Here is a 230,686-nt window from a genome sequence, read left to right on the forward strand (position 1 = left end):
CAACGCATTGACCCGATAGAAGATTGCGAAGTCAGAATAAGCACGTCCGCTGCCGGCGACCTGCTGAGCGATCTCTTCGGCGACAGCGTTCGCTTCCGCGTCGCCGTCGGGAAAGATTCTCAGCCGCACCGGTTCGCCGGTTTCGTTGGGGGTCGTCAGTTCCCCGCGATGCCGTCGCGGATTGTGACTGATAAGCTGATCGGCGCAGCGAACGATGGCTCCCGTGCTGCGAAAATTCTGATCCAGCGAAACGATCGTGACGTCCGGAAAGTCCCGTTCGAAGTCACCGATGTTGCCCGGATGAGCACCTCGCCAGCCGTAGATCGACTGATCCGGATCTCCCGTCGCGCACAGATTCGGAAACTGCCGCGACATCGCCGACACAATCCGATACTGCGCCCGGTTCGTGTCCTGGTATTCGTCGACCAGCACGAATCGGTACTGGCTGTCCAGAAAATCGCGAAGGCCGCCGTCGTCCTTCAGCAGTTCGACGACATGCAGCAGCAGCGAATCGAAATCAACGGCATTCTGAGCCAGAAGCCGCTGTTCGTATTCCCCGAAAACGTTGTAGATGATGGCGTCCAGAGGATCGCCGATCCGTTCTTCGTATCGCCGACGGAACGCTTCCGACGTGATCAGATCATTGCGAAACCTGCTGATGCGACTCAGCACGCGCCGCGGATCGTGAGTACCCGTGTCGTGCCCCGCGTCTTTCATGATGCGGCGGATCAGCTGAGTCTGATCGGACTGATCCAGAATCGTGAAGTTGGATTTCAGGCCGACGGTTTCCGGCCAGTTTCTCAGCAGCCGGGCACAAAACCGGTGAAAGGTGCTGACCTGAACCCGAGTTCCGCGCAGCAGCCGGTAGACGCGATCCGCCATCTCCCGAGCGGCCTTGTTGGTAAACGTCAGCGCCAGGATTTCGTCGGTGCGAACACCGCGTTCCAGCAGCCGGGCAATGCGGTGAGTAATGACTCGCGTCTTCCCCGAGCCCGGTCCGGCCATGACCAGCAGTGGACCTTCGAAGTGTTCGACCGCCTGTCGCTGCGCGCTTGTCAGTTGCTCCGCCATGCCGGCAGTTTACGCGTTTGAGTTGCCATCGGATAGTGGCAGCCCCCACATCGCGCCTGCCCGGATCGCGCCTGCCCGAATCGCTTCTGATGCCTGCGCCGGTGCCAATTCAGCGTCCTCGCACGCATGTCGTGCATTTCGTCGTCCTTCCGCCCGCGCCTCCCGGCGAGGCGGCGCGACGAAGCGGGTTTCGTTCGACGTCTTACTGAGAATTCCGCGTTACCTCAGGACAAAACGATAAACGTAATCGCATTCCTGAGTCGCCTGATCGGATTCCAGTGTCCGATAGTTGCGACGCCACAGGGGAATTGTCACCGTCACAGTCAGTGTCGTGATGGAGACAGACGGCGGGACGAAACTGAAGACCGGCACCGGGATATTGAGCGTGATGACCAGATCCTGTCCCCGCGTGCGAGCCACGACGGCTTGAGCGATCTCCGGATTGACCAGTCCCAGATCGAACACATCCGGTCTTTCAATCACAAGTGTCTCTTCGAAATTCGGATTGCCGAACGGAGTGAACTGGTACGCGCTTGTCGGTGCCTGAAACGGATGGTTGTGATCTGACGACGACTGCAGAAACGTAAAGTGATTCTGGTACCGCGGCGACGGCGACACCACCACGTCGACCGGCTGCAGCATTCCGGTTGGCGACAATTGCGGAATGCTTCCGTATGCCGCTGACAGAGGGGCGACCGCCTGTTCCGCAAAATTGACGATCGCTCGATCAAGCGGGATTCCCATGTCGAAGATGCGGCTGACCGGCGGAAAGAACAGATACTGATCCGGATGCAGCAGGCTGGGACTTCCGCTCTGGCTGTTGATGTTCACCACGCCGTCGTCCAGGCCCGCAAGGAACGGTTTCAGAAACGCAGACGACGGAGTGGGATGCCCGCCGGCAACCGTCAGCACGGGAACGGGAGTGCTGTTTGTGGACGAACCCCACAGCAGTTTGGTAATCGGCGGAGACAGATCGACCAGAACGCTTCCGTTGACAACACTCACCCCGGCTGCCGCAAACGACACCAGACTGTCCGTTGCGGAATCGAGTGCAGCCTCGATCGCCGGCACGTTCAGCCCGAATCCAGTCAGCCCGCTGCGGATCAGCGACAATGCCGGATCAACATTCGCGATGGCAATCCCCAGGTCGACGGCGATATCCGAACTGATCGCGAAGCCCGCCAGCAGATTCGCGCCGACAACCACCAGCTCGGCCGCTTCGCTGCCGGCAATCGCGCCGTGCAGGCTGATGTGAACCTTCACGCGTTCGGGACTATGGCTGACATCGCCGAACAGACTCTGCAGTTGCGGATCATTCGCCGTTCGCGCGGCCAGCGCCATGGCCGCGTTCACAACCAGAGCACCCGTCGAATGTGACACGATCACCAGATCGCGGCCGAAGCAGTCCCTGTTTGGCACTGACACAGACTCATGCACGCCTTCGCCGGAATTCATGGCCTTGCTGATCTGTCCCAGCAGCGCATGAGCACACTCAATCAGACGCTGATTCGAACTGTAGGCGGCCGCAAGGTAACGGTTCGACAGTCCTGCCGGCGTGCTGAGATAGTCGTTGACGTGAGTCCGCCAGTAGTTTTCCGCCGCGTTCCGGAAGAACCCTCCATCTTCGAACTCTGCTTCGTCGGTCGGCCAGACTTTCAGCACACTGGAATCGACACCATTCATCGTGTCGGTGACACCCTGCATCACCTGCGCGGGGCTGAAACCATGAACGTAGACGATGTCGCGACCTTCAAAGGGCAGGGCTCGGTCCAGCCTCGGCGGGGAACAGGCAACTCCATTGTCGCCTTCGATGGGTGTCAGATGGTTGAGATCCCCGTGCGGGAACTTGTCCGCCACCGCGACCAGCGCGTCCCGGATGTCCTTCGCCGAAAGCCCTGCGATTGTGGCTTCCGCGAATTCTTCCTGAAGCTCCGACGCTTCCGGCGGGATCCGGCCGCCGAGCGATGCACATTCGTCGCGACGATACCAGTTGCTGTTGCCAAGGCCGTCAAACATCGGTCCATAGAGATCCGCCATCGAGCCCGGTACGAAGTTCACATCGACGGTCTGAGGCTTCGACCGGCGATCAACGAAGTCCTTCCAATCGTCCGGAATGTCGGGCTTTCCGCCTGAGTCCAGGATAGTTGCCACAGGACCGCAGTGATCCGTGACACCAACGCAGACGTCCGCAACTTCGACTGATCCCGTCTGCCGATCGGAATCACTGAACACCGTGACCGCGATGTTTTCGTAGTCCTTCGTGGCACGCCATGACGGCAGCAGAATGCGATTCCAGGTGTCACCCGACAGTTCTCCGGTTTCCGCGATGACAGCAATGTCCGGATTGGTCTGCGGATGCCGGCCGGACGATGGCAGACTGCCGTTGAACACCATGACTCTCAGCCGCACGCCGCGAACATCCTTCAGCATTCGTGAGGACAGCCTGATGGCATACCGCTTTCCCATCCGGAAACCACCGTCGACGGTATTCCATGCCGCATCCCCGGATGATTGACTGCCGGCGAGCGTCAGGATCGTTGTCTTGTGGGGCAGCGATCCGTCTGCGTTCGGCTGAATTCCCGGCGAACCGTAGGCCTTGCGCCATTTCTGGCTCAGCAGATCGTCACAGCACAGCAGGTCGGACAGCGAAACCGGAAGGTTGTCCGGTTCCACATACAGCAGCCTCGGTTCACTGACGGCGATTTCTCTTCCGTCCGGATCAAACGCACGAACTTCCGCGGCGTAAGCTCCGTGGCGAAGGCTGGCGGCCTCGCGAGGAAACTTCAGCGACAACTGTCCGTCAACGGTTGCGCTGACACGATCGTCGCCGCGCCGTAGTGCGTCCTGAGCCTTCTGACCGTCCTTCAACGCGACAATCCGAACGGTATAGCGCAGCGATTCAGGCTTGCGATGATCGATCGTCCAGGAAATCAGCGGGCGCTTCGCGGTAACCGAACAATGCTCCGACGGGCGCGTGATGGTGAGTGCTGTGCTCATTCGGGTCACTCCTGGCGATTGGTGAAGGATCAGCGCTGCAAACACGTGCGCGCGCTGTGGGAATCGACTTCCGCACTTCTAACCGCAGACAGCGGACTCTGCGGGACAGAAGAATTGCAGTGTCCACAGCCGATAGCGCAGGTTGGATTCGCCTGCGGTCCAGGGTCAGGCCGTGCGCGTTCCGTGTGGACTGACTGTCGAACGCGGAATCATCGCGGTGCCGTTCGTTCTGTCACGACGTGCTCGACTTCAGCGCTTTCCCGCACAATGGAAGGTTCGTCGTCGAACCGGCATTCCGCAACTTTGAGGCAGCGAGTGCGTCCGGGCGACTCGGTTACGGCGCGCGGCCGGCCGGCGTCCCGATTTCTCTGCTGCGCGCAGAAAAGTCTCGCTTTCCCGCTTTGCGGGCGGAGGGACAAATCGTGACGCCCGCGAAGAAAATGAACGCCATTGAGGACGGACATATTCAATCGCGGCTGGTGTGCCTGCGATCTCGCCGCAAAGCGGGCACGCCGCTCAGCGGGCACGCCGCCTTTGTGGAAACTTCCGGCATTTTGCTGTCCCGCGTCTGACGTTTCTGCGGTGAGGAACAGGAGGTGCCGCGACGGCGTTGTTCGGCGGCCGGCAAGTTTTCTCATTCTGCAGGGGCTGACTGATGCCAACAATTCGACTTCGTCACCTGACCACCGCCGTCCGTCGCATGTTTTCGGAATGGACCGTTCGCCGGCGCGGCAGTCGCAGAATTCTGGCCGGCGTGCGAGCAACGCCCGGCGCCGCGATGCGTTCGGAGGGTCTGGAATCTCGCGTGTTGCTGGCAGGAACGCCGCTGGTCGTCGATGGCTATGCGGGGAACTCAACGGTCCAGGAATGGGGATTGACGGAATCGTTCTTGTCGACGACGCGAGACTATCTGCTGGATTCGCAGAACTTCGGCGACAGCGGAGTTGTCGACGTGGAATTCGTGATCGGAGCGGGAGTCGACACAGCCGGCTCCGCGGACCCCGGCGGCGATCTGGCGGCTGTGCTGCAAAACACAGACATCTTCTTCAGCGGGCTGGCGACGAATCTCACGCAGCCCGAACGCGACGAACTGCTGTCCTTCGTGACGAACGGAGGAGCCCTGATCGCGACGACGGACTCCCCGGCAGTGAGCATTGCGGGTCTGTTTGGAGTCTTCCACGGCAGTTCGCCTCCCGGTCCCGCGGTGACCAGTCAGATCACGAACTTTCTTCATCCGGTGTCCGCTGGTCCGTTCGGACTTGTTACGTCGTTTGAACAATTTGGTGCCGTTTCCAGCTATTCGAACCTTGGTACTCTGGCCACGGAAATCGGCGCCAACAATCGAGGCACCAGTCTGGCCGTGATTGAACCGGGAGCCGTCGCACCGGGCTCCGGCCCTGTGATTCTGGTTACGGACACGGATGTGTTTACGGATCCGGGAGTATTCGGGGCGACGAATCCGGGCGGCGGTGCGGTCGTCAATTCGACGCTGATTCGAAATGTGTTTGCTTACGCGGCCGGCGTTGCAACGGCCGGAGGACCGCAAACGGAAGTGTCGCTGGATGCTGACGGAAACCTGGTGATCACAGATACTAATGGAGGAGACTCCGATGACTCACTGATCATCCGGTCGGACGTCACGAACGGTGAGTATCTTGTCACTGACTTCAACAATCTGCTGTTTTCCGGCATCCCCGGTGCCACAGCGGGGCCGGCCACGACGATCCGGATTCCGTTTTCCGCCGTCACGGGCAGCCGGATCATTGTCAATACACTCGGTGGCGATGACTCTCTGACGGTCGACCGGTCGCTGGGCGAGTTCACAAAGACGATCATCTACAACGGCGGCGAACAGGCAACCGCTGCCGGTGATTCGCTGGTACTGACCGACGCGGGCGGTGCTGTTGCCACGACGGTGACTCACACTTTCAGCGGAGCCGACAGTGCAGGAGCGGGCACGGGATTCGACGGATCGGTGGACATCGATGGAGCCGTCATCACGTACACGGGGCTGGAACCGATCGACGATCAGGTTTCGGCTCAGCACCGAATCTTCAACTACGGTTCCACTCCGGATGACGTGACTCTGGACGACATCGGAATCGCCGATGACGGGCGAGTGCGGCTTTCCAGCGCGGGAACCAGCGAGTCCGTTGACTTTGTTGTGCCGACAATGTCGCTGACCATCAACGGCGGTGACAATGACGACGAGATTCGTGTTGTCGGGATTGACGATCAGTTTGACGGTGAACTGAACATCGACGGACAGGAAGGCTCCGACATTGTGGACGTCGACCTGTTTGAGCCTCCCGGCGGCCAGCTCATCACCGGCAGCTCACCGGCCGTCCTGTTTGTGATGGACGTGTCGGGCAGCACGACCGGCGGTTCCGGCAGCCTGTTTCAGGGCGATCCGGTGGGAGATCTGAACGGCGACGGCCAGGCGAACACGATTCTGGACGCGGAAATTGCGGCCTTCATCGCACTCAACCAGGACCTGATTGCGCGCGGCGTCGGCGACGTGGCGAACGTCGGTGTGGTGACTTACTCCGGCGGAGGAAACACGCCGACCGGCGGAACGGTGCTGAACGACATGGATCTGTCGGTGTCGGGCGTGCAGGTTGCAACTTCACCGCTGGCGAATTCCAATGGCGGCTTTCCGGATGTCGAAGAGGTGCTGCGAAGTGCTCGAGCCAACGGGCAGACGAATTATGAAGCAGCATTTCGCAAAGCCATCGAATTCTTCAATGCCCTTGGTACCGCTCCCGGCGAAGGCACGGTGGTCTTTCTGTCGGACGGTGACCCGACTCAGGCACTCAGCGGCGGCAATCCCGAAATCGCGTTTCTGGACGAAGTCGCGCAACTCCGGAACAACCTGGGCATCAATCTGCGGGCGTTCGGAGTCGGCAACGGGGCGTCGCTGGAACACCTTGTGAACATTGACCCCGGTGCCAGCATTTTCACGACGACGAATGAACTGCTGGCCGCCGTCGGCGGACTCGACCTGCGATCGATCAATGTCAGCGATTCCGGAACCGTGCCGACCGACGTCGACACCGTGTCCGTCAACGGCACCGACACGGCGGACACGCTGCGAGCAACGCCGGGGCTGATTGAAATGACGATCCCGAACCGGTGGCTGGTTCACCACGACGGATTCGAAAGCGTGCAGATCAACACCGGCGATGGCGATGACTCGCTGCTGCTTGAAACAGATGCAATTCCCGAAGACGGTCTGACGTACAACGCCGGAGGATCCGCTGACAATGACACTCTGGATGTCACCGGTGGTACGTTTCTCGCAGCCGTTCACACACTTGTCAGCGCCACTGACGGAAGCATCCGGTACAGCACGGATTCCACCACGTCCATGATTGCGTTTACCGGCCTGGAGCCCGTCGTCGACAGCACGACCGTCAACAGCCGAGTGTTTGAGTTCTCAGACGCTGACGACACGATTCTGCTGTCCGACGACGGCGTCACAAGTAACGGCTTCTCTTTCATCGATTCGGACGATTCCGATTTCGCTCAGCAGACGACGTTTCGCAATCCACTGGCGCGACTGGCGGTGAACAGCGGTGACGGCATTGATTCGATCAGCGTTCGGGGGCTCGATTCGACATTCGCCGCTGATCTGGTGATCGGTGAGGCCTCCGCCGTGGAAGACGTGCGGTTCGATGTTCTCCCGACGGAAACTCAGGGCGGCGATGTGATGGTGACGGCGGGCTCGCTTTCCGTTGCGACGGAGATCAATTCGGGCGGCGGTGACATTTCGCTGGTCGCGGATTCGGTGACGGGCAGCGGAGACCTGACGTCTGTCGGTGGCAGCGTAAGCGTTCTGGCACAATCCGGCGACGTGGAACTGAGCAGCATCGACAGCAGTGGCGCATTCACGGGCGGGGCTGTCAGCGTCACGGTCGGGGCAGCACAGCAAATGTTTCTTTCGTCAATCGACACCAACGGCATCACCGGCGGCCTGATCACACTTAACGGCGGCGGACAGGTGACATCAGCCATCGTCGGCAACGGGTCGTTGATCAAGGCCGGATTCGGCACGCTGGAACTTCGAGGCGACAACACATATTCGGGGACGACAACGATCACCGAAGGGACGCTGTCGCTGATCGATCTGAGCGGAAGCAACATCGCCCTTTCGTCAGCAATCCATGTCGCAGCGGCAGCAACTCTGGATGCCACCGGGCTTGGCGCGGAGACGCTGGTTCTGGTACCGGGGCAGGTTCTCACCGGTGACGGAACGATCGCCGGCGGGCTCCTGGCAAGAGGCGGGAGCGTCGTGTCCGCGGGCAGCAGTCCCGGAGTTCTCACGATTCTCGGCGATCTGGAATTTGCCTCGGGGTCGTTTGCAACGATCGAGATCGGCGGGCCCGTTGCCGGTACAGGAGCCGGCTTCCATGACCAGCTTAACGTGATCGGCACCGTTACGATTTCGCAGAGCGCGGTCCTGACTGTCGTGGCATTCGATGACGGCACCGGTTCCAGCTACGTACCGACCGTGGGCGCGCAGTTCCTGCTGATCGACAACGATGGATCTCTCGACGCGGTCAATCCGGGAATCGACGACGAGGGATTCAATCATCTGGCTGAAGGGGACGTGTTCAGCACGAACTTCCTGGGTTCCGGCCGGCCGGCAACCATCAGCTACCGCGGCGGCGATGGAAACGACGTGGTGCTTCTGACGAACTCTCCCCCGGTCGCCAGCGCGGGCGGACCGTATTCGGTGCCCGAAGGCGGGATGACGGTTCTTGATGCGTCCGGCAGCAGCGATCTGGAAGATTCAACGGCGTCGCTGGATTTCCTGTGGGATCTGGACGGTGACGGCATCTTCGGGGAGACAGGTGCTGATGCCGCAAACGGTGACGAAGTCGGAATGACGCCGACGTTTGACGCGGCGAACCTGGACGGCCCGGACACGGTGACCGTCACGTTGATTGTGACCGACAGTTCCGGAGAGACCGACGTGGCCTCCGCCACGGTTACTGTCGACAATGTCGCTCCGCAGAACGTCAGCGCCGGCGACGACCAGACGGTTTCCGCAGGCGACATCGTCAGCCTGTCCGGCAGTTTCAACGATCCGGGAATCGCTGATACACACGCTCAAACGTGGACCGTGGTCAGCAGCGGCGGCCAGGTCGTGGCCACCGGCGATGGCAGCACCATCAGCTTCCAGCCGACGCAGCACGGAACTTACACGGCGACGTATACGGTGGAAGACGATGACGGCGGAGTCGCATCGGACGAGGTCGTCGTCACGGTCGAAAACCAGGCACCGGTGATCGAAACGCTCGAAAGTGATGCCTCGTCGCTGCTCGAAAAATCGGATGACGGCACAGTGACCATTATCGGGTCGTATTCCGATTCCGGATTGCCGGACACTCATACGGTGCTGGTGGACTGGGGCGACGGAAGCGCCGTCGAAGAAGTGACCGTCGACCAGCAGACCCGCACGTTCGAAGGGACGCACGAATATGCGAACGGCGGCATCTATTCCGTGACCGTCACTGTCGTTGACGACGGTGACCTGTCGTCGGCTCCGGAATCCGTCAGTTCCGTTGTCACGGGTGTCGGCGTTGTCGACGGAACGCTGTACATCATCGGCACGAACGACGACGACAACGTCAAGCTTCGAGTCAACGAACGAAAAGATGAACTGAAGATCGACGCGAAGTTTGGCCGCACACGCGACCACCACGGCTGTCGCGATCGTGGTTCACACGGCCGCAGGCATGGCCGTTCGAACGACGGATCGGATCGGATTCGCATGACGCTGGTGGCTTCGGAAATTGAGCGAGTGGTCGCGTTCCTCTGCGACGGTGACGACACGTACGACGGCGGCTCGAACGATGACGGCGACCGCGGCGGGTGTGGCGGCTCGCAGCCGGTCGCCGACATCAACATTCGGCAAATCGTCTTTGGAGGCGACGGTGACGACAGGCTGAGCGGTGGCAGGTGGAATGATGCTCTGTTTGGCGGCGCCGGCGACGACGATGTGAACGGCGAAAAAGGTCACGACATCCTTGTCGGAGGCGACGGCCGTGATCGGCTGAACGGCGGCCGCGGTGATGACCTGCTGATCGGTGGTCGCGTTGACAACGACTTCCAGGACGTGTCGGTCATTGACGACATTGATGCCGCGATGACCGAATGGGCCGGCGGCAATCTCGCTGACGCGATGCAGTTTCTGGGGACCGTCGTCGATGATGACGAGCGAGACCATCTGTTCGGCGGGCACGGCGATGATTCGCTCATCGGTGGAAGCCGCGATCGACTGCGGCAATGATGGTTGTGGTGATGACGTTTAACCTTGACGATGTACCGGAATTCCGCGACGCGTCCCGTCGTTCCGCAGGACGATCGGCGGCGATGGATTTCCGGTTGTGGACGAGGCAGCGAGTTCGGTCGGTCGGTCCGGTCGCGGGACCGGCAGCGGCCGGCATGAAGTGATCCGCCGAACGCTCGATGTGAATCGTTGAAATCCATACTCCAACAGTGGTATCCGGATGTCGCACGACGAAACCGAGTTGCTGGATCGACTGCACGCCGGCGATGTCAACGTCCTGGGCGATCTGCTGACGTTGTATCGGTCTCGCCTGAAGGCCATGGTGCAACTGCGACTTGACCGCCGCGTTCAGGGCCGTGTTGACGCGTCCGACGTCATTCAGGATGCGTGCCTGGAAGCGGCCACGCGAGTTCAGGAATTCGTCGACAAGAAGCCAATGACCTTCTTTCTTTGGTTACGATATCTGGTCGGCGAACAGATGATTACGCAGCACCGCAGGCATCTGGGAGCCGCCAAGCGCGACGCGCGACGCGAGATTTCACTGTTCAACCGCCTGCCCGAAGCCAGTACGGCATTGCTGGCCGCTCGACTGATCGGTTCACTGACGGCGCCCAGCGAAGCGGCGGTCCGCGCGGAGAATCGGCTGGAAGTCGAAGAAGCACTGAATTCCATGAGCGAACTGGATCGGGAAATCATCGCCCTGCGGCACTTCGAACAGTTGTCGCGGTTTGAAACCGCGCAGGTTCTGGGGATTCAGGAATCCGCCTGCAGCAAACGTTATGTTCGTGCCATGCAGCGGCTGGGAGACGTGCTGAAGGCAGCGAACACATGACGCAACACATCACCTGCCGACCGGCTGCATTCCACGCAGAACTCATCACATTCGCCGAAAACGGAAGCCGTTGCCGCATCTGAACAGATACACGAGGAAAGCCCATGTCATCCGCCGATTCCTCCGCGCACGCTGTTCTGCTGGACAACATTGCCGACGAATTCGCAAAGCGTCAGCGAGCCGGCGAGGACCCCGACGTCGAAGAATACGTGCAGCGGCATCCGAAACTGGAAGCGGAAATCCGGCAGATCCTGGGAACGCTGTGCCGCATTGAGATCGCGCGGCCGGAAACATTCGGCGCCGGTGATTGCAAACCGCTGTCCGGCGCGGACGGAGCGGAACTCACGCAACTCGGCGACTACCGCATTCTTCGGGAGATCGGCCGCGGCGGTATGGGAGTGGTCTTCGAAGCCGAACAGGTTTCGCTTGGCCGGCGAGTCGCGCTGAAAGCTCTGCCGAATGCGTCACAGCTCGACCCGCGGCAGTTTGCCCGCTTTCAGCTTGAAGCCCGCGCGACGGCAAGGCTGGAGCATCCCAATATCGTACCGGTTCATGGTGTCGGTGAAGACAACAACCTGCACTACTTCACAATGCAGTTCATCGACGGACCGGGACTCGGGGAAGTTCTGAACGAAGTGCGTCTGCTGCGAGACCAGCATGTTCCGTCCGCCGATTCCGACATTTCGGTCGTCGCGCGAACTCTGTGCAGCGGCGAACTTTCGTCATCCGAAGCCGCGGTTCAGGACAAACCGAACGCCGCGCATGACGGTCCCGCCGGTGAAACGCGCGGCACGCGGCTGCCGGACGGCAGGCGAGCCGACTCGACGGTCAACCTGGCCGCCTCGGACACCCTGGTGAATCTTTCGGGCACGTCTGCCGGGCTGCTGGGGGCCAAATACTTTCACAACGTCGCCCGCATCGGAATTCAGATCGCGAACGCGCTGGAGTTCGCGCATGGTCACGGAATTCTTCATCGCGACGTGAAGCCGTCCAACATCCTGCTGGACCTGCGCGGCAAGGCGTGGATCACGGACTTCGGTCTGGCGAAGGCCGAAGACGCCGCCGACGTCACTCACAGCGGAGACATTGTCGGTACGCTGCGGTATATGGCTCCGGAACGTTTCGAAGGCTGGGCCGATCGTCGCAGCGATGTGTATTCGCTGGGGCTGACACTGTATGAACTGGCGACCCTGCAGCCGGCGTTCGGCACAGGCGATCGCGCTCAACTGATTCAGAACATTCGCGACGCAGCGCCGCCGATGCCTCGTACCATCGATGCTCGCATTCCGCCGGATCTGGAAACCATCATCCTGACCGCCATTCATGCGGAGCCGGCTCAGCGCTATCGCACGGCCGGGCTGCTGGCGGAAGACCTGGAACGATTTCTTGCGGGCCAGCCGATTCGAGCCCGGCGGACATCGCCGCTGGAAAAGGCCAGACTGTGGACGCGCCGAAATCCCGTCGTCGCGTCTCTGCTGGCGACACTGATTCTGGTCCTGGCGACGGGATTCGCAACGTCGACCTGGTACTGGCACCAGGCTGCCGTGCGAGCCGCCGCGCTGGAAGTTTCCGAACGCACGGCGACTCAGTATTCCAGGATCGCCACACGGAATTCGGCCGATGCCGAAGACGCCCGAACGGCCGCCGTTCAGCAGCGCGACGTCGCTCTGTCCAAGGCGCGCGACCTGCGGGCCGCCGTCGATCAACTGTTCACCGCGATCGCCGACGATCCGGCCCTGAAGACAGTGGCCCTGGAAAAATTCCGGCGTGGAATGCTGGAACGTGCGAATGACTACTACGACCAGTTTCATGCCGAAACGCCGGACGACCCCGCGCTCGGCTTCGAACACGCGCAGCTGACGTACAAGCTGGCTCAGATGAACCGCGAACTCGGCGACCTCAGAACCGCGAAGCGATTGTTCTCCGGCGTGATCGACGACGCGGACCGTTCCGGTGAAACGAACCCGGCAATGTTCGCCCTGGCCTACAAATGCCGGCTGATGGTCGCCGAATGCAGTTGGAAGCTTGGAGAACACGACGACCAGCTCAGTCGTCTGATTCAGACTTCCGACCGATTCGTCGAACGCCACTCACCGGAAACCGCAGCAAAGTTCCTGACCGAATGTGCTCACATGGCCATGAACGTCCGCCGAGTGTCCGTCGCCTGGAACCTTTCCAATCGCGCTGAGGAACTGTGGAGCACCATCGAACCGGTCCCCGCGATGCAGCGCCAGCATGACCTGCGTGTCGCGCTGCACCTGACGACTCGCAGCCGCCTGGCTCTGGAAATAGACGAATTCAACGAAGCTCGCAGCGCTGCCGGCCGCGCGGCTGACCTGCTGAAACCATACGGACCCAGCGATCTGGTCAGTGCCACGATCGCTGACATGGACTACCTGACAGCCATCGCCTGGTCGCGCGAAGGGCGCTATGTGGAATCGACGGAATACCTTCGGAAAGCGATCGGTATTGTTTCCGAGATGCAGCAGGCGCATCCGGATGTCCAGAGCCACCGCACAAAGTTGATGGACCTGAACTATCACCTGGCGCTGGATCTGCATCGCCAGTCAGCACACGATGACGCCCTGGCGCTGCTGACGATCGTGCTGCGGGATCTGGAGGAAGCCGAGGACCAGTTTGAAGACGTCCCGGTGACTCAGAAACTTCTTCGGGGCGACGTTTTGAACCTGCTGGGCGGCGTCCATTCGGCCCTGGGCCACTTTTCCGAACAGGGTCGCTTCACGCAGGCCGCCATCGAAACTCTTGAGCCGCTTCGTGGCGATGACTCCAATCTGCAGATTCTTGTTTCGCTGGGTAACGCGTGGATTCACCAGGCGGATTTCCTGGGCAACACCGATGCCGAATTTGACGATCGTCTCGCCGCTTTCGAAAACGCAACCGGAATCCTGGAAAGCGTTTTGACCGCGGAGCCTGCTGACAGCCAGGCACGGCAGCACCTGGCTCGTGCTTACATGGCACAGGGCCTGATGTTCGTGGACGCCGACCAGCGGCAGGCCGCCGCGGAGCAGTTCGACAAGGCCATCGATCTGAACGCGGGCACGGCGTCCGACCAGGCTCGCACCCACAGAGCTCAAATGCTGACCGACCGTGAATAGCCGGCAAACCACCGTCAGCCGGCAGCGGCCTCAACCAGCCTGTTCTTGGAAGATCCGGTCGACGGCAGTCAACCCGTGAACGTTTCCCCGACGTTTGTTCGCCACGGGAATGGGTTTCCGTAGCGGCGCGCTGAACAGTCGGCGCTATTCATGCCGCATGGTGGTTTCACCAACCAGCGTTTTGCCCGCCAGATAATCCGCCTGTACCAGGCTCACACGGTCGAACGGCACGGAGACACGAACTCTGATCGTGTCAGATTCCTCCGCGGTGCTGACGTCTGCTGCCGCGCCGTTGACGAAGCAGGTCACGGTGACATCCGCGGCGGTTACTCCGAGTGCGCCGGAGAGGAAGTTATCCACGTAGGCTTCGACCGCAGTTGAGGAACTGCCGTCGAGGATCGCCTGCCGGCAGCCTTCGCGGGATGCATTGGTCACCATCTGACCGACGGACATCGCCCGACCAAACTCAATGATACCCAGCACAAGAATCAGGAAGATTGGAATGATGATGGCGAACTCAACAACCGCGGCGCCGGTACGCGACGATTGGAACGCCGCTGGCCTGTGAGTGCTACTGTTCCGGCATTGGATGGCAGTTGATCTCAACATGGTTGTCCCCGCGCAAATGGATGCCCGCCCTTCCCGAGGTCGGGCTCAACTGGAAAGCTACGTCCAAACTGCGGACTGGCAAACAGGACCGCCCAATTCCGACCTTCCGCAGGCAACTTCGTCGTCATAATCGTCAAGATCTGGCCCAAGCCTGGAAGGATCTGTGGCCTGGCCGCTGTCGATTGCGACATGCACTCCGACTGCGACCCAGGATTCTGAGTCGTTCTCCCCCAGGAACGCTCCTTGTTGCGCTCTTGACCGATCCCATGTCCGGTTCTGACGCGACGCGAAGCCTTCGCTTTGCAAAACAGGCCGTTATTCGGGGCATGACCTGTGCAGACAATCTACCAATTCCTGCCGAAGCGTCGTGGTGCCGTCGCACTGCTGGCGACGTTTCTTCTTGTTGTTGTGCTGATCTTCACGGCTTTCGCTACCGACCTGGGCTTCGTTATGGTCCGAAAGACCGAACTCCAGGCCGCCGTGGACGCGGCAGCCATGGCCGGCGTCATGGACCTGAGGGGCGATCAGGCGACCGTTGAGGCGGCTGTTGACCAGTACCTGATCCACAATGAATTTGACCCGAATGAAACCGGGATTACCCGGACGATTGAATACGGAGTGTGGGACGAACAGGCGGGAACTTTCTCACCAGGCACTTTCGGTGCCGCTAATGCCATGCGGCTGCAGGTGGTCCACGCGGCTTTACCGTCGCTGTTTGGTCGAGTAATGGGCATCAGTTCCTATACGACATCGGCTGAATCCACGGTCGTCCTGGCAAATGGCCCACCCAGAGACATTGTCCTTGTCCTGGACGTCTCCGGGTCGATGAACGCCAGCATGTCGAATGGCTTCAGCCGTATCGAAAACACCATCACTGCCACGAACTCGATGGTCGCAAACCTCAGCGACGAAGACCGCCTTGGACTGGTCGTCTATTCCTGGAGCGACACACTGCGCAATGATATGCAGAAGACGGGGAAGCTGGAAACTCAGATGGATTTCGACCATACGCAGGCACTGAACGTCGTCAACACTCTGACTGCCGGCCACTATACCAGCGGAACCAATATCGGCGGCGGATATCGCGCGGCTCTGGATGTGTTCCTGAACGATCCTTCTCCCCGGGATGCCACGGAACCGGAACTGGTCAAGGTTGTCGTCATTCTGACGGACGGACAGGTCAATATGGCGGAACCCTACCCGTCTCCGGACGACGGACCCACCGGAACGCTGCCTCCGGGTCCGTACAACAAGAACGACTATGTCGACTGGATTGCCATGCAGCAGTGGGCGAACACTCTGAAGGCCCGCGGGATCAAGGTGTATGCCATCAAACTGCATGGCACCGCGGACAGTGACTTTTCGGACACGGCGTCACTTCCGGATTCCTATGACGGCACCTATTTCTTCCATATTGCTCACGGAAGCGAAGATACCTCAAACCTGCTGGACACATATCGGAAGATCGGCGTGGGCCAGAGTGGCCCGAAGATAGTCCGCTGATTGACGCCTGCTGAAATCTGCATCCCCTCGGGATTTCACATGACGACATCCACCACGACCAAGTCGAACCTCTGGTTCCTGGGACCGATCCGCGACGGCGCGCTGATTATCGGCACACCGCTGCTGATTCTTCCCCTGGCCTGGCTGCTGTGCCAAAGCAGATCCGGCACGGCCGCGGTGATCGTGATCGGAGCATTTGGACAACTTGGCCATTGCCTGCCGGGCCTGATCCGAGCCTACGGTGATCACAAGCTGTTCCGGCGCTATCGAACGCGATTTATCGCAGCGCCTCTGGCACTGGGGACGGCGTGCCTGCTGGCGGTGCGGAACAATCTGGACGTGCTGATCCTTGTCGGAGTCACCTGGGCGGTCTGGCACGCGCTGATGCAGACGTATGGGTTCCTGCGAATCTACAACGCTCGGTCCGGCCGGCTTTCGACAACTCTGCGTCGGCTTGAGTTCGGAATGTGTTTTCTGTGGTTTGGCGGAGCCATCCTGCTGAACGAGCAGCCTCTGACACTGCTGCTGCATCGCTGGTATGGAGCCGGCGGGATATTGCTGCCCGCGTCACTGGTGGCAGCCGTGCAGATGATCTGGCTGACAGCGCTGGTGGCTGTGACGCTGGCTTATGCCGGCATGGTGGTCCGGTCGCATCTGACAGGAAGTCCGATTGCATTGCCGTCGGTGCTGACGATGATCTCCGGTACCGGCTTCTATTGGTTCGCCTATGCCGGCGCCACAAACATCCTTGTTGGTGCTGCGATGTTTGAGATCTTCCACGACGTGCAGTACCTGACGATTGTGTGGCTGTTCAATCGCCGTCGCGTGGAACAGTCGGCGGGTGTCGGCGGCTTCGTGCGGTTTCTGTTTCGGCGCAGCGGAGCACTGGTTGGCGTCTATATTGGAATCGTCTGTGCATTCGGCGGTCTGCGACTGATTGAGTCTTCACTGCCGGCGGGAATCCCCGGCGAGGCACTGACCGCACTGCTCGCGCTGACAGGACTGCTGCACTACTATTACGACGGATTCATCTGGAAGGTCCGTGACGAATCAACACGGGAGTCGCTCGGCATACGAAGCGACCGCACAGACGGCCGGCGCCTGAATCTGTCCGGGTACGTTCACGCGCTGAAATGGACGGTCGCCGCGATTCCAATCCTGTGGCTGACCTGTGTCGAGTCCGTCGTTCAGCCGGACGAGACCACGTGCCGGCTGCTGGTGCAGCGAAGTCTGTCTTCCACGGGCTTCGCACATGTGTTGGTTTCCGCCAGCCCCGACTCCGAGTCTGCCATTGTCGCTCCGGAAGGGTCGATACGCTTGCGGTGAATTGCTGCATGCCGGAGGAATCCTTTGACTCTGCCGGTGCACGTCTCGGCAGATACGCATCGGCAGGTCTCCGGGGTTTCGTTACTGTGCTGCGACTTTCCGACGGACGGTGCGTTCGGTAATCTCGACGTCTTCGACACGTGCGGCTTTTTGGTTCATTCGGTTGCCGTGAGCCGGTCGTACGTGTTTCGAAGTGACCCTGATCAAAGGCCCGATATGCAAATTCGTTCGATCGATGTCTGCCCGCTGACCGGAGCCACTGTGGATGGCGGCTGGCCTCAGGGTCACGAACCGCAGGAAAATCTGCACACGCTGCTGATCGTTCGAACGGACGGCGAACCGGTCGGGTACGGAAGCTGTTTTACGTCCGGTCGACTGGTTGCCGGCGCGGTCGAATTGCTGTGGCCGCTGCTGAAGAATGAATCGGCTGTCGAGCCGGAACGCGTGTCGGAAAAGCTGCGGCAGTCGTCCTTCTGGCAGGGACGCGGCGGAGCGGTCGAACACGCGATCAGCGGGATCGACATCGCTTTGTGGGATCTGATGGGAAAAGCGTGTAGCCAGCCGGTATCGCGACTGCTGGGAGGCAACTATCGCGATACGATCAAGCCGTACGGTTCGATCCTGTTCGACGAACCGGCCGCGCTGCGGGACACGCTGCACAGTGTTGTGGCGCGAGGTTTCCGGGCGATCAAGCTCGGCTGGCGACCGTTCGGTCGCCGCAATTCGAAGTTCGACGAGTTGCTGGTCCGCACCGCTCGCGACACGGTCGGCGACGCAGTGGAATTGATGGTAGACGCCGGCGGCAGCGAACAGTTCTGGCCGCACGGAACCAACTGGGCTCGCCGAACCGCGACGATGCTCAGCGACTATGACATCACCTGGTTCGAAGAACCTCTGCCGCCCGACGATCTGGCCGGCTATGTGGAACTGACGCGCGCGTCGCCGGTACCGATCGCGACGGGTGAAGTTCTGACTCGGCGGCAGTCGTTTCAGCCGTGGATCGAACAGCGAGCCGCCGATATTCTGCAGCCGGACTGCACCAAAAACGGCGGACTGAGCGAATCACGGCGGATCGCATGGGCGGCCGCCGATCACAACATCCAGGTGGTTCCTCACGGCTGGAACACGGCCGTCGGGCTTGCGGCCGACCTGCAGTTTTCCGCAGCGATCCCGGTGGCCCGCTACGTCGAATATCTGTTCCCGTGCGCGTACATTGATGAGCTTGTGACGCAGCGGTTCGCTCTGGACGAAAACGGATTGCTGCGGATTCCGAACGGACCGGGTCTGGGAATGGAAATCGACGGAGACGCTCTGGACCGGTTCTGCCCGGAACGCGTGATCTTTCAGTAATCGATCGGCGTCTTGAAATCGGAACCTGACGACCCAGCCGCCAGCGCCGTATCCGTCGCCGCCAAACGCCAACAAGCATTTTGTCATGTCATTTGACGTTCACCGACACACAAAAACTGTCACGCAGCTCCTGTCTTCGGGCGTTCCGTTTGTCACCGTCACGATGGTCGACATGCGCGGCAGCGCTCCTCAGATTCAGGGCGCCAGGGCGGTGATCACGGCGGATGGCATCGTCGACGGCACGGTCGGCGGCGGCAAAGTGGAAGCTCGCGCGATTGCGTTTGCGAAGGACCTGCTGGCGAACAACGATGGGCGAAGCTGTCAGTTCGAAACCTGGAACCTGCAGACCGACGTTGGCATGACCTGCGGCGGCGAAGTGAAGTTCTTCTTCGAAGTGTTTCTCAGCAGCGACTGGAAGATCGCGGTATTCGGAGCCGGGCATATCGCTCAGGCCATGATTCCGATTCTGCTGAACATGAACTGCCGAGTCACCTGGCTGGATCAGCGTTCCGAGTGGCTGTCGCGCATCGGCGAACATCCGAAGCTGACCAAAGTGTGCGCGGAGGAGTTGAAAGACGAAGTGGCGAAGCTGGATCCGCGGAGTTTCTTCGTGTTGATGACTCAGGGACACGGAACCGATCTGCCCGTGCTGGCGGAAGTGCTGCGAACGATCGAACCGCCGTATCTCGGCGTGCTGGGAAGCCTGCAGAAAGCGAAAGTGCTGCGTCGGGATTTGAAGGAACTGGGTTTGTCAGACGAAAAGATCGCTTCGTATTTCTGCCCGATGGGCGTTCCCATGGGCAACAATACTCCGCCGGAAATTGCGATCAGTATCACGTCGCAGTTGATTCAGGAACGTGATCGACTGGGAATTGTGAAGCAGAAGACGAAGGTGTTCTGAGCGATGGGCGAGCGACAGGCGTTCTCGCCGGCCACAAGAATTGCGGCTGCCACTCTTCTGCAAGTGTTCGGTGAAGCATGCTGAAGATCGGTCGATTCGAATTCCGCCTGCCGGTCATCCAGGCGGCCCTTAGCGGTTACAGCGATTGGCCGATGCGCGCGATCGCCAGGCGGATGGGGGCTCCGTATACCATCTGCGAAGTCATGATCGATTCGTTCGTGAATTCACTAAAGGATCGCGAGCGCACGAAGCATTTTCTGATGCTGACCGGTGACGATCATCCGGCGGGGGCTCAATTGATGGGGGCGGATCCGTCGGAGTTTCCGGCCGCCGCGAAACGACTGATCTCAGCCGGGTTTGATGTGATCGACATTAACTTCGGCTGTCCCGTGAAGAAGGTGCTGGGGCGCTGCCGGGGTGGATTTCACCTGGGCCAGCCGGACGTTGCGATTGAAATCCTGCGTCGAGTGCGCGACGCCGTGCCCGCTGAAGTTCCGGTGACTCTGAAAATGCGTCGCGGAGTCGACGAAAGCGACGGCAGCCGAGACCGGTTCTTCACGATTCTGGACGCGGCGTTCGAAACCGGCATCGCGGCAGTCACGGTTCACGGCCGCACCGTGATGCAGCGTTACAACGGGCCGAGCGACTGGGGATTTCTCAGCGAACTTCGCCGGCAGTATCCGCATCAAACGTTGCTCGGCAGCGGAGACCTGTTTTGCGCGGAAGACTGCGTGAGAATGCTGCGGGAAACGGGCGTCGATGGAGTCACGGCGGCTCGCGGGTCGATCGGAAACCCGTGGATCTTCCGGCAAGCTGCGGAACTGCTGGCTGGCCGACCTCTGCCGGATCCGCCGTCGGTGTTTGAGCAGCGTGACGTGCTGCGGGAACATTTTCGTCTCGCTGACATTGCCTATCCCGGCGGGAAGGCATCCCGACAGATGCGGAAGTTCGGTATCCGATACGCCGACTGGCACCCCCACGGCGATCATGTTCGAGCAGACTTCATTCGCGCGCGGAACGCGTCGGAATGGCATGACGTGGTTGCTCGCTGGTATGCCGAAGACGCGCCGGGCATCTATCCGGCGAACCCCGGCATTCCGAAGCCTCCGGCGATGGCGAAATGACTCGGTGCCCCGTTGACGACGGCGGAACGAAGACCAAAGGCGACGCTGCGCGTGCGGGTCGCGGTGACCATCACGGTGACGCTCAGCAGCGCCGGTCGTGGACTCGGTCGTGGCGGCGTTCGAGTGCCTTGCGGTAAGTGTCCAGATAACGATTCGCGCTGCGGTCCCAGGACCAGTCGGCCGCCATTCCGGATTTCATGAGTTCCTTCCAGACGGCACGGTCATGGTACGTTCGCACGGCACGTTCAAACGTCGTCGCGAATGCTCCTTCGGTGTAGTCGCTGAAGGCAAACCCGGTGGCCGTGCCGGCTTCCAGAGTCTGCGGTGTCAGGTCCACGACGGAGTCCGCCAGGCCGCCAACGGCCCGAACGACGGGAACCGTTCCGTAGCGAAGGCTGTACATCTGGTTCAGGCCGCAGGGTTCGAAGCGACTGGGCATCAGAAACGCGTCGGCCCCGGCTTCTACCTGATGAGCCAGGCCTTCGTCGAAGCCCACAAATACGGCGACCTTGTCGGGATTGTGTGCTGCCAGGTACTGCAGATGTCCTTCGTAGCGCGGGTCGCCCGTGCCCAGGAAGGCGATCTGCACGTCCTGGTGAAGAATTCTGCCGGCGGCTCCGGCGATCAGGTCGAAGCCCTTCTGATCGGACATCCGCGACACCATGCCGAACAGCGGCACGTCGGATCGTGCCGGCAGCCCCATGCGTTCCTGCAGATGCCGCTTGCAGACGGATTTGCCGTCATCAGCGGAATCGAACGTGTAGGTGGCCGGCAGTTGATGATCGGTGGCGGGATTCCATTCGTCGGTATCGATGCCATTCAGAATGCCGACCAGGTCGTCGCGGCGAACTTTCAGGACGGAATCCAGGTGTTCGCCGAATTCCGGAGTGCAGATTTCTTCGGCATACGTCGGGCTGACGGTGGTGATCTGGTCGGCGAAGTTGATACCCGTCTTCAGAAGATTCAGGTCTCCCCAGAATTCCATGTGATGCATATTGAAGTACCGCCAGTCCATACCGGTCAGCGGCATATCCAGATGCCAGAATCGGCCCTGATAGGCCATGTTGTGCAGCGTCATGACGGACGCCGCGTTTTCGAAGCCGGGCAGGTGAGCGTACTGAGAATGCAGCAGAGCGGGGACCAGGCCGGTCTGCCAGTCGTTGCAGTGAACGATGTCCGGACGCAGTACCATCTGACGGCAGATTTCCATGACGGCCCGGCTGAAGAAGCAATAACGTTCACAGTTGTCGACGTAGCCTTTGCCGTGCTCCATGTACAACTGAGAACGGTCGAAATAGTGAGCCTGTCGGACCAGCAGCACGGTGACTCCGTTGCCCGGCAGCGTTGTCCAGTTGACGCCGGCGGTCATCTGCCGGCCGTTCATGGCGATCGCCAGCCGCAATCCGCTGTCGGCAATCGAAGGCAGACGATGCTGCCGGTCCTTTCGCAGCACGCGATAGTCCGGCACGATGATGGTGACGTCGTGCCCGCTGGCGTCGAGGGCCTTTGCCAGAGCAGTGGTGACGTCCGCCAGGCCGCCGGTCTTGGAAAACGGCACCGCTTCGGAAGCGGTCAGAACGATGCGCAGTCGGTCGGAGGTAATCATGTCGGTTTTCAGTGTTCAGTCGTCCGGATTCAGAAGCTGGGATTTGAACACTTTCACACTTCAAAGCTGTCGCCGAACTGAGGAATGACGGGTGGTTGATCGCAGTCGTTGGCGATCAGTTCCGCGAGAGCCTTTGCGGCATCATCTTCACCGTGAACGATAAATGCCTGCCCGACGCCTCCCTGTTTCTGAATTTCTCCGAACCACCACTTGAAGTCTTCGGCATCGGCATGGGCGGACAGGCCGTTGATCGTTTCGACTCGGCAGCGGCGGTGATATTTCCGGCCGTAGATCCGGACTTCTTCCCGCTGTTCCACCAGGCTGCGTCCCAGAGTATGGCGAGCCTGAAATCCAATGATCAGAATCGTGTTTTCCGGGTTTCCGATGGCATTTTTGATGTGATGCACGACTCGGCCGTGTTCGCACATACCGCTTGCGGAAATCACGACAAACGGCCCTTTGCGCTTGTTCAGGGCGATGCTTTCGTCCCGGGAACGAACGTAGGTCAGACCGTCGAAATCAAAAACATCGTCGTCGAACTCCAAAGTGCGGCGAACGTCTTCGTCCATGCTTTCGGGGTGATCGCGATAGATGTCCGTCAGCCGGGTCGCCAGCGGACTGTCAATGAACACCGGCACATGGCAAAGCTGGTCTTCGTTTCGAAGTTCGTTCAGCAGATACACCAGCATCTGAGTTCTGCCCAGGCTGAACGCCGGGATGATGACTCGGCCGCCGGAAGACGACGCTTCGCAGATGACTCGCTGCAGTTCTTCCTTCACGTTGTGCGATGGCGGGTGGACTCGATTTCCGTAGGTTGATTCCGTGATCACAACATCGCAGCGTCCGACGGTTTCCGGATCGTTCAGGATCGGTTTTCCTCGCCGGCCCAGGTCTCCCGTAAAAACCAGGCGTTTCCAGTCGCCGTCGTCCAGCAAATCCAGTTCGACAATGGCTGAACCCAGGATGTGTCCGGCGTGGTGAAACCTTAACCGCACGTCGTCGGACAGAGATTCCCATTCCCCGAAGCCGATGTATTCGAAGGCTTTGGCAACGCGTTTGGCATCATCTTCGGAATACAGCGGCTGAACGACGGAATCGCGATTTGCCGCTTTTTTGGCCGCGTAGCGAGCATCCTCGGCCTGGATGTGTGCACTATCGCGCAACATCAGTGAAGCGATATCGGCGGTGGCTCGCGTGCAGAAAATGGGACCTCGATACCCGGCTTTGTGCAGCCCCGGCAGATTTCCTGAATGGTCAATGTGCGCGTGCGACAGGACCACGGCATCCAGTTTTCGCGGATGGCAGTGAAACCGTTCGTTCTTCGGGCGAGTTTCCTCTTCCGGGCCCTGGAAAAGTCCGCAGTCCAGCAGAATTCTTCGTGTGGAGGTTTCGATCAAGTGCTGGCTGCCTGTGACTTCACCGGCTGCTCCGAAAAAGGTGATCCGCATGAAGAACGTGACTTTCTGGCTGAAATCCGGGTTTGGGTGCGGCAAAAGAGTGCGGCGGGTGGAACAACGTGCGTCGAACGGGATGGAGAGTTTTTTCCGGCGGTGACCGGGGACGGGGACAGGTGAGAATCGTTTGCTGCAACGGATCACGTGAGTGAACGGCACTACTACCGACCGGGTAGTGGCTTGCAATCCCCAAAGTCTGCGGCCGGATTACCTTCTTTCGGCGGACCGCTGCATCATTGATGTTCACTTTTGTGAACGGAGGTAAGCCGAAGGTTCGGCTTTTGTCAATCAGCAGGGTGGGCCTACAATGCCCAGGTGTACAGATGCCTGCGTTTCTTCCGCAGTTCTTCGAAATCCGGCGAACATGTTGCGTGGCCTGCGATGTAGATTTGCAGGGACTTGCAACACGGGGCAGTCGCCGGCTGGATTATGTCGGCGACGGGCGTTCCTGCGAAATCTTCAGGGAGCCGTCCTGTTTTCGGTGGAGTCGGTAGGCGGAACTGAACGTGAGCGTTCCTCAGCGGGTCGCGGATTTCCGGTTCTCGGGGAGTTTCCATTGATGCAGCCACGGGCACAGAGTTCATGGTTACGGCTATTCAGCTCCGGCGTCGTCTGCGGTTTGGCGCTGCTGACGATGATGCCGAACGCATGGTGCGGGGCGGAGGCCAGTTCGTCGGGACCGGCGGCGAAGTCGACGGCGGAATTCATCGACGACCAGATTGAACGAAGCTGGGCGGACAACGAAATCAAGCCGTCTCCCGAGGCTCCGGACGAAGAATGGGTGCGCCGGGTTTATCTGGACACCGTCGGACGAATTCCATCTTTGAAGGAAGTGGAAACGTATCTGGCGGACTCCAGCCCTCGCAAGCGCGCGGTGCTGGTGGATGCTTTGCTGGATCATCCGGATTATGTCCGCAACTTCACAACGATCTGGACCAACCTGTGTATGGGGCGCGCCGATGTGCGTCGAGTCAGCCGGCCCAGCCTGGAAAAGTTCTTCCGGGAAGCCTTTGCGAAGAACCGACCGTGGAACGATGTGGTCGTCGACATCGTGACGGCGGAAGGTCATTTCGAAGAAAACGGGGCCGTCAATTACATCCTCGCTCAGATGCAGCTGCCGGACGACGGAGTGCAACTGACGGCAAAGACGACCCGGCTGTTTCTCGGAATGCAGGTTCAGTGTACTCAGTGCCACAATCATCCGTTTAACGACTGGCAGCAGAGTCAGTTCTGGGAGTTCAACAGCTTCTTCCGGCAGGTCAGCAAGCGGGATTACCGTCGCACGGATCCGAACTCCGGACGGCAGGTCGACGACTATTCGGAAGTCGTGTGGCAGGACTATTCCGGTCCCGTTCACTTCGAAAAGCGCAGCGGGCTGATGGAGGCCGCCTATCCGATTTACCTCGGACGAAAAATCGATGCCGGTCCGGACACGGATCGCCGCAAGGAACTGGCTCGATTGCTGGTGGAACCGAACGAAGGCGAAACACCGCTGCTGGCGACGGCGTTCGTGAACCGGATGTGGGGTCATTTCTTCGGGTACGGGTTTACTCGCCCGGTTGATGACATCGGTCCGCACAATCCGGCGTCGCACCCGGCTCTGCTGGAACGGCTGGCCGCGGACTTCGCGAGCGGCGGCTACAACGTCAGACAACTGGTGCGATGGATTGCCAACAGTCGAGCCTACTCGCTGACCAGTCAATTAAGTTCCGACAACCGCGTCGATGACCCGGCGTCCGGTGAAATGCCGCTTTTCAGCCACATGTATATCAAGTCGATGGAAGCCGAACAGCTTTACGATTCGCTGATTACTGCGTCAAACGCCGACAAGGCGGGCAACGGCGGCTGGGATGCTCAGGAAGCTCAGCGCCGCCGCTGGATGCAGCAGTTCGTCGTGACGTTTGACAACGATGAAAATGACGAAGCCACAACATTCAACGGAACGATTCCTCAGGCGCTGATGATGATGAACAGCGATCTGATGGAACGTGCCGTCAGCGCGGATCGGGGCAGTCTGCTGTTCGAAGTGCTTAACAGTCCGGGACCGGAAACACAGAAAATTCAGAAGCTGTATCTGGCCGCGCTAAGCCGCCGGCCGGGCGGGACGGAAATGTCGACCGCCAGACAGTTTCTGAGTGCCTATCCGGCGTCATCCGGCGTGATGGCCTGGCAGGACATGTTCTGGGCGCTGCTGAATTCCAATGAGTTTATCCTGAATCACTAATCCTCCTGCGGGGCAAATGACACATGGCAATCTGGAACAACTACGGCATGAAGCGGCGTCACTTCCTGCAGCATCTGGCATCGGCTGCGGCGACCGTTCCGGCAATGAATTTTCTGTCGCACGTGCAGGCGAACGCTGCCGCTGTGAAGGCCAATCAGAAAGCCTGCATCCTGATGTGGATGGGCGGCGGTCCTCCCACGATTGACATCTGGGACCTGAAACCGGGTTCGAAGAATGGCGGCGATTTCAAACCGATTGACACAAAAGCGGCAGGTGTGCAGATCTGTGAACACATGCCGAAGACGGCTGGCATCATGGATGACCTGGCGATTGTTCGTTCGATGAGTACTCGCGAAGCCGACCACGGCCGCGGCCGGTACTACATGCATACCGCCTACGTTCCGAATCCGACCGTGACTCATCCGACATTCGGATCTGTCGTCAGCTACGAACTGGGTTCCAAGCGCACGGCGCTGGAACTTCCGTCGTTTGTGTCGATCGGTGGTGACGCCGGTCCGGCGGGATTTCTGGGGATGTCGCATGCTCCATTTGTCGTGGACAGCAGCGGCCGAATTCAGAACGCTCCCGGCGAGGAAGCTCAGCGGCGGCTTCGCGGCCGGCTGACAATGCTGGAAGCCGTGGAAACGAATTTCCTGAATTCGCGCCGGGGCGAGTTGCCCAGGGCTCACCAGGATGTCTACCAGAACGCCGTCAACCTGATGACCTCCGACCAGATGGCCGCGTTCGACGCCCGCCGCGCCGCGCCGAAGTTTGGTCTGGAAGTGGAATCTCAGGCGACGCAGGATGCCTACGGAACAAGCGCGTTCGGGCAGGGGCTGCTGATGGCCCGTCGGCTGGTGCAGGTGGGAGTCCCGTTCATCGAAGTGAACCTTGGCGGCTGGGACCTTCATCAGGGAGTGTTCCCGGCGTTGAGCCAGCAGAAGCTTCCGGAACTGGATCGGGGCATGTCCGCGCTGGTGACCGACCTGAAAAGTCGCGGCATGCTGGACGACGTCGTGCTGGTCTGGATGGGCGAATTTGGCCGCACTCCGCGTATCAATCAGGATGTCGGACGCGACCACTGGGCTCGAAGCTGGTCTGTGGTAGTCGGCGGCGGCGGCCTGAAAACCGGTCAGGCGATCGGAGCCACCGATGCCGACGGCACCAGCGTCGCGGACGGAAGCCAGGCATACCTGCCGGGAGACATCTGGGCCACCGTCGCTCAAGCACTTGGCATCCCGCTCAGCACCATTCACACATCCAAGCGAGGCCGACCGATGAAAATCGCAAACGGCGGAGTTCCGATCAGGGAACTCATCGGATAGCAAGTCGACGTCGAACCACCGTCGCAGCACGGAATCCATTGCACTTGAATCGGCAGTGCCGCACGTGCAAAACCCCGCCGACAATGGATTTCCGCCGGTTAACCTCGTAGAAAACGCCGGTCATGGTTACCAACCTTACCGAAATTGACCTCGCAGATTCGGACGCCGACAATTCGTCGACGCCCGATGAGTCGTTCATTCGCGCGTTTTCGCAGAGCCAGCGGCCATTGTATTTGTATATCCTGCCGCTCGTCGGAAATCCCGCCGATGCGGATGAAGTGCTGCAGGAAACAAATCTGGTGATCTGGAAGAAGTGGAGTCAGTTTCAGGCCGGAACCAACTTTGTCGCATGGGGACGAGCGATCGCTCGGCTGGAAGTTTTCCGCTTCCGCCGGCAGCGTCCGACGAAGATGCAGTTTCTGGATAGCCAATTGCTGGAAGTCATCGCGGAAGAAGTCGCGACCCGCAGTCCGGAACTGCAGCGCAAACATGATGCTCTTTCCGAGTGTCTGGGAAAACTTCGTCCCCAGGATCGACAACTGATCCGCATGCGGTATTCGTCCAATGTGACGGGCGACCAGGTTGCTGAAGAGCTTGGACGACCGGCTAATTCCGTGTACCAGTCGCTGGGCCGAATTCGCCGTGTCCTGATGGAATGTGTCCGCCGACAGCTCGCGGGATCCGGAGACCCCCTGTGAACAGCTCCGAACAGGAACTACTGCACCTGACAAATCTGATGCTGGAAGATCAGCTCTCCGCGGCGCAGGGACGCCGGCTTGCGGAACTGTTGAAGGCCAGCCCGGTAAACATGCGCCTCTACGTGGACCTTGTCGAACTGCATGGTCAGTTGATGTGGGATGCGGGACTGGCACCCGTGTTTGAACCGCACAGGCCGAAATCGTCCACCGGACGAAAAAAGGCACCAGCGCCGGAAGTTCAGCAGCGACGCAGGTGGTCCGGGCGAGCGATCTCCGCCAGTGCCGCCGGAGCAGTTCTGGTTCTGATCGGACTCGCTTTTGCTTTCACGCAGTTTCCCGATCAGCCTCCGCAGTTCGTTCAGCCGGAACCTGGCGGCGGCGACAATCGACCGGACGTGCCGGACCAGTCCGACGCACCACTCGTGGCGGACTCCAGGCTCGACAGCAGCGGCAGCGACAACAGCGGCGACGTGGCAGCGATCAAGCCACTGCCGCTCAACAACCTGCCGGATCGTCCAGACGGCAACGGTGACGTCAGGACCGCGGATGCATCGGCTGCGTCCACGGATCGCCCGTCGCCGTTTCAGGGTGAATTCTCGGACGAAGACGTTGTGGCATTCATTGACGCCCAGTTACAGAAAAGCTGGGACGACAACGGGCTGCAGCCTTCGCGCCGGGCCGACGACACGGAGTGGCTTCGTCGAGCCTACCTTTCTTTCGTCGGCCGCATTCCCACACTGGGCGAAACCGACAGATTCACGGCCGGTACGGGTCCCGCGGATCGAGGCCGTCTGGTCCACGACCTCGCGGAAAGCGCCGCCCGGGCGGAGAACCTGGCAGAAATCTGGGCGAACCTGCTGGTTGGCAGATCACCGCGAACGGAAGTCAATCGCGACGCGCTGCAGGATTTCCTGAAGGACGAGTTCGTCCATAACAGCCCGTGGATCGATACGGTCGGAAAGTTGATTTCTGCCGAAGGCCGCAACGACCGCAACGGCGCCACCAATTTCCTACTGGCGCATCTGAACAACGACGCGACACCCGCCACGGCGGTCACAGCCCGATTGTTTCTGGGTGAGCAACTGCAGTGCGTGCAGTGCCACGACCATCCCTTCGACAAGGGAATTTCGCAGAAGAGCTACTGGGCGCTGAATGCCTTCTTCAAGCACACTCATCGCGTCACACGAACGGAGACAGTCCCCGGCACCACAGACGGCAGCGACCCGCAGACTCGCCAGGTTGTCGAACTGCTGGACGACCGCGAAGGCGGCATGACGCACTATGAAACGCTGCGAGGCGAAGTACGGGCCGTGTTGCCGGAATTTGACAGTGTCGCGCTGACCGCCGATCAAAAGGTCAACCGTCGGCAGGAACTGGTGCGACTGCTGGCTGCCGATTCCGAAGCCCGCGTTGGTCGAGCGATGGTGAATCGCATGTGGGCTCACTTCTTCAGCTACGGATTCACTCGACCGATTGATGACATTGGTCCGCACGTGCCGGTCAGCCATCCGGAACTTCTGGACGGGCTGACGTCCGCCTTTGTGGAATCCGGCTATGACGTGCGGCGGTTGATGACCTGGATCGCCATGTGCCGCGCATGGCAGCTTTCCAGCGAAGGAATCGCCGGCAACGTGCCTGACGATCCGGATAGCGGCGAGACTCCGATGTTCAGCCGGGTTTATGTGCGGCGGATGACTCCCGAACAGGTGTACCGATCGATTCGCGTCGCGATTCGCGCGGCCGCCGACGCATCGCCGCGGTCCATCACCACGGAATCCGAAAGCGACGCGGAACATCGCCGGTATTGGGTCGCTCAATTCGTCCGTGACTACGAAACCGACGAAAACGACGAATCGGCCGAGTTCGACGGCACTGTGGCTCAGGCTCTGGTGATGATGAACGGCGAAGAGATTGAAAAGGCGATTCGGGAAGCATCTCTGCTGATCGTTTCCGGCGACAGCGGTACAAACCGCCGAACGCGCGAGGCGTCGCCGATGGAAGCACTGAATCGTGTGTCGCTGGCACTGCTGACACGACCGCCGACGAACGATGAACAGCGAGCGTTTCGAGCACACCTGCGCGACATGTCAGGTTCGGTGCCGGCCGGCGAAGCTCTGCCTCTGGCTGTCGAAGACATGCTGTGGGCGTATCTGAACAGCAGTGAGTTCATGCTGGTTCATTAGTCCGTTGACGGTCTCGCCGTGACGAGGTGGCGACGTCGACCGTCGCTTCAGCGTCACAGGAAGTCCACAACGACGCTGTCGGCCAGAAACCGTCCTTCGTCCGTCAGGTGCAGTCGGTTGTCGGTGATCGCCAGTTGTCCGGTGTCCAGATTGCGGCGAAGCGCATCTCCCGCCAGGTCTTCCACCGTGCGGCCGAAGCGTTGTTCGAAGGAATCCAGATCGAAGCCGTCGACCAGTCGAAGCCCCAGCATGATGGCTTCCCGGGCACGTTGTTCGTCGGTGAGTTCCTCGAAGTGCTGCAGACAGAGTTCGCTGCGATTCCAGCTTTCAATCCAGGCCGCGACGTTGCGGCGATTCGTGCTGCGGACGCCGTTGACATACCGAGCCGCTCCCGGACCGAACGCAAAGTACTCCCGTGCGTCCCAGTAGACCTGATTGTGACGACAGCGAAATCCCGGTGCGGCGAAATTTGAGATCTCATAGTGCTCGAACCCCGCGGCAGCCAGTTGCCGAATCCCGGCGGCGTACATTTCGCGTTCGATTTCATCGGGCAGCGCCACCAGGCGGCCCTGTCGGCGACGGCGAGTAAAATCGGTGCCCGTTTCGAATGTCAGGCCGTACGTCGAAATATGTCGCACGGGAAGCAATGTTGCCTGCCGCAGCGTTGCGGACCACGAAGAAACGGTCTGGCTGGGAACTCCGAAAATCAGATCGACCGATACGTTGTCGATGAACTCGGCACTGCGCTGAATGCACTCCACGGCTTCTTCGGCCGTGTGTCTGCGTTCCAGAATCTTCAGCACCTCATTGTCGAAACTCTGAACTCCCAGGCTCAGCCGATTGATCCCGTGACGGACCAGCACGTCCAGCCGTTCGTCGTCCAGGCCGTCCGGATTGGCCTCAATCGAAAACTCACCACCGGCGTTCAGCGGGAAGTGAGTGCGAACCTGCCCCAGCAACTGATCAAGCTGTTCCGGATTCAGGTGAGTGGGGGTCCCGCCGCCGATAAAGATTGACTCAACCGACCAGGCGCGCGTCGCGGTGGCCAATTCGTTGGCGATCGCCGTCAGGAACGCCGGAATCAGTTCATCGCGGCTGGCAACCAGTGTGAAGTCGCAGTAGCCGCATCGATGCAGGCAGAACGGCACATGCACATAAACGGCTGTCGGCGGTTGCGGAGAATCGACAGGTGCAGCGCAGGCTTTCACTGCGTCGATTCGCGGCACTTTCGGCATGACTATTCCTGCGGCAGCCGCGACAGTGACTCTTCCGAGCCAGCCAGCAGCAGCACGTCGGCGGCTTCAATTCTGTCATTGGGTCCGGGGACGCTGATCATGCGAGTGCCGCGGGAAGAATCCGCTGCGTCAGGCGACTGAGAAAGAATTTCGCGGCGGACAGCGATCAGGTTGACAGAGAACTTTGAGCGAAGATCAATTTCCCGAACGGTCCGGCCCACGAATTTCGACGGAGCCTTCAGTTCCAGAATCGTAAATCCGTCGGCAAGCTGGATGTAGTCGTCGATGCGCGGGTGAGCCAGGCGGCGTCCCAGCATGTCGCCGGCATCCTGTTCCGGCTGGACAACTTCGTCGGCACCGATCTGGCGAAAGATCTCCGCATGGAATTTTGTCTGAGCCCGGCAGATGACTCGCGGCACCTGCAGATTCTTTTTGCAGATCACAGTGGTCAGCAGCGCGGCTTCGAAGTTTTCGCCAATGGACACAACACAACAGTCGACGCGTTCGACTTCCTGGCTGCGCAGGGCCGCTTCGTCGGTGGAATCCAGCCGGACGGCGATCGCCACTTCGTCGCTGATTTCGTTGACCAGCGGCTCATCGTTGTCGATCGCAATGACCTCCGCACCGTGCATGGAAAGCCGGCGCGCGAGCGCCATGCCAAACCGGCCAAGTCCGATGACGGCGATCCGCTGAACTGTGGAAGTGATCATTTCTGTTCGTTGCCTTCGGTATTCACCGGACTACACGGCGGATGTCGTGACGGACTGCGTCCATTCCACCAGGTCGTTGAGTTTCGATTCGGCGATGCCGTCGCTGAGCACCGTTGCGGCTGCTCTGACCGCGTCCTGCAGCGTATCGGCTTTCTCCGCGGCCAGCAGCGCGGCGGCGGTGTTGGCGATCACGATGTTCGCGGCCGGTGAATCTTCACCGCGAAGAACCGATCGAATTGTCGCCGCGCTTTGCTCCACGGACTTCACTCGCAGGGACAATACGTCGCAGCTCGGCAGTCCGAAATCTTCCGGATGCCATGCAAACCGATCCACGGCACCGGAGCGCACTTCAAAGACGGTTGTCGGGCCCCACAGGCAGACTTCGTCCAGTTGATCGTTGCCGCAGACAACAAACGCCTTCCGGCAGCCAAGCACGCTGAGCGCGCCGGCCAGCAGCCGCGCGCGTTCGTTGGTGCTGGCTCCCAGCAACTGATGCTGAGCTCCCGCGGGATTGGTCAGCGGTCCCAGCAGGTTAAAGATTGTGGGAATTCCCAGAGTTCGGCGGATCGGTGCGGCGTTCTTCATGGCTCCGTGCAGCAGCGGAGCGAAGCAGAAGGCGATGCCGATCTCGTCCAGACACCGCGCCGCCTGCTCGGCGGAAAGCTGAATGTTGACTCCCAGCGCTTCCAGAACATCGGCGGAACCGCTGCTGCTGCTGACGCTTCGATTTCCGTGCTTGGCCACGTTGACACCGCACGACGCGGCGACCAGCGCCGTCGCGGTGCTGATGTTGAACGTATGCAGCCGGTCGCCGCCGGTGCCGCAGGTATCCAGCAGCGGACGTCGCCGAGTCGCGATCCGGGCGACGCGGTCGCGCATCGCCTGAGCGGCACCCACCAGTTCCACCGCCGACGGCCCCTTGCACGCCATGGCCGTCAGCCAGGCGGACACCGTGACATCGCTGCAGCCGCCGTCCATGATGGCTCCAATGCATTCGCGGACTGTCTCCGACGACAAATGCTGCTTTTGTGTCAGTTGCTCCAGTGCGGGAGTCAGAATCGGATGCATGTCAGTGACCGTGATTTCGAACAGCCTGCAGTCGTCGGGAAGCTGCGTATCGTGCTGACGCAGGTCGGAAAGAGCAACCGTGAACCATCCGCCGGCTGAAGCTGGACGGTGGCGGCGTCAAATGTGAGACAAGGTGAGATTCGGACCGCGGCGGCTGGAAAGAAGAGGCTTCGTCATTCCGAACGGACGGCCGCCAGATCAGCGATCATATCGTTAGTCGCCGCCAGAACCGCTTCACGCCATTCCGACGCCGGAAACCGATCCGAATATCGCGGACTTCGAAATGCAAAATTGATCGCTCTGGAACTGTTGATGAGTGCTCCCTGGCCATCGGCATCAAACGCAGCGGCGACATCAGACGCTGAACCGCCCTGACTTCCGTAACCGGGAACAAGCAGCAGCGTGTTCGGCATTCGAAGTCGCAGTGCTGACAATTCCTCCGGCCAGGTCGCTCCCACAACGGCTCCCACCGGACCGTAGCTGTCGTCTCCGCGGTAGGACTCGTTCAGCGCCTGGACGACGTCGGCGACAGCTTCGAAAAGCTTTTGATCCTGCGTCACACGATCCTGAAACGCGGCGGATTGCGGGTTGCTGGTGCGAACCAGCACATACAGTCCGGCGGAACGGTCGACGGCACATTCAATAAACGGCTGCAGCGTGTCCGGTCCCAGATAAGGACTGACGGTCAGCGCGTCAGCGGGAAACGCGGCGGCGCCAGCATCACTGCCGGCCAGCCAGGCGTCGGCGTAGGCGGTCGCCGTGGAACCGATGTCGCCCCGCTTGGCGTCGGCGATCACAATCAGATTCTTCGAACGAGCGTGGCTCATCACGTCATGCAATGCCGCCATCCCCGGCGGGCCGAGCTGTTCGAAGAACGCGACCTGCGGCTTCACGGCCGGCACCAGTGGAGCCACAATGTCGATGATTTCGCGGCAAAACTGACCGAACCCGTCGGCACGCTGAGCCAGCGTCGCGGTCAGCCCTCCCAGTGGCTTGGTGATTTCATCCGGCAACTGATCCCAGCGAGGATCCAGGCCCACCAGGGCGGCCGTTTTGGTTTCACGGATTCTGGCGGCCAGGCGCGATGAGTAACTTGTCATGGCTGAAGCGGCGGTTTCTGCAGTCGTCGTCAGTGTTAATTGAACGCGAACTGTAGCGGAATCCCGCCGCAGAAAAATTCACGACCACGGAACCATGCAATGCCCGGACTGTCGTTCATCAAAATGCACGGAGCCGGAAACGACTACGTGTTCATTGACGGATTCGAACAGCAACTGCCGTCCGATCCGGCTGCCCTGGCGCGTCGAGTCAGCGACCGCCATACCGGCATCGGATCTGACGGGCTGGTTTTTCTGGTGCCTCCGAACGCGGCTGGCGATGTCCCGCCGTGCGATGTCGAAATGAAGATGTGGAACTCCGACGGCAGTGCCGGTGCGATGTGCGGTAACGCCGCGCGGTGCGTGGCGATGTGGATGCAGCACCAGCGACGCTGCGGCGCTTGCTGCCGAATCCTGATGGGCGACCGTCTGCTGACCGCGACGATTCTGCAGTCGCTGTCACCCGGCCGCGCGGCTCTGGTGCGCGTGGATGTCGGTCGGCCGGAGTTCCCGGCGAGCCGTGAGGAAATCGAATTCCCGGACTTACTTTTTCCCGACGGAACTATGGTGAAGGCCACGATCGTATCGCTGGGAAATCCCCATGCGGTCGTGTTTGTCGACAGGCTGACCGATGCACTCATTTCCGGAATCGGGCCTGCCCTGGAGCAGCACTCTCGTTTTCCCGATCGCACCAACGTGGAATTCGTCCAGCGCCGCGCGGACGGTTCTCTGGCGGTGCGAGTCTGGGAGCGCGGCAGCGGGGAAACTCGAGCCTGCGGTTCCGGTGCCTGCGCGGCGGCCATTGTTCACATGCTGTCGACGGGCCAAGAAAAGTGTACACCTGTTCTGGTTCACCTTCCGGGCGGAATTCTGACGGTAGCGTGGGACGGTTCACGTGACGTGTACCTGACAGGCCCGGCTGAGCTGAGTTTTACAGGGACACTTCGCTAAACGGACCGCCGCCGTTCCGGTCTGCGCGATAGGTTATTGGCAGATCATCGTCTGAAACTTAGAACAGGCGTCCAGCGTCGTTCGAAGCGGGCACGGGCGAAATCTCCAATTCCGGCAAACGACGCTTTTCCTTCCGGTACGCAATGACGTTTGATTTCCAAAAATGCGGGGGGTTTCGTTTCGCGGCGGTGCTGCTGTTTTCCGGAATCGTTGCGTCGACGGCGGCGGCTCAGTCGGACTCCACAAATGACAACACGGTCGGCGACGAAGTCGTGCTGCGGTTGATTGCGAACCTGGACGCCGACAGCTTTCGACTCCGCCAGCAGGCAACGCGGGATCTTGTCGAGATCGGCGAACCGGCTGCGGAGCCTCTTCGGCAACTCCGGCAAACGGGTTCACCGGAACAAAGGCTGCGAGCCGAATTCGTGTTGGCTCAGATTCAGAACCATTCCTTTTCCGTCCTGCTGGCGGAACTGCAGGCGTCGCCGTCGGCTGGTCTGGCATCGCGGCTGCCGTGCTGGGACAGATTTTCGGAACTGGCCGGCAGCGATCCGCGGGCCGTTGCATTTTTCATTTCACTGTTGGCGGCGGAACCACAGTTGTTCACCGCTTGCCAGAAGAATCGCGCGTCGGTTCCGGCGCTGCTTCGCGCGCGAGTCTCCGAGCTTCAGGAATCGCTGGCTCCCGGACCACTCACCGACAGCGACGCGTCGGCGGAATCGATCGCTGCCGTGCTGCTGATTTCCGGCGACCGGACGGTACGACTTCCCGGAGCCACGTCAACCACGGTCAGCATGCTGGCGTTGTCCGATGTGCTGAAATCGAAGCTTTCGCCGGCCGACGCCGAAGCAGAGTTGTACCGCCGTCTGGCGGGAGCGTGGGTGCTGCGAGAAGGCATCGCCCCACAGCGTCCACTGCTGTTGGCTCAGACATACCGCCTGCCGGAAGGCCCGCCGCTGGCACGTCGCGTGTTGAAGACCGCATTGCGGGGAACGAACGGCTGGTACGCGATGACGCTGCTGGCTCAGCAGGGTTCGCGTGATGACCTGCCTCTGCTGGAATCGCTGTTCGACAACCACCAGATTTTGTTTGCCGCGACGCAGAATCCGGATGAAGACGCCTATCGCGTCGAAATCGGCGACGTGGCTCTGGCGACTTCGCTGGTTCTGCGGGGCGAAGATCCCCGGCGATTTGGATTCCCCGACGTGACTCCGCAGCGCCCGTATTCGATGGCATTGGATTCCACAGGCTTCGCGACAGAAGCCGCTCGATCAGCCGCCGTGGAAAAATACCGCGAACGCTTTTCTGATTCTGTCCCGCAGAAGTAGGTTCCGGCGTCCCGACGAAACCTGCGGCCGCCACGACGCCTGCTGTCGCCGTGGCCCCGTCTGCGACGCCCCCCGCTCGGTTCGAAAGTGCTTCGCACCAACCTCGGCGCGAGGTTGAGCCGGCGGCGGGTCACGGCTAATGTGCCTGTCAGGAGTCTTCGCCGAACCGTCAGACCGACAATGTGGCTCAGAGGCAACGGGCTGTTGAAAACGGAGCCAGCCAGCGTCCGGAGTCATCCGGCCTATCACTACAACGAACTCGCGCTGCAACTGGCTGCATGCGCCGCGATCGTTGCGGCGGGAGTCGTGCTGTTTTCCAACAAGGCGCCTGTGGGCCTGCAGCTTTCGGTCGGTCACATCGGTTTGGCCGCCGTGTTTGCGTTCTGCCGATTCCGCCTGCTGCCTCGCGTGCAGACTGCCGGTCAGCTTGACGCGGTTGTGACCGTCGCCGTGGTTTCGGTCTTCGCCATCCAGATCTGGTCGGTGGTTCTGCATTCGGGCGCGGAGTCACCGGCGGGAGTGGCCTGTCTGACGGTCACAATCAGCCTGTTGTATTGTTCGACGACCGCATTTCTGTGCACAGTCGCAACGGGTGCCGGGTTGTGGCTGATGAGTCGGCAGATGGCGGGCGGCAGCCGTTTCGACATTGATCTGGTTCACCTGTTTGTGACCGCCCCGGCCTGCGCGATTGTCGTTCGAATGTCCGTGCTGCAGATGTTCGGCGCGCTGAACGGGCTGCGCGAGACGGAACGGCAGACGCGGGCGGATCTTGAAGCCACCGTCGCGACTCTGACCGTCGAGAAACAGCTCCGGCAGCAGTCGGAAAATCAGTTGTTTGAGGTGCAGAAGAATGAGAGTCTCGGGCTGATGGCAGGCGGCATCGCTCATGACTTCAACAACGTGATTCAGGCCATCAGCTCGTTTGCCGAAGTGATTCAAATGACGTCCGGCGATCAGCAGGCACGTCAGACGGCCACAGAGATCGCGAAGGCCGCAGCCAACGCCGGCGACATCTGCGCACAGATGCTGGTGTTTGCCGGAAAGTCTCAGGATCGGCACGAACTGACGGATCTGGGAACACTGACGCTGGACCTGCAGGCCCTGCTGCGTGCGGCCGTGCATGACAACATCACGCTGACTGTTTCCCGTCAGCCGAACGTGTCTTTGTCAGTCCCTGCCAATCCCGGTCAGATCCGGCAGGTGCTGATCAATCTCGTGTCAAACGCCGCGGATGCCACACGGGAAAACGGGGGAAATGTCTCCGTGCATGTCCGCCGCCTGGATGTCGAAACCGATGCCGACCTTCCGTCAGGCAGAGTGACCGGGAACTTTTCCGTGCGGGGACCCTGCGTGGCCATCGAAGTCACCGACGACGGTATCGGGATTGACTCGGAAATTCTGCGGCAGATGTTCGATCCCTACTTTACCACCAAACCGACGGGGCACGGATTCGGCCTGTCGGTTGTCCTGGGAATCGTCCGCAGCCACAACGCAACAATCTTCGTGAATACCGTGCCGGGTCGCGGCAGCACCGTGACAATGCTGCTTCCGTGCCGGGATGCTGCGACTAAGCAAAACCACCGTCCTGCCGATTCCGCGACTGAGCGTCCGGTCGCCGCGACACGCCGCATTCTGATTGTTGACGACGAAGAAAGTGTCCGCCGTTCCGTGGCGCGAATGCTGACCGCGCTGAATTGGCAGACAGTCGAAGTCAGCGACGGCAGCACGGCGATCGAACTGCTGCAATCTGATCGCCGGTTTGATGTCATCCTGCTGGACTACACGATGCCCCACACCAGCGGACTGGAGGTCGCTTCGCTGTTGCGGCATTCCGGGATTTCGATCCCTCTGATTCTGTGCAGCGGTTTCGTCGATCACGCCAGCGAACCTGGCTTGCTGGAAATCGCGGACGCGTTTCTGGCGAAACCGTTCCAAAGCAGCGAACTGATCGCAGTCCTGGATCAGGTGCTGCAGGGCTCTCGATGAACCCGAATCTCGCGGTTGACCGGTACGAATTTGACAGCGACTCACCGGAATGCGTCGACGCTTCGTCCTCGCCCGGCGCAGCCTCCGGGAGACTTCGCACCCGCGAAGCGACGTGCGGGAGAGGGCACAACGGTTCAATGGACGATCGGCGTTGGCACGACAACCGGACGCCCGGGGACAATTGCACTTCGCGCGGCGTTGACCGTCAGACAGTTTGTCTGGCGGAATCCGCCGTCGGCGGATTATGCTTCGCCGACCTGCATTCGACGAAAACCGGTTTACGGAACGACAGACGGACATGGATGACCAGATCGTGAAGTTCGCACGCTTGCCGCTGACGATCGTAGTTTTGTGTGCCGCACTGATCGCCGGGGCGGCGGTCGGCGAAGATCAGACTGCTTCGGAATCCGAAAACGTCGTCGCGCCTCAGCAGCTTGTAGATATTTTCTCGCTTCGCGCAGACGTCCGAAAACTGCTGAAGGCGCAATCGTCCTTTACGGCGATTTCGGGCGACGGAGAAGTCAACGATGAATTCCTCTTCGGCATCCTCGACGTCATCGAGCGGCAAAAGCTCCTGGTCGCTGATTCGCCGGCGTTCTTCCGTTGCGACCTTTCGGCAACGTGGCCAGAAGAAGGATTGGCCGTAACTGCAGTCGCTCCGATCGGTCGCGACAGGATTCATGAATGGTTCGACGAAGATCCCGAAAAATTCGAAGAGGCGTCAGATGGCATTACCATGATAGATGGGACGCCTGTACTGATCGCCGACGACTACACGGCCCTGCTGCAGTGTGATACACCGATTGCCGAAGACCGACTCGTCCGTCTGAACCGCGTGCTGAAGGAAACGCGCGAACTGCGACATCAGAAGATGGCCTCCCTGTCGTCGCAGCCCCGGCAAATCGGTCGTTCGGCTCTGAAGCCTTTCATCGCGAGTTTCCGGGCAGGCCTGGCAGCGGATGCTCAGCGACGCGACAACGAGAGTGACTTCGACTTTTCCTGGCGTTCGCTGTATCAGCGCAGCGTCCTGGCGCTGGTGGACGTTTTTTTTAATGACATCGAACGCCTGGAGTATTCGCTGGATTGGTCCGAAGCGGATGAGTCTCTGGTATTCGAAGTGAAGATCGAAGCGGCAAAGAAGTCGTCGCTGGATCAATACGTCGACCGCGTTCGATCCGGAGACAGTCGAGCGTTGTCGTGGCTGCATCCGGATCACGAAATGTTCGCGACAGCGACCGTGCCGATTCCCGCGTTCATTCAGGAACTGCTGCCGGAAGTCGGAAAGGCGACTGCTGTGGCTGTTCAGCAGGAATGGCGGCTCAGCGACGGCACAAGAGAACAGATCGGGCGTTTTTTTTCCGACATCGGTGAACGCGGACGCCTGGATGCGCTGATTCAGACCATTCCGGTCAGCGACGGATCGCGGGCGATTGCGGGAGTCCTGCCGCTGGACGTCGGCGGTTCGCTGTCTCCGGCCGTTGTCGAACTGGTGTCCGCGACGGGCGGCTTTGATTCCAGCGTTCCGACGACGGACATTGGCGGCTGGCCGCTACATCGAATGAAGGACTTCGACGCGTTCCAGACCACGGGAGCATCCGGTGACTGTGACCTGTTTCTTGTTGTGACGGAAAATGCCATCGCCTGGATCATCGGCACTGAAAAATCGATTCCGGTGCTGGAGACAATCGTTCTTCGTGAATTTCAGGCCGACGCAGAAGGTGACCGTTTTCGACGCTGTGCGTTCGCTGCAAAGAGCAGCGCCGCGTCACTCTTGAGGTTTTCGGAATTCGCCGACAACACAAAGGAGCGGGTTCCCAAACACGTCGCCGATCAGGCTCCCCGCGACAACATCCGAATCACGCTCGACACGGAACCGCACACTCTGCTGCTGACCGCTCACTTTGAACGAGACGCCACTTTACTCGGACTTCAGGCGTTCAATTTCGTCACCCTGTCGCTGTTGGAGCTGCTGGATCTGTGACCGCCGACGCATCTCCGGCTGCGATCCGCGTGCTGCCGCCACGGTCGCTCGTCAGTCGGGCAGACTTCGTCGGCAATTGCTGCCGGTTTCCGTCGCTGAGAAGCTGGCTCGGTTAGGGTGACTTTGCGGATCGCAGCGGTTGTGCCAGCGCTCAGGCGTGCAGTTCCGGTCCGGTTGGGAGGAATAACCCGGAATGGTGATGTGTATCGGCTGGCTTGACGATTCCGGTTGTAACGCCGGTTGCCACGTGCGGCTCAACCATTCTGAAATCACGGACTCGCGGCAACCGGTTCGGCCATCGTCCCGGGAGCCAACCTGTGCCCTCCTGCCATCCCGACAATCATGTGCCGCGGATGAAACGTCTGCCGGCAGGAACCGTCGCTGCGATTTCGATTGCGGCACTGCTGGTCTGCGGCTGCACGACCGCTCGCAGCACGATGCTGTTTCGCGATCCCGGCAACACACAGTGGCAGCAGGACAAGACCACGGGCTATCCGATCACCCTGCGCGTTCCCACGCACATCAAAGTGGAGATCGTCGAGAAGCTGTACCTTGTCGACGCGGGCAGCAGGGGCGTCCGGCCGGCGGTTGACGAACAAAACAACGTGTTTCGAAGCTGGGACTTCAGGACTCAGATTCTGGAGACGGACAAGGTCTTCACCGTCGACTACAAGCGGCCCGTCGCCGGAACTCTGAACTACAACACGAACCTGAGCCCGGATCAGTCGATCGAGGTCATCCAGAACCGGCTGGCGGACGACGCGATCGCTCAGATCGGTGTTGCTGTTTCCAACACACTGCAGGCGGTGACCGTCGGCGGAACGCAGGCCGACTTTTCATTCACCAACGTCGGCTCAGGCGGCACGTTTCCGACAGCCACAGGCCAGAACGCGAAGGGCGAACGTCCGTCTGCGATCGCCAATTCCCGCGACGAACTGTCCGGGGACAACATCCTTCCCGTGACAAACGTCGTCGCCGCGAAGGTCTTTGCGATTGACGACGCGGACTTCGAACTTCAGGTTCATCAGTTTCTGGAATGCGGACTCGGCGTCGCCGGAACGTCGCTCGGATTGTAGCGCAGGTCGCCGGCGGTCTGTCCGAACAGACGACCGGCCGGCATTCTTCAGGGGCAAACAGCATCATGCGGTGGTTTCAAATATCGGCAGTCGCGACGCTGATGACGGCCTGCGGATGCGCGACCATCAGCAGCACTTTGATTGAACGCGACGTCTGCGACACGGGATACACGGACAGCACAACAAAGGGAGTGCCGATCACGGTAAAGGTTCCGACGCACCTGAAAGTCGTGGTCCGCGAAACGAGATTTCTGACACTGGACGGCGACACGCTGACTCCCGTCACGTTCGACAGAACCGTTGTCGTCAACAACAACGGTCAGTCGGTGCTGCAGACACTGTCCGAACCGGTCGTGGCCGTCGACGTGGATCACGAATACATCGAAACGGAAAAGATTTTCACGGTCGATTTCAAACGGCCGGCCGCCGGGACGCTGAATTACAAGCTGGGTTTTGAAGATCAATACATCACCAGCATTCAGAACGAACTGCAGGATCGCACGATTGCCGACGTATCCACCGCCATCAACCGGATTCTCGGCAGCGTGGCCGACCTGCGCACGGGCGGTCTGCGAGCGGGCCTGTCGGATGTCGGCGAACGTTCGAGCGGGCTGAAGTCGCTGCAAAAGGTGTCGTCCATTCGAGCGGCCGCGGTCTTCGAATTCGATGACCCGATGTTTGAAGTCCGGCTGGCCGAATTTCTCACGCAGCATCTCTGCGCGGAAACGTGTCACGACGGAGCAGCCTTCGGCGAGCCGATCGATGGCTTCACAAGCAACGTTGTCTATCCGGCATCGAACCGTGTTCCGTCGCTGGGATCCGGGCCGACAGCGTCCCGCGGTGTGTCCGCCCATCCGGCGTCAATGTCGGCTCTGCCGGCTCGCGTCACGCTGCCGGCCGGGCCTGGGCGAGCACGGTTGCCGGCCGGTTCGCAGGATGTTCGCGGCCATCATTCGTACTGACCTCATTTCGTATTGACATCGTGACCGAAAGATCGCCTTTGTTTGACACGCGGCCAACAGGGCTGAATGTTCCCGACCCGCCGGCCACGCATCAGGCGGCCTCATGCCGAGCCGGGAACACACTTCAACTTCGCTTCGGACCAGCATGACACGACACCGGGAGAACACCGTGCGAACTCGACTGCGAAGCAATCGGCAATGTTGTTTTCGACGCGGTCTGACCGCTGCGGCACCGCTGGTGTGCCTGGCGATGTGCGGATGTCACATTGTGCAGGTTGTCGACCAGGCGGCTCCACCGCAGTTGGTGGATGTCGGCGGACTTGTGGCTGCGCTGGCACGATCGCCGTTCCCGCGGAGGGACTGACGCTGCTGCAGGCGATTCTGCGGTCCGGCGGTCCCGCGGTTGATCGCACCGAACGGAATCAGCTGCTGGTTCAGCTTCGCCGCCGCGAAAACGGAGCGGCCGTGAACTACTACCTTCCGCTGACTCTGGTGGAATCGGACATGGCGGGCGAGATCCAGTTGAGTCCGGGAGACACCGTCCAGCTCGTATCGTGGCAGACGACAACGCTGCGGGATCAGCCGGGCGGCGGGCAAGAATTCAGGTCGGCGGGCTCAGCAGTGTCGAAGGAGAATGCCGCGACTGTTCGACCGTCCGCGAAGTCACCGGACAGTACGCTCTGACGACATCGCCGCTTGTCGCCGCAACGCCGACTGTCGTCGTGCTGCAGCGGAATCGCGGTGCGATCCAGGAACGTTTCGTTCTGCCGGTCAGCGCGGACACGCCCGGCGGGCTGTCGAATGTCAGTTCACGAAACGAAGCAACAAATCGCGAGGACGACGCGGCTGCCGGTGTCAGCAGTACCGGAACTGACGGGCTGGTGCTGTTGCAGCGCCTGGGATTCGAGATGGGAGAATCCAATACGATCACGGGGACTCGCCCGGGAACCGTCGCCGGTGATTCGGGCATTGCAGCGAATGACGTCGTCGCGGCCGTCAAGCGCGCGAACGACACAGACTTCCGTGAAACCGCCGACCGCGCCGCCGTCGCGGAAAGCATCGCGAGCGCCGTCGAGAACCGGGAAAAGGAAATCACCTTTCGAATCCTGATCGAAGGGAACTCCGGCGAAGCGGACGAAATCACGATTGCGCTGGATGGCGTCCGGACCGACACGTCGCCGACTGCCGGCGATCGCACCAGCGGTTCCGCTGGACTTTCCGGATTTCAGTCGCTGCCGCGGTTTGATGCCGCGATGCTGAACGCGGGAGTTCAGGACGGCGACGTCGCGGAATTCACTCGCCTGGAACAAATGCCGGTCGTGCTGGCGGGTGTGCTGGCTCCCGCGCTGCATCAGGCGATGCAACAGCAGCAGGCCGCGGCGCAGCGCCGTTCGGAAGCTGCGAACAGAAACATCTTTTCGCGGATTCGAATCCCGATCGTGTCACCGACTGTCAGTCGCGTGAAAAACCAACTGGCATCGATGCATCAGATCACGATTGAGCAGCGGCGGGGAGAGATCCCGGTTGTCGATCAGATATCGATCGGCGAACTGGCCGGACAACTGGTTCCGCCGCAGACAGACATCGGCCGAGCGGGACTTTCCGGAACCGGCGGCGACGGCGCGTGCCGTCCATAGCGGGCCGGTTCCACCGTCGCAAAGCCCGGCCGGCAAACATCGGTTGCGAATCACACCACGATGCCACTTCAGACTCGCAAAGACAGGAACACCGTCAGCTACGACGTCTGCGGCGAAACGGTCACGCTGCACCGCGACCCGGATTTTGTCGCCGTGCGTTACCGCAACCGTACGGCGCGCAGCGACCGGCACAGAGTTGTCGAGGAATGCCAAAAACTCGGAACGTTTCACGACCGCATCGAGGTGCCGAGAGAAGAGTACACTCTGGTTCCCGTGGCGGATCTGCGCCGCAAGCCGGGCTTTCGTTCGGTCAGAGACGAAGTGCAGAAGTCGAATGAAGTGATCAGCGTGACTCCCGTATACCGGCTCGGTTCGGCGCGAGTCATCGGGACTCACCGGCTGACGGTCGGGTTTCAGCCGGGCACGAAGCGCCGCCGAAGTCTTCTGAAAAAGCACGGCTGCCGTACTCCCAATCGCTTCGCCAAAGATCATTTCGAGAACGAATACCGGATCGAACTGGTCGACGAAACCGGCGACCCGTTCGATAAGGCGGCTGAACTTTCCGCGCTGGAAGAGATCATGTTCGCGATTCCGGAACTGGTGATGATCGCCGATCGTCCGGGGCTGATGGCCAACGGCGATTCGATGTCGGCCGCCCCGAATCGGTACTACCTGGAACTCACGTCGGCGCTTGATGCGTGGAAGGTTCAGAAGGGGAATCCGTCCATCAAAGTGGCTGTTCTGGACGTCGGTGTCGACGCGACTCACCCAGACCTGAAACCACAACTGGTCGCCAGTTTCGACGCTGTCAAGGACGACGATTTTCCCAGCGTCGAACCGACCGATTATCACGGCACTGCCTGCGCGGGTCTGGTCTGCGGCATCGCGGCCAGCGACGACGGAGTGACCGGAATCGGCAACGGATGCTCACTGGTTGCCATTCGTATCGCCTGCATGAAGAACAGTCAGTTCAGTATCAACATGAACGACATCGTGCAGGGAATTCGCAAAGCGTGGCAGGATCTGAAAGTCGATGTGCTGAGCAACAGCTGGTTCTTTCCTCCGAATCAGCAGATTGCGAATGAGATCGCTCGGGCAAGAACCAGCGGGCGAGTCAATTCCGACGGCAAAGCTCTGGGGTGTGTCTTTGTTGCCGCTGCGGGAAATGACAATCAGGCGGTGGACTTTCCCGCGCGGCTGGATGGCGTGCTGGCTGTTTCGGCAGTCGGACCGGACGGCAGGGTCAAGGAACCCGGTTCGCACGGACAAACCTGGGGCGCAAACTTCGGACCGGAAGTCGATATCTCCGCGCCGGGAGTCAACCTGTGGACGACCGACAACGTGGGAGCGAACGGGCATACCGACAATAACTTCAACGGGACATTCAGCGGCACGTCGGCGGCGACGCCGCTTGTGGCCGGAGCCGCGGCGCTTGTACTTTCGGCCGCTCCGCAACTGACGGAACTGGAAGTCCGCACGATCCTGCTGCACACCACCGATGTTCCCGCGGGTGTTGTCGTTCCGAATGATCGCTACGGCAGCGGAAACCTGAACGTGCTGGACGCCGTGGAAGCCGCTCGGTCGCAGTTGACGACCGTCAAGGGAGTCATTCTGCAGGCGGGCGACGCGGTCAGCACGCCCGATGCCATTCGCGCCGGCTGCTATTTCCTGAGACTGAACGACGGTTCCTCCGTGGCACTGCGGGCGTATTCGAATTCGGCCAGCGGGCCGTTCGATGCTCTGGAAAAACGAAGCATGGCCCGGCTATCGCAGTTTGTCGGCAGGACGGTGACTGTCAGCTACAGCCATCGGCTGGACCGGCCTTCGGGGTCGATCCTGTGGGGCGTGACGATTCACGACGAGTCCGCGTGACGCCGGGGGGACAGCGTTCAGGCCAGGACTTCGCGAATCACTTCGCCGAAGTCTTTGTCCAGTCGCTGCCGGCCGGGAACCACCAGTTTTCGGTGGTTCAGGCCAAGCTGGTGCAGCACGGTGGCATGGATGTCGGTGACGTAGTGTCGATCTTCGACGGCATGAAATCCGACTTCGTCCGTGGCACCGTGAGCGATGCCTCCCTTGATGCCGCCGCCGGCCATCCAGACACTGAAACCGTACGGATGGTGATCACGTCCGTCACTGTGCTGAGAACCGGGGGTCCGGCCGAATTCTGTGGCCCACACAACAAGAGTTTCGTTCAGCAGCCCGCGCTGCTTCAGATCCTTCAGCAATCCGGCCACCGGCTGGTCGATCTGCCGGCAGAGTTTGGAATGACCGGGTTTCAGTCCCGAATGAGAATCCCAGTTGCCCGCTCCGCCGTTGCTTCCGTGATACACCTGAACGAACCTGACGCCGCGTTCCACAAGACGTCGAGCCGTCAGCATCTGCTGACCGAAGGTTTTCGTTTCTTCCTGGTCGAGTCCATACAACTGCTGCGTCGCCGACGTTTCATCATCAAACTGCACAACTTCCGGAACCGCCGTCTGCATTCGGAACGCCAGTTCGTATGACTTCATCCGAGCTCGCAGCGCTTCATCGTCGGCATAATCGGCGGCCGTGATGCTGTTCAATTCCCGCAGCAGTTCGAATTCACCGGTTTGCTCTTCCCGGTAGACGCCAGCCACCGGCCGTGCATAGGGAAGCGGATTGATCGGGTCAATGTTCAGAGGAACGCCGTCGTATTGCGGGCCCAGGTAGTTGGCCCGGTGACATTCGCGACCGCCGCAGCAGTCGGCAACCGGTGTTCCCATCACAACAAACTGCGGCAGGTTCTCGTTCAGCGATCCCAGGCCATAATTCGCCCAGGCACCGATTGTCGGAAAGAATCCATCAACGCGATGCCGGCCGGTATGAAACTGAAGCTGAGCACCGTGATTGCTGTCTTCGGTCCACATGGAACGAATGACGCAAAGGTCATCGGCACAGTCGCCCAGGTGCGGGAACCAGTCGCTGACGGGCAGGCCGCAGTCGCCGCGCCGGCGGAACCCGACCTGCAGCGGGTAGCATTCCTTGCGGATGAATCCGTTATTGGGGTCGAACGCGACGACGCGTTCGTTGGCCAGATACGGCGAATCCAGCACATGCGCCAGCGGCGTTTCTTCGATGGTCATCCCCGCGTATTTGTTCAGAGCGGGTTTCGGATCGAATGTTTCCAGATGACTGGCGCCGCCAATCATAAACAGCCAGATCACGCTCCTGGCTTTTGGAGCGATGTCGGCCATGCCGCCCGGAACGCCGGCGGCTTCGCGACCAAGGACGGCGGCGGCGGCAACACTGCCGAATCCCAGGCCCAGATCGCGAAGAAACGCGCGGCGATGTTCCGGTGTGAAACTCATTTACTTCTGCAGATCGTGATATTGACGAAGCAGAGCGATCGCTCTGTCCAGGTCATTCTTGTTTGACGCCAGGAACTGCTTAGCCGCCTTCAAAGACGAAAAGGAAACCGTGTCCACCTGAGGCTTGGCAACTTTCTTCACAACTCCCGCTCCCGAGCCGACCTTTCGGCGCTTCTTTCGCTTTGAACCCATACCCAGAGCCTTGCGGGCCATCGAAAACGCATACGCCGCGCTGCTCTTGTTAATCCCCGACTGTTCCTTGCTGAGCAGTCGATAGATTTCCGGACCTGACATCTCCGGATTTGCCTTCACCGCTTCACGTACGGCCGCCGACAGATTGAAATCGCTTTTCTTAGCCAAAATGCACCACCAAATCGTTTCAAAGGTTCAGACACTCACACCCGACCGGGCGCCGACAAGGCGCTGCCCGGCACAATTGGATGAATGAAAATAGTAGGATGGTGGTTTGGAAACAACCGACGACAGCAGATTTTCCCATGCGATCGCGCCTGTAGGGTTATTCACTACGCGCCATTTTCCCATACTCAGGACCAATTGTGTGCCGCCGAACAGCCGCCTTCTTCAACAAACCGCTATCGGATGGTGACAAAATCATTGTGATTCAACAGCACGTGGATCAAATTCTCTCGTGCTCGCTGCCGCGGATCGGTCGCGGCCGACACCGTTGTTTTGGCCGTGCCCGGCAGTGGAGTCAGTTGATCGGAAGCGGACAGCCGGTCCGATTGCGTCGCCAGAAACTCCGTACAGGCCTGCAATTCGTCGTCCGTGCAGGACCGGCCCAGAACGGTCTGAAAGGCGATCCGGATATATCGTTCTCCGGTCGTATTGGCGGTTTTTTCCTGAGCATTCTGCGATCCCTGTTCGGAATCGCCGGCTTCCGCCGCAATGCGAGACGCCAGCCGGCGCGAAGCGTCGAACGTCAGCGGACTGTTGGATAGTGCCAGGGCCTGCTGCGGAATAATACTCGGCGACCGGCGGTAGCATTCGGATGGTCCGGCGGCATCGAAGATCACCAGCATGGTCATCTGTTTTTCGTAGGCGTGACGGAAATAGACACTTCTCCGCAGAATCGATTCGCCGTCCTGGAAGTCTAAATCCGGGCCGCCCCTGGTGGTGTCCAGGGCACCGGAAACATGCAGCACGCTGTCCCGGACCAGTTCCGCTTCCATCCGCCGCACATTGGACTTCCACATTATTTGATTGTCGGGATCGACGCGGTCGTTGGCCGCCATCAGCGCTGTTTCTCCTGCTGAGGCCCGGCAATACGCGCCGGATGTCAGCAGCAGCCGATGCAGATGCTTCATGCTGTAGTCGTGTTCCATAAACTCAACCGCCAGCCAGTCCAGCAGTTCGGCGTGACTTGGCCTGGGGGTCTTCAACCCGAAGTCAAAGATGTTCGCAACCAGTGGTTCACCAAAGTGCCGCATCCAAATGTGATTCACGGCCACTCGCGCCGTCAGCGGGTTGCGACGATGCGTGATCCATTTCGCAAGAGCCAGGCGTCGTCCGGTGCTCACCGCCGGATAGGTTTCTCCCACCGGCGTATATTCCGCAGGTTCCGGCAATTCCTCGGCGGACTTTCCGTAGCCGGCATCCAGGGCGGCTTTTGCGGCCTGTTGGTAGGCCTTCGCGGCTTCAGCAATGGCGGCCTGTTTTTTGCCGGCGTCTGCTTCGTGGCTTTTGTGAGCTTCGACAAGACTGTGTTTCTTCTGCAGTGCGTCGGCGCGGGCCTGCTGAATCTTGTCGGCCTGTTGAGCGACAGCCGCGTCTTTGGCCAATTGCGTTCGCTGTCCCTCATCGGCATCGGAGAACTTCGCGACGTCAGCGGCCCAGCGAGCCTTCAGGCCGGCAAGTGCCGTCTCTGCTGCCAGAACGTGTTGTTCCAGGACGTCTTCTTCCGACGGAATGCGGGGAACGATCGCATCCGCCAGCTCGGGGATTTCCGGAACCACCGCGTTTTCTGCATCAGCGATCTCGGCCGGAGATGCGGCGCGGTATTGGCTGAGCTTCTGTTGAGCGGTATTGAGCCGATTTTCAGCGGCGGCGAAATCTTCCTGCCGAATGAATTCTCGCAGCGCGGGAAACGCCGCAACGGCTGGAAGACTGACCTGCTGCGGTTCGAAGGGCAGATCCAGAATCGAAGGCAGCGCCGGCGCGACGGGGTGTTCCTTATCCGGCTGCTTTTCATTTCCGTTGATATACACCCAGGTTTCGGCATCGGGAGTCTTGTCGTAGGCTCGCACAATGCCGCTTTTCATCAGATCGGATTCGCCGGGAACGCGTTCCGTGCGAACATGATGTGGTTCGAAGATGGCTCGAAAGCCGTAGTACTCGCGCTGGACGATGGGATCGTATTTGTGATCGTGGCAGCGAGCGCAGTTGACGGTCATGGCCAGAAATGCCTTGGCCGTATGTTCCACGGCGGCGTCCAGCCAGATGTCGCGATTGCTGTTGTGGAAGCTTCGAGCCAGGAATCCCGTGGCGCGCAGCGTGTCGGGATCCTCGGGTGCCACTTCATCGCCGGCCAGCATTTCCACAATCATCCGGTCATAGCTCTTGTCCTCATTCAGTGACTCGATGATCCATTCACGCCACCGCCAAATGTGCCGCTGACTGCCTCGAACTTCATTCTGATAGCCGTCCCAGTCACTGTATCGCCAGACGTCCATCCAGTGGCGTCCCCAGCGTTCTCCATAGGCGGGATCGGCCAGCAGACGGTCAATCAGCCGTGGCCACGCGTCGCGCGAATCGTCGGCCAGAAACTCATTGCGCTGCTCGCGAGTCGGCGGCAGTCCGATCAGATCCAGATACACACGGCGCAGCAGCGTAGATTTGTCGGCGCGTGGCAGGGGAGTCAGCCCCGCGACATCCAGCCTGGCCTGAATCAAGACGTCGACGGGATTCGTTTGTTCCGCAATCACACCGGGAATCGGCACTTTCACCGGAAGCTGATACGCCCAGTGACTGTCGGGTCCTGCGGGGATATGTTCGTTGTCGGGAAAGACAGCTCCGTTGCGAAGCCATTCCGTCAGAAGTGCCACCTGAGCATCGGTCAGCGCGTCACCGGCATCTTTCGGAGGCATTCGAAGGACCGGGTCTTCTGTTGTCACGCGTTGAATCAGGAGACTTTGATCCGGCTGCGTTGTCAGAATTACCGGGCCGCTGTCGCCGCCTTTCTGGATGAGCGTTCCGGCATCGAACCGCAGCCCCGCCTCCTGCGTCACCGCTCCGTGACAGGAACCACATTTTTCGGACAGCAGCGGCTTGATGTCGCGAACGTAGTCAACGTCCGCGGCGGACACCGTTGAAGCCGCAAGGACAATCGCGGCAGGCAGCCGGAGAATTCTGATCAGCATGGCAACGACTCTTGATCAGGGGGAAAGGCGGGAGTCCAGGCGGGGCGGTCGGGCATGCCTGCCGTGAATCTCACGATGCACCGGCAGGTTTGTGGTAGGGAAGGCGTCGAATGGGTTTGGCGACTTCACCATTTGACTCGATACTGCCACAAGCCGCCCTGGAACGGCCGGCCGGAGATTCGTCGCAGGCGCGTTCAAACAGTGCTGCGTTATGGTCCACACAGTTCAAGCGCAGTCTACTCGACGCAATCGCAGCGGTCCACAATCGCTGTCTCAGTCGCGCCGCTGGTGCAGGTGGCGACACGGAGTTCGCAAGATTGGGTTCGCCGACCACCATTCAGCCGTCCGGGATCGCTGTTGTAGCCTCGGATCGGGCTGTCGCCGGACGTTAATCCGCGACGTCGATCACCGCTTTGATGACGCCGGTTTCCGGTTTCGTCAGCCGGTCGAATTCTTCGACCACATCGTTGAAACCGATTCGGTGTGTGATCCAGGGATCGGTATTGATCGTTCCGTCTTCAATCAGTCCGATGATGCGGCTGAAGTCGGCGGGCAGAGCGTTGCGTGACGCTTTCAGAGTCATTTCCGGCTTGTGCAGCACCGGGTGGACGAAACTGATTTCCTGCGTCGTTATCCCGACATAAACGAGCGATCCCGTGTGAGCGACAAATGCCAGGGCCGCAGACATCGATTTGTTGCTGCCTGTGGCGTCGGTGACGACGGAGTATTTGTTTCCGCCGGTGATATCCATCATCTGAGCCAATTCGCTGCCGTCGCCCCGGAAGGCAATTGTGTGAGCAACGCCGTAGGTTTGTCGGCAGAACTCAAGGCGATCGGCATTCATATCCATTACCGTCACGATGGCTCCTGTCAGGCGCGTGAATTCCAGCGTCGCCAGGCCAATCGGACCGGCTCCGATAATCAACACGTGATCGTCACGCATGGGCTGTCCGCGGTCCGTGGCATGGCAGCCGATCGCCAGAGTTTCAACCAGCGCGAGTTGTTCCATGGACAACTTCCGCGAAGGATGAAGTTTTTCCGCGCGGATGAGAAAGTGTTCGCAGAGTCCGCCGTCGATCATCACTCCGATGACATTCAGTTTCTCGCAGCAGTTCGAAGCTCCGCGGCGGCAGGCATAGCATTCGCCGCAGTTCATGTAGGGTTCCACGCTGCAGCGGTCGCCGGGCCGAACATTCGCGACGTCATCGCCCACCGCCAGCACTTCAACTCCCAGTTCGTGACCGGGAATTCGCGGGTAACTGAAGAACGGCATCTTGCCCAGGTAGCCGCTGACGTCAGTACCGCAGATCCCCATGCAGTGAGTCCTGACCAGCGCCTGTCCGAATCCCGGCAGCCCCGGATCGTCGATATCAATCTGTCGGAACTGTCCGGGCTGCTGTAGCTGAATGGCTTTCATGCGTCGTTCGGGTTCGTGGTGGGAATTGGAAGTTGTGGTGGTTGAGGTGATCGCCGCGAGAACTCGCAGGTGCTACCGATCGCCCGAAGGATGCGGCCTGATAATCCGTGTCTGCCGCAGCTTTCGGCCGGGCCTGGTCTTCTCGGACACAACCCGGACGCGGGTTTTAGCGGGTCACGGAATGCTTCGGCAACCGACGCCAGGAAGCGACAATCCATCACGTTCCGCGGCGAATGGACCGCACCGGTCCGTGACCACCGCAGCCGAAGCCCCCGTCCCTGCCGAAGGCCAACGCGGAGAGGTGCATGCGCGGACCTGCAACGAGCGGCGCTGGTGCAGGAACCCCTCCCGGCCGAAGGCCATCGGGGAGGGGTCGAACGAGCGAAGCGACGTTCGGGGGAGGGCACGTCCGCGCGTTCGTCGTGCTGTGTGCGAAGGACGCCGAACCCGCTCGGCCCTCGGCCCTCTCCCGGGCATCGCTCCGCTCGCCCGACCTCTCCCGGCCGGACGCTGCGAGCTGGGCGAGGTTGGTTGCGAAGGACGGACATGCAGCGCGCGGGCGCGAGGTTGGCAAGCACCCCTCCCGGCCGAAGGCCATCGGGGAGGGGTCGAACGAGCGAAGCGACGTTCGGGGAGGGCACGACCGCGCGTTCGTCGTGCTGTGTGCGAAGGACGCTGAACGCGCAGTCGGCCCTCTCCCGGGCATCGCTCCGCTCGCCCGACCTCTCCCGGACGCTGCGCTGGGAAAGGTGCATGCGCGGACATTGCTTCGCGTTCGCTGGCGAAGAACAACTCAAGACGCAGGCAGTTCATGCTGACGTTTTTTGCCTGTGCATCTCACCAGCGGTCGACGCGGTGACGGCTCGCCGGGGCTGAAAAGCATTTGGGTCAGCACTCGCATTTCCCCGGTGAGTCATTTCTTTTTTCGGTCGCAGTGCAAACCGGTTCAATTCCCGTTATCGTTTTCCCGCGATTGGCAGGAGCTGAAATGAGTGCCGGGACGCTGGAGTTGACTTCTGCATACTGACGTACGAGCGGGGAATTTTCATGGCAGACAAACCAAAACAACAAAGCAAACCACCGGGTGTTTCACCGGTCCGAAAGATCGTGTCCGGCGTCCTGCTGGTCGCGCTGGTCGCCGTTGCCGCCATTGAACTGCGAGCGAGTCTCGGTCAGCGGCAGACGGCCGAAGCTCTGGAAAAACTCAGCAACGACTCCACCGGCGAACGATTGCCGCTGGAAGAAGCCAAAAAGCTGATTTCGATGTCACCGAAGGAAGAACTCGTCAGCGAAAACGACAACTACACGGAGTACTGCTATTCGTGGTTCAGTCTGTTTCGTCCAGGAAAGCTGCAGGTCTATGTCATCGCCGACAAGACGGACCCGCCGAAATTCATTTCTTCCGCGACGGAACCGGATAAGCAAATGATGTCAGCTCCGGCCGGCGGGGCGGATTCCTCCGGTCCGCCGATGGGACCGATGGGGAAGCGGCGGACCCGGCGGCGGCATGACCGGACCGGGACCGGGTGGCTTTGGCGGTCCGGGGCGTGGCGGTGCGGGCGGGCGACCCCGGTCGACGACACTGCGACCGACGAAAACGCGACGCCTGAACCCAACGCCGATGAACCCGACGCGGCACAAGCGGACGATGCTGAATAAACCGTCGACCGACACCCTTCCAAAGATGCCGTTCGCGCAGGTATCGGCGTCGAGATTCACCACCGAAATCCTTCGCCTGCTGCGAGAACGCTGTCCGCACCATTCCGTTTTCCATTGCAGGAACACAACGATGAGACCCCGACATCTGGCCGTACTTTTCTGCATTCTTGGCGGGTCTGTCGCCGGCGCGATCGCGGACGCCGCGGACATTGTCACGTTCCACGGTTACGACAAGGCCGTCGAACTGAAAAACGATGCCGGTGTGACTGTGATTCTGTGCCCGCAGGTCGGGGGGCGAGTGCTGGAGTACTCACTGAACGGCAGGAACGTCCTGTACGTTTCGGACGACGAAAAGAACTGGAAACCCGGCAACCGGCCGCCGTCGTCCGCCGGTCGATTTGACATCGGTCCGGAACTGATCATCCCGCCGCGAGAAGTCCTGTGGAGCGGTGAATGGACCGCTGAAATCACCGGCCCGCGATCGGCTCGCATGACCAGCCAGGACGACCCCAACACGGGAGTTCGGCTGATTCGCAGCTTCACGCTGGCCGCCGATTCTTCAAAGCTGACGTGTACTCAGACGATCATGAACGTGTCGGACGAACCGAAGGAATGGTGTCACTGGAGCCGCACGTTTGCCGTCGGAAAAGGACTGTGCTTCATTCCGCTGACTGCGAACAGCCGCTTTCCCAATGGTTACGTGCTGTACGAAGAAGGCGGGCTGATCAACATGCGTCCGGAAGATCCGGCCATCGTTCGGCGGAGCGACTACCTGCAGATCGGGCCGACTCCGCGGAAACCCAAGCTGGGGTTCGACAGCTATGCCGGAACAATCGCATACGTCGCGCCGAATGATCTGCTGTTCGTCAAGCGGTTCCGCACGTTTCCCGATCGCGTCTACAACGAAGCCGCCGGTTTGACGATTTCGGTTTGGTATCCTGACAACGCGATGGTCGAACTGGAACCGATCGGTCCCGCGAACGCCTGCAGCCCGGCCAGTCGGCGGACTTCACGGAAGATTGGTATTTGTCGCCGATGAAATTCCCGACGCCGACGCCACTATCAGCGTCGAACAACTGACTGCCGCAACAAACGCAATGAACTAATGCCTGCGGCAGATGAGAAGATACCCTCCCGTTTCAACGGGAGGGTCGAAGCTTGATCGCCGTGCAGGCGATCAAACGAGGGAGGGCGTCAACTCGATTCACTATCGAGTCTCAGAAATTCGGAACTTTTCTCTCAACAAAACCTTGAACCATTTCAAGACCGTCGCTCCCGTTGAAACGGGAGGGTGAAGCTATTGTCGCTCTGCATTGGTAAATTCTCACCTGTCGATCGTCTAATGACCGAAGCAGCCGCGTCCAGCCGTTGCCCGTGACCGGTCGATCGCGCGGCCGGTCCTCACCCCGATTTTTCCGCTGGACGCAGAAAAATCTCCCTCTCCCGCTTTGCGGACGAGGGGACAAGGCACACTTCGGTCGGCGCGGATGGCTATGATCTGTCCGGTCCATACACCCGACGCGCTGCGACCTGACTGCGTCATCATCGGCCGGTGATTTTCTGATATGCGACGAACGTTTGATGCTTTGATGATCTGGTCCGCCGACCACCGGTCCGCGACTGCGGCTCTGGTTTTGGCGCTGACGGCGATTGCGATTGTGGGGTACTGGAATCCGGAACTCGTGCGGTCGTGGCTGGTGACGCCGGAATTGGAAACGACGGTGGATGACGGTTCCGGGGCCGCGAATGAAGTCTTCGAAACGCCGCCCGACGTGGATCCCGTCAGCCTGTCGAATTCCGACGCGGTGCTGGTGGTTCAAAGCGACGCCTTCTTTACTCCCGCCGGAGCGAAGGCGATGCGTCATGTTGTGGATCGACTGGAAGAACTGAACTACGTCCGGCGGATTCTGTGGATGGATCGTGTTCCGGTGCTGAACATTTTCGGCCTGCCGGAACCGCTGTTTCCGCGGTCTCAGGCATCCGAACAGCGGTTCGCCGCGGCGCAGGAAAAGGCGATGCAGCATCCTCTGGTGGGAGGCCAACTGCTGTCGGAAGACGGCCGGACAACGCTGCTGCTGATTTCGTTCGACTGGGACTTCGTGCGGACCAACGAACAGGTCACTGTCGAGCTGCGCGAAGCCGCCGAACGCGCGGCGGCCGATTTTCCCGACGTGCCGCTCAGCTTTCAGATTACCGGACACGTTCCGGCAGTCGTCACCATGCTGGAGGCTCACGAATCAAACCGCGTCAAGTATCAGGCAATCGGTTACGGCACCGTCTTACTGATGGCCATTTTCCTGTTTCGCGGTGTCAGAGCCGTGTTGATTGTCACGCTGGCGCCCGTGACGGGGCTGATCTGGACGATCGGAATTCTGCAGTACTTCGATTTAGATGAGAACCCGTTTATCGACATCATTCTGCCGGTACTGCTGGTGCTGGTCGGAATGACGGACGGCGTGCATCTGATTGTGCAGATTCGCAAGCTGCAGGCGTCGGGGCTGAAGGAACGACCGGCCGTGCGGCAGGCGTTGAAGCAGGTGGGGATGGCCTGCTTTCTGACGTCGCTGACCACCGGCATCGGCTTCGGATCTCTGATGCTGGCGGAAAACGACTGGGTCCGGGAATTCGGCTGGTGCTGTGTGATCGGCGTGGCGCTGATGTTTGTGGCGGTGGTGACGGTGATTCCTCTCGCCAGCGGAACTCGCCTGGGCCGCAACATTCATGTCGGCCAGGAAGGCAGCCTGATCGACCGCAATCTGAACCGCATCGCCGGACTGATTGAAACGGTGTTAAGACGCCCGAAGCTGGTCAGCGCGATCGGCATCGGATCGACGGCGCTGCTGATCGCCGCGTCGCTGACACTTCGGCCCGACGAACGACGTTCCAACGCTCTTCCGGAACACAGCGAAGCCTACCAAGCGCTGAAGCACATGGACGAGAATCTCGGCGGGCTGGAGTTTTCCCGAGTCGACGTATCATGGTCGTCCGACGTCGGCCGACAGTCGCCGGAGATTCTGCAGGTGGTGACCGAAGCGGATGATCTGCTGCATACAGAACCGCTGATCGGCTATCCGCTCAGCATCCGGAATCTGGTGGATTCGCTTCCCGGCAGCGGACCGGCGGAAGACCGCATGTCGATGATCGAACTGCTGCCGCCGCCGTTGAAGCGAGCGTTCTTTACTCCCGAATATCGTTACGCGACGGTCAACTTTCGAGTTCAGGATCTCGGTATCGCCAGGTTCGATTCCGTGTTTCGACGCGTGCAGGCCGGGCTGAAGCAGATTGAACAGCGGCACCCGGACTTTCATCTGCAGCTTTCCGGAATGGCCATCAGCCGCTGGGAAAACGTGTACCAGATCGTCATCGACCTTGCCCTGAGCCTGGGCACGGCGGCGCTGGTCATTTTCTTTGTGCTGGGGCTGACGTATCGGTCGGTAAGAATCGGTCTGATTTCCGTCGTGCCTAACCTGTTTCCGCTGGCGGCCACCGGAGCCTGGCTGGCGGTCAGCGGTCAGTCGCTGGAACTGGTCAGCGTGCTGGCCTTCACCGTGTGTCTGGGAATCGCCGTTGACGACACGATCCATTTTCTGACGCGGTTCGAAGAAGAATACGACCGCACCGGGGACCGCACGACGGCGATTCGGAACGCGTTCACGGGAGTCGGCGTGGCGCTGGTGATGACGACGTCGGTGCTGCTGGCCGGCTTCGGAATCGTGTCGTTCAGCGATTCCCGCGATCATCACATCTTTGCCAGCATGGGAGCGATGACGATTGCCGCGGCGCTGTTTGCGGACCTGGTGTTTCTGCCGGCGCTGCTGTGCTGCTTCGCGCCGTCGCGTCGTTCCGTGCAGTCCGGAAGTTCGGTTGCCGCGGGCGAAGCTCGCGATGCCGGACCGCAGGGTATAGTCGCGAACTGACGCCCGCCGTTGCGGTGCTTGCAGAGCTGCTCAGCGTCGTCGTCGTCGGCGAGTTCGCAGCGTGGCCGGACTCGCGCCCCCGAACATGCTCTGAACAAACCTGGCACGCCGATCCGTTGACTGCGTCGCTACGGGAGTCGCGGGGCTTGCCGGAAGATGAGCCCACAGGTCGTCCGCCGAAACGTCCTGTCGACGCGCAAGATGCTGAGACAACAGCACCAGCATTAACACGTCCGCCGCACAGTAACGAATCAGGTGGTCGCGAGCCGCCTGGTCCTGCCGCTGCCGCCAGTCCCACCACAATCGAACAGCCATTTCGCCGTCCGTTTCGTGCAGGTCCGCCGGACGCGGGAAACCCAGCCGTGACGTGATTCGCTTCAGGCCGCCCTTCAGTCCCTGATGATGACTCAGCCACCGCAGATCCAGATGAGGGCACGGCAGCGAAGGAATGTGAAATCCGTCCAGCACGCGAGGCACGTCAAACGAAGTTCCGTTAAACGATGCCAGCAGTTCGACATCATCCAGCAGCGAAAGAAAGTCGTCCAGGTTTTCGTGTTCCACAAATGTATGCAGCCGTCCCCGATGCCAGCAGACAATGACGGTAATCGTCGCGTCAAGTTCCAGACCGGTCGTTTCAATATCAAAGAAGGTGGTACGGTCGTGATACTGCGACAGAATCCGCCACTTGTCGCCGGGACTGAAGCGGTCCACGAACCAGCCGATGTCGTCGTCCTGCAGTGCCTGCAGTGATCGCTGGCATTCGGCAACAACAGCGGAACGCAAACCGGCCGGAATGCAGTCGGGATCGCCGACGACGTCATGCCACGATGTCACACCGCGTTCGGCCAGTTGACGCAGCTTCACAGGTCCCAGGCCGTGGCAGTGCTGAAAGGCTTGCGAAATCAAGGCCAGTCCGTTCGTTGAAATGGAGAGAAGTCATCCGTGTCTGTGCGACCGAATGATAACGCCGGCCGGCATTCTCACCAGAGCAGCCAGCTCCGCCGCTGCGACAAACCGAATCGCGCCGGCCGCGCGACGTCCTTCGCGTCATCATCCCAGCGCCGCGGTCAGCACGTCGTGAAGCCCCTGCTGCCAGTCCTGCAGCGGAAGTTCGATCACGAAGTCCTGTGGATGACGCGGCTGAGTTCGCGGTGTCGCGCCGTCCGCCGGCGTGTTGACAAATCGAAGTTTCGCGAAAACGTCCGAGTCGCAGGCGCCCGACGTCCGTGAGGCTCGCAACCGCACGCCATCCGGAACATTGGTCTCGCCGATCCGCGCCAACGTGCGGGGATCGTTGTTCGGAGCTTCAATCTCGAAGATCAGCGGACGCCGAAGCAGGCGGTTCCGGAGTTCCGCGATCGACAGTCGGAAGACCGGATGGATCACGTCGGCAGCGATCTCCGACATCGGGTCCAGAACAAACCGGCGGTACCACAACGCCGGATGGGGGACGACCAGATCGCCGGAATCGCATACGTCGTCACCAAACAGCAGCAGGTCCAAATCCAGAGGCCGTGGTTCCCAGCGACGGTGCCGCGTTCGTCCGGCGGCCGCTTCGGTGTGATGCAGTGCGGCCAGCGTATCCTTCGCGGAAAGGGAAGTGCTTAGCATCGCCGCGGCGTTCAGGAACTCACCTCCGGCGGATGCTCCCATCGGCGGCGTTCGATGGACGGAACTGACGGCAAGGACGCTGAAACCCGAATGCTGCAGGCGGTCAACAGCCTGTTGAAACGCGGCTTCGACACCGTTCAGATTTCCGCCGAGTCCAATGCAGCAGCGTGTTGGCATGTCCGTCTCCCGAATCGGAGACTTTGACAGGCGAATGGCGGTTCAGCAAACGAAGGACAATCCGTAACGAACAATCCGTATCAGAAGCCGTGAGCCTGAAGTTCGCTGTCATTGCGTTCCCACCATGCCTTGACGCCGCCGCCGGCGGACGTCAGGCCGATCATCAGAACAGCAAGAATCAGTGCCAGCATGACGGCGTATTCGACGGACGTCGCAGCGTCCTCGCTGGTCAGAAATCTGCGTACTTTTTCCAGTCGCGTCATTACCGGTCACTCTCTCTAGGACTCTCCTGGCGTTCCGGCGGGAGTACTCTGGTGAAAGCTAGTTCAGGGTTCGAAATGGTCAAAACCGATGTTTCCGATCCACGCCGAATCGTCAGGCCGCACGATCGACCGATGTCGGATGTGTGCCAACCGGTAAAATCGATACGTCGCCTGAAGTGATAACGACCGGGTTTCCCCTGCATTTGGTTTCTCAATACGAACTCATCAATCCGGCAACTGTGGTTCCGACGCGCCACGAGCCAAACGTCCATCCTCAAATCGTGCGACTCGTTGGAATCCCGACCGCGATTTTATACCGCGATCGGGGCAGAATGAGACATTCGGGCTCGCGGGAGCATGAAGAGCGAAAAGTATCGGCGTCCGCCGCGGCCAGTATAAGATCCTGCCGGCGGAAACGTCGTGAGGCGGTGCGGTCCGGTCACGCAGCGCCGATTGCTCGATTGCTGCACAGTGCAACGCCGAGTTCATCGGAAGACGCAGCGGGCGATGGCATCCGGAATTGTCGTTCGCTGCAATGAACTTCAGGAGACTGACGGGATGATTCGACAGGTGTGCGGAATCTGTGTGTTTCTGTTTCCGTTGGCTGTTCTCGGCGGCGAACCGCTGGATGTCTGGCCGGGGCTGGCGCCGGGGGAAACGACGTCGAATGCCGGCGAACCGCAGCCGTTCCGGAAAGGCGAAGAACCGCCGGTAACACGTGTCGAAAACATTACTCACCCGACGCTGACGGTGTGGCTGGCCGATCATCCGAACGGAGCCGGCGTTGTGATCCTTCCCGGCGGCGGATTCGGGAAAGTTGTGACCGACAAGGAGGGTTCTGAAATCGCGGCGTGGCTGAATCGTCACGGAGTCACAGCGTTTGTGCTCAGCTATCGCACGACGCAGCCGGGAGGCAGTCTTCCGGGATGGCGGCGACCGCTTCAGGACGCTCAGCGGACGATGTCTCTGGTTCGGTCGCGTTGCGGCGAATGGAACCTGGACCCGAATCGCATCGGCATCGCAGGGTTCTCCGCGGGAGGCCAGGTTGCCGCTCGACTTCTTTGTGACGGCGGCCGAAAGACCTACGACCGCGTCGACGAAACTGACGACACTGTTCATCGCCCCGACTTTGCGATGCTGATCTATCCGTGGAATCTCTATGACAGCGAAACGAACGCTCTGATCCAGGACTGCGTGGTTCCGCAGAATTGTCCGCCGACGTTTCTGGTTCACACCGATGACGATCGAGCGTCGTCGCTGAGTTCCGTGCTGTTTTACGCCGAACTGAAGCGGCTCGGCATCCCGTCGGAACTGCACGTTTATGGCAGCGGCGGACATGGCTACGGGTTGCGGCCGATCCCCGGTTCGCAGATTTCCACGTGGCCGGACCACGCGGCTCACTGGCTGAAATCGATCGGTGCAACAGCCCCCGCGTCGAATTGAACGATGCTGGACGACGTCGGCCGATCGCCGGATCAAAGCGTGCCGGCAGTACGACGCAAATCTCCGTCGGTCGCCTTTCCCGGGTGCCCGCTGTTCCGACCGACGTCGTCTGCCGGAAGCGTTCGCCGAACACGCCGCCGCCGACCTCAAAGCTGACATCACCGCAGCCGGCGGCGATACAGGGCGATTCCCGCCGCGATGCTGAACAGCAGCACAACCGAAGACGGTTCCGGCACGGCAACGACGCTCAGACTTTCGCCGAAACCCGCCATGATCAGGTTCATGTCGTCAATGTACGACGGAACGAACGTGTCGCCGGAACCGAGTTCTCCCAGCATCTCGTTCTGATACATGAACCAGTGGATTCCCAACACAGCCGGACCGGACGGAGTCAGCACAAACGTCGGCGCGCCGGAGTCTCCGCCGGTGACGCGGGCTTCGTCGGCACCAAGTCCGGGGACGTCGTAATCAAAGATGAACACGTCGCCGCTGCCGCTTAACGCAGGGTCGCTGAAATTCGTGATCGACTGCGTGACGACGTTCCGCCCCATCCGCTGCGATGTCGGCGTCGCCGCCCCGCCGGTACGTCCGAACGTGGAAAACGTCAGACCCTCAGCACCCGACGGCGTCACGTCGGCAATCGCGTACTTCTCCACATTGCTGCTGACGCTGCTGCTCAGACGTCCCAGCCACAGGTCCGAACCATCGATGCGCCAGCCCTGTGCGACCGTGTGACTCTCGCTCATACCACCGGGGTCATTGCCGTGGTAGAACGTCACATCGGCGTTCAAACCGGGATGAGCGTGCGACGCGGAAACGAAGAACGAGTCGCTGACCATCGTCGCCCACTGCGTACCGCGTCCGACACCTGACCAGTTGTACGGATTTCCAATGAAGTCCGCGTGATTCGTGAAACGGTCGTGAAAATTCGTGTTGTATCCCTGAACAATCAGAGTTCCCTGTGCCGCGGGAACCGACCACGCAGCGAGCGAAAACAGGCAAATCGAAATCCTGATGAAAGACACGCTCTGACCTTTGGACACGTGGAATCGCCGATGACCGGAACAGCGGCGTCGGGAACTCACTGACTCCGTCCGCTTATTAGCACCGACGCGCGAAGGCATGTCAACGACCGTATATCCGGTGAATTCCTGCTTCCGGGCAACTCGTGCGAGTTGACGCATTTTCTCACAGCCCTCAACGCCGCCAGTGCCGTCACGCAACGGCCCCCCGAACGCACACCTCGGGCTCCGGCGAGCTGCGCGACGTCAGTTCGCAATCGCCGCCGCCGAACGCCGAACCAGTGATCGAATACAGCGAACGCGGACTCACGTCGCAACCCTGCCGATTGTCGTGCCGTTCCGTCGGAAACGGAACACCGACCGCCGAGCGTCCACGTTGGCTACCTGAGTTTGTGGCAGTCGCTGCGGGCAGCGATTCCGGGACTGCTGAACGAAAGTTCGCCCGCCCACACGGCTTGTCTCGCTCACGTCGCCTGCGAATGTCAAGCGATGATGCGAATCAGACAGGCATTGCGATCGCATGGCGGAACGACCGAGCAGTGTTTGGCCGCGAAATCTCCGCACGCGGTTTGCGCCAACGAGATGTACCACCCGCTCTTGACTCCCGTGCCGGGTGGTGTCGCAGCAGCCGTATCAAAGTCGGCGATTAGCGGGCTGCCGGAGAACTCTTTCCAATTGAAACGGCGCTGTCTGCGACTCCGGGTGTTTCGCATTGCTCTGCCTTCGTGCCGGGATCGATCGCCCGCGACGCTTCATCGGGCCATCGATTGTTGATCGCGGCGATCAGTGTGCGGATGTTGTGTCCGGCCTGCGCCGACATTTCTTTTCGAACGCGTCGGACCTCGTTGTAGCTATCCATTGACCGCTTCCTCATTCAGCAATTCCAGTGGAGTGACCAGCGCCGGGTTTCCCAATCCCAGTATATCGTTGACACGCCGGATGTGGCCAAACTTGTTCGCGTTGGCGATGTGGCGGCAGTTCCATGTCACCAGGAAGTCGCACCGGTGAAAGGAGGCCGCAGCGAGGTGCAGGGCGTCGCCGCCAGGATCATTGGGCATGACGTGATGCGAAATGTACGAGTCAACCACTTCGGCAACGGCATCATTCAGTGCCAGCATTGGAATTCGAGCAGCCAGTGCGAGCATTTCTGCCTTGTTCGGAAACTCCCCGGCGTCGAGTTCGGATTTGACAGCGAGGCTCGTTACGAGCTCGTCGGTACCAAGGAGCGCAGCGTCAAGCCACCGCCGGGACCAATTCTCGCGAGCCACCATTTCAGGCTCGGTCCGAGCATTGAAGTAGAAGCTGAAAATGGTGGTTTCAACGTAGATGCGTGCCATTGCGCTTGGGCCTCGATTTCAGCCGCGAAACTGCGGCGACCACACGACTGCCGCGGAAGAGGTCATGTAAGCGCCCCGGAGCGATGTCGACATCACCGAGCCTGATGCGTGTGGGTTACGCAAGGCACAACCGAGGACGTCCGGGAGTGCCCGAAACGCACCTTGAATTGCCGGCTGCACGTCGTCATCAACCTGCGGACCTGTCTCGGCCATGCGTTAACAAGCGAACTCATTGACCCCGATTCGGAAGGAGCGGTGCTGATGGACAAATCGTGGTTTGAACATTGCCGTATCGTGAGTCGTTATGGGACGGCAGCCGCGAATCGGTGCTCTGCAAAACGAATTTCATACCGAAGCGACCCTGAATGCAGCTTACATCCTGATGCCGGCGTCGTCATCTGCAATCTCGCGGGCGGAACGGTCGTGAGGTGGCATCAGGCTGCAAAGAAACTGCAACGACGGGTTGCGCACCATCAGTCCGCAATCATCACCGCCGAACGCGGAACCAGTGATCGAACACAGCGAACGCGGACTCACGTCGCGCGGCTCACTCTGCATGCGAGCGTGAACGGGCTTTTGCTGCGCCGGCGGGTGGCTTTTCGGCGGTGGTTTTCAGCGGTGGTTTTCAGCGGATGTCTGCTGTGTCGCGGATCGGATTTTCTTCCGCTAACATTTGCCGGCCCTGAACGAAGTAGCTCTTACACGGCTGAATCGACACTGAAACTGAACTGACCGGAGAACACAGATGGGACTGTTCGACAAGCTGCGTGCGGAACTGATTGATATCGTCGAGTGGGTCGACGACTCACGGCACACGCTGGTCTGGAGATTTCCCCGCTACAACAACCAGATCAAAAACGGAGCTCAGTTGATCGTGCGGCCGGGCCAGGTGGCGGTGTTCGTGCATCGCGGACAGATCGCGGACGTGTTCGAACCCGGCCACTACGAATTGAAAACGGATAACCTGCCGATCCTGAGCACCATTGCCGGCTGGAAATACGGCTTCGACAGCCCGTTCAAGGCGGAAGTGTATTTCGTCAGCACTCGTCAGGTGACGGACCTGAAATGGGGCACGCCGAATCCGATCATGCTGCGGGATCCGGAATTCGGACCGATTCGTATTCGGGCCTTCGGAACATATGCGGTCAAAGCCGTCGAACCGAAGGCTCTGCTGAAGGAACTGGTCGGCACGGACAGCGAGGTCGGCACCGACGAAGTGACCGAACTTCTGCGAGCCATCATCATCAGCACGTTCGCGGACGTGATCGGCAAGTCACAGATCGCCGCGCTGGATCTGGCCAGCAAGTATCAGGAATTCGGCGAAACTCTGCGGAAGGAAGTTCAGGAACGCATCGACGACGAGTATGGCCTGGAAATTCCGCAGTTGTTCATCGTCAACATTTCGCTGCCGGAGGCCGTCGAAAAGGCACTGGATACTCGCACCAGCATGGGCGTGATCGGCGACATGAACAAGTTCCAGCAATACCAGATGGGGCAGGCAATGACGGCGGCGGCCGAGAATCCTTCTGGCGGGGGAGCTGCGGAAGGCATGGGACTGGGCCTGGGCTTTGCGATGGCCGGAAAGATGATGAATCCCGGAATGATGGGCGGCGGACCGATGGCCGGAGGAGCCCCTGCTGCCGGAATGACGCCGCCTCCGCCACCCGTTGCCATGTGGCACGTGGCGGTGAATGGCCAGACAACGGGACCATTCAGTCCCCAGCAGATGGCCGCGGGAATTGCCGGCGGAGAAGTTACAGCGCAGACACTGGTCTGGTCGAACGGTATGTCCGGCTGGGTTCCGGCGGGCCAGGTTCCTCAGCTTTCGAATGCGTTCGGAGCCGTTCCGCCACCACCGCCGGCACCGTAAACCTACACCATGCTACTGGCCGGTGAGTTTGTTCAGTTCGTCCAGCAGCCTCGCAAGCTCCTGGTCGGCAACACGACCGACCTGCGTTCCAATCTGACTCCGATCAATAGCGACGCACTGAAACACGAGTGCAACAGAGTCATTTTGCAGCCCGGATTGGGAAGTCGCGATAATCATGACGGTGCCAGCGAATCGCAATGCCGTCTGCGTGCTGGTCAACGGAACCAGCAAGACGGTTGGCAGTCTGCCACCGTAACGGTCATCCTGGATGATGACTGCGGGACGTCGTCCACGCTGAGACCTGCCGCCTGAACCCTGAAGTTCAACCCAATGAATGTCGCCGGGCTTCACTGGTCCTCATGCTCCAATTTCTCAATCAACCGCCACGTGTCGGTGCCGGCGCGCTGCCATTCCGAAAGCTCCTGCTGCAGTTCAGGCGTGATTTCGTCGTGGCGGACAACGATGTTTACGCAGGTCCCTTCCGGCAACTCACCTCCCGTTTGGGGTACAACAACACCATTCCTGACAATTCCCTGAATGATTCGCTCATTAACAGCCATGCGATTGTTCCGTGCTTATCGTTGACGCTTTCCAGGTTCAATCATAGTTTGTCACCGAACCGGCGACCAGACCTTGGTAGGTCGTCTGACACGGACAGTGCGTGATCCAGGTGGGCTACAAAGCATTATGGCTGAGCAGTCTTCGACTTCGGACGATATGCCCGTCCTGCCACCCCTTCCCGTTCCAAATCCCGCGGATTTCGACGGACCGCTGGACCTGCGCCGCCGTGATGCTCGCGTGGGAGACGCGGGGCAGACGTTTGATGCCGGCGAAGGGCGAATTTTCCCGTGCGAAAACTGCGGCGCCGATCTGGAATTCAACATCGGCGACCAGGCTCTGGCGTGTCCGTATTGCGGCCACGTCAAACAGATTGATCTTCCCGATGGCGCAACGCTGCAGGAACAGGATTTTCACGCCATGCTGGAAAAGATCCGGCAGTGGCGAGAAGCGGCCGCTGAATCCGGCTCGGAGACCACTGCGGTCAGCGCACAGCGTCGTGAGCTTCGCTGCGATTCCTGCGGCGGTAACGTGGAATTCGTCGGAACTCTGACCAGTACGCACTGCCCGTACTGCGGGTCGCCGATGCAACTGGAAAAAGCTCACAAGGCCGAACAGCGGCGAGTTCCCGTCGACGGAGTGCTGCCGTTCCAGATCGAAAAACAACACGCGGAACAGAATCTGAAGCACTGGGTCAGTTCGCGATGGTTCGCTCCCAACAGGTTTCACAAACAGGGAGCGACCGGTCGGTTTAACGGAGTCTACCTGTCGTATTACACGTTCGATTCGATGACCTACACGGCCTACAGCGGCCAGCGCGGCGAATACTACTGGGTAACGGTCGGCTCCGGAAAGAATCGCCGTCGCCAGCGCAAGACTCGCTGGTACCCCGCCAGTGGCCGATTCCAGAGATTCTTCGACGACGTGCTGGTGCTGGCCAACACGGGACTTCGGCGAGACTTCATGCTGGCTCTGGAACCCTGGCCATTGCTGAAAGTTGTGCCCTTCAATCAGCAGATGCTGGCCGGCTATCTGGCTCGCACCTATGACATCGAACTGGATACCTGCTTCACGGATGCGAAGGGTCGCATCGATTCTGCTATTCATTCCGAAGTCTGCCAGCGAATCGGCGGCGATACTCAGCGAGTCGACAGCATCAACAGCAAGTACGAAGCCGTCACGTTCAAGCACCTGCTGCTGCCGGTCTGGCTGCTGGCCTATCAGTACCGCGAAAAGACGTATCAGGTCTTCATCAATGCCGCCACCGGCGAAGTTCAGGGCGAACGACCCTACAGCGTCTGGAAGATCGCCTTCACCGTTATCGCGGGACTTGCCTTAGCCGGAACGATTTACGCACTGACGCAACGGTAGCGCGCCGCCACGAACGTTTTCCGGCAGCAAAAGCGCCGACTCGAAGATGGACGAACCATCGAACCCGGTGGTCTGATTTTCCTGTCCGCAATGGTCCTGTTTCGATCTCGCGGCGCGGCTGCAGCGACACCTTGCCGCTGGCTTCGCGCAAGTTGACGACAGAACTGCCTTTTCGCAAACTCACCATCGACCTGTCGCCTTACCCGCTTCCCCACTGCTCACGGGAATCCTTCCATGAAGCCCGCTCGAACGCTGCTGAGTCTGATCCTGCCGCCGCTCGCGATTTTCTGTATTCCCAATGTTCGTGCCGCCGAAGAACCTGTCGCGCCGGCAAACATACAGGCGCTGACGATGGAAGGTGACATCGCGTCGCAGCTTGTCGACGGTGTTGATCGGTTTCTGCTGAACCAGATCGACAGGGCGGCCGATCGTCGCGACGAATTCTGGAACTTCGACACGTCGTCCGCCGCGGCTTTCAATAAATCGATCCGGCCCAACCGCGAACGGCTGGCGAAGATTCTTGGTGTTTGCGATTCGCGAGTCCCGTTCGAATCTCCGGAACGGATCGCGACCGTCGCCGACAGCAAGCTGGTGGCTCTGACGAACAAGTACCGCGTGTTCGCCATTCGCTGGCCGGTGCTGGCCGATCCGGCTCCGTCGGCCGGGAACCTGGTTTCCATCTACGGTGAAGGATTGCTGCTGGTTCCGACAGGCGACGTGATCGCTGACGTCGTCGCGATTCCTCACGCCGATCATTCGCCCGAACAGATCTGCGGGCTGGCCGAAGGCATTCCGGCCGAGTCGCAGTATGCTCGCCGCCTGGCGGAATCAGGCTGTCGTGTTGTCGTTCCGACCATCATCAGCCGGCAGCGAAGCAAGCGAAATGGTCGAGCCGACCTGACCGATCGCGAGTACCTGTATCGCTCCGCGTTCGAACTGGGCCGGCATCTGATCGGCTACGAACTGCAGAAGGTCTTCGCCGCGATCGACTGGTTTGAAAGGGATGCGGGCGACGGTGATGCGAAGATCGGAGTCATCGGCTACGGCGAAGGAGGCATGCTGGCGCTGTACTCTGCGGCGCTGGACACTCGCATCGACGCGGTCTGTGTTTCCGGCGCGATGGGCTTCGATCACGATTTGTGGAAGCAGCCACTCGACCGCAACGTGTTCGGCCTGCTAAGGGAATTCGGCACGGCGGAACTGGCGACGATGGTTCAGCCGCGTCGCCTGATTACAGACTTCACCAACGCACCTGAACTGGAGCTTGCCGGCAACGGTGGAGCACCGTCCGTTCTGATAACACCGCCGGTGCAGCAGGTCCGGGATCAACTGGACGCAGCCGCTCAGGTTGCCGCCAGGCTGATGGACTCCGGCGCGCAGAAGGTCGGTATCACGAACCACTTCGGCGACACGCGAACGTTCTGTGACACGGTACTTGGGCTGTTCGTAGCGTCCGTTGCCGGGGACGCCGCGGACGCCGATCGAATTCGCGACTCGGCCACTACATCTCCGGCAGAACTGTCCGATCGAACGGAAATCATCGCGACGCGTCACCAGCGGCAGTTGGAAGAAATCGATCGCCACAACCAGGCTCTGCTGCGCGAAAGTCCGTTCGTTCGAGACGACTTCATGAAAGCTCTCGACACCAGCTCCGTCGACGCCTACGAAGCCAGCGTCGAGAAATACCGCGACATTTTCCACAAAGACGTTATTGGAGAATTCGAGGAACCGCTGCTGCCGTTCAATGCTCGTTCCCGAAAGTCCTGGGACACGGAACGCTGGACCGGCCACGAAGTCGTGCTGGATGTGTTCCCGGACGTGATCGCCTACGGAGTTCTGCTGATTCCGAAAGATCTGAAGCCCGGCGAAAAACGGCCCGTTGTTGTCTGCCAGCATGGCCTGGAAGGCCGGCCGACCGACACGTTTCTGGACGATCACCGAGCCTACCACGACTTTGCTTCGAAGCTCTGCGAACAGGGATTCATCACGTTCGCTCCGCAGAATCTGTACATCTTTGAAGACCGCTTTCGCACTCTGCAGCGGAAGGCGAATCCACTGGGCAAGACTCTGTTTTCGGTCATCGTGCCCCAGCATCAGCAGATTGTGAACTGGCTGAAGACACAACCGTTCGTCGACAGCGAACGGATCGCTTTTTACGGCCTGAGCTATGGCGGCAAGTCGGCGATGAGAATTCCGGCTCTGGTAACCGACTACTGTCTTTCCATCTGCTCTGCGGATTTCAACGAATGGGTGCTGAAGAATGCCACCACTCGTCACAACTTCAGTTACGTCTGGACCGGGGAATACGAAATCTTCGAATGGGACCTGGGCAGCACGTTCAACTATTCCGAAATGGCGGCGCTGATCTGTCCGCGTCCGTTTATGGTGGAACGAGGCCACTTTGACGGAGTCGGCGAAGACGAGTGGGTTGCGTTTGAATTTGCGAAGGTCCGACGTCTCTACGCGGCAAAGCTGGGAATCCCGGACCGCACGGAAATCGAATGGTTCGTCGGTCCTCACACGATCAATGGCCAGGGCACGTTTCGGTTTCTACGCCGGCATCTCGATTGGCCGGAACAGTAGCAGGCCGGTAGCAGGTCCAACTCTCACCGGGTACCACATCTTCGAAGAAGTTGTGCGGCGCAGCCGTCGGAAACCGGTTTGGGACCTGCTGCCGCATTGAGCGTTCTCTGGCGCAACGGTCGGGAGGGCGAGGCTCCCACCGAGCCGCGTGGGCCAAAGGTCGTCCGATATGGCAGCGGCTCGGCGGAGCCTGCCCTCCAAACGTCCGTCCGCACCGGGTACCACATCTTCAAGAAGGGGCCAGCCGTCGGAAACCGTTGTGCGGCGTGCTGCCGCCGGCGGACTTTGCGGTCGCAAATGGCGTCCACAGATTTCACAGATTCCACAGATGGCACGATCGGGAGGGCAACGCTCACGCCGAGCCGCGTGGGCCAAAGGTCGTCCGATATGGCAGCGGCTCGGCAGGAGCCTGCCCTCTCGAGCATGCGGTCTCACCGGGTACCACATCTTCGAAGAAGTTGCGGCAGCCGTCGGAAGGCGTTATGGGACGTCGTGCGATCATCGTCTGTCGCATGGCGCAACCACCGAGGGCGAGGCTCCGCCGAGCCGCGTGGGCCAAAGGTCGTCCGATATGGCAGCGGCTCGGCAGGAGCCTCGCCCTCCCGCGCATCGGCCACATGTCGGCATTCATCAGGTCGCGCATGACCGACGACTATCGCCGCGGATTCTTCGGTTCATCGATCGCGAGTCGTTCGCGGCGAGTGGCCTTCCAGTGCCGGATGTCGATCGCCTGCGGAACCGGTCCGTCGTCAAAACTGCCGAAGTCGCGGTGATAGGCAATCATTCGCTGCAGCTTCTGCTCGACGGTCAGTTCTCCCGGATGCTGCGTATGAGGCGACCGGCCCCACAGGACTCGCGATCCTCCTGCCGTGCGAATCTGATACTCCAGATCTTCCGGCTGCGCGTTGGGAGCGGCTCCGAGCGGAGCCAGAATCGCCCGCAGTTCCATGGCTTTCCACCACGAACGGCCGTCCGAATCCTGACTGATCAGGACATCCGCAAGTTGAGCCGCACCGGTCACAGCCGGGTCTCCCCACGCTTCACCCAGACCGCCGACCGGAACACTGCTGACCTGTTCGATGATCGGATACCGCTCCAGATCGGCCATCGTGAAATCCTGAGGCGGCAGGACATGTCCCAGAGCGTCGACGGGATAGTAGCCGTCCACTGCCTGCACCATCGCCACCGGCCGGCGGTATGTGACTTCCACGACAACGTGCGCCGGAAAGTCCTTGCGAACACGCTGCACATCGTCAATCCACGGGTGAGTATAGAACGCGGCGGCAATTCGTTCGCTGAGCGTCGGATCCAGCAGCGACAGCGGAGCGTCCGCCAATCCGGCTCGACGGAAGACCTGTTCGACCAGGTCCGGCGGCACCCATCGCGGCGGAGGCGTCACGGTGATCTGTTCCACGCTGACCTGATACTCCGGCCTGCCTTCCAGCTTCGGCAGTTTTTGCCGGAACTGTGGCCAGAACAGCAGTGAGAGAGCAACCGTTGCGGCAACAACAAGCCGCCACGGTCGAAACAGCCACCGCGCGGCGCGCTGCGACATCGTCGGCGACGCGGCCGATTTGGTTTTTCGAACGCTCTTTGACCGAGCCATGCCGAACTGCCGTCTCGTATCCTGAAGTCGTACAACAACGGCCAACCCTTGCCGCGCGGTTGCACAAGTCAACACAGGGAATGTCGGCATTCACCGGACAGGCACCAAAGCTGTCGTACAGGATCGTCGTCGGCGTTGTGGCGAAGATCCGCTTCCTTCCGATTGCGAAGACTGGGGAATGTCGCCGGGACGCGCTTGGCGACATCACACAAAACGCAGCCAGCGCATTTCACGCCGCGGCAACTTCCGGCACGCAGCAGTCAGCAGCAAGACACAGATGACAGCGACGAAAACGCGCCTGGCCTGAGGCGCTACTGGCCGCCTCGACGATCGCCGAATCCGCCGGCACCGGGGTCGTAGGAACGCCCAAAGCCGGTCGAAGCAGGACCATATGGCTGAAGACCGCCGGAGAATCCTCCGTAGCCGCCCAGCCGGCGAACTCCCTGACCGACACCGCCGTAGTCGAATCCGCCGAATCGGCGAATCGTCGCCGGCGAACTGTATTGCAGTACGTTTGTCCCATACGGAAACGCTCCGTTGTAGCCCGCGCGCGAGGAACCGAATCCGGTGCCTCCGAACCCGAGAGCCTGATTCGGCGGAACAACGCTGTACGGAATGCGCGACGCACCGAAGTTCCCCGGCAGCGTTCCGGAATTCGGCAGAACAGTGCTGTTCTGAAGAATGGTCGTTCCCTGCGTCATCGACGCCGGATTTGAGCCGGTCGGTGACACATATGTCGCCGGATCGAAGTCCTGCCATTTGCCGCTGCGCCAATAGACCCATCGGCCCGATTTCAACTGGTACCACCATTCTCCGTTGACATTGCGATAGCGCGCGCGAACGGATTCATCAGCCTTTCGCAGATCGATCCGGCCGTCAGTGACGCCGACGGCATCGCCTTCCTTTGCGGCCTTCGAATCCGGAGACGTCTGCGAGTCCGCGTGTTCCGTCGCCGCGTCGATCGTCGCGTCACTGCTGCCGGGATCATCCGCTGCAGCGGTATTGGAAGCTTCCCTGTCGGAAGGCACGCTGTCCGGTTCAGACAAAGTGGCGGCTTCCGGTTCACGCTCACCCGAAGCTGCCGGATCCGCAACCTCCTGGCTCACCACGAACATCGCGGGCTGACTCACCACGAACATCGCCGGTTGAAAGACAACCGCCGCCAGACAGAACAGATTCCAGTGATTCATCAGGCTTCTCCCGGTCATGGCATCCGTTCCGCTGGTTATCAATCATGCACAATCACCATCGACGGCGCAGCGGTACGTCGGTTCGAAGGCGGCCGCGCGAACAAGAAATGGTGTTGCCTCGGTCGTTTCCGCAACCAGTCCCGCGCCACAAACGTTTGCGAAGACATTGTACCGCGCCCGAATCTGAAACGAACGACATGAGTCCGCACTTTCGAATCCGCGCAGCGAAAAGCCCGTCGGTCATTCCGACCGACGGGCCGAATTCTCAACGCGGACGTTCATCAGACTGCCGCGTTCGTTAGTGGCAGTATCCTCCGCCGTAACCGCCATAGCCATAGCCGCCGTAGCCGCCATAACCATAGCTGGGGACGACGTAAACGCTGCGAGCCGGATAGCCGTAGCCATAGCTGCGACCATAGCCACCGTAGCCATAGCTGCCCAACCGGCTGCCATAGCCATATCCACGACCATAGCTGACGCCGATTCCGCGACCGTAGCCGCCGCCGAAGTTCAGCGAGATTCCGACGTTACTGCGTCGTCCGCCATGGAAGTGATCCGCGCTCGCCGATGGTCCCATCGCGAACATCAATCCCGCGACGGCCAGCAACATCACCAATGCCTTTTTCATGTCTGTCTCCTCGTACTGAGTAAGGGGTAAGAATTGCCCCGCCACTTGAAACCATCATCCTGTTGACAACGTCATTGGGGCAGACCGTGCTCGTTGCTCCGTGGCTGGTCTGTGACTGATGGCTTCAACGTGGCGGGGCGAGTTTGATCAGAAGGGGATGATCTGCCCTATAGTCACTCAGCTCCGTCCGAGATTGCTTTCGCCCGAATCCGGGTGCCACTTTCGAAGTGTCGTGCCATAGCATTCATGCAAACACAGTGCCGCAGTTTCTGCCGGTGCCGGAAATGTTCTAAAGTGCAGTCAGGAAAGCTGTTGCGGGAGAATTCACATCGCTCGCAGCGTTTTTCAGCCGTCCGCTGTCGTCATCGAAACGATTGCACCCGTCTGCAATCTGATGTCACTGGAAGAAATCTTTCCATGTTCGTCGATCACGATTGCAACCGGGTGCTGCGTCCGGATTGAACCGACCCGGCCGTTTCTGCGCGATGACGCTCAACAACCACGCCGCAGATTTCCAAAGGTTCGATGCCCCGCTTGCGGTCCCAGGGAGAAGCGAATTCTATGCTCGGTCAACCACACGGCCCGTGGCGCGTACTGAAAACCAGCGACGTCTACAGCGACCCGTGGATGCACGTCACGAAAGATGACGTGGTTCGCCCAGACGGAAAACACGGCACGTACAGCGTCCTGCGCCTAAAACCCGGAGTCTGCGTGCTGGCGGTTCAGGACGACAGCGTGTACCTGACCGAAGAATTTCACTACGCCGTCGGCCGAGTGACTCTGGAAGCCGTCAGCGGTGGCCGCGACGATGACGAACCCGCCATCGAATGCGCGAAACGCGAGCTTCAGGAAGAGCTGGGGGTTCAGGCAGGCACCTGGACGGAACTCGGCGTCGTCGATCCGTTCACAGCCAGCGTCGTTTCTCCGACAGCATTGTTCGTCGCGACAGACCTGACGTTTGGCCAGCCGGCACAGGAAGGAACGGAACAAATCCGCTGCGTTCGCCTGAGCGTGAAGGAAACCTACGACGCCGTCCGAACCGGTCGCATCACGCACGCTCCATCGTGCATCGCGATCCTGCGATACTGGATCGACCGCCTGCAACCGTCGGCGCCCGTGAGCCCGCTTTGACGGTCAATGCAACGTGCGAGCGATACTCAGTCCCGTCGCCGTCCCGATCGTTGCGCCAGAGGACGGTCAATGCGGCAGCAGGTCCCGGCGGAACGCAGGCTGACGCTGAGTGCAAGTTGACGGCTTTGCAGCCATTTCGCAAACTCACGTCCGGCGGCGGTTCGCCGTTTCCTCCGTCACAACAGACGTCGCAGCGCACGGCACCGAGCGATGTTCCGGCCGGTTGCGACGACGAAATGAGGTAATTCGATGAATGCGAAACAGGTAACGCGTCGCGAAGCGATCAGGACGACAGCCTGTGCGGCGGGAGTGCTCGCGTCTGCTTCCTTCACAAAGGCCGCTCCGCAAACGACGGCGGACGGCGATCCACCGTCGTTCGTCAGTGACTGGGACACGTCGAACGATCGCGTGTGGCTTGGCGAAGCATTCTGGGCCAATCCCATGGAAGACTGGAAGATCGTCGACGGCGCCGCGGAATGTCAAAGCGCGGCCGGAGGTCGCAATGTTCAACTGCTGACTCACCAGCTCACGAACTCCGACGGTGCGTTTCGAATGTCGGTACATGTGCAGCAACAGCAGATCGGCAACGGCGACGGTGGAGCGGGATTCCGCATCGGAGTTCGCAGCGACATCAACGAACACCGCGCCAATTGTTTTGCGCCCGGCGGAATCAATGCGGGAATCGTTGACGGCAGCCTGACGCTGGCCGACACGACTCGCGAAATCGACAACTTCCAGCAGCAGCAGTTGAAGAATCCCGGCGTGCGATTGTCGCTGGCCGGCGAACCCGACGGTGACTCGTATTCTCTGCTGTTGACCGTTGACGATATGAATGGCAGCGAACTGGGTCGCGTGACGGCCACCGTTCCGCGATCAGCCGTGCCGGGCAACGTGGCCATCGTCAACAACCTTTCCGCAGCACCGCGACAGGGCCGGCTGGCTCGCTACCGTTTCAGCCAGTGGACGGCTGACGGTGATGCGTTCACGGTCACGGACGATCAGCGCTTCGGTCCGATTCTGTGGTCGATGTATTCGCTCAGCGATTCGCGCACGGCTGATGGCTTCGTGATGAAAATCTCGGCGCTGTGTCCGCCGCTGGGAACGGACGATGACGATTCTGTGGAGCTGCAGATTCGTCGCGGCGACTTATGGAAATCGCTGGGACATGCCCGGCTGGATCAAGATGCATGGACCGCCACGTTTCGCATCGTTCAGTGGGATGAAAAGTCAGCAACGGAATACCGCCTTGTCTATCGGGAACGACGCCGCAACGGGACCGTGAAGGAATCGTCGTGGACCGGCACAATTCGGCCGAATCCCACGGGACGACCGTTGCGAATGGCGGCGATGACCTGCCAGAAGGACTACGGTTTTCCGTATCAGCCCGTGTCGGACAACGTGCTGAAGCTGGATCCCGATCTGGTGTATTTCTCGGGCGACCAGTTGTACGAAGACCACGGCGGGTTCGGCCTGATTCGCGATCCGGCCGACCGTGCGATCTTGAACTATCTGCGAAAGTACTACATGTTCGGCTGGGCGTTTCGCGACGTGATGAAGGACCGCCCGACACTGTGCATTCCGGACGATCACGATGTCTTTCAGGGCAACATCTGGGGCGAAGGCGGTGCTCCGATGAAGGACATCAGCCAGGGAGCCTCGTCGGTCGGTGGGTATCGCGAGCCCGCTCGAATGGTCAACGTCGTTCACAAGACAAACGCCGCGCATCATCCGGATTATTTCGATCCGACTCCCGTCAAACAAAATATCAGCGTGTACTACGGCGACATGGTTTACGGCGATGTCAGCTTTGCCATCATCGCGGATCGGCAGTGGAAGTCCGGTCCGGAACATGTCGACACCGGCAGCGGGCGAGCAGATCACGTGCTGGACCCGAGCTTCGATACGTCGAAGCTGGACAAGCCGGGGCTGGTCCTGCTGGGAGAACGGCAGGAGCAGTTCCTGCGGCACTGGGTCGACGACTGGCGCGGGCATCGGATGAAGGTGTTGCTAAGCCAGACGGTCTTCGCCGCAGTGGCCACTCATCACGGTGCGTACGACGGCTACCTGAAGGCGGATCTCGATTCCGGCGGCTGGCCTCCGACTGCGCGCAACAACGCGCTTCGCATCATTCGAAGAGGAATGCCGCTGCACATTAACGGCGACCAGCATCTGACATCGCTGGTGCAATACGGAGTCGACCACCAGCGCGACAGCAACTGGAGCTTCTGCGTGCCTGCGATCTCCGCCGGCTATCCCCGCTGGTGGCATCCCGACGAACTTCAGATTCCGCACGACCACCGACCTGCTCACGATTTGCCGAACACGGGAGAATTTCTCGACAGCTTCGGCAACATGGCCTACGTCTATGCTGTCGGGAATCCCGAGGTAGGCACGAAGAAGAACCGCTACGAGCTGGCTCACCAGAAGGGCAGCGGCTTTGGTCTGGTGACGATTGATCCGGACGCCAGAACGTACAAGCTGGAAGCATTTCGGTTTCTGGTCGACGCGACAAAGAACGATCCGGCAAGCCAGTTTCCCGGCTGGCCGGTCGTGCTGCATCAGACAGAAAACCGCGGTGAAAACATGCTGCGGTAGTTTGGCATCTGAAGTTGCGTCATCGCGCTGTCACCGGTTGCGTGTATCGAACAGCACCGGACGGTTCTCTTCGAAGCGTTCCCGTGGCGGCGAAGCTGGTCTCACTGGCGGGAATCTTTGCCGTCCTCGATCCCATTGAGACCAAGCCGGGCGAAACGCACGACTGTAAAAACGGGAAATCGGCGACAACGGGGAAGGATCGGATCGCGGCCGAATCGTCCGGACGCCGACCGCAGTCTCCGAATGGAATCTTTACAGAATCAAAATGAAAAATTGCCGCGAACGTGTAGCATGGAATCTGCCGTTGCAATCGTGGCGGCCAGGTTGTTTGAGTTGACGCGACTTCAAGAAGGAAACGCCGGAACGGATCATTATGGGCATTATTCGCTGTCCTCGCTGCCAGGAACGCTTCGAACTCTTCGAAACGAAATCTCGCGTGGTGCGGCTTCTCTATGGTGTACTCCAGAGACGCTGTGTTCGGTGCTGGCGATGTGGAAAACTGTTCTCGATTTCTCGTCGGCACGGCATTCTGGAGAACCACTGACGCGGCTCAGGCGTTCGAACGGGCATCGCGGAAAACGGTGATCCTCCGGCGCTGCCGTGGTGCAGTGGCGATTTCAACGCTCTTCCGCTTTACCTCATGCGTTTTTCAGCAGCAGTTCGGCAATCTGGACCGCGTTCGTGGCGGCTCCCTTCCGCAGATTGTCTGACACGCACCAGAACGACAGGCCGTTGGGGTGAGACAAGTCGCGCCGGATCCGGCCGATGAAGACGTCATCGCTGCCGTCGCAGTTGGACGGCATCGGGTATTTTCCGGACGCGGTATCGTCCACCACGGTGATTCCCGGAGTCTTTGCGAACAGTTCGCGAGCTTCCGCGACGGACACGGGGCGTTCGGTTTCGACGGTAATGCTTTCGCTGTGGCAGTTGCTGACGGGAATGCGCACGCACGTCGGACAGATCATGATGGAATCGTCCCCGAAGATCTTCCGAGTCTCGTACACCATCTTCAGCTCTTCGCTGGTGTAACCTTCATCCTTCAGGCTGCCGATCTGCGGAATGGCGTTGAAGGCGATCGGATGAGCAAAAACGCGGTACGTGTATTCCGAATTGTTCAAAGCGGCGCGAGTCCCTTCGATCAGATCCGTGCTGCCCTGCACACCGGCTCCGCTGGTCGCCTGGTACGTGCTGACGATGACACGGCGCACGCGGGCCGCATCGTGCAGCGGCTTCATCGCCAGAGCCATCTGCGTTGTGGAACAGTTGGGGCTGGCAATGATTCCCTTTGCGCTCAGTGCCGCCTGAGGATTGATTTCGGGAATCACCAAAGCCACATCGGGCTTCATTCGCCAGTAGCCGGATTCATCAATCACTCTGGCTCCTGCCTTCACGGCGGACGGCAGGAACTCCGCGGCCGTATCGTCCGGCGTGCTGGCGATCACCAGATCGACGCCGAAAAAGCAGTCGTGCGTCAGTTCCTCGACGGTGACAGTCTGCCCGGCAAACGGCAGTGTCTGCCCGGCGCTTCTTGCGGATGCCAGAAATCGCCAGGTCTTCGCAGGGAACTTTCTTTGTTCCAGCAGTTCCCGAATGATGGTTCCGACGGCTCCGGTGGCGCCGACAACAGCAACGGTTTCAAACACGGCAGTTCCTGACTAGGTGTTCCAGCGAAAGTCAATCGGCGGCAGGGGATGCGAACCCGGCGATTTCCTGGCATCCGGCCGGTCAAACGGTGTACACTGCCATCCGCCGGAAGGGAATTGTGCAGACCCGGGACGGGGAAAATACCGTCCGGGCAGGTTTTTTCAATTTCCGTCAGACAAAGATGTTTCCGGATTTACTCGTAAGGGTCGGCGGTGTCTTCGGATTCAAGAACAGAATTCCATGCGGCGTTTCAGGCGATCATCGCTGTCCTGAACAGCGACACCAATGACGCTCTGGGACGGCTGTTTGATCTGACGGCATCGCGACTGGTGCGGCTGGCGCTGACCGTCACGGGCAGTCAGCCGGATGCGGAAGATGCCGTTCAGGGAGCGTTCTCACGGATCGCTCGAAAACCGAAACTGCTTGCCAAAGCCGACACGCCGTGGCCGTACCTGATCCGCACAGTTCGAAACGAATCTCTCAGAATTGTCCAGAAACGCCGCCACGTCCGAATGGGAGACCTGGACACCGCGGGTTCGCAGCAAACCCCGGAATCAGTTTTCCATCAGGAAGAAACGGCGGAACGAGTGCGGCGAATTCTCGCAACTCTGCCGAAACCACAATACGACGTTGTTATTCTTAAGCACTGGGAGGACCTGACCTTTGCCGAGATCGCGGACGTTCTGGGCAAGTCCCAGAACACAGTTGCCAGCCGCTATCGCTACGCAATGGAAAAGCTCCAGAGAAGCCTTGAACCCCTGGTGAATGATCGCCAGGCGGACCTGCCGACTCGCCCGATTCTTCCCGAAAAAACTCCCGCATCATGACCCGCCCAGATCGCAATCTTCCAGAACCTTCGCTGCCGGAATACGGCCTGATTCGCGACGCCGCGCCGACGGTCCGGCTGTCCAGCGGGTTTCGTGACCGCGTGCTGACCGAATGCGATGCGAACATCCGTGTTGCGCGGCGCGCATTTTGGCGCAAGGTGGTGCTGACGTCGGCCGGCGTGTGTTGTGGAAGTCTGCTTCTGTGGATCGCCGCCTACCAGGTTTCGCAGCCGATCGTGAGCGTACCGTCGACGCCCGCCCCGTCGTCGAATGCTCCGCAACATCCGCCGACCGGAAACTATAATTCCGGATATCCGGAGCCCGGCAGTCTGGGACCGCAACCGGACTCACCCGGTCTGGCGGTTGGCTCCCCGCGTCCCGTTCCAAAGACAGATCTGCAGCAGATGGATCAGATGATGGACGACCTCAAGAACCGGACTCGGCAAATGTTTGACGCCGGCATGCTGCCGGATTTCTAGAGCTCCGTCAGCCCCGAATTGACGAGTCGTGTGGCACTGGTTGCGCCAGTGCGACCGTCAGGGCGACTTCATCGCGGAGACCACTGGCACACCCGGTTCCCAGTTGTCGAAACATGCTGGCCAAAGCACCAGAGCTTTGGAACGCCCGTGAATTAGGCGTGCGCCAGATGAGAATCGACCCGCCGGGCACAAGTGTCCTGTCCATCGTAAATTGATGTGTGCCACGGGCTGTGCCAGTGCTCTGTGCTCCGGAACACACTGGCACAGCCAGTGGCACTCGACCCACCCATCCACGCCTGACATAGCACTAGCCCCGGTTCTCTGTGAACACAACCGCGGCCAGCGCCGTGCGGCTCGCGGGCGGGTAAACAAATCACCTGCCGCTCCATTTATCTGTTTGCGTTACGCAGTCTGGCTGTCTGCGTCGAACAAGTTCACATAACCGAAGCGCGCTGCCGCCATCTTTCTGCGTTGCCGGCCGTCGAATTTCGAGCGGAAATCTCCGCCCAGTCGGCATGATCGGCACGATGTCGAACTGTCCGCGTCCGGCTGGCGAGTTTCGTTCATGATCCGTTCGCCGTCGGCCGAAGTCGATAAGGCGGCGGTCTTCGGCGGATTTCGCCGGTTGCCGCAGGGCAGGAATCGCCTTTTCAGCATCAAGTTGGTTTTGCATGCACCCCGATCGCAAAGTCGGATTTGCGATGGGCATCCTTCTGGCGGGAATTGTGGCAGCGCTGTTCTTTCGGAATGAGCCGCTGCTGATCGAAGAGATGCCTTCCGTAAACCGCGAACGCGAACTCAATGAGCGGCTCCGCGAACGCGATGTCGCTGTCTATCTGAATGACGACGCCGATCGCGAACCGGGCGCGGCTGCCCCCGATCGTGACTCCGCGGATCGTCATGACTGGACGCTGCGCGAGTTCTTCGATGAACTGGAGGAACGCAATACAGGCGTGCCGGTACCTGTCGGTCGCCAACCCCTTGCGCCGGCTGCTGAGCTGACGGATGTTGGTCGCAGCACGGAATCGCGGTTCGTGCCACCGACGATCGAAATGGCAGCCACAGATACTGTCGCGGCAAAGCAGGATGTCAGCCAGGCGACGGCGCTGGAGGCGATGGAAGAACTGGCCGGCAGGATTTCGACCGGGTCTTCCGGGAACGCGGCAGAACAGCCCGCTGCGACGGCGCCGCCGGTGGACTACGACGAATACACCGTTCAATACGGCGACACGCTGTCGGGGATCGCCGAACGATTCATGGGATCGCAGCAGAAGTATCAGGAGCTGTTCGAAGCCAACCGCGATCGTCTGCCCAGCGCCGATCGACTGCAGGTCGGCAAGGCGATCCGAATTCCCAGGACGATGCAGTAACGGGTTCTCCGCATTCCGGACGCGGCATTCCACACGCGACGCAGGTTTCGGTCGGAGCGCCGACAGAACCTCGCTGGTCGCACGACGCCCCGTTCAGATGACCAGTCGCCCCGATCATTGACGGCGCAAAAAAAACAACCGAAGGGGAGTGGCCCGCGGCTCCCCTCCGGCTGAACTGCAACAGTGCTTCTGTAAATCTGCTTTCCCGGCTGCAATCCGCCACGAAATCCCGGAAATCAGAGAATGATCTCGAATTTCTCCGCCCCAATACGGGAATCCCCCCAATCAAAATCGCCCGACCGGCCGCTGACCGTCTCGAATGAGTCTACGTCAAAACCCGTAGTTGAACGCAATGGCATTTTCCGGTTTTGCATCGGCGGTAGCTCAGTGGCACGCACCACTCGCGTCGACGGAGTTGCGGACGCGTGCATTCCGGAACGCGACGGCACTACGCCGTCGCTGACATCTGGTGCTGTTCGATCAGATTCGCCAGCATCCTGCGAAGGCGATTCATTCCCAATAACGCGAAAGCATGCACAGGGTCCGTGATCCGATTTGTCATGGATGCGACTCGGGAATTGGCGAAGGCCAGAATGTACCTCTGCAGTCCTTCGCTGAGTGAAATTTCCGCGCGCAGCTTCTGAAGATCCAGGTCGTCATCGTCCAGCAGCAACTGCAGCCGCTGAAGTTCGTAACGGTTTGGCAGCTCAAACAAATGCGGCGCTGGCGGCGGGGTATGGTGGCGGTCCATCCGGATTCTGCGACCGGATCTCAAAGCCTGTTCGATCGAATCAGCCATAACTTCGCTCCCGGACGGGATGTGTGCCGAAGGCTGGAAGCCAGCGTTCGGGCCGATCAGGAATCACATTTCAAGCCAGGACGGTATGCGGTCACTGAAGGAAATTCAGCAGATTCTGAGCCTGCAGGCGGGTCACGCTGGCCATCGTGTACTGTTGCAGGTTCAGCAGTTCCTGAAGATTCAGCGCAGCCTGAGCGATATCCGCGGAGGTCAGGTCGCCGTGGTCAGCTCGGGCGTTCAACTGCAGATCTTCTGTTCTCAGCGTCAGGCGGTTGAGCTGTTCCAGTCCGACCGACTGAGTTCCGATTTCATCCAGCAGGTGTTCTTCAATCCGTTCGATATCGCTCAGTCGGTGGTTGAGCGATTCTGAAAGTTCCGCTTCGGTCAATCCTCGCGTGTTCAGCATGTCGTCGCGAAGGGCCTGCAGAGCCTGGAACGCGTCTGCCGTGCCGGGAAATTCCACGGTATTGGTTCCCGCGCGGGTAACGGCGCTGGTGTCCACGTGCAGCAGGCCGCCGTCCCGACTGTCGATGACCGACTGATCGGGCGTGAATGTAATGGCCTGAGTCGTCTGCCCTCCGTCCAGCGACAGCGTCCCGTCGGCGGCGATGTTCACACTTCCGGAGAAGCCTGCGGCGATCGATGTGGTGTCCACATAAACGACTTCGCCGTCCGGTCCGGTAATCAGCAAATCGGTGTCGGTGTTCGAAAACGTGACCGGTACGCCGCCGTTCAGCGAAATTGTCCCGGACGCGCCGGTGCCGCTTGTATCGTCGATCTGCAACTGATGAGTCCCGACGGCTCCCAGAATAGTGTCGCCGACGACGGAGCTGCTGCCGGCGGCGACACCGGATGCTCCCTGGTACGTCGTCAGCGTGTGCGTCACCTGCAGTTTTCGAACTCCCGTGGCCGTGTCAGTTCCCGCCGATGGCGGCTCCCGTCGTGCCCTCAATAACAGACGGCTGTCGACTGGCTGGCTGGAAGATTCGGTCTCCCGACACCAGCGAGTCGCGAGTAATGTCGTTTGAAAGATACAGCGATGTGGCTGACGGCGTGCCGTTGTAGGTCACGCCGGTTCCGTCATTGCTGACCGTAAACGGCCGGATGTCGGTGGCGGTACCGCTGAACAGAAAGCCTGATTCATCCGTGGAATTGGCGACGCTGACAAGCTGATCCAGGATCCCCTGAACTTCCGCCGCAAACACATCCCGTTCCGATGAATCCAGCGATTGCCTGGCCGACAGCGCCAGTTCGCGGGCTCGAACGTAAAGCTGGTGGGCCTCCCGCAACTGTACGTGAGCCTGGCTGAGTCGCGATTCGGCGTGCTGCATTGCCGCCAGTTGCGATTCCAGCCGCGACAATCCGTCCTGCTGAATCAGACTCTTGCGAACCGCGATCGGGTCGTCCGACGGCCGCTGCAGGCGCAGTCCCGTTGAAAGCTGCTGCTGAGTCTTCTGCAGATCAGCCGTCTGCTGCTGTAAATGCCGCAGCGCGATTGCGGCTGACTGTCCCTGAGTAACACGAAAAAGCATGTGCCTGATTCTCTAACTTCTGTCCCGGCATCCGCGTGGAATTGTCAGAAGCCAAACCGGTGGCTCACGCGACCGGCTCATTGTCTGTCGGCCCGCCGGGCATAAATCGCAATCGAACAAACACTTCCATTTCCCCGACGGCCCGGGATTCCGGAGAGCCGTCGTCCGGTGCCCGTGGCCAGCGTGTCTTCATGTGTGGCACTGGTTGTGTCAGTGCTCTGCAACCTTGAACACACTGGCACAGCCAGTGGCACACATCAAAATACGATGGTCAATTCACTAGCCTCCGATTCTCAACACTTCCTGAATCGTCTGGTCAACGGTTGTCAGAAACCGTGCAGCCGCCTGAAACGCTTTTTCGACTTCCAGCATGGCCAGAAGTTCTTCATTCGGATCGACACCGGACAGCGCATCGCGATCGGCCTGCAGTCGCTGACCGAACGAATCGAGTTGCGAAAGCTGATTCTGTGCGTCCTGCACATCAAGACCGGATTCCGCGGTGATGTCGGCCAGAGTTTCCACAAACGTCCGGTTGTTCAGCGACGCGAATCTTGCGTTTCGCAGTTCGGCCATAGCGGCGGCATTGACGGACTCCCCGCTGAATTCCGTCTTCGCCAGAGCCAGCAGCGACGGGTTCCTCTGCAGATCGGAACGCACGCCCAGATTCCCCGGCGACGATCCCGTGAACAGCGAATTGATGCCCAGCGCGGACAGCAGCCCCGGTTCATCGGCGTTTGCCGTTGTGAGCACCGAAAACGTATCTGTCGCCGCAATCGTGCCCGGCCCGAACTGCAGCGAAACACCATCGGCGATCTCCAGCGGAGTGCCCGCTTCGTAGGTGCTGCCGATATCCAGTGTCGCGATGAGGTCTCCCGCCTGATTTCTCACCTCGGCGGTCAGTCCGTCCGTCACGCCGACCGATCCGGCGCCGGAGAACGTAACGGTCCAGTTGTCATTGGCGACACCGGTGTACCGCCCGCTGAATTCCGGCTGAGCGGTTCCGGCAAAGGCAGTCAGATCGGGGACCTGATCGACACGGCCTGCAAATTCAATCAGTTGCTGCGCTTCACCGCCGATCAGCAGTTGCCCCTGATTCGGTTCGATCGCCGCGACCACGCCGGGCAATGCATCCAGCCGGCTTGCCAGGTCGCTGAGTGAATCAACCGCCGGATCAACGGCGATGCGATGAGTTGTCCGCAGTCCGGTGACAGTATCGGTGACGGAAATCGTCAGATCGCCTGCCGTTATGGGAAACGCCAGGCCGCTTTGTGACAGCGGCACGTTGACGTCATCCACGCCGCGTGAGCCCGTCAGAGAACGGAATCCGCCGGCGTCGTTCAGTCCCGTGGCGTGAAGCTGGTCAATGGATCGCACGATTTCGGTCGCAAGTGTCGCCAGTTCGTCGCGAGTCCTCGGGATGATTTCATTGACCGATTCCAGCAGTCCGCGGATTCGTCCCGAAGCCAGCGGTACCGCAGTGTTGCTGTCTTCCAGAAACACACCCAGACGACCATCGGCGCCTTCGCGCGCGGTCAGTCGGGCCGGATTGGTGCCGACAACGATGGCTCCGTGATCAATCACCAGCAGTTCGCGTCCGCTGGATGTCGTCTGGACTTCGGCGTCGACCCAGTCAGACAGCTGGCTGACGATCTGATCGCGGCGGTCCAGCAGATCGTTAGGCTGGTCGCCCCGCAAACGAGAGGTCTGGATGCGCTGATTCAGTTCGGCGATCTGTCGGATCAGGCCGTTCACTGCCGAAACACTGTGCGTAACTTCCTGACCGGCATCGATTGATAGCTGCCGCAGTGAATCGTCAAGAAAATTGAATTCCTGAGTCAACTGTTCGGCGGCAGACAGAAACTCGCTGCGGACAGCCTGGATTTCGGGATTGTTGGCGAGAGCTTCCAGCCGATTGAACAGACCTGACACGTGCGCATGAACCGAATTGTCGCCCGGTGTCAGCAGCGCCTCGATGCGCTGAGCCGTCGCCAGTTCCTGTTCGACCCAGCCGATCAGCGCGGAGTTGCGTCCGATGGCTTCAGCCGTGGCCTGATTGCGCAACCGGGAAATCGATTCGACTTCAACGCCGGAACCGATCAACAGACCGTCCTGATTCAGCGGCAGCCGGTCCGCCAGATTGACTCGCTGCCGGTGATATCCGGGTGTCGACGCGTTGGCGATGTTGTTTCCCAGCACCGCCAGCGTCTGCTGGTGTGAACGAAGTGCCGAAAGTCCGATGTCGAAGGAACGCATTGGGCCGTGTGCGGGAAAAGGAGTGCGGGAAGTCAAATATCCGAAGTCGCGGGCTGCGGCTGTCGGCGGGATTCCGGGTGTGGTTTTCGTGTCAGGTCAATCGTCAGGACGTTGCTCCGAACCGCAGCGAAGCCTGCTGAACAGTACGACGACCGGATGCGTCGTATCGCTCCGAATCACGTTCGCCGCCGAGCAGTTGGTAGATCAGAAAATTCAGGTGACGTTCCTCGGAAAGGATCCAGTCAACGGTTGCGATCTGTCGCTGCACCTGTCGAGCGACTCGCTGCAGCCTGCGTCGCGCTCCCGCCAGGACTCCCGCGTGTTCCGCGGGCAATGCGGCGATGATGACTGACAGCGTAATTGCATCCACCGGAATGCGCAGCGACGCGCTGGCTTCATCCAGCAGCAGCTCGCGGTCGTCGTGCAGCCGCTCGGACAGCGTGCCGGACGCGTCCAGGCGAGCCTTCAGCCGGCGTCGATCCATCTGCGACAGCGGCTGAGTCGCCAGGTCGTGAAGCAGACTGCGAAACGCCAGCAGCGCGGCTTCCTGGGCTTCCAGGTGAGCCACCAGGCGGCGAAACAGGTCGTGGCGATGAACCGGCCGATCACTGACCGGAGAGCGATATGCCATGAGAATAGGCCTCCCGAGCCTGCTGGTTGCGCGCCGCTTCCAGCGCGGCACTGACGGACATGGATGTACGTTCCGAACCGCCGCCGGATGCGGTCCCCGCGGAATGAAAAATCCGGCTGAGTCCGATTCCGCCGCTGGCCGCGATGTGCTCACCCATGAACGAATCGAACATTCCTCCGAATGTATCGCTGGCGTCACCGGCGAACAGACCGTCTCCCGAAACGGACTTCCGCATTTCCTTCAGCATCATCGAGACAAACAGCGCCTCGAAGTCGCGAGCCGCCTGCTGTTCGCGGCTGACGGCCGGTTCGATTTCCGAAGTTCCGGACAGGCCGGAAGTGGTCCCTGGATTGATGATCGAATTCATGGTTTCGCCCATGCTGCTTTGTTATTGAATGATCAGTTCCGCATGCAGCGCGCCACTTTCCTTCAGCATCTGGAAGATGGAACTCAGGTCGCGCGGTGTGACTCCCAAAGCGTTCAGTGATGCCGCAAGGTCCGCGACGGTGGCCGGTTCGTTCAGGACATTCACAGCGCCGCCCTGCTCCGTAACGTCCACCTGCGTGCGCGGAACGACCGTGGTTTCACCCTGTGACAAAGGCGCCGGCTGTGAGACTTCCGGCGATTCCATCGTGGACACGATCAGGTTGCCATGCGTGATGGCGACACTGGAAAGACGGACGTTTTCCGTGAACACAATTGTTCCGGTACGCTCGTTGATCGTGACCTTCGCTCCGACGTCCGGCGTGACCGTCAGTGCCTGGCAGCGCGCCACAAATTCGTACGGCGCGTCGAAATCGTCGTAAGGAATATGAACGGCGATCTTTGCGGGATCCTGCATTTCCGCCGCGGAGGGTGAAAGCGAATTGATCGCCTGAGTAATCCGGCGAGCGGTTTCGTATTCGGGCCTTCTGAGCAACAGGTGGAAGCAGCCGTCCGTGAAAATCGTCGAAGGCACTTCACGTTCCACGATGCCTCCGTCCGGAATCCGTCCCGTGGTGGGATGATTCTTCACGACGCCTGCCGCCTGGCCGCCGAAGTTTCCGCCGTTCAGGGAAATCGGTCCGGACGCGAGCACATACACTTCCCCGTCGACTCCCGTCAGTTCCGCGCCGATGAGATAACCGCCGGTCAGACTGGCCGCGTCATCATACGCGGACACGGTGACATCGATCGTCTGACCCTTCTTCGCGTGCGGCGGCAGCCTCGCGGAAACAATCACGACCGACAGGTTGTCCGTTTTCTCGCGAGCCTGACGAATCAACTGCCGCACCTGCGGTTCCGAACGCAGGCCGAGTCGCTGCAGCAGTTCAATCGCTATTCGCTTTGTGGATTCGCTGCTGCCGCCGGTCCCCGCCAGGCCGCTGACGAGTCCGTACGCCACCAACTGGTTTGGGTGTTCTCCCGCCAGTTGTGTGATGTCCTTGATGCGCACGACCGGCCCCGAGACCGGACGCGTCACCTGCTGAGCCCGCGCATCGCAGAACGGCACGGCCAGAAGCGTGAACAGCAGCAATCGTGCAACAGAAACGGAACAATGCATCGGAATCAAAATTCGTCAGGGCCGTGCACAGGGGACGGCTGTGGAATTGAGTTCATTCGATTCGGCGGGTCACACGACCGGCTGTCGTCGAATGTGTGTCCATCGGCTGGCTGCCGGGTCAGAAGGGCCAGATCTTGTTGATTCCGCGACCGAGCCAGCCCTGGCGAGTGAAGCGTCGTTCGGCACCGTCGCTTTCGTAGGCGGTCTGCATGTTGGCGATGTATTGGGACGCGACTGTGTTGTCCGGCCCGATGTCGATGGCTCGCACCGCTCCGGTGACTCGCAGTGTTCTGGCTTCACCTTCGATGATGATGCGGCGGTGTCCGGACAGCAGCAGGTTTCCGTTAGGCATCACGCCGACAACCATCACGGTCATGCGGTCGGTGATGGCTCGTGAATTCGAATAGCTGGCTTCGCCGGAAAACTTGCGGTCGGTGTCCTTGTTCAGGTTCAGACTGCCGTTGGCCGAACTGGTTCCCAGGTCGCCTCCCGTGGAACTGGCAATGTCGAACACACCGGAAGCCGAAGTGGCTTTCGTCAGAGCCTTGTCTTCACGGTTGTCCACTTCCGTCGATTCGCTGACAACGATCGTCAGCAGATCGCCGACGCGCCGCGCGCGGGAATCGTGAAACAGGTACGCTCGCTGAGGATTCCGCTGTTCCCACAGCGAATCAGCGCGGCATTCCATCGAAGTGCCGCAGCACACTGACGCCAGCAGCATCAGGCACGCGCGGCCGTTTCCGTGCGGTCCGGTCATCTGATTGTCCCCCTGAACATTCCGCTCGCACGACTGACCGGCAGGCGGTCCGCCGTTCGGCGGCTAACGCAACTGAATTTCCACATGTCCGGCCGATGTCACCCGACCGGGAATCACGCGGTTCGATTCCAGGTTCTTCACCTGAATCACATCGCCCACTCGTCCCGGCTGCATCGCCTCAGCCGCTCTGAGAGTCACGCGGGCGATGCCGCAGGACGCGGTCACCTGCACTCGATCGCGGGCCTTCACGACGATCGGTCGCTGCTCGGGCGCAGGTTCGTGCAGGTCCTTCAATGACAGAATCTCACCGGGCTGCACGGACCGCCGCGGACGGTGGCCGATGACCTGCGAGTCATCCGGTTCGTCTTCGTTGGTGGCAAGAAACCGGTTTTCAAACTGAACGTCCGACGAGGTCAGCACCTGATCCCGGCGGAACGACACTTTCGCAACAGCCACGCGCTGGCGCCGCAGGATGTCGACTTTGGCACTGCGAGTCGCCACCAGAGTGCGGTCCTTCCAGAGCCGCACGGTCATGCTGGATTGCCCCGGTTCGGTGCGAATCGGCGGGAGCACTTCGGCTCGCAGTCCGGTCTGTTCCTGAATGTTTCGCGGCAGCACCTGCATAAACGGCGACGTCAGCCGCACGCGCAGTTCGTCGGGTTCCGCGCCGAACACCGTCTGCACCGTCGACAAAGCGGCCAGTTCGATATCAACGTCCGTCAGCGGCTGCGCTTCGCGATAGGAAATTGTGATCGTCGGCGGTCCATCCACAACCAGGCGGTCTGCCTGCCAGCCGGCCAGCAGCAGTCGAATCCGCACAAACGACGTTGACAGCGTTTTGGACGTTTCGTCGTCCTTCAGCGAAGCAACATCGACGGCGCCGATCTGTGCGGCGATGCGAGCATCGCGGCACCGAATTGTCGCGACGTGCTGAAGCTGCACGTCGCGCGCCGTGACGGTCGTCTCCGCATTCAGCCGAACGGAAATGCCTTCGCCGGCACCTGCGGTCGTCTGAGCGTTCACGCTTCGCGAAACATGGATTCCGGCAAACAACAGTGCGGCGATTGGAAGGATCGTGTGAACTCGGTGGCGCATGGTCATTTACCTCACGATGTTCGCTGAGGTGGACAGCATCTCGTCGCCGGCACGAATGGCTCGTGAGTTGATCTCGTAGGCTCGCTGTGCGGAGATCAGCGAAATCAGTTCGGTCACGACTTCAACGTTGGAGTTCTCGATGAAGTTCTGACGCAGCAGACCAAATCCGTTCAGGCCACCGGTGCCCGGTACCGCGACACCCGACGCGGCCGTCGCCGCAAACAGGTTGGCTCCTTCGCTGGACAGTCCGGCGGGATTCGGAAACGTGAAGATCTGAATCGGTCCGAACGATGCCGATGATCCATCCGCCGTCGTGCCGGAAATGGTGCCGTCGGTGCCGATCGTGATCTTGGAAATATCGATGCCCTGAGGAACCGTGATCGCCGGGTCAAGCGGAAATCCGTCGGCGTTGACCAACTGCCGCTGATCGTTGAGTTTCAGGTTTCCGGCGCGGGTGTATTTCGGCGTGCCGCCTTCCGCCTGGACCTGCAGGAAACCGTCGCCTTCAATGGCCACGTCCAGCGGGTTTCCGGTTTGTTCCAGAGTTCCCTGATTGAAGTGTTTGGTGGTCGCAACGGCTCGCACACCGTTTCCGATCTGCAGCCCGGTGGGCGACACCAGTTGCTGCGAAATTGCGGTTCCCGGCTGCCGAGTGGTGTTGTAGATCAGGTCGGCAAAGTCCAGCCGGCTGCGTCGAAAACCGGTGGTGTTCACGTTCGCCAGATTGTTGGCGGTGTTATCGATCAGAAGTTCCTGCGCCTTCATTCCGGTGGCGCTGGTATACAGTGCTCGCAGCATGTCAGTGTTCCTCCCCTGTTGCCCCCCACTTCGTTCACGCGATGAGAACGCAGCGGCGCAATTCTTTGCCCGTCGCTTCCGCCGGCCTGATTTCCGTCGACTCGCCGCCGGCTCAGGCTGCGCGCGAGTGAATCTCAACATCACCGTCCTACTGCACTCTGGTTCGTTTCTGAATGGACTCGTCCATCGCGTTCATCGCCTTCTGCGCCGCTTCGTACTGCCTCGATCCCACCATGATGCTGATCAGTTCGTCAATCGCCTGAACGTTCGACTGCTCAAGAAAGCCCTGCACGATCTGTGCGTTCGCGGGCTGCACCTGAGCGTTCGGCGGAGCGCTGAACAGGGAGACTCCCGCCGGCAGCAGCACCGACAGATCATCGAACGATGCCAGTTGAAGCTGGCCGATTACCTCTGTGCCTGACAGAACTTCTCCGCTGGCTGAAACCTGAATGGATTCCGAGGAAACTCCGTTCGGCAGGTTCAGCGGTCCGCCTTCGCCAAGAACCGGCAACTGGTCGACCGTCACCAACTGCCCGTCTCCGTTCACATGAAATCCGCCGTTGCGCGTGTACAGCGGACCATCGGGCCCCTGAACGACAAAGAAGCCGTCGCCCTGCAGCGCAACGTCCAGCGCCCGTCCCGTCTGCTGCAGCGGCCCCTGTCGAAAGTCCACCGACAGGCTGGCGTCGCTCAAACGTGCCGCGGCCTCATCGCGAGCCGACGATCCTGGCCTGGGATTCAGCACCGATTCGAACGCGACTTCCCCGACTACGCGACGACGAAAACCTGGCTGATGAGCGTGCGCAAGATTGTCCGCGGACGTTTCGTGTCGCAGCGATGCGGCGTCCATCGCCGAAGCCGCGCTGTAGAGTCCCGAAAGCATGAGTCTCCGCTCCGATTCTGAGTTCGTGTATTCGTCAACATCGGAATAACCGGACATGCAGGATGCCACCAGTTTCGGCACATCCGCCCGGTTACGGGTTAATCCCCGGCGATTCCGAGCGACGCGCGGCGCAGGTGAAGAGCGGCCGATTCAGCAAGGTTGACCCGGTGATTCTCTGACTGCTGAACGGCTGCGTGTTTTCCCGCAGTTGGCAGTGAAACCCCTGAATCGGCGGGAGTCTCACTTCGCGGCGGCACGATCTTCAGAGCAGTACGACCGGTGCGACCGCTGCAATCGTCACAATCGAACCCGCTGCGGTCGATTCAGACAATGCGGAACTGTGCCATCCGTCCGCGCGAACCGTTGCGGCCGGGGCACAGGCATCAGGGACGGCTCAGGAGTTTCAGGTCATGGCAGACGCAGAAGACAACGACGGCGAAAGCGCAGAAAGCAGCCCGCCCGCAAAAGGCGGAGTCCTGCCCTACATCATCGTGGGAATTCTGTGCACGGCCGGAGGACTGGCCGTGCCGCTGCTGATTCCCGCGAAGGCCACCACCGGTGACACGGCCGAACAGGTTAAGCCTCCATACGAACTTCCGTCTCCGGAAGACACCAAGTTTGTGTCGTTCGGAGCCGTCTCGGTGAATCTCGACGAAGGCCGCCTGAGCCGCTATCTGCAGGTCAGCATCACACTGCAGGTGGCCAAGGATCAGGAACTGGAACTGACCAAGATGCTGGAAACTCAAAAAGCGCCGCTGACGAGCTGGCTGATTGCTCATCTGTCGGACAAGACGCTGGACGAAGTCCGCGGTGCCGCCGGTCAGAACCGTCTGCGCCGGGAAATTCGCGACCAGTTCAACACGATTCTTTATCCCGACGGCTACGACCGCATCTACGACGTGCTGTTTGACAACTACGCCATTCAATGATGACCACGACACCCGCGTTCTCCAATTGCGATTTCAGCGAACCACGCCGTCTGACGGGCGGAGCCAACCGGGCTCTGAAGTCCTGGCAGACCAGTGTGTGCGCGCTGCTGCTGGAAAACTGGCAGGGCCTTCTCGGCAGCAATCTGCAGATCGCTCTGGGCAGAATCGATTCGGCCACCGCCACCAGGGCGATCCGCGCCCTGCCGGATCCCGGCTTCGCGGCGCGTCTGACGATTGGCGCCAGCCGGTTCGATTCGCTGTTTGTGTTCTCCGCCAGAATGGTACTGACACTGCTGCACGACATGCTGGGCACGCAGACGGAAGACTGGCCGGAAATTCGTCCGATGACCGCCGTCGAAACTTCCATGGTGGAACTGCTGTTCGGCGAAGTGGCACGGTCGATCGGTCAGGCATGGCCGGAAGTTCAGCCGCTGGAATGCGAACTTCACAGCGTCATCTCCCGGCCGATCCGCTGCCGGCTGTACGGACCCGACGACATTCTGGTCAGAACTCGCATCACCATGACCACGGCCTTCGGTGAAGAAGAAGCGATCTGGCTGATGCCGCAGACCGGTCTGGATTCGATCGGCATTCGCGATTCGACCGGTCTGGCGGGCGAACACGATACTCCGCTGCCCGCGCCGCAGCTTAAGGCACTGGCAAAGCTGATGCCGGCCCAGCTTGTTGTGTCACTGGGGCGAGCCACGCTGACGCTGGCCGAGATGAACAGCCTGAAGGTCGGCGATTATCTGCCGCTGGATCAGGCCGTTTACCAGCCGCTGGAAGCTCGCGTTGACGGCCGGCTGCAGTGGATCGGAAACCCGTGTCGCCTGGGCGGACGACAGGGATTTCAGATCATCGCGGCCAACAACGGTTGAAAGGGAAGCAAGATGGACGAAGCCAAAACAGCCGCAACGGAAACCGCCGAAGATCCCGCCGCGCAGGTCAGCAGTCAGGGAGAAGGTCATACTCCCGAAGTTCATCCGGCGGAATTCCCGGAAGCCAGTCGCACCCGATCGAAGGCGTCGCTGCCGCTGGAACGATTCTCCGACGTTCAGGTGGAGATCTCCGTCGAAATCGGCCGCGTCACGATGTCCATCGGAGAACTGCTGCAGCTTGGACAGGGCTCCGTCGTGGAACTCGACCGCGACCTGAACGAACCTGTCTCCGTGATGGCTCAGGGAGTCCGCATCGCCAGTGGTGAAGTGGTTGTGATCGACGATCGGTTTGCCGTTCGAATCACCGAAATCACGTCGTCGGACACAACCCTGCGGCGGGAAGGCGGTGTGCTGGAGTCTGCGTCATGACACCGCCGGAAAACGCCGCAGCGATTCGTTCAGCGGTCCGCGACGCGACACCGGCCATCGCGCTGCGCTCGAACAAATTCGCCTGGCGACATGTTTCACAAGCCGTCGCACTGATGCTGGTCGCGATCGTACTCGCTTCGCGCGCGTCGGTGTGTTCGGGACACCAGGCGGCGGAACGACACCCGTCACACATGATTTCCGCGCGGCAGGATTCTTCCGCGAATTCTGCACTGAGGAATGCTTCAGCGGAGACCGCGTCACTGGCGACCGCGTCACTGGCGACGGACGGCGACAATGCATCACCATTCATCGATCTTCGGCAGCAGCCGGTTCAGACGAAAGCAGCAGCGTCCTCCGCGACGCCGGAAATCAACAGCGACCTGTTCGTGGGACTCGGTGTCTGGACGGTAATCGTGCTGTGTCTTTGCGTGCTGACCGTTCTGGGAATCCGCCAGTGGCAGCGCGGACGAGGAATGCTGCCGGCGGGCAACAGCAATTCGCGAGTCCTGGAAACGGTGTCGCTGGGCCCGAATCGCATGGTTTCGCTGGTGTCTCTGGGCGACGTGCGAGCGATCGTGGGCTGCGACGCCGCCGGCATCCGCAGCATCGTGCTGGCACCGCCGCGGTTTGAAGAGGAAATCGAAGCTGCGGATCAGAGCATCGAAACAACATAAAGGAAACGTCCGCGCAGGATTCGTTGGCGCGAAACCTGCCGCATCGAACGGGAATAGATCCGGTCTGCCGGTTTCGCGTCGACCGGATGCCGTTTTCCGAAATCAGTGATCAACAGGAACCGGAATGGATTCCGCTTCGACATTGCAGCAGGTTCTGGAATCCAATGGATTTCAGGGACTGTCACCACAACTGAAGGTCGCTCTGTTTCTGGGCGGCATGGCGCTGATTTCGTCGGCGCTGGTGACCATGACGGCGTTTACGCGCATTGTCATCGTGCTGTCGTTCGTGCGCCGTGCTATTGCGACTCAGGAAATTCCGCCGACGCAGGTCATTCTGGGACTGTCACTGTTTCTGACGCTGTTCGTGATGGGACCGACGATGTCGCAGATTGAACAGGATGCGATCCGGCCCTATCTGGAAGATCGCATCACCGGCGACGCGGCCTTCGAAAACGGTTCCGCGGCTCTGCAGCAGTTCATGCTGAGGCAAACCCGCAAAGCCGACATCGCGCTGTTTGCCAGCATGGCACAGATCGAATCCATCTCCACGCCTCAGGACACGCCCATTCGAGTCCTGATTCCCGCGTATGTCATCAGTGAACTGAAAACCGCGTTCATCATGGGGTTCTGTCTGTACCTGCCGTTCATGCTGATCGACCTGGTCGTGTCCGTGATTCTGATGTCGCTCGGAATGATGATGATGCCGCCGATGGTGATATCCACGCCGTTCAAGATCCTGTTGTTTGTCATGGTCGACGGCTGGCAGTTGATCGCCAAAGTGCTGAGCATGAGTTTTCACTGACGCCCGGCTAAGAACCCCTGACAAAACCTCCAAGGCCGCAGGTTTTGTTAGGGGTTCTAAGTCCGGTGACAGGGTCCCGCCGGTTCCGCACTGAGTCTGATTCCCGTTCATTCGTTTGATTGTCTGACTTTCATCGTTGGCTTCTGCCCGCATGGCTGAATCGAAACCACTGCCGAAGACAAACTGGCTGCAGCAGAGCGAGACTCTGTTGTCAGGAGGGATGCTTGTCGGCCTGGTGGTCATGCTGGTTCCGCTGCCGCCGTGGCTGCTGGATGTGCTGCTGGCCGGCAATCTGGGAACGACGACGCTGCTGCTGCTGGTGACTCTGGGAACGAAAAAAGCTCTGGAGCTGAGCGTCTTTCCGTCGCTGCTGCTGTTGCTGACGCTGTACCGTCTGTCGCTGAACGTTGCCACAACGCGACTGATTCTGCTGGACGGCAATGCCGGGCATATCGTGACAGCGTTCGGAAACTACGTTGTCGGCGGACAACTGGTGGTCGGCCTGGTGATCTTTCTGATTCTGGTCACGATTCAGTTCATGGTGATCACCAAGGGTGCCAGCCGCGTTTCGGAAGTCGCCGCAAGGTTTACTCTGGACGCGATGCCCGGCAAGCAGATGGCCATCGACGCCGAACTGAATTCCGGTCAGATCGACGGCCGCGAAGCTCGCCGTCGCCGCGATGAATTGTCGCAGGAGACTGAGTTCTACGGAGCGATGGACGGTGCCAGCAAGTTCGTTCGCGGTGACGCCGTGGCCGGCCTGATTATCACGGCCGTCAACCTGATCGGCGGTGTAATCATCGGCGTCGGCAACGGCCTGTCGTTTCTGGAATCGATCAAGACGTATTCGATCCTGACCGTGGGCGACGGGCTGGTGTCGCAGATTCCCGCGTTGATAATCGCCACCACCGCCGGCGTGCTGGTGACAAAAACCACGTCCGACGAAAGTCTGGGCGACGAAATTCGCGGCCAGATGCTGAAAAGCGATCGGCCGATCTGGGTCGGGGCAGCCATTCTGTCCGTGATCGCTCTGATGCCGGGCCTGCCGAAGATGCCGTTTCTGGGCGTCGCCGGCGGATTGCTGTTGCTGCTCACGCGAAAAAAACCGGCCGAAACTCAGGACACACCCGGAGACAAAAAGCCGGCACCGGCTCCGGAAGAAATCGATGAGACTCACCAACTGGATCAGTTCCTGCTGGCCGATCGAGCGGTCGTGGAAGTCGGCGGCCGGCTGGTTCCCTTCATTCAGTCGACTCGCACCAAAGGTCTTTCGGAACGCATCACCGCGCTGCGGCGCGAGTTTTCGCAATCCAACGGAAGCTGGGTTCCGCCGATTCGCGTCAACAGCAATCTGCTGCTGGAAGCGGACGAATACCGCATCATGATCGCCGGCCGCAAAGTGGCGGGAGCCGAAGTGCGGCCGGAACAGTTGCTGGCGATTCTGCCCGACGGAAAGCAGGCGACCGTGCCCGGTGACGCAGCCGTGGAACCGGCGTTCGGCCTGGCGGCTCGCTGGATTGATCCGGACAGTCGCCGGCTTGCCGAAATGCAGGGCTGCACCGTCGTCGATCCGCTGAGCGTGCTGATTACTCATCTGGGAGAAGTGCTGAAGCGTCATGCACACGAACTGCTGACTCGCGAAGCTTTGAAGCAGATGCTGGATCGAGTCCAGGAATTTGCCCCGACAGTGATCGAGGAAATCAAACCCGACACCATTCGCATGGGAACGCTGCACCAGGTGCTTGTTCAGCTTGCCGAGGACCGAATTCCGCTGTGCGACATGGCGCTGATCCTGGAATCGATCGTCAACCACGCTCCCGCGTGCGAAGACGCCGGCGCGCTGACGGACCGGGTTCGCGTTGACCTTGGCCGGCTGGTGTGCGAGCGGTTTCGGGATCTGCAGGGGCGGCTGCGAGTCATCGCTCTGGAACCCCGGCTGGACGGTCAGATGCGTCAATCGATGCACGAAGGACAGTTGACACTTTCACCGGGCGCGCTGTCGCGGCTGATTGATACAACCGCCAGGGCCTGGGCGGATTCCGAACGCAGGCAGCAGCCTTTGGCGCTGCTGGTTGACCAGAAAATGCGGCGTCCGCTGAAGAAGCTGCTGGCGCGGTCGTCGCCCGACCTGGGCATCGTCGCGTATCAGGAAGTGCCCAGCGATTTGATCATCGATTCCGTCACGATGCTGAGTTACGACGACATTCTGGGAACGGAACCACAGGCCGCCGGTAACAGCACGACCGGCCGCGGTCAGACAACTGCGGAGGCCGCGTGATGGCGGAAAAGGCCTCCCCGATGTCGCCGTTACTTCAGCCGTGGGGAAGCGCGGCGGGACTGTTTGTCGGCTGCACAACCACCGTTGTCGGATCTCTGCGCAGCGTGGCTCCGGCGGAACTGCTGCTGCGTGTCTTCGTCGGCAGTTTCGTCGCGGCAACAGTGGTCAGAATCTTTGTGGGAATTCTTCGAATGGCTTCGGCTGATCCGCAGGATGGAGACACATGACGATGCATTCAACACGCGGACGCGTGCTTTCTCAGGCGGACGTGCGCGTCAGCAGCGCTCCGGTCCGCGTTGGCGAAGACAGCCCGGCGGGACATGCCCATGTTGACGGAGTCGCAAGTGTCAGTGTTCAGCGAGACACAAACGGTGACGTTGTCGAAATCCACTTCCGCTGCGCATGCGGAGAAACAACCGTTGTCAATTGTAAGTACGAAGGGTGAGCAGACATGACACGTCTTATACTGGCCGCGGCGAACGCCGATACTTTTCGCTGTTCTTTCTCCCGCGAGCCCGAATGTCTCATTCTGCCCCGCTCGCGGTATAGTCCGATGCAACCGCTGGCCACGCCGATTGACGAAACGAATCCGGCAGCATCGCACCAGAACAGTGCCGCCGACATTCACGGCGCAGCGGCGCGTCCGCGCGCGAAGAATCTGCCAGCGTCCGTGCCGCGGCTCGCGTGTCTCGCAGTGGCGGTGGCATTCCTGTTGCCGGGATGCGCGGCGCTGGAACGAACAACTCATTCCGGCAGTTGCAGGCAGTGTCAGCACCAGTGTCAGGCGTGCCGGAACATGATGGCCTCCGGCAGCCAGTCCGCCACTGTTCAGTCGCATAACGGCATGGCGCAGGAAAGCGGCGTCCAGCAGGCTCAGTTCATGCCGTCGCCGCAACAGTCGTCCATGCGAGACGGGCAGCTTAAGCCGGTGCAGTTTTCTCAGCCGATGCCGCCGGGCTGCGCCGCTCCGTGCAACACCGGGCCGATGATGATGTCGGGAACCCCCGTGCTGCCGGGGATGCAGATTCAGGAATACCCGGCCGAAACGATGCTGCCGATGGACATGTCATCGGACTGCGCTCGGCAGCAGGCGGAACTGCGCCAGCAGACGGTACAGCTTCAACAGAAAATGGCGGCGCTGGAACGCCGGCTGGAATCGGAACAGGAGGCCAAGCAGGATCTGACCGCTTCGCTGGAAAGCATGAACGGTGAGATGGACCGGATGTCTCAGGAGATCGGTTACTGGCGAAACGAAACGCGTCGCGTCGAACAGTCGTTTGAAGAACAGCACCAGCACGACATCGCCGCTCTGGATGCCATTGTGGAACTGGTTGAACAAGTGCCGGACCCCTACGCGACATCCCGCGGGAACGGTCTCCCGGCGCTTCCTCCCGCGACACACGGTGCTCCGTAGAATCGCCTTCCTCCCTGTGCCGACCGGTCCGCAGGCGGTCCGTGGTCTGTCATGTGCGACCGACATCCGGAAGGGCGAGGCTCCGGCCGAGCCGCCTGCGCCGAAGGACCTCCGATGCGGCAGCGGCTCGGCAGGAGCCGTGCCCTCCCAATGACTTCGCCGGACCGGTCAATACTCGGCTGACAAAGTGCGACGGGACGAACGCCGGCGGCTACGGCAGCGGGTCGACTCGCGGCGTAATCTGGTCCGCTCGCAGGTCCGTGCGACAGAAGCGAGGCGGTGGCAGAAGTTCCGTGGAGCACACGGCTTTGCGAGCGGCCACGCGACCGGATTCGATCAGCGATTCCGGGTCACGGAAATCGAACCACGGCCGTTCGGAGACCTTCGGCACGATTTCCAGATCAGCCAGCACACGCGTGTAGTCGCGCACCAGGTGCTCGCCGATATCGCTCAGCCGAAGGAAGATCTCCGCGGCCGTCTGACACGACTTGATGCGTTCCAGATGCGAGCCCACGTTGACGGCGATCGCCAGATCGGAGGCCCGCTGAGCCGCGTACTTCGTCGGCAGCGAATCCATCAGACCGATGTCGCACAACAGCATGCCGTCCATTTCCACCGGCGGAAACACGCCCGGAATCGCGGCGGACGCCATGACCGCATCCTTCATCGGTCCCCGTTCCAGAACCACCGGACGACCGCGATACAAGTCCAGCGCGACGATGCTGAGAGGAATGCGGGTGTCGCGAATATCGATGTCCGGCAACAGCGCGTCAATGACCGCCTGAATGACGGTTGCCGACAGCAGCGACGGCTTCCTCAGCAGGTGCATCATCTGGCGGCGGGCACCCAGGTAGCGCTTGATCTGCTCGTACCATGCGAACATCCCGGACGTCGAAGGTTCCTCCGCCGGGGGAGCCGCCGCGAACAGCGACGCCTGACGTTCGTTGAATGCCTTCGAAGTCAGGTATTTGATGACTCGCTTCTGCATCCCGACGACGTCTTCGTCGACAGCGCACAATGCTCCCGCAAGGCTGCCGATGCTAACGCCGACAATCCGCTCGATGTGAATCGGTGTCTGCCGCAACACTTCCACGACGCCCAGGTGAGCCAGGCCGCGGGCACCTCCGCCACCCAGCGCCAGTGCTGCTCGCCTGCGTTGCTTTCTTACACTTTGCTGAATCATATCGGCCCTCTTACGCTGGCGATTCGCGCCGCGTCAGTCGTTGCGTCTGACAGCGTTGCGACTTGTTTCGTTGGTTGTCCGGAATTCGGCATGCGAAGGATGTGGCAGTGAATGCGGCCGCGAGTCCCGAGTCACCGGGAATCAAAGAAATTTGCGGAGACTCATGGCCTTGTTTGTTGCGAGTCAACTCACCAGCCGGTCGCCCAAATGTCAGGCGGTCCGGAGGAAAAATGGCAACCCGCCCGCCGGCGACCTGCAAGTGCGACGGACGAGTTGCCCTCCGAGAATCCGAGCGGAAACGACCGCTCGGATTTGTGTTGAGATTTGAGACTTGAGATTTCAAACGCCGCTCTGTGCACCCGTGAGACTCATTCGCTCCAGGCGTCGTCCACTACGCGTCCTGTTCTCGACAGCTTGTTCTACTGTTCGTACGTCATCAGGATCGGATCGGCTTCGATGTCTCGCAGAGCCCGCCAGCCGGACGCTGCGATTTCTTCTCCCAGTTTTGTGACTGTCCGGAAATCCTTTCCGCCGGGGTGCGTACCCCTGATGCGGTGAGTCAGGTGCGTACACAGAACGTCCGCGGCCGTTCGTGTGGTTTCATCATCGAACTTTGCCGCGTACAGGCTGGTACACAGAATCACCACGGCGTCCTGAATCGTCTGCGAGATCTGAGCCATGCTGCACTGCCGATCCGCCAGCTTCAGTTGGTATTGTCTCATCATCGCGGAGATCCGCAGACCGGACGATGACAGGAACTGACGGGCAAATTCCGCGTGACGACGCAGGTTTGCCGGCAGGCTGTCCAGAGAATCGCGTTCCGTGCCGGTCAATCGCTGTTTGACGAACCACTTGCCGTAGTTCAGCATCGGGCCCTTCAGCGTCCACAGGTGAGCCGGGTTCATCATGTTCGGCTGCCGAATTCCGGCGCGGTTCAGCGCTTTGCCGATCGGTTCGAAGAATTCCTTTCCGTGTTGTTTGACCAGCGACTTGAAGAATGCCATGCCCAGCATTTCTCCTTCGCCTTCGTAAATGCACGGAGCCAGAAACTCATGCACGTTGTCGCCAAACAGGTGGCCATGAATGAATGACCGGCCGCCGTGAGTCTTCATGAACAGTTCGATGGCCGCTTCCTTTTGAGCTTCGCTGCCGAAGATTTTCGCGACGATACATTCCATTTCGCCGCGATAGCCCTTGTCGATCAGCCCCGCGCACCACTGAACGAGCGCATCAGCGCCAACGATCAGACCGGCCAGATGACCGACGCGCCGCTGGACCAGTTCGCGATTTCCGATCGGCTGTCCGTAAGTGCGCCGGAACTTCGCCCAGGGAAGAATGCCGGCCAGCATCGTTCGCATGGTTCCGGCCGCGTTGGCGCACAGCGCGACGCGTCCCAGGTTCAATCCGTGGTAGGCGATCGTCAGACCGTCGCCCTGCTGCGGTACCAGCAGATTCTTCGCGGGAACACGAAAGTCGCGGAACACCAGGCCGTTGTTGTGTGCTCGCCGCAAGGCATACAGGCCGTAGGTTTTCATGAAGAACGAATCGGTTTCCTGATCGGGCAGATCGACAATCAGCACGGCCGGCTTGTCGTCAATGCGGCACACCAGACCGATGGTTCGGCCCGGAACGGCGTTGGTGATAAACAGCTTTTCGCCATTGACCACAAAGTCATCGCCGTCGCGGACAGCCGTTGTCTTCAGGGCGGTCAGGTCGCTTCCCGCTCCCGGTTCCGTCAGCGCGAACGCGGACAGTCGCCGCCCGCTTGCCAGCAGCGGCAGATAACGTTCCTTTTGCTCCGTCGTACCAAACGTGCGAACCGGGTCGACGGCGCCGATACAGCCGTGAACCGACGCCAGCCCGGCGATCGTCGGTTCCAGCGTCGCCATCCGTGTCAGAAATGACGCGAAGTGCTGGAAGTCGAAACCGCAGCCGCCGTGGCGTTTTTCCACCAGCGTGCCCCAGTATCCGGCGTCGGCAAGATCCTGCAGAACCGCATCGGTCAGCTTGCCCGCGTCGTTGTAAAGCGTGCCTGACGCGCGGTGTTCCCGAACAACGTGCAGGCAATCGTTCATGACCTTGCGAGAATCATCCGGAACAGCAGCGGCTTCCAGATAGAACAATTCCGTCGGAACCCGGTTCTCCCAGACGGCTCGATGCACCGGACTGGCGGACGTCCGGTACTGCTCGGCGAACATTTCCTCCACCTGGTCATCAGCCGTATCGATGACACCGGTTCGCTTGGCTTCGTCGGCGCTCTTGCCGCCAAGTCGCAGCGCGGTTTCGGCGAACGATTCCTTTGCGGCGGCAGCGTCGCCTTCCGGTTGCGGTGTTCGAGTGTCCGTAGTCATCGTGCAGGTCTCCCGTGAAAACGTGAAAAGCCAGGTTGTCTTCCGGACGCGGCGAGTGATCCGTCCGCCCGTCCGTTGGTTTGATTTCAGGAATGTGTGAGTCGGTGCATCCGGAGCTTCATCGGATTCGTACCTTTCAGACGGTTGTGCGGATCGTTGTCGCGATGTCGCTTCTCATTTCGTGCCGCCCGCCAGTTCGTGAGGACGTGATGCCGCGCTATCGGCTGATGATTCGTTGTGAGTCTGTTCCGTCAGTAGTTTTGAAGGTTCGTATCTCTGGCCGAATTCGGCCTGCAGGCGCTTCATGTTCTCCGCGACTGTGTCAAATCCGATCGTTTCCGCCAGTTGAACCGGTCCGCCGCGGAAGGGTGCAAAGCCGGTGCCAAGAACCATCGCCAGATCAGCCATCCACGGTTCGCGGACGACATTTTCTTCCAGACAGCGAAACGCTTCGTTGATCAAAGGATAGATCACGCGGCGCTGAATTGCCGTCAGTCCGTCGTCGATGAAGCTGTCGGACGTTGCCACGGAATCGCCGGGTGACGGAACGCCCGCCGGCAGGATCTCCGACAGCAGCACCGGTTCGCCGCGTTTGCCGTCGGCATAGTTGTAAAAGCCCCGACCGCTTTTCGACCCTGTCCAGCCGCGATCGACCATCGCCTTCAGCATCGTCGACATGGAATCCGAATCCGGCAGCACAGAATTCAGCGTTTCGGCGACATGCAGCCCCACGTCGAGTCCCACATGGTCGAGCAGTTCGATCGGCCCCATCGGCATTCCAAACCGCTTCAGCTCGCGATCGATCGTCGACGCGGAGATCCCTTCCGTCGCCATCCGCACCGCTTCGCCGATGTAGGGAAACAGGACTCGATTCACCAGAAATCCGGGTGAATCGGTCGTGACCACGGGCGTCTTGCCGAGCCGTTTGACGAAAGCCGTCAGTTGCTGAATCGTGGCGTCGCTGGTTTCATCGGCCCGAACAACCTCCACGAGTTCCATGCGGTGGACGGGGTTGAAGAAGTGCAGTCCGGCAACACGATCGGGCCGCTGTGTGGCTTTGGCCATGTCGCCGATCGACAGCGCGGACGTGTTCGAAACGATCAGCGCAGACGGCTGCAGCAGCGAATCCAGTTCCTGAAACACGGCGTGCTTGACTTCGGGCCTTTCGACGACGGCTTCAATGACCAGATCAGCGTCGGTCAGTTCGGTCCATTGGCTGGTGACGGTGATTCGCGACATGCAGGCATCACGTTCGCCGGACGGCAGCCGGCCGCGCGAGACCATGTCGTCAAACAGCCGCGACACGCGTTTCAGCCCGGCGACGGCAAGGTCGTCGCTGAGTTCCTTCAGCACAACTTCGCAGCCCTTCAGCGCCGCAAGCTGCCCGATGCCCGCTCCCATCGCGCCGGCGCCGATGACGGCCACTTTCTGAATGTCCGGAACGTCGGCCGCGGCATCGTCACCGTTCCAGGTTGCCAGATCGCGGGCTTTCTCCCGGCGAAAGAACAGTCCCATCAGATTTCTGCAGGTGGACGTGTTGACCAGTCTGGCGAATTCGCGACGTTCGGTGGCGAACCCGTCAACGCCAACCTGATAGCCGTCGCGAATCGCCTTCACGGCGGAACCGAGAGCCGGATAATGTTCCACGTCGCGGGCAATTTGCTTGTTGACTCGATTGAACACGATCCACCGTCCCGCCGACGTGTTGTCGGCAAGTCGCTTCCACAGCGACGCTCGGGGATGATGATTCGGTCGGCGCGGGTTGTTCAGCACTTCCGAAACAAACTGATCGATGCATTCGTCGCGGCTTGCATCCGGACAGACAGCGTCCGCCAGTCCGATGCGCCTGGCTTTCTCAGCGGGAATCTTTCGACCCTGCAGGATCATCGACAGAGCCTGCATCAGGCCGACTCGCGCGGGCAGCCGCTGACAGCCTCCCCAGCCGGGAATCAGGCCAAGCTGTGTTTCGGGCAGAGCCAGACGTGTTGACAGCGTGTCGACAACGATTCGGTACCGGCAGGCCAGAGCGAACTCCAGGCCACCGCCAAGGCACGGTCCGTGAATCACGGCAACCGTCGGCGTCCGCAGCTTTTCCAGCCGAGCGAACAGATCCTGTCCGCGAGCCACAACGGCTTCAATCTGCTGAGTGGAATCCAGGTTTCCGAGTTCCTTCAGGTCCGCTCCGGCAAAGAACCCGCTGCTCTTCGCGCTGCGGAACACGATCACCTTCGCGTCTGAATCGGACTCCAGAGAACTGACGAGAGCTTCCAGTTCGATCAGCACGGATTCGTTGAAGACATTCATCGCCCGGCCGGCGACGTCGATCCAGACCGTGACAACATTGCGGTCGTCGCGGGCGATGTTGAAATTTCTGAATTGGAGGTTCTGCATAACGTCGATCCCTGTTCAGTGGTCACTCCGTGATGGACGGACGCGAAGGCGCGCTGCTTCGTTTCGCCCGATACTTCATGACAGTTCCGTTTCCAGCACCATCGCCACGCCCTGGCCACCGCCGACACACAGAGTTGCCAGACCCCGGCGCAGATTCTTTTCCCGCAGCGCTCGCAGCAGCGTCACAACGATGCGTGTGCCGGTTGTTCCCACGGGATGTCCCAGAGCGATCGCTCCACCGTGAATGTTCAGCTTCTCCGGGTCGACAGCACCGACCGGCTGCGACAGGCTGAGTTCCTTCTGAGCAAACGTCCTGGAATCCATCGCCGCCAGACACGCCAGCACCTGCGCCGCGAAGGCTTCGTTGATTTCGATCAGGTCAAAGTCCTTCATTGCCATGCCGGTTTGCTTCAGCAGCTTTGCAGTGGCGTAAACCGGACCAAGTCCCATCCGGCGAGGATCGCAGCCGGCGATCGCGTACGACGTCACGTACCCCAGCGGTTTCGCGTCTCTGGCAGACGTTCGTTCGGCGGACATCAGAACCACAGCGGCGGCTCCGTCGGTCAGCGGGCAACTGTTGCCGGCCGTGACGGAACCACGCTTGTCGAAGATCGGACGCAGCTTCCGCAACGCCTCGATGGATTGCTTCTCGCGCGGGCCATCGTCTTTGTTGACGTCCGTGCCCTTCACGGAAACCCCGGTAATTTCGCCGCCGAAGAAGCAGCTTTCCCGCGCGATGGATGCCTTCCGGTGACTCTCCAGCGCAAACTGATCCTGAGCCTCCCGGGTGATTGAGAATTCCTTCGCCAGAACCTCCGCCGTTTCGCCCATGTTCAGACCGCTGACCGGATCCGTCAGCCCCAGCATAACTCCCATGTCGGGTTTCAGGTGCCTGGGCCGCAGCTTTGCGAACGCGCGAAGTTTTTGCAGGAATGATTTCGCTCGTCCGGCCTGGATCAGCAGTCGAGCGGTCTCCGGCCTGACCAGCATCGGGATGTTCGACATCGATTCCGTGCCGCCGGCGATGATCGTGTGGGCTCGACCTTCGCGGAGAATCTGCCAGCCGCTGAGAATGGATTCCATCCCCGACGCGCAGTTGCGGTTGACCGTGTGAGCAACGCGATCGTGAGGCATGCCGGCCTTCAAAGCAATCACGCGCGCGATGTTGGCGGAATCGGCCGGCATCGAAACATTGCCGAAGACCAGTTCGTCAACGTCGTCGGGAGTCACGTCGATTCGATTCAGAACTTCCTTCGTCGCGGCGACACCCAGATCAACGGCGGAGACATCAGCGAACTGCCCGAACGCCTTGCAGAACGGAGTGCGAATTCCGGCGATAATGGCAAGCGGCTGGTTCATGATGCGGGTCCCTCGATACCGTCGTGATGCGTTGTTCAGGATGAGCTACGTCTTGTCCTCTCGCAGATGTCGTCGGATGACCTTCCCCAGAAAGTTCTTCGGCAGACTGTCACAGCGCTCCAGAGCTCTGGGTCGCTTGTGAGCGGCCAGATGTTCGCGGCAAAAATGATTGATGGCGTCTTCGTCCCACTTTGACGCGTCTTTCATCACGATGAATGCCTTGACGATTTCACCGCGGTGTTCGTCGGGTACTCCGACAACGGCGGCGTCTTCCACACCGGGGAATCGTCGCAGCACGTCCTCAACTTCCCGCGGAACAACGTTGAAGGACGACGTGATGATCAGATCCTTCTTGCGGTCGACGATCTGATACAGGCCCTCGGGCGTTCGTACTGCGATGTCGCCGGTGGACAGCCAGCCGTCGTGAATCGCCTGACGTGTCGCTTCGTCGTTCTTCCAGTAGCCGAGCATCACCTGAGGCCCGCGGACGAGCAGTTCGCCGGATTCTCCCTTTCCCACTTCCGTCCGGCCGTCTTCGGTGCTGACCAGACGGCATTCGGTGTCCGGCAGCGGCAGGCCGATCGTGCCGTACCGGGCATTCTCATTCAGCGGACCGACGTGCGTGACCGGCGATGCTTCAGAAAGACCATAACCTTCCACAACGATGGCACCCGTGTGCGCGGCGAACTCTTCGCCGACAGCGACTGGCAGCGTCGAACCTCCGGAAATCACCCACTTGATTGACGTCAGGTCCGCTTTGCGAGTCCGCAGATGTTCGTTCATCGCCACCAGCATCGCCGGCACGGCGTGAAACACCGTCGGCCGGTAAGTCTCGATCAGACGAATGGCCTGACGGACGTTGAACCGGTGATCCATAATCAGAGTCGCGGCCATCGCCGCGCCGCCCATCACGTTTGTCGAAAGGCCATAGCTGTGGAAGAACGGCAGCACCGACAAAAGCCGTTCCTGGCCGACGGATGCTCCGGCCCAGAAATACTGCTGCCAGGCATTGGCGACCATATTGCGATGACTCAGCGTGACCGCTTTTGGCATCCCGGTTGTGCCACCCGTCGCCAGGATGTAAGCCGGGGTCGTGGCCGGGTCGATGTCGGCCGGAACATGCTGCGGTTCGTCAGCGTCAAACCGGCCGACTTCGTCCCAGAACCAGCCGATGCGTTCGCCGGCTTCCATCCACCACCGACCGGTCTTCTTTCTTCGAAGGACCAGATATCCCAGTTGCTCGAAGACGGACAATCCGTGACGCAGTGAGATGAACAGGATCTTCGGCGGCAGTTCGTCGTCTTCATCGCCGCCGGTTGTGGTCAGCAGATGAGCCAGCATGTCCAGAGACACGACCAGCCTGCAGTCGGTGGCGTTCACCAGAGCCGTGACTTCTTCGGCGACGCACAGCGGACTGATGGCGACCGCGACTCCCCCGCGCGGCCAGATTCCGTTCAGAGCGATCAGGTATTCGGGGATGTTGGGCAGCAGCAGACCGACTCGATCACCGGGTTCGATACCCTGCCGCTTCAGCATCGCGGCGGTTTTGCAGGCAGCCTGGTTCAGTTCCTCCCAGGACCAGGCAACATTGTTGTACAGACAGCCTGTGTGCTTCGGCAGCAGACGAGCGGCACGATCCAGCAGGCCCCAGGCAGCAATGTCGGGATAGTCCAGCGTATGCGGAACGCCCGGCGGATAGATGTCGCACGCCGGCCGAAGTTCCTCGTTCAGCGTTTCGGTCGCGGGAGTGACAGTTGCCATGTGACACCTCACTTTCGCAGTAACCCGTCCGTGGAGGACTGACCGTCGGCAATGGACGAGTCACTCCATGGTTGGCTCCATGAGGCGATCTGGCTTTCGTTGTCCAAGGCAGTCTGAACGCCGTTTTCCGCGATCCGAAGACCGCGCATCACAAACCGCTCAGACACCCATTCGTTTCATTGGGTTTGGTTACCGGAAGAAAGCAGGTCGCAGGTCGGTTTAAGAAGTCTGATGACGTCGCAGGAGTGCGGCACGCACGGGAAGGAGGAGATTCGGGTTTCGCGGTGTCCTCCGGTCATCCAGTCGGAAATGACATCGCTAAGCCGCCGTGCCGTGTGCCGCACCCTGGTTCCATGACGCCGATGAATCGTAGGCAGGCGATTATCGCCGTCAAGCTGACTTCGGTTGCGTGAACTTTGCAAGCAGATTCACGGATCAGCGATTCAGGACACACCAATCACCTGCGACAGTGCGTATTGGTACACTTCTGCGGTTGCCGTCGCGTGAGTTGTTCCGGTTGCTCCGGCATGTGGCAGGAAGGCAACTCGTGCGGTTTCCGCGACGTCCGAGCATCACCTGCAGACGACATCGAAGGAATTCGCGTCCGTCGCGTCATTCCCGGTCGTAGAGCTCGTCGCGGCGCAGCGGGTTGTCCAGCGTCCCTTCGCTCACGAATCCCAGACGCTCCTCATCCATGCGATCCGCCTGCTGCTGAGACAGAAAATTGTCGCCAGGGACTTCCACACGAGTCGCGAAAGCAAACCCGCGAACGCTGCCGTCCAGAAACGACACGTTCGCCGAATCGCTGTGGCGAAAATGCACGTTGGGGAAGTTGTGACTCGGCGGTTCCAGCAGCCAGGTTTCTTCAAAGCTGAACGCAGGCGGACTGAAGCTGACCGCCTTCACCTGAGCACTATCGGCAAACACCAGAGTCTGTGACGTCGACGCAAAGTCGCGAAACCGGCGAGTAACGGGTTGCCCGCTGAGCCGTGCCGCATAGGTCGGAGGCGGCCATTCAATGCCGGACGACCGCGAAAAAAAGTGACCGTTGAAACCGAAGCCGGATGCCGGACGCCCAAAATGCACCGCGTCCATCTGCCCCGGACCGAAGTTCGGACATTGAAACGCCGAGTAGTTCGTTTCCATAAACGGGCTCAGCGGTCCGGCGGCAAAATTCAGTTGTTGCTCCGGGTCCGGCTCACGATAGTCGACCCTGCCGAACCAGAATTGTGCCGTCCCCTGGCTGCCGGAAAACGTCTGCAGAAAATTCAGGCGAGCCTGATCTTCAATGACGTAGGGAATCAGATGTCCCATGTAGACGTCGGCATAGTTGTGAACCGCCAGAGTAAGCTGCTTCAGTCGATTGCGACACTGAGTTCGACGGGCAGCTTCCCGCGCCTGCTGAACGGCCGGCAGCAGCAACCCAACCAGAACCGCGATAATCGCGATCACGACCAGCAGTTCAATCAGTGTAAAGCCTCGCCGACGATCACGCATGAATTCACTTCCACAAGTTCTCTGTCAGCACTGCATCAGCACTGACATTGATGAGTTGTTTGCGACTGCCGCAGCCAGACAATCCGCGGCGCAAGCGCACCGGCTCAGCCAGCGCCACAGATCAAAACACGTTAGCCAGTGCATCAGGCGATTCCGGAATCGGCAGATCCGCGGCGTCCGGACAACAGCCTGCGACCCTTCAACAGCCGAAATCACGCGATTCCTCGCTGGTGGCTGGCAGCGTACCGGTTCGCCAGGGACGGTTCAATTCGGTTTCGTGGCCGCAGGATCACTCGAATAACCCGTGGCAGCCAGTCCATTCCATCGACGCCTCCGCAGACCACGGAGCCGACCGGCCGATCGCGAAGTCACCCGCAACGGACTGCGGAAACGATGCGCGATGGGCTACAATCGGGCGGCCGAGCCTGCCTGACCACTTACCGTGAGACATCGCATGATGTTCAAGCCAGCAACTTTGTTTGTCGCCGTAAGTCTGACGGCGAGCGTCGGGAACTTCGCAACAGCCGAAGACTTCTTCCTGACAATCGGCGGCGGCTACACGCAGACGGAGAATCAGGTTTCGCTCGAAAACAACGTTCGGCTGTTTCAGCGAACTCTGGCGGACCTGCATCTGGGGGAACGATCCAATGACATCTATTTCTCCGATGGCGCAGATTCGACTCCCGACGTTCAGGTGGTTGATCCTCAGTCCGTTCCAAAGGCCAACCGGCTGATGGCGGAGTTCTTCGGCAGCGATGACGACCTGGGACTCTTCTACCGCAATCATCAGATTCCTCGCGTCAGGGCCGCTGCCAGTCCCGCCAATATCCGTCAATGGTTTGCAGAGACCGGCAGCCGCATGAAGTCCGGTGACCGGCTTGTGCTGTATGTGACGGCTCACGGACACCGCAGCGATGACCGAAACAACGCGTTCAACACGTCGATCGCAACCTGGAACAACACCAGCGTCAAAATGGCGGAATTCGTCCGCATGCTCGACCGACTGCCCGCGGGCGTGCAGGTGGTCACGATCATGGTGCAGTGCTACGCCGGAGGCTTCGCGCGCTACATCTTCAACGACGGTGATCCCGCGAGAGGGGTGTCGCGGCAGGCTCGATGCGGCTTCTTCGCGACGGTGCATGATCGGCCGGCCGCCGGCTGCACTCCGGAAGTCGACGAGGCCAGCTATGTGGAATACAGCACCTATTTCTTCGCAGCGCTGTCCGGACAGGATCGCAGCGGCGCGGCAATCAGGGCTCCTGACTACAACAGCGACGGCGTGGTTTCATTCGACGAAGCACACGCGTACACGATGCTGACCGCGGATACGATCGATGTGCCCGTGACAACGTCCAGCGAATTCCTGGACGTCAACAGCCGGATCGGCGCTGCCGAGTCCGACCTTCTGACCGATGCGGAGCCGTATGATCGGATCCTGAGCCTGGCGACACCGTCCGAGTCCGCGATCCTGGAAGGCTTGTCCGAACAGCTTGGCCTGACGGGTTCGGATCGAGTCTCCACGGCGCGCCGCGAAGCACAGCCCCGACGAGGACGCGGTCGGTTTCGGGGACGCCGAAGGAACGATCCTGCCGACGAATTGCGGCGCCGCATCGCGGCCGATCTGGAAAAACGCTGGCCGGAACTCGCCAACCTGCTGAATCCTGGAGCTATCGACCTGCTGACCGTTCGCAGCAGTGAATTCATTGCCGCACTTGAAGGTCATCCGGATTACAGCCGCTACCGCGCACTGGCGGACAACCGACAGCCGGTCGCCGACGAACAAAAACGGATCGTGAAATATGAACGGTTCCTGCGAATCGCCGACAATGTGGTTCTGGCCGAAAACCTGAAACGCATCGGCGATTCGGAAATGCTGAAGCAGTTTCAGGCCATCGTCCGCGGCGAATCGGGGACGCTGTCGAATGGCAAATGACGCGACAGTGCGACCGCCACACATCTTTTCGCGTCGTCGATCGCAGACCGCCGCGGATACGGTGTCGACTCTTGTTTGCGGCAAGCCAGGTGACACGCATCCGCGCGACATGGCACGCAGCGCGCCTCATCGCGCGCCAGGACCGCACCATCTTCGGTGCATGCCTTTTCGCGAAACTCCACGCAACCGCAGCTCTGTCGGTTCGAAAATAGCGGTTCATCGCCGCGCCCCGATTGTTTCGTCCACGCGCGGCGCACTCCTGCGGCTCAGATTCACGAAGGGACACACAACATGGCTCTCGTCGTCGCAATTTCCAAGGGCGTCATTCCGGCTCCGCAGATCGTCAGTGAGGCCAGGGTCGTAGCGGTTTCCGGCAACAGCCTGGCAGTCGGCTTCACTCTTCCGCAAATCCGAATTGATCTGACGGGGATTTCCTTCAAGCAGCGGCACGGTGCTTCCGGGCCGGAATTCAGTTTCGACTTCGGCACGCTGCGGATCGACCTGAGTCAGGAGATCTTCATTTCCAGCAGCCTGACTCCGTGCGAACAGCGAAAATGGACCGCTCACGAAATCGGTCACGCCAATGACAATCGTGACCTGATGGATCAACTGGAAGCGGAATTCACACCCTACGGAGTCATTCAGGATGTGTTCCACAACGGAACGTGGTATCCGCGGACAGATTTTGCTCTGGTGCAGAATCTGATCCAGCAGGACATCGGCGACGCATTTCGGTCGCTGGAAGCGGCGGCGGTGGCGGCTCACGATACGGTGGCCGAATATCGGCGAGTCGCGCGGGAGATTCTGCGAGACTGTCCCGGACCGATTCATTATCGCGTCAACCGCGGTGACACGCTGTCGGCGATCGCGCTGCACTACTACGGCACGGCGTCGCGATGGAACCGGATCTATGAAGCGAACCGTGCCACCATCGGCCCCAATCCGAACGTCATCCGCCCCGGACAAACGCTCGTCATTCCGAAGTAGAATCGCGGATTCTCCGCCTGTTGTTGATCGAATCGGCATGTGCTAGCTTTCTGCTCGCCGATGCCCGGATTGTTGCTCGCGGGAGATCTCTTCGGCCGCACCCATGCCGTCAGCATGCTTCTTCCGAAAGCGATCCTGTGCCTGAGCTCGACTGGGCTCCGCTGCGGAGCATCATCGAAAACCATCAGTCGTTTCTGATTACCAGCCACGTCCGACCCGATGCGGATGCTCTGGGATCCGAACTGGGTATGGCGGCGATTCTGCAGGCGTTCGGAAAAAGGGTCACAATCCTGAACGCCACGGCTCCGCCGCAGAATCTGCTGTTCATGAACCGAAACGGTACCGTCTGCAAGCTGGGCGAAGATCTGGAGAAGGCCGACATCCCGCAAACCGACGTGTGCATCGTCGTCGACACCAGCGCCTGGCAGCAGTTGGGTGCTATGGCGGACGTTGTCCAGAAGGCAGGCGGCATTCGCGTGGTGATCGATCACCACATCAGTTCCGACAACCTGGGAGCCACGGAATTCAGGGACATTGAAGCGGCAGCGACCGGCGAACTGATCTTCGAAGCCGCCCAGGCACTGGGGATCGAATTCGACGCCGACACTGCCGCGTTTCTGTACGCCGCGATCGCCACCGACACGGGCTGGTTCCGGTTTCCGTCCACAACCGCGCGCACGATGAAAATCGCCGCCTCACTGATGCAGTGCGGCGCTGAACCGCACGTTCTGTACGGACTTGTCAATGAACAAAGGTCGCTGGCTCAGGTGCGGCTGGCGGGTCGCGTGCTGTCGAGAATTCACACCGAATGCGACGGCCGACTGGTCTGGATTTCCGCCGACAAGACCGATTTCGAAGAAACGAAAGCGCTGCCATCGGATACCGAAAGTCTGGTCAATCAATGTCTGACCGTCGCGGGTTCCGAAGCCGCATTCATCGCCGTGGAACTGCAGTCCGGAATGGTGAAGTTCAGCCTGCGCTGCCGGCCTCCCTACGACGTGGCGGCTCTGGCGGAAAAGTTCAGCGGCGGAGGACACAAGCTGGCGTCCGGTGCCACTCTGCCCGGCCCGTTCAGTGAAGCCGTGGAAAGCATCCGGTCAGGATTTCACGCGATGCTTGCTGGCTCGGAACGCTGAGTCCCGCGTTCCGGTGCGGGTTCCCGATTATTTGGCACCAGACCGTTTGCGCGGTTTTGCGGTGCGGCGACGCCTCTGGCCGGAAGGCGGCGGCTTCAAATGCCAGCCGAAGATCACCGCGGCCGCCCGGACAAATCACCCTGCCGCGGTCCCGGCGATTCCAACGTCTGCCTGATGTGGAGATCCCGCGGCGTGGACAAGAGCAAAAAAAACTCTGTCCAGACCGCTTGCTGCAAAATCCGGTTGACGCCCGTTTTAAACAGATAAAGTGGGCACCCACCGCCCGGGTCATGTGATCCGATCATAGTCGGCGTGACAGTCGGCCGGAACGTCCGGGTTCCCTTAGGGTGAAATCTGTAGGGTCAACTCATTTCGCTGCAAGTCGGTCTGGCAGAGCTTGGGAGAAGTGTCTTGTTGTCGCAGTGCCGTTCACTGACCAGTCGCATCGTCTGGAAGAACGACACCTGCTTCAGCGACCGCTGAAACTCATCGAACGGACGAAAGAATACAGCCCGTCCAATAAACGAGCAAGGTCGCAATCGACGAAGTTTTCCGAACGATTTCGCCCCGGCAGAACCCGCCGGTTTCGATTGACATCGAACGCGTCTGTGCTTTGTCGAGTCGGCGGGATCAGGAACAGTTGCGCAGCGCCTGGTCCAGTTCGTGCCTGAGCAGTTCGAAGGGTTCCAGGCCTACGGACAGGCGCATGAGTCCGGCGGTGATGCCAAGGTCGGTTCGCTGTTGAACCGTCATGTAGCGGTGCGATGTCGATGCCGGGTGAGACACTGTTGTCCGCGCGTCAGCCAGCGTCGGTGAAAACGGAATCTGTTCAGCCGCTCGCATGAATCGTGCAACGGCGGCCTCGGAATCGTCCGCCAACAGAATGGAAATAATGCCGCCGGTGCCGTTGGGATAAAGTCGGCGAGCCGTGTCATAGCCAGGGTGAGAATTCACGGCAGGATGACAGACCCGCCGGACACACGGATGACCGGCGAGAAACTTCGCCAGTCGATTTGTGGTCTCGCAAATCTGCTTCATTCGCAGCGGCAGAGTTCGCAGGCCTCGCTGAGTCAGCCAGCTTTCGAAGGGATTTGCGTTTTGGCCAAACTGGCTGGCGGTTTCTGCTGCGGATTTCATCAGCGAACCGGACCCGGCCGCGACTCCCAGCATCACGTCGCCGTGACCATTCAGGTACTTTGATGCGCTGTGGATCACCACTGATGCTCCGTGATCCAGCGGACGGATCAGTTCCGGCGTCGTGAACGTGCTGTCGACGACCAGCGGAATCCGACCCAGTGCGTTCGCCACGGCAGCGATGTCCACCACGTCCAGCAGCGGATTGGAAATGGTCTCCACCAGGCAGAGTCGAGTATTCGCTCGAACCGCGGCTTTGACGGCATCGGGGTTACCAACATCGATTGATGAAACTTCGATGCCGAATTGGTGCGTGAAGCGTTCGAGCAACTGCGACGTCCGACCGTACAGCAGTCGCGATGCCACGATATGATCGCCGGTGCCGGCAAGACTCAGCAGCACGGCCGCGATCGCTCCCATTCCGGACGCGAACACCGCTCCGGCTTCCGCGTTTTCCATCTTTGCGATCGTGGCAGCCAGCGCGGCGTGGTTTGGATTTCCGTCGCGTGTATAGACGTATCCGGACGCCTCACCGGCACGCATCGCGGCCAGGAATTCGGGGTCGGGAATGTCGAAGGCCGCCGTTTGATAGATCGGCGGGCTGCTTGGCGGCGTGTCGAACGAAGGCACATGGCCCGCACGGGCGACATGGCGGTACTGAGCGAAATCGTCTGTCGTCATAGTGTCTAGCGCGGCGGAAGCCAGCGACCGGTAAGATGCTGAGTTTCATCCAGTGCCAGCGAACGCAGTCCGGGCATCAACACTTTGCCTTCGTCGCGGACAGACAGCACCACTGACAGACCGCACGCCGCAATCTTCTTCGCCGCACGAAGGCTCAGCGACGCTTCCGCGCACGGCTTGACGGTTTCTTCGCCGTCATCATCAAACAGAAAGACCGGCAGATGATCGATTTCATCATTGAAGGCGGCAGTTACATCCCACCCGGCTTCGGAAAAAGCCTGCCCAAGCTGGCAGACCCGGCCGAACGCGCTGTTCATCCACAGAAATGCGCCATGCTGAGTACCGTCGGGGATTTCCTCAAAGGCAAACGATTCGATCGGATTGGAATCCCTGCCGTAGGGCTGACGAGCCAGGATTCGCGGCAGGGACAATCCGACATACTTCGCCGCCGACGACGCCCGAACCAAATCCCATGCCTCGGTTTTTTCCGAAGGCGGCTGAACCCAGTCATCGGGATCCGGGGCCGCGTCGAATCCGGCACATCCGATGATTTCCGGAAGTGCCCCGGCAACAAAGGCGGATCCCGCTGCCTTGTGAATGGACGCCAGTCGGCCAAGTCGTCGGCAGTCGTCATCGGAAAGGCCGAATTCGAAATTGCCCAGCACCAGAGTCCACGGTTCCGCACCGGGAACGGTCGCGGATTCAGCAACGAGTTTGTACAGCCGCGTTGCTGCTGGATCTTCAGTACTGAACAGATCGTCGGACAGCGACTGCTTCGAAACGTTTACGAGAAAGACCTGCAGCGAACGGTCCGTTTCCAGTCGGCGGATCAGAAACTCGACTCCCCGCCAGGCGGCTTCGAGCTGCTGGAAACTCGGGCTGTGCAGCAGACGTCGCATGGTTTCGGCGATGGCTTCATCGACGCCGGCGATGAACTCCGCCTGACGCGGATCGGCTCGGGCGACGACATAGGGTTCGACGAGCTGCCGAACATAGGCGTCCCAGTCGACGTTGCCTTCCACGATCTGCTGCATCAGCGGTTTGGAAGCCGCCTGTGTCTGAGCAATCGCTCCCGCCAGCAGATCGGCGGTGACGTCTGCGTTGGCCGGCGATTCGTTAACAGGTGATTCCGGCGCGGGTGGCTGCGAATCTGAACGGGAATCGGAAGCCCGGATCAGCGCTGCCTCGTCTTCGAATGTCGCCGAATCGGAAAGCCGCTCCCGTCGACTGCGCAGTGCGGAAAACAGTTTCAGACGGGAATAGAGTCGATCCGGGTGAAAGTCTTCCAGTTCCGAAAAAGCAATGTCAACAGGCGGGGCGCCGGCATCCAGCGATGTCGTACACCGAACATCCAGCCGCGCGAACACTTCGTCCAGATTGTCGCGGTCAACCGACACCGGTTTGTTCCACGACTTCGCTGCACCGAAGTCACCCAGCAACAGAATGCGAAACGGTGAATCCGGCACAACGTTCGCCGACGCGGATTCCGACAACGGCATCCCGAACGAAACCGAACTTTTCGTCAACGCCATGATGCCATCCTCACAACAGCAAAAGTTCCGGCAGCGCGGCCGATCGGGTTTCCGGAAGCGGCAGATTGTCCATCGAACGGAACGTGAATACGGCTGAGTACTTTGTTTCGTCCGAATAGTTTCGAGTTGCCGCGTGAAAGCTGCGGGCGTGAAAGAACAAAACGTCGCCGGGCTGAAGTTCCGCCACCACGGCCGTCTGCAGCCAGTTCTGATTCTCTTCCAGATCTTCCCGCAAAAACAGATCGTCGTCCAGTTGGTCGCGCCGAAGCGGCTGCGTGTGCGTTCCCGGAAGCAGCCGCAGGCAACCGTTCTGCAGAGTCTCCGTGCCCAGCGCAATCCACGCGTTGATAAGCTCCGGCCGCATGAACGACCAGTAACGAATATCCTGGTGCCAGCCGGTGTCACTGCTGAATCGCGGATGCTTGGTCATGATGCAGTTGTGGTGGGCCAGCGGCATCACGACCTGCGGCCCCAGCACCTGCTTGAGACGATTCAAAAGAAATCGCTCTTTGACAAGTTCGGAAAACACCGGATCGCGGCTGAATGCCTGCTTCAATCGCCGAATCGTCCGGCCCCCGACAGAATCTCGCGACGTGGGGGCTCCCGGGTAATTCAGGTCCGCTTCATATTCAATGTCGCCAAAGTGAGCGGCCGAATCGCGATGTGTCACCGCCAGGATTCGGTTGCAGTACGATTCCGGAATCAGACTGCGAACGATGACAAATCCGTCGAGCTGGAACTCGCCGAGTTCGAATTCCGTGAACTGCTCCTCCCGCGGCGAAGTTTCCGACATTCCCATTGATTCTCCTGAGTTCCCTCACGTTGTCACGTTCGGTCTTTTGCCAAGCCACAGCAATTCGACGGTCCGCCACACCCGCGTGCCGGACAAACCTCAATCAAGACATCAGACACCGCGGCGGAAGAGCAGAATCCTGCCGTCCGCCGCCAGCGCCAACGGCAGCATAATGCCGGCACCCTGGATGCCAGCGGAAAGATTCTCCCGGCGGCATGCGATTCTTCAAGTCCCGGCAACTGGAATGCTGCAACACGATGGCACGTCACCGCCGGCGAACAATCCGCGGGATCAGCTCCGGTTTCAGCACTACTCCGTGCGGATAGCCGCGTTCCACGGCCAGCAATTCCGCAAAGCACAGTTCCATGTCGTCCAACAGACGCTGTACATCGATCCCCGCAAACCGCGGCTGAAATGGTCGCAGATAGCATGTGCAACTGCCGTACATTTTTCGGGCGCCCGTCAGGTTGCTGCCTTCAAAATGATGCAGGCAAACAGCGCCGTGAATCAGACCCTGAACGAAGGTCTTTTCCCGCCCGACAAGTTCCATCCAGAGGTCCTCAAAGACGTCATGGCTGGCAAAGAATTCCCGCTGATTGAAAAGCCGGATGCCGTCGTCGATTCTGGGATCCTCCGGGTCCAGAGACATGCCTGGTCTTCCTCTTCGATTGACTTCGTCGGATACCGCTGACTCGGCCCGCTGCCGAAACTCGATCGCGAAATGAGTTTTCCTGACTGCGGTGCGATTCCGCCAACACGATGATTCGACAGCCGGAGGACGGGACCGCGGCGTATTCGATAAGGCACGATCGGAATCCCTCCGTTGCCGCCGTCCTTCGGGCGCGATTGAATCTTCAGCCGCGCAACAGCTTGCCGCAGAATTGCCGAATCGCATGAGCCTACCGGGCTTGAGCAAGTCTGCAACCTGTGGCAACACGACTTCGACGGAACTGCATCACCAGCGCCCGGATCGTGAGCCAATTGACAGACCGGGATTTTGGACGGGCAGTTTCACGGCAATTCGAGCGGCGCTCCCCTTCGAAAGCAATGCACCCGCTGTCGACGCCGGTTGACCCGAGACGCAGGATCGAAAACCTCAGTCGTCGAGATACACGCGCGGAACTTGTCTCGCTCAACTGCGGTTGCGCAGCTGAGCCTGCAAATCAGCGACTCGCTGCTCCAGTTCGGCCAGCGGCAGCCCCGACAGGGTCGAGTCACTCGATACAGGACGCCCCAAAAACTGCTCCAACAACTGCAACTTCCCGATCAGCTTTCCTTCCTGCCGCCCTTCCTGCCGCCCTTCCTGCCGCCCTTCCTGCCGCCCTTCCTGCCGCCCTTCCTGCAAGCCTTCCTGCCGACCTTCCAGCAAACCTTCCTTGCGGGCACCCCGCATTCTGGATTCTTCGTCGCGGGCCAGCTTCAGCCGCATCTCATAATCTTCACGTTCTTCGGGCGTTCGAGCGATCATACTCAGTACTCCAGCGGCTTCGTTGAAAACCGGATCTGCAAGTGACGCCGCGATCTGCGACTCGCTGACCTGTGAAGCGTAGCGAAAGAACCAAATCCACTTTTCCAGCGGGCTGGCCGTCATCACAAAATCGGACGGAACCCTTTCCGGCACAGTATACTTCGGCAATTCAATCAGGTGAATCTGCAATCCGCTCGTCAGCGGAATTGCCCCGTCGCGGGAACGAAGCTGAAAGTCCAGGTGAAAACGGTCTGACTCCGCAAACAGTTTTCGGTTTAGCAGACAAATGCTGACTGCCGGAGACAACTCGCCGTATCCTTCCCCCTGCCGCAACTGTCCGACATACAGACTGCACGCGTAGAACGCCAGCCGCTCCGGCAGTTCTGCCGGAGCCGTCGTCTGCATCTCAATGTTCAGCCAGCGACCGGCATCGTCGCGGGCTCGAACATCCAGAATCGCCAGCTTGCCGTCCTCGGCTTCGTGAGGAACAAAGGGATTCAGCAGTTCGACGTGTTGAATCCTCGGTCCTTCCGACAACACGGCGTTCAGGAAATGAATCGTGATGGCGGTATGGTCGGAACTCGCCAGCAATCGCTTGAAAGCGTAATCGATCTTCGGATCAATTCCGATCGTCATCAGGAATCAGTCCCAGCTCAGTGACCCGCCGCTCTGGTACTCGGTTACGCGAGTTTCGAAAAAGTTCTTTTCCTTCGACAGGTCAATCGTTTCGCTCATCCACGGGAATGGATTCGGTGAACCGTACTGAGTCGGCAGGCCGATGCGTTCCAGCCGGCGATCGGCGACATGCTGCACGTAGTCGCGGAACAGGTCGGCGTTCAGCCCCAGGACACCGCGAGGCAGGCAGGACTGAGCGTACTCGATCTCCAGCTCGACGGCCGTCCGTACGCGGTCAATCATCGCCTGCTGGAATTCATCCGTCCACAGTTCCGGGTTCTCAAACTTGATGCCGTTGATCAGGTCAATGCCGAAGTTCAGATGAATGGTCTCGTCCCGCAGAATGTACTGGAACTGTTCACCAATTCCGGTCATCAGATTGCGACGATGGAAGGACAGTACCATCACAAAACCGCTGTAGAAGAAGATCCCTTCCATGATGACGTAGTAACCGATCAGGTTCTTCAGAAACGCCTGCTGACCTTCGAACGTCTCGGTCGAGAAATCGTCGGCCATGACTTCGGCCGTCAGTTCCATTTCGAAGGCATCCTTCTTCGCGATCGTCGGGATCTCCCGATACATATTGAAGATTTCACCTTCGTTCAGCCCGAGCGTTTCGACGACGTACAGGAACGTGTGAGTATGCACGGCTTCTTCAAACGCCTGACGCAGCAGGTACTGCCGGCATTCGGCGTTCGTGACGTGTTTGAAAATCGCCAGCACCAGGTTGTTCCCGACGAGTGATTCAGCCGTCGAAAAGAAGCCCAGGTTTCTCATGATGACCAGACGCTCGTCGTCGGTCAGTTTGTCCGATCGCCAGATCTCGACGTCCCGGTTCATGGGCACTTCCGTCGGCATCCAGTGATTGGCACACCCGTTCAGATAGTGTTCCCACGCCCATTTGTATTTGATGGGCATCAGTTGATTGACGTCCACCTGAGCACAATTGATCAGCCGCTTTTCGGTGGCTTTGAATCGACCGTCGGTTCCGGTGAGAAGTTCCTGTTCGGGAGAGAGAGTAGTGGTCATCGTGACACCTTTGGGAAGAATGGGAATAGTTGGTGAAAATGTTTAACCGGCGAGCCCTGGCGAGCGATTCGATTCTCGGACCTGCTCGGTGGTTAGCGGTTTCGACGACAGACGACCAGCAAACCATTCGCTGTTTCCGACGCGCCACCGGCCTCGCCGAAGAAAGCGACGGCGAACGACATCGCCGGGCTCGCGGTTAAACATGCCGTGGCAACCGGTTTCTCGTTCCCGGGCTCCGGCATCCGGGAACACCTATTCAAAGAGAGAACGTCATCTGAATAGTAAACGAGGGAACAACAGTCGGATTGGAATTCAAGTCTTCAGAATGCTCCCGCAGCATGTTGCATGAAGAAGAAGGTGAATCTCAACGCAAAAACGAATCAGCCGAAGTCTCCTGATTGGCGTCGGAATTGAACGACCAACGGACGCTCGAAATCGTCGCTGAAATCTGGCGAGAAACCTGAATAGGGACGCGTTCGGCCGGAATATAGTGCTTTGTGCCGTTTGCGATCTTACGAGCTAGGTCGAACGTCTCGGCGAGCTCTGAACGTTAGACGGGTCATGCCAAGGAATTGTCGAATCGCTGCATCGTAACCTTCTCGATGCACCCATTCATCATATGGTACGCCACGATCGTGGATCTCGAAGTAGTGCATGACGCGGACGACGCATTGTCTGCAATGAAGTCTTCATGCTGCGGAACAACGACATACCGTGCACGAAACTCCTTCTGGCGTGGTGATGTCAAAAGTTGATGCATGACAACATGATCGGAACCGCTTGCTGACCGGAGATCACATTGAATCCCAGACGTGAAGATCGCCAGCCTTGTGAAAGTGACACAGCCCAACCGGCTTGGACGCGGTCGGTCGTTTTCCGTGCCCACCTGGACAACCGTGACCCATCGAGAGAACAGCGACCGGGACTATTTACGATTCCCTGTTCACTGTTCCCTCACTCACCTACTGACACGCTTCGCATTCCGGATCGTCCAGACTGCATGATGCTTTGACGTTTGTCATGTCTGTGGCGGAACACTCACCGGGATTTTGCTGTTGCCGGCGGTCAGATGAGGTGAGGCGACGGCGGATGCGGGCTGGTCCACTCGGCCGACGGAATCGACTGTCGAACGGTCCACCTGAATGTCGCCCGATGCGCTTTTGTTCTTCATCCAGCGCGGCTGAACGCCGTACTTGTTGACGTCCACTGTCGACTTCTCAATCTGAGTCGCCGCCAGCGTGCGCAGGTAGTACGTTGTTTTCAGACCTTTGCTCCAGGCCAGGAAGTACATTTCGTGCAGTTTTCGGCCGCTGGGTTCGCACATGTAGAGATTCAGCGATTGGCCCATGTCGATCCACTTCTGACGTCGCGCCGCACATTCGATCAGCCACTTCGGCTCGACCTCGAACGACGTCAGATACCGGGCCTTGATGTCGGCCGGAACGCGGTCGATCTCGGTCAGCGTACCGTCGTAGTACTTCAGGGAATCCAGCATATCGGCGTCCCACAGGCCCCGTTCCTTGAGTTCCGTCACCAGCGACGTGTTCACGTGAGTGAACTCGCCGGACAGGTTGCTCTTCACGTAGAGGTGCTTGTAGATCGGCTCGATCGACTGAGACACGCCGATGATCGTGCTGATCGTCGCTGTGGGAGCGATCGCCATGCAGTTGCTGTTTCGCATGCCGTTTTCGGCGACGGCCTTGCGGACAATGTCCCAGTCCATCTGAGCGGATCGGTCGACGTCGATGGCCGAGCCGCGTTCGCGTTCCAGCAGGTCGAGCGTATCGATCGGCAGCAGGCCGCGATCCCATTTCGACCCGGAGTACGTGTCATACGTGCCTCGTTCGGCAGCCAGTTCGGACGAAGCCAGAATCGCGAAGTACGAAATCGCTTCCATGCTGTGGTCAGCGAACTCAACGGCCTGCTTGCTGGCGTAGCTGAAGTTCATTGCCGCCAGAGCGTCCTGGAAGCCCATGATGCCCAGGCCGACCGGGCGATGTTTCAGGTTGGACGTTCTTGCTTCTTCCGTTGGATAGAAATTGATGTCGATGACGTTATCCAGCATCCGCATCGCGGTGCGAACGGTTTCTTCGAGCATCTTCAGGTCAAGTTCGCCGTCAACGATATGGGCACGCAGGTTGATGGAGCCCAGGTTGCAGACAGCGGTTTCCGTCGGTGACGTATTCAGCAGGATTTCCGTACACAGATTGCTGCTGTGAACGACTCCCGCGTGGTCCTGCGGAGAACGGACGTTGGACGGATCCTTCCACGTGACCCAGGGATGTCCGGTTTCGAACAGTCGCGTCAGCATTCGTCGCCACAGTTCCATGGCGGGCAGACGACGGAACATCCGAATCTTGCCGGCATCGGCCAGCCGTTCGTATTCCTCATAGCGTTCCTCAAACGCTTTGCCGTACAGATCATGCAGATCGGGAACTTCGTCCGGGCTGAACAGTGTCCATTCCTGTTCCCGCTGAACTCGCTTCATGAACAGGTCAGGAATCCAGTTGGCGGTGTGCATGTCGTGAGTTCGCCGCCGGTCGTCACCGGTGTTCTTCCGCAGATCCATGAACTCTTCGACATCCATGTGCCACGATTCGAGATAGGAACAGACCGCTCCCTTGCGTTTGCCGCCCTGGTTGACGGCGACCGCGGTGTCGTTGACGACCTTCAGGAACGGAATGACGCCCTGGCTGCGGCCGTTGGTGCCTTTGATGTGAGCGTTCGTGGCGCGAATGCTGGTCCAGTCGTTACCCAGTCCGCCCGCCCATTTGCTCAGCCGGGCGTTGTCCGACACGCTCTTGAAGATGTGCTCCAGATCGTCACTGACGGTCGACAGATAGCACGAACTGAGCTGCGGATGCAGTGTCGCCGAATTGAACAGTGTCGGCGTGGCGGACGTGAACCGCATCGTCGACAGCATGTTGTAGAACTCAATCGCGCGATCCTCTCGCGTTAATGGCGCCTTGCCGGAGCCTGCGTTTGCTCTCAGCTCTCGACTCTCGACTTTTGACTCTCCCATCGCCAGCCCCATCGCGACGCGCATCCAGAAATACTGCGGCGTTTCGATGCGCCGGCCATCGATGTGCAGCAGATAGCGGTCGTAAACCGCCTGCATTCCGGGGTACTTGAACAGGTCGTCTCGTTCCGGCCGCAGCGCGGCGGCAATGCGAGTCAGGTTGTACTGCCGCAGGTCGGGGGTCAGGCGTTCGGCGACGATTCCGTCGATGATGTAGTGTTCGAACTGATTGCGGTACAGCCGTTCGAAGTCGTCCGGATCGGAAGGAGCGCTGCCCAGAGCTTCGTTGGCGATCACCATTCGCAGCAGCCGCGCGGCGACAACGTCATAGGCAGGATCCCGCTCAATGCGCATGCGGGCGGCCAGAATCATGGCTCGGTAGATTTCCGCCACGCTGATGTCGTCGTAAACCGACTTCATCACTTCTTCCAGCAGCACGTCAACATCGCAATCGGCCAGACCGTGGCAGGCTTTTTCCAGGCGAGTGCGGATGCGGCGGGAATCGAAGGGAACCCGCACGCCGTCTTCCAGCTTGACGCTCAGCCGCGGTGTCGATTCGGCGTCATCTTCCAGACCTGCGTGAGCCTGCAGCGAGCGAATCTTGGCATGTTCCGCCCGGTAGACGATGTAGCGCCGAGCAACACGGTAGTGCTCGCGCTTCATCAACTGCAGTTCAACAATATCCTGAATGTGTTCAACCGTTGTGCCGTCGTCGGTGGCCGCCGCGTGAGAAACTTCAGCGGCGACCGAATTCACGATCTGCTGAATTTCACCCCTGGTGTCATCGTCCAGCGGCTGGTTTTCGGCAAGGTTCAGCTCGGCACGAAATGCGTTTTCAATCGCCCGGCCGATCAGCCCGGCGTTGTAAGGAACCCGGCGTCCATCGCGCTTGCAAACAATCCACTCTGCCTGTGCCCGAATCATTCGAGACTCTCCCCTTCGAAAGAAAATCATCCAGATGAATACCGCGCTTCGTACGCGGCGACTCCGTCAATCGCACTGTTCCGACAGCACAACTGTCCGATCCTGTCCGCTGAATCACGGAAGAGAAACCGCCTGCCAAACCAGCTCCATTCAGCCAGCCCGAAAGCACGACTTCTCATCCGAAATCTGACGAACCAGTCATCAGCATGCGGCGCACCGCGCAGCAGTCAACGCAGATCAATCACGGGAGAACACAGCACGAATGTGCCGGAAAGAAGACCCGAAGAATCGGCTGGCGTGACGGCCATACGACGAGTGTGCAGCATTGACCTCCTTGTAGCAGGAAAGCGTCCTTGCGGGGCCGCAGATTAAGAACGTCTGCGACCGTGTCAAACGAGTCCCTGAGCCGTACTCAAGTTCCCGTCAGCGAACACGTTAAGACGCCCCAACGGGCGCCATTCCGCGCTCTGTGAAATCGACAGCCATCGACTTCCACACGCAATATAAAGGGTTTATTAAGTCTGTCAACACTAAATGTTGTGTGTTTACAGAATCGGAACACAAGTCGTTTCGCCCTAGAAAAAAGTCCAAAAATTCCCGAATCACGGTGACTCCGACCAGTCACCGCCGCGCGGTTTCTCCCGTCTGCCGGCGCCTCGAATTCACCTTCCGGCGCGCGAAGATTGACAATACGTGCGCTGCCGAGAAAGATGAAAACTATGCTGTGTGAACTCGTGAAATCTGCCTGCCGGTTGGAAGTCCTTTCGCCCAAGCCCGGCAATGTCTGTCCGGGTTCGGAATTCGACGGTGCCAGCGTTGCCGACTTCCTGACGTCCGCTGACATCATCGCGCCGATTCTTTCTTCACAGGAGATTGATTCGCCAGGGCGCGCCATCTACGAATCCGTGCGGCAGACTCGTGAGGTTGTGGGTCACAACACCAACCTTGGCATCATTCTGCTGCTGGCGCCGCTGTGTCGCGTGCCGATGCAGGTCTGCCTCGCGGACGGGCTGCCGGATGTGCTGAACAAACTGACCGTGGCCGACGCTCGATGGACTTACCGCGCAATCGCGCTGGCGAACCCCGGAGGCCTGGGCAGCGCTGACCAGCAGGACGTTCGCAGCGAACCGGACGAAGACCTGCGCAGCTGCATGAACCTTGCCGCCGATCGAGACTTCATCGCTCGGCAGTACAGCAACGGGTTCGCGGAAGTGCTGAGGTTTTCCCGCGACTGGAACCACCTTCCGGATGAAGCCGATCCTGGTATTTCTCAGCGAGTCTGCGGACTGGCGCTGACGCTGATGTCCGAATTCGGTGACTCACTCATCGCCAGAAAATGTGGTGTCGAACTATCAGCAACCGTTCAGCGGATGGCCGCCGACATTCTGCAGTCGGGCTGGCCGGTCACCGAACGAGGAATCACGCGGTACCGCGAATTCGATGCCTTCCTGCGAGCCGACGGTCATCGACGCAACCCCGGGACAACGGCTGACATGGTCGCCGCCATTCTGTTCGCCGGATTCCGTGACCACCTGCACGCCAGGACCGCTGCGCCGGACGCTGATGTCTGATTCGTTCCCGGCAGTCTCTCCCAGGACCGCTGTCCGAATTTCGGCGACCGTTCCACCCTGGAACACGTAAGCTCTGTACCGTCTGTCCTTCACAACAACGGTCTCGTTCCACGGACTCCAGCCCTGGACCGAGTGAACGACGGGAACTCAGTTCGCGAGTGAAGGAAAGCCGAAATCCGTGGCGGTCCGGTTTTCGCGGCGGAGGGCCCTGACAGCGCGGCGGCGAATATTCAGTCGGTCTCGATCACGATATCGGCAGCTTCGCCAGACATCATGTCCTGAAAGCGCCTTTGCACTTCTTCGTTCGAAACGTCTTCGATGTGAGTCGCGATCGTCCAGCGGTGGCCGAACGGATCCTGAATCGTCCCCGCGCGATCGCCGTAAAACTGATCGCACAGCGGTTTGAATTCCGAGGCCCCGGCGCTGATGGCGGCGTTAAACACGGCGTCGACGTCTTCGACATACAGCATCAGTCCGACGGCGGAACCCTGCAGCGATTCGGGGCCTCTGATGTCCATTTCCGGAAACTCGTCGGCCAGCATCACGCGAGCGTTTCCGATCTGCAGTTCCGCGTGTCCGATGCGTCCGTCGTCGCCGGTCAGCCGGAACAGTTCGTGCGCGCCGAATGCCTTCCGGTAGAAGTCAATCGCCCGGTCGGCGCCGCGGATGATGAGATAGCAGGTGACCGAGGAATAACCGTCCGGCAGCCAGTGAGTGGAGTTTGTCATCAGCCCGTCCTGAATAGAGGCGAAGCCTGGATGGAGGTGAAGAACGTGTTCTCGATTTTCCGCCAGCAGCTTTCCGGCCGCTGGTTTCCGGCAGCAGCCGTGTGCCCGACCAATGGAGTGCGCCGGGGCGACTCGGTCGTGCAGCATGACGGTTGCGAAATCGTCCGGCAAGCGCGAGCGATTTAGCCGGTCGACGAACCTGGCGATCGTGTCTTGATCTGAGCCGGCAGCGTCGGGCGCCGTATCCGTGCGTCACCTGCGCGGCTGACTTCAGCGGCCCGTGGCGCGCTGCCGCGCGGTTCAGCCTGCGTAGGTTGATTTGCCGGAGCGACCCGGTACGCTCCGGCAAACACCTTCCAACGGCCTCAGCAGAAGCTTCTGATCTATGCCACATCCTGTACTGATCAACGGCGAATGGGTTGCGTCCGCGGGGACTCAGACATTTCAGGCGGTCAATCCGGCCACAGAACAGACATTGCCGGGAAAATTTCCTGTCAGCCCGTGGTCCGATCTCGACAAGGCAATTGCCGCGGCGGTGGAAGCGGCCAAACAGATGCGAGGCTGGCCGGGATACCGCGTCGCCAAGTTTCTGGATGAGTACGCATCCGAGATTGAAACGAGAACCTCGGCGCTGGTGGAGGCCGCTCATGAAGAAACCGGGCTGCCGAAGTCGCCTCGACTGCAAAACGGCGAACTTCCCCGCACAACAAATCAGCTTCGCCAGGCGGCTGAAGCCGCGCGATCGAATTCCTGGCGCGTGCCGACAATTGATACCGCCGCCGGCATTCGTTCCATGCTGGGACCCATCGGACCGGTGGTGGTATTCGGGCCCAACAATTTTCCGTTTGCCTTCAACGGCATCAGCGGCGGTGACTTTGCCGCCGCGATTGCCGCGGGAAATCCGGTGATTGCCAAGGGACATTCGTCGCACCCCGAAACAACTCGCATCTTTGCGGAAGCGGCGCTGGCGGCGAGTCAGAAGCACAATATGCCGCCGGGTCTGGTGCAGCTCATCTATCGAACCGGTCACGAAGACGGTTACAAGCTGGTCAGCGATCCTCGAATCGCGGCGAGCGGCTATACGGGAGCCCGCCACACAGGACTCAAACTGAAGGCCGCCGCAGATCAGGCGGGCAAGCCGTTCTACGCGGAACTTTCCAGCATCAATCCGGTCTTCATCCTGGCCGGAGCACTTAATGAACGAGCTGATGCGATCGCCGACGATTTCAGCGGAAGCTGCCTGATGGGTGCCGGGCAGTTCTGCACAAATCCCGGCCTGGTCATCCTTCCTGCGGGAAGCGCCGGCGACGCGTTTGTCGGACTGATCGCCGCACGCTTCGAATCCGCCGCGCCGGGAACCATGCTGAACGAAGGTGTTCGACAAAGCTTCGCGGCCGGCATCAAAGCATTGCAGGACGCGGGAGCCCGACTGGTCACCGGCGGACAACCCGGCGGCGGAACCGGCGTCAGTTTCCGGAATACACTGCTGACGGTTCGCGGATCGCAGTTTCTGGAACATCCGGCCGCGTTCCAGACGGAAGCCTTCGGCAACGGATCGCTGTTTGTGCTGGCCGACAACCCTCAACAAATGCTGGCGATCGCGGAATCTCTGGAAGGCAATCTGACGGGCTGTCTGTACACGTCCAACGACGGAAGCGACGACGAAATCTACAGTCTGATCGAACCGGCCCTGCGGACAAAAGTTGGTCGTATTCTGAACGACAAGATGCCGACCGGAGTTGCCGTGTCGCCCGCGATGAATCACGGAGGTCCGTTCCCTGCGACGGCGCATCCCAACTTTACGGCCGTGGGCATTCCGGCATCGATCGCCCGCTTCTCCGCGCTGTATTGCTATGACAACGTGCGGCCCGATCGACTTCCGGAAGTTCTGAAAGACAGGAACCCCGGCGACGTTTGGAGATGCATCGACGGCGAATGGACAACACGAAACGTGAGCTGATGTCCCCACCGCCGCTGCCGTCGATCATCCGGGGTACCACATCTTCGAAGAAGTTGTGCGGCGCAGCCGTCGGAAACCGTGATGAGACGTGATTGCTCGATCCAGCGTTGCGGTCCGAATTGGCGTCCACTGATTTCACAGATTCACACAGATGGTACCAATTGGAGGGCGAGGCTCCTGCCGAGCCGCTGCCGCAACGGACGTCATCTGGCACACGCGGCTCGGCAGGAGCCTCGCCCTCCCGGAAATGCGCTTGTCCCGGGTATTTCATCTTCCAAGTAGTCACACTTGACCGACCTCTCGTAAACGGAATTCAGGAAGCGTTACGAATGATGAGTCGCCTCTGCCGCGCCGGATGTTTCGTGTTACTGGCCGTGCTGGTGTCGACGATGGCTGCGTTCGGCGACGACAATCAGCGGATCAATCCGGATGGTGTCGTCGGCAGGCTGTTGATTTGCGGCGGCGGCTCGATTCCGGATTCCGCGCGTGAGGCGTTCGTGACTGCGATCAGCGAGCTGCTCGAACAGGACGCGAACAAGCCGGCGGGAACGGTCGTTATCGTCGGCACCGCATCGGATGATCCCGGCGCTGCCGCTGAAAAGTCAGCGACGATGTGGGCCGAAGCCGGCATCGCGGTGGAACGCATTCAAACGGCTCAGACGGACATCCGCGATCTCGCCGAACAAATCGATGCTGCGGTCGCGGTGTGGATCGATGGCGGCCAGCAGCGAAGACTCGCGGAGGCATACGCGGGGACTGCCGTTGAAGAATCGCTGCATCAACTGCTTCAGCGAAATGGCGTGATCGGAGGAACGTCCGCCGGTGCGGCCATCATGTCCGGTGTGATGATTGCCGGCGGTGAGACCCAGCCGGAGATTTCCCGCGGACTGAACCTGCTGCCGGGAATCATTATCGACCAGCACTTCCGCCAGCGAAACCGGCAAGGTCGCTCGCGGACCGCCGTGGCGACAAATCCGATTCACTTTGGACTGGGCATTGACGAAGATACGGCCGTGCTGATTCAGGGACGACACCTGCAGGTTGTTGGCAGCGGTACAGCCACGGTGATGCTCGCCGAGACGAATTACCGTGACGCTGACGAGGTGGAATTGAAAGCCGGCAGCATCGCTGACATCACGCAGCTTCGTCGAGCTGCTCGGGACCGGGCGGCCGGACAAGACCCCGGAATTCCGCAATTCGGGCCGCCGTCAGTTCCGCACGGTTCACTGGTGATCGTCGGAGGCGGACCGCTTCCGGCGTCGGTCGTCGACAGGTTCATTGAGCTGGCTGGCGGCACGGAAGCTCGGATCGCGGTGCTGCCCACCGCGTGCCTCGCCGGCAGGCCCTGCGCACGACGGCTCCCGAATTTCTGACGAGCGCTGGTGTCGCCGACGTGACCGTGCTGCCGCACAGCCGTCCGGATGAAGTGGCGTCGGAAGAGTTTCAGACGGTGCTGCAGCAGGCGACGGGAATCTGGTTTGACGGCGGTCGTCAGTGGCGGTTCGTGGATGCCTACGAAGGCACGGTCGCCGTCGAACTGTTTCGCGACGTGCTGCGCCGCGGAGGCGTGATCGGCGGCAGTTCCGCCGGAGCCACGATTCAGGGCGAATACCTGGTCCGCGGCCACCCGCTGGGCAACACAGTGATGATGGCCGAAGGCTATGAGCGAGGTTTCGGATTCCTTCCGGGAGTCGCCATCGATCAGCACTTTTCCCAGCGAGGACGCCGACCTGATCTGCTGCCGGTAATCGCCAGGCATCGTCAGCTTCTGGGCATTGGAATCGACGAAGGCACGGCTCTGGTGGTGAATCGCACGGCGGAAATCATCGGCGAACATTCCGCGTTCTTCCTGCGGCACCAGAATTCCCGGAAGAACTGCCGGATCCGACGGACGATGACGCACGGCTTGCTATGTGGAAGTGCCGTCTGGTGAATCAGTTCAACTCAGCCGGAAACTGTCGCGACGGCGACCGGCGTAAGTGTGTTGTCTCCGACAGTGCGGTCGACGAAACGAGGTAAGTCGCAGCATCGATCAGTCCAATAGTGAAGATGTGAATGTGCAAGATTCCCCGTGAACAACTTTGCGATTCGGATCGGCAGTTTCGGTCGACGAAGTACGGCAGCCAACGTGAGTTGCGACCCATGACAGAATCCATTATCCACCGGCCAGTGTTTGTTCACACGATCCAAAATCAGTTGAACATTTCCTCATCGACCGGAAAGTATCGCTGACCTTTCTGCAGTACCCGGCCATCGATGCGGCCTTCGTCCTCCCATTCGACGATTTCAATCAGGAAGACTCTGCTTTCGATCCTGAGCGTCTTCGAGAGACTGATCACGGACGTGACAACAAAGCTCTGTCAACGCCCGCCCAATGAAAATAGCGTCATCTGAATGCCGTCCGGTGAATCAGTTCAAATCAGCACGCTGTTGGCGGACATCGCGGATTCCAAGGACCGAACCGACGACCACAGAGCTGCGGAACAATGAAGCACCGTTGTGTTTCTCGCGCGAAATGGCGGTGGATCGAGCGTTCGGCCGGCTGATTTCGATTGAATCGATCGGGTTAGGCCAGTCCCGTCAGCACGCCGTCGTTGCAGAAGTTTGGGCTGCCGAACGTTTCGATGTGGTGGCCAAAGCCGTGGGCCAGAGCCATCAGCATTCGGTTGTGCGGCACCGCCGGATACTTCAGCGACCGGCCCATTTTGAAGTCCAGACCGTTGCCCACCATCACAAACGGAATGTTGTTCAGTGTGTGGCTGTTGCCCTGTCCCAGTTCATTGCCCCACAGCACCAGCGTGTTGTCCAGCAGGGAACCGGAACCGCCGGGTTCCGGAGTCTCCGCCAGCCGCTGCACCAGATAAGCCAGTTGCTCGGCGTACCACGTGTTGATCTTCGTCAGCTTTTCGTGAGCCTCCTTGTTCTCGTCCGGCTCGTGAGACAGCTCATGATGACCCTCTTCAATTCCCAGCCACGTCATCTTCGGCTGACCGACAGAATTCGTGATCTGAAACGTGGCGACTCGTGAGAAGTCGTTGACGAAGCTGTTGACAAGCAGATCCATCTGCATTCGCGTGATCTTCGGAATGTTGTCGTTTTCTTCCCGCACGCCCTGTTCCAGTTCCGGAACCGCGTGGCCGGCGTCGTTTTGTTGGTCCTGCTGAAGCTGTTTCTCCATCGCTCGCACAAACGAAGCGTGTTCTTCCAGCAGACGGCGGTCATCCTGGCTGACGATGGCACTTAGTTTACGCAGGTCGTCCTGCACATCGTCCAGCACGCTGGTCAGTTGCTCCCGGTCTTTCACCTGCCCGTACATTTTCTTGAACATCTGATAGGGATCATCGATCGGTGCCAGCGGTTTGTTGGCTCCCGCGTAGCTCATGCGAGTCCACGTGTCGGCGCGATCGGGAACCATCACGCCGAATTCCAGCGATCCGAAGCGCGTGCGAGTTTCGTCCCTGGACTGCAGGAAGTTTCTGATTTCCTGGTCGATGGAAATTCCGCTGGCCCAGCCGGCAGGAGTATCGGAACCGCCCTGAATGTTGCCGGGAAACAGTTCCGTTCCCGTCAGCAGGCACCCCATGCCGCGCATGTGGTTGTCGCCGTCGCCACGGACCTTGTCGCACAGGCCGTGCAGCACCAGCATGCGATCCCGGTGCGCCGCCAGCGGTTCCAGAATTCGTTTCAGAGTAAACGATTCGCCTTCTTCGTCCGGCCAGAAATCCCACGGCACGGTCCCATTCGGGCTGAACATCACCACCAGCCGCTGCTTGCGAACGGCGCCTGCGGCCGGCGACGCAAAGCTGCTGAGATTGCTGATGAACGGCAGAACGGCGGAGGCCAGTCCGAGCTGTCGCAGGAATTGTCGGCGAGTTGTCATGGGAAGTCTTTGCTGGATTTGGGTCTTCGAAACTTCACGCGTGTCGCAGCCGGCGTTTCGTCAGTCGACTCGCGGCCATTCATGAACCTTCGTGAGTCATGATAGTTCAGACGTCGCCTGGCCGATGCGCTTAGTGCGTCCCGGCGGTCGGCGTTTCCTGGTTGCCGGAAGCCACATCGGCAGAATTCTGATGCATCGCGGACCGTACCGCGATCTCCACCATGATCTGCTTCATATTAAAATCCGTGCTCTTAAAGAAGTCGGCCAATTCCTGAACTGTGTCCGGTCCAAAGGCCAGTATCGGCTGCTGAACCATGTGATGGAAGAGCTGTCGAACAAAGGACCGATGAGTTTCCGGGCTGTCGACCAGGAAGGCGGCCAGTTCCTTCGCTCCGTGGAATTGCTGGTCTTCTCCCGTTCGATCGCGGTAGTGTCCGGAATCGTCGATGGGCCGATCTTTTTCGGTCGTTCGAAAACGGCCGACGGCGTCAAATTCTTCCAGAGCGTAACCCAGCGGATTGATCATGTCGTGGCAGTTGGCACACGCCGCCGGGCTGGTTTGCAGAGTGACTCGTTCGCGAGTTGTCAGTTCGGGATTCAGTTCCGGAGGCAGCGGAGCCACGGCGACCGGCGGCGCCTTGAGGGCTCGACCAAGAATGCCCCGCGAAACGAAAACGCCCCGATGGATGGGTGAACTGGTTGAGTGATATGCAAAGCCGCTCAGGATGAACGGATGCGAAATGACACCGGATCGGTACTCCGGTTCGAACGGCACGGAATGAAAGTCGGAGTCACCTGGCAATTCCACGCCGTAGAACTCCGCCAACCGGTGATTCAGCCAGACGTTTTCCGTTGTCAGCAGTTTTCGAAATCCGTCGGAGTCCGATTCGACGGCTTCCCGCAACAGCAGTTCCAGCGATGTTCGCAGATCAAAGGCAACGTCGGCGGTGAAATCCGGATACGCTTCTGTGTCCTTGCTGACGTCGCTCAGACGTTCCAGATTCATCCACGAGCGCAGGAATTCCTGCAGCCGAGTTCGGCTGCGGTAGCTGCTGACCAGCCGCCATGCCTGGTTGCGAACGGCCTGTTCGTCTGACAGTTCGCCGTTTTCCGCGGCCTGCAGCAACTGAGCGTCGGGAACAGAATTCATCAGGGCGAACGACAAACGCGATGCTCTGGCAAACTGATCGTCGGCGCCAGTGACTTCACGATACAGAAAGCGGGGCGACTTCAGCGCCAGCAGCACAACGCGGCGAACGGCTTCGTCCGGCGTTTCGCTTTTTTCAAACTGAGCCGTCACGTAAGACTGCCGCAGTTCGTCGGTCAGCGGTCGCCGGAAGGCTCGCGTGACAAACGTTTCGGCAAACTGACGCAGGCGTTCCGGCCGTCCTTCGTCCTCCTTTGTGTTGACGAGCAGTCCCAGCATCCGCTGCACGTCTTCCGCCGCCTCAATCGCCGCGTAGGTGACGGCTTCATCCCATTCCCTGGACACGTAGGTGCCGCGTTCGTAGCCGCTGCTGCGATCATCGGGAGGGAACGGTGTGTCGATGACCAGAATTGTCGGGCTGCCTTCGGGCGTCAGGCAGCGTTCGGGAATCGGCTGATCGACTCCGCCGGGCGGACGCCACCAGAGTCCAACCGAAGCAGTCGGCTCCTTGAATGTGAACCAGTGCAGCCGGATGGGATACAAACGACCGGACAGCAAAAACAGACGTTCGCGATATTCACGGATGTCACCCGATTTCACCCAGGCGTCAATCAGCGGCGTATCGGTGTCGTTGACGAACAGCCGGCCGCCGTTTTCCGTTTTCAGAACGAAGTCGTACCAGCCGGTTTCATCAACGATCAGCGAACCCTGCCATCGAACTGAAAACTCTTCGTTGCCGGGAATCTGTTCGGCATCGGGAGTTCCTTCGCCGAAGTTGAAATCCACGACCGGATCAATTCGGTCGAACGCCTGTTCGTCGTTCCTGAAGTGACGCGACTTGTAGTACTGCGCAGCCAGCCCGTGTTTGTCGCCGGGCTGGGCGGTCCACGAAAAGCTGGCCGCGACATCAGCGACCGTGTTGCGATACTGCGAGACCGTCAGCCGGCTGAGAGCAATCTGCGGAGGATGGATGCGAGCCTGGGCTTCGGGCGAATAGAACGCCTGCTGCATCCACCTGGCGACGACTTCGGCATCTTCACCGGTACACATTTCCGGTTCGCCTTCGGGCATGGTTTCGGAAATGACCTGCGCCAGTTCGAAATTCGACTTGTCGCCAAAGATTGGTTTTGGGCAAAGATCGACGACACCCTCACCGCGTTCGCCATGACAGGATACGCACCGCTCCGCAAAGATCTCCGCGCCTCGCTGCAGGTCGTTATCCGCGGCAGCCGGTTCGTCCGCCGACAACCGAGTACACCCGGCGGCAACCAGAATGAGAATCAGGCGCAGTGGCATCAGTACAGTCGTGAGATGAAGGTGATGGGAATTCAATGCCGTTTGCCGCGAAGTCAATTCTTCTCGCAGCGACAGTTTGTGGCAGTGAGGAGTGCCAGGCGGGAACGACGAATGACTCGCCGCAGGAAGCATTTTATCCGCCACCTGGGGACGCGGCAATAATTCGCAATTGTGAGACATCGCTTTCACGAATGGTGCCGCGGTTGTTGCCGGTCGCTCGGAAAACCACTCTCGGCGCGGCGCTGGCTGCGCGAACGGTGGAAATGGCGACCGGGCACTCTATAGTGACCGCCCCGGTGCAGGTTGCATCGGGGCGGACGTCCGCTATACCGCGAGCGGGGCAGAATGAGACATTCGGGCTCGCGGGAGCAAGTAGAGCGAAAAGTATCGGCGTCCGCCGCGGCCAGTATGAATCAGATTTTCCGTCGCGGACGATGTCACGAGTCTGAGTTGGCGCACCGTTTCGGGACTCGCGATCTCATACCGGGACACGCGGTCTCGTCCACGACGGCCGCTGGCGGGAACCGACTCGCCGGACGCCCGAACCGGCATCGCAGTTTTCATTGTTATCGCAACAAGGGACGAAACGTGAATCGACCTCACGGAAACAGCAGTCTTCCCGAACCGACAGTCCGAATGGCCGAAGGCTGGCATTGCCTGCACATTTACTACGCGATCGATCAGGCGGCGCTGCAGCGAGTTGAACCGGCCGATCGTGCTCACGGGCGAGCCGACGTGATCCGAATTCTGGACCCGTCGGGCGAACATGCACCCGAGCGGCTGCAGGTCTCCGTCGTGTCCGGTCATCGCGCCGATCTGGGAATCATGATGATGGACCCGGATCCGCTGAAGATCGATTCGGTGCGGCAGAGGCTTCGATCCACGGCACTCGGAGCAGCCCTGAAGCCCGTGTACTCGTTCGTTTCAATCACCGAGATTTCCGAATACGTGCCGTCCGTCGAACAATACGCGGAACGTCTGCAGCGGGAAGGCACGGGACCGGACGATCCCGCGTTTCAGGCGAAAGTCAGCGCCTACGAACAGCGACTGCCGATGATGAATCGCCAGCGGTTGTATCCGGAAATTCCGCCGTTTCCCGTGATCACCTTCTATCCGATGAACAAGGCACGGCATCCGCTGGCCAACTGGTACATGGCTCCCTTCAGCGAACGCAGCAATATGATGGCGGAACACGCCACATCCGGCATCCGATTCGCCGGCCGCGTGTCGCAGCTCATCACGGCGTCCACCGGATTCGACGACTGGGAATGGGGCGTGACTCTGTGGAGCCGATCGCCGGAGCACATCAAGGAAATCGTGTACAGCATGAGGTTCGACAAAGCGTCAGCGAAGTACGCGGAATTCGGTTCGTTCTACCTCAGCTACGCAATGGCCGCCGAAGATGCGCTGGCGCACCTGCTGGTTTAGTATTTTTGAGAGATTACCAACCCGGCGCAGGTCGGTTGGCAGCGTTCCGGGAAATCAGCGTCGCGGATTGTTCTGCGGTCCGGCGCCGGATTGGCGGGCGGTCCGCGTCAAAACGCGTCGGTGCCTGACGTATGACAAGCTCTGACACTTCATCGTCGTCTTCCACATCGCTGATGACCTGGCTGCGGCTGATGCGTCTGCCGACCGTGTTCACGGCGCTGGCCGACATCCTGTGCGGCTTCCTTGTCAGCAGCGCCGTCGGTGGCGGCATGAGCGTCGGTGAAGTACTTGCAAAGCCGGAACTCTGGTGCCTGCTGGCAGCCAGCGCCGGTTTGTATCTGGGCGGCATGGTGCTGAACGACGTGTTCGACGCCCGGCTTGATGCCGTCGAACGGCCCGAACGCCCCATTCCTTCCGGACGCATTTCCGTCAGGACCGCCGCCGTGTTTGGAGCCTCGCTGCTGGTCACCGGTGTTGTGTTCGCATGGCTGTCCGGTCATCTGGCCGAAACGGGAACAGGCGGTCTGAATGTTGCCGTGTTGCTGGCCATCGCGGTCGTCGCGTACGACGGACTGCTGAAACCGACGGTGCTGGGACCGCTCGGGATGGGCACGTGCCGATTTCTGAATGTCCTGCTGGGAGCCTCCGCAAGCGGCGTCTGGCCCGATCATCTGAAGGGACCACAGTTCGATGTCGCTCTGGCGCTGGGCGTCTACATCACGGGAGTCACATTTTTCGCGCGGAACGAAGCCGGTGGCGCGTCGCGCGTTTCGATGAGCCTTGCCATGGGGCTGATGCTGGCGGGAATTGCCGTTGACGTTCGGCTTGTCCGGACCGGCGACTTCCCGGAGTCTGTCGTCACCGGAACACTGATCGCTCTGGGTTTGGTCGCCGCCAACGTGGTGATTCGCTGCAGTCGCGCGATTCGCAGTCTTCGGCCGAAGCTGGTGCAGAAAACGGTCGGGCTGCTGCTGCTTTCGATCATCTTTCTGGACGCGGCGATGGTATTCTGTGTCACGGGCGATGCGTCGCTGGCGTCGCTGGTCGTGTTCCTGGTGGTTCCGGCGACACTCATGAAACGCGCAATCCCGCTGTCATAGTCAAAGCCGTCATGATTTCGTCATCAACCGACAACCCGGACACATTGCTGGAACGGGAACACAATCCGTATCTGGCACCGGAACGGCTGCATGAACCGGCCCCGCTGCCGAAACAGTTCTACGCTCGAAAGGTTTTCCTGATTCTTGTCGGCGTGATGCTGCTGACGATTGTCGGCGGAACCATTGCCGCCCACATTGATATCGAAAGCATCATCGTCAGCGGCGCGATTGTCTCCCTGCTGGGGATTTCGATTGCGGTGCTGGCCATGCGGGTGCGGCGCTGGACCGGCGTCATGTTCGGGCTCAGCGGGCCGGCGATTACCCTTTTCTGCTTTCTTTTGATCAATATTCAGGAATGGAGCCCCGGAGATGCGCAGGTTCCCGTGTCCCGCATTGTGACGGTGTACGCCGCCGTCGCGATCGTACTGGGGATTGCTGCGTTCGTAACCCCCGACGACCACAGCGTGTTCGGCGACCAATCCAGCGCCGACGCGGACAGCGCACACCAGAACAGACCGCCGACTGTGTAAAATCCTTCGGAGCACTGACATGCGAACCGACACCCCGGTGAAAACGGCGTCCGGCACTTTTCGACCGCCGATTCCGTTCGGCTCACGACGCGGATCAGCGGATTCCTCGCGCCGGCATCAGCCCGCTGTCGTTGCCGTATTTTTCAGCCTGTTATCAGCCATCGCGGGAGCGACTCCGGCGGACTGTAACGAAGCGGTGGAACCACGGTTTTCCGTCACGATGGATTCGGACGGCATTCTGGTTCAGGAAAACGACCGACCCGTCCTGCGCTATCAGACAGCCGTCCAATCGAAGGACGGTCGGTGGCCGCGCAATAACTATGTGCATCCCGTGTACGATCTTGACGGCAACGTCATTACCGAAGATTTCCCGGTAGACCACGGTCACCATCGCGGCATTTTCTGGGCCTGGCACCAGGTGCTGGTCGACGGCAAACCGATGGGAGATTCGTGGGTTTGCGAAGACTTCGAGTGGGATCTGGAATCGCGCGCCGCGAAGCTCGATCACGACAAGGTCACGCTGTCAGCCGCCGTTCTGTGGAAGTCACCGGCGCTGGTTGACGACGACGGCCGGCAGGTTCCCTTCGTGCGTGAAGCGACCACGATCACTGTCCATGCTCAGAAGGACGAACGGCGATTTGTCGACTTCCGCATTACCCTGCAGCCGCTGTTCGACGACGTGCAGATCGGCGGGTCGCCGGACGAAAAGGGCTACGGCGGCTTTTCGCCCCGCATCCGGTTGTCGGACCGTACAACGTTTGTCGGCCCCGCCGGCGAAGTCGAACCGCAAATCACGTCGATTGAAGCCGGCCCGTGGATGGACATCGCCAGCGACCAGGGAGGTGTCACGATGGTCTCACATTCCGGCAATCCGGGATTTCCGGAACCGTGGATTCTTCGTCGCGAGTCAAGCATGCAGAACGCAGCGTGGCCCGGTCGCGAACCCGTGCGGCTGTCGAAGGACCACCCGCCGACTCTGCGTTATCGCCTGGTGATTCATCGCGGTCCGGCAAGTTACGAACAGCTGCGTAATGGCACGAAGATTTCGAAAAACTGACATCGCGGTGACACCACGCCGCAGCTGGCTACCTCGGGCGGCCCGCGCTCTCCCTCCACAGCATCTGCATTCCACCTCTCCCAGGCGAAGCCCGACCGGGAGGGTCGAGCACGCGAAGGATGCTCGGGAGAGGACCGAGTGCAATCGACGCGGTGACAATACAGCACGATCAACGCGTCGTGCCCTCCCCGAACTTGCTTCGCTGTTCGACCCCTCCTGATGGCCTTCGGCCGGGAGGGTGCATAGGAAACTGCGCGTGCGGCGCGTCCACCTCTCCCAGGCGAAGCCGTCCGGGAGAGGTCGAGCACGCGAAGCGATGCTCGGGAGAGGGCCGAGCGGTGCTTACAGCCAGAGACTGATGAGCTGAAAGGTGAAGATTGCAACACCGACTGCCAGCTTGGCGAACAGTCCGATCATGCGACCGGTCATCGGGCGGCCGATCTGGGAACGCTGTTCGATGGCGGTGCCTTCCAGGCTTCTCCCAGCCACGCTCCCGAAACGCATCGACTGCGGCTCCCAGCACTGCTCCCAGAGCCGTGCCGATCACCGGAATCGGAATCAGAAACGTTCCCGCCACGCTGCCGCCGATCGACAGAATGAACGACAGCAGCATGGCTCGCCGGCTTGCTCCGAGCCTTGCGGCTTTAACGGAACCGGTAAACGCTTCCAGAACTTCACCGACACTCGCCATCAAGATGACGACCAGCAGTGTGCTCCAGTCGGGGCCGCCGTCAGGCTGGCCGGCCACCAGCAGGAACACGCACAGCGACAGAACCATCAGCCAGTTGCCGGGCAGCATCAGCAGGTTAATCGATACGCCGACGGCATTGACCAGCGTCAGAATCGTTGCGGCAATCCAGTAAATCATTCTTCAAACCGCTGTTGGGGAATGCAGCTTTTTGAATGTCAGCGAACTGCGAAAACGGCACAAGCGTTGTGCGGATCAAAGTTCCAGGCGGAGTTTCCGCGGAAATTTCCCGGCCGCGATCCGTGCTTCCCGGGCCGCAGTTGTGAATCGTTACAGCAGGAACATGGCGATTTCGTAGAAGATGACCACTCCCAGCACATCGACAATCGCCGCAATCAGTGGGTTGGACATGATCGCCGGATCGAAGCCCAGTCTTCGCAGCAGCACAGGCAGCATTGTTCCCGCGATTGTTCCCAGCAACACGATCAGCATCACGGTGAAGCCGACGACTGTCGCCTGTCGCAGCGTCAGTCCATAGCCGGGCATCATCCAGACGAACAGAAAGTCGACGATTCCCAAACCGCTGCCCAGCAGCAGGGCAACGGTCAGTTCGCGAAGTGTCAGCCGGCGGTCGACGCGAAATTCAGTACCCGGTACGGCAGTGTCGGACGGCTGCAGGGCGAACATGCGAATGAACAGCGTGGCGGACTGAGCACCCGCGTTGCCTCCGCTGGCCATGACCAGCGGCAGAAACAGGACGATCAGAGTGGCTGTCAGGCCGGGCGGAGCGTCCGCGGCTCGGCTTCCTTCGGGGCTTGTCACGTGTTCGTAGTATTTCAGAACACCCGCCGTCATCAGCGCGACGAATGACAGCAGCAGCAGCCAGATTCCCCGCTTCCACAGGATCACGGGCAGCGGCGTGTCTGCGTAGTCGTCGCGCAGCGGCTCGACAGCTCCCTGACGATAGGCGTCTTCGGTGGCTTCTTCCTGCACAACGTCCAGTGCGTCGTCGTGAGTCACAATGCCGACCAGCCGGTCGTCGGAATCGACGATGGGCATGGCGATGAAGTTGTAGCGGGCGACTTCCTGAGCCACGTGTTCCCGATCCTCGTCCACTCGCATGCGGATCGTATCGGGCTGCATGATGTCGCTGAGCACCGCGTCCGGCTTGGCCAGAATCAGTTCCCGCAGGGAGATCAGTCCCAGCAGTCGCCGCTTGTCGTTCAGAATATAGACGTAATAGATGGTTTCGCTGTTCGGGGCCTGCTGGCGCAACCGCTGCAGAGCTTCGCGGACGGTAATATCGGCCGGCAGCGACGCGTATTCCGTCGTCATGATGGAGCCGGCGCTGTGATCGGGATACGACAGCAGCCGGCGAATGTCGTTGCGTTCCGCCTGAGCGATCAGCGGCAGCAGATCTTCGACACGTTCCTGCGGCATTCGCGAAAGCAGGTCGACGCGGTCGTCGGCCGACATTTCCTCCAGCAACTCCGACAGCCGGCGGCGATCAAGCTGTTCGACAAGCTCCTGCTGTCGCTTCAGAGCGATGTATTCGAAGATTTCGACCCGCAACCGCAGGTCGGCGTGATCCAGGACGGTCCAGACTTCTCGTGGTTCGAGTTCTTCCAGGATCGAAGCGACAACGGCCGGATGCAGAAACTGGCAGAGTTCCGTCAGGCCGTGTCGATCGTTTTCCTGCACCATGACCCGCACGTCAGGAAGAATCAGCGAACTATAGGCGTCCGGCATGGTGTTCTTCTTTGAATTCGGGGGCACGGGACTCGAATGAAAAATCCCTGCTGGAGGGCAAGTCCTTCAGCAGGGATTGAAAGCTATGCAGGTCGAAACGTCGGCAGTTGCTCGTTCAGGCGCGGCCATCCGCGGGACGTTATCGAATGCGATCCGGCTGGGCCTGATGTCCTGGCGAACGCGATTTGAGCGAACGCGTTTTATTCTGGCCGGGGCGGACACTGATGCTTTTCGCAACTCTTAGGCCTGCGGCCGATCAGAACATACCCTCCCGTTTCAACGGGAGGGTCGAAGTTTGATCGCCGTGCAGGCGATCAAACGAGGGGAGGGCGTCCGCGCAACGGGAGTTCCCCGTGCATGGCCCTCCCCGCGATCGAACGCCTGAACGGCATTCGATCGGCGACCCTCCCGTTGAAACGGGAGAGTGAAGCAAGTGTCGCTCTGCATTGGCAAATCCTTATCTGCCGATCACATGCCTCGGTTTTCCCCGCCCGCGGCATCGAATGCGGACGCCGCCGCCATTCTGTGCCTTACAGAAAAAATGCACTCAAAAGCCATTCGATCTGCAATTGCCCGGTTGTGAAACGGTTCGCGGCTTGTCGAATTCGCCGAGACCGAGCATCATAGCCGTGCCTGATGCGTTCGCCGTTTTGCAGAACTTACGTGAGCCCGCTTGCATGTCCGACCTGTTTGCTGCTTCGTCGTTTCAATCCCTTCTGCGCGAACTGCGCCGGGAACCGTTTCCGGACGAAGTCGAAGCGTGGCCGGCAGAGAGGTTCGCTGCCATGGCACAGGCCGATGTGATGAAATGGAATCTGCCGGCGGAATGGGGCGGAATCGGGCTGATTGATGCCGAAATGCTGGAAGGACTCCGACTGCTGTCATCCGCGTGTCTGGTCACAACTTTCATCCTGACTCAGAGAAACGCGGCCTGCCAGAGAATCGTGACCTCGTCAAACGACGCCGCAAAGCATCGATACCTGCCGGACCTGTGCGCCGGTAAGACATTCGCAACTGTCGGCATCTCGCATCTGACAACGTCACGGCAGCACGTGAAGACTCCACCTGTCCAGGTGACGCCAGTCGATTCCGGCTTTGTGCTGAACGGGATCGTGCCGTGGGCGACGTCGGCAACTCGCGCGCAAATGCTTGTCACGGGAGGCCAGTTGACGGATGGTCGGCAGATTCTGGCGGCAATTCCCGTCGATCGCGCTGGAGTGGAAGTTCAGCCGCCGGTCAGGCTGATGGCGCTGAACGCTTCTCAAACCGGCGCTGTGCTGCTGAACGACGTCCGGATTTCGCAGGACGAAGTGCTGCACGGTCCGGTGACCGGCGTGATGAAGCAGGGGGCCGGCGGCGGAGCGGGTTCGCTGGGCACCTCCGCCCTGGCGATCGGTGCCGCGTGCGGAACACTGAGACAGCTTGCGGAGGAGTCTGTCCGGCGTCCCGATCTGACGGAATTCGTTGACCCGCTGCAGGACGAATGCGACCACTTGACGGCCGACCTGCAGCTTGCCGCGACGGGTCAGCATCCCGACGGTGAGGCGGCTGCGGAAAGCCTGCGCCGCCAGGCCAACTCACTGGCACTTCGATCGGCACAGTCGTGGCTCGCCGCGACCAAGGGAGCCGGATACGTCGCCGGTCATCCCGCCGAACAGGCTGTGCGCGAAAGCATGTTCTTTCTGGTGTGGTCGTGTCCTCAACCGGTGTTGACGGCAAACCTTCGGGAACTGGCCTGCGCGTCAGCCGGACATTGACACGCTGCCGTCAGGGGGTTGACTGATGCTGGTCACACTGTGGACCCGGCAACGAATGCACGTCGTCCGCGACGAATCGGTTCGTTAGGCAAGCACTTCCGCAACCACGCGGGCTTCGCCGGGACCAGTGAGCCGCTTATCAAGACCGTTGTGGTAGAAGGTCAGTTGGCTGTGGTCCAGTCCCATCAGATGCAGCACCGTGGCGTGAAGATCGTTCACGGAGACTCGATCGACCGCGGCACGCAGGCCGATGTCGTCGGTTGATCCGTAAAACCGTCCGCCGGTGATTCCCGCGCCGGCCAGCCACACGGAGTAGCCCCACGGGTTGTGGTCGCGTCCCTTTCCCTGTTCGCTCATCGGCATACGGCCGAATTCTCCGCCCCAGATGACCAGCGTGTCGTCCAGCAGACCTCGCTGCTTCAGATCCCGCAGCAGTCCGGCGATCGGCTTGTCAGTGCGGCGGCAGTATTCGGTGTGATTCGTTTCGACGTTTCCGTGAGCGTCCCAGCCGTTGGTATCACCGGAGTAAAGCTGCACGAAGCGAACGCCGTTTTCCAGCATTCGCCGCGCCAGCAGGCAGCGCTGTCCGAACTCCTGAGTCGGTTTTTCGTCGATGCCGTAAAGTGACAGAGTGTCCGGGGATTCGCCGCTGATATCGACCAGTTCCGGCGCTTCCGCCTGCATTCGAAATGCCAATTCATAGGCGTTGATTCTTGCCGCCAGGCGGTTATCGAAATCGCGGTGCTGCAGATGTCGCTGATTCAGCCGCTGAATCAATTCCAGATCGCGCTGCTGCTGCGTCAGAGAAACGCCGGGCTGAGGCTGCAGGTCGAGAATCGGAGTCCTTCCCGGCCGCATCGTGACTCCCTGATAAGTCGCGGGCAGATATCCGCTGCCCCACGCCGGCGGACCACCTTTCAGTCCGCCTCCGGGATCAGGCATCACAACAAACGCCGGCATGTTCTGGTTTTCGGAGCCCAGTCCGTAGGCCACCCAACTGCCGACGCTGGGATTTCCCATCAGGATGCTGCCGGTGTTCATCTGATACACGGATTGCGGATGGTTGACGCTGTCTCCGTGCATCGACCGAATCACGCAGATGTCGTCGGCGCATTCGGAAATGTGCGGCAGCAGATCGCTGATTTCCAGACCGGAGTTTCCTCTTGGCCGAAATCGCCGAATCGGCGCCAGCAGCGGATTGCGCGCCACATCGCGGCGAGTCATGACCTGTCCGAAACTTTCCGGCAGCGGCTGCCCGGCGTACTTCGTCAGTGCCGGCCTGGGGTCGAACAGGTCGACGTGACTTGGCCCGCCATGCATGAACAGCCAGACGACTCGCCGGGCTCTGGGAACAAAATGCGTGGCGGGCTGCCGGGAGGAATCTTCCGCCTGAGCAAGTATGGAATACGCCAGCAGTCCGGCCCCGCCGCCGGCCTCCGCGAGAAACTGTCGTCGTGAAGTCATGTTGCAGACCTGTTATCGCTGATAGATCGGCAGATAACCATATTCGATGGCCAGAGCCAGAATGCTCATGCTGGTCGAATAGATTCGCCCGGCATTGTTCTCGCTGCCGTGAATCGGAGTCCAGTATCCCACCGGATTCTGGGCATTCAGAATTGTTCGATACAGCACGGGGCGTGCCGCCTGCCATTCCTCACCGCCAACCTTATACATCCCGACGGTGCAATAGTAGACGCCGTAGTAGAAATAGTGTTCCTGCATCGTCAGCGGACGCGACAGAATCAGGTTGGCGGCCGCCATCGTTTCCTCGGTGCGGTGTTCGCCACACACTTCCAGAGCCACGATACCGGTGCCCGCGCGAGTCACCGTCGCTCCGTGACCCGCCATATAGCCGAATCCTCCGCCGCGACTGACGCTGAGCCGCTTGATGTAGGCAATCGCCCGGTCGATGTTCCGGCTGGGAACATCGCAGCCGATGTCCTTCGCGGCGCGCAGGGCCAGCAACTGCCATGCGGTCACGCTCAGGTCGGAATCGCTGCTTGTCGGAGTGTATCGCCAGCCGCCGTCGTGCTCGGGTGCATGCGGATGGTTTTGTGCGTCGACGATCAGTTTGACCGCCTTTTCGAGTGCTCGCCGACAGGGCACCGCCTGAATCTCATTCACCATGCCGGAGACTTCCGCCAGCATCAGCGTGGTAATGCCGTGGCTATACATAGGTCCGTGCATCGATTTTTCACTGACCAGCAAGCCGTTCTGCTGTTGCTGGTCCAGAATCCAGTTGATTCCATGCGTGAGATGCCGGCCATAGGGGCCTTCGTCCGGCACGTGTCCGGCCGCCATGAACGCCAGAATCGCCAGCGAAGTCGTCGCCGTTGATTCTCCGTATTGTTCCGACAGCCACGCTCCGGAAGGCCGCTGTTCGCGAGCCAGCCACTGCAGTGAACGATTCAGGCTGGCGTCGATCTCCGCGTCGAATTCATCGGCGCCGGCCGGCGGCCGGAAAGACAACGCCGCCAGCATGAAAACCATTACCAGCAGGCTTCGGGGAAATGACTTCACCGGGTTCATGGTTACGCCGTTCAACTTCTCAGTGGCGGAGGATGCCGGACGTCAGGCTGTGGCGTCATGGTCGCGGTCACGCAGCAACACCGGCGTTCGTCGGCACTCGATATTCTCAGCATGCGCCTGACAGGATACCATCCGGCTCGGTGTTTCCGCGCTTTGCATCGGGAGAATCCTGCGTCACCGTGCCAATGAATCGTCAATTGGAAGAGCTGCTGGGGTCGACGCGTCACGCCGACAACGAACGGCAACTGCGAACCAGCCGGATCCGTCACGAACTGCTGTCGACGTCCCGGTTTCTGAACGAACCCAACTTCACCAGGTTTCATGCGCAGGACATCCGGCAGTTGTTTGACCTGTACGACCGGTATTTCTTCAGCGGGTTGCTGCGAGGAAGTCTGGCCGGAGATCCGATCAGCTTCCGTCTGTCGCGCCGCATGACCAGGGCCGGCGGCAAGACGACTCGCTGGGCGCCCCTGCATAGCGGTACTCCGCGGCGCTACGAAATCGCAATTTCCGCGACGCTGCTGTTCGAAACGTTCGCCGATGTTCAACGAAGCATTCAGGTCACCGGCATCCGGTGCCACAATCGTCTGGATGCCCTGATGCGAATCATGGAGCACGAACTGGTGCATCTCGGCGAGATGCTGGTGTGGGAAAAGTCCAACTGTTCGAAGCAGCCGTTTCAGTCGATCGCGGGACGATTCTTCGGTCATACCGACCATCGTCACGAACTGGTCTCTCCCCGCGAACGCGCGGCAAAGCAACTCGGGCTGCGCCCCGGGAGCCGCGTTCACTTCGAATTCGAAGGGCGGCGGCTGGAAGGGATTGTGAACCGCGTCACGCGGCGAGCAACCGTGCTGGTTCGTGATCCGCGCGGGCAGCCGTACAGCGACGGTCAGCGATACAGCAAGTTTTACATTCCCCTGGGAATGCTGGAAGTTGTCGGACAGTGACCGTTGGCTGTCACGTCACGCGATAGACGGCGACTTGTTTGATGTCCGCGCGCTCAATCGTGGGCACGGTCTTCGCCTCGTACTCGGCCAGCACTTCCAGGCGTTCAGTTGGAAAACCGGATTCCGGAATGTAGCCCCGCTTGTGCGGCATGGCGACAAGGATTTCCGGCGGCGCTGAGTCGCTCGTCAGAACCTGGTTGTTTTTCGCCCAGTGAAAGAAGACGTCGCTGGCCAGCAACACGTCGCAGTCCGTCAGGTCCAGAGCGGTGGTGTCTCCGACGACTGCCTCGATTGTTACGTTGTTCAGTTTCGCGTTGATCCGGCAGATGGTGACGGAATTGGGATCGATGTCGCTGGCGACCACGCGCGAAGCTTCGCCCTTCGCCGCTGCGATGGAAGCCAGGCCGCAGCCGGCACCGAAATCGACGACTCGCCTGCCGCGAACGAGTTCCGGATGGTCCAGCAAGTAGCGGGACATTGCCTGACCGGCCGCCCACGCGAAAGCCCAGTAGGGAAACGTCTCGTCCGCCATGGCGCCGGAATCGTCTGCGCACCACGGACCGCTCAGCCTCAGCAGCCGCACGGGCAGTTCCGGGACCAGGTTCAGCGTCAGCACTTCGGTGTTGTCGATGATCTCGACTTCGCTGTATTCCGTCATCGGTCACACCGCCTGTGATGCCTGCCGGCCTGTGGCTACGAATGCGGACAACTTTTCTCTGAGCCCGCTGTCTGCCGGCCGCTACGACGCGACGGCGGAATCTTCGTCGAACAATTCATCGGCACTGGCGTGAACCAGACCCTGACGGCGCGAACGGATCGTCTTGCTTTCGGCAAGTTCGGTTTCCGGTGTGTCGACCCGCGCGTGCTGGCCCGATTCGCGGGGGAATGCCGCACCTTCGTCTTCCGGTTTGTGAATATCCACTGCCACTTTGTGACCGGGCAGCCACAACGGCTCCACGTTCTTCTTCTGAAAGAGTTCCGCAAGGTGCTGATGACACGTGAAGAACAGCACCTGCTGGCCGTCATCGGCAAGTTCGATGAGGCATTCCACGGCGGCTTCCGTGCGTTCTTCATCGAAGTTCACAAACAGGTCATCCATCACCATCGGCAGTTCAATTCCGCGACGGTTGAATTCCCGTGCCAGCGCGAACCGCAGCGCCAGGAACAACTGTTCGCGCGTTCCGCCGCTGAGCTGTTCGACTCGAAACGTGCGATCATATTCGTCATCGACGCACAGGAAATCTTCGCCCAGCGGCGCCCAGATCCGGTGATAACGCCCGGAGGAAATGCGGTGCAGATAAGCGGACGCGGTGCGCAGCGTGCCGGAGATATTTTCCTTCTCGAAATGGCTTCTCATGCGATTGACCACATCGCGTTCGATCTGCAGCGCGAACCACTCTTCCGCCGCGCGGTAGATGTCGGTGGCGACCTGCGCCTTCTGGAAGTACTGAGCCTGAGAACCCCGGCCGGCTTCCAGTTGCTTGATTTCGTGCTTCAGACTGCCCAGCCCCTCGTGGTTGCTGTTCAGTTTCTGCTCGACTTCTTCCAGTTCCATTTCCAGCATCAGAATCTGTTCACGTCCGCGCGGCGGATCGAACCGGATCAGGTCATCTTCAACGATGGCCATTTCCGGTTCCGCGAACGCCACTTCGTTCAGCTCTTCGCGTGACGAGGTGAGTTTCTGCTCCAGATCTCTGCGCCGCTGCTGCCATTCCTTCTGCTTCAGCAGTTCTTCCCTTGTCAGGACTCCGGATCGAGCCAGCACGGCACCGCGGCGCAGTTCGGCGGCTTCGACCTCGTGCAGCGCCGTGGTTGCTTCGCGGGATTTTTCGCTGCCTTCCGATGTCAGCCGCTGTTTTTCCAGGCGGTCGCGTTCGTGTGTCTTCAACTGCTGGCCCCATGCCGTCAGGACTTCCAGCGGCCGCGCGTAGCTGAGTTTCGAAGTGGGAGACAGCCGCTGCCCGACCTGCTCGATGCGCTTCTGCATGCCGTCGAACATCCGCCGCAGCCCTTCCACTTCCGGAGCCACGTTTCGCCACTGCGTCTGCAGTTCCCGCAGTTCCTGAATTCGCTGCCACCAGTCGAACGCTTCCTGCACTTTGACGGTTTCGTCCATGCCCAGCGAATTCAGCAGGCGGCACCACTGCTGGCGACGTTCGTTGACCGCCTGCTGAGCCGAACCGAACCGTTCGCGCAGCGTCTTCAGCCGCCGGCGCCGCGCCATCGCGCGTTCGTGGCGACGGGACAGCTTTTCCAGTTCCGTGATGTGCCGCGAACATTCGCCGATGCATTCCACCAGTTCGGCGGCGGAGGCTCCGGGAGCGTCCGCTTTCAGCAGGTGCTGTCCCGCCAGGCCGCTGGAGCGGATGTTCTGGATTCGTTCCTGAATGGCTCGCAGTTCGCGTTCGGCTTTGCGGGATTCGTCGTTCAGATCGTCAAGCTGAATCCCGGTCTTGCGATCGAAGTGATTTCTCAGGCCGTTGCGGATGCCCCACCACATCATGCCCGCGAAGGCGAACGATGCCGCGGCCAGCGCTCCGCCGAGCGATCGGTTCGCTTCGGCGCCCATGCCGAACGTCAGCAGTCCGAACGAAAACAGCGCGAACGCCACGATGGCGATCGATGTGACGGCCCGGTCGACCCAATAGGGAATGCCGTCGTCGGTGTCGACTCGGCTGATCACCGATCGCACGGTCTTGATCTTCAGCCCCAGTTGTTCGCGCTGCAGCCGCAGCCGTCCGAGATTGTCGAGCTCCGTCATCCGCTTCTGTTCGCGCTGAATGGCGTCAGGAATCGATTCGATGCCCAGCGCTTCCAGATCGTTGTTCAGTTCGACCAGTTCCTGCTGACTGCGCTTTGACAGCCCGCGATTCCACCGGCGAAGCTTCGCGCGTCGCTGCATGGCGTCCTGATAGCGGCGAGCATGCTGCAGCAGCTGGTGATGAGAGGCGGACGATGTGTCGATCGCATTCAGTCGCCGCAGATCCCAGCCTTCGCCCATTTCGGAAAGCCGATGATCCAGCGTCCGCTTCATGTCGGAAGCGCGGTCCTGAGCCTGCCGGATCTGTTCATCAAGCTGCCGCAGCCATTCCGCCTGGTCCACCAGGCTCTGCACCGCGTAACGATCTTTTTCGAACTTTTCATCCAGCACCAGCCGATCGGCCTGCTTCTGAAACTGTTCGGCCTGTTCGGCCAGCTTTTCGCGGCGGGCCGAGTGCGTCTGGATGTCTCGCTCGCAGGCCTCCAACTGGTCCAGCGCGGCATCCGGCGAATGGTGAATCAGCGGGATCTGATTCAACTGCTCCTGCAGATCACGAATCTGCTTCCACGGCTTGTAGCAGTTGTTGATGAACCGCAGGCCGCGCAGCTCGTTGTTGATGCTGCCTTCGCGAGCCTGCAGTTCGGAAATCGACGCTTCCAGCTCCTGCCGCCGACGGGTCAGTCGGGCGTGCTTCTCACGGTCCTCTCCCGTTTTGCGCCGGGAGACGGACAGTTGGGCGTAGCGTTCGAAGAGTTCGGGAACGCGGCCCTGTTTGCCTTCGTGCGAATACAGCGCGGCATGCCGCTGCTTCAGCGAGGCGAGGGCGTCGAGCAACTGCCGGCCCTGTGGTCCCAGCGACAGGCCGTAGATGTATTCGGCGACCTGTTCGCTGCCGAGCGTCGAGAGCTGCTGCAGTTCCCGCACACCGACGGCGAAGATGTCCGTGAACACACTTTCGCTGGTGTCGGCCAGCAAATGACTCAGTGAATCGTTCTTCGACAGCTCATTCGGTCCGCCCGAAATCCGAAACGACCCGCGCGTCACGTCGTGAGCCTTCCGGGTCAGCCGCCACGTGCGGCCTTCGTGTTCACAGCGGATGGAACCCTTCCACGGCACGTCATCTTCCGGACGATGCCACGCCGGTTCCTGCGACAGCGGCTGAAATCCATACAGCACCGACCGCACGAACTGCATCAGCGTGGTCTTGCCGGCTTCGTTGGGACCGTAAATGACATTCAGCCCGCCGGGATTCAACTTCAGCAGCAGGCTTCGCCAGATGCGAAAGCGGTCGATGTCAAGTTCAGTGATTTTCATGTGAGGATCCTGCCTCAGGGATCGGGCTGAGTCATTTCAGGCCCTGCAGCATTGCCAACGCTTCAGTTGGCGACAATTCTCCGGTTTTCGTCGACAGTCGTGCAACCACGAGATCACCGAGTAAGCATTCAATGGATTCACTTTCTTCATTGAGGTGGATGCTGCCGGGTCGATCCGTTGCGATATCGGCGTCTCCCAGTCTCATGACACCGCCGCCACCTCCAGCCGCCTGGTGACGCAAGAACAGGCTGTCATTTCGAACGAACAATTCGATCGTGAACGTCTGACGATTCGCGTGCACCGATTTCCTTGCAATCGTTCCCGGTGAAATGACAACGTAGGCGGCCAAACCTGCAACAACCACTATTACAGCAAACAGAATTCGGAGCCGGTTCATTCACGTCTGATCGCTGTCTACTTGGGACTCGGGGCTTCGGTTCAACTTCCGATGTACACCGATATTTGGGATTCGGGGAGATTCATGTCCGCCCGCCGCGTCACTTTGTTCAACTTACATCCTCTGCAGCGTGCCCTTCTTCGTCTGCTTTTTTTCCATCCTCGGCCACTGCCGCCATTTCCAGTTCATCGTCGGTTTCCGCCTCGGCGTCCGTTTCGTCGTCGTCTTCTGTCAGCTCCGGTTCCGGCAGCAGAGTGTTCAGATCCTCGACAAACCACTCCGCTCCATCAATCCGCAGTTGAGCCAGAATGCGTTCTCTGTCGACTCCGCGCACCAGTGATTCGAACCGGTGCTTCCAGCCGTCCGTCAGGGAATCGGAATGTTCCAGATAGCTTTGCAGCAGCCCGCGAGTGAGTTCTTCCGCGGAGATGTGGTCGGCATATTGCTGGCCGAGTTCGCCCGGATCCGGCACTTCCCAGGCATCCGGCAGCAGCCTGACCTGATGGACCAGCCGGACTTTCTGGCCGCCGGTCTTCAGTTCTTCCAGCTCGACGGCGACGGCCAGTTCGATGTCGTCTTCCAGGAATTCCTGAAGCACCGGCAATGGTCCGGTCAGAGTCCAGCACACGGACCAGATGCGGTCTGAAGCGTCGACCGGTTCCGCCAGCAGCAGATCCCGCATCTCGCGCAGCAGTTCGTTCAGTTCCGCGCTGGCGGAGACCTGCAGCCGGATGTTTTTCCAGTCGACGGCACTGGAATCGAATTCCTGCAGCGTCGTTTCGCCGTCTGCCCGGACTTCGACAAGCGTGCAGACGCCGAATTCCGTTTCCATCTTGTTGCGCGGCTGTGTCGTCCCGGGACAGTGAACGATTCCCGACCGAAGTTTCATCGTGGACCGTTCGATTTCGCCGCCCAGAGCCACGTAGTTCAGGCAGCCTTCCGACATCAACTGATCGACGTATTGACGAAACCCGGTTTCGTAATCGTGCCGGACCTGTGTTCGAGGTGTCGACCACGACGTCGGCGCTGATGGCTGCGTTTTCGAACTGCCGGTGATCTGTGTGCCGGGACGCGGCGGCTTCTGAGCCGCGTCCGGCGCGCGGTTCGAAGACTGCGCGGAGTCCGGGGATGCAGTCTGCGGCTGCTTCGGCTGCGAGTTATTTGAACCCTGGTCTGTGGACCGGTCGGCGGTTGCACGGTTCTCGTCGTCTGCCAGTGCTTCCGTTGCGGCGGCCGGCAGCAGTTCACCGCTCTCCTCGGCCGTCAGAGACGCCATCCGCCGCGACTCGTCGTACTTCGCGCGGCTGACGATGCCGATGCGAAACGGTTCGATCCCGTCTTCCGCTCGGCTGATGACCCGAATGCCGAACGCGTCGGTTTCGCCATACCACATCGATGCCGTGACTGTTGTGATGATACGACCGTCGCGTTCCAGAACTGTTGGTTCGGGATTGCTGCTGTAACAGACCGAGACGTTGGCAGGAAGTTCGGGGATGGCTCGCCAGGCTTCCGGCGGGTCGAGATCTCCCGTCAGCACAAACACCGGAATTTTCTTCGTCTGCAGGCGGCGAAATCCTTCCAGCAGTTTCAGTCTGGCGCGCAGGCTGCGATCGGCTTCGACAAACAGATTTCCGGACAGCAGCAGGTAATCGACAGATTTCGAAATGCAAAGATCAATCACCGTGTCGAACGATGTCAGCGTGGCGTCTTCCAGCGCGTGCCGCAAATCTTCCGTCAGTTGCTCGGACAAATGAACGCTGACGGGCACGTCCAGCCGGACGTTGGCGGCGTGGATAAATCGCTGAGATTGAAACGGCATCCACCAGACTCCCTTCTGCTCAATCACCGGCGCAGACAGAATTGCATCCGGTGGTCGCTGTCGGAAATCTAATAGTTTCGGGAATCTGGGGAAAGTCCGTTGCGGCGAGAATTGCCGGAGTAGCGAGGCCAAAGCAGCGTCAGTAGGTGAATGTCCACCCCGGAATCATCGTGTTCAATTCCTTCAGCAGCACCTTGATATGACGCTCCCGAAGTTGATTTCCGATGTTCAGAATGCTGTCTGTGTCAGACAGATGGGCGACGCCGGGGTTGTATTCGTCAGGCCCCTGAAAGGTGTGCACAAATTCGTGCGGCACCGCATTGAAGTTTCGGCAGGCGTTCGCCGCGTTGCAGACGTTGTAGTCATTGACGTCGGCGCTATCGAGCAGGATCAGGCGTTTGGCCCAGTCGACCTGGCTGATCAGCGTTGTCGGAGTGCTTGACGCCGGAATCTTTCGGGCATGGACCGTCCAGTGCTTGTATTTTTCCAGTGCCCAGCCGATGTCAAACACTAAATCCATCTTCGGATGCAGCAGGCACTGGTGAGTCGACGTCACGGAAAGTTTCTTTTTCACGATCCGACTGACGACCAGCTTCACAATAGCGTTGTGAAATGCTTCCTTTTCGGCCTGCCTCCACGCGGGCGCGCCCAGAGCGCTGGACCATTGATAGCCCCACCGCTGCATCACTCGAACAAAACCCTTCGATCCTTCCACTTCAATACGCGCCCATGGCAGCTCTTTCACGGCAGTACTCATAGACCCTCCACGCATTTGTCGATCGGGGAAATGCGTCCTGCTTTGGTCGACACACTGTGCAGCAGGACGTCTGTCCGCGGACGCGGTTCCGGAAAGTCCGACCGCGCTGGACGCATTATTGTCGCCGCAGCCGAGTCCCGGTTGCGAAGATTCTGTCGATTCACGCCGGCTGCGATGCCGCCGGACGTCGGGGCGGGGCAGGGCAGCAGTCTTCCGGGCAGACATCGTGATTCGGGCCGTATCGTCCGATCGCTTCCCGCTCGGCCGTTCCCAGTCGTTCCTGAATCAGCTTGCGAATCATCCTGACGAACTGAGCGTCGTGACCCGGAGTTGCCGCCCGCTGCATGCTGATGCCGTGCCGATCGCAGGCGCGGCGAGCTTCGTCGTCAAGGTCGAACAGAACTTCCATATGGTCGGACAGGAACCCGACCGGTGAGATCACAACCCGCCTCTTTGACTGATCTGCAAGCGTTTGCAGATAGTCGCAGATGTCCGGCTCCAGCCAGGGATCCGACGGCCGGCCGCTGCGGCTTTGGTAAACCAGCTTCCATCGATCGGCCGGCAGATTCAGCTTTTCCGAAACCAGCCGGCAGGTTTCCGTCAATTGTTTTTCGTAGTCCGAAGTGCTCGACATCGTCAGGGGAATGCTGTGCGCGGTGAAAGCAATCTGTACGCCGCCGCGAACATCCCTGTCGAACCGATCGATGGCCGTCTGGACGTTGCGGGAGATCACGTCCACAAAATCCGGATGGTTGTAGAACACTCTCAGCTTGTGGATTTCCAGTTCCGGAGTGTCGGCCGCTTCCTTTGCGCGAATGATGTCCTCGCGGTATTGCCGGCAGCCGGAATAACAACTGAACCCGGACGTGATGTAGCACAGCGCTCGGCGGATTCCGTCGCTGTGCATTTGTGTCAGCGTGTCGGCCAGCATCGGATGCCAGTTTCGGTTTCCCCAATAGATGGGCAGGGAAATGCCGGCGGAATCCAGTTCGGCGCGCAGCGCGCTGATCAGGTCTCGGCACTGCTGATTGATCGGGCTGACTCCGCCGAAGTGGTTATAATGGCCGGCAACTTCCAGCAGCCGTTCGCGAGGAACGTTTTTTCCGCGCAGGACGTTTTCCAGAAACGGAATCACGTCGTCCGGACCCTCCGGACCTCCGAATGACAAAACCAGAATTGCGTCGTACATCGGGGGATCTCATATTCTCAGTGCGGAAGTCAGGAAGTTCGGGGTTCGATGGCTGGAGTCTGATCCTGCACCGGTCAATCGTTCATGACTCATTCTTCAGCGTTCGCCGTCAGTGCCAGTCCGTGCAGCGCGAGGCTGTCGATGAAGGTGGCGTTTGGGAAATGGGGCATCAGTTGCCGTCCGCCGCCGCCGGAAATGACAACTCTCGGCGGACGAACTTCGTGAAATCGCTCCGCCGCTGCCTGAGACAGCCGCGACACAAGTTCCCGCACGGCTCCCAGTTGCCCCCAGAACAACCCGGCGCAGATGGCTTCATCGGTATTGCGGCCCGGCACAGAAGGTTCCGTGGTCAGCCGCGCGTCGGTATCAATCAGCGGCAGCCGAGCGGTGTAGTCGTGCAGAGCATACGCCGAAAGTCGCAGTCCCGGCAGGATACTGCCGCCTCGAAACACGCCGTCCGACGTCAGCAGATCGACGGTGGTGGCCGTGCCGGAATCGACAATGACCGCGGGCCGCTCTGATGGATCCGACATTTTCACGGCGAATGCGCTGAGCAGTCGATCGATGCCCAGTTTTGCCGGCTCGTCTACATCCACCGCCAGCGGCACGTCGCGGAAGTCTTCGATGACGGTCGGCGGCAGACCGGGCAGCGGCCACGCCTGACGTAACAGGTCGCGCACGGGGGGATTCGATCCGGCAAGGACGCAGTTTGTGACCGGCTCGTTCCCGTCAGCCGCCAGCCAGTCAGCCAGCGCAACCTCCAGGGTTGCCGTTTCCGCCAACGGGCACGCCGAAATCTGCATGACCTGAGGAACTCTGCCGACGGCCGATCGAAACAGTCCGAACTTCGCGCGCGTGTTGCCGATATCGACGGCCAGAATCATGGGCGCGTGATCGTTTCATGCAAATTCAGCACAGTGCGAGCGACCGCGGTCCACGCCGCAAGCTGCTGCTGATCGACGGTGCGGTCGATCGATTTCTGGCCGACCGTCAGGAATCCCGACACGGACTCACCGGATGCGGCGAACACGGTTCGCTGACTGTCCAGCAGTTCCAGCAGCACAGAGACCTCTTCCGGCCGAGCTGCCCGCGACAGGCACAGGCGATACATCCGGTCAAGCCGCGACTCGTCCGAGTCTCTGCCTTCGACCAGCACGCGCTGAGCGAGTGCCCGCGCGGCTTCAACGAACGTCGGGTCATTCAGCAGGACCAGAGCCTGCAGGCTGTTGTTGCTGCGAGAACGCTCGACCGTGCATTCTTCGCGAGTCGGCGCGTCGAACGACTTCATTGCCGGATGCAGAAACGTGCGGCACCAGTATGTGTAAAGTCCGCGGCGGTATTGTTTGGCTCCCGTGTCAGCCTCCCATTCGCGAGTCGGGAAATTCAGGTGAGCCCAGTAACCGGCCGGCTGATACGGTTTGACCGATGGTCCGCCGACCTGATCGACCAGCAGCCCGGAAACCTGCAGCGCCATGTCGCGAATCGACTCCGCTTCCAGCCGATATCGCGACTGCCGAGCCAGCCAGTTGTTGAACGGATCGGCGGCGACAAGCTGTTCATCAAAGACGGAAGAACGCCGGTACGCATCCGAACTCACAATCAGCCGGATCATGTGCCGGATATCCCACCCGCTTTCGCGAAACTCCACGGCCAGCCAGTCCAGCAGATCCGGGTGAGTGGGCCAGGAACCCTGCGAACCGAAGTCGTCCGCCGATTTGACGATTCCCCTGCCGAACAACTGCTGCCACAGCCGATTGACGAACACGCGAGCCACCAGCGGGTTGTCGTCGGACACCAGCCATTCTGCCAGATCCATGCGACTGCCACGCGATGCCGTGTTCAGTTGCTGAAGGAAATGCGGAACCGCCGGTTCGACCAGGTCTCCGCTGTCGTCCATCCAGTTGCCGCGAGCCAGCACACGAATTTCTCGCGGCGTCTGCGTGCGAGTCACCAGCATTTCGGGAATGCACTTATCCAGCGTTTCCCGCGCGGTTTTCGTTTCTGACAGTGAGCTGCGCGCGTCGGCCAGCAGAGGCGTCACGGATCGGAAGTGCGTTGCCACGGCCGAACGCTGGTCGTCGCTGACGGACGGCCAGGCTTCAACGGCTGCCAGCAGGTCCGGCGGAAGGCCCAGGCCGTTGTCGTTGAGTCCCGGAGTTGCCGCTGCGGTGGTACTGATCCGAAACCGACCGATGTTGTGATAGTCAACGGATGTCTGCTGCAGTGTCACGATCAGCCGCTGACCTGCAGCCAGCTCCGCCGGCTTTTCGAACTGGAATACGGCCGTACGATCGGCGTCGTTATGAAGGTGTCCGTCCACTGCCCATCCGGTGTCCGGTTTACCGTCCAGAGCGTTCCGGACCGGCCAGCCATCCTGTTCGTAGCTGGCAACGGCGTCGCTGACGGGAACGCTGGCTTCTACGGCCGATGTTCCTTCCGTGTTTGCGATTCGAACGGAAATCTCCGACAGCACGAAGTTACCGTTCACGCGGCTGAGCGACTTGTTCGTCATCGAATCGTGTCGCAGGGTTTCCAGCCGGATGCCGGTCATGCGCTGCGGCTGGTCGGCGACAACCGGCAGAACCACTTCATAAGTATCCTGCTTCGGGTTGTCACCGGATGTCAGCACGGAATGATCTTCCAGAATCTGCGTGACCTGTCCGCCGGTCGACATGACTGCGGCCGGATGCTGAACGTGCCAGATCTTCGGCGACGTGCGAAGCTTCTGCTGCTGTTCGGCGACCCACGAGTTCAGTGCGGAATCCAGTTCTTCCGTCTGCGTATCCAGCGTTGTCTGCAGTTGAGCGATCTTCTGATCCAGTTTGGAAAGCTGCTGCTGCTGAGTTCGCGACGGCATCTTTGTGGCCGGCTGGATTCCCACCGGCACGTCCATGATGTCCGCGAAGAACGCCGCGAACTGATAGAAGTCGCGCAGAGAATACGGGTCGTATTTGTGGTCGTGGCATTCGCAGCACGCCATCGTCGCTCCCAGCCAGACCGACGCCGCATTGCGGACTCGGTCGGCGGAATACTTCGCCAGATATTCCTTCGGCTGAGCCCCGCCTTCGCGAGTCGTCATCAGCAGCCGGTTGTAGCCGGACGCGATCTTCTGTTCGTCGCTCGGTTCCGGCAGCAGGTCGCCCGCGAGCTGTTCAATCGTGAACCGATCGAACGGCATGTTGCTGTTGAAAGCATCGATGACGTAGTCCCGATACATCCAGACTTCGCGGTGGTTGTCGCCGTGAATTCCGTTCGTGTCGGCGTAACGAACCTGATCCAGCCAAAGTTCCGTCATGCGTTCGCCGTAGTGATGCGACGAAAGCAGTTCGTCGATCAGTGCCTGCCACGCTTCCGGCGTCGGAGTCGCCGCAAACGCGGCGACCTGCTCCGGAGTTGGCGGCAGGCCCGTCAGATCAAAGCTCAGCCGTCGAACCAGTGTGACGGGATCCGCCTGGGCCAGCGGTGTCAGCTTCTGCCTGTCGAGCCGGTTCTGAATGAAGCGGTCGATGTCGTTGGCCGTCGGGCTGACTTCGACATCAGGAACCTTCGGGCGCTGCGGAAGAATGTAGGCCCAGTGCCCTTTCCAGGTGGCTCCCTGCTCAATCCAGCGGCGAATCGTCTGCTTCTGAGCGGCGGTCAGAGCCTTTCCGGAACCCTGCGGCGGCATCACCAGGTCCGCGTCGCCAGACTCGATCCGGGTCAGCAGTTCGCTGTTCGCGGCGTTCTTCGCGTCAACGACGGTGACGCCGTCCTGCGACCGAAACAGCCCTTCCTGAAGATCCAGCCGCAGGTCCGCCTGCCGCTGTCCGGAGTCCGGGCCGTGGCAGGCGAAACACGCGTCCGAAAAAATCGGACGAACATCGCGGTTGAAGTCGACCGGTTCGTCGCCAGCTTCCCCCGCTGTTGCCCAGGCGGACGATCCGGCGAAGGCCGCCACCAACAGTATGGTTGTCATCAGGCGAATCTGTGTCATCGCAGGTCAGCTCAATGGGAAAACGACAAGACCAACTCCAGCAGTCCACGTTACCAGAAGTCACAGATCCACAGCAACCTGGTGCCTGCGGAGAATCCGCCAGCCACCGGCCCGCCGTTCCGGATGCATGACCCGTCGACCTGGCCGACTCAGGCAAAACCGGCGGCTGACAGACGCTGGCAGGAACGGGACGAATACCAGGACACTCTGCAGGCCGGGCGCGAGAAGAGTGATTTTCGATTTGACATCTCAAATCTGACATCTCAAATCTCGCTTCGCGCCGGCACTCACTCCGGCGGCAACGCGTCCGGATGCCCGGCTGCCTCGGCACGTTGAACGACGCCGGCGATCGCAGCGATATACGCGGACATCAGGTGATCTGACAGCCAGTCGATGCGGAAGCGAGTCAGAGTCCGAAAGAAACCGCGGAAACGGTCCCCCGCTTTTCCCCAGTAGTCAAGATCACGCAGCCGGCCGTTTCGATCCAGGTACATCTCCCGACCCGCATGCCGGAAACCAAACATCGCCGGCGGCAGGCGCGGCACGATGTCGTTGTTGTTCACCCAGCGAATATGCTTGATGTTGCAGTGATTGATGTATCGCTTTGTGCCGACTCGCGGTGAGCCGTACGTGAACAGCGATTCGGGCATCGACGAAATTTCCGACACATAACACCGACCGGCGCAAATGGTCGCCATCGCTCCGCCCAGCGAATGTCCGCAGAACCAGACGGTCTTGGTCTTGTTGGCCTTGATCGATTTTTCAATCATCGGCCACAGATCATCCACTTCCCGGCGGAATCCGCGATGAACATGGCCCACGGTTTCGGCAGCCACCTTGGCCGCGTCGATGTCGGCCTTCATGTCGTTGGTTTCATCGGGTTCCGTGCCGCGGCACACGATCACGGCGTCGGTATCACTTTCCAGTCGATACGCCTGAGCCCCGTCCCGATCGAAGAACTCCATCGTCAGGTGCAGTCCGAGAGGTTCGACCAGCCGGGCCACCACATCCTCGTCGTAATACGCGACGTCCGCGATCTCGGCGAACAGCAACGACTGCCGCAGCAGGCTCAGCTTGCTGATCGGACCGGCGAGAACGGACTGCAGTGCGGCAACGTCATAAGCGGGTTCCGGCGTTTCGTTCGCGGGACTCGCGCCAACCTCAGCATTCACGGGAATTTCCGATTCAGGGGACAACAGGATCGGGTAACTGCCCAACAACGCTGTGTACCTTCATCAATCCCCGGATGTCAATCTGGCCCGTCGGCTCCGCGCTCCGTTCGCCGCGGACATCACTGAGCGACCCTGACCGTCCCTCGAACATGCTGGTGACAAGCGGTACACGAGACCGTCACATGGATGTAGGCAAACGTCACTTTTTCGAGGCTTTCCGAATCCGCCGCGTCGATCAGGTGCTTGACGGCGTGCTCAAATCCCGCGCTGTAGTTCTGGTAATACGGATCCTTCGGCGACTTCCATCTGGCAGACGTCGAAAGCGCGGCAAGCTCCATTCCGCCGTCACGGATCAGCCGGAAATCTTCCGTCGCAATGCCATCGACAATCTTGTGTACCATCGCCATTTTCGCCCGCATGAACTGACGCAGTTCGGCCTTGTCGGTTGTGTGGGAATCTGATTCCTGGCTCTGCGCCGCGGATTCCGCCACCTGCGGCGGACTCAAGGCGATCGTGATTGCGGTCAGCGCCGCGGCTGCGATGAATGCGAATCTCATGGCAAGTCTTCCTGTATCAATTTGCCCGTACGTAACACGTTTAATCCGTCAGCGGGACCGTACTGAAAACTCTGAATTTCAGCCAGACACAGTTCATACGTCGGCATTTCGCCGCGCTGCATCCGGTGGTCCGTCGTCTTGCTGGTGCTCCCGGTGTATGCGCTGCCGGCGGGAGTGCGGGGTAGCACATCCTGCGTCCAGCAAGTTGTGCGGCTTGCCGCCGGAAAGCTGTCTTGTGCGGCTTCAAGGCCGGAGCGTTCGCCGATGGCTTGAGCATGTTCTTCCATGGCTTTCCGACCGCTTCGCAGCACATCTTGCCCGAACGGCAAGCTGTGGTACCCGGTGATGGGCGCTGCTCGCGCGGCTGGGACTTAACGCCAGCGGCAGTGCATCTCATCGCTGATTTCTGGAAAAATCCAGCCGATGCCATGCAAGAATCCGCCGTCCGCTGTGTCTACTAACAGAACCATGATTCCCAGTCCTCCCGAGACGCGAGCAAGTCTGATCCTGCGACTTCCGGATGTGGCGGATGTCGCGGCGTGGGATGAGTTCGTGTCCATCTACGGACCGGTTGTCTTTCGAATTGCCCGACGGCTCGGTCTGCAGGCCGCCGATGCTGACGATCTGGTTCAGGAAGTTTTCACAGCCGTGGCTCGTTCGGTTTCTGACTGGCTCGACCGAACGGATCGCGGAACATTTCGAGCATGGCTGTCACGGATTGCAAAAAATGTTGCCGTCAATTTCCTGACCCGCCGTGCGACGCGGTCGCTCGGCGCCGACGGCGAACACGCTAAGCGGCTGCTCGACGGCATTGCGGCGAACAATGGGCCGCTGTCGGACGACTTTGATCTGGAATACCGCCGGGAAGTGTTTCGCCGGGCGGCCGAACAGGTGCGAAGCGTGGTCTCTGAAACAACGTGGGAAGCATTTCGAATGACGCACATCGACGGAATCTCCGTGGCAAATGCCGCCGAACAACTCGGAATGAGCGTCGGGAACGTCTACATCGCCAGAAGCCGAGTGATGGCGCGACTGAAGGAGCTGGTTTCTCGATTTGAAACGGAGGATTGAGTTCAGGCCCAACGGGCCGATCGTTCGTCCAGCCTGGGGCATCGCCCCAGAAATGGATTCCAATTCAATCACTCGGCCCAACGGGCCAACCGTTCGATTTTCACACGGACGAAACGGCCACAATCGAATGGCCGGCCCGTTGGGCCTGTTTGGTGTTTGGCCTGTTGTCGATCGTTCCCAGGGCGTTGCCCTGGGCTGGACGAATTGCTGGCCCATTGGGCCGCGGCCGTTCGAAACTTGACTCGTTTGCCCCATGACCCAACCCACGACAACCTGTTCTGACGACCGCCTGAGGCAGCTTCTCAGCGCCGACGATGACAGCGACGAACTGCGCGCGGCAGCTCAGCATGTCGAACACTGCCTCGCCTGCCAGTCGCGGCTGGAAGAACTTGCCGCCGACGCCGATAGCTGGGACGAAGCGCACCACATGCTGGCCGATTGCCGAGGCGAAGACAGCCTTCCCGTGGGCGACGCCGTTTATCATTCATCGCGCGGAACCGTCGGCCCGCGGCGTGGACGGAATCGATGGCGCAGCAGCTATTGTCGCCGGCGTCTCACCCGGAAATGCTCGGTCGCATCGGACGTTACGATGTCGAACGACTGATCGGCTCGGGCGGCATGGGCGTTGTCTTCAAGGCATTCGATACGGAACTCAATCGTCCGGTTGCCGTCAAGGTTCTGGCACCGTATCTGGCGGGCAGCGGTGCGGCTCGCAAACGGTTCGCTCGCGAAGCCCGAGCGGCGGCCGCGATCGTTCACGAACACGTCGTGGCGATTCACAACGTGGAAACGGAAGAAGCGTCGCCGTTTCTGGTCATGCAATACGTCGCTGGCGAATCGCTGCAGCAGCGAATCGATCGCGAAGGCCCGCTGGATGTGTGCGAGATTCTGCGTATCGGAATGCAGACCGCGTCCGGTCTGGCGGCGGCACACGCTCAGGGGCTGGTGCATCGCGACGTCAAGCCGTCCAACATTCTGCTGGAACGCGGCATCGAACGAACTCTGCTGACCGATTTCGGCCTCGCCCGAGCCTCCGATGACGCCAGCCTGACTCATTCCGGCTTTCACCCCGGCACGCCACAGTACATGTCGCCCGAACAGGCTCGCGGGGAAGCCGTGGATGCACGCAGCGACCTGTTCAGCCTGGGCAGCGTGATCTACACCATGTGCGCCGGCCGGTCGCCGTTCCGAGCCGACAGCAGCTACGCCATTCTGCGCCGCATAATCGACGAGCAACCGCGACCAATTCGCGAAGTGAATTCGCAGATTCCGACCTGGCTGGAAGGCATCATCCAAAAGCTGCACGCCAAATCGCCGGACGACCGTTTTCAGTCAGCGGACGAAGTTGCCGGCGTTCTCGGGAAATGTCTGGCACACGTGCAGCAGCCGACAACGGTGCAATTGCCGGAGGAATGTCGTTCGTCGGAACGCGCTCTGATTTCACCTCGGCGTCGCCGCACAATCATCGCCGGTTGCGCGGCCGCGGTTGTCATCGGCCTGTTGATGTTTCGGGAGAACGGGCCGGGCTTTCGGGAGGGCGAGGCTCCTGCCGAGCCGCGATCAACTCCGGACGCACTCAGTGCAATAGACTCCCGCAACAGGTTGGTGGCTCCAGCCACCGAACCAAATTCCGAGTTACCGGCAGCCAGCGACTCCGACGCCGCTGGCGACCTGGACTGGAACACCCTGTCCGAGGAACTCCAGTCCTTCGATGCCGACCTGGCTCCATTTGAAACCCGTTCCCAGGAGCTCTGGGATACCTCTCGCGAACAATTCAGGTCCGGTGCCCCGACACAAAGTGAGCCGACAGCAGGACCTGACGGTGAACGGCCCAGGTAAGAAACACAAGTGGCTTCGCACGGCCGGAGGCCCGACATTTTTCTCAGGCGGTAGGCCGGGCATTTTTGCCGGGCCGTAGCAGGGCCGGAGGCCCGATACAACGTCAGCCGGCGGCGACAGCCGCCGGTTGGCGGTCCGACAAAGAACAAGAGGCCCGAAGGGCCGGCACAATCAATCCCAGACATAACGGGGATCAAACTCGACTTCGTTCTTCTTGAGCAGAGTCAGATATTCGTCCTCGAACGACTGCTTGCCATGGTGTTCCATTTGACGGTCGATGTAGCTGATCAAACGTGCCTTTTGTGAGACACTGACGGTGAACGCTCCGTAGCCTTCCTGCCAACCAAACTTCTGGAGCACACCGCTGGAGGTGTTAATGTGTTTGCTGGTGTTGCTTTTCGACGGTCCAATGAAATCCGATACGGCAATGCGACCCGGAATGCGAAGGAGCAAATGAACGTGGTCGTAGTATCCGCCGATGCGAATCGCGAATCCTCCGAGTTCCTTTGCCGTTCCCGCCATGTAGGCGAACACATCTTCACGGAATCCGTCTGTCAGCCACGGTCGGCGGTTCTTCGTGCTGAAGACAATGTGATAAAGCAGTTGCTGATGAGTACTCATGGTGCTGCGTTCGGAGAATGTGTCGGCCCTCCGGGCCTTGAAGGGAAATGAGGTGTCCCGAACCGGTGGCTCGCGCCACCGGCTGACGTTGTACCGGCCCTCCGGGCCTGAAAACAAACGACCATCCTTGTGAGACTGAACAGTAACAACACAACACGCACGACCGGTGGCTCGACGCAGCACGCAAAGCCGGAAGCCCGATGCCTCACGCAGGCCCGGAGGCTCGACACATCACGCAGGGCCGGAGGCCCGATACAACGTCAGCCGGCGGCGACAGCCGCCGGTTGGCGGTCCGACAAAGTACAAGAGGCCCGGAGGGCCGACACATGATCGTTGTAGAAATCCACGCCCCGAACACAGGAGCACACGCCATGACCATATTTCGCTGCGTCACAATCGTGCTGGCAATGCTGGCAGGACAGGAATCGAGAGCTCAGGTAGCAGTGGCGTCCGACGATGAAGCCATTCCCGTTTCGCCGCCGGCCGATTATGGCGTCACGTCCCCGAAGAAATCGGATTCACGGAACCGCGTTGCTTCTTCAGAGCCGCACGTCATCATCATTCAGACCGGTCCTGAGATTGATCGGTCCGAAACCATTCGTCAGGCGGTTGAAGCTCTGGAGAAGGCAGGCGTTGCCAGGCGAGGTGACGTCGATCCGATCGGTCAGCCGACGGCTCTGCAGGCAAACCTGCGGCCAAAGTACGACATGCCGCCGGGAAAGATCCAGAAGCTGATCGAGGTACTGCAGGCACACGGCGTTCAGCGGTTTGCATTCGACCATGTCCCCGGTCGAGACGTCACGGAGAGCCTGGTGACGCTGATCTGTCCGGCCGAGATCACGTGGCAACGTGTCCGCAAACTGACGGAAGCCGTCGAAGCGCTGAACGGTTTTCAAATCGATGTGAAAGTTGCCGCAAATAACGATCCCGTCGCTTCGGTCGCAGTCGCCGCACAAGCGCCTCCGGCGGCCACTGCGCCACCGATGAGACCAGTCGCAGCAGCTGCAAACGACACCCGAGTGTTTGACTTGAAGTTCATTCAGGCCGAAGCCGCCGCGAAGATTATTGAGCAACTCTACATCGACAACCTGGGCGGACACGATTCGATTGCGGTGCGGCTGACAGTCAACGATCGGACAAATTCGCTGATCGTCCGAGGCGACACCGCCGTTATCAAGGAGATCGAATCGCTCCTGCAGAAACTCGACACGGACGAACCGCCGCGCCCTCCCGCTGCAACTCCTGCTGAAGGTGAAGCAGTTCCTCAGGCATTCGACGGAATGAACGAGGCACTGAAAGGATTCGACTTTCGCGGTGTGGATTCCGAAGACTCGAAGTTGTTCAGCTTCTATATCGGCCTCATGCGGAACAACCAATCGGTTGAGCAACTTCGGAAGCAGTACGACGACCTCGAACAGCAGGCTCGCGAACTCGCGCGAAAGGTCCATGAACCCCTGCCGAGTCCCTCAGAAGGCAATCGGTTGAAGCGAGAACTTCAATCGACCGTCGAACAGGCTCTTGCCGTGCGGCAGAATCTTCAGCGAGCGGAACTGGCCGAGTTTCTTCGCCGACTGAACGGCATTGAACAATCGATCGCCATTCGGGAGAGAATTCGTGAACAGATCATCAATCGGCGAGTCGAAGAACTGTTGGACCCGAATCTGCGGTGGGACGACAGCGAGCCCGGCACCGATTCCGCTGGAGCTGCGAATCCACTTTATTCACGTGCCTCACCAGCAGCCTCTGCCGAACCGGCGAGCACGCGTCTTCAAGAGCGATTGGAGCTTCTGCAACAGCTTCAGGGAACGTGGCTGGCGGTTGAGCAGGGGTTTGATGGCGAACTGGGGCCATTCCAGCCGGGCACCTCGCATTTCACGATTACATTTGACGAAAACGCCTACGAGTATCGCCAGGGAACGGGCGAGCCGTATGCGAAGGGAACGTTTTCCATCAAGGACCGCCGACCGGACAGTGCTCACGACATCGATTTCGTCCGCACATTCCTTCAGTTCGTGGAGACTGGCGATCCGCAGACGCCGGACGGCAGCGGTCAGCTTGAGAACGCGATCATTCGCGTCGACGGCGACTCGCTGAAGATCTGTTCCGGCGGAGGACGTGCCAACGACCGGCCCGACGATTTCGCGACGGCCAAAGACGATCATCGTCTGCTGATGGTCTATCGTCGACTGTCTGACAATCCGCTGTCTTCCGATCAACTGCGGGCCGTTGACCTGAATTCCGGTTCGAATAAATCGCCGTAGAGTCGGCGCGACCCGTTAAGTTCGCAAGGCTGCGGTGCAACGGCGAGCGGCGCGACGTGAGTCCGCCATCCGCATGTCGCCCGAGCATGAAAGCGGACATACGTCGCGCTGCTCGCGGGAGTGCGGGGTAGCACATCCTGCGTCCAGCAAGTTGTGCGGCTTGCCGTCGGAAAGCTGTCTTGTGCGGACTGAAAGCATGAACCGTCGGCCGATGTCTTGAGCCTCGTTTTCCATGGCTTTCCGACCGCTTCGCGGCACAGCTTGCCTGAACGGCAAGGTGTGGTACCCAATGCGCGGGGGAAGCGATCAATCAGCGGTCGCAGCCAGGGCAAATTCCGCTGTGACAAACCGGTGATCGGAACCGGCGTCGCTGCCCACGGTAAGTTCGGTGCAGGTCAGATCGTCTGTCGTCAGGATGTGGTCCAGGACGAGTCCGAATGGAAATGCCGGCAGGCGATACCATGTCGGTGACGGGCGGCGTCCGCGCGATGACGGCACCAGGTCGGCGTCGGCGATGAATTCGGAGAAGACGGGAGACCACGGCGTGAGATTCAGGTCTCCCATCACCAGCACGGGCACATTGGGTTCGTCGGTTCGAAACTTTCGGACGCGAGCGGCCAGCATCTGCAGGTGTTTATTTCGATGCCGAAACGCTCCTGGGAACATTGGCGGGAATGTATGAGCTGCCACGATGCGAACGCGCTGCTGGTTGATCGTCACCTGAGCAACGACGCCAGGCAGCCGGCGATCGCTGGTGTATTCGATCCTTGCTTCGTCGAAGGGAATGCGCGAGTACAGTCCGATGCCGAAAGCGCTGCTTTCCATCGCTTCGGTTATCGAGTGCGGATAGTGTTCCGAGAAACGTCCTGCCAGGTGGTCTCGCAGCCCGACACTGAGTTCCACGACGGCGATGACGTCGGGATTGAATCGCACCAGTTCTTTCTCGATATCCTCATACCGCCGGTTGCCGACGTAGGCGTTGGCGGTCGTGACTCGGATGAAGCTTTCGGTCGTGGCAGGTGTTGTCGCCTGAATCGCGGGGGTCTGAAACGCGGGGGCCAGCCAGGGAGCATGAATTGCGGCGGCGGCAAGCTGAACGGCCAGCAGTTTCCACCGGCGCGTCAGCATCGAGCAGACAGCCGCGACGGCCAGCCCGATGACCCACTGAACTCGCAGGTTCGCGAACAGATCCGCCAGCCAGAATTCTCTCGCGAATATTGTCAGCACTGTGATTCCGGTCAGGCAGACGGTGGCGACCAGCGCGAACCGCCGAACGCACTGCATTCCAGCCGCGGCGATTTTCCGAACGGCGGACGAGACCGGTTTGGTTTCCTGATGTCCCGAAGCTGCCACGGCGGTCGGAATCTCCCGGAGCCTGAGTTTCGAATTCCCGCTCGCGTTCCGGCGACGCTGATGGCAACATACGAAGAACCGGGCGGAAGTGCCTGCATGACGGCAGATGTTTGGGGCCTTTTCGGCGATTGCAGATGAGTGTAGCGTTGTTCGGATCGGAGACTTGTGCGGCTCGCGGCAGGGTTGTCCGATGAAGATCGAACTCGTGCAGTCAACGGTCGGTGAACCCGTGACGCGACAGTTCTGCATTGCGGCCGTTGTGAACGATTCGATCGCCGTCGACGCAGGAACGATCGGCCTGCTGTGGCCCATGAAACGGCAGTTGCAGATTCGGCATGTGTTTCTGTCGCACAGCCATATCGATCATGTTGCTTCGCTGCCGCTGTTTCTGGACAACGTTTACGAGCCGGGACCGGACTGTCCGACGGTGTACTCCTGCCCGGCCACGCAGGAATGTCTGCGTCGCGATGTCTTCAACGACCGACTGTGGCCTGACTTCATTCGACTGTCCGAAGAAGAATCACCGTTTCTGAAACTGCGGACGCTGCAGGCTGAAGTTCCCGTCGAATTGCCTGGACTGACGGTGACTCCCGTGCCGCTGGATCACATCGTTCCCACGATGGGTTTTCTGTTGCAGGAACCGGATTGTTCTGTGGCCATCGTGTTCGACACCAGTCCGACACAGCGAGTGTGGGAAGTGCTGGCGGCCGCGCCGAATCTGCGAGCCGTGTTTCTGGAAGCCAGTTTTCCGAATTCTCACCGCTGGCTGGCTCACAAGTCCGGCCATCTCTGCCCTGAGCAGTTTCAGCAGGAACTTCGAAAACTGCCGCCGTCCGTCCGCGTGGTTGCATGCCATCTGAAGCCGCGGTTCTTTGACGAGATCGCGCGCGAGCTGCAGGCGCTTGGCCGGGAGAATCTGGAAGTCGGCGTTCCCGGCGCGGAGTACGTGTTCTGACGTGACGGAGCCGCGGTGTCGGTGTTGACGATCGCGAACATTCCGGGTCTATGCGGCTTCCCTTGTCGGCGGTTCGCCGGCAGTGGCTTCGCGTGCGGTGACGGCTTTCAGATCCGTCAGAGGAATGGTGGCCGGGTGCGTTGTTCTTCGGCCAAAGACCCAGACTCGACACAAAGCGTAGTTGACGAACGCGGCCGCGACCGCACCGATGAACGCGGCGCCTGCCGGCTGCCGGCGGAACGCTTCGAAGGCATAGACCAGAGCCAGCGACATCGACCAGCTCAGGCACGCTCCCAGCGAACACGCTGAACAGAAGCGAAGGTAACCGTCCACCGATCGGGAATGGTCGGATTCCGTAAACGTCAGTCGCCGATTCAGCTCGTAGTTCCACGTCATAGCGATCAGGATCGCCAGCGCGCGGGCAGCGGCCAGTCCGGTGACAGGCAGCAGGCCAACGAAGCACAGCACGTCGACCAGCATTCCCGTTGCGCCGACAGCGGCGAACTTCGAGAACTGCAGCACATCGGGAAACCGAAACGCGTACAACCGCATCAGATGCCGGACATACAGCCCCTGCTGCTTCAAATCGAGCTTGCTTTCTCCCAGCACCCGATCCTGGAACCGGATGGGAACCTCCACCACGTTCCGGCATCGGCAGCGAACGATGAGTTCCAGGCCGATCTTATAGCCGCAGGGATTCAGTCCCCGTGACCTTTCCAGCGTTTCGCGGCGAAGGGCAAAGAAGCCGGCCATGGGATCCTTCGCGTCCGTCAGGCCTCGCGCCAGAAGCGTGGCGGCACGGGAATTGATGCGCCGCGCAAGACTCCAGGATTCGTCGACTTCGCCGCCGTCGGTATAGCGGCTGCCGATCACAAAATCGGTGTCACCCGAGTTCAGCGCGTGCAGCAGTTTCGGCACAGACTCCGGCGAATGAGACAGGTCGGCATCCATCACGACCAGCAGCGCGCCGCGAGCTTCGTTCAGGCCGCGGATGACGGCGGTGGCCAGACCGCGTTCGTCCGCGCGGGAGATCAATCGCACCGGATAGGTCTCGGCGAGTTGCGCGCAGACTTCCGTCGTTCCGTCGTCGCTGTTGTCGTCAACAATGATCAGTTCCGCCGACCAGCCGCCGGATTTCGTCGCGGCGAACAGGCGCTTTGTCAGCGGGCGGATGTTCTCAGATTCGCGGAACGCGGGAACCACAATCGATACATCGGGATCGACGGACAGCGTGTGCTGGACTGGCATCATCGTGCCCTCCATGCGGCTTCGACCAGAGTCAGGAAGCCGTCACCGTTTTCGAAGATCAGAAATCCTCCGGCCGACTTGCGGATTGCTCCGGGGATCCGGAAATCGGGCAGGTTTGCATTTCGAAGCGATCGTTCCGTTACCGCCAGCACGACTCCTTCGGCCAGCGATTCGTCCGTCGGCATTTGTTCGATGGGCATGCTGCTGAACTGCTCCGGCTGAAGACCTTTCCGGAGTTCCCTGTTGAGGTAAAAGACGACGGACGACGGTTCTTCACCGATCAGAATCAGGTGCTGCGGCAGCGAGCCCCGGCGGTTGATCCATTCCGCCAGGCCGCGTTCGGAGTAGCCATCGGCGAACTTCTGAAGCGGCCAGGTCATCATCAGGACGGCAAGCCCTGCGACCCAGATGCTGCAGATGGAAACACAGCGAACCCCGTTTTCACGCTCGAATGCGCGCCATGCCGCGACAGAAACCACTGACAGCACCACGGCAATCAGCCAGCTTACCGGCGGCCACGCGGAATCGGTCAGATACCCACAGATCAGCAGCGCGGCAACGGGAACCAGAATTCCGAAGGCACCCAGAAACCGTGTCATTCGTGCGAACCAGACGCGGGACACCGTCGAAAGGCCGCGGCTGACGTACCGCTGCCAGGCTTCCGCACTCAGGATGGCGAGGGCGGGAAACAGCGGCAGGGAATACGTCACCAGCTTGGACCCGGCCACCGAAAGAAACAGCAGTCCTCCGACCAGCCAGCTCAGCAGAAGCACGACCTGCTGCGGGAGCCGCTGTTCGGTGCTGCGAGCGGCGGTCCATTCGTCACGCAGCAGCGGAACGATGTACCACAGCCACGGAAGTGCTCCCAGAGCGATGAACGGCACATAGTAGTACCACGGTTCATGACCGTGTGGCTGACTGGCCGTCGCGAACCCCAGCAGATGTCGTTCAACGAAGTAGTAGTAAAGGTACCCGCTGCTGCGCAGTTCCATCGCGAAATACCAGGGACTTGCCAGAATCATTCCCGCGATGACTGCGACGGAAAACCGGAAAGCACTGGCGATCGTCAACCGACGGCTGAGCAAAAGGAACGGTGCAAACGCGACCGCGACCAGCGCAACACCCAGCAGCGCCTTCGTCAGGATCGCCAGAGAGATGGCAGCGGCGGAGGCAAGCAGCCACAGAAATTGTCCGCTGCGGCGGGCTGAGCGTTCCGTTTCAAAGAGACACAGCAGTGCCAGATTCGTCCACGGGACCAATGCAACATCGTGCGCGGCTGCCTGCGCCAACGACAGCGGGATGATCATCGTCATCGACATCAGGAACGCCAGAAGTCCCGTGCGCGGACGGTAGAGTCGACTGGCAAACAGGCCCGTTGTGGCGGACGCGAGCAGTCCGAACATCAACCCCGGAAACCGCACAGAGAACTCCGTCATCCCGAACGTTCGCAGCGATGCCATTTGCGCCCAGAAGTACAGTATGGGCTTGTCCGGAAACGGTTCTCCCCGCAGTCGGGGTACGATCCACTCGCCGTTTTCGAGCATTTCCTGGGAAATTGTGGCATGCAGCCCCTCATCCGGCTCCAGAAGCGGCGTTGGCAGGAACAGCGGATAAACGTAGATCAGAATGGCGGAAACAAATCCGGCCAGCACCAGCGTGGTGCGATCCAGAGGGCTCATGCAAGGCATCCTTTCCATTGCGATATCAGATCATCGTCCGATGCGGCAGAGTACTGCAACACCAAAAGCGCGGAAGGCAGAATAGATCCGGTTGAATGAGAAGTCTGTGAGAATTGCAGGGTGTTTCCCGAAGAACTTCTGTGCCGGAACACCGTCGTCCCGACACCGGCAGACGTGCTTCTCATCAAATTCTCATCTTCCAGCGGTACCATTTGCTCTTCGCGGATGAGCGGAATGGACTGCTCTGGCGACGGAACGGAGTGCCGATCGGAATCACGTCCGGATGTTCACTGGGGGATGCGATGTACTGGTTGCTGCAAAGGCGTTTCGCTGTTTTGGTGTTGCTGCTGGCAATTCCCGGTCTGGCTGCGGCCGTCATGACGGCTCCGGAAGACGATGAACAGGAGATCTCGGAAGGTGAGCTGCCCGGATCGATTCGGCAGGCGCTTCGCGACGTGGACGTCGAAGATGTCGAGGTTACGGAAATCTATGAGATCGGCATCGAAGAAGACGGCGTGGAGATTGAACTGCGGCTGACTGCGGACGGCCGACTGCTGGGCATCCGAGTGGAGTCAGGGGACGACGACAACGACGACGACTCCAACCGGCACGACGACGATGTCGACGACGATGAAGAAGACGGAGATGAAGAAGACGAAGACGAAGACGAACAGTCGGTGAGTCTGGAGTCGATCCCCGCAGCTGTGCGATCGGCGCTTGGAAAGCTCGCCGACGGCAACAGCATTGAATCCGTGGAGCGAGAAAAACACGACGGCAGAGTGCAGTTCGAAGCTACCTGGACCGTTGACGGCATCGAACACGAAGCGGCCGTCACCGCCGACGGGATTTTGATCGAACTTCAGGAAGCCGTCGCCGCTGACACGGTTCCGGAAGCCGTCCGCCGAATCAGCGGCCGGCACTTTGACGGCCGGGAATCTCTGGAATTCGAACGCAAGCTGATCGCAGCGTACGAAGTCGAAAACGACGAACAGGAAATCCTGCTGACTCCGACCGGCCGCCGGATCGAAATTGAAGGCGACGAAGAATGACCCGCAGGATGCAGGAGTTTCATGCGCGTTCTGGTTGTTGAAGACTATCGTCCCGTTCGCGAAGCCGTCGTTCAGGGATTAACGGAAGCCGGCTTCGCGGTCGACGCGGCCCCGGACGGTCGCGAGGGACTTTGGTACGCCACAAAGAATCCCTACGACGTGATCGTGCTGGACCTGATGCTTCCGGAGGTTTCCGGAATGGAAGTCCTGCGCAGCCTGCGACAGTCCGGATCGGAAGCCTGTGTGCTGCTGCTGACCGCACGTGACGCTGTCGAAGACCGTGTGGAGGGGCTCAATGCCGGCGCTGATGATTACCTGATTAAGCCGTTTGCGTTCGAGGAACTTCTGGCGCGAGTGCAGGTGCTGTTTCGCCGGCGCTACGACCGGCCCGATCCGGTCCTGCGCGTTGAAGATCTGGAAATCAACACCGCCACTCAGCAGGTCAGTCGTGCGGGAATCAACATCAGCCTGACTCGCCGGGAGTACTCGCTGCTGGTGTTTCTGGCGATGCGAGCCGGCCAGGTTGTGTCACGCACGGACATCTGGGAAAACGTTTACGAATTCGAATCGGACGCCCACAGCAACGTGATTGACGTCTACATCCGGTATCTGCGAAAGAAGATCGAGCGTCCGGACTGGAAGCCATTGATTCACACGCGCCGGGGCTTCGGGTATGTCCTGGGAGAACAGAAAGCCGAGTAGCGGCACGCGCGCAGCCGGATTCCGGTGCTGTCGTGTTTGACCCGAGCCGGCGACGAGGCGATGCCGGGTTGAACGGAATCCCTTCCCGCCGGCCGGTGCCGGTTCATCGACCGAAAGTTCCGGAATACCATACCGCCGCAGTTTCGGCGGGGCACAGGCTTCGGCCATTCCTGACGACAACGGACGCTGGTGGAACTTTCGAGTCGGTCCCATGAACACTTCGCTGCGAACCAGGCTGCTGCTGGCAATTCTGGGGACGATTATCGTCGTGCTGAGCGCAACGCAGTACGGTCTGTACGCGATGATTCGCCGCCAGCTTTATTCGGAATTCGATCAGCTTCTGGGTTCCCGAGCTCGCGCGCTGGCCGCCCTGATCGAACAGGCCGGGGACGAGATCGAAATCGAGTTCCACGAACACGCGATGCAGGAATTCGCTCGCGGCGTCCGGCCGGAGTATTACCAGGTCTGGCACGAAGACGGCACGGTGCTGGCACGATCGCGGCAGTTGAACGGGCACGATCTCATTATTCTGCAAGGAGACCTGGTCGTCCCCGCCATTCGGGAAGTCACGCTGCCGGACGGTCGTCCGGGTCGCGCCGCGGGAATCCGCTTCCTGCCATCCGTCGAAGGCGAAGTGGTGGCCGCGCCGGAGTCAGCGTCCGCGGACACCGACGATTTGGGACGGCATGACGACGATCACGACGATCGGGACGACGTGGATTTTTCCGGCCGCGTGCATGTCGTGCTGGTCGTCGCCAGAGACACGCTGGACATGGAAGCGTCGCTGGCGGAGTTCGCCTGGCTGCTGGTCGGTTCCGGTTGTGTCGCCGCGGCGGGAATTCTCGGAATTCTGGCCCTGCTGGTGACTCGCCATTTGCGGCCGCTGCAGTCTCTTGCGCGCCAGATCAGCGGCGTTGACGAGCAGCGCCTGAACAACCGGTTTGCCCTTGCCGACGGGCCGGCGGAACTGCAGCCTGTTGTCGCGCGGCTGAATGAGCTGATGGCGCGGCTGGAAGCGGCGTTTCTGCGTGAGAAGACGTTTACCGCGGACATCGCACACGAACTCCGGACGCCGTTGGCCGGAATTCGATCCATTCTGGAAGTCGGGCTCAGCCGTCAGCGCGACGCTGCCAGCTATCGCACATCGCTGGAGAAATGTCTGCGGATCAGCGACGAGACGGAGACGATCATTTCGACGCTGTTATCGCTGTCCAGAATCGAAAGCGGCCAGGAAACTCTGGACTGCGATCCACTCGACGTAAGCCGCTTTCTGACCGGCGGCTGGCGGACGTTCGATTCAAAGGCCCGGGAACGGAATGTGGACGTTCAATGGTGTTGCCGGGAAGGCGCGATTCTTCACACCGATCGCGACAAATTACAGGTCGCTGTCAGCAACCTGTTCGACAATGCCGCGACCTATGTCGATGACGGCGGTGAAGTGCGGATCACCACGCAGGTCACCGGCGATCGGTTCGAAATCGCGATCTCAAACACCGGCTGCCGTCTGACGACCGATCAGGTGACCAGGGTCTTTGATCGGTTCTGGCGAGCGGATACGGCACGGTCGGATACCGGGACTCACGCCGGACTTGGCCTGGCACTCACTGACAGGATCATCCGCTTTCTTGACGGGACGCTGTCCGCAAACGTCAGCGACGGGCGATTTCGGGTCGCCATCAGCCTGCCGTCGAATCAGGTTTCGCTGGCGTCGGATGCTGACGAATCCGAACTGGATCTTCCGGCGACCGAACAGCATTCGTCCGCGGGCCCGGTTGCGATCAATTCGACGTGACGATCTGCCAGGGCCTGTCATGCGACCGTTGCGGGCCGCGTTGTTCTGCGGGTCCGGGTTCCGGATTCGATCTGGCATTGACCAAAGCTTTCGTGTCGGCAAAAAATGCCGACCTTTTCATCTTACAGTGGATCCATCGGAACGGGCGAAATGGACTTCGGGAAACGCCGCCGGCGCGGCTTCACCATGATTGAGTTACTGACCGTCGTGTGCATCGTGGGGATCCTTGTGGCGCTGCTGTTGCCGGCGGTCCAGCAGGCTCGCGAAGCCGCCAGGCGCCTGCATTGCCGCAACAATCTGCGGCAGATCGGAATCGCCCTGCACAGCTACCAGGCCTCGTTCGGTGCTTTTCCTCCGGGCGAACTGGGAGCCATTGACCACCAGGGACAGGGCTGCGAACCGCATGAACTTCCGGTCGAGGACAATCCGACCGCCTGCACAGACTACCAGTCGTGGACTGCACTTTGTCTGGCTCACCTGGACCAGCAGCCGCTGTCGAGCCGCTATGACTTCGACGAAGCCTGGAGCAGCCTGAAGAACCGGCCGGTTGTCAGCGTGCCGCTTCCGGTGTTTCAGTGCCCGTCAGTCACCGGGACGGAGCGATATGACCGGCACCATGTCGTCGGCGCCGCGGCGACCGACTACGGCTCCATCAGCCGTGTGGAAAAGAAAGTCTACACCGACGTGTTCGGCATCGCGGCTCCCGGTCAGGCGGCCCGGCGCGGTGCATTGGGAGAATACGAAGCCAATCGACCCGCTGATATTTCCGACGGGCTGTCGACCACGATGATGGTCGCCGAATGCGCAGCACGGCCGGATGCCTGGGTGCTGGGAAAACAGATGTCTGCGTCTCAGTTCATGCACTACACCGATGACGACATTGTGCAGGACGGCGGCCGACTGATTGCCGAAAGCGGAATCGGCTGGGCGGATCCGGACGCGGGATTCCATGTCAGCGGCGTGCGTTCCGACGGAGTCACGGTCTACGGCCCGGTGTTTATCAACGGCATCAACGTCGGCGAAACTTACAGCTTTCATTCCGGCGGCGCTCAGGTGCTGTTCTCGGACGGATCTGTGACGTTCCTTTCGGAGCACATCGATTCGTGGGTCTACATCAGCCTGTGTACGCGAGCCGGCGGCGAAGTGGTCGGCGACTTTTAGCTGTCCGCTATTGGGTGTCCGTTGATGTCCCGGATGCGTTTGGTCGCCGATGCCAATCTGGAGTGCGGTGACACGTCACCGCTTTGGATGTCTCCCGGAAGCGTCGCCCAACATCCGGGATCGTGCGATCCATCATGACCCGCCCAGCGAATCACCTGAGGTTCTCAGGCGTTCTTAGAACCCCTAACAAAACCTCCGAGGCCGCGTTGTGCCGACAGTAGTCGAGATGCAAGGAAGAATGACGAGGCGACAAATGTCGTCGAGGAGTGATGACGCCGCAGATCGGCTGCTGTCGTCACAACCCTTCGGGACGTTTGTGGTTGCGTCTCAGGCGGCGGCGCTCGGCGTCGACGGGATGTCCCGTCTCCTTCTCACTTCTTGCCTGAAACCCAACCACAAACGTCGCGGCTCTCGCAGGTTTTGTTAGGGGTTCTTAGTCGTTCACCAGGAATGAAGGAATGGAAACCTCCAACAGCCGGCCCACGACCGCGACCAGGGAAAAAGTCGTGATCCATGCGGCCTATCCGCTGTGGCGCAAGCACATTCTGATGGCCATTGCCCGCGCCAAAGAACTCCAGGACGCAGGCAGCGAAGTCGTACTGACGTATTGCGACAGCCGCGGCGGCACCTGCGCCGTGAATTTCGCCGGCAGCCCCGGAACATGCTTCATTTGCCGTTCCTGTGTCACAAAATCTTTGTCAGACCGCGTAGTTGACTCCAGCGAATGCGCGTTGACTGCAATGAAGGGTGCTCCGGCTTTCGGATCGCTGGCCTGCGGCGTGTATTCCGCTCCGCCCTGAAACTGCCACGGCTTCGCGCCGCCGCCGTATTCCACCGCAAAGGCCGCTTCACCGTACAGCCGCCAGTCAGCAGTCGGGTAGTACGACGTTCCCAGGATCAGTGATTCGCGGACGTAGTTGATTCGTTCAAACGTCGGGTTCTTTAGCTGGTACTCATCCCCGACGTGCGAGCTGACGTGAAAGTATCCGAACTTGAAAGCCAGGTTGTCCTGTTTTCCGGTCCACAGCAGTCCGAAGCGATAGTCAATGGATTCGACATCCATGGACTTTTGCGGATCCAATCTCGGCAGTGCGGCCCCTTCCAGATCAATCTGCCATGCATCCAGGTTCAGAAACTCCGGCTGATCGCGGCGAAACAAACCGACTCGCCCGCCGATGGTCGCGTCCCATCGCCACGACTTCGCGCCGTAGTCGTAGAGCGCTACTGTTGCAAAACGCGGTTCATGCGGAGCGGCGATGTAGGACCGGTACAGCAATCCGTCCGGCAGGACATGGTCGCCGGGAGGAAGTCCGCTGTTCAGTTGAGCGGCGAAACCAGGCTGTTCGGGAGCGAAGAGCTGTTCGAACGACGTTTGAGAATAGGATTGCGTCGGCCCGGCATGTCCCCCGACAACCGGCAGATTCTGCCGGCTGCTGACCGTCGGGAATGACGTGCGATAATCTGCCGTGCCGGGCAATTGCCCGTGCGCAGCGGAAACGCCAAGCATGACCGCGATCACAGCGGCGCGGCAGAATCCGCGGAGTGCTTTGGTTTTGTGACCCATCGCCACCAAAAGACTGTCTTTCAGAGGATTGGCGGAGCGTTGAAGCGAGAATGGTACGGTTTCGCGATGAGAACCTGATGAGAATCGATGGGCCAATACGCGAACGGATTCAACCGATGGCTGACTTTGCAGGCGCGCACTTCAGGTTCCCGAGAGCGATTCTAGTGCGATGCAAAATCCAGGTCAGCGCCAGTTTCCACCTGCGTGTTGCCTGAATTCTCCGCATCCTGCATCCCTGGCCGGACTCTGGAACGTCCAGTCGGGACAACACTGCCAGCCGAATCGTTGAAGCATTCCGCCATGAACATCAGCCATCGCCTGTTTGGTAATCTGGCCGCGGCGGACCCGATACTTTTCGCTCTTCTTACTCCCGCGATGAACGGCAGCCATCGCCCGTCCGGCATGGCGCTCTTATCTGGCCCGTTTCAGCCGCTGGGCCTGTTCGCCGTGCCACGGGATCAGGATTCGTTGAGTGCCATCGGACGTTGTTATCCGGACCGTGCCATCCTCAAGGAAATGAATCGGATTGGAATCTGTCGTGTAGGTGGCCCGCAGGATGTGCCTGACGGCGAATGTCCTGAGAGCGTTCCGTGAGGAGTATTCGCCGTACAGCACGCCATCTTCAATCCACCATCGTGTGAAGGCCGGCCTGCCGTCGAAGGGGTCGTGGTCGTAGAGCATCGTTCCGTCAGGTCGAAAGTCGAGGACCATGTGACCGGGGTCTTCCTGGTAGGTCCAGGTTCCCACCAGCCGACGTTCATCGGCATTCAGCGCGGGTGTCCAGACGAAGATCAACACCAGGCCGGCCAGCACGGTCAGCGGCATTGCCAGCAGCAGTGTCATTCGACGCGCAGACCTGTTTCTGTGTCCGGATCTTGCGTTTGTTGTCGGGTACTTGTCGCCGGAACTCGGCATCGGGAAATCTACTTTCGAAATGCAGATCCTGACCGGATGCGAATTTGTCTGACGCGTGGTCGGTGATCTTTCCCCGGAAACCAGTCTCTGATTCGAGACGTTTCCAGGTTCACAAAGCTGAAACGGGATCTCGGCATTCCGTCTGCACGGTCTGATCGATATACGTGAAGCGACGGACGGACGCCGGATTGCCCCTGTCGCGCGAATGACGGGCGGAGCACGACATCGCGAGATACAGACGGGAACGGAGTTGATGTTAAGGAGCCATCGAGCCAGGGTCCGTGTCTGGCCCGGACGACCTTATCCGCTGGGAGCCACCTGGGAAGGTCGCGGGGTCAACTTCGCGCTGTTTTCGGCAAACGCGACTCGCGTGGAACTGTGCCTGTTCGATTCCGTCGACAGCCGCGAAGAAACGTACTGTGTGCCCCTTCGCGAACAGACGGACCTGGTGTGGCACTGTTTTCTGCCGGATATTCGCCCCGGCCAGTTGTACGGTTTTCGAGTCCACGGGCCCTATGATCCGCGGCGCGGGCATCGTTTCAACCAGAACAAAGTGCTGCTGGACCCGTATGCCAGGGCGATCGGGCGGCGAATTCGCTGGTCAGACTCCATGTTTGGCTACACGATCGGCGACGAAACGCAGGATCTGTCGTTTGATACCCGCAACAACGCCGATAGCGCTCCTCTGGCCGTGGTTGTCAAACCGGCATTTGCCTGGGGTCGCGACCGTCCTCCGCGCACGCCCTGGCATGAAACGGTGATCTATGAAACTCACGTCAAGGGATTCACCATGCGGCATCCCGACGTGCCTGCACATTTAAGAGGCACGTTTGCCGGCCTGGCGTCACCGGCGGCCATTCGGCATTTTCGAAAGCTGGGTGTCACCGCCATCGAACTGATGCCCGTGCATCACCATGTCGATGACCGTCATCTGGTCGACGCGGGGCTGTCCAATTACTGGGGCTACAACACGCTGTCGTTCTTTGCTCCCGAATCGCGCTACGCGGCGTCGGACGCCGCCCGTTCCGCGGCGGAGTTCAAGTGGATGGTGCGACGCCTTCACCGGGCGGGCTTCGAAGTGATTCTCGACGTCGTCTACAACCACACCGGAGAGGGCAATCATCTGGGACCGACGCTGTCGCTGCGAGGTATCGACAACGCGTCGTACTATCGACTGCTGCCGAACAACGGCCGTTATTACATGGACTATACCGGCTGCGGCAATACGCTGAACATGCTGTGTCCCCACGTGCTGCAGTTGATCATGGACAGCCTTCGATACTGGGTGACGGAAATGCATGTCGACGGTTTCCGATTCGACCTGGCCAGCACGCTGGCGCGCGAGCTGCACGCGGTCGATCGGCTGGGAGCCTTCTTCGACATTATTCATCAGGACCCGATTCTGTCGCAGGTCAAGCTGATCGCGGAGCCGTGGGATCTGGGCGAAGGCGGATACCAGGTCGGCAATTTTCCGATCCTGTGGACGGAATGGAACGGCAAGTATCGCGACACCATCCGGCAGTTCTGGAAGGGAGACGGCAACACCGTTTCCGAATTCGCGACGCGGCTTTGCGGAAGCAGCGATCTTTACGAACACAGCGGTCGCAAGCCCTATGCCAGCATCAACTATGTGGCATCGCACGACGGATTCTGTCTGCATGATCTGGTCAGCTACAACCACAAGCACAACGAACGGAATCCTCACGGAAATCAGGATGGCGACAATCACAACCTGAGCTGGAACTGCGGCGATGAAGGTCCGACCAACAACACCGACGTTGTGCAGTTGAGGCACCGCCAGATTCGCAACATGCTGACAACACTGATGTTTTCGCAGGGTGTTCCCATGATCCGCTGCGGCGACGAAATGGGGCACACGCAGCGCGGGAACAACAACACCTATTGTCAGGATAACGACCTGAACTGGCTGAACTGGAATCTGGAAGAGTGGCAGACGAGCCTGCTGCAGTTTGTGTCGGAACTGATCCGGCTCAGGCACCGGATGCCGGTCCTGCGCCGGCGCCGGTTTTTTCAGGGGCGACAGATTCGCGGCGCGGACACCACTGACATCATGTGGTTTACCAGTTGCGGTCGGCAGATGCAGGATTCCGACTGGCACTCGCCGGGCGGCAATGTTCTGGGCGTCCGGCTCAGCGGCAGGATGCCGGACGAACAGGATGACCGCGGCCGAACGATCTCCGGCAGCACTTTGGCGCTGCTGTTCAACTCGACGCACCGCGAGATCGAATTCGTTCTGCCGCGCGTTGAACGAAACGAATACTGGCGGCAAATCCTGAACACGGAGCGCTGGAAGGGCGATACCAGGAAGCTGCCAGGCGGCAAACCCATTTCGATGATCGGCCGATCGGTGGTCGTGCTGGAACTTCGCCGAATTCGCCCCGCCGCGCTGTCCGGCCTGCTGCTGCGCGGGTCGGCGCCGCAGAACGGCCGCGCGCCGTGAGCTGTCCGCTTTCCGGTTGACCGGGCTGCATGGCGGCTACGACATCGGCGCGATTTCATCAATCTGCTGAATTCGGCGCAGGTGACGTCCGCCTTCGAATTCGGTTGTCAGCCACGTCTGCACGATGCCTTCCGCTTCGTCATAGCTGACGAGCCGCTGACCGAGTGCCAGGACGTTGCCGTTGTTGTGTTGCCGTCCCCAGATCGCCGACTGCTGGTTCCAGCACAACGTGCAGCGTACGCCGCGAACCCGGTTCGCCACGATGGCCTCGCCGTTTCCGCTGCCGCCGATCACGATTCCGCGATCGAACTTTCCGGCTCCGACGGCTTCCGCGGCGGGTCGAATGAAGATCGGATAGTCCACCGGCTCCGGGGAGTTCGTTCCGAAATCCGTAACGTCGTGCCCGGCACGGGACAGGAAAGCCCGCAGGCGTTCCTTGTATTCGAAACCCGCGTGATCGGAGGCAATGGCGATGCGCATGACGGTTTCAGTCTCCCGGCGGTGAACGGCGGATCGGGTGATTGAGCCGCTGTTGACAGGGCATGCTCACCCGGCGGAGGAACGCCTGGTTCGGTCGACGCGAATGATAGCAATGCCGCCAGGATTGTCGTGATCCGAACGAATGACTGCTGCGTTGTCACTGTGAAGGCCGTTCAACGACAGGGACAGCCTGGCGATCGATAACCTTCTTCGGTTCAGCAAAAATCCGTGCTGACGGTTGGCGGGACGCTCCGAAGGACCAGCGGTCGAATGACGCTGCCAGCCTGGAAGCCGAATCGCCGGCCCGTTAGAGTCTCCCGCAGGACGCGCTTCGACGACCACCGGACGGATGTTTCCCGATACAGGAAGAAACCGATGACTGACGAAAATAACCAGGAACGAACGGCGGACTCTGTTTCGGCCAGTGCCGACCGGAAGGCTGCCGGTGACGATTCGCCGCAGGGCGGTCCCGAACGGGTCTTTCTGGTGTCGTATCCGAAAATCGTGTTTCTGTATCCGACAGTGCTGGCGGCCCTGTTCGGCATGATCTTTATGCTTGCGAAAGGCAACGATCCCGCCGCGGACTACGCCGTAATTCCCGCTCGCATCTTTCTGGCGGTGCTGGCGATCAACCTGGTGGTGATTTCCTTCGACTTCCCGCGAACCACGTCGCTGACCTGGTTCTTTGCGGTCGTTGCGGCGCTGATCGGACTGTGGACGCTGTTTCGGCTGAATCCGGACCTGATTCCATCGATCGGAGGGATCATCGCCCGGATCACTCCCAAGACCAACGCCGCGTTCTACACGATCTACTTTCTGATCATGATGTTCCTGTACGGCTGCGTGATGGTCAGCCGACGCTTCGACTTCTGGGAAGTCCGGGGCAACGAACTGCTGCACCATCACGGCGTGCTGAGCGACATGGAACGGTTCTCCGCTCCCAATCTGCGAATCGACAAGGAAATCAACGACGTCTTCGAATACCTGCTGCTTCGATCCGGACGGCTGATTCTGCATCCCAGCCAGGAACGCCGCGCGATCGTGCTGGAAAATGTGTTCTTCATCAATCAGAAGGAAGAACGCATCACGAAGATGCTGGGAGCTCTGCAGGTCCGTTTCCGTCACGACCACGATGGCTGAACGAACCACAACTGAGAACAGGGAACCGAAACGAAGCCTGGCTGAAACGAAGCCGGACGTTCTTCCCGGATTCCCCTGCGTCATCGTTTCGCGTCAGTCCTCCGCGCGGCTGCCGTCGCCGCACATCCTGACGATTTTCGGATCGAAGCGGGCGATCACGTCGACCAGATCGGACTGTTCGGCCATGACCTGTTCGATGTTCTTGTAGACGCCGGGGACTTCGTCAGCGCCTGCCGAAAGTACCGTCACGCCGCGCTTCGCCAGAGTGCGCTTGATGGCAGCGAAGTTGAACTTGTCCTTTGCCTGGCGGCGAGACATCTGCCGGCCGGCTCCGTGTGACGCCGAACTCAGGCTTTCGCAGTTCCCCTTTCCGCGGACGACAAACGCCGGATCGGCCATCGATCCCGGGATCACGCCCAGCACACCTTCGGCCGCCGGTGTCGCTCCCTTGCGATGAACAATCATGTCCCGGCCGCTGTGATGCTCCTTCCACGCGAAGTTGTGGTGGTTTTCGATGTCCGTGATCACGCGTGCTCCGAGCAGCTTCGAGACCAGCCGATGGATCACATCGTGGTTCGCGGCGGCGTAGTCGCCCATCAGATTCATCGCGGCCCAGTATTCCTGACCTTCCTGGCTGTCCATATCCAGCCATGCCAGGTAGCCCAGCGACTGATGCCGTCGGTGAAGCTGTCGGCGAGCGATGTCGGAATAAAAGGAACACACCGAAGCGCCCGTTCCGCGACTTCCGCTGTGGCTCAGCAGCGCGACGTACTGACCGGGTTCCAGCGGCAGGTCGGCCGCCGGTTCGCTCAGGGTGAAGACTCCGAATTCGACGAAGTGATTTCCGGAACCGGACGTTCCCAGTTGCTGACGAGCCTTTGACTTGTTGTCCTTCGTGATCCGCGTCACCGTCCAGTCCTGATCGAGCACCTGATGGTCCTGCGGTTTTTCGTGAACGCTGCCGACGCCGAATCGTGTTCCGTTCTCCAGAGCGTTGCGGAAATGGTCGAACTGTGCCGTCATGGCCCGAACGGGAATGTCCAGCACCGACAGTTTCATGCGGCAGGCAATGTCGACTCCGACCGCATACGGAATCACGGCGTTGTCCAGCCCCAGAACTCCGCCGATCGGCAGCCCGTAGCCGACGTGAGCATCCGGCATCAGAGCGGCGCCGACCGCTGAAGGAACATGGCAGGCATCCTCCATCTGTCGGTGAGCGGCCGGGTCAATGTCGGATCCCCACGTGCGGTACGTGATCGGTTCGCCGACAGGCTCCGTGGCGTCGCTCAGCAGTTCCTTTGCCAGCGCATCCATCACCGGATCCCCGACGAACAACTGCGGCGATTCCGCCACCTGACGCAGCCGGTCCTTGATCTCCGCGGAAGAGTGCTGCTTCTGTTTCACAAGTTCCTGCACAGCGGCGATGGCGTACTTTGAGCAGTACTTCGGAATTCCCAGCTTTTCGAGTTGTCTGGCGTTCATGATTCTCTCCGCGATCATTGACACGATTGCCGACCGAAGGATCGCATGATTGTTCCACGACCGAAAGCCGCGCTGCCCGATCCCCACGCGTCATTCCCGCGCAGGCGGCGTGATCGCCAGCGGGAACCCGCCCGATCACTGTCTGGGTTCTCGCCTGCGCGGGAATGACGGAACGAACGGCGCCCTGGGTTCCCGCCTGCGGGAATGACGGAACGCGAACGGCCTGGGTTCCCGCCTGCGCGGGAATGACGGAACGCGAGGCGCACTGGGTTTCCGCCACCCGATTTCTCGAATGCAGCCGGTGAGGGCATGACGGGTTCCTGTGATTTAGGCTTGCCGAAGTGAATCGATCTGCCTGGTCTTTGGCCGTTCATTCGGCAACGATGCATGCCTGCTGCCTTCCAATGTCCGCTGCCCGCGCCGGGAATGTGTCGCGATGTCCATGGGAACCAACAGGACGCTGCCTTCGAATCCGACCGAACTTGCGAAGTTCGGGAAGCTGGAACTGGTTGCGCGTCAGCTTGTGGAGGGACTGATGATCGGGCGGCACCGCAGTCCGTTTAAGGGGTCGAGCGTCGAGTTCGTCGAACACCGCGACTACTACCCCGGCGATGAACTTCGCCACATCGACTGGCGCGCGTACGGAAAGACAGGCCGCTACTACATCAAGGAGTTCGAAGACGAAACCAACCTGCGTGCTCACCTGCTGGTGGATGCCAGCGGCAGCATGAACTATGCCGGCAGCACGCTCAGCAAGTTTGACTACGCCCGACTGCTGGCGGCATCGCTGGCGTGGTTGCTGATTGGCCAGCGCGATTCGGTCGGGATGGTGACATTCGATTCCGGAATTCGCGAACAGTTGAAGCCGTCGGGCAGTCGCGACACTCTGCGGCGGATGCTGCACATTCTGGAAACGACGCAGCCCGGCGCAGACACCAGCCTGGCCGGCGTGATCGACCGCCTGTTGCCCACGTTTCGGCGGCGCAGTCTGTTGATTCTGATCAGCGACTGTCTTGATTCGCTGCAAGCTCTGGAAACGGCACTGCTGCGATGCCGGCACGCGAAGCATGAGATCATCATCTTCCGGATCGTGGCTCCGGAAGAAGAGGAATTTCCGTTTGAGCGCCCGACGCAGTTCCGCAATCTGGAGGTGGCGAACCACCGGCTGCTGGTCGATCCTGCGAGGTTGCGCAGGGAGTACCTTCGCCAATACGGAGAGTTTTCCGAGGGCCTGAAGCGGCTTTGCGGCAACAACGGCATCGATCATCGACGACTGCTGACAACGGACCCGCTGCAGACCGTGCTGGGAAGCTGGCTGGCGGAACGTATGAGTTTCAGCCGAAAGTAGCGCAGCGGTCAGATCCCGCCGTCCAGATCGTTCAGAATCCGGCGGTGCTGTTCGGCTCGTTCCGTTTCGTTCAGTGCGTCAAACACAGTGGCCAGCAGTTCGTGGATATTCCGACTCTGCTGCTTCTTTGCCAGAGCGGTCTCCAGGTCGTGGCGGGCTTCTTCCCAGCGTCCCACGGCGATGTAGACTTCGGCACGGGTCGACAGCACATCGGGGTGATCCGGCAGCATGCTGAGCGCTTCGTCAAGATGCGCGAGAGCGCGTTCGGCGTTGTCCGGACTTTCGCGGACCAGCGCCAGCGACAGGTTGTTCAGCACCATCGGACTGCGCTTGTTCAGCGCGTAGGCTCGTTCCAGAAACTGTCGCGCGCGGCCTGTCTGCCCGGCTTCCAGAGCGCACGTGCCGATAAACGTGTAGACCTGTTCGTTTGACGATCCGCCGGCCAGCAGTTCCGTCAGCATGTTTTCGGCGTCCGCGGCCAGCGGGTGTTTCGAACTGCTGAGACGCGCCAGCCGTTCCAGGACAAGTCCGCTGACGACACGTGTCTCCAGAGCTTCCTTCAGCAGTGCCACGAGCGAGTCATCGTCTGCGCTGTCTTCGGCCGAATTTCGCTGATCGTAGAGCGCAATGAACACGCGTCCGGCCAGCGCGTTCAAAACGGCTGCTTCGGCGCTGCCCTGTTCGAATTTCTCAAGCTCCGAAACCAGGAACGATCGCGCGTCTTCGAGCCTTCCGGCGACCAGCAGCGTTTCTCCGTGCAGAGCGGCGGTCCGGGCCTCGTAAGATTCCGTCAACTGCTGACGCTGTTCGGCAAGCAGCGTTTCCAGCAGCTCTTCCGACGCATCAGTGCGCCCGGCGGCGCGGTAAAGCCTGGCGAGCATCAGGCGCAGGTCCGGATTTTTTTCCGTGAGCGACTCCAGACGCACGATCGCTTCATCGGTGATTCCGGAGGATGCAAGCAGCTGAATGTAGATCAGTTCGTCTCCCAGGGCAGTCGCGTCACCGGACTGTGCGATTTTCTCCTTCCAGACGTCAACCGCCGGCTTCAGCACTTCGGCGCTGACGGTTGCCCCGGCGGCGGCCAGTTGCAGCAGCGCGACCACAGCGGGTTTGTTGTCCGGCTGAAGCTGAGTCGCCTTGGACAGCAGGTCGGCGCAGGAATCGCGATTCAGCATCGATTCCCGCAGCCGCTTGGTGGAAAGCTGGACGTAGAAGGATGCCAGGCCGCGCTGCAGGGCCGGCGAGGCGTTCTGCTGCAGTCCTTCCAGCAGAACGGCCTGCGCTTCATTGTCGCGGTTCGCCAGTGCCAGCACTTCCGACCAGCCGATTCGCGCCGCGTCGTCTCGCGGATTTTGAATCACGCGCTGCTCGAAGCGTTCCCGGGCGGACTGAATGTGCGTGTCGATCTGTTCATCGCTGCGACCGATCTGCCGCTGCACGCGAGCCAGCAGCAGCGCTGCTTCCGGGCGCGCGTCGACGATCTGCAGCAGATGCTGCTCGGCCTGACGCAGTTGATTCTGGCGAAGGTAGATTTCGGCCAGCAACTGATGGGCGTTCACGCTGTCCGGCTTTTCGCTGATGGCCTTGTGAAGTTGAGCCAGCGCCAGTTCGGTCGTGACGTTCAGAACCGGTTTTTCCGCGGTCGCCTGTGAGGCCAGCCAGACGCGTGCGGGAACGTAGCCGCTTTTGTCCAGCGGCGTCATGCTTTCGATCTGAGCGGCCGCCAGTTCGGTCTGGTGTTCTTCAATCAGGAACATTGCCAGCCGAAATCGATAGCGTTCTTCGTGGGGACGCTGCTGGACCAGACTTCGCAGGTACAACTGAGCATCTTCGTCGCGACCGTCTTTGATGGCATCGTCGGCCGCAATTTCATATGCCTGAATTGTTTCCGTCTGCGAAGCTCGCCGAAGCCACCAGACGTAGCTGCTGCCACCGACAGCGACCAGCAGAAACGGTAGACCGATCAACAGCCGGCCGTAGGCCCGTGAAACGAACCAGGCTTCCGTGAATTCCCAGATCCAGCGGACGACGTACGACGGCCGCATCAGATCCGCGATTCCGGGACGTTCGCGCGGATCGAAATTCGGATCATCCGGGGTCACCACGGTGTTCCTGGAATCTGCGACGGGTGGCTTCGTTTTGTCGTCCGACATGGCGGTGCGTTCTCTTGTTCAGAAAACCAATCTTCGGAACCAGTAATGACCGGGGCGGAAGGGAAATCCCAGGCCGCATCATCAATTGAAAAGCCGCCAGGCTGGTTCAGCCGCCGGCCGTGTGAATCCCGGCTGAGTCTTCCATCACGAATGAACCGAGCGAATCAGCGACATCACTGACGACCCGGCCGATTGCTGTTGCGCGTATTTTCACGTTGTCTGGCGGCTGTCGAGGCGGGGAAGGACACCAAAAACCCGATTCCACATCCGGGTGAACGGATTGACGAACATTGCTGACAGGCCGCTTGCACCCAGGTCCGGAACCGGATCCGTGAAGAAGCTCAGGAATGCGTCGCCGCTGTAGACCAGTCCTGCCGCGACCAACAGGGCCGCATAACCGATCAGATCATGTTGCCAGCCGCCCGAAAGGTCGAACTGGTAATCCTGCCATGCCACGGCGATCGAAGTGACTCGCAGCACGTTCATCACGCCGGCAAACATGGCTCCACTGCCCAGAATGATGAGGGAATGCATCGGCTTGCGACGGTTGATGCACAGAATCACGGCAGCCAGGAACAGCACGGTAAACAGCGACTGCACGCCGCTGCAGGCATCTTCGACCAGCAGCCTCTTGCCGGGCATGCTCAGCACATTCCCTTCGCGAAGGTGCAGGTATTGGAAATGGTGCAGCAGCTTGCTGGCCACCACCGTCGTCGCCTTTTGCAGCCATTGAATCAGCCGGATGTCATAATTCAGCGGCGGACGAAGCGTCAGCAGCGGCAGCAGGATCAGATATCCCAGCGAGATATTGAAGTCTCGGTCGCGAGTCGTCACGCACACGGCGAACGCCAGAAGAATTGCTCCCGCCGCCATAAACCACGGCGACTGCAGCAGCACAGCGGCGGCGATCAGGCACACATCCAGATTGATCAGCAGATAACGAATGATCCTGTGTCGACCGGCAGGACCGTCCGCGCGGCTGATCGCCAGCCACGCAAAGCCCGCAAGGGCGAACGGAAAGAACTGATAATGTGACTTCGACCACAGCTCTGTGTAGTACGCGTAAAGGTACGGCAAATGGGCCACGGCCAGCAGGCTGATGAGACCGTTTCGGCGAATCCACGCCGCGAACTTGTTTGCGGAATCGGACATGTATCACAGGCCTGTGCTTCAGGAGACAGTGCGGCAGCAGTCCTGCGACATGCGGGACTGGGGCCGGATTTTGACGATACCGCCGCGTCGCTGTGATCTTCAATGGTGAATCCTGCGGAACCGGCTATTGTAACATTCCCAAATCGCGAATTCCGCCTTCGCATCGACAGAATCGGTCACGGAATTCGCACCGGGGCTTCCGGCGCGTTGCGAAAAAACGTCAGTCGCCGAAGGCTCCACATCCCGCTCACGAAAGCTGCTGCCTTGCCAACACAGGAAGATTCACACGTTCTTCAATTGCATCCGGACGACAACACCGCTGTCGCACGCACGATTCTGTCTCGAAACATGTCGCTGACGACCGGTGGGAACCTGTTCAGTGTTCAGCAGGATATTCCGCAGGGCCACAAGGTCGCCGTGCAGCACATTTCGGAAGGGGCACCGATCCGGAAATTCGGCCAGACGATCGGGTATGCGTCGTCGGATATCTCGCCGGGAGACTGGGTCCACGTCCACAACGTCAGCGCGACGAAACCGGGTCTGGACTACGAATTCGCCACTCAGATTCGTCACGCCGCCGCTCCCGATCAGGCGCGGTCATTCCAGGGTTTTCGGCGAGCCAACGGAAAGGCGGGAACTCGCAACTACATCGCTCTGATCAGCACCGTCAACTGTTCCGCGACGACGGCTCGCTATGTGGCCCGTGAACTGGCCGCTACGGATCTGACCGCGTTTCCGAATATTGACGGCGTGGTGCCGCTGGTCCACAAGGGCGGCTGCGCGATGGCATTCGACAGCGAAGATCATCGGCAGTTGAACCGAACTCTGGCCGGATTTGCCGAACATCCCAACATCGCCGCATGCCTGGTGCTGGGACTGGGATGCGAAACCGCTCAGGCGACTCACCTGGAACGGGAGCATCATCTGGTTCAGCTTGGACGCGGCGGTTCGGCAGCGGTTGCCGATCGGCCGATGGTGCTGAACATTCAGGAAGTGGGCGGCGTGCGCAAGACGGTTGATCATGCCGTCGGAATTCTGCGCGACCTGCTGCCGGACGCGAACAATGTTCGTCGCGAACCGATTCCGCTGTCGGAACTCATGGTGGCTCTGGAATGCGGCGGCAGTGACGGCAACAGCGGCATAACGGCGAATCCTGCCGTTGGAGTCGCTGCCGACATGCTGGTGGCTCACGGCGGCACCGCTGTGTTGTCCGAAACCACGGAAATCTACGGAGCGGAACACCTGCTGACTCGCCGAGCGGCGACTCGCGAAATCGGCGAGGCACTGCTGGAACGAATTCACTGGTGGGAGGACTACGCTCGCCGTCACGACGCATCCATCGACAGCAATCCGTCCGTCGGCAACAAGAACGGCGGGCTGACCACGATCTTCGAAAAGTCGCTCGGCGCGATTGCGAAGGGCGGGACGTCACCGCTGATGGGAGTCTTCCGGTATGCCGAGCCCATCACGACGAAGGGCTTCGTGATTATGGACAGCCCGGGATTCGACCCGGCTTCCATCACGGGAAAAGTCGCCAGCGGTGCTCAACTCGTTGTGTTTACGACCGGGCGGGGCAGTTGTTTCGGCTGCAAGCCTTCGCCGACGATCAAAGTGGCCACCAACACCCCGATGTTCGACAGAATGCGGGGCGACATGGATATCAACGCGGGCGTCATCCTGGACGGAACCAGTGTCGAAGAAGTCGGCCGGCAGATCTTCGAAAGCATCGTGGCCACCGCCAGTGGCGAACGCACGCTGAGCGAACAGCAGGGAATCGGCGATGAAGAATTCTGCCCGTGGGTTCCCGGACCGATTTTCTGATGTCGGCGGGTTTTCCGGCCCATTGCCACAGTCGCGACCAGTGAGCTTCCGCAGCGAAGTCGAATTGCGCTGTCTGTGCCCGCAGAAAGCGCTTGCCGAACGATCGAATTCCCGGCGACATCGCGTGCCCGCGTATCGACAGCGCCCCGGCTCCGGCACGATCCGGAGCAGCGAAGGTCGAAAAAGCGGCACCACCCGAACAATCCCTACAGTTTCACAAATTACCTGACCGATACTACCCACAGGACCGTCTCAACACGATCGGTCTGCCTTTGCGTATTGGCAGACGGATCGAGCGGTCTACGGCTCAGGGCAGCCGCAGACATTGTTTTCCTCGCGGCAAGCGAGGTCTGAGCAGAGTGTGCGAGTCATGAGCGGTTGAAAAGCCAGTCAAAACTGTGGCTTGTGAAGGGTAGATCAATGCGGATTTGGCACCGTCTTCCAACGAGGATCCGGCCGTTTCGACCGGAAATCCGGGTGTCCGGGCAGGAGGCCAGCGATACGTCAAGCCTCGTGCAGCGGGCACTGGCGAGCGTTCGGCTGTTCCGACGGAAAGCGTTTGAACGCAGTGCCGCGGTGACTGCCGGGTTGCGTCGCGGCCGGCGTCTGGCGACGCTGATGGCGATGGCCTGTGCCTTCACGGCGACAACGGCGTTCGGTCAGGACATGATGGGCTACCAATCCTATGGTGCTCCGGCATTTATGGCCGGTGGACCACAGGCCTACAGCGCCACTCCGACTCAGGGATTGCCGCCCTCGTTTCTGTCTCATCCGTACATTTCTCCGTTCGATCACGCCTTCGAACAGCACTTCAACTCCGATGGCCTGTGGTTCCGCAGGACACGTCCGGGGATTACTCCCGGCGGTCCGAATTCCTACTTCTTCAACATCGATTATGTACGAACGCTGTATCGCACCGATCACAGCGAGTTCGGCGATCCGACGGTCACGCCGTTCGACTACGTGAGCCTGCCCGACGACGCCCCCGGCAACTTCCCGGACACGCTGTTCTACGACGTCCATGATCCGATTCAGGTAGACCGGCTGCCTCGTCTGGGTGTGAACGGAATCCGGATCAGCGGCGGATTTGAAAACGACAACGACTGGGGATTCTCCTGGAACGCAAACTGGAACCCGTCCGGCACGACTACGTTTGACGCCCGGCGAATCAAGGACGAACAACGCTTCAACAGCCTTGACGCGATTGTCCTGTCCGCGTCGCAGGGAGTTGCGAACGGATCGGCGATTCCTCCGCTGGTTCGAAACTTTGAAGAACGCCGGATTGTCGAAGACATCATCCTGGGACGACGGGTATTCGACATCCTGGACGTCGAAACCTTTGGCGGGTTCGCCGGTGGCGACGGCCCGTACGGAACAACGTTTGACTTTCTCAACCGTACGCTGCTGGTGCTGCCATCGATCAATATGCAGAACGGTGTCGGACCGATCACGGACCCCAATACCGCGACGCTGCTGCGTGACCCGGACGGTATTCAACAAATCTTCGACCTGGACTTCGTACTGGCCCGCAGTGTGCAGACCTGGGGCGGCGGCGGACACTTCAGCTTTGGGGCCGGTAAGGAACTCGCCGGGATTCTGATGCGGCCAACGGTCGGCGGTCGCTACATGAGAATCGACGAAGGCTTCTTCTTCCGAGGTGCCAATTCCGGTCTGTTCTATACGCGATCTGTGCTGCAGAACGGTATTGATGACGACGGCGATGCCTTCATCGACGAGGTTGACGAAGGCGGCGGAGCACTCAACTTTGTTCAGAACAACCCGTCCGCTCAGATTCTGATCCGCTCATTCATCAACAGCACGGTTCGGACCGATTTGTACGGTCCGGAAATCGGTGTGGAATACAACCTGGGTGACAAGTTCGGACTGGATCTCACCGGAGCCACTCGCGTTGGTGCTTTCTTCAACCGTGAAAGACTGAACCTGGCGGGTGACAACATCGGTGATACCGTCACCACTGTCATTGATCCGATCACGGGAAACACGATTCTGCAGGACATGTTCGACACGACCACTCTGGACGGTCCGACATTGAACGCGTTCCGGGACAGCACTTCGAAGTCACATCTGTCTCCGATGTTCGAACAGTCGCTGAACGCGGAACTGAGTCTGTTTTCGAACGTTCCCGTTCTGCGAGACATGCAGCAACTGGAGCATGCCAAGCTGCGACTGGGATGGACGTTCACCTGGCTCGGCGAGATTGCTGACCCGAACAAGTCGATTGTCTGGATCTCCAATCCGCGGCAGGGCCTGTTCCCGACGGTCAACCCGAGTCGTACGAGCTTCTATCAGAACACGTTCAACGTGGGTGTCAATTGGGACTACTAGGATCACGACGGAGGGACGGAGGATCGGAGAATGGAGCACGCGGATTCCGGTCCGCTCCCATTCTCTATTCTCCGTTTCCCGGTTTTCTTCCGTCGATCGGCCGGCATCGCTGTTGAAAGGCGAACAGATCCACAAGGCGGTGCTTGCGGACCCGGAAGGCCGTTCCGTGATTGCGGGCTCCGCCGGTGGGCCTGATGTGCATTCGAAGTTCCAGAATCACATCGCCTTCGTCGATCAGTGACAGCAGGCGATCAACCGCCGGACGCGCGCAGTAGGTCACGGCGCGGTAGTGGAATTCTTCGTCGGCACCCTTGCCGCGAGTCGCTGCGGCCACGAATACCGCTTCGGAATGCTTTTCCTGCAGACGCTGCTGCAGAACGTCGAACGTCCAGAAAGCGATGTCGCGATCTTCGCGCTGCAGCACCACACGCGAATGGACTTTGTCGACCGCCAGACGCAAGCCGGCGTCGTTTGGCCGTGAGGTTACTGACTGGTACCACGCCAGGCGTCCGTTGTTGTCGACGTAACCGTAGGCTCGGATCCGTTCGGCGGACGACATTTCGTCAAGCCATTCCGGCTCCTTCAGAAACAGGTTCATCTTCTCGTGATCGTCGAACCTTTGTTCGTCGTCACGATAGGCCTTGATTTCCATTCCCAGCAGATCGCCCGCCGGGGAGTTGTTTTCTTCAATCCGCAGCAGCGACTCCAGCGTGTAACCGACGCCGGTTGATCCCGGCCGCAGCGTCTTCACGTAACCGCGTTCCGTGATCGGATCGAAGCGTCTCAGGAACTCAGCCAGAGCAGGGCTGTCAGGTTCTTCGGCCTTCACGCCGCATCGGGCGGAGACGGACACAAACGCCAGGACCATCAGGACGAACGCAGCCGTGCCTGACCTGCCGGCGCTGTTCCACCCGGCCAACCCGCGCTGCGTCACGACTGTGCTCCGAGCGCCTCAACGCGGCGGGCAATCAGGTGCTCAATCACGACACATGCGGTCAGCGAAGCGGGTATCAGCAGCAGCGGCACCACCTTCTCCAGGAAATCGCCGAACCAGGAGCCTGCACTCGTCACCGCCGCCAGCACACCGATCATTGAAAAGAAGACCATTGGCGTCACGATCCACATCACAGCGATGGCGATCATCATGCCGCCGTAGCGAGTGTAGACGCTCAGCAGCAAGCCCACGTGTGCCGTTGTCAGCACCCACACGAAAAACATGTAGAACCAGGGTTCGCCGAGCATCTCGCCGACGTCGTTCCAGTTTCCAATGTTGTCCAGTGCGACGACAAACAGGCCCAGAAAGAAGGCCGATGTCGCCGCCAGCAGCGCGGGGAACAGACCCAGAATCATGGGCCACAGCACTTCGGAACTCGACTTCGGCAGCATCAACAGCGAATTCAGAGTCTTGCCGTAGACTTCACTGTTAAGCACCATCCCCAGTAGCCGGGCCGTGTTGACGATGATCATGATGAATCCGCCGTAGATCCATGTGATGCCCAGACCTTCGGCGTCAAACTGTTCGTCGACCGCAATGATGATGCCTGTGTAAAGGACCAGCAGCAGCAGCGGGTAACCGACCAGACGCATCAGGAACCACAACCGGCCGCCGGTTTGATATTGCCACGACTTCCATGCCAGTGCCTGTCCCTGGACTCGGCGCGGCGACCGTCGGGCGGACTTCGACCGTTGCGGCGCGGCCGCAGCAGCTCCTTCACCGACGGCGCGGCCGGTGAAGAAATCAAATGTCACCCAGCTCATCAGGAAGAAGAACACGGCAGCACAAAGCTGAAACGTCATCTGATCGTGCCAGATCTCCGTACTTTCGAACGCCGTCAGCATCGAACTCAGGTTGCCGATCATCGTGCGCGCTGCCAGCCATTCCGACAGATTCGCCAGCCTGAGGTGCGACCACGCACAAAGCATCGTTCCCCAGTTGTCCGACCAGGTATGGCTTTGCAGGTAGCTGACAACGTCCGTGTTGTACGTCAGTCCCCCCAGAGCGCGGATCATTTCCGCCAGCAGCCACGCCCACGTGCCGGAGAACTCCAGCAGCATCCACAGAATGACGGTCAGCGAAAACGCGCGGGGTGCGTCGCGAGCGACAACGCTGGCGAAGACGCCCAACTGGCACAGCATGACCGAATACACCAGCACACCCAGAATGGCCGACGTCAGTCCGAACGGCAGCACGCCGCCCAGAGTGATTGCCAGCAGCAGAAACGGAGCGATGACCAGCAGAAACAGGATCGCCACCGCCAGCCGGGGCAGCGACTTGCCGATCAGAATCGAAAACGTCGACGCCCCCGTCATTCGCAGCAGCGGCAGAGTTTCCTCTTCCTTCTCTTCGACGATCGTCATGCTGAAGTAGATGCCTCCGACAAGCGTCAGGAACCAATACACGCACAACAGCACCGTCGACGCAAAAATCCCGCCGCCGCCCGTGCGGATCGACATCGACATTGCTTCCATCGCGAACAGAAAGATCACCAGTGCCGCCAGTGCTGCCCGCATCACATGATGACTGACGAGTCGCGATTCCTGCCTCAGCGACCGAACAAGAAAAGCAGCGGTTCGAATCTGCATGATCAGGAGTTCCGAAACAAACGGTGCGGAAAACCGAAACGGCGTCTGAATCGCAGGCCCGGTCAGTAAAGGCGGCTTCAGCGGAGACCATACACGGTCCGCGCCGCCGCGCGCGGTCGCAGTGAGGTGTCACAGTTATATCGTGCTCGACGGAAAAGCGGGAGACGGTCGGTCACTTGTCTGGTCGTCGGGATGATGCGACTGAAGCCCCGTCAGCCTTCCAGAAAGACGGGAGGCGGCATCTGTGGCAGCCGCAGAATCTCAGCCCGTTTCTCGACTGTGTCCAGCACGGCGACAGACGGTTCCCGAAACATCCAGCCGCCGACTTCGCCCGGGTTGATAAATATTCGGCCCGATCGGTCCGTGGCGATGCTGGACCGATGCGTGTGAGCGAAGACGATCACATCGGCCTCGTCGATGCAGTCCCGAACATCCTGTAGCTGGTGAGCCATCAGGATCCGGACACCATCCGGCGTTCTGTAGCACAGCGGCGGATAACCAAGCGTGCCGACGATCGTCATGCCGCCGGCGATGCCCGTCTGATTTCCGTCGTTGTCACCAAAGCAGGCGATGACCCTGCCGGTCAGTTTTCTCAGCGACGGCACGACCAGCGGCGATACAAAATCTCCGGCGATCAGGACCACCTCACACGGTACGGCGTTCAGCAGCCGGATGGCGTGTCTCAGGTTGTCAACGTTGTCGTGGATATCCGCAAGAATGCCGATCTTCATAGTGGTCACTGATGTCTGGATGGAATCGTGCCGGGTTTAGGCGATCGGCAGATAAGAATTTATCAGTGCAGAGCGGCCATTGTTTCACCCTCCCGTTGAAATGGGAGGGTCGCCGATCGAATGCCGTTCAGGCGTTCGATCGCGGGGAGGGCTGAGCACAGGGAACTCGCGTTGCCCGGCCGACCCTCCCCTCGTATGATCGGCTAAACGCCGATCCTCCTCGACCCTCCCGCTGTGCGGGAGGGTATATTCTCGTCTGCCGCACGCCTTAGTTTGCGGCGAACTGTGCAAAGTGCAGCAGCACTCCCGCCGGATCCCAGACATGGAAGACTCTCGCGTAGCCTTCGTCCTTGGGTTTCCCGCTTATTCGGGCTTCACCGGCAAATGTATTCTCTGCGAACTGTCGTTCCACGAATTCGTGCCAGGCATCGACGTTCTCCACCGCGATGTGCAGCATCAGATTTTCGCACCAGACTTTGTTGTAGTATCTCTGCAGGTAGAAACGATGGTTGCCGAGTTCCAGCACGCGCAGGTCGGCGGAATCGAATGTGACTTTCCAGCCCAGAGCGACATAGAAATCCCGGGAACTGTCGAAGTCCCTACACCCGATAAACGGCCGGACGTCATTGACCTTCAGATTCGAAGCCGTCATGAGAAACCGGAATCTGTATGAGTGGAACGTGTGTGGACGAAGTGCAAAGAAAGCCGCCGGATTCCTGCGTGCGATCTGCCGACAGGCGGCGGACGGTAACCGATGGCCGTCCGTCGGCACAAATGACTTTCGTCAGCGCGGCGGCAGAAGCAGCGTTGACTGAGCCAGAAACCCGTCCTGCCCGCTGTCGGGCTGTGGTTTGCGAGGCACCCCGGTGCGACCGCCCAGCTCTTCCGTCAGCCAGTCGCGCTGCAGTTCCGAGCCGCGTCCGTCGCCGTTGTCGTCCAGATTGGCGTGTTCCGTGGACAGCAGTTCCTGATCAAGATACTGCCGGGCAACAGCGGTCGTCACGTTGATGTACAAGTCGAACAGCGTGTTTCTGCCGTCGGCGTCGATGTCGAATGCCTCCGTCGGCGATTTCGCCAGAAACTCCGCCAGCACCGAAGGAAACAGAGTTCCATTGACTTCCAGATCGGCTTCCGTCGCTGTGAAAATCACGCGGCTCGGTTTCGACAGGGGCTTGATATAGTAGCCGCTGGCGGGCAGCGTGATGAAGAAGACCTGTTCGCGGCACAGCAAATCGTCGAACAGCTTTGAGAACTGAGTCTGCTGAATGTCGGGCCCCGGCAGGTTGAAAAACGATCGTCCGCGATCGAAGTGCGAATGCCCCAGCACGAACACCCATGCTGTGTCTTCGGCCATCGCCGACCGGACGAATTCGCCGGCTGCTGATTCGATGTTTTCCTGAGTGGACTCGGTCGCTTTCAGTTCCTGCAACACTGCGGAGTCGCCGATCTCCATCCCCGCCAGCACTCGGATGTCCGACGCGGCGAATCCGTAGTGCTGCGTGAGTCCGCGATGAATTGATTCGATCGCTGTTGTGAATTCCCCGGCGTGTTGTTCATCGCCCGGATGTCCGCAGATGATCATCGCTCGGCGCGTACCGGAGAGATCGCTGCCGGGACGTTCCGCTTCGGAAGCCACATCGTCGGCAGCCGTATGTGGCAGAACAGCCAGCAGCGACGAAATGAAAAGAACGCTGACACTGGAGCAAACCGACTTCATTTCACAATCCGGACATTGTTACGGGCGGCACACTGTTACAGGCAGCAAACTGCTTCGCCGTCCACCGCGATGCGTCATTCGACGCGACGTAGTCCAGTCCGCGAGCATCCGCGAACAGGAACGGTGGAGTTGCTTATTGCGACAGCCCGGCCAGAGACTGCCGAAACGAAATATGGTCGTCAGCCGGATTGTTGTTTCTGGGGTGTTTTTCCGCGTTCCAGACGACTTTCTGCCGGAAGCGGCCTTCCAGAGCTCCGGACGTCTGCCTCACGAAGGCGTATTGCCATTTCATGGATGTCCCGTCCGTTACGGCTTCCAGCAGCAGTATCGTCTCCGGATCCGTCCCCTGTGCGAAGGCGAACACGGCTCCATCGACCACCGCTGCGCCTTCGGGAGTTTCGTATTCGTAAAGCGGGCGAGGCATCAGCCGAAGTTCTTCGCGGTCCGTGTCGTCGGCTCTCCAGCCCAGCATCGTCGCGCTGAATTCATCCTTCAGCTGATTGATCTGACGGCGGCGCCGCAGCTTTGTCGCGGCGGGAGCGTCGACATCCGGAAGGTCGCTGAATTCGATCGAGTCATTCTGCGGCATCCAGACGATTGAACCGTCAAGGAAACCCCGGATCGGACGCCGAGCCAGCGAATCGAATTCGTGAGTCAGATGATCCTGCCACGGATAAATCCCGCAGGCGGCTTCCGGCCGGCCCTGGTGAATCCACAGCACGGTTGCACCGGTTTCTGAGCCGCGAGCGTTGTTCGTCCAGCGCAGCACGACTTTCGGTTCCATCGTGACGGTTGCGTTGCTGGCCGGATGAATGGTGATCCACCGCAGCGTCTCGTCAATCATTTTGCGAACGTTGAGTTCGCCGGCGGCCTTTTCGTCGTCTGCCCGGGAGTTCGCAGCCGTCAGGAAGGCCGCCACTGTGAAGGCCAGCACCACAAATCCCTGCATTGTTCGAAACATCTTGCGACTCCCGGACTTCCTGCGTTAAGACCTCTGACAAAACCTCCGATCTCGCCGGTCTTGTCAGGGGTTCTAAAATGTTTCGGCCAGTATCTCGGCGACGACAGCGTCGGCCGAAAACGCGATCGATGATACGTCGTCCTTCGCCGCCGGCAGCACGGCTGTCGGGTCGGAAAGGTCGGCTTCCACGACTGTTGCTCGGCCATTCCATTCCAGCACCAGCAGCCGATTCGAACGCTGCGAAAAAACGACGGCTCCCAAAGGACGACGGCTGATCGCCTGACGCTGTACCGACAGGTCGGAGGCATCCAGCAGCGTCAGTGTCGCCTGATCTGACTGACTCCAGTGTCCGGTCGTGAAGGCGATCGTGCGGTCGTCTGTTGAAAACCGGACGCAGTTGATGTGCAGAGCCGTCCGGTCCGTTGTCCGTTGTACGCTGGCGTCTTCCGCGGACAGCAGCCAGAGGTGACCGTCATCAGACGCCGCAAGAATAGTGGACCCGTCGTGGGACCAGTCCAGACTGCTGATCGTGGCGGACTCGTCGGTCAATCGCCGTTCCACCAGCAGTTCCGAAGTGGCCGAATCCAGAATTCGCATTACCCCGTCGCGCCCGCCGACGGCCACCTGCCGACCGTCAGAACTGAACGCTGCACAGCGAACCCAGTCGGCCGGAATGTCGTGAGGCTGACCGGTGGTGCGGGTTGTCAGAATGACCGATCGATCTTCCCGGACCAGCAGCGTTGTCTGTCCATCGCGAGAAACGGCGGAAACCCACGTCGGCGCCGTCAGGGGGCTGTTGTCGGCGGAGTTTGCAGCCTGGATTTTGCTGCCGGGAACCGCCGGCGTGAAATCGGCGGGATCGCGGACGTTCCGTTCGTCGACGTCAGGCTGACTTCCGCCTGGATTTGCGTCGAACAGGTCCGTGCCGAAGTCGGCGGGGACGGAGGTCACCAGCGATCTCACGTCCGCGGCGGCCTGAGTTCGGAAGATCAGCGGCTGACAGGACAGCGCCACGGAACTCAGGATGATCAGCAGCAGAATGCCCGGCGCGCCGGCGGTCTTCGGAGCCACACCTTTCATGATCAGCGTCAGTCGGCGTCGCAGCAGAGCGGCCGGCCCGAGTCCGCAGGCCAGCGGCGGCAACAGCACCGGACGTTCATTCAGGAAATCAATCGTGTCCAGCAGCGCTTCGGCGTATTGCCTGGGCACGGATGGGAACATGGACATCACCCACGCGTCGCAGCATTCTTCTTCGGCCGATTCAATCTGCCGACGAGCAAACCAGACAACAGGATGCCACCAGAAAATCACAGTCACGATGGCTTCCAGCAGTCGCACCCAGCAGTCGCCGCGACGGAAGTGGGCAAGTTCGTGAGCAATCAGTGTGGCTCGTGACTGCGGTGCCAGCCGGCGAAGCAGTTCATGAGGCAGAACCATGGTGACTCGCGAGCCAAGGCCGTACAGCATGGGCGACATCGTTCCGGTCAGAACGCGAACCTGCGGCGGGCGACGAATTCCCATTCGCCACGCCAGGTCGAAACTTTCCCCAATGACATCCGTGTTGACTTCGGCGTGCTGACTCAGATGCCGCCGAAACCGCACGTAGTTGCGAATCATTCCCAGCAACAGAATTGCGGAAACGCCCCACCAGATCACGACCGCAAAGCGAATCACTCCGGCTGTTGAAAACGGCATCTGAGAAGCCGAATTCACGTGACTGTCGACAGCGACGAATGCCGGCTGATCTTCACAGACAATCAAGGCGCCGGTGCTGGTGTTCCGCGGTGACGAACGGTCTGCGATCCCGGGAAGCTCCGTTGTCGCGCACGCCTCCTGCGGTCGGTCTGCGTCCGCGTTGCCGGATGAAATCTGTGTCTCTGCGGGTTCGACCGCCGTGGAATCCCACAGCACTGATCGATCCACGGAGAAGCCCACGGGAAGGTTCGAAAGGGACGGAGTGATCAGTTTGATCAGGACCAGCACCCAAAACGCGTGAACCACGGCCGGCCGGCGGATCAAATGAGAAATCAGCCAGACACCGATCGCCAGCATTGCGGCGGCGACCGCGTTCGTCAGCAGAAATTCGAGTATCAGATGCATGAAAGGATGCTCCGCAGCGTGGCTGCTGTTGCGGATGTTTTTTGACCCGCGTTTTCGTTCCGCCGATCGCTCGCGTCCGGTGGATGCGGCTCGAACCTACCGATTCAAAACGAACTCCGGACTGTTTAACAAAGCCCAGAAAATGTCCGCCAGCACCTGTTTTTTTTCCGCCGGATCTGCCGCTCCCTGCAAATGCTTCAGCAGCACGCCGCGTTCACGATCGGTGGGTTTTCTGGTTAACGCCGCGAAAAACAGCGTTTCCAGCTTTTGTTCTTCCGCAAGAAATGGAGCGTCGGCGACGGCTCTCAGAGTCCGGCTGCGATCCAGGTTCGTTGCGTCCGACGTCACGGCTCCGTTCATCATCATCAGAGCCTGCGGGATTCCGGAACTGAACTCTTCCGGCGAATCGCTGAACGCCTCATTCAGCCGCTGCACCATGGAGGCGCGCTGTCCGTTGTAGCGAGCCGCGTTGTCATCGATCCCCACGGGAAGCATCAGCGCCTGTTCCAGACAATCAAAGACTTGTTCGGGCGACAGCGTTTTCAGCGGGCGCACTTCGGCGACGGCAGCGTCACCGGATGCCGGAGCCGTTGTGGTTCGCTGGTAGACGCGGCTTTTGCAGATCCCGGCAATCAGGTATCGCAGGTCGTAACCCAGGCTGACGAACCGTTCGCCGAATTCATCCAGCACAATCGCTCGTTCTTCGGCCGCAACTTCGTCCAGATCGTCAACCTGTCCCGCCAGAGTTCGACCACACAGATGCTGCCAGACTCGATTGACGGCGGTGGCCGCGAAGTTGGGATTTTCCGGCGACGTCAGCCATTCCGCCAGAACCTCGCGCGCGTCACGACCGCCGGGAATGCGGGCCTCGTCTTCCGACCACAGGAACCGGCCAAGGTATTCCTGATCGCTGCCTTCCGGGCGAATCCGGGCACGACCGGTATCTGCCACGCTGCCATTCTGAACGCCCGAAAAAAAGGCCGCCATCCCCCAGAAATCTGCCTGCTTCCAGTCGGCGAACGGGTGGTCGTGGCATTTCGCGCAACCGAGCCGGACTCCCAGAAAGACTCTCGTGACCGAATCCGCGGCAGCCTCCGGAGAACCGCCGGCCGCCTGATAGAACATCAACGCCGACGCAGAATTGCCCGCGCCGTCTGCGGTGGCGTCCTGCGAACTGACCGTCAGCAGCGTCCGCGCGAAAACGTCGTAGGGCACGTTTTCCGCGAATTGTTCGGTCAGCCACGGTTCCAGACCCGCGCCCATTGGTTCGTTAACGCTGCCGGTGGGCACCATCACGCGTCGCCACACGCGGCCAAAATTCTGAGCCATGCGCCGGTCGGTCAGCAGTTCGTCAACCAGCCGCCCGCGCTTGAATTCGTCACCGCTGTCCAGAAACTCGCGAGCCTGTCCGACGGACGGTATCGTCCCCAGCAGGTCCAGATACAGCCGGCGCAGAAAGACAGCGTCGTCCACGATTGCGGGAGCCGCCAGGTGCTCGGCATCCCATTGCTTCTGAAAGCTGAAGTCGATCCATTCCGCAAGCTCCATTGCCTGCGTCGGTTCGCTTTGGCTGCCTGCGTCTGACACGTCGGGTTCGGCGGCATCGGACGCCACGGCTGCAGTTGGCTTCACCTCAGCCGTCTTCTGCTCGGCATTCACCGACGGCCAGCACGTCGGATTCGTCGCGATCAATGTGAAAATGACAGCAGCGGAGTGTCTCATTTCGTCCTCACCTGCATCAGCGCCGGAGACTGCCTGCGGAAGGGACATATTCAGACAAAGCGTCTTGAATGTCAAGCAGCTTTCGTCCAGAATGCCGAGACGAACGGAATCGCACGGTTCCGCAGATTCCAAAGGACCACCGGTGCTGATCTTTCAGTGCAGATTCCGACAAACCGCGCGAAGCACGTTCGGTGGGATTGCCGAGCCGTACGCATCGAATTTTGCTGATCGAAAAGGGGCATTGATGTTGCGTTTGATGAAGATCCTGCTGCCGGGCCTGGTGCTTGTTTTCGCCGTCTCACATGGTTGCCCTGAAGACGCCGTTGCGCAGGACGACACCGAGCAGACACGCCAGGAAAAGATCATTGATCACTGGCTGAAGGTGTCTCGCGATCAGGCGGAGGCGACTCAGGTGTCGTGCGGCGACGAACCGGTGACGCTGTTCGACAAGCCCGTGTTTCGTCATACACAGTCCGTTCGCGGCGACGATATCGGGTCCATGCATTTGTGGACGCTCAAAGACGGACGTCCCGCCGTCATTGGCGTTTTCTTCGCCTGGTCGCAGAACGACAGTCGCTGGGTGATGTGTGAGTTCCATTCCCTTCAGGACGGTCCGGTGAAATTGCTGGTTCCGGGGACGTCCGCGTCGTGGAGTTGTGCCGACCCCGGACTGACCTGGCGACCCTTCGATGACGACGTGCCGGCTCCCGCTGACACCGCCACCCGGCGTCGGCTGCAGTCACGGCAGCTCAGTCGCCGCTTTGCCGCTCATACCATCGAAGGAGAAAAGAACCGATGGGAACTTCGACTGGTCCCCGCGCCGATCTACACCTATTCGACGAACGGCGCGGATGAACTTGACGGCGCTGTCTATGCGTTCTGCCAGGGAACCGACACGGAAGTGCTGCTGTTGATCGAAGCATTCCGGCAACTTGACCAGTGGCACTGGCGATACAGTCTCGCGCACTTCACGGACTACGAAGCAAACGTGACGATAGACGATGAACCCGTCTGGAAATCACCCGACGGAGCACTGGGCCGCAGCGGCAAACCACACTATTGGAACTTTGTCGTCCTGCAGCCGAAGCCTGACTTCGAAAAGCAATAGCACATGCCCGGGAGGGCGAGGCTCCCGCCGAGCCGCGTGTGCCGGAGGACGTCCGTTGCAACAGCGGCTCGGCAGGAGCCTCGCCCTCCCGAGGATGCCATCTGTGTGAATCAGTGAAGTCTGCGGACGGCCATTTCGGACCGCAAAGGCGATGGCGGCACGACGTCTCAAAACGCTTTCCGACGGCTGCGCCGCACAACTGCTTCGAAGATGTGGTACCCGTCGCGGCGAATGTCTTGGGAGGGCGAGGCTGGCGGCGACGTCCTCATACCGGGCCATCTGTGTGCTTTCCGACGGCTGCGCCGCACAACGTCGCGGCGATCGCATGTCGAAGATGTGGATGACGTCCGTTGCGGCAGCGGCTCGGCGAGCTTCGTCCTCCCGAGGATGCCATCTGTGTGAATCTGTGAAATCTGTGGCTGGCCATTTCGGACCGCAACGCCGGATCGAGTCAGCAAGTCCCATAACGCTTTCCGACGGCTGCGCCGCACAGCTACTTCGAAGATGTGATACCCGCGGAGGGCGCATGTTTGGGAGGGCGAGGCTCCCGCCGAGCCGCGTGCGCCAGAGGACGTCCGTTGCGGCAGCGGCTCGGCAGGAGCCTCGCCCTCCCGATGGTGCCACCTGTGTGAATCTGTGAAATCTGTGGCCGGCCATTTCGGACCGCAATGTTCGATGGCGGCAGAATGTCCCATAACGCTTTCTGACGGCTGCGCGCACAGCTACTTCGAAGATGTGATACCCGCGCGATCGCATGTTTGGGAGGGCGAGGCTCCCGCCGAGCCGCGTGTGCCGGAGGACGTCCGTTGCGGTAGCGGCTCGGCAGGAGCCTCGCCCTCCCGATGGTGCCACCTGTGTGAATCTGTGACATCTGTGGCCGGCCATTTCGGACCGCAATGTTCGATGGCGGCAGGACGTCTCATACCGCTTTCCGACGGCTGCGCCGCACAACTTCTTCGAAGATGTGGTACCCGTCGCGATCGCTCCCCTGGTCGGATTGGCTGGACGGCGACGGGCTCGCGGGGAAGGTTGTTGCAGCATTCTGCGGCGCTTTGGGCAGGAGCTGTAGCGTTTTGCAGCGCCTGCAGATTTGTCCTGTTCGGCACAGTTTGGTGTCGCGGCACTGCAGTTGATGCTGTTGAAATCGTGAGGTATGCTGTAAGTCGTGCTCCCGGCGTCGGTTACGAAGAAAGATCAGTTTTTCGCCGTTTCTTCGGGACTTTCCACGGAAATCGCCACAGAATTTGCGTTTCCGGGATTGGCTGAACGGAGTCCACTGCACTCTCGTGACTTAGACAACTCGCCAAACACGGCACTCGCACAACCTTTTCTTCCGGAGATTCCAAAATGCAGACGCGTCGCTGTTCACCCGCCCCCAAGAAGACTCGGCGCGGATTCACGCTGATTGAGTTGCTGGTGGTGATTTCGATCATCGCCACACTGATGGCGTTGATTCTGCCAGCCATCCAGAACGCTCGCGAAGCAGCCCGCCGGGCTCAGTGTCTGAACAATCAGAAGAACGTCTGCTTCGCAATTCTGAATAGTGCCACATCCAGGAAGAGCCAGTTGCCGGCGTATGGCTACTATATTCCAAACGGCACCGCCGGCACGTACCTGCCGGGTCGAAGCTGGGTTGTTGAAGTTTTGCGGGAACTGGGTCGCCAGGACATTGCGGATCTTTGGGACAAGCGGTTCACGTTTGGTGATACGGTCAACAGCCAGAATGGCACGTTGGCTGCGACCCACCTCCAGGTACTGGCATGTCCCGATGACGAGTCAGCGTTTCAGAAGGCGGGTGGTCTGAGCTACGTCGTGAATACCGGGTTTGGTACGGTCGATTCATGGACTGCTGCAGGAAACCCAGCCGCTCATTCACCAATTACGCTGCCGTTCAACTGGAATACCAACAGCGTCGTTAATGATACGACCGTTACAACTCTCGCAATGAACGACTACACGACTCCTTTGCATGACCCAGAAGATATTGGTCTAACCAAAGCTACGGGCGTCTTCTGGCCGGAGTACGTGGGAGTGCCCGGATCGAAGAACGCCAGTCAGGACGTTGGAAAATTGTACGACGGTGCACAGAACACGATCATGTTGACAGAAAATGTGAATGCCGGTGTGTTGTCGTGGGCGAATCCGGAGGCCCGAAGCTGCGGATTCATGCTCCCAGTCGATGCTCAGGCAGTCGGTCCGGCATTATTCGAGAATCTGGTGGACGTAGCAGCTGTTCGTCCTTCTGTTGTTGCCCAGGGATTGTCATTTCCCGGCCAGCCGGATGCCGCCTTTATCAACAAAGCCAAGGCCGGACCGGAAGGCGAACGTCCGACGCCGAATTCGTTCCACCCCGGTATCGTTGTGATCGGCTGGTGCAGCGGCTCCGTGACGACACTCTCGGAAGACATTGATCGCTCTGTTTACGTACGTCTTATGACGGCTGAAGACGCGAAACCGAGAGCGGGATACCTGTCTGAAACGCCGCTGAGCGAAACGGACTTCTAAGCTTCGGTCTGACGCGATACGAACTGCAAAGTCTCCGACAGCCGCCGGAAGGATCAGTCCTTTCGGCGGCTGTTTCCTTGCGCACTCAGCAAGTGACTTCAACAGGTGATGCGGTCAGCCGCGTGGCGAGCAACCTGCATCACGCACGTTCGTCGCGAAGCGTTTCGCCGACTTCCGAGACAAACCGGTGCAACAGGTTCAGGGAATGTTCGGCCTGCTCGTCGGTGATGCACATCGGCGGACTGATTCGGATCACGCAGCCCGCGAGCGTTCCCAGCAGATGGATGCCGTCATTGCGTTCGTCGCCGCGATAGCAGCGTTCAATGACCGCATTGGCGACTTCGTTAGGCGTCGCCTTTCCGACCGAACCGCATTCGATGCCGAATACCATGCCTTCGCCGCGAACTCGAGCAATCACGCCGGTTTCCTTCAGCCGCCTCAGGCCGTCAGCGAAGACGGTCGATAGCTGCCGAGTACGACCAGGCACGTCCCACGCTTCGAATTCATCCAGCGTCGCCAGGACCGCTGCACAGGAAATCGGATTGCCGCTCCAGGTGTCGGACGTTTCGCCGTACTTCATGCGGTCGCAGACGTCTCGCCTGCCGACGGCCGCACTGACGGGAACACCGTTTCCAAGTCCCTTGCCGAGGCACACGAAGTCAGGCTCCAGGCCGTAAGCTTCGAAGGCGTACATTCGGCCTGTGCGACCGAAGTTGGACTGGACTTCATCCAGGATGAACAGGATGTCGTGCTGTCGGCAAAATCTCTGCAGCAGTTGCAGGTACTCCGCCGGCGGATGATAGCTGCCGCCGCCGCCCAGATAGGGTTCGGTGATCAGGCAACTGATCCTGCCGGAAGACGCGTCCCAGGCGGATTGCAGTTCCGCCTGGTATTTCGCGGCATCGAAGGGCTGGTCGGGCAAATCAATGTCGGAGCATTCCTCACGAGGAAAGCTGATAAAGCGGACTCGCGGATCCCGCTCCGGGTCTTTTTCCGAACCGGTGACAGCTTCGGCCAGGCCCTTTTTGCCGTGGAATCCGAACCGCGTCGCCAGCACTTCGGGACGATCCGGGTTCCGCCTCATGCAGGCCCAAAGCGCTTTCTGCACGGCTTCTGACCCTGAGGCGGACCACATGACAGACTGCAGCCGATTGCCGCCGGGGCTGGATTGCAGGCTGTCCAGCAGTCGGCGGCTGGCGTCCGCTTCCAGCTTCGTCATTGCGTTGTAGGCGGTCATGGAAACGCACGGCACGAATTCGTCCGCCGCGTCGATCGGGTCGGAAGAAAACAGGTCGCGGGGCCATCCCAGATAGTCGTGAAAGCGACGCAGCCAGCGGCGCGGGTTGTGTCCCAGATTTGCGACCAGCACACCGGATGAATAGTCGTACAACCGTCGGCCTTCCGGCGTCCAGTGGAACACTCCCGCTGATTTCGCCAGTACGGCCTGGCTGGGAGTGAACGTTCTCAGCGAATGCGGCTCGGACTTCCCAATGGTCTGTCGTACCTGGTTGGACTGAACCTCCCCGGCGAATTCGATGACAAACGATTTGTCGGTCACTTCGGCGGTTGCCATGCTGCGTTCTTCTTTCCGGCGGATGTTTCCTGGGTGAGAAATGTTCGTGGTTCGGCAAAGGCAGCCATCACACACGTGGCTGGATCCCCCGCGTTATCGCCGTTCCGCCCAGGATCGGCCAGGCCGGTCGACCCGAAAGCTGACCAGTCGCAGGCCATCGACTTCCGTCACGTAGACGGTGCGGCCGTCGGGGCCGCCGAAGCACAAATTGGAAGGCTTCGACCCCAGCACATCGATTTCCTGCAGGATTTCTCCGCCCGGCGACATCTTTACAACTGTGCCCTTGCCGTGGCGAGTAATGTACAGGTTTCCGTCGACGTCGCACCGCATTCCGTCAAAGCCGAAGTCATCGAACTTTCTGATCAGGCGCTTGTTCTTCAGAGTTCGGTCGCCGGTGATGTCAAACGCCCAGACATTGCGCTGCACGGATTCGTTGACGTACAGAGTTCTGCCGTCGGGGCTTACTTCGATGCCGTTGGTTGTGCCCATCTGCGAGGCCAGCCGAGTTGTGGTGCCGTCCCGGTCGATTCGCCAAAGCTGTCCGGTACCGGTGCTCCAGCCCGGATCGCTGGCGTACAGCGTTCCATCCGGAGAAATCGCCAGGTCATTCGGCTGATTCATGTTGTCGTTGTGAGCGAAGACCGCGACGGCACGGGTTCCGACATCCACCTTCAACACGTTGTGACCGGTGTAGTCGGCCACGAAGAAGGACCTGCCGTCGCTGTCAAAGCGAATTCCGTTGCCGACGCTGCCTTCCGGAAGCGTGACGAAGATTTCCCCGGCGCCATCGGGTGTCACGCGACCGATCGTTCCCTGCTTCTGAAAGTTGACGGCAAACACGTTGCCGTCGGCATCGCACGCCGGGCCTTCGATTCCCGGTGTGAATTGCCCCGATTGCGTCAGCGGCCGCGCTGTCCACAGTGGTTGTTGTGCCTCAGCGGGTGTCTCCCGCCGCGACGTATGGTCGTGCACGATCAGCCAGGCGCCGTCAATTCGGCGAAATACCAGCGTGAAGTTTCCGCCGACGGGCTCCTTCTCCCGTTCCAGGTTCCATTCGCCGAGGACCATCGCGGCGGAATCGCCCAGCGGCGTAACTTCGATTCGGGAAAACGTGACGCGTCCCATCTGGTCGCGCGTGGGATAGCGGCTCTTGTAGTTGTCTCGCGTCGTTTGCCAGCCGCGAGTAACGGTTCCCGCGGAGCTAAACGTCAGATCATCCGACTTCCAGTAGTATTCCATGAACGCGTCGATATCGCCGCGATTCCAGCATTCCGCCTGTTGGTCGATGATCGACCGGATCTGTTCGACCGTTTCCCTGGTGCGGGACGCAGCGTCCTGCGCGGCGGGCAGCGGTTTAGCGGGCGACGGGTCAGGGTTCGCGAAGAATTGTTCGACGGCCAGTTTCATTGGTCCGCGACTCAGGAACACTCGTGCTCGGGCGTCTGATGACTGTGCCACGGCGTTTGTTGTCGACGGCAGCGAGCTGCATGCCAGCACGATCACCATTGCGGGGACCATGGCACGCCGAATGACTCGATGGCGAATTACCAGACGGACACCGTTGCTTGAACGACGACGGTTGTGGCTTTTCATGTCGTTTCCTGTGTTCGTGCTGTCAGCGGGGGAGTGACTTCGTCCGCGCGATTCTCGCGGAAACGAAGGGGGGTGACAATCATCGGCAAAGCGCGGCGCGACATCACGCGACCCGGCTTCACGCGACGCCGCGCTTGTGACCGGACCACGGCTCGCTGATAATGAGTACCGCGTGACATCGTCCGTTTTCCGACGCGGTTCCTTTGACAAGACGCCCGGCCAGGACTGAGGCCCGCCCGGGTTCTTCGCGCGGCGCGACTGTCGTCCGGGCGACCCGCCAACTGTGAGAGAAGTTCATGTCGCTGCCGACTTCCAACATTCACGGCCTTGTTGCGGCGCTTCTGTTGCTGGCCGTGACCGCAACCGCGCAGGGTGATGAACAGCCGCTGACGTTCGAACAGCAGGTCGCCCCGATTCTGGACCGGCACTGCTTTCGGTGTCACGGAAGCGAACAGCGTGAGGCGGGGCTGGACCTGCGACGCCGGTTCACAATCGTGGAGGGCGGTGACAGCGGCCCGGCTATCGTCGCCGGACGGCCGGAACAGAGCCTGCTGATTCAACTGATCGACGACGGCGCGATGCCACCGGAAGGCGAACCGAGACTCAGTGACGAAGACGCAGACGTCATTCGCCAATGGGTGCACTCCGGCGCGGAGACCGCTGGAAAGACGGAACCGCCGTTGTCCGATGCCGGAGACTTCGAAGCCGGTTTCAGCGAGGGCGAAAGAAATCACTGGGCGTTTCAGCCCGTTCCGGAAGTAACGCCGCCGGAAGTGCCGAACACTTCGTGGGTCAACACGCCGGTTGATGCGTTCGTGCTCGAAAAGCTTTGGAAGCATGGCTGGCAGCCGGCTCCCAAAGCGTCCAAAGCGACGCTGATCCGAAGAGTCTATTTCGATCTGATCGGGCTGCCCCCGACGCCGCAGGAAGTCGCCGCGTTCGAAAACGACACGTCATCCACCGCATGGCAGGACGTTGTGGACCGGCTTCTGGCCAGTCCGCATTACGGCGAAAAGTGGGCTCAGCACTGGCTGGACGTTGTGCGGTTCGCTGAAACCGAAGGCTTTGAGTACGACCGGCATCTTCCCGACGCGTGGCGCTATCGAGACTACGTGATCGATTCGCTGAACGATGACAAGCCGTTTGACCAGTTCGTCACCGAACAAATCGCAGGTGATGAATTATCGACTGACAACCTGCAGTATCAGGCCGCCGCTGTCTTTCATCGCCTTGGGGCAGTCCGCCGCAACGCCGGGAATCCGGACATCGCTCTCAGCCGCAACGAAGTGCTGACGGAACGCACCAACATCATCGGTGAAGCCTTTCTGGGCTTAACCGTCGGCTGCGCGCGGTGTCATAACCACCAGCTGGAACCGATTACTCAGAAGGACTACTACCGACTGCAGGCCTATCTGGCAGCGACGGAAGAGCACAACATCATGCTGATTCCCGACACGGAGGCTCAGGCATGGAACGACGAAACGATCGCGATCAACAAGCAGATCAAGATGCTTCGCGAAGCCGCCGAATTGACTGACGGCGAAGAAAAGCAGCGGCTGGAACAGCAGGTCCGGTCATTGACGGCAACGCTTCCACCGAACCCGCCGACAATTCCCGGTATCCGCAACGACTTTCAGAACCGAACGTCGATTCACGTTCTTCGGCGAGGCATCTGGGAACACAAGGGAGTCGCCGTCGGACCGCGCCCGCTAAGCATTCTGGTTTCCGCGTCGATGCCGGAACTGCCGGCCGACGAGCCGCTGCCCCGAACCCGGCTTGCTGAGTGGATCACGGATTCCGAACACCCGCTGACCTCGCGGGTTGTTGTTAATCGGCTCTGGCAGCATCATTTCGGCACAGGGCTGGTGAAGACCGCCAACGACTTGGGAACGCATGGTGAGCCGCCCAGTCATCCGGAATTGCTCGACTGGCTGGCCGGAACACTGGTGAAGGGCGGCTGGCAATGGAAGCCGATTCACCGGTTGATCGTCCTCAGCAGTGCTTACCAACAGGCCAGCCGGCTGCCGCATGAAGCCGACACGGCGGCGCGCACGGCTGTGGATCCCGAAAACCGGCTGCTGTGGAAGTTCAGTCGCCGCCGATTGTCGGCCGAGGAGCTTCGTGACGCGATGCTGGCTGTTTCCGGGCGGATCAATCTGAAGGCGGGTGGTCCCAGCGTGATGCCGCCGGTTGATCCGGTGCTTGTCGATCTGTTGTACAACCCGTCTCAGTGGAAGGTTGCGGATGATCCGTCGGAGCACTGCCGCCGATCGATTTACCTGATCGCGAAACGCAATCTGCGACTTCCGTTCATGGAGGCCTTCGACGCGCCGGCGCTGCAAACCAGTTGCCCGGCCCGCGAATCCAGCACGCATGCTCCACAGGCTCTGGAGTTGCTGAACGGAGCGTTCGCGAACCAGACAGCCGCCGCGTTTGCAGACCGCCTGGTTCGCGAGTGCGGCGATGACCACGCCGCGGTTGTTGACCGCGCGTTTCGGCTGGCGATCGGTCGCGGGCCGACTGCGGCGGAACGGCAACTGTCGCGGGAATTCCTCCGCGACCAGTCCATTGACGAGTTCGCTCTGGCAATCCTGAATCTGAACGGATTTGCGTATGTCGACTAACTCCTGCCAACACCGTTCGCCAACGGGTCGTCGAGACTTTATCCGCGACGCATTTGCGGGATTCGGCGGCCTGGCACTGACATCGATGCTGCACAACGAAACCGTCCGCGCCGGTGACGACATCGCTTCCGGAACAAAGACATCGCACGCACCGGCAAAGGCAAAAAGCGTGATCTTTCTGTTCATGGCCGGTGGACCCAGCCAGGTGGAGACCTTTGACCCGAAACCGCTGCTGAATACGCTTCACGGTCAGCCGCGGCCTGCGGAATTCGGTGAGGCGAAGTATCAGTTCATTCAGACCGACGCCCGGCTGCTGGGAACGAAACGTCGCTTTCGAAAATGCGGTGACAGCGGAATTGAAGTTTCCGATCTGTTTCCGCATCTCGGCAAGTGCATGGATGACATCGCCGTGCTGCGGTCGTGCTACGGTGATCAGGTCGTCCATTCGGCGGCGCAGTACGAATTGTTCTCCGGCCGCACGGTTCCCGGATTTCCCAGCATGGGGTCGTGGACTTTGTATGGTCTGGGATCGGAGAGCGATTCGCTGCCGTCATACGTTGTTATGCCCGATCCCAAAGGCGCTCTGGAGGCCGGGCAGCCGATGTACATGAACGGCTTTCTGCCGGCCGCCCATCAGCCGACGATGTTTCGTCCCGGCGATCGTCCCGTGCTGAATCTGGACCTGCCTGCCGGCGTAGATGCGTCTCAGCGCCGCCGGACGCTGAAGCTGGTCCGCGATCTGAATGAAGCGACACTTCTGCCGGGCGATGACGAACTGGAAGCCCGGCTGAAGTCCTACGACCTGGCCTTCCGCATGCAGTCTCAGGCGCCCGAAGTCTTCGATCTGAGCCGCGAGACACAGGAGACGCTGGAACTTTACGGCGTCGGCCGGGAACCCACGGACGACTATGGCCGCCGCTGTCTGCTGGCGCGCCGGCTTGTGGAAAGCGGTGTGAGGTTTGTCTGTGTTGTCTCCGGCGGCGGTCCCGGCAATCTGCAGTGGGATGCTCACAAGGACATCGAAGAAAACCATCTTCGTAAAGCCGCCGAAACGGACCAGCCCGTGGCCGGTATGCTGACGGATCTGAAGCGCCGCGGACTGCTGGACGAAACGCTTGTGCTGTGGGGTGGAGAATTCGGTCGGTCACCGGAAGCTCAGGGCGGCACGGGTCGCGATCACCACAATCTGGGCTTCACGATGCTGATGGCCGGCGGCGGAATTCGCGGCGGTCACGTTGTCGGAGCGACCGACGAAATCGGCCTGCGCGCAGTGGAATCGCCGCATCACTTCCGGGACATTCATGCCACGATTCTGAATCAACTGGGGCTGGACCAGCACAGGCTGACGTATCGTCATCTGGGTCGCGACGAACGGCTGACGTTTCTGGAAGGCCAGGTGATCGACGAGATCGTGTGACCGGCCGTTCGTGTGGGCTCTTGGCGAAACTGACCCGCTGGCGGATCTGAACGCGCATGAAAAAAACGGCGGATGATTGTTGATCCGCCGTCTCAATGGACGCTGCGTCGAGAAAAGCAGGCTCAATGGGAGCGGTCCGGCTGGCCGAACCGGCTTCTGTGTGAGCTAGTTCGCGGCTGGCTGTTCCAGCTCAATGAACGGTGTCATGCGCCGCGCTTTGGCCAGAATTTCGGCCTTTTCGCCTTCCGACGTCGCGGCGGCATATCGCTTGCGCATCTTTCCGATCTGGACCCGCCGTTTCCGCCGACGCGCGATTTCCCGATTTCGTTCAACTCGTCCCATGTGACCAAATAACCTTGAGGTGTAAGAGTTTCCGCCAATGGCAGGCAGAATAACCGTTCGCTGCGGTAAGTCAATTCGGGCACAGCCGAACCTGTTTCAGGCCTGAGACGGCAGCGGTGCCGGCAGGGCGTTCGGGAGCAGCCGACCAATTTCTGCTCAGCGATTGATTCCGACGTAGAAGCTGAAGATTCGTTCGTCGTCAAACGCCTGGCTCTTGATCGGGAATGCGAAGTCGAAGGCCAGCGGAACGGGCCCCATCGCGGGAACCACGACTCGCAGACCAACGCCCGCTGTGGCGCGGAAGTTGGCCAGGCTGGCGGATTCTTCCACGGTACCGACATCGGTGAAGGCCACGAAGTTGATCATGTCGTCAGCCGTCAGGGGAATTCGATACTCAACCGTTCCAAGGGCCTTGAAGTTGCCGCCGATCCCGATGTTGTTGATTCGCGGCGTCACACCGCGGAACGCGAAACCGCGAAACGACTGGAATCCGCCGGCGTAGAAGCGTTCGAAGACAGGTGTGTCGTCGCCGCTCCAGCCGACGTCGCCGGCCAGAGTCAGCACTTGTCGTCCACTGCCGTCGGGTCGCTGGTGCAGAGTGAAGTACTGGCGAAATTCGCCTTCAAAGCGCGGATAGGTAAAGTCGCCGAATGCCTGCTCGTAGCCCGCATCAAAGTAGTGTCCGGTTCCCGGCATGATGACTGCGTCGCGAGTATCGTGAGTCACGGATAACCGGCCGGTGGACAGGAAATTGTCGCCCACGGCCTGCTGCAGGATCGCGGGTGCTCCCGCCGCGACGCCGCGCAGGTTCACGTCTTCCAGACGCAGTGCCGCAGCCACCGACCATTCCGGCGTCAGTTGGCGTCCGACGGCCACTCGTCCGCCGAGCCGTTCTTCATCCCAGTCCGGATAGAACCGGTTGAAGAAGAATCCGCTGACACTCAGGCTGTAATCGGTGTACATGAAATACGGGTCGGTCCACTGCAGAGCGTAGCGGCTGACAATGTCGCCGGGAGCCGCTTCGAATCGAAACCGTTGGCCGCCGCCCCGCCAGGCCCGGCCTTCGATGATGTCGGCAAACGTCTGCGGCGGGCGGAACAGGTCGAAGTTGCTTTCGTCCCAGACGAATGATCCAACGATCCCCGCGTCGCTGTTGACTCCGAAGCCGAACATCAGGCGGCCGGTGCGTCCCTCCGCCGCCTGAACATTGATGTCGACCCAGCCGGGGGGCGGTGTCTGGAACTGGTTGTTGAACGGGCTTCCCTGCAGAATCGCATCGCCCGGACGAGGCGTCGGCGTCTGTCCGTAGAACGATCCGCCGGGGCTCTGGCCGCGAATGATCACGTCGTCATCACGGTCCTCGGCCGGCGGAAAGTTCGAAACCAGCAGGTCTTCCGGCGGTTGATGAAACAAAGCGGCCGGTTGAGCCAGTTGGTATTCCAGCATTTGCGGCAAGGGGTTTCTCGGCAGCAGCATCACCTGACCGTCGGTTGTCTCTGCCGCGACCTCATCGTCCCGCTTCGGAGCGGCATTCGCCGGCGCTGAATGTGCGTCACCCGATGTGTGACCGCCAGTCGGGGGCCGGGGCGCGGTCGGGCTGTTCGACGGCGGTTCTGTGCTCAGGACGGAGTGACCATAGGGAATCCGTGCCGCCGTGCCGCCGGTTGCGGCATGTTCATAGGCGGCATACCGAACGTTGTATTCGAAGCGATCTGTCCAGTCGGGCTGACCGTAAGAGAAGCCGCCCAGCGGTTGCTGGCCGCGAAATGTCCGTGAATCGGACGCCGACAGAAACTGATCCGTTTCCGGATCGACGGGAATTACGTTGACCTGCACACCTTCAAACAGGCCTCCGCCATTGACTCGGGATCGTCCGCGGCCGATGAGCTTCGGATCGGCCAGATCTCCGGGTTCGACCTGCATCCGGTCCAGAATCACGGTCTCCTTGGTGTGAGACTGTTCATTCATGAACGCGACATCGAAGTTGCGGATGTAGCGCTTGCGGTCTTCGTCAATGTCAAATACCAGATCCACAATGCCCGGCTGTTCCGTGAAGTGATACACCGGCCGGACGGAGGCAAAATAGTGTCCTCGTTCGCCGTACAGTCCCAGCATGTACCGCACATCTTTTGACAGGGGCAGGGCGTTGAAGTAGTCACCTTCGTTCATTTCCCGGATCGCCTGCAATTGTGCCGTCGACAGAACCTGATTGCCTTCGACGCGGATTTCACGAACGCGGTAGCGTGTGCCTTCGCTGACTGTGTAATGCAGCCGGACTCTGGACCGATCACGGGAAAACAGCGGTTCCGTTTCGACCTGGACGTCGAAGAATCCCAGGTCGTTGTAGTACTGCTTCAAAGCGTACTCGTCCTGCTGCAGTGTTTCCGGACGGTAGAGTCCGCCGAACAGGCCCAGGATCGCGGACTTGGACTGCAGCTTTGTCTTCAGACGTGCGGCGGAAACGACATCGCCGACACCGCTGAACACACGGCTTGTGACCCGAACCTTTGGTCCTTCATTGATTCTGAAAATCACTTCGCGGTCACCGGGCTCGCCACCCTTCACGAGTTCCACTTTGACGAAGAAGTGGCCCTTTTCCCTGTATTCCTGTTCGATGCGATTGACAGCTTCCCGGTTGGCCATGTGATCAAACGGGCTGCCGACCTTGAGCCCCGTCCACGACGCCAGTTGTTTGGTCTTGATCTTTTCGTTGCCAATGAACTCAACCTTCTTCACGATCGGTCGTTCGTGAACCTTGAAGATCAGCACAGTGCCCTGCGGAGTGTCCTCGAAGCGTTCCTGAACACTGTAGAACCAGCGGGTGCTCATCAAGGATCGCTTGTCTTCGCGAATCTGGCGGCTGGAAACGTCTCGATCCGGCTGAGTTTGAATCTTCTGAAGAATCACCGACGCCGGGATCGTCTCGTTTCCTTCGATGCGAACGTCGGTGATTCGCTGGGGAAGCTCCTCACAAATCGCAGGAATGGCCAAAACGATCACCGTACACGCCAGAACCAGGATCGCGCGCAGCGTTTGGCCACAGTGCGATGGCGATTTCGGCGGTTGGCGCGTTCGCGGCGAAGGCATAGGACATCTCGTCAGCGCGGCACCTGGTGTGCGGGTCAGGACGTCAGTTGCCATCGCAATCCGACGTCAGAAACACCGCAGCAAACCCGGCGGCTGGTGGGAAGATGTGAATTTGACGGGAGCGAGGAGAGGGGAGGTTGTCTGAATCCGTTCAGCCCCGTGTTGTTAAGGCGGGGGACCGTAGCAATAACGAATCCGGCCATCTGCCTCAATACGAGTCTGCGGACCACCGAACGTCGAATTTTGCCGAAACAATCGGCTCCGATTGGTCCGTGCGAGCGGGGCCATTCTGTTCAGGAAGTCGCCTTACGTCCCCCTGCACGCGGTCTGTTCTCCGGGGAAAGCGAAATCCGGGCACCTGTTCTGGCCAGAACAACCCTGTTTGCGTTACCCTCCGCGATCCGCCTTTGATCGCGCCGTAATCGGCGCTGATGTTCGCGTTTCACAATTCTTTCCCGCAAGTTGCAGCACGGTGTAAGCTGCGCAGTTTTCCGGTGTTGTCATCGCCGCTGCGAAATGCCGGCCGGTTCTTGTTGATACAGACGCTAAGGATTCCATGACTCTCTCGGAGCTGCTGCAGAATCGTTTTCGTGCCGACCTCAGACATCGCGGGGCGGCTTACATCGAAGCGGAACGTGTTTCACTGGTCCGCGTCACGGAAGAAAACGTCTTCGGACTGGTGGTTGACGGGGTTGAGTACCAGACTCAACTGCGCTACCAGGAATCCGATATCGCCATGTTTTGCACGTGCGATCAGTTCGCAAAGTCCAAAGCGTGCAAACACTTGTGGGCCACGGTGCTGACGGCGGATCTGGAGGGGTACGTAAATCCGGCAATCCGGCCGGGTCGACTGGTGCCGTTTGTGGCACGGCCGAAAGCCGGACCGATTCGGGTCGACGACCTGTCGGCTGACTTTGAACCGGAAATGGATGCCCGGGTTCCGAAGGCAAAGGTCAAGTCGCGTCCTCAGCAGGCGGAGGTTCGTCTGCGGCCGTGGGAAGCCCGGCTGCTTTCGCTGCAGGAGGAAATGTCGGTTCCCGATCGCAAGGGAAAGAAGGCTCAAAGCCAGGACCGGCAGATTTTTTACGAACTGGACCTGGAGGCCAGCCGGGAAGCCGGAAAGCTGGTGATTCAGGCGTCTCAGCGACAGCGGCGTTCCAGCGGTCAGTGGGGAAAAATCAAGCCGCTGAAGATTAAGCCGGGTGAACTCGATCAGATCGAACACGAAGACGACCGCACGTTCTTGTCGTACCTTGCCGGCGCAATTCCGGAACGCAACAACTGGTCGACGCAGCAGGCCGAACTGAAGGCCGCCGCCCATCGGTTCTACCTTCCCTTCGAACTGGGCACACTGATTCTTCCCGACATGTGCCGATCCGGCCGGCTGACAATCCCCGGCGTCAGCGAAACGGGCGAGCAGAAGCTGGAATGGGACGACGGCGAACCGTGGGAACTGACGGTCCGCGTGAAGCGCGACACCGACAGCGAAGGCTGGGTCGTTGCGGGATTGCTGGTGCGCGGGGAGGAATCGCTGAACCTTTCCGAAGTGCCGCTGGCGGTTCCCGGCGGGTTCCTGGTGACGTCCGACAGTATCGCGCGGCTGCGTGACTTTGGAGCATCACAGTGGATGCAGATGCTGTCGTCGGAAACGCCGCTGAAGATTCCCGCGGCCGACCAGCACGACTTTGTTGACCGGTTGCTGGACATTCCCACGCTGCCGCGTCTGGAGCTTCCGAAGGATCTGCAACTGGAGGAAGTCCGTGCCACTCCCTCGCCGACGCTGCGGATTTCGTCGCCGCCGATGTCGCGCTGGCGGAATGATTCGCTGACCGGTGAGGTGATCTTCAACTACCTGGGAACACCAGTGGCGGGCCGCAACGCTCGCTGGGCCGTTGTGCAGCGCGAACACAATCGCTGCATTATTCGTGACCGCGATTTTGAAAGCGGCTGCTGGGAACTGTTGCGCGAAGTGGGGTTCCGCAAGCGACTCAACGGAGCACAAACGCACACGGACGTCGAAATCGCTCGCCGCGAACTGGGCCGCGCTGTTCGGGAACTTGTCGAAAACGGGTGGTCCGTCTACGCGGACGGCAGCCAGGTCCGGCAGGCCGGCGGGATGCGGTTCCGCGTGGAATCGGACATCGACTGGTTCGACGTCCGCGCGGACATCGATTTTGAAGGTCGCTCCGTGGCGTTCCCGGAATTGCTGCACGCCCTGGAACGCGGCGACGCGACGGTTCGGCTGGACGACGGATCGCTGGGAATTCTGCCCGAAGAATGGCTGGAACAGATCGGCATGATTTCCGGTCTGGGGACGGTCGACGAAGATTCGCTGCGGTTTTCGAATTCGCAGGCAGCGCTGCTCGACGCATTGCTGTCGGCTCAGCAGGACGTGGAATTCGATGCCCGGTTCGAAGAGATGCGGGAACGCTTCCGAACCTTTTCCGGCATCGAGGCGGCCGAAGTCCCCAGTGCGTTCACCGGTGAACTTCGCGACTACCAGCGAGACGGCCTGTCGTGGATGACGTTTCTGCACGACTTCAATTTCGGCGGATGTCTGGCCGATGACATGGGTCTGGGAAAGACCGTGCAGTTTATTGCCATGCTGCTGAAGCACCGCGATCAGGCAAAGAAGGACACTCGGCCGTCACTGGTCGTTGTGCCGCGGTCGCTGATCTTCAACTGGCGAAACGAATGCAACCGCTTCGCTCCGAAACTGAAAGTCCTGGATTACTCCGGCCTGGAACGATCCGCCCTGCGCGCGGAGTTCGAAAAATACGACGTCGTGCTGTCAACGTACGGCACCGTTCGCCGCGACATCGCCATTCTGAAGGATTACGAATTCGACTACGTCGTGCTGGACGAGGCACAGACGATCAAGAATCCCACGTCGCAGATCGCGCGCGCGTCCCGGTTGCTGCGTGCCCGACACCGGCTGGCTCTGAGCGGCACACCCATCGAAAACAATGCCGGCGATCTGTGGTCGATCTTTGAGTTTCTCAACCCCGGAATGCTGGGACGCAGCACCGCATTTCGCAGCCACGTAACGGATCCCGAAAGCAGAGAAGCCCGCCAACTGGTGTCGCGCGGTCTGCGGCCGTTCATCCTGCGACGCACCAAGAAGCAGGTCGCCGCGGAACTGCCCGACCGACTGGAAGAAACCATCTTCTGCGACATGGAAGACGATCAGCGAAGGCTGTACGACGAACTGCGGCTGCACTACCGCGATTCACTGCTGGGGCTTGTTCAGAAAGAAGGTCTGGCTCGCAGCAAGATGCATGTTCTGGAAGCGCTGCTGCGGCTGCGGCAGGCCGCATGCCACCCGGCGCTGCTGAATCGGGGTGACGAGGATGAACCGTATGCGAAACTGGAATTCCTGATTCCGCACCTGAAGGAACTTGTGGCCGAAGACCACAAGTCGCTGGTGTTCTCGCAATTCACCAGCATGCTGGCGATCGTGCGCCAGCATCTGGAGGAAAACGGCATCGACTACGAATACCTGGACGGCCAGACTCGCGATCGGCAGAAGCATGTCAACCGCTTCCAGTCGGACGACGGCTGCAAGGTCTTTCTGATCAGCCTGAAGGCCGGTGGGCTCGGACTGAATCTGACCGCGGCCGACTACGTGTTTCTGCTGGATCCGTGGTGGAACCCGGCCGTGGAAGCTCAGGCCATCGACCGTGCTCACCGAGTCGGGCAGACCAGGACCGTGTTCGCCTATCGCATGATCTGCCGCGACACGGTGGAAGAAAAGATTGCCGAACTGCAAAGCAAGAAGCGGGAACTGGCCGACGCGATTCTGGAAGGCGACGACACCCAGAGTGTGCTGAAGGACCTGTCGGTCGAAGACCTGGAACTGCTGCTGTCGTAGCCGCTGCCAATGCCCGACCGCCGGCACCCATTGCCAATGCTTTAGCGGCGTGCGAAACTTCCCGGCATGTCAATCTTCGCAAACCGAGAAATCCTGCTGGGAATCACAGGCGGCATCGCGGCCTTCAAAGCCGCCGACCTGTGCAGCAAGCTGGTTCAGCAGCAGGCCAGGGTTTCCGTCGTGATGACGGAATCCGCTCACCGTTTTATCGGTGCCACAACGTTTGAAGCGCTGACCGGAAGACCCGTCAACAGCGATCCGTTTCGCGCGAATGAGCACTTTCGGGGAGAACACATTGGTCTTGCTCAGCGAGCGCACGCGATCGTGATTGCTCCCGCGACGGCTCAGACCATGGCCAGACTGGCACACGGATTCGCGGACGACCTGCTGGCGACGATTGTCCTGGTCGCGACGGTGCCCGTGTTCCTGGCGCCGGCGATGAACTGCGACATGTGGTCGAAGCCGTCCGTGCAGCGAAACGTCGAACAGTTGAAGGCAGACGGGCACATTCTGATCGATCCGGAAGACGGCTGGCTGAGCTGCGGGCAGATCGGCCCCGGACGGATGGCTTCGCCGGAGACCATTCTTGCTGCGCTGCAGGGCTACTTCGAATCTTCGAAAGCGATGTGACAATCTCGCGAAATCCCGCGACGCCTCAGCCGTTATTCCTTTCCCATCGGGCCTGTCGTTCTCATGCACTTCGAAACCAAAGCCGTCCACGCCGGCGTTCACAAGGATCAGCAGTACAACAGCGTCATCACGCCGATCTACGCGACTTCGACGTTTGACTGGACGGATCTGGACAGCAACGCCGGCTATGACTATTCACGGTCCGGCAATCCCACGCGGGATGCTTTGCAGGAAAACCTGGCGGCTCTGGAAGGAGGAGCCTGCTGCGTGGCCACGGCCACCGGCATGGCGGCGACCTATTGCGTGATGGCGCTGTTCAATCCGGGCGATCACATCATCGTGCCGGCTGATGTGTACGGCGGATCGCACCGGCTGTTCGACCGGTTTCTCACTGAGAAGCAACTGTCGTTTTCGTTCGTCGACATGACCGACCTGGACGCCGTTCGCGATGCGTTTCGGCCGGAAACGAAGGGCGTGTGGATCGAGACTCCCAGCAATCCGCTGCTGAAGGTCGTCGATCTGCGGGCGGTTGCCGACCTGGCAAGGCAGCACCGGGCTCTGGCGATGTGCGACAACACGTTTATGTCGCCGTATCTGCAGAAGCCGTTTGACTTCGGCTGCGACATCGTGATGCATTCGACCACGAAATACATCAACGGTCATTCCGACGTCGTCAGCGGCGCCGTGATTGCCAAAGACATTGCGATCGGTGAACGGCTGGCGTGGATCTGCAATGCCGTCGGCCTGGCCTGTTCACCGTTCGACGCGTGGCTGGTCCTGCGCGGCGTGAAGACTCTGGCATGTCGCATGGAGCAGGCTCAGCGGTCCGCCATGAAGATCGCGGAATTCCTGGAACTGCATCCGGAAGTCTGGAAGGTTCACTATCCCGGCCTGAAGTTCCATCCGCAGCACAACCTTGCAAAACGCCAGCAGCGCGGCTTCGGGGCGATGCTGAGTTTCGAGATGACGGGTGGTCGGGACGCGGCCGAACGGGTCTGCACGCGGACGAAGCTGTTTGACGTCGGTGTGTCCCTCGGCGGCGTCGAGTCGCTGCTGTGCTTTCCGGCGACGATGAGCCACGCCGCGATGTCTCCGGAAGGTCGTGCGGCAGCGGGTATCACCGACGGTTTGCTGCGGGTTTCCGTCGGCGTCGAACACGTCGCGGATCTCATCGACGACCTGCGGCAGGCGATCGAAGGCGGGTGAGCGGCAAATGCGACCGGTTGGCATTCCACGGTGAATTACACACGCCAGGAATTCGGTCGCGCGGCCGGGCGAATCAGTCTTCCAGCTTTTCGATGGCGGCCGGCAGATCCTTATCGACGATCCCCTGCACGCCTCGGCCGGTTTCAATCCGTTCGTCGACTTCATACATCGTCTCGTCGACATCCACCTTCCAGAATTCTTCCATCTGCTCGCGCGACACTTCCTTCAGCGGTCGGATGATCCGGAATCCCACGCCGCGTCCGGGATCGTCGGTAAACCACCACGGGCTCTTGGGGAAGTTGGGATCCGTCTCCCGCCACGCGGAATAGTCAGACGGATACCGAGAAGCGCTGCGGCATTGGGCGGCACCAAATTCCCAGGTGCCGCCTCGAACGACTCGGGGATTAAGCTGCGTTGGTCGCACCCAGTCGGTGGCGGCGTTCAGAACCCGGTCCGTTGCTTCGTACGGCGCGTAGGCATCCAGAACCCACTCCGCCGCGTTGCCATGCATGTCAAACAGCCCCCACGGATTCGGCTGCTTCGCGCCGGTCAGCTTTGTACCGGAATCTTCGGTGTTTTTGACGAACCAGGCGTAGTCACCCAGCTTTGACGGGTCGTCGCCGTAGCTGTAAGCCGTCGTGGTGCCGGCGCGGCAGGCATATTCCCATTCGGCCTCGGTTGGCAGCCGGTGCTGCTGCCCTGTGATGGCGCTCAGCCATTTTGTGTACTGCTTGGCGGCGTACTGGGAGACCGTGATGGCCGGCTGCATCGGGTCCTCACCGAATTCGAAAGTAAACGTCGGGTCGTACAGCGGAGTCGGAGACGTGACGACATCGACGCTGTTTTCGTCCGTCACACGGCGAATGTTCAGCTCCCGAAATTTCTTGAAGGCAGCGTACAGTTCCATGTACTGCTTGTATTCATTCCAGCGAACTTCGTAGCGACCCATCCAGAACGGATCGACGTGAAACCGGCGCTGCGGGCCTTCGCTCTCGTCACGTGAAGCTTCGGAATCCGGGCTTCCCATCAGGAACTCACCACCCGGAATCGGCACCATTTCGAACGAGACATCCGTTCCGGGAATCTTCATCCGGTAGGGCACCATGTAGCCGGCTTCGACCTTCACACTGCGGCCTTCCGACGGTTTTTCGGACACGATTCCCGGGTCACCGTCAGCCATCAGGCTGCCGCAGGTCTGGAGGACGACCATCGAAACAAGCAAAGATCGAAGCATGAAGAAGCCCCGGACTGAATGATTTGCGGGATGTCGGAAACGTGAGCACCAATTGTTGCTGCGTCGCCGTTCCGGAACAAGAACGGGCCGGGAACTTCCCGCGACATACGTGCGATCCGCGCGGCTGTCGTCGAATCATCCTGGTTTTCCGTTACACTGTGGCCAGACACATTCAGGAACGGCCGACGACGCACATTCAGGCACGAGAAATGACGTCCACAACGACACCTGCCGCCGCTGCTTCCGGCGGTATCGAACTGCTGCAGACGCTTTCCGGGGACGACGCGACAGAAGAACTACTGCTCGATTCGCTGGAGGAAACGCTGCTGCAGCAACAGGATTTTCACCGCCTGTTCGATGCCAGTCTGATTCGAATCCGGCGAGATCTGGGACTGTCGGTGACTCAGCCGACATCGCTGGACGGTGTTCCGAAGGACCGGGAAGCCGTGTTCCGCGAAGGCTATATCAACGCGGCTCGCAGAGTCGGCCGGTTGTTTCTGGATGCCGGAAAGCTGTCGGATGCGTGGGCCTATTTTCGCACGATCGGCGAACCGCAGCCGGTTAAGGATGCCATCGACCAAATACCGGTGCCCCGCGAACCGGATGACGATTTCGATGCTGTTTTGAATGTCGCGCTATACGAGGGAGCCCACATTGTTCGCGGGCTGGAGTTCCTGCTGAAGACTCACGGCACGTGCAACACCATCACGGCTTTCAGCCAGGTCCAGCAGCAGATGTCGTCCGCTGAACGCCGCGCGGCGGCCGCCATGATGGTGCGCCAAATCTATGGAGACCTGCAGCAATCAATCCGCCGACAGGTGGAATCGCGGAATCCAGCGCTGCCGCCAAATGCGTCCATTGCGGAACTGATGGCCGGCCGGGAGTGGCTGTTCGCCGACGGAAACTATCACATCGACGTTTCTCATCTGCATTCGACCGTCGGTTTTGCACGCGCACTGCAACGTGACGATCCGGAACTGAAGCTGGCCATCGAGCTGTGCGACTACGGATCTCATCTGGCCGACCAGTTGCAGTATCCCGGAGATGTTCCGTTCGACGAATACTACACGGCACATCACTGGTTCCTGACCGCTCTGGCCGGCCGCAACGTGGATGATTCGCTGTCTTACTTCAAACAGCGGCTGCAGGACGAACCGGAAATTTCCGATCGGCAGTTGATTGCCTTCGTGCTGCTGGACCTGGCTCAGCGAGTGAATCGAACCGACGAAGTTCTGGAACTGGCGGCTCCGTATGTCGGTCGTCTGGAGGATCCCGCCGGGTTTTCGTTTTCGGCGCTGTGTGCGGAACTCGGCCGCTGTGACGTCCTGGAAGACGTGGCCCGAAACAACGACGACGTGATCGCGTATGTGACTGCGAAGCTGTTGGCCGGCAAATCCGGGAAAGACTGATTAGCTGCGGCGGCGAGTCGCCACAACCGTTGCAGGTGTCGTCGCAAGCCCCTCCGCAATTGACCTGGCTGTGAATTCTTATGCCGAAGTTTGCCGTCATCCTTCCCGCCGCGGGAGAAAGTTCGCGGTTCACCGGTTTCCGGAAAAAGAAGCCCTTCGTCGACCTGAAGGGACGGGCGATCTGGCTGCGTTCCGTCGAACATTTCATCAATCGCGACGACGTTGCCGAAGTCATTCTGGTGCTGGCCGCCGACGACCGCGAAGACTTTCAAACGCGCTATCTGGCGAATCTGGCGCTACTGGAAATCAGGGTTGTTTCGGGTGGAACAACCCGAGCGGCAAGTGTTCAGAACGGACTGAACGCCCTGCAAAGCGATGCAGATTTCGTCGCCGTCCACGATGCGGCCCGCCCGCTGCTGACGGCAAAATGGATCGACGCCGTGTTCGCCGCCGCCGTCGAAAAGCAGGCGGCGATTCCCGGCCTGAAGGTCAGCAGTACGGTCAAGGAAGTCGCCGGCGACGGGACAATTCAGCGCACCGTCGATCGATCCAGACTGGTGCTTGCTCAGACGCCGCAGGTCTTCCGACGTGAACTGCTGCGGCAGGCGTTTGATTCCGCCGGCGATTTGAGCCGATTCACCGACGAAGCTTCGCTGGTCGAAGCGACCGGCCATCCGGTTCACGTGGTTGACGGCTGGCCGATGAATATCAAGATTACCACCGCGGATGATTTTCGCGCTGCGGAAGCCCTGCTGGACGCTTTGCCGCGTCCAAAGAACCTGCGAGACCTTCATCCGTTCGCCGACGACCGGTTTCGCTGACATCTGCCGCCGGAATCGGCAATCGTCCCGGCGAACAGCCCACGAACAGACGTCATGGCTGCGATCAAGATTCCCTGCCCGAAGTGTGGCGCATTTCTGAAACTGCCCGGCCCGGAGTATCTCGGCCGCAAAGCACGGTGCTCGCAATGTAAGCATCGCTTCGTGCTGGAAGAACCGGATGAGGTCGAGCTGCATCTGGCGGAACCGGAAGCTCCCGCACCGCCAAAAACCCGGGCCGACGCGCCGCTGGTCGGAACATCACCGCGATGGGTTCCCGACGATCCCACTGAAGTTTCATCAGCGGCGTCGGACGAATTGAACCTTCCGCCGATGGCGCGGCCGCTGGACTTTGGAACCGTGCCGCCGGCCACGGCTCCACCCGCGCCGGTTGTTTCTATGCCGATGCCAACGGCGCCCGCCGAAGTTTCGCCGCCGGTAATTGCCGGCGAACCGGGCAGCGTGGCGGCTCGAATTCAGGGGCGGCGGAAGAGAAACCGCAGAGGACCGGTCCTGTTTGGCATTGTGACGGCGATCTTTGTGTTCGCGATGCTGGCGGTCTGGTGGAATTCGAACCGGACGCCGCCCGGTCCGGCAATTGCCGATAAGCAGCCTCCGAAACGAAATCTCGCGGCGGAAGCTCAGCAGTCTCGCCAGGCGGAATCCAACGATGACGCTCAAAAGCTGAGCCCCACCACCGGCGACCCGATTCCGCTGAACTACATCGCATTCACGCCGCAATTGATTCTGCACCTGCGCCCGGCGGAACTGTGGGCGAACGATCGAGACGTCGCGGAATTCCGGGCGCTGCTTGGTGAGCAGTTCATCGTCTGGCTGGAAGGCAAAATTCAGGACGTCACTCACTTCCAGCCGCAGCAGATCAGCGAACTGACCTTCGCCGTCAACTTCGGTCCGCGCGGTTCGCCAGCCGATGTTGGTGCGGTCGTCAGACTGAAGGATCCGCTGTCGAATTCGGACCTGATCAGAGCCTTCGGCGGGCAGATTCGGACGGACCTGTCGGCGGAGGTCTACGAATCCGGTGCATTCAGCTACATCATCGCCGACGAACAGACATTCGCCGTCGCTCCGGCCGGGCTGTCGGAAGCACTTGCGTCGGCGAAGCAGTATCCGGCGCTGGCCCTGGTCGACCTGCAGCCTCTGCTGGAACAGTCGGATCGAAACCGGCACGCCACCGTGTTGTTTGATGTCAGCAATCTGGACGATCATCGCCAGGACATCTTCATCGAACAGTTGCAGCCGCTGGCGGATCAGTTCGTGCTGTGGTTCGGCAAGGACATTCAGACGGTGTCGTGGAGTTTCCATCTGGACCGGCGGTACTTCTTCATGGAAACGCTGCTGCATCAAAGCAACACCAGCTCGCCGGCGCGCGTTCAGCGGTACATGGAATCTCAACTGGAGAAGCTGCCGGGTCAGATGTATTCGGCCGTTCGCGGAATGCAGCCGTCCACGGTGGGCTCCAAAACGCTGATCGGGCGTTTTCCGGCGATGCTGGCCGCGATGACTCTGGGAACCTCGTCGCACGTCGGACAAAACTACGTGCGGCTCGTGACACTGCTGCCCGACGTCGCCGGCGCCAATCTTGCGGGAGCCGCCGCGCTGACCTGGAACCAGTCTGTCGCGACAGCCTCCGACACGTCCCGTCCCCCAGTCGCCGCTACGGACCAATTGCCGAACACGGTCGCCGAACGGCTGCAGATGCCCATTCTGATCGATTTCCGCAGGACGCCGTTACAGGAAGCGTTTGCCTACATCGGCGAAGAAATCAGCACGCCGGTCAACATCATCGGAGAAGACCTGGAACTGGCCGGAATCACGCAGGTGATGGCTCAGACATTCAACCTTGGAGAAGTTCCCGCCGTGCAGGCCATTGACGCGATCCTGCAGCAGTACAAGGGCGTTCTGGTGATCAGTGTCGACGAAGCCTCAAAGACCATCACCCTGACGACTCGCGACCGCGCGAAGGAAAAGGGTCTGCCGATTTTTGAGACGTCGCAGTAACAGGAGGCTGCGTTGCCGCTTCGACGGTTTGTCATTCTGCAGCACGATCATCCGTTCCCGCACTGGGATCTGCTGCTGGAATCCGGCGAGGTGCTGGAATCGTGGCGATTGCTGGAACAGCCGCGCGCGAATTCGGCTGTTGCCGCTGAACGAATACCCGATCACCGCCGGCTGTATCTGGAATACGAAGGCCCGGTCAGCGGCAACCGCGGTTTCGTGACGCAGTGGGCGGCGGGTACGTTCGAGGAAATCTGTGCCGAACCAGGCGACCGCCGACTTCGGCTGAACGGCTGGCCGGTCGCCGCCGAAGCCATTCTTTCCTCGCTTCCGGACGGGTCATGGCTGTGGGAATTCGCGTAACAGAGTTCGTATGACGCACGATTTTGATCACCGAATGACTCAGCGGCTGCGGCAGCTTCAGCAATCGAATCTGCTGCGGACACCGCGAGTCGTTGAAACTCTGCCCGGCGGTCGCTGCCGTGTCGATCACGTCGATTCCGTCAATTTCGGCGGGAACGACTACCTGGACATTGCCCACGACGTTCGAGTCTGCCGTGCATTTCAGGACGCCGCCGCGGAACAGACCGGATCGACCGCCAGCGCGATTGTGGCCGGTCGGTCGCCGCTGCATGACCAGTTGGAATCCTGTCTGGCGCGATTCGAAGACGCGGATGAAGCGCTGCTGTTTCCCAGCGGTTACGCGGCCAACACGGGAGTGCTGACGACGCTTGTGGAAGCGAACGACGCGGTCTTCTGCGACCGCGACAACCACGCCAGCATCATCGACGCCGCGAAGACCTGTGCCGGACGAATGCTTGTCTATCACCGCGATCGGCTGGAACGGCTAACATCGGCGCTGGCAAAACGGCGGCATGAGTTCGACCAGACATTTATCGTCACTGACGGCGTGTTCAGTATGGACGGAACACTCGCC

At 60.2% G+C, this 230,686-nt stretch carries 171 protein-coding genes (1 of these 171 cut by a window edge); 81 read left to right on the forward strand and 90 right to left on the reverse strand.

Translation table 11 applies throughout. The annotated features are described in order from the left end of the window. Nucleotides 1-1,071 (reverse strand): ATP-dependent helicase (locus tag R3C19_14005; protein MEZ6061454.1); only part of this gene is annotated, 1,071 nt, incomplete at its 3' end. Between the two features lie 219 nt (nt 1,072-1,290). Then, nucleotides 1,291-4,068 carry a hypothetical protein gene (locus tag R3C19_14010; GenBank protein ID MEZ6061455.1) on the reverse strand — a complete coding sequence of 926 codons (2,778 nt, stop codon included), beginning with the start codon at nt 4,066-4,068 and terminating at the stop codon, nt 1,291-1,293. Between the two features lie 422 nt (nt 4,069-4,490). Between R3C19_14010 and R3C19_14015 the strand changes: the two genes are divergently transcribed. The 4 genes from R3C19_14015 to R3C19_14030 all read left to right on the forward strand — a co-directional run bounded on the left by R3C19_14015 (nt 4,491) and on the right by R3C19_14030 (nt 14,311). After that, entirely contained in the window at nt 4,491-4,640 is a 150-nt protein-coding gene (locus tag R3C19_14015) for a hypothetical protein (GenBank protein ID MEZ6061456.1), read from the forward strand. 83 nt (nt 4,641-4,723) lie between these two features. Continuing rightward, on the forward strand, nt 4,724-10,363 hold the full coding sequence (locus R3C19_14020; GenBank protein ID MEZ6061457.1) for a PKD domain-containing protein: 5,640 nt from the start codon (nt 4,724-4,726) through the stop codon (nt 10,361-10,363). A 220-nt stretch (nt 10,364-10,583) separates the two neighbouring features. Continuing rightward, the gene (locus R3C19_14025; protein MEZ6061458.1) at nt 10,584-11,195 is read left to right on the forward strand and encodes a sigma-70 family RNA polymerase sigma factor; all 612 of its coding nucleotides are present in this window, start codon (nt 10,584-10,586) and stop codon (nt 11,193-11,195) included. A 104-nt stretch (nt 11,196-11,299) separates the two neighbouring features. Then, a complete protein-coding gene (locus R3C19_14030) occupies nt 11,300-14,311 on the forward strand; it encodes a protein kinase (protein MEZ6061459.1) in 3,012 nt (1,003 codons plus the stop codon). A 144-nt stretch (nt 14,312-14,455) separates the two neighbouring features. On the opposite strand, the gene R3C19_14035 is transcribed toward R3C19_14030, so the two are convergent. Then, complete coding sequence (locus tag R3C19_14035; protein ID MEZ6061460.1) at nt 14,456-14,920, reverse strand: TadE/TadG family type IV pilus assembly protein; 465 nt, start codon at nt 14,918-14,920, stop codon at nt 14,456-14,458. A 333-nt stretch (nt 14,921-15,253) separates the two neighbouring features. Between R3C19_14035 and R3C19_14040 the strand changes: the two genes are divergently transcribed. From R3C19_14040 to R3C19_14060, 5 genes are all read left to right on the forward strand, one after another. Beyond that, on the forward strand, nt 15,254-16,423 hold the full coding sequence (locus tag R3C19_14040; GenBank protein ID MEZ6061461.1) for a VWA domain-containing protein: 1,170 nt from the start codon (nt 15,254-15,256) through the stop codon (nt 16,421-16,423). Between the two features lie 39 nt (nt 16,424-16,462). After that, a complete protein-coding gene (locus tag R3C19_14045; GenBank protein ID MEZ6061462.1) occupies nt 16,463-17,749 on the forward strand; it encodes a hypothetical protein in 1,287 nt (428 codons plus the stop codon). 216 nt (nt 17,750-17,965) lie between these two features. Further along, nucleotides 17,966-19,099 carry a mandelate racemase/muconate lactonizing enzyme family protein gene (locus tag R3C19_14050; GenBank protein MEZ6061463.1) on the forward strand — a complete coding sequence of 378 codons (1,134 nt, stop codon included), beginning with the start codon at nt 17,966-17,968 and terminating at the stop codon, nt 19,097-19,099. An 85-nt stretch (nt 19,100-19,184) separates the two neighbouring features. Next, the gene (locus tag R3C19_14055) at nt 19,185-20,000 is read left to right on the forward strand and encodes an XdhC family protein (GenBank protein ID MEZ6061464.1); all 816 of its coding nucleotides are present in this window, start codon (nt 19,185-19,187) and stop codon (nt 19,998-20,000) included. Nucleotides 20,001-20,077: 77 nt separating this feature from the next. Next, the gene (locus tag R3C19_14060; GenBank protein ID MEZ6061465.1) at nt 20,078-21,124 is read left to right on the forward strand and encodes a tRNA-dihydrouridine synthase; all 1,047 of its coding nucleotides are present in this window, start codon (nt 20,078-20,080) and stop codon (nt 21,122-21,124) included. An 82-nt stretch (nt 21,125-21,206) separates the two neighbouring features. On the opposite strand, the gene glgA is transcribed toward R3C19_14060, so the two are convergent. Both glgA and R3C19_14070 read right to left on the reverse strand, forming a co-directional pair. Beyond that, on the reverse strand, nt 21,207-22,730 hold the full coding sequence (gene glgA, locus R3C19_14065; protein MEZ6061466.1) for a glycogen synthase GlgA: 1,524 nt from the start codon (nt 22,728-22,730) through the stop codon (nt 21,207-21,209). Nucleotides 22,731-22,783: 53 nt separating this feature from the next. Then, nucleotides 22,784-24,178, reverse strand: coding sequence for an MBL fold metallo-hydrolase (locus R3C19_14070; GenBank protein MEZ6061467.1), 1,395 nt, complete (start codon nt 24,176-24,178; stop codon nt 22,784-22,786). Nucleotides 24,179-24,743: 565 nt separating this feature from the next. Here R3C19_14070 and R3C19_14075 point away from each other — a divergent pair. The 4 genes from R3C19_14075 to R3C19_14090 all read left to right on the forward strand — a co-directional run bounded on the left by R3C19_14075 (nt 24,744) and on the right by R3C19_14090 (nt 30,614). Further along, on the forward strand, nt 24,744-26,408 hold the full coding sequence (locus R3C19_14075) for a DUF1549 and DUF1553 domain-containing protein (protein MEZ6061468.1): 1,665 nt from the start codon (nt 24,744-24,746) through the stop codon (nt 26,406-26,408). 23 nt (nt 26,409-26,431) lie between these two features. Further along, on the forward strand, nt 26,432-27,733 hold the full coding sequence (locus R3C19_14080; protein MEZ6061469.1) for a DUF1501 domain-containing protein: 1,302 nt from the start codon (nt 26,432-26,434) through the stop codon (nt 27,731-27,733). Between the two features lie 122 nt (nt 27,734-27,855). Further along, nucleotides 27,856-28,431 carry a sigma-70 family RNA polymerase sigma factor gene (locus R3C19_14085; GenBank protein MEZ6061470.1) on the forward strand — a complete coding sequence of 192 codons (576 nt, stop codon included), beginning with the start codon at nt 27,856-27,858 and terminating at the stop codon, nt 28,429-28,431. Continuing rightward, nucleotides 28,428-30,614 (forward strand): DUF1549 domain-containing protein, encoded by a 2,187-nt coding sequence (locus R3C19_14090; GenBank protein MEZ6061471.1) that lies wholly within the window; start codon nt 28,428-28,430, stop codon nt 30,612-30,614. The genes R3C19_14085 and R3C19_14090 overlap by 4 nt, the downstream gene beginning before the upstream one ends. A 53-nt stretch (nt 30,615-30,667) precedes the next feature. On the opposite strand, the gene hemW is transcribed toward R3C19_14090, so the two are convergent. From hemW to pyrF, 4 genes are all read right to left on the reverse strand, one after another. Next, a complete protein-coding gene (hemW, locus tag R3C19_14095; GenBank protein ID MEZ6061472.1) occupies nt 30,668-31,849 on the reverse strand; it encodes a radical SAM family heme chaperone HemW in 1,182 nt (393 codons plus the stop codon). Nucleotides 31,850-31,851: 2 nt separating this feature from the next. Further along, on the reverse strand, nt 31,852-32,559 hold the full coding sequence (locus R3C19_14100) for a TrkA family potassium uptake protein (GenBank protein MEZ6061473.1): 708 nt from the start codon (nt 32,557-32,559) through the stop codon (nt 31,852-31,854). 30 nt (nt 32,560-32,589) lie between these two features. Beyond that, a complete protein-coding gene (gene trpD / locus R3C19_14105; protein MEZ6061474.1) occupies nt 32,590-33,627 on the reverse strand; it encodes an anthranilate phosphoribosyltransferase in 1,038 nt (345 codons plus the stop codon). Between the two features lie 173 nt (nt 33,628-33,800). Next, nucleotides 33,801-34,727, reverse strand: coding sequence for an orotidine-5'-phosphate decarboxylase (gene pyrF / locus R3C19_14110; GenBank protein MEZ6061475.1), 927 nt, complete (start codon nt 34,725-34,727; stop codon nt 33,801-33,803). Between the two features lie 99 nt (nt 34,728-34,826). Between pyrF and dapF the strand changes: the two genes are divergently transcribed. The 9 genes from dapF (at nt 34,827) to R3C19_14155 (ending at nt 46,517) form a co-directional block, all read left to right on the forward strand. Further along, nucleotides 34,827-35,675: a diaminopimelate epimerase gene (dapF, locus tag R3C19_14115; protein MEZ6061476.1), complete on the forward strand. Its 849-nt coding sequence runs from the start codon at nt 34,827-34,829 to the stop codon at nt 35,673-35,675. 143 nt (nt 35,676-35,818) lie between these two features. Continuing rightward, nucleotides 35,819-37,003 carry a hypothetical protein gene (locus R3C19_14120; protein ID MEZ6061477.1) on the forward strand — a complete coding sequence of 395 codons (1,185 nt, stop codon included), beginning with the start codon at nt 35,819-35,821 and terminating at the stop codon, nt 37,001-37,003. A gap of 204 nt (nt 37,004-37,207) precedes the next feature. Next, on the forward strand, nt 37,208-38,989 hold the full coding sequence (locus R3C19_14125; protein MEZ6061478.1) for an ATP-binding protein: 1,782 nt from the start codon (nt 37,208-37,210) through the stop codon (nt 38,987-38,989). 244 nt (nt 38,990-39,233) lie between these two features. Then, the gene (locus tag R3C19_14130; GenBank protein ID MEZ6061479.1) at nt 39,234-40,970 is read left to right on the forward strand and encodes a hypothetical protein; all 1,737 of its coding nucleotides are present in this window, start codon (nt 39,234-39,236) and stop codon (nt 40,968-40,970) included. A gap of 353 nt (nt 40,971-41,323) precedes the next feature. Further along, nucleotides 41,324-42,046: a hypothetical protein gene (locus R3C19_14135; GenBank protein ID MEZ6061480.1), complete on the forward strand. Its 723-nt coding sequence runs from the start codon at nt 41,324-41,326 to the stop codon at nt 42,044-42,046. A gap of 65 nt (nt 42,047-42,111) precedes the next feature. After that, a complete protein-coding gene (locus R3C19_14140) occupies nt 42,112-43,008 on the forward strand; it encodes a hypothetical protein (protein ID MEZ6061481.1) in 897 nt (298 codons plus the stop codon). A 169-nt stretch (nt 43,009-43,177) separates the two neighbouring features. Beyond that, on the forward strand, nt 43,178-43,372 hold the full coding sequence (locus R3C19_14145; GenBank protein MEZ6061482.1) for a hypothetical protein: 195 nt from the start codon (nt 43,178-43,180) through the stop codon (nt 43,370-43,372). A 190-nt stretch (nt 43,373-43,562) separates the two neighbouring features. Beyond that, complete coding sequence (locus tag R3C19_14150) at nt 43,563-44,645, forward strand: hypothetical protein (GenBank protein ID MEZ6061483.1); 1,083 nt, start codon at nt 43,563-43,565, stop codon at nt 44,643-44,645. A 60-nt stretch (nt 44,646-44,705) separates the two neighbouring features. Continuing rightward, nucleotides 44,706-46,517 carry a S8 family serine peptidase gene (locus R3C19_14155; GenBank protein MEZ6061484.1) on the forward strand — a complete coding sequence of 604 codons (1,812 nt, stop codon included), beginning with the start codon at nt 44,706-44,708 and terminating at the stop codon, nt 46,515-46,517. A 17-nt stretch (nt 46,518-46,534) separates the two neighbouring features. Here the strand turns inward: R3C19_14155 and R3C19_14160 are convergent, their stop codons facing one another. From R3C19_14160 to R3C19_14175, 4 genes are all read right to left on the reverse strand, one after another. Then, complete coding sequence (locus tag R3C19_14160) at nt 46,535-47,977, reverse strand: DUF1501 domain-containing protein (protein MEZ6061485.1); 1,443 nt, start codon at nt 47,975-47,977, stop codon at nt 46,535-46,537. Then, the gene (locus tag R3C19_14165; GenBank protein MEZ6061486.1) at nt 47,978-48,337 is read right to left on the reverse strand and encodes a hypothetical protein; all 360 of its coding nucleotides are present in this window, start codon (nt 48,335-48,337) and stop codon (nt 47,978-47,980) included. 233 nt (nt 48,338-48,570) lie between these two features. Further along, complete coding sequence (locus R3C19_14170; protein ID MEZ6061487.1) at nt 48,571-51,354, reverse strand: PSD1 and planctomycete cytochrome C domain-containing protein; 2,784 nt, start codon at nt 51,352-51,354, stop codon at nt 48,571-48,573. 388 nt (nt 51,355-51,742) lie between these two features. Further along, on the reverse strand, nt 51,743-52,771 hold the full coding sequence (locus R3C19_14175) for a zinc-binding alcohol dehydrogenase family protein (GenBank protein MEZ6061488.1): 1,029 nt from the start codon (nt 52,769-52,771) through the stop codon (nt 51,743-51,745). A gap of 1,047 nt (nt 52,772-53,818) precedes the next feature. On the opposite strand from R3C19_14175, the gene R3C19_14180 reads away from it, so the two are divergent. From R3C19_14180 to R3C19_14190, 3 genes are all read left to right on the forward strand, one after another. Then, nucleotides 53,819-54,430 (forward strand): hypothetical protein, encoded by a 612-nt coding sequence (locus R3C19_14180; protein MEZ6061489.1) that lies wholly within the window; start codon nt 53,819-53,821, stop codon nt 54,428-54,430. 130 nt (nt 54,431-54,560) lie between these two features. Next, entirely contained in the window at nt 54,561-55,469 is a 909-nt protein-coding gene (locus R3C19_14185; GenBank protein ID MEZ6061490.1) for a hypothetical protein, read from the forward strand. Between the two features lie 526 nt (nt 55,470-55,995). Then, nucleotides 55,996-58,347, forward strand: coding sequence for an efflux RND transporter permease subunit (locus R3C19_14190; GenBank protein ID MEZ6061491.1), 2,352 nt, complete (start codon nt 55,996-55,998; stop codon nt 58,345-58,347). A 30-nt stretch (nt 58,348-58,377) separates the two neighbouring features. Here R3C19_14190 and R3C19_14195 read toward each other — a convergent pair whose 3' ends face one another. The 3 genes from R3C19_14195 to R3C19_14205 form a co-directional block, all read right to left on the reverse strand. Beyond that, nucleotides 58,378-59,253, reverse strand: coding sequence for a ribonuclease H-like domain-containing protein (locus R3C19_14195; protein ID MEZ6061492.1), 876 nt, complete (start codon nt 59,251-59,253; stop codon nt 58,378-58,380). Between the two features lie 144 nt (nt 59,254-59,397). Continuing rightward, entirely contained in the window at nt 59,398-60,135 is a 738-nt protein-coding gene (folK, locus tag R3C19_14200; protein MEZ6061493.1) for a 2-amino-4-hydroxy-6-hydroxymethyldihydropteridine diphosphokinase, read from the reverse strand. An 80-nt stretch (nt 60,136-60,215) separates the two neighbouring features. Continuing rightward, nucleotides 60,216-60,398 (reverse strand): Flp family type IVb pilin, encoded by a 183-nt coding sequence (locus R3C19_14205; protein ID MEZ6061494.1) that lies wholly within the window; start codon nt 60,396-60,398, stop codon nt 60,216-60,218. Between the two features lie 558 nt (nt 60,399-60,956). Between R3C19_14205 and R3C19_14210 the strand changes: the two genes are divergently transcribed. Further along, a complete protein-coding gene (locus tag R3C19_14210; protein MEZ6061495.1) occupies nt 60,957-61,841 on the forward strand; it encodes an alpha/beta hydrolase in 885 nt (294 codons plus the stop codon). 158 nt (nt 61,842-61,999) lie between these two features. On the opposite strand, the gene R3C19_14215 is transcribed toward R3C19_14210, so the two are convergent. The 3 genes from R3C19_14215 to R3C19_14225 form a co-directional block, all read right to left on the reverse strand. Then, on the reverse strand, nt 62,000-62,866 hold the full coding sequence (locus tag R3C19_14215) for a PEP-CTERM sorting domain-containing protein (protein ID MEZ6061496.1): 867 nt from the start codon (nt 62,864-62,866) through the stop codon (nt 62,000-62,002). A gap of 643 nt (nt 62,867-63,509) precedes the next feature. Then, nucleotides 63,510-63,722, reverse strand: coding sequence for a hypothetical protein (locus tag R3C19_14220; protein ID MEZ6061497.1), 213 nt, complete (start codon nt 63,720-63,722; stop codon nt 63,510-63,512). Continuing rightward, a complete protein-coding gene (locus R3C19_14225; protein MEZ6061498.1) occupies nt 63,715-64,200 on the reverse strand; it encodes a hypothetical protein in 486 nt (161 codons plus the stop codon). Before R3C19_14225 ends, R3C19_14220 begins: the two co-directional genes overlap by 8 nt. 745 nt (nt 64,201-64,945) lie before the next feature. Between R3C19_14225 and R3C19_14230 the strand changes: the two genes are divergently transcribed. Next, nucleotides 64,946-66,070 (forward strand): SPFH domain-containing protein, encoded by a 1,125-nt coding sequence (locus tag R3C19_14230; protein MEZ6061499.1) that lies wholly within the window; start codon nt 64,946-64,948, stop codon nt 66,068-66,070. A gap of 347 nt (nt 66,071-66,417) precedes the next feature. Here R3C19_14230 and R3C19_14235 read toward each other — a convergent pair whose 3' ends face one another. Continuing rightward, nucleotides 66,418-66,630: a hypothetical protein gene (locus R3C19_14235; GenBank protein MEZ6061500.1), complete on the reverse strand. Its 213-nt coding sequence runs from the start codon at nt 66,628-66,630 to the stop codon at nt 66,418-66,420. A gap of 127 nt (nt 66,631-66,757) precedes the next feature. On the opposite strand from R3C19_14235, the gene R3C19_14240 reads away from it, so the two are divergent. Then, nucleotides 66,758-67,999, forward strand: coding sequence for a hypothetical protein (locus R3C19_14240; protein MEZ6061501.1), 1,242 nt, complete (start codon nt 66,758-66,760; stop codon nt 67,997-67,999). 234 nt (nt 68,000-68,233) lie between these two features. Next, nucleotides 68,234-70,582, forward strand: a complete 2,349-nt coding sequence (locus R3C19_14245; protein MEZ6061502.1) for a dienelactone hydrolase family protein — start codon at nt 68,234-68,236, stop codon at nt 70,580-70,582. 652 nt (nt 70,583-71,234) lie between these two features. On the opposite strand, the gene R3C19_14250 is transcribed toward R3C19_14245, so the two are convergent. From R3C19_14250 to R3C19_14260, 3 genes are all read right to left on the reverse strand, one after another. Further along, nucleotides 71,235-72,188 (reverse strand): hypothetical protein, encoded by a 954-nt coding sequence (locus R3C19_14250; protein MEZ6061503.1) that lies wholly within the window; start codon nt 72,186-72,188, stop codon nt 71,235-71,237. Nucleotides 72,189-72,499: 311 nt separating this feature from the next. Next, nucleotides 72,500-73,378 carry a hypothetical protein gene (locus R3C19_14255; GenBank protein ID MEZ6061504.1) on the reverse strand — a complete coding sequence of 293 codons (879 nt, stop codon included), beginning with the start codon at nt 73,376-73,378 and terminating at the stop codon, nt 72,500-72,502. Nucleotides 73,379-73,676: 298 nt separating this feature from the next. Then, on the reverse strand, nt 73,677-74,006 hold the full coding sequence (locus tag R3C19_14260; GenBank protein ID MEZ6061505.1) for a hypothetical protein: 330 nt from the start codon (nt 74,004-74,006) through the stop codon (nt 73,677-73,679). 561 nt (nt 74,007-74,567) lie between these two features. Here R3C19_14260 and R3C19_14265 point away from each other — a divergent pair. Then, nucleotides 74,568-75,137, forward strand: a complete 570-nt coding sequence (locus tag R3C19_14265; protein MEZ6061506.1) for an NUDIX hydrolase — start codon at nt 74,568-74,570, stop codon at nt 75,135-75,137. A gap of 249 nt (nt 75,138-75,386) precedes the next feature. Next, nucleotides 75,387-77,732, forward strand: a complete 2,346-nt coding sequence (locus R3C19_14270) for an alkaline phosphatase D family protein (protein ID MEZ6061507.1) — start codon at nt 75,387-75,389, stop codon at nt 77,730-77,732. A 638-nt stretch (nt 77,733-78,370) separates the two neighbouring features. Here the strand turns inward: R3C19_14270 and R3C19_14275 are convergent. Continuing rightward, nucleotides 78,371-79,375, reverse strand: coding sequence for an aspartate-semialdehyde dehydrogenase (locus R3C19_14275; GenBank protein ID MEZ6061508.1), 1,005 nt, complete (start codon nt 79,373-79,375; stop codon nt 78,371-78,373). Nucleotides 79,376-79,588: 213 nt separating this feature from the next. On the opposite strand from R3C19_14275, the gene R3C19_14280 reads away from it, so the two are divergent. The 3 genes from R3C19_14280 (at nt 79,589) to R3C19_14290 (ending at nt 82,052) form a co-directional block, all read left to right on the forward strand. Next, the gene (locus R3C19_14280) at nt 79,589-80,203 is read left to right on the forward strand and encodes a sigma-70 family RNA polymerase sigma factor (GenBank protein MEZ6061509.1); all 615 of its coding nucleotides are present in this window, start codon (nt 79,589-79,591) and stop codon (nt 80,201-80,203) included. Then, nucleotides 80,200-80,682: a hypothetical protein gene (locus R3C19_14285; GenBank protein MEZ6061510.1), complete on the forward strand. Its 483-nt coding sequence runs from the start codon at nt 80,200-80,202 to the stop codon at nt 80,680-80,682. Before R3C19_14280 ends, R3C19_14285 begins: the two co-directional genes overlap by 4 nt. A 671-nt stretch (nt 80,683-81,353) precedes the next feature. Next, complete coding sequence (locus R3C19_14290) at nt 81,354-82,052, forward strand: LysM peptidoglycan-binding domain-containing protein (GenBank protein ID MEZ6061511.1); 699 nt, start codon at nt 81,354-81,356, stop codon at nt 82,050-82,052. 448 nt (nt 82,053-82,500) lie between these two features. On the opposite strand, the gene R3C19_14295 is transcribed toward R3C19_14290, so the two are convergent. The 11 genes from R3C19_14295 to R3C19_14345 all read right to left on the reverse strand — a co-directional run bounded on the left by R3C19_14295 (nt 82,501) and on the right by R3C19_14345 (nt 92,400). Then, nucleotides 82,501-82,851, reverse strand: a complete 351-nt coding sequence (locus tag R3C19_14295) for an HDOD domain-containing protein (protein MEZ6061512.1) — start codon at nt 82,849-82,851, stop codon at nt 82,501-82,503. A 91-nt stretch (nt 82,852-82,942) separates the two neighbouring features. After that, nucleotides 82,943-83,737, reverse strand: a complete 795-nt coding sequence (locus R3C19_14300; protein MEZ6061513.1) for a hypothetical protein — start codon at nt 83,735-83,737, stop codon at nt 82,943-82,945. A 28-nt stretch (nt 83,738-83,765) separates the two neighbouring features. Next, a complete protein-coding gene (flgL, locus tag R3C19_14305) occupies nt 83,766-84,383 on the reverse strand; it encodes a flagellar hook-associated protein FlgL (GenBank protein ID MEZ6061514.1) in 618 nt (205 codons plus the stop codon). Nucleotides 84,384-84,662: 279 nt separating this feature from the next. Continuing rightward, a complete protein-coding gene (gene flgK, locus R3C19_14310; GenBank protein ID MEZ6061515.1) occupies nt 84,663-86,636 on the reverse strand; it encodes a flagellar hook-associated protein FlgK in 1,974 nt (657 codons plus the stop codon). A gap of 103 nt (nt 86,637-86,739) precedes the next feature. Then, on the reverse strand, nt 86,740-87,267 hold the full coding sequence (locus tag R3C19_14315) for a hypothetical protein (GenBank protein ID MEZ6061516.1): 528 nt from the start codon (nt 87,265-87,267) through the stop codon (nt 86,740-86,742). After that, a complete protein-coding gene (locus R3C19_14320) occupies nt 87,242-87,646 on the reverse strand; it encodes a rod-binding protein (protein ID MEZ6061517.1) in 405 nt (134 codons plus the stop codon). The genes R3C19_14315 and R3C19_14320 overlap by 26 nt, the downstream gene beginning before the upstream one ends. A 9-nt stretch (nt 87,647-87,655) precedes the next feature. Then, nucleotides 87,656-88,810: a flagellar basal body P-ring protein FlgI gene (locus R3C19_14325; GenBank protein MEZ6061518.1), complete on the reverse strand. Its 1,155-nt coding sequence runs from the start codon at nt 88,808-88,810 to the stop codon at nt 87,656-87,658. A gap of 118 nt (nt 88,811-88,928) precedes the next feature. Further along, the gene (locus R3C19_14330) at nt 88,929-89,567 is read right to left on the reverse strand and encodes a flagellar basal body L-ring protein FlgH (protein MEZ6061519.1); all 639 of its coding nucleotides are present in this window, start codon (nt 89,565-89,567) and stop codon (nt 88,929-88,931) included. A gap of 63 nt (nt 89,568-89,630) precedes the next feature. Next, on the reverse strand, nt 89,631-90,662 hold the full coding sequence (flgA, locus tag R3C19_14335; GenBank protein ID MEZ6061520.1) for a flagellar basal body P-ring formation chaperone FlgA: 1,032 nt from the start codon (nt 90,660-90,662) through the stop codon (nt 89,631-89,633). Nucleotides 90,663-90,668: 6 nt separating this feature from the next. Next, nucleotides 90,669-91,460 carry a flagellar basal-body rod protein FlgG gene (gene flgG, locus R3C19_14340; GenBank protein ID MEZ6061521.1) on the reverse strand — a complete coding sequence of 264 codons (792 nt, stop codon included), beginning with the start codon at nt 91,458-91,460 and terminating at the stop codon, nt 90,669-90,671. Nucleotides 91,461-91,608: 148 nt separating this feature from the next. Continuing rightward, the gene (locus R3C19_14345; protein ID MEZ6061522.1) at nt 91,609-92,400 is read right to left on the reverse strand and encodes a flagellar hook-basal body protein; all 792 of its coding nucleotides are present in this window, start codon (nt 92,398-92,400) and stop codon (nt 91,609-91,611) included. A gap of 353 nt (nt 92,401-92,753) precedes the next feature. Between R3C19_14345 and R3C19_14350 the strand changes: the two genes are divergently transcribed. From R3C19_14350 to R3C19_14390, 9 genes are all read left to right on the forward strand, one after another. Continuing rightward, the gene (locus R3C19_14350) at nt 92,754-93,272 is read left to right on the forward strand and encodes a flagellar basal body-associated FliL family protein (protein MEZ6061523.1); all 519 of its coding nucleotides are present in this window, start codon (nt 92,754-92,756) and stop codon (nt 93,270-93,272) included. Beyond that, the gene (locus R3C19_14355; protein MEZ6061524.1) at nt 93,269-94,150 is read left to right on the forward strand and encodes a FliM/FliN family flagellar motor switch protein; all 882 of its coding nucleotides are present in this window, start codon (nt 93,269-93,271) and stop codon (nt 94,148-94,150) included. The genes R3C19_14350 and R3C19_14355 overlap by 4 nt, the downstream gene beginning before the upstream one ends. Before the next feature lie 12 nt (nt 94,151-94,162). After that, nucleotides 94,163-94,579: a flagellar motor switch protein FliN gene (fliN, locus tag R3C19_14360; protein ID MEZ6061525.1), complete on the forward strand. Its 417-nt coding sequence runs from the start codon at nt 94,163-94,165 to the stop codon at nt 94,577-94,579. Further along, nucleotides 94,576-95,253, forward strand: coding sequence for a flagellar biosynthetic protein FliO (locus R3C19_14365; GenBank protein MEZ6061526.1), 678 nt, complete (start codon nt 94,576-94,578; stop codon nt 95,251-95,253). The genes fliN and R3C19_14365 overlap by 4 nt, the downstream gene beginning before the upstream one ends. A 124-nt stretch (nt 95,254-95,377) precedes the next feature. Continuing rightward, on the forward strand, nt 95,378-96,055 hold the full coding sequence (fliP, locus tag R3C19_14370; GenBank protein MEZ6061527.1) for a flagellar type III secretion system pore protein FliP: 678 nt from the start codon (nt 95,378-95,380) through the stop codon (nt 96,053-96,055). A gap of 151 nt (nt 96,056-96,206) precedes the next feature. Further along, complete coding sequence (locus R3C19_14375) at nt 96,207-98,333, forward strand: flagellar biosynthesis protein FlhA (protein ID MEZ6061528.1); 2,127 nt, start codon at nt 96,207-96,209, stop codon at nt 98,331-98,333. A gap of 20 nt (nt 98,334-98,353) precedes the next feature. Next, a complete protein-coding gene (locus R3C19_14380; GenBank protein ID MEZ6061529.1) occupies nt 98,354-98,560 on the forward strand; it encodes a hypothetical protein in 207 nt (68 codons plus the stop codon). A 2-nt stretch (nt 98,561-98,562) separates the two neighbouring features. Next, entirely contained in the window at nt 98,563-98,778 is a 216-nt protein-coding gene (locus R3C19_14385) for a hypothetical protein (protein MEZ6061530.1), read from the forward strand. A gap of 351 nt (nt 98,779-99,129) precedes the next feature. Then, entirely contained in the window at nt 99,130-99,747 is a 618-nt protein-coding gene (locus R3C19_14390) for a hypothetical protein (protein ID MEZ6061531.1), read from the forward strand. Nucleotides 99,748-99,958: 211 nt separating this feature from the next. On the opposite strand, the gene R3C19_14395 is transcribed toward R3C19_14390, so the two are convergent. From R3C19_14395 to R3C19_14420, 6 genes are all read right to left on the reverse strand, one after another. Beyond that, a complete protein-coding gene (locus R3C19_14395; protein ID MEZ6061532.1) occupies nt 99,959-100,930 on the reverse strand; it encodes a patatin-like phospholipase family protein in 972 nt (323 codons plus the stop codon). A gap of 419 nt (nt 100,931-101,349) precedes the next feature. Then, nucleotides 101,350-103,281, reverse strand: coding sequence for an acyl-CoA dehydrogenase family protein (locus R3C19_14400; protein MEZ6061533.1), 1,932 nt, complete (start codon nt 103,279-103,281; stop codon nt 101,350-101,352). A gap of 174 nt (nt 103,282-103,455) precedes the next feature. Beyond that, on the reverse strand, nt 103,456-105,672 hold the full coding sequence (locus R3C19_14405; protein MEZ6061534.1) for a 3-hydroxyacyl-CoA dehydrogenase NAD-binding domain-containing protein: 2,217 nt from the start codon (nt 105,670-105,672) through the stop codon (nt 103,456-103,458). Between the two features lie 75 nt (nt 105,673-105,747). Next, complete coding sequence (locus tag R3C19_14410) at nt 105,748-107,031, reverse strand: thiolase family protein (protein MEZ6061535.1); 1,284 nt, start codon at nt 107,029-107,031, stop codon at nt 105,748-105,750. Nucleotides 107,032-107,076: 45 nt separating this feature from the next. Beyond that, nucleotides 107,077-108,792, reverse strand: a complete 1,716-nt coding sequence (locus tag R3C19_14415) for an AMP-binding protein (protein ID MEZ6061536.1) — start codon at nt 108,790-108,792, stop codon at nt 107,077-107,079. A 612-nt stretch (nt 108,793-109,404) separates the two neighbouring features. After that, nucleotides 109,405-110,289 (reverse strand): DUF1559 domain-containing protein, encoded by an 885-nt coding sequence (locus R3C19_14420; GenBank protein MEZ6061537.1) that lies wholly within the window; start codon nt 110,287-110,289, stop codon nt 109,405-109,407. A gap of 454 nt (nt 110,290-110,743) precedes the next feature. Here R3C19_14420 and R3C19_14425 point away from each other — a divergent pair, with 454 nt between their 5' ends. From R3C19_14425 to R3C19_14435, 3 genes are all read left to right on the forward strand, one after another. Then, on the forward strand, nt 110,744-112,222 hold the full coding sequence (locus R3C19_14425; protein MEZ6061538.1) for a hypothetical protein: 1,479 nt from the start codon (nt 110,744-110,746) through the stop codon (nt 112,220-112,222). A gap of 291 nt (nt 112,223-112,513) precedes the next feature. Further along, nucleotides 112,514-113,209 (forward strand): LysM peptidoglycan-binding domain-containing protein, encoded by a 696-nt coding sequence (locus tag R3C19_14430; GenBank protein ID MEZ6061539.1) that lies wholly within the window; start codon nt 112,514-112,516, stop codon nt 113,207-113,209. 137 nt (nt 113,210-113,346) lie between these two features. Next, nucleotides 113,347-114,345 (forward strand): bifunctional oligoribonuclease/PAP phosphatase NrnA, encoded by a 999-nt coding sequence (locus R3C19_14435; GenBank protein MEZ6061540.1) that lies wholly within the window; start codon nt 113,347-113,349, stop codon nt 114,343-114,345. A gap of 630 nt (nt 114,346-114,975) precedes the next feature. On the opposite strand, the gene R3C19_14440 is transcribed toward R3C19_14435, so the two are convergent. The 7 genes from R3C19_14440 to R3C19_14470 all read right to left on the reverse strand — a co-directional run bounded on the left by R3C19_14440 (nt 114,976) and on the right by R3C19_14470 (nt 125,600). Further along, nucleotides 114,976-116,160 (reverse strand): aminotransferase class I/II-fold pyridoxal phosphate-dependent enzyme, encoded by a 1,185-nt coding sequence (locus tag R3C19_14440; GenBank protein MEZ6061541.1) that lies wholly within the window; start codon nt 116,158-116,160, stop codon nt 114,976-114,978. Nucleotides 116,161-116,165: 5 nt separating this feature from the next. Beyond that, nucleotides 116,166-117,692, reverse strand: a complete 1,527-nt coding sequence (locus R3C19_14445) for a type VI secretion system contractile sheath large subunit (GenBank protein ID MEZ6061542.1) — start codon at nt 117,690-117,692, stop codon at nt 116,166-116,168. Between the two features lie 10 nt (nt 117,693-117,702). Then, nucleotides 117,703-118,485, reverse strand: coding sequence for a phytanoyl-CoA dioxygenase family protein (locus R3C19_14450; GenBank protein MEZ6061543.1), 783 nt, complete (start codon nt 118,483-118,485; stop codon nt 117,703-117,705). Between the two features lie 265 nt (nt 118,486-118,750). Then, complete coding sequence (locus R3C19_14455; protein MEZ6061544.1) at nt 118,751-119,134, reverse strand: DUF309 domain-containing protein; 384 nt, start codon at nt 119,132-119,134, stop codon at nt 118,751-118,753. Between the two features lie 483 nt (nt 119,135-119,617). Continuing rightward, nucleotides 119,618-120,589, reverse strand: coding sequence for an Rpn family recombination-promoting nuclease/putative transposase (locus R3C19_14460; protein MEZ6061545.1), 972 nt, complete (start codon nt 120,587-120,589; stop codon nt 119,618-119,620). 6 nt (nt 120,590-120,595) lie between these two features. After that, a complete protein-coding gene (locus R3C19_14465) occupies nt 120,596-121,657 on the reverse strand; it encodes a ribonucleotide-diphosphate reductase subunit beta (GenBank protein MEZ6061546.1) in 1,062 nt (353 codons plus the stop codon). A gap of 1,018 nt (nt 121,658-122,675) precedes the next feature. Further along, the gene (locus R3C19_14470; GenBank protein MEZ6061547.1) at nt 122,676-125,600 is read right to left on the reverse strand and encodes a ribonucleoside-diphosphate reductase subunit alpha; all 2,925 of its coding nucleotides are present in this window, start codon (nt 125,598-125,600) and stop codon (nt 122,676-122,678) included. A 719-nt stretch (nt 125,601-126,319) separates the two neighbouring features. On the opposite strand from R3C19_14470, the gene R3C19_14475 reads away from it, so the two are divergent. After that, nucleotides 126,320-127,171: a triphosphoribosyl-dephospho-CoA synthase gene (locus R3C19_14475; protein MEZ6061548.1), complete on the forward strand. Its 852-nt coding sequence runs from the start codon at nt 126,320-126,322 to the stop codon at nt 127,169-127,171. 230 nt (nt 127,172-127,401) lie between these two features. Here R3C19_14475 and R3C19_14480 read toward each other — a convergent pair whose 3' ends face one another. Beyond that, on the reverse strand, nt 127,402-127,899 hold the full coding sequence (locus R3C19_14480; protein ID MEZ6061549.1) for a VOC family protein: 498 nt from the start codon (nt 127,897-127,899) through the stop codon (nt 127,402-127,404). Nucleotides 127,900-128,284: 385 nt separating this feature from the next. On the opposite strand from R3C19_14480, the gene R3C19_14485 reads away from it, so the two are divergent. The 3 genes from R3C19_14485 (at nt 128,285) to R3C19_14495 (ending at nt 131,792) form a co-directional block, all read left to right on the forward strand. Next, nucleotides 128,285-129,859, forward strand: a complete 1,575-nt coding sequence (locus R3C19_14485) for an aldehyde dehydrogenase (NADP(+)) (protein MEZ6061550.1) — start codon at nt 128,285-128,287, stop codon at nt 129,857-129,859. A gap of 329 nt (nt 129,860-130,188) precedes the next feature. Continuing rightward, on the forward strand, nt 130,189-131,232 hold the full coding sequence (locus R3C19_14490; GenBank protein ID MEZ6061551.1) for a cyanophycinase: 1,044 nt from the start codon (nt 130,189-130,191) through the stop codon (nt 131,230-131,232). Between the two features lie 20 nt (nt 131,233-131,252). Next, nucleotides 131,253-131,792, forward strand: a complete 540-nt coding sequence (locus tag R3C19_14495; protein ID MEZ6061552.1) for a cyanophycinase — start codon at nt 131,253-131,255, stop codon at nt 131,790-131,792. A 259-nt stretch (nt 131,793-132,051) separates the two neighbouring features. Here R3C19_14495 and R3C19_14500 read toward each other — a convergent pair whose 3' ends face one another. The 3 genes from R3C19_14500 to R3C19_14510 all read right to left on the reverse strand — a co-directional run bounded on the left by R3C19_14500 (nt 132,052) and on the right by R3C19_14510 (nt 136,182). Beyond that, nucleotides 132,052-132,198: a hypothetical protein gene (locus tag R3C19_14500; protein ID MEZ6061553.1), complete on the reverse strand. Its 147-nt coding sequence runs from the start codon at nt 132,196-132,198 to the stop codon at nt 132,052-132,054. 227 nt (nt 132,199-132,425) lie between these two features. Next, nucleotides 132,426-133,739, reverse strand: coding sequence for a DUF1552 domain-containing protein (locus R3C19_14505; GenBank protein ID MEZ6061554.1), 1,314 nt, complete (start codon nt 133,737-133,739; stop codon nt 132,426-132,428). A 130-nt stretch (nt 133,740-133,869) separates the two neighbouring features. Next, nucleotides 133,870-136,182 (reverse strand): DUF1592 domain-containing protein, encoded by a 2,313-nt coding sequence (locus R3C19_14510; GenBank protein MEZ6061555.1) that lies wholly within the window; start codon nt 136,180-136,182, stop codon nt 133,870-133,872. A gap of 588 nt (nt 136,183-136,770) precedes the next feature. On the opposite strand from R3C19_14510, the gene hemQ reads away from it, so the two are divergent. The 4 genes from hemQ (at nt 136,771) to R3C19_14530 (ending at nt 140,297) form a co-directional block, all read left to right on the forward strand. Beyond that, a complete protein-coding gene (gene hemQ / locus R3C19_14515; protein ID MEZ6061556.1) occupies nt 136,771-137,610 on the forward strand; it encodes a hydrogen peroxide-dependent heme synthase in 840 nt (279 codons plus the stop codon). A gap of 131 nt (nt 137,611-137,741) precedes the next feature. Beyond that, nucleotides 137,742-138,710: a UbiA family prenyltransferase gene (locus R3C19_14520; GenBank protein ID MEZ6061557.1), complete on the forward strand. Its 969-nt coding sequence runs from the start codon at nt 137,742-137,744 to the stop codon at nt 138,708-138,710. Between the two features lie 11 nt (nt 138,711-138,721). Continuing rightward, nucleotides 138,722-139,240: a hypothetical protein gene (locus tag R3C19_14525; GenBank protein ID MEZ6061558.1), complete on the forward strand. Its 519-nt coding sequence runs from the start codon at nt 138,722-138,724 to the stop codon at nt 139,238-139,240. Between the two features lie 19 nt (nt 139,241-139,259). Further along, nucleotides 139,260-140,297 carry a DUF6807 family protein gene (locus R3C19_14530; GenBank protein ID MEZ6061559.1) on the forward strand — a complete coding sequence of 346 codons (1,038 nt, stop codon included), beginning with the start codon at nt 139,260-139,262 and terminating at the stop codon, nt 140,295-140,297. A gap of 169 nt (nt 140,298-140,466) precedes the next feature. Here R3C19_14530 and R3C19_14535 read toward each other — a convergent pair whose 3' ends face one another. Together R3C19_14535 and mgtE are read right to left on the reverse strand one after the other, a co-directional pair. Then, complete coding sequence (locus R3C19_14535; GenBank protein MEZ6061560.1) at nt 140,467-141,165, reverse strand: DUF456 domain-containing protein; 699 nt, start codon at nt 141,163-141,165, stop codon at nt 140,467-140,469. 150 nt (nt 141,166-141,315) lie between these two features. Further along, nucleotides 141,316-142,734, reverse strand: coding sequence for a magnesium transporter (gene mgtE / locus R3C19_14540; GenBank protein MEZ6061561.1), 1,419 nt, complete (start codon nt 142,732-142,734; stop codon nt 141,316-141,318). 677 nt (nt 142,735-143,411) lie between these two features. Here mgtE and R3C19_14545 point away from each other — a divergent pair. After that, nucleotides 143,412-144,491, forward strand: coding sequence for an acyl-CoA dehydrogenase family protein (locus R3C19_14545; protein MEZ6061562.1), 1,080 nt, complete (start codon nt 143,412-143,414; stop codon nt 144,489-144,491). 84 nt (nt 144,492-144,575) lie between these two features. On the opposite strand, the gene R3C19_14550 is transcribed toward R3C19_14545, so the two are convergent. Together R3C19_14550 and R3C19_14555 are read right to left on the reverse strand one after the other, a co-directional pair. Beyond that, on the reverse strand, nt 144,576-145,955 hold the full coding sequence (locus tag R3C19_14550) for a DUF1501 domain-containing protein (GenBank protein ID MEZ6061563.1): 1,380 nt from the start codon (nt 145,953-145,955) through the stop codon (nt 144,576-144,578). Nucleotides 145,956-145,967: 12 nt separating this feature from the next. After that, nucleotides 145,968-147,020, reverse strand: a complete 1,053-nt coding sequence (locus tag R3C19_14555) for a prenyltransferase/squalene oxidase repeat-containing protein (protein MEZ6061564.1) — start codon at nt 147,018-147,020, stop codon at nt 145,968-145,970. Nucleotides 147,021-147,205: 185 nt separating this feature from the next. Here R3C19_14555 and R3C19_14560 point away from each other — a divergent pair, with 185 nt between their 5' ends. Next, nucleotides 147,206-147,970 (forward strand): hypothetical protein, encoded by a 765-nt coding sequence (locus tag R3C19_14560; GenBank protein MEZ6061565.1) that lies wholly within the window; start codon nt 147,206-147,208, stop codon nt 147,968-147,970. 10 nt (nt 147,971-147,980) lie between these two features. Here the strand turns inward: R3C19_14560 and R3C19_14565 are convergent, their stop codons facing one another. The 10 genes from R3C19_14565 to R3C19_14610 form a co-directional block, all read right to left on the reverse strand. Further along, nucleotides 147,981-148,628: a 50S ribosomal protein L11 methyltransferase gene (locus R3C19_14565; GenBank protein MEZ6061566.1), complete on the reverse strand. Its 648-nt coding sequence runs from the start codon at nt 148,626-148,628 to the stop codon at nt 147,981-147,983. 81 nt (nt 148,629-148,709) lie between these two features. Next, a complete protein-coding gene (locus tag R3C19_14570) occupies nt 148,710-152,045 on the reverse strand; it encodes an AAA family ATPase (protein ID MEZ6061567.1) in 3,336 nt (1,111 codons plus the stop codon). A 506-nt stretch (nt 152,046-152,551) separates the two neighbouring features. Next, on the reverse strand, nt 152,552-154,261 hold the full coding sequence (locus R3C19_14575) for a hypothetical protein (GenBank protein ID MEZ6061568.1): 1,710 nt from the start codon (nt 154,259-154,261) through the stop codon (nt 152,552-152,554). Nucleotides 154,262-154,400: 139 nt separating this feature from the next. Next, nucleotides 154,401-155,006: a hypothetical protein gene (locus R3C19_14580; protein MEZ6061569.1), complete on the reverse strand. Its 606-nt coding sequence runs from the start codon at nt 155,004-155,006 to the stop codon at nt 154,401-154,403. 172 nt (nt 155,007-155,178) lie between these two features. Beyond that, the gene (locus R3C19_14585) at nt 155,179-156,207 is read right to left on the reverse strand and encodes a ferrochelatase (GenBank protein ID MEZ6061570.1); all 1,029 of its coding nucleotides are present in this window, start codon (nt 156,205-156,207) and stop codon (nt 155,179-155,181) included. A gap of 89 nt (nt 156,208-156,296) precedes the next feature. Beyond that, nucleotides 156,297-157,091 (reverse strand): type III pantothenate kinase, encoded by a 795-nt coding sequence (locus R3C19_14590; protein MEZ6061571.1) that lies wholly within the window; start codon nt 157,089-157,091, stop codon nt 156,297-156,299. After that, nucleotides 157,088-160,180 carry a PSD1 and planctomycete cytochrome C domain-containing protein gene (locus R3C19_14595; GenBank protein ID MEZ6061572.1) on the reverse strand — a complete coding sequence of 1,031 codons (3,093 nt, stop codon included), beginning with the start codon at nt 160,178-160,180 and terminating at the stop codon, nt 157,088-157,090. Before R3C19_14595 ends, R3C19_14590 begins: the two co-directional genes overlap by 4 nt. Nucleotides 160,181-160,467: 287 nt before the next feature. Then, nucleotides 160,468-161,352: a lipase family protein gene (locus R3C19_14600; protein MEZ6061573.1), complete on the reverse strand. Its 885-nt coding sequence runs from the start codon at nt 161,350-161,352 to the stop codon at nt 160,468-160,470. A 119-nt stretch (nt 161,353-161,471) separates the two neighbouring features. After that, entirely contained in the window at nt 161,472-161,909 is a 438-nt protein-coding gene (locus R3C19_14605) for a hypothetical protein (GenBank protein ID MEZ6061574.1), read from the reverse strand. Beyond that, on the reverse strand, nt 161,906-162,196 hold the full coding sequence (locus R3C19_14610) for a hypothetical protein (protein ID MEZ6061575.1): 291 nt from the start codon (nt 162,194-162,196) through the stop codon (nt 161,906-161,908). The genes R3C19_14605 and R3C19_14610 overlap by 4 nt, the downstream gene beginning before the upstream one ends. Before the next feature lie 181 nt (nt 162,197-162,377). On the opposite strand from R3C19_14610, the gene R3C19_14615 reads away from it, so the two are divergent. Further along, a complete protein-coding gene (locus R3C19_14615) occupies nt 162,378-162,980 on the forward strand; it encodes a sigma-70 family RNA polymerase sigma factor (protein MEZ6061576.1) in 603 nt (200 codons plus the stop codon). 100 nt (nt 162,981-163,080) lie between these two features. On the opposite strand, the gene R3C19_14620 is transcribed toward R3C19_14615, so the two are convergent. Then, nucleotides 163,081-163,464, reverse strand: a complete 384-nt coding sequence (locus R3C19_14620; GenBank protein MEZ6061577.1) for a hypothetical protein — start codon at nt 163,462-163,464, stop codon at nt 163,081-163,083. A 41-nt stretch (nt 163,465-163,505) separates the two neighbouring features. On the opposite strand from R3C19_14620, the gene R3C19_14625 reads away from it, so the two are divergent. Continuing rightward, nucleotides 163,506-164,819, forward strand: a complete 1,314-nt coding sequence (locus tag R3C19_14625; protein MEZ6061578.1) for a serine/threonine-protein kinase — start codon at nt 163,506-163,508, stop codon at nt 164,817-164,819. A gap of 171 nt (nt 164,820-164,990) precedes the next feature. Here R3C19_14625 and tnpA read toward each other — a convergent pair whose 3' ends face one another. Beyond that, nucleotides 164,991-165,440, reverse strand: coding sequence for an IS200/IS605 family transposase (tnpA, locus tag R3C19_14630; protein ID MEZ6061579.1), 450 nt, complete (start codon nt 165,438-165,440; stop codon nt 164,991-164,993). A 371-nt stretch (nt 165,441-165,811) separates the two neighbouring features. Here tnpA and R3C19_14635 point away from each other — a divergent pair, with 371 nt between their 5' ends. Then, nucleotides 165,812-167,701, forward strand: a complete 1,890-nt coding sequence (locus R3C19_14635; GenBank protein ID MEZ6061580.1) for a secretin N-terminal domain-containing protein — start codon at nt 165,812-165,814, stop codon at nt 167,699-167,701. Nucleotides 167,702-168,007: 306 nt separating this feature from the next. Here the strand turns inward: R3C19_14635 and R3C19_14640 are convergent, their stop codons facing one another. After that, complete coding sequence (locus R3C19_14640; protein MEZ6061581.1) at nt 168,008-169,054, reverse strand: endonuclease/exonuclease/phosphatase family protein; 1,047 nt, start codon at nt 169,052-169,054, stop codon at nt 168,008-168,010. A 190-nt stretch (nt 169,055-169,244) separates the two neighbouring features. Here R3C19_14640 and R3C19_14645 point away from each other — a divergent pair, with 190 nt between their 5' ends. Then, complete coding sequence (locus R3C19_14645) at nt 169,245-170,009, forward strand: 3',5'-cyclic-nucleotide phosphodiesterase (protein MEZ6061582.1); 765 nt, start codon at nt 169,245-169,247, stop codon at nt 170,007-170,009. Nucleotides 170,010-170,057: 48 nt separating this feature from the next. Here the strand turns inward: R3C19_14645 and R3C19_14650 are convergent, their stop codons facing one another. Both R3C19_14650 and R3C19_14655 read right to left on the reverse strand, forming a co-directional pair. Next, complete coding sequence (locus tag R3C19_14650; protein MEZ6061583.1) at nt 170,058-171,260, reverse strand: glycosyltransferase family 2 protein; 1,203 nt, start codon at nt 171,258-171,260, stop codon at nt 170,058-170,060. Next, nucleotides 171,257-172,936: a glycosyltransferase family 39 protein gene (locus R3C19_14655; protein MEZ6061584.1), complete on the reverse strand. Its 1,680-nt coding sequence runs from the start codon at nt 172,934-172,936 to the stop codon at nt 171,257-171,259. The genes R3C19_14650 and R3C19_14655 overlap by 4 nt, the downstream gene beginning before the upstream one ends. Before the next feature lie 302 nt (nt 172,937-173,238). On the opposite strand from R3C19_14655, the gene R3C19_14660 reads away from it, so the two are divergent. The 4 genes from R3C19_14660 to R3C19_14675 all read left to right on the forward strand — a co-directional run bounded on the left by R3C19_14660 (nt 173,239) and on the right by R3C19_14675 (nt 177,640). Next, the gene (locus R3C19_14660) at nt 173,239-173,985 is read left to right on the forward strand and encodes a hypothetical protein (GenBank protein MEZ6061585.1); all 747 of its coding nucleotides are present in this window, start codon (nt 173,239-173,241) and stop codon (nt 173,983-173,985) included. A gap of 21 nt (nt 173,986-174,006) precedes the next feature. Beyond that, nucleotides 174,007-174,687, forward strand: a complete 681-nt coding sequence (locus tag R3C19_14665) for a response regulator transcription factor (GenBank protein MEZ6061586.1) — start codon at nt 174,007-174,009, stop codon at nt 174,685-174,687. Nucleotides 174,688-174,898: 211 nt separating this feature from the next. Further along, nucleotides 174,899-176,479: an ATP-binding protein gene (locus R3C19_14670; GenBank protein MEZ6061587.1), complete on the forward strand. Its 1,581-nt coding sequence runs from the start codon at nt 174,899-174,901 to the stop codon at nt 176,477-176,479. 150 nt (nt 176,480-176,629) lie between these two features. Then, entirely contained in the window at nt 176,630-177,640 is a 1,011-nt protein-coding gene (locus tag R3C19_14675) for a DUF1559 domain-containing protein (GenBank protein ID MEZ6061588.1), read from the forward strand. 520 nt (nt 177,641-178,160) lie between these two features. Here the strand turns inward: R3C19_14675 and R3C19_14680 are convergent. Further along, nucleotides 178,161-179,204 carry a DUF1207 domain-containing protein gene (locus R3C19_14680; GenBank protein ID MEZ6061589.1) on the reverse strand — a complete coding sequence of 348 codons (1,044 nt, stop codon included), beginning with the start codon at nt 179,202-179,204 and terminating at the stop codon, nt 178,161-178,163. Nucleotides 179,205-179,615: 411 nt separating this feature from the next. Then, nucleotides 179,616-180,047, reverse strand: a complete 432-nt coding sequence (locus R3C19_14685) for a hypothetical protein (protein ID MEZ6061590.1) — start codon at nt 180,045-180,047, stop codon at nt 179,616-179,618. Between the two features lie 325 nt (nt 180,048-180,372). Between R3C19_14685 and glgX the strand changes: the two genes are divergently transcribed. Continuing rightward, complete coding sequence (glgX, locus tag R3C19_14690; protein ID MEZ6061591.1) at nt 180,373-182,580, forward strand: glycogen debranching protein GlgX; 2,208 nt, start codon at nt 180,373-180,375, stop codon at nt 182,578-182,580. Between the two features lie 36 nt (nt 182,581-182,616). On the opposite strand, the gene rpiB is transcribed toward glgX, so the two are convergent. Next, nucleotides 182,617-183,060 (reverse strand): ribose 5-phosphate isomerase B, encoded by a 444-nt coding sequence (gene rpiB, locus R3C19_14695; GenBank protein MEZ6061592.1) that lies wholly within the window; start codon nt 183,058-183,060, stop codon nt 182,617-182,619. A 375-nt stretch (nt 183,061-183,435) separates the two neighbouring features. Between rpiB and R3C19_14700 the strand changes: the two genes are divergently transcribed. Further along, nucleotides 183,436-184,200 (forward strand): hypothetical protein, encoded by a 765-nt coding sequence (locus R3C19_14700; GenBank protein ID MEZ6061593.1) that lies wholly within the window; start codon nt 183,436-183,438, stop codon nt 184,198-184,200. A gap of 93 nt (nt 184,201-184,293) precedes the next feature. Here the strand turns inward: R3C19_14700 and R3C19_14705 are convergent, their stop codons facing one another. Beyond that, nucleotides 184,294-185,682 carry an RtcB family protein gene (locus tag R3C19_14705; protein MEZ6061594.1) on the reverse strand — a complete coding sequence of 463 codons (1,389 nt, stop codon included), beginning with the start codon at nt 185,680-185,682 and terminating at the stop codon, nt 184,294-184,296. Between the two features lie 436 nt (nt 185,683-186,118). Between R3C19_14705 and R3C19_14710 the strand changes: the two genes are divergently transcribed. Next, nucleotides 186,119-187,030 (forward strand): DUF58 domain-containing protein, encoded by a 912-nt coding sequence (locus R3C19_14710; protein MEZ6061595.1) that lies wholly within the window; start codon nt 186,119-186,121, stop codon nt 187,028-187,030. An 8-nt stretch (nt 187,031-187,038) separates the two neighbouring features. Here R3C19_14710 and R3C19_14715 read toward each other — a convergent pair whose 3' ends face one another. Continuing rightward, nucleotides 187,039-189,183, reverse strand: a complete 2,145-nt coding sequence (locus R3C19_14715) for a tetratricopeptide repeat protein (GenBank protein ID MEZ6061596.1) — start codon at nt 189,181-189,183, stop codon at nt 187,039-187,041. A gap of 210 nt (nt 189,184-189,393) precedes the next feature. Further along, the gene (locus R3C19_14720; protein ID MEZ6061597.1) at nt 189,394-190,335 is read right to left on the reverse strand and encodes an exosortase/archaeosortase family protein; all 942 of its coding nucleotides are present in this window, start codon (nt 190,333-190,335) and stop codon (nt 189,394-189,396) included. Between the two features lie 264 nt (nt 190,336-190,599). On the opposite strand from R3C19_14720, the gene R3C19_14725 reads away from it, so the two are divergent. After that, on the forward strand, nt 190,600-192,156 hold the full coding sequence (locus tag R3C19_14725) for an altronate dehydratase family protein (protein ID MEZ6061598.1): 1,557 nt from the start codon (nt 190,600-190,602) through the stop codon (nt 192,154-192,156). 477 nt (nt 192,157-192,633) lie between these two features. Then, complete coding sequence (locus R3C19_14730; GenBank protein ID MEZ6061599.1) at nt 192,634-194,502, forward strand: hypothetical protein; 1,869 nt, start codon at nt 192,634-192,636, stop codon at nt 194,500-194,502. A 64-nt stretch (nt 194,503-194,566) separates the two neighbouring features. Here the strand turns inward: R3C19_14730 and R3C19_14735 are convergent, their stop codons facing one another. The 8 genes from R3C19_14735 to R3C19_14770 all read right to left on the reverse strand — a co-directional run bounded on the left by R3C19_14735 (nt 194,567) and on the right by R3C19_14770 (nt 204,316). After that, nucleotides 194,567-195,436 (reverse strand): MvaI/BcnI family restriction endonuclease, encoded by an 870-nt coding sequence (locus tag R3C19_14735; protein MEZ6061600.1) that lies wholly within the window; start codon nt 195,434-195,436, stop codon nt 194,567-194,569. Then, the gene (locus R3C19_14740; GenBank protein ID MEZ6061601.1) at nt 195,433-197,085 is read right to left on the reverse strand and encodes an ABC transporter permease; all 1,653 of its coding nucleotides are present in this window, start codon (nt 197,083-197,085) and stop codon (nt 195,433-195,435) included. The genes R3C19_14735 and R3C19_14740 overlap by 4 nt, the downstream gene beginning before the upstream one ends. Nucleotides 197,086-197,297: 212 nt before the next feature. Beyond that, nucleotides 197,298-197,816, reverse strand: coding sequence for a YfcE family phosphodiesterase (locus tag R3C19_14745; GenBank protein MEZ6061602.1), 519 nt, complete (start codon nt 197,814-197,816; stop codon nt 197,298-197,300). A gap of 268 nt (nt 197,817-198,084) precedes the next feature. Further along, nucleotides 198,085-198,468: a hypothetical protein gene (locus R3C19_14750; protein ID MEZ6061603.1), complete on the reverse strand. Its 384-nt coding sequence runs from the start codon at nt 198,466-198,468 to the stop codon at nt 198,085-198,087. 132 nt (nt 198,469-198,600) lie between these two features. Beyond that, nucleotides 198,601-199,533, reverse strand: a complete 933-nt coding sequence (locus R3C19_14755; GenBank protein ID MEZ6061604.1) for a hypothetical protein — start codon at nt 199,531-199,533, stop codon at nt 198,601-198,603. Between the two features lie 133 nt (nt 199,534-199,666). Next, on the reverse strand, nt 199,667-200,494 hold the full coding sequence (locus R3C19_14760) for a hypothetical protein (GenBank protein MEZ6061605.1): 828 nt from the start codon (nt 200,492-200,494) through the stop codon (nt 199,667-199,669). Nucleotides 200,495-200,566: 72 nt separating this feature from the next. After that, a complete protein-coding gene (locus R3C19_14765; GenBank protein ID MEZ6061606.1) occupies nt 200,567-202,594 on the reverse strand; it encodes a M56 family metallopeptidase in 2,028 nt (675 codons plus the stop codon). Nucleotides 202,595-202,690: 96 nt separating this feature from the next. After that, nucleotides 202,691-204,316, reverse strand: a complete 1,626-nt coding sequence (locus R3C19_14770; protein MEZ6061607.1) for a DUF1549 domain-containing protein — start codon at nt 204,314-204,316, stop codon at nt 202,691-202,693. A 244-nt stretch (nt 204,317-204,560) separates the two neighbouring features. On the opposite strand from R3C19_14770, the gene R3C19_14775 reads away from it, so the two are divergent. Both R3C19_14775 and R3C19_14780 read left to right on the forward strand, forming a co-directional pair. Beyond that, a complete protein-coding gene (locus R3C19_14775; protein ID MEZ6061608.1) occupies nt 204,561-205,424 on the forward strand; it encodes a hypothetical protein in 864 nt (287 codons plus the stop codon). A gap of 1,347 nt (nt 205,425-206,771) precedes the next feature. Then, nucleotides 206,772-207,929, forward strand: a complete 1,158-nt coding sequence (locus R3C19_14780) for a DUF1559 domain-containing protein (GenBank protein ID MEZ6061609.1) — start codon at nt 206,772-206,774, stop codon at nt 207,927-207,929. A 139-nt stretch (nt 207,930-208,068) separates the two neighbouring features. Here R3C19_14780 and R3C19_14785 read toward each other — a convergent pair whose 3' ends face one another. Then, nucleotides 208,069-209,502 (reverse strand): aspartate aminotransferase family protein, encoded by a 1,434-nt coding sequence (locus R3C19_14785; protein ID MEZ6061610.1) that lies wholly within the window; start codon nt 209,500-209,502, stop codon nt 208,069-208,071. 93 nt (nt 209,503-209,595) lie between these two features. Continuing rightward, entirely contained in the window at nt 209,596-211,095 is a 1,500-nt protein-coding gene (locus R3C19_14790; protein ID MEZ6061611.1) for an SMP-30/gluconolactonase/LRE family protein, read from the reverse strand. A gap of 296 nt (nt 211,096-211,391) precedes the next feature. Here R3C19_14790 and R3C19_14795 point away from each other — a divergent pair, with 296 nt between their 5' ends. Both R3C19_14795 and R3C19_14800 read left to right on the forward strand, forming a co-directional pair. Next, entirely contained in the window at nt 211,392-213,719 is a 2,328-nt protein-coding gene (locus R3C19_14795) for a PSD1 and planctomycete cytochrome C domain-containing protein (GenBank protein ID MEZ6061612.1), read from the forward strand. Next, on the forward strand, nt 213,709-215,136 hold the full coding sequence (locus R3C19_14800) for a DUF1501 domain-containing protein (protein MEZ6061613.1): 1,428 nt from the start codon (nt 213,709-213,711) through the stop codon (nt 215,134-215,136). The genes R3C19_14795 and R3C19_14800 overlap by 11 nt, the downstream gene beginning before the upstream one ends. A gap of 165 nt (nt 215,137-215,301) precedes the next feature. Here the strand turns inward: R3C19_14800 and R3C19_14805 are convergent, their stop codons facing one another. Continuing rightward, nucleotides 215,302-215,478 carry a DUF6800 family protein gene (locus R3C19_14805; protein ID MEZ6061614.1) on the reverse strand — a complete coding sequence of 59 codons (177 nt, stop codon included), beginning with the start codon at nt 215,476-215,478 and terminating at the stop codon, nt 215,302-215,304. 156 nt (nt 215,479-215,634) lie between these two features. Continuing rightward, nucleotides 215,635-218,565, reverse strand: coding sequence for an outer membrane protein assembly factor (locus tag R3C19_14810; protein ID MEZ6061615.1), 2,931 nt, complete (start codon nt 218,563-218,565; stop codon nt 215,635-215,637). 556 nt (nt 218,566-219,121) lie between these two features. On the opposite strand from R3C19_14810, the gene R3C19_14815 reads away from it, so the two are divergent. The 3 genes from R3C19_14815 to R3C19_14825 all read left to right on the forward strand — a co-directional run bounded on the left by R3C19_14815 (nt 219,122) and on the right by R3C19_14825 (nt 224,272). After that, on the forward strand, nt 219,122-222,436 hold the full coding sequence (locus R3C19_14815; GenBank protein MEZ6061616.1) for a DEAD/DEAH box helicase: 3,315 nt from the start codon (nt 219,122-219,124) through the stop codon (nt 222,434-222,436). 66 nt (nt 222,437-222,502) lie between these two features. Continuing rightward, nucleotides 222,503-223,066 carry a flavoprotein gene (locus tag R3C19_14820; protein MEZ6061617.1) on the forward strand — a complete coding sequence of 188 codons (564 nt, stop codon included), beginning with the start codon at nt 222,503-222,505 and terminating at the stop codon, nt 223,064-223,066. Between the two features lie 63 nt (nt 223,067-223,129). Continuing rightward, entirely contained in the window at nt 223,130-224,272 is a 1,143-nt protein-coding gene (locus R3C19_14825; protein ID MEZ6061618.1) for a PLP-dependent aspartate aminotransferase family protein, read from the forward strand. A gap of 73 nt (nt 224,273-224,345) precedes the next feature. On the opposite strand, the gene R3C19_14830 is transcribed toward R3C19_14825, so the two are convergent. Beyond that, nucleotides 224,346-225,506 (reverse strand): formylglycine-generating enzyme family protein, encoded by a 1,161-nt coding sequence (locus tag R3C19_14830; protein MEZ6061619.1) that lies wholly within the window; start codon nt 225,504-225,506, stop codon nt 224,346-224,348. A 209-nt stretch (nt 225,507-225,715) separates the two neighbouring features. Between R3C19_14830 and R3C19_14835 the strand changes: the two genes are divergently transcribed. The 5 genes from R3C19_14835 to R3C19_14855 form a co-directional block, all read left to right on the forward strand. Next, nucleotides 225,716-226,915: a hypothetical protein gene (locus tag R3C19_14835; protein MEZ6061620.1), complete on the forward strand. Its 1,200-nt coding sequence runs from the start codon at nt 225,716-225,718 to the stop codon at nt 226,913-226,915. An 80-nt stretch (nt 226,916-226,995) separates the two neighbouring features. After that, nucleotides 226,996-227,736: a 2-C-methyl-D-erythritol 4-phosphate cytidylyltransferase gene (ispD, locus tag R3C19_14840; GenBank protein MEZ6061621.1), complete on the forward strand. Its 741-nt coding sequence runs from the start codon at nt 226,996-226,998 to the stop codon at nt 227,734-227,736. Between the two features lie 54 nt (nt 227,737-227,790). Further along, nucleotides 227,791-229,752, forward strand: a complete 1,962-nt coding sequence (locus tag R3C19_14845) for a hypothetical protein (GenBank protein ID MEZ6061622.1) — start codon at nt 227,791-227,793, stop codon at nt 229,750-229,752. 12 nt (nt 229,753-229,764) lie between these two features. Continuing rightward, a complete protein-coding gene (locus tag R3C19_14850) occupies nt 229,765-230,112 on the forward strand; it encodes a DNA polymerase ligase N-terminal domain-containing protein (protein ID MEZ6061623.1) in 348 nt (115 codons plus the stop codon). 10 nt (nt 230,113-230,122) lie between these two features. Continuing rightward, nucleotides 230,123-230,686: the 5' end (the start) of an aminotransferase class I/II-fold pyridoxal phosphate-dependent enzyme gene (locus R3C19_14855; GenBank protein MEZ6061624.1), read on the forward strand. 702 nt of this gene lie beyond the right edge of the window; the window shows 564 of its 1,266 coding nt (coding positions 1-564); it begins with the start codon at nt 230,123-230,125; the stop codon falls past the right edge of the window.

The sequence above is a fragment of the Planctomycetaceae bacterium genome, assembly GCA_041398785.1.
Classification (GTDB): Bacteria; Planctomycetota; Planctomycetia; order Planctomycetales; family Planctomycetaceae; genus JAWKUA01.

Excerpts from the sequence above, each read along its gene's own strand:
- R3C19_14010 (MEZ6061455.1), bottom strand. The coding sequence starts at position 4,068 with ATGAGCACAGCACTCACCATCACGCGCCCGTCGGAGCATTGTTCGGTT.
- R3C19_14020 (MEZ6061457.1), top strand. The coding sequence starts at position 4,724 with ATGCCAACAATTCGACTTCGTCACCTGACCACCGCCGTCCGTCGCATG.
- R3C19_14025 (MEZ6061458.1), top strand. The coding sequence starts at position 10,584 with ATGTCGCACGACGAAACCGAGTTGCTGGATCGACTGCACGCCGGCGAT.
- R3C19_14030 (MEZ6061459.1), top strand. The coding sequence starts at position 11,300 with ATGTCATCCGCCGATTCCTCCGCGCACGCTGTTCTGCTGGACAACATT.
- R3C19_14035 (MEZ6061460.1), bottom strand. The coding sequence starts at position 14,920 with ATGTTGAGATCAACTGCCATCCAATGCCGGAACAGTAGCACTCACAGG.
- R3C19_14045 (MEZ6061462.1), top strand. The coding sequence starts at position 16,463 with ATGACGACATCCACCACGACCAAGTCGAACCTCTGGTTCCTGGGACCG.
- R3C19_14050 (MEZ6061463.1), top strand. The coding sequence starts at position 17,966 with ATGCAAATTCGTTCGATCGATGTCTGCCCGCTGACCGGAGCCACTGTG.
- R3C19_14055 (MEZ6061464.1), top strand. The coding sequence starts at position 19,185 with ATGTCATTTGACGTTCACCGACACACAAAAACTGTCACGCAGCTCCTG.
- R3C19_14060 (MEZ6061465.1), top strand. The coding sequence starts at position 20,078 with ATGCTGAAGATCGGTCGATTCGAATTCCGCCTGCCGGTCATCCAGGCG.
- glgA (MEZ6061466.1), bottom strand. The coding sequence starts at position 22,730 with ATGATTACCTCCGACCGACTGCGCATCGTTCTGACCGCTTCCGAAGCG.
- R3C19_14070 (MEZ6061467.1), bottom strand. The coding sequence starts at position 24,178 with ATGCGGATCACCTTTTTCGGAGCAGCCGGTGAAGTCACAGGCAGCCAG.
- R3C19_14075 (MEZ6061468.1), top strand. The coding sequence starts at position 24,744 with ATGCAGCCACGGGCACAGAGTTCATGGTTACGGCTATTCAGCTCCGGC.
- R3C19_14080 (MEZ6061469.1), top strand. The coding sequence starts at position 26,432 with ATGGCAATCTGGAACAACTACGGCATGAAGCGGCGTCACTTCCTGCAG.
- R3C19_14085 (MEZ6061470.1), top strand. The coding sequence starts at position 27,856 with ATGGTTACCAACCTTACCGAAATTGACCTCGCAGATTCGGACGCCGAC.
- hemW (MEZ6061472.1), bottom strand. The coding sequence starts at position 31,849 with ATGCCGAAAGTGCCGCGAATCGACGCAGTGAAAGCCTGCGCTGCACCT.
- R3C19_14100 (MEZ6061473.1), bottom strand. The coding sequence starts at position 32,559 with ATGATCACTTCCACAGTTCAGCGGATCGCCGTCATCGGACTTGGCCGG.
- trpD (MEZ6061474.1), bottom strand. The coding sequence starts at position 33,627 with ATGCATCCGATTCTGACTCCCGCACTGGAGCAACTGACACAAAAGCAG.
- pyrF (MEZ6061475.1), bottom strand. The coding sequence starts at position 34,727 with ATGACAAGTTACTCATCGCGCCTGGCCGCCAGAATCCGTGAAACCAAA.
- dapF (MEZ6061476.1), top strand. The coding sequence starts at position 34,827 with ATGCCCGGACTGTCGTTCATCAAAATGCACGGAGCCGGAAACGACTAC.
- R3C19_14120 (MEZ6061477.1), top strand. The coding sequence starts at position 35,819 with ATGACGTTTGATTTCCAAAAATGCGGGGGGTTTCGTTTCGCGGCGGTG.
- R3C19_14130 (MEZ6061479.1), top strand. The coding sequence starts at position 39,234 with ATGCTTCGCCGACCTGCATTCGACGAAAACCGGTTTACGGAACGACAG.
- R3C19_14135 (MEZ6061480.1), top strand. The coding sequence starts at position 41,324 with ATGAAACGTCTGCCGGCAGGAACCGTCGCTGCGATTTCGATTGCGGCA.
- R3C19_14140 (MEZ6061481.1), top strand. The coding sequence starts at position 42,112 with ATGCGGTGGTTTCAAATATCGGCAGTCGCGACGCTGATGACGGCCTGC.
- R3C19_14155 (MEZ6061484.1), top strand. The coding sequence starts at position 44,706 with ATGCCACTTCAGACTCGCAAAGACAGGAACACCGTCAGCTACGACGTC.
- R3C19_14160 (MEZ6061485.1), bottom strand. The coding sequence starts at position 47,977 with ATGAGTTTCACACCGGAACATCGCCGCGCGTTTCTTCGCGATCTGGGC.
- R3C19_14170 (MEZ6061487.1), bottom strand. The coding sequence starts at position 51,354 with ATGCTGATCAGAATTCTCCGGCTGCCTGCCGCGATTGTCCTTGCGGCT.
- R3C19_14175 (MEZ6061488.1), bottom strand. The coding sequence starts at position 52,771 with ATGAAAGCCATTCAGCTACAGCAGCCCGGACAGTTCCGACAGATTGAT.
- R3C19_14180 (MEZ6061489.1), top strand. The coding sequence starts at position 53,819 with ATGGCAGACAAACCAAAACAACAAAGCAAACCACCGGGTGTTTCACCG.
- R3C19_14185 (MEZ6061490.1), top strand. The coding sequence starts at position 54,561 with ATGAGACCCCGACATCTGGCCGTACTTTTCTGCATTCTTGGCGGGTCT.
- R3C19_14190 (MEZ6061491.1), top strand. The coding sequence starts at position 55,996 with ATGCGACGAACGTTTGATGCTTTGATGATCTGGTCCGCCGACCACCGG.
- folK (MEZ6061493.1), bottom strand. The coding sequence starts at position 60,135 with ATGCCAACACGCTGCTGCATTGGACTCGGCGGAAATCTGAACGGTGTC.
- R3C19_14205 (MEZ6061494.1), bottom strand. The coding sequence starts at position 60,398 with ATGACGCGACTGGAAAAAGTACGCAGATTTCTGACCAGCGAGGACGCT.
- R3C19_14210 (MEZ6061495.1), top strand. The coding sequence starts at position 60,957 with ATGATTCGACAGGTGTGCGGAATCTGTGTGTTTCTGTTTCCGTTGGCT.
- R3C19_14220 (MEZ6061497.1), bottom strand. The coding sequence starts at position 63,722 with ATGGATAGCTACAACGAGGTCCGACGCGTTCGAAAAGAAATGTCGGCG.
- R3C19_14225 (MEZ6061498.1), bottom strand. The coding sequence starts at position 64,200 with ATGGCACGCATCTACGTTGAAACCACCATTTTCAGCTTCTACTTCAAT.
- R3C19_14230 (MEZ6061499.1), top strand. The coding sequence starts at position 64,946 with ATGGGACTGTTCGACAAGCTGCGTGCGGAACTGATTGATATCGTCGAG.
- R3C19_14235 (MEZ6061500.1), bottom strand. The coding sequence starts at position 66,630 with ATGGCTGTTAATGAGCGAATCATTCAGGGAATTGTCAGGAATGGTGTT.
- R3C19_14240 (MEZ6061501.1), top strand. The coding sequence starts at position 66,758 with ATGGCTGAGCAGTCTTCGACTTCGGACGATATGCCCGTCCTGCCACCC.
- R3C19_14245 (MEZ6061502.1), top strand. The coding sequence starts at position 68,234 with ATGAAGCCCGCTCGAACGCTGCTGAGTCTGATCCTGCCGCCGCTCGCG.
- R3C19_14250 (MEZ6061503.1), bottom strand. The coding sequence starts at position 72,188 with ATGGCTCGGTCAAAGAGCGTTCGAAAAACCAAATCGGCCGCGTCGCCG.
- R3C19_14255 (MEZ6061504.1), bottom strand. The coding sequence starts at position 73,378 with ATGAATCACTGGAATCTGTTCTGTCTGGCGGCGGTTGTCTTTCAACCG.
- R3C19_14260 (MEZ6061505.1), bottom strand. The coding sequence starts at position 74,006 with ATGAAAAAGGCATTGGTGATGTTGCTGGCCGTCGCGGGATTGATGTTC.
- R3C19_14265 (MEZ6061506.1), top strand. The coding sequence starts at position 74,568 with ATGCTCGGTCAACCACACGGCCCGTGGCGCGTACTGAAAACCAGCGAC.
- R3C19_14270 (MEZ6061507.1), top strand. The coding sequence starts at position 75,387 with ATGAATGCGAAACAGGTAACGCGTCGCGAAGCGATCAGGACGACAGCC.
- R3C19_14285 (MEZ6061510.1), top strand. The coding sequence starts at position 80,200 with ATGACCCGCCCAGATCGCAATCTTCCAGAACCTTCGCTGCCGGAATAC.
- R3C19_14290 (MEZ6061511.1), top strand. The coding sequence starts at position 81,354 with ATGCACCCCGATCGCAAAGTCGGATTTGCGATGGGCATCCTTCTGGCG.
- R3C19_14295 (MEZ6061512.1), bottom strand. The coding sequence starts at position 82,851 with ATGGCTGATTCGATCGAACAGGCTTTGAGATCCGGTCGCAGAATCCGG.
- flgL (MEZ6061514.1), bottom strand. The coding sequence starts at position 84,383 with ATGCTTTTTCGTGTTACTCAGGGACAGTCAGCCGCAATCGCGCTGCGG.
- flgK (MEZ6061515.1), bottom strand. The coding sequence starts at position 86,636 with ATGCGTTCCTTCGACATCGGACTTTCGGCACTTCGTTCACACCAGCAG.
- R3C19_14315 (MEZ6061516.1), bottom strand. The coding sequence starts at position 87,267 with ATGGCATATCGCTCTCCGGTCAGTGATCGGCCGGTTCATCGCCACGAC.
- R3C19_14320 (MEZ6061517.1), bottom strand. The coding sequence starts at position 87,646 with ATGGGCGAAACCATGAATTCGATCATCAATCCAGGGACCACTTCCGGC.
- R3C19_14325 (MEZ6061518.1), bottom strand. The coding sequence starts at position 88,810 with ATGCATTGTTCCGTTTCTGTTGCACGATTGCTGCTGTTCACGCTTCTG.
- R3C19_14330 (MEZ6061519.1), bottom strand. The coding sequence starts at position 89,567 with ATGACCGGACCGCACGGAAACGGCCGCGCGTGCCTGATGCTGCTGGCG.
- flgA (MEZ6061520.1), bottom strand. The coding sequence starts at position 90,662 with ATGCGCCACCGAGTTCACACGATCCTTCCAATCGCCGCACTGTTGTTT.
- flgG (MEZ6061521.1), bottom strand. The coding sequence starts at position 91,460 with ATGCTGCGAGCACTGTATACCAGCGCCACCGGAATGAAGGCGCAGGAA.
- R3C19_14345 (MEZ6061522.1), bottom strand. The coding sequence starts at position 92,400 with ATGTCCGGTTATTCCGATGTTGACGAATACACGAACTCAGAATCGGAG.
- R3C19_14350 (MEZ6061523.1), top strand. The coding sequence starts at position 92,754 with ATGGCAGACGCAGAAGACAACGACGGCGAAAGCGCAGAAAGCAGCCCG.
- R3C19_14355 (MEZ6061524.1), top strand. The coding sequence starts at position 93,269 with ATGATGACCACGACACCCGCGTTCTCCAATTGCGATTTCAGCGAACCA.
- fliN (MEZ6061525.1), top strand. The coding sequence starts at position 94,163 with ATGGACGAAGCCAAAACAGCCGCAACGGAAACCGCCGAAGATCCCGCC.
- R3C19_14365 (MEZ6061526.1), top strand. The coding sequence starts at position 94,576 with ATGACACCGCCGGAAAACGCCGCAGCGATTCGTTCAGCGGTCCGCGAC.
- fliP (MEZ6061527.1), top strand. The coding sequence starts at position 95,378 with ATGGATTCCGCTTCGACATTGCAGCAGGTTCTGGAATCCAATGGATTT.
- R3C19_14375 (MEZ6061528.1), top strand. The coding sequence starts at position 96,207 with ATGGCTGAATCGAAACCACTGCCGAAGACAAACTGGCTGCAGCAGAGC.
- R3C19_14380 (MEZ6061529.1), top strand. The coding sequence starts at position 98,354 with ATGTCGCCGTTACTTCAGCCGTGGGGAAGCGCGGCGGGACTGTTTGTC.
- R3C19_14385 (MEZ6061530.1), top strand. The coding sequence starts at position 98,563 with ATGCATTCAACACGCGGACGCGTGCTTTCTCAGGCGGACGTGCGCGTC.
- R3C19_14390 (MEZ6061531.1), top strand. The coding sequence starts at position 99,130 with ATGATGGCCTCCGGCAGCCAGTCCGCCACTGTTCAGTCGCATAACGGC.
- R3C19_14395 (MEZ6061532.1), bottom strand. The coding sequence starts at position 100,930 with ATGATTCAGCAAAGTGTAAGAAAGCAACGCAGGCGAGCAGCACTGGCG.
- R3C19_14400 (MEZ6061533.1), bottom strand. The coding sequence starts at position 103,281 with ATGACTACGGACACTCGAACACCGCAACCGGAAGGCGACGCTGCCGCC.
- R3C19_14405 (MEZ6061534.1), bottom strand. The coding sequence starts at position 105,672 with ATGCAGAACCTCCAATTCAGAAATTTCAACATCGCCCGCGACGACCGC.
- R3C19_14410 (MEZ6061535.1), bottom strand. The coding sequence starts at position 107,031 with ATGAACCAGCCGCTTGCCATTATCGCCGGAATTCGCACTCCGTTCTGC.
- R3C19_14415 (MEZ6061536.1), bottom strand. The coding sequence starts at position 108,792 with ATGGCAACTGTCACTCCCGCGACCGAAACGCTGAACGAGGAACTTCGG.
- R3C19_14420 (MEZ6061537.1), bottom strand. The coding sequence starts at position 110,289 with ATGCGTGATCGTCGGCGAGGCTTTACACTGATTGAACTGCTGGTCGTG.
- R3C19_14425 (MEZ6061538.1), top strand. The coding sequence starts at position 110,744 with ATGATGTTCAAGCCAGCAACTTTGTTTGTCGCCGTAAGTCTGACGGCG.
- R3C19_14430 (MEZ6061539.1), top strand. The coding sequence starts at position 112,514 with ATGGCTCTCGTCGTCGCAATTTCCAAGGGCGTCATTCCGGCTCCGCAG.
- R3C19_14440 (MEZ6061541.1), bottom strand. The coding sequence starts at position 116,160 with ATGACGACAGACGATTTCGCTCAGTACCGCCATGTCGCCCGTGCGGGC.
- R3C19_14445 (MEZ6061542.1), bottom strand. The coding sequence starts at position 117,692 with ATGGCGTTGACGAAAAGTTCGGTTTCGTTCGGGATGCCGTTGTCGGAA.
- R3C19_14450 (MEZ6061543.1), bottom strand. The coding sequence starts at position 118,485 with ATGTCGGAAACTTCGCCGCGGGAGGAGCAGTTCACGGAATTCGAACTC.
- R3C19_14455 (MEZ6061544.1), bottom strand. The coding sequence starts at position 119,134 with ATGTCTCTGGACCCGGAGGATCCCAGAATCGACGACGGCATCCGGCTT.
- R3C19_14460 (MEZ6061545.1), bottom strand. The coding sequence starts at position 120,589 with ATGACGATCGGAATTGATCCGAAGATCGATTACGCTTTCAAGCGATTG.
- R3C19_14465 (MEZ6061546.1), bottom strand. The coding sequence starts at position 121,657 with ATGACCACTACTCTCTCTCCCGAACAGGAACTTCTCACCGGAACCGAC.
- R3C19_14470 (MEZ6061547.1), bottom strand. The coding sequence starts at position 125,600 with ATGATTCGGGCACAGGCAGAGTGGATTGTTTGCAAGCGCGATGGACGC.
- R3C19_14475 (MEZ6061548.1), top strand. The coding sequence starts at position 126,320 with ATGCTGTGTGAACTCGTGAAATCTGCCTGCCGGTTGGAAGTCCTTTCG.
- R3C19_14480 (MEZ6061549.1), bottom strand. The coding sequence starts at position 127,899 with ATGACAAACTCCACTCACTGGCTGCCGGACGGTTATTCCTCGGTCACC.
- R3C19_14485 (MEZ6061550.1), top strand. The coding sequence starts at position 128,285 with ATGCCACATCCTGTACTGATCAACGGCGAATGGGTTGCGTCCGCGGGG.
- R3C19_14490 (MEZ6061551.1), top strand. The coding sequence starts at position 130,189 with ATGATGAGTCGCCTCTGCCGCGCCGGATGTTTCGTGTTACTGGCCGTG.
- R3C19_14505 (MEZ6061554.1), bottom strand. The coding sequence starts at position 133,739 with ATGACAACTCGCCGACAATTCCTGCGACAGCTCGGACTGGCCTCCGCC.
- R3C19_14510 (MEZ6061555.1), bottom strand. The coding sequence starts at position 136,182 with ATGCCACTGCGCCTGATTCTCATTCTGGTTGCCGCCGGGTGTACTCGG.
- R3C19_14520 (MEZ6061557.1), top strand. The coding sequence starts at position 137,742 with ATGACAAGCTCTGACACTTCATCGTCGTCTTCCACATCGCTGATGACC.
- R3C19_14525 (MEZ6061558.1), top strand. The coding sequence starts at position 138,722 with ATGATTTCGTCATCAACCGACAACCCGGACACATTGCTGGAACGGGAA.
- R3C19_14530 (MEZ6061559.1), top strand. The coding sequence starts at position 139,260 with ATGCGAACCGACACCCCGGTGAAAACGGCGTCCGGCACTTTTCGACCG.
- R3C19_14535 (MEZ6061560.1), bottom strand. The coding sequence starts at position 141,165 with ATGATTTACTGGATTGCCGCAACGATTCTGACGCTGGTCAATGCCGTC.
- mgtE (MEZ6061561.1), bottom strand. The coding sequence starts at position 142,734 with ATGCCGGACGCCTATAGTTCGCTGATTCTTCCTGACGTGCGGGTCATG.
- R3C19_14545 (MEZ6061562.1), top strand. The coding sequence starts at position 143,412 with ATGTCCGACCTGTTTGCTGCTTCGTCGTTTCAATCCCTTCTGCGCGAA.
- R3C19_14550 (MEZ6061563.1), bottom strand. The coding sequence starts at position 145,955 with ATGACTTCACGACGACAGTTTCTCGCGGAGGCCGGCGGCGGGGCCGGA.
- R3C19_14555 (MEZ6061564.1), bottom strand. The coding sequence starts at position 147,020 with ATGAACCCGGTGAAGTCATTTCCCCGAAGCCTGCTGGTAATGGTTTTC.
- R3C19_14560 (MEZ6061565.1), top strand. The coding sequence starts at position 147,206 with ATGAATCGTCAATTGGAAGAGCTGCTGGGGTCGACGCGTCACGCCGAC.
- R3C19_14565 (MEZ6061566.1), bottom strand. The coding sequence starts at position 148,628 with ATGACGGAATACAGCGAAGTCGAGATCATCGACAACACCGAAGTGCTG.
- R3C19_14570 (MEZ6061567.1), bottom strand. The coding sequence starts at position 152,045 with ATGAAAATCACTGAACTTGACATCGACCGCTTTCGCATCTGGCGAAGC.
- R3C19_14575 (MEZ6061568.1), bottom strand. The coding sequence starts at position 154,261 with ATGCCGTTTCAATCTCAGCGATTTATCCACGCCGCCAACGTCCGGCTG.
- R3C19_14585 (MEZ6061570.1), bottom strand. The coding sequence starts at position 156,207 with ATGTACGACGCAATTCTGGTTTTGTCATTCGGAGGTCCGGAGGGTCCG.
- R3C19_14590 (MEZ6061571.1), bottom strand. The coding sequence starts at position 157,091 with ATGATTCTGGCCGTCGATATCGGCAACACGCGCGCGAAGTTCGGACTG.
- R3C19_14595 (MEZ6061572.1), bottom strand. The coding sequence starts at position 160,180 with ATGACACAGATTCGCCTGATGACAACCATACTGTTGGTGGCGGCCTTC.
- R3C19_14605 (MEZ6061574.1), bottom strand. The coding sequence starts at position 161,909 with ATGAGATTCGCATTCATCGCAGCCGCGGCGCTGACCGCAATCACGATC.
- R3C19_14610 (MEZ6061575.1), bottom strand. The coding sequence starts at position 162,196 with ATGGAAGAACATGCTCAAGCCATCGGCGAACGCTCCGGCCTTGAAGCC.
- R3C19_14615 (MEZ6061576.1), top strand. The coding sequence starts at position 162,378 with ATGATTCCCAGTCCTCCCGAGACGCGAGCAAGTCTGATCCTGCGACTT.
- R3C19_14620 (MEZ6061577.1), bottom strand. The coding sequence starts at position 163,464 with ATGATAAACGGCGTCGCCCACGGGAAGGCTGTCTTCGCCTCGGCAATC.
- R3C19_14625 (MEZ6061578.1), top strand. The coding sequence starts at position 163,506 with ATGGCGCAGCAGCTATTGTCGCCGGCGTCTCACCCGGAAATGCTCGGT.
- tnpA (MEZ6061579.1), bottom strand. The coding sequence starts at position 165,440 with ATGAGTACTCATCAGCAACTGCTTTATCACATTGTCTTCAGCACGAAG.
- R3C19_14635 (MEZ6061580.1), top strand. The coding sequence starts at position 165,812 with ATGACCATATTTCGCTGCGTCACAATCGTGCTGGCAATGCTGGCAGGA.
- R3C19_14645 (MEZ6061582.1), top strand. The coding sequence starts at position 169,245 with ATGAAGATCGAACTCGTGCAGTCAACGGTCGGTGAACCCGTGACGCGA.
- R3C19_14650 (MEZ6061583.1), bottom strand. The coding sequence starts at position 171,260 with ATGATGCCAGTCCAGCACACGCTGTCCGTCGATCCCGATGTATCGATT.
- R3C19_14655 (MEZ6061584.1), bottom strand. The coding sequence starts at position 172,936 with ATGAGCCCTCTGGATCGCACCACGCTGGTGCTGGCCGGATTTGTTTCC.
- R3C19_14660 (MEZ6061585.1), top strand. The coding sequence starts at position 173,239 with ATGTACTGGTTGCTGCAAAGGCGTTTCGCTGTTTTGGTGTTGCTGCTG.
- R3C19_14665 (MEZ6061586.1), top strand. The coding sequence starts at position 174,007 with ATGCGCGTTCTGGTTGTTGAAGACTATCGTCCCGTTCGCGAAGCCGTC.
- R3C19_14670 (MEZ6061587.1), top strand. The coding sequence starts at position 174,899 with ATGAACACTTCGCTGCGAACCAGGCTGCTGCTGGCAATTCTGGGGACG.
- R3C19_14675 (MEZ6061588.1), top strand. The coding sequence starts at position 176,630 with ATGGACTTCGGGAAACGCCGCCGGCGCGGCTTCACCATGATTGAGTTA.
- R3C19_14680 (MEZ6061589.1), bottom strand. The coding sequence starts at position 179,204 with ATGGGTCACAAAACCAAAGCACTCCGCGGATTCTGCCGCGCCGCTGTG.
- R3C19_14685 (MEZ6061590.1), bottom strand. The coding sequence starts at position 180,047 with ATGACACTGCTGCTGGCAATGCCGCTGACCGTGCTGGCCGGCCTGGTG.
- glgX (MEZ6061591.1), top strand. The coding sequence starts at position 180,373 with ATGTTAAGGAGCCATCGAGCCAGGGTCCGTGTCTGGCCCGGACGACCT.
- rpiB (MEZ6061592.1), bottom strand. The coding sequence starts at position 183,060 with ATGCGCATCGCCATTGCCTCCGATCACGCGGGTTTCGAATACAAGGAA.
- R3C19_14700 (MEZ6061593.1), top strand. The coding sequence starts at position 183,436 with ATGACTGACGAAAATAACCAGGAACGAACGGCGGACTCTGTTTCGGCC.
- R3C19_14705 (MEZ6061594.1), bottom strand. The coding sequence starts at position 185,682 with ATGAACGCCAGACAACTCGAAAAGCTGGGAATTCCGAAGTACTGCTCA.
- R3C19_14710 (MEZ6061595.1), top strand. The coding sequence starts at position 186,119 with ATGTCCATGGGAACCAACAGGACGCTGCCTTCGAATCCGACCGAACTT.
- R3C19_14715 (MEZ6061596.1), bottom strand. The coding sequence starts at position 189,183 with ATGTCGGACGACAAAACGAAGCCACCCGTCGCAGATTCCAGGAACACC.
- R3C19_14720 (MEZ6061597.1), bottom strand. The coding sequence starts at position 190,335 with ATGTCCGATTCCGCAAACAAGTTCGCGGCGTGGATTCGCCGAAACGGT.
- R3C19_14740 (MEZ6061601.1), bottom strand. The coding sequence starts at position 197,085 with ATGCAGATTCGAACCGCTGCTTTTCTTGTTCGGTCGCTGAGGCAGGAA.
- R3C19_14745 (MEZ6061602.1), bottom strand. The coding sequence starts at position 197,816 with ATGAAGATCGGCATTCTTGCGGATATCCACGACAACGTTGACAACCTG.
- R3C19_14750 (MEZ6061603.1), bottom strand. The coding sequence starts at position 198,468 with ATGACGGCTTCGAATCTGAAGGTCAATGACGTCCGGCCGTTTATCGGG.
- R3C19_14755 (MEZ6061604.1), bottom strand. The coding sequence starts at position 199,533 with ATGAAGTCGGTTTGCTCCAGTGTCAGCGTTCTTTTCATTTCGTCGCTG.
- R3C19_14760 (MEZ6061605.1), bottom strand. The coding sequence starts at position 200,494 with ATGTTTCGAACAATGCAGGGATTTGTGGTGCTGGCCTTCACAGTGGCG.
- R3C19_14765 (MEZ6061606.1), bottom strand. The coding sequence starts at position 202,594 with ATGCATCTGATACTCGAATTTCTGCTGACGAACGCGGTCGCCGCCGCA.
- R3C19_14770 (MEZ6061607.1), bottom strand. The coding sequence starts at position 204,316 with ATGAGACACTCCGCTGCTGTCATTTTCACATTGATCGCGACGAATCCG.
- R3C19_14775 (MEZ6061608.1), top strand. The coding sequence starts at position 204,561 with ATGTTGCGTTTGATGAAGATCCTGCTGCCGGGCCTGGTGCTTGTTTTC.
- R3C19_14780 (MEZ6061609.1), top strand. The coding sequence starts at position 206,772 with ATGCAGACGCGTCGCTGTTCACCCGCCCCCAAGAAGACTCGGCGCGGA.
- R3C19_14785 (MEZ6061610.1), bottom strand. The coding sequence starts at position 209,502 with ATGGCAACCGCCGAAGTGACCGACAAATCGTTTGTCATCGAATTCGCC.
- R3C19_14790 (MEZ6061611.1), bottom strand. The coding sequence starts at position 211,095 with ATGAAAAGCCACAACCGTCGTCGTTCAAGCAACGGTGTCCGTCTGGTA.
- R3C19_14795 (MEZ6061612.1), top strand. The coding sequence starts at position 211,392 with ATGTCGCTGCCGACTTCCAACATTCACGGCCTTGTTGCGGCGCTTCTG.
- R3C19_14800 (MEZ6061613.1), top strand. The coding sequence starts at position 213,709 with ATGTCGACTAACTCCTGCCAACACCGTTCGCCAACGGGTCGTCGAGAC.
- R3C19_14805 (MEZ6061614.1), bottom strand. The coding sequence starts at position 215,478 with ATGGGACGAGTTGAACGAAATCGGGAAATCGCGCGTCGGCGGAAACGG.
- R3C19_14810 (MEZ6061615.1), bottom strand. The coding sequence starts at position 218,565 with ATGCCTTCGCCGCGAACGCGCCAACCGCCGAAATCGCCATCGCACTGT.
- R3C19_14815 (MEZ6061616.1), top strand. The coding sequence starts at position 219,122 with ATGACTCTCTCGGAGCTGCTGCAGAATCGTTTTCGTGCCGACCTCAGA.
- R3C19_14820 (MEZ6061617.1), top strand. The coding sequence starts at position 222,503 with ATGTCAATCTTCGCAAACCGAGAAATCCTGCTGGGAATCACAGGCGGC.
- R3C19_14825 (MEZ6061618.1), top strand. The coding sequence starts at position 223,130 with ATGCACTTCGAAACCAAAGCCGTCCACGCCGGCGTTCACAAGGATCAG.
- R3C19_14830 (MEZ6061619.1), bottom strand. The coding sequence starts at position 225,506 with ATGCTTCGATCTTTGCTTGTTTCGATGGTCGTCCTCCAGACCTGCGGC.
- R3C19_14835 (MEZ6061620.1), top strand. The coding sequence starts at position 225,716 with ATGACGTCCACAACGACACCTGCCGCCGCTGCTTCCGGCGGTATCGAA.
- ispD (MEZ6061621.1), top strand. The coding sequence starts at position 226,996 with ATGCCGAAGTTTGCCGTCATCCTTCCCGCCGCGGGAGAAAGTTCGCGG.
- R3C19_14845 (MEZ6061622.1), top strand. The coding sequence starts at position 227,791 with ATGGCTGCGATCAAGATTCCCTGCCCGAAGTGTGGCGCATTTCTGAAA.